General features: G+C 55.6%; 210 protein-coding genes and 4 pseudogenes (1 of these 214 running past the window's edge). 120 read left to right on the plus strand and 94 right to left on the minus strand.

The window, feature by feature from the left end; translation table 11 throughout:
- Positions 1-30: 30 nt before the first annotated feature.
- A complete protein-coding gene (locus EXW94_RS03105) occupies positions 31-915 on the plus strand; it encodes a LysR family transcriptional regulator (protein WP_174339929.1) in 885 nt (294 codons plus the stop codon).
- Positions 916-958: 43 nt separating this feature from the next.
- On the opposite strand, the gene EXW94_RS28040 is transcribed toward EXW94_RS03105, so the two are convergent.
- Both EXW94_RS28040 and cspA read right to left on the minus strand, forming a co-directional pair.
- Positions 959-1,117, minus strand: coding sequence for a YnfU family zinc-binding protein (locus EXW94_RS28040; protein ID WP_213329513.1), 159 nt, complete (start codon positions 1,115-1,117; stop codon positions 959-961).
- A gap of 207 nt (positions 1,118-1,324) precedes the next feature.
- Positions 1,325-1,537 (minus strand): RNA chaperone/antiterminator CspA, encoded by a 213-nt coding sequence (cspA, locus tag EXW94_RS03110; RefSeq protein WP_010430585.1) that lies wholly within the window; start codon positions 1,535-1,537, stop codon positions 1,325-1,327.
- Between the two features lie 702 nt (positions 1,538-2,239).
- On the opposite strand from cspA, the pseudogene EXW94_RS03115 reads away from it, so the two are divergent.
- A pseudogene (locus EXW94_RS03115) lies at positions 2,240-2,696 on the plus strand (hypothetical protein).
- Positions 2,697-2,751: 55 nt separating this feature from the next.
- Here the strand turns inward: EXW94_RS03115 and EXW94_RS03120 are convergent.
- The 7 genes from EXW94_RS03120 to EXW94_RS03150 all read right to left on the minus strand — a co-directional run bounded on the left by EXW94_RS03120 (position 2,752) and on the right by EXW94_RS03150 (position 9,635).
- Positions 2,752-3,153: an SgcJ/EcaC family oxidoreductase gene (locus tag EXW94_RS03120; RefSeq protein ID WP_174339449.1), complete on the minus strand. Its 402-nt coding sequence runs from the start codon at positions 3,151-3,153 to the stop codon at positions 2,752-2,754.
- Positions 3,154-3,582: 429 nt separating this feature from the next.
- Positions 3,583-4,182, minus strand: coding sequence for a hypothetical protein (locus EXW94_RS03125; RefSeq protein ID WP_174339450.1), 600 nt, complete (start codon positions 4,180-4,182; stop codon positions 3,583-3,585).
- An 86-nt stretch (positions 4,183-4,268) separates the two neighbouring features.
- A complete protein-coding gene (locus EXW94_RS03130; protein WP_174339451.1) occupies positions 4,269-5,474 on the minus strand; it encodes a restriction endonuclease in 1,206 nt (401 codons plus the stop codon).
- 285 nt (positions 5,475-5,759) lie between these two features.
- Positions 5,760-8,198 carry an SIR2 family protein gene (locus EXW94_RS03135; RefSeq protein WP_047716066.1) on the minus strand — a complete coding sequence of 813 codons (2,439 nt, stop codon included), beginning with the start codon at positions 8,196-8,198 and terminating at the stop codon, positions 5,760-5,762.
- 383 nt (positions 8,199-8,581) lie between these two features.
- A complete protein-coding gene (locus tag EXW94_RS03140; RefSeq protein WP_174339452.1) occupies positions 8,582-8,797 on the minus strand; it encodes a DUF6500 family protein in 216 nt (71 codons plus the stop codon).
- Between the two features lie 96 nt (positions 8,798-8,893).
- The gene (locus EXW94_RS03145; RefSeq protein WP_174339453.1) at positions 8,894-9,211 is read right to left on the minus strand and encodes a YebG family protein; all 318 of its coding nucleotides are present in this window, start codon (positions 9,209-9,211) and stop codon (positions 8,894-8,896) included.
- Between the two features lie 70 nt (positions 9,212-9,281).
- Positions 9,282-9,635, minus strand: coding sequence for a helix-turn-helix domain-containing protein (locus EXW94_RS03150; RefSeq protein WP_029485062.1), 354 nt, complete (start codon positions 9,633-9,635; stop codon positions 9,282-9,284).
- A 337-nt stretch (positions 9,636-9,972) separates the two neighbouring features.
- Between EXW94_RS03150 and EXW94_RS03155 the strand changes: the two genes are divergently transcribed.
- Entirely contained in the window at positions 9,973-11,148 is a 1,176-nt protein-coding gene (locus tag EXW94_RS03155) for an efflux RND transporter periplasmic adaptor subunit (RefSeq protein WP_174339454.1), read from the plus strand.
- 24 nt (positions 11,149-11,172) lie between these two features.
- Positions 11,173-14,328, plus strand: coding sequence for a multidrug efflux RND transporter permease subunit OqxB (oqxB, locus tag EXW94_RS03160; RefSeq protein ID WP_174339455.1), 3,156 nt, complete (start codon positions 11,173-11,175; stop codon positions 14,326-14,328).
- 64 nt (positions 14,329-14,392) lie between these two features.
- On the opposite strand, the gene EXW94_RS03165 is transcribed toward oqxB, so the two are convergent.
- The 3 genes from EXW94_RS03165 to EXW94_RS03175 form a co-directional block, all read right to left on the minus strand.
- Positions 14,393-14,872 carry an Rrf2 family transcriptional regulator gene (locus tag EXW94_RS03165; protein WP_010430601.1) on the minus strand — a complete coding sequence of 160 codons (480 nt, stop codon included), beginning with the start codon at positions 14,870-14,872 and terminating at the stop codon, positions 14,393-14,395.
- A 137-nt stretch (positions 14,873-15,009) separates the two neighbouring features.
- Complete coding sequence (locus tag EXW94_RS03170) at positions 15,010-16,398, minus strand: HAMP domain-containing sensor histidine kinase (RefSeq protein WP_174339456.1); 1,389 nt, start codon at positions 16,396-16,398, stop codon at positions 15,010-15,012.
- Complete coding sequence (locus tag EXW94_RS03175; protein ID WP_148399407.1) at positions 16,398-17,075, minus strand: response regulator; 678 nt, start codon at positions 17,073-17,075, stop codon at positions 16,398-16,400. The genes EXW94_RS03170 and EXW94_RS03175 overlap by 1 nt, the downstream gene beginning before the upstream one ends.
- Positions 17,076-17,277: 202 nt before the next feature.
- On the opposite strand from EXW94_RS03175, the gene EXW94_RS03180 reads away from it, so the two are divergent.
- Positions 17,278-18,114 (plus strand): MipA/OmpV family protein, encoded by an 837-nt coding sequence (locus EXW94_RS03180; protein ID WP_174339457.1) that lies wholly within the window; start codon positions 17,278-17,280, stop codon positions 18,112-18,114.
- A gap of 304 nt (positions 18,115-18,418) precedes the next feature.
- Here the strand turns inward: EXW94_RS03180 and EXW94_RS03185 are convergent, their stop codons facing one another.
- Complete coding sequence (locus EXW94_RS03185) at positions 18,419-19,216, minus strand: tetratricopeptide repeat protein (RefSeq protein ID WP_010430611.1); 798 nt, start codon at positions 19,214-19,216, stop codon at positions 18,419-18,421.
- Positions 19,217-19,679: 463 nt separating this feature from the next.
- On the opposite strand from EXW94_RS03185, the gene EXW94_RS03190 reads away from it, so the two are divergent.
- Together EXW94_RS03190 and EXW94_RS03195 are read left to right on the plus strand one after the other, a co-directional pair.
- Positions 19,680-19,844, plus strand: a complete 165-nt coding sequence (locus tag EXW94_RS03190) for a phenolic acid decarboxylase (RefSeq protein ID WP_010430617.1) — start codon at positions 19,680-19,682, stop codon at positions 19,842-19,844.
- 63 nt (positions 19,845-19,907) lie between these two features.
- Positions 19,908-20,372 (plus strand): glycine zipper 2TM domain-containing protein, encoded by a 465-nt coding sequence (locus EXW94_RS03195; RefSeq protein ID WP_010430618.1) that lies wholly within the window; start codon positions 19,908-19,910, stop codon positions 20,370-20,372.
- Here EXW94_RS03195 and EXW94_RS03200 read toward each other — a convergent pair.
- The gene (locus EXW94_RS03200; protein ID WP_254797814.1) at positions 20,369-21,769 is read right to left on the minus strand and encodes a carboxylesterase; all 1,401 of its coding nucleotides are present in this window, start codon (positions 21,767-21,769) and stop codon (positions 20,369-20,371) included. The two genes, EXW94_RS03195 and EXW94_RS03200, sit on opposite strands and share 4 nt — an antisense overlap.
- Before the next feature lie 272 nt (positions 21,770-22,041).
- On the opposite strand from EXW94_RS03200, the gene EXW94_RS03205 reads away from it, so the two are divergent.
- Positions 22,042-22,452 (plus strand): ASCH domain-containing protein, encoded by a 411-nt coding sequence (locus EXW94_RS03205; protein ID WP_174339930.1) that lies wholly within the window; start codon positions 22,042-22,044, stop codon positions 22,450-22,452.
- 88 nt (positions 22,453-22,540) lie between these two features.
- On the opposite strand, the gene EXW94_RS03210 is transcribed toward EXW94_RS03205, so the two are convergent.
- The 3 genes from EXW94_RS03210 to EXW94_RS03220 form a co-directional block, all read right to left on the minus strand.
- Entirely contained in the window at positions 22,541-22,945 is a 405-nt protein-coding gene (locus EXW94_RS03210) for a cell envelope integrity TolA C-terminal domain-containing protein (protein WP_174339459.1), read from the minus strand.
- A 312-nt stretch (positions 22,946-23,257) separates the two neighbouring features.
- A complete protein-coding gene (locus EXW94_RS03215) occupies positions 23,258-23,761 on the minus strand; it encodes an AAA family ATPase (protein WP_010430625.1) in 504 nt (167 codons plus the stop codon).
- Between the two features lie 350 nt (positions 23,762-24,111).
- Entirely contained in the window at positions 24,112-24,702 is a 591-nt protein-coding gene (locus tag EXW94_RS03220) for a TetR/AcrR family transcriptional regulator (protein WP_174339460.1), read from the minus strand.
- A 140-nt stretch (positions 24,703-24,842) separates the two neighbouring features.
- Between EXW94_RS03220 and EXW94_RS03225 the strand changes: the two genes are divergently transcribed.
- Positions 24,843-25,238 (plus strand): RidA family protein, encoded by a 396-nt coding sequence (locus EXW94_RS03225; protein ID WP_174339461.1) that lies wholly within the window; start codon positions 24,843-24,845, stop codon positions 25,236-25,238.
- A 64-nt stretch (positions 25,239-25,302) separates the two neighbouring features.
- Here EXW94_RS03225 and EXW94_RS03230 read toward each other — a convergent pair whose 3' ends face one another.
- Positions 25,303-25,554, minus strand: a complete 252-nt coding sequence (locus EXW94_RS03230) for a hypothetical protein (RefSeq protein WP_120158759.1) — start codon at positions 25,552-25,554, stop codon at positions 25,303-25,305.
- 209 nt (positions 25,555-25,763) lie between these two features.
- Between EXW94_RS03230 and EXW94_RS03235 the strand changes: the two genes are divergently transcribed.
- The 4 genes from EXW94_RS03235 (at position 25,764) to EXW94_RS03250 (ending at position 28,775) form a co-directional block, all read left to right on the plus strand.
- The gene (locus EXW94_RS03235; RefSeq protein ID WP_120158758.1) at positions 25,764-26,348 is read left to right on the plus strand and encodes a TetR/AcrR family transcriptional regulator; all 585 of its coding nucleotides are present in this window, start codon (positions 25,764-25,766) and stop codon (positions 26,346-26,348) included.
- A gap of 190 nt (positions 26,349-26,538) precedes the next feature.
- Positions 26,539-27,111, plus strand: coding sequence for a hypothetical protein (locus EXW94_RS03240; RefSeq protein WP_108416934.1), 573 nt, complete (start codon positions 26,539-26,541; stop codon positions 27,109-27,111).
- 72 nt (positions 27,112-27,183) lie between these two features.
- Positions 27,184-28,239 carry a catalase family peroxidase gene (locus EXW94_RS03245; RefSeq protein WP_174339462.1) on the plus strand — a complete coding sequence of 352 codons (1,056 nt, stop codon included), beginning with the start codon at positions 27,184-27,186 and terminating at the stop codon, positions 28,237-28,239.
- Entirely contained in the window at positions 28,236-28,775 is a 540-nt protein-coding gene (locus EXW94_RS03250) for a cytochrome b (protein ID WP_108416936.1), read from the plus strand. The genes EXW94_RS03245 and EXW94_RS03250 overlap by 4 nt, the downstream gene beginning before the upstream one ends.
- A 2-nt stretch (positions 28,776-28,777) precedes the next feature.
- Here the strand turns inward: EXW94_RS03250 and EXW94_RS03255 are convergent, their stop codons facing one another.
- Positions 28,778-29,647 (minus strand): LysR family transcriptional regulator, encoded by an 870-nt coding sequence (locus EXW94_RS03255; protein ID WP_108416937.1) that lies wholly within the window; start codon positions 29,645-29,647, stop codon positions 28,778-28,780.
- 128 nt (positions 29,648-29,775) lie between these two features.
- Here EXW94_RS03255 and EXW94_RS03260 point away from each other — a divergent pair, with 128 nt between their 5' ends.
- From EXW94_RS03260 to EXW94_RS03270, 3 genes are all read left to right on the plus strand, one after another.
- Positions 29,776-30,522 carry a glucose 1-dehydrogenase gene (locus EXW94_RS03260; RefSeq protein ID WP_108416938.1) on the plus strand — a complete coding sequence of 249 codons (747 nt, stop codon included), beginning with the start codon at positions 29,776-29,778 and terminating at the stop codon, positions 30,520-30,522.
- An 80-nt stretch (positions 30,523-30,602) separates the two neighbouring features.
- The gene (locus EXW94_RS03265) at positions 30,603-32,057 is read left to right on the plus strand and encodes an MFS transporter (RefSeq protein WP_174339463.1); all 1,455 of its coding nucleotides are present in this window, start codon (positions 30,603-30,605) and stop codon (positions 32,055-32,057) included.
- Positions 32,058-32,070: 13 nt separating this feature from the next.
- Entirely contained in the window at positions 32,071-32,454 is a 384-nt protein-coding gene (locus EXW94_RS03270) for a Rid family hydrolase (protein WP_010430656.1), read from the plus strand.
- A 58-nt stretch (positions 32,455-32,512) separates the two neighbouring features.
- Here EXW94_RS03270 and dmsD read toward each other — a convergent pair whose 3' ends face one another.
- From dmsD to EXW94_RS03285, 3 genes are all read right to left on the minus strand, one after another.
- Positions 32,513-33,127 carry a Tat proofreading chaperone DmsD gene (gene dmsD / locus EXW94_RS03275; protein ID WP_174339464.1) on the minus strand — a complete coding sequence of 205 codons (615 nt, stop codon included), beginning with the start codon at positions 33,125-33,127 and terminating at the stop codon, positions 32,513-32,515.
- A 94-nt stretch (positions 33,128-33,221) separates the two neighbouring features.
- Positions 33,222-35,660 (minus strand): selenate/tellurate reductase subunit YnfE, encoded by a 2,439-nt coding sequence (gene ynfE / locus EXW94_RS03280; RefSeq protein WP_174339465.1) that lies wholly within the window; start codon positions 35,658-35,660, stop codon positions 33,222-33,224.
- A 133-nt stretch (positions 35,661-35,793) separates the two neighbouring features.
- Entirely contained in the window at positions 35,794-36,087 is a 294-nt protein-coding gene (locus EXW94_RS03285; RefSeq protein ID WP_100166774.1) for a DUF1161 domain-containing protein, read from the minus strand.
- 104 nt (positions 36,088-36,191) lie between these two features.
- Here EXW94_RS03285 and EXW94_RS03290 point away from each other — a divergent pair, with 104 nt between their 5' ends.
- Positions 36,192-36,902, plus strand: a complete 711-nt coding sequence (locus EXW94_RS03290) for a YnfC family lipoprotein (RefSeq protein WP_120158895.1) — start codon at positions 36,192-36,194, stop codon at positions 36,900-36,902.
- 154 nt (positions 36,903-37,056) lie between these two features.
- Here EXW94_RS03290 and speG read toward each other — a convergent pair whose 3' ends face one another.
- A complete protein-coding gene (gene speG / locus EXW94_RS03295; protein WP_120158751.1) occupies positions 37,057-37,617 on the minus strand; it encodes a spermidine N1-acetyltransferase in 561 nt (186 codons plus the stop codon).
- On the minus strand, positions 37,617-37,955 hold the full coding sequence (locus EXW94_RS03300) for a DUF1283 family protein (RefSeq protein WP_042714686.1): 339 nt from the start codon (positions 37,953-37,955) through the stop codon (positions 37,617-37,619). Before EXW94_RS03300 ends, speG begins: the two co-directional genes overlap by 1 nt.
- Before the next feature lie 130 nt (positions 37,956-38,085).
- On the opposite strand from EXW94_RS03300, the gene EXW94_RS03305 reads away from it, so the two are divergent.
- The 5 genes from EXW94_RS03305 (at position 38,086) to EXW94_RS03325 (ending at position 43,913) form a co-directional block, all read left to right on the plus strand.
- Positions 38,086-38,412 carry a YnfA family protein gene (locus EXW94_RS03305; protein ID WP_010430670.1) on the plus strand — a complete coding sequence of 109 codons (327 nt, stop codon included), beginning with the start codon at positions 38,086-38,088 and terminating at the stop codon, positions 38,410-38,412.
- Positions 38,413-38,523: 111 nt separating this feature from the next.
- A complete protein-coding gene (gene manD, locus EXW94_RS03310) occupies positions 38,524-39,738 on the plus strand; it encodes a D-mannonate dehydratase ManD (RefSeq protein WP_089598768.1) in 1,215 nt (404 codons plus the stop codon).
- Between the two features lie 14 nt (positions 39,739-39,752).
- Positions 39,753-40,772, plus strand: coding sequence for a Zn-dependent oxidoreductase (locus EXW94_RS03315; protein ID WP_174339466.1), 1,020 nt, complete (start codon positions 39,753-39,755; stop codon positions 40,770-40,772).
- A 73-nt stretch (positions 40,773-40,845) separates the two neighbouring features.
- Positions 40,846-42,225: an MFS transporter gene (locus tag EXW94_RS03320; RefSeq protein ID WP_108416946.1), complete on the plus strand. Its 1,380-nt coding sequence runs from the start codon at positions 40,846-40,848 to the stop codon at positions 42,223-42,225.
- 224 nt (positions 42,226-42,449) lie between these two features.
- Positions 42,450-43,913, plus strand: coding sequence for a mannitol dehydrogenase family protein (locus EXW94_RS03325; protein WP_089598771.1), 1,464 nt, complete (start codon positions 42,450-42,452; stop codon positions 43,911-43,913).
- Positions 43,914-43,955: 42 nt separating this feature from the next.
- Here the strand turns inward: EXW94_RS03325 and ydfZ are convergent, their stop codons facing one another.
- Complete coding sequence (gene ydfZ / locus EXW94_RS03330) at positions 43,956-44,159, minus strand: putative selenium delivery protein YdfZ (RefSeq protein ID WP_010430680.1); 204 nt, start codon at positions 44,157-44,159, stop codon at positions 43,956-43,958.
- 289 nt (positions 44,160-44,448) lie between these two features.
- Between ydfZ and EXW94_RS03335 the strand changes: the two genes are divergently transcribed.
- Positions 44,449-44,880 (plus strand): universal stress protein, encoded by a 432-nt coding sequence (locus EXW94_RS03335; protein ID WP_010430681.1) that lies wholly within the window; start codon positions 44,449-44,451, stop codon positions 44,878-44,880.
- Positions 44,881-44,914: 34 nt separating this feature from the next.
- Here the strand turns inward: EXW94_RS03335 and EXW94_RS03340 are convergent, their stop codons facing one another.
- Both EXW94_RS03340 and ydfG read right to left on the minus strand, forming a co-directional pair.
- Positions 44,915-45,601 (minus strand): GntR family transcriptional regulator, encoded by a 687-nt coding sequence (locus tag EXW94_RS03340; RefSeq protein ID WP_042714708.1) that lies wholly within the window; start codon positions 45,599-45,601, stop codon positions 44,915-44,917.
- Between the two features lie 91 nt (positions 45,602-45,692).
- Positions 45,693-46,439 carry a bifunctional NADP-dependent 3-hydroxy acid dehydrogenase/3-hydroxypropionate dehydrogenase YdfG gene (ydfG, locus tag EXW94_RS03345; protein WP_120158747.1) on the minus strand — a complete coding sequence of 249 codons (747 nt, stop codon included), beginning with the start codon at positions 46,437-46,439 and terminating at the stop codon, positions 45,693-45,695.
- A gap of 143 nt (positions 46,440-46,582) precedes the next feature.
- Between ydfG and dcp the strand changes: the two genes are divergently transcribed.
- Positions 46,583-48,616: a peptidyl-dipeptidase Dcp gene (dcp, locus tag EXW94_RS03350; RefSeq protein WP_174339467.1), complete on the plus strand. Its 2,034-nt coding sequence runs from the start codon at positions 46,583-46,585 to the stop codon at positions 48,614-48,616.
- Positions 48,617-48,765: 149 nt separating this feature from the next.
- On the opposite strand, the gene EXW94_RS28150 is transcribed toward dcp, so the two are convergent.
- A complete protein-coding gene (locus tag EXW94_RS28150; protein WP_254797822.1) occupies positions 48,766-48,999 on the minus strand; it encodes a hypothetical protein in 234 nt (77 codons plus the stop codon).
- Here EXW94_RS28150 and EXW94_RS03360 point away from each other — a divergent pair.
- Positions 48,890-49,135 (plus strand): annotated as a pseudogene (locus EXW94_RS03360) (replication protein P); the annotation flags it as partial. The gene EXW94_RS28150 and the pseudogene EXW94_RS03360 overlap by 110 nt on opposite strands.
- A gap of 55 nt (positions 49,136-49,190) precedes the next feature.
- Here the strand turns inward: EXW94_RS03360 and EXW94_RS03365 are convergent.
- A complete protein-coding gene (locus EXW94_RS03365) occupies positions 49,191-50,006 on the minus strand; it encodes a hypothetical protein (RefSeq protein ID WP_174339468.1) in 816 nt (271 codons plus the stop codon).
- 361 nt (positions 50,007-50,367) lie between these two features.
- Complete coding sequence (uspF, locus tag EXW94_RS03370; RefSeq protein ID WP_108416950.1) at positions 50,368-50,802, minus strand: universal stress protein UspF; 435 nt, start codon at positions 50,800-50,802, stop codon at positions 50,368-50,370.
- 197 nt (positions 50,803-50,999) lie between these two features.
- On the opposite strand from uspF, the gene EXW94_RS03375 reads away from it, so the two are divergent.
- On the plus strand, positions 51,000-52,205 hold the full coding sequence (locus EXW94_RS03375) for an MFS transporter (protein WP_174339469.1): 1,206 nt from the start codon (positions 51,000-51,002) through the stop codon (positions 52,203-52,205).
- 18 nt (positions 52,206-52,223) lie between these two features.
- On the opposite strand, the gene EXW94_RS03380 is transcribed toward EXW94_RS03375, so the two are convergent.
- Positions 52,224-53,213 carry a 2-hydroxyacid dehydrogenase gene (locus tag EXW94_RS03380; RefSeq protein WP_174339470.1) on the minus strand — a complete coding sequence of 330 codons (990 nt, stop codon included), beginning with the start codon at positions 53,211-53,213 and terminating at the stop codon, positions 52,224-52,226.
- A 210-nt stretch (positions 53,214-53,423) separates the two neighbouring features.
- Here EXW94_RS03380 and EXW94_RS03385 point away from each other — a divergent pair, with 210 nt between their 5' ends.
- The 3 genes from EXW94_RS03385 to EXW94_RS03395 are packed head-to-tail and all read left to right on the plus strand — an operon-like array spanning position 53,424 to position 56,579.
- Positions 53,424-56,063, plus strand: a complete 2,640-nt coding sequence (locus EXW94_RS03385; protein ID WP_174339471.1) for a YdbH family protein — start codon at positions 53,424-53,426, stop codon at positions 56,061-56,063.
- Complete coding sequence (locus tag EXW94_RS03390; RefSeq protein ID WP_010430706.1) at positions 56,060-56,251, plus strand: YnbE family lipoprotein; 192 nt, start codon at positions 56,060-56,062, stop codon at positions 56,249-56,251. The genes EXW94_RS03385 and EXW94_RS03390 overlap by 4 nt, the downstream gene beginning before the upstream one ends.
- 7 nt (positions 56,252-56,258) lie before the next feature.
- A complete protein-coding gene (locus tag EXW94_RS03395) occupies positions 56,259-56,579 on the plus strand; it encodes a YdbL family protein (protein ID WP_126817415.1) in 321 nt (106 codons plus the stop codon).
- Here EXW94_RS03395 and feaR read toward each other — a convergent pair whose 3' ends face one another.
- Positions 56,580-57,488, minus strand: a complete 909-nt coding sequence (feaR, locus tag EXW94_RS03400) for a transcriptional regulator FeaR (RefSeq protein ID WP_126817413.1) — start codon at positions 57,486-57,488, stop codon at positions 56,580-56,582.
- A 241-nt stretch (positions 57,489-57,729) separates the two neighbouring features.
- On the opposite strand from feaR, the gene EXW94_RS03405 reads away from it, so the two are divergent.
- Entirely contained in the window at positions 57,730-59,229 is a 1,500-nt protein-coding gene (locus EXW94_RS03405) for an aldehyde dehydrogenase family protein (RefSeq protein WP_174339472.1), read from the plus strand.
- Positions 59,230-59,329: 100 nt separating this feature from the next.
- Here EXW94_RS03405 and EXW94_RS03410 read toward each other — a convergent pair whose 3' ends face one another.
- The 4 genes from EXW94_RS03410 to paaZ all read right to left on the minus strand — a co-directional run bounded on the left by EXW94_RS03410 (position 59,330) and on the right by paaZ (position 67,171).
- On the minus strand, positions 59,330-60,436 hold the full coding sequence (locus EXW94_RS03410; protein ID WP_174339473.1) for a GGDEF domain-containing protein: 1,107 nt from the start codon (positions 60,434-60,436) through the stop codon (positions 59,330-59,332).
- A 72-nt stretch (positions 60,437-60,508) separates the two neighbouring features.
- The gene (locus EXW94_RS03415) at positions 60,509-62,482 is read right to left on the minus strand and encodes an alkyl/aryl-sulfatase (protein ID WP_174339474.1); all 1,974 of its coding nucleotides are present in this window, start codon (positions 62,480-62,482) and stop codon (positions 60,509-60,511) included.
- A gap of 168 nt (positions 62,483-62,650) precedes the next feature.
- Entirely contained in the window at positions 62,651-64,927 is a 2,277-nt protein-coding gene (gene tynA, locus EXW94_RS03420; protein WP_174339475.1) for a primary-amine oxidase, read from the minus strand.
- A 204-nt stretch (positions 64,928-65,131) separates the two neighbouring features.
- The gene (paaZ, locus tag EXW94_RS03425; protein WP_174339476.1) at positions 65,132-67,171 is read right to left on the minus strand and encodes a phenylacetic acid degradation bifunctional protein PaaZ; all 2,040 of its coding nucleotides are present in this window, start codon (positions 67,169-67,171) and stop codon (positions 65,132-65,134) included.
- Positions 67,172-67,455: 284 nt separating this feature from the next.
- Here paaZ and paaA point away from each other — a divergent pair, with 284 nt between their 5' ends.
- The 14 genes from paaA to EXW94_RS03495 all read left to right on the plus strand — a co-directional run bounded on the left by paaA (position 67,456) and on the right by EXW94_RS03495 (position 79,128).
- On the plus strand, positions 67,456-68,385 hold the full coding sequence (gene paaA / locus EXW94_RS03430; RefSeq protein ID WP_309232508.1) for a 1,2-phenylacetyl-CoA epoxidase subunit PaaA: 930 nt from the start codon (positions 67,456-67,458) through the stop codon (positions 68,383-68,385).
- Between the two features lie 12 nt (positions 68,386-68,397).
- Positions 68,398-68,685, plus strand: coding sequence for a 1,2-phenylacetyl-CoA epoxidase subunit PaaB (gene paaB, locus EXW94_RS03435; RefSeq protein ID WP_003857353.1), 288 nt, complete (start codon positions 68,398-68,400; stop codon positions 68,683-68,685).
- A gap of 8 nt (positions 68,686-68,693) precedes the next feature.
- Complete coding sequence (gene paaC / locus EXW94_RS03440; protein WP_174339478.1) at positions 68,694-69,440, plus strand: 1,2-phenylacetyl-CoA epoxidase subunit PaaC; 747 nt, start codon at positions 68,694-68,696, stop codon at positions 69,438-69,440.
- Between the two features lie 11 nt (positions 69,441-69,451).
- On the plus strand, positions 69,452-69,949 hold the full coding sequence (gene paaD, locus EXW94_RS03445) for a 1,2-phenylacetyl-CoA epoxidase subunit PaaD (RefSeq protein WP_166711004.1): 498 nt from the start codon (positions 69,452-69,454) through the stop codon (positions 69,947-69,949).
- 7 nt (positions 69,950-69,956) lie between these two features.
- On the plus strand, positions 69,957-71,027 hold the full coding sequence (gene paaE / locus EXW94_RS03450; RefSeq protein WP_174339479.1) for a 1,2-phenylacetyl-CoA epoxidase subunit PaaE: 1,071 nt from the start codon (positions 69,957-69,959) through the stop codon (positions 71,025-71,027).
- Complete coding sequence (gene paaF / locus EXW94_RS03455) at positions 71,024-71,791, plus strand: 2,3-dehydroadipyl-CoA hydratase PaaF (protein WP_174339480.1); 768 nt, start codon at positions 71,024-71,026, stop codon at positions 71,789-71,791. Before paaE ends, paaF begins: the two co-directional genes overlap by 4 nt.
- Positions 71,791-72,579, plus strand: coding sequence for a 2-(1,2-epoxy-1,2-dihydrophenyl)acetyl-CoA isomerase PaaG (paaG, locus tag EXW94_RS03460; RefSeq protein ID WP_174339931.1), 789 nt, complete (start codon positions 71,791-71,793; stop codon positions 72,577-72,579). The genes paaF and paaG overlap by 1 nt, the downstream gene beginning before the upstream one ends.
- 1 nt (position 72,580) lies before the next feature.
- Entirely contained in the window at positions 72,581-74,005 is a 1,425-nt protein-coding gene (gene paaH / locus EXW94_RS03465) for a 3-hydroxyacyl-CoA dehydrogenase PaaH (RefSeq protein ID WP_120158061.1), read from the plus strand.
- A complete protein-coding gene (gene paaI, locus EXW94_RS03470; protein ID WP_174339481.1) occupies positions 73,995-74,423 on the plus strand; it encodes a hydroxyphenylacetyl-CoA thioesterase PaaI in 429 nt (142 codons plus the stop codon). Before paaH ends, paaI begins: the two co-directional genes overlap by 11 nt.
- Complete coding sequence (gene pcaF / locus EXW94_RS03475) at positions 74,416-75,621, plus strand: 3-oxoadipyl-CoA thiolase (RefSeq protein ID WP_174339482.1); 1,206 nt, start codon at positions 74,416-74,418, stop codon at positions 75,619-75,621. The genes paaI and pcaF overlap by 8 nt, the downstream gene beginning before the upstream one ends.
- A gap of 27 nt (positions 75,622-75,648) precedes the next feature.
- The gene (gene paaK, locus EXW94_RS03480) at positions 75,649-76,965 is read left to right on the plus strand and encodes a phenylacetate--CoA ligase PaaK (protein WP_174339483.1); all 1,317 of its coding nucleotides are present in this window, start codon (positions 75,649-75,651) and stop codon (positions 76,963-76,965) included.
- Positions 76,966-77,098: 133 nt separating this feature from the next.
- Entirely contained in the window at positions 77,099-78,034 is a 936-nt protein-coding gene (paaX, locus tag EXW94_RS03485; protein WP_174339484.1) for a phenylacetic acid degradation operon negative regulatory protein PaaX, read from the plus strand.
- Between the two features lie 9 nt (positions 78,035-78,043).
- Positions 78,044-78,649 (plus strand): phenylacetic acid degradation protein PaaY, encoded by a 606-nt coding sequence (gene paaY, locus EXW94_RS03490; RefSeq protein ID WP_174339485.1) that lies wholly within the window; start codon positions 78,044-78,046, stop codon positions 78,647-78,649.
- Positions 78,646-79,128 (plus strand): glutathione peroxidase, encoded by a 483-nt coding sequence (locus tag EXW94_RS03495; protein ID WP_174339486.1) that lies wholly within the window; start codon positions 78,646-78,648, stop codon positions 79,126-79,128. The genes paaY and EXW94_RS03495 overlap by 4 nt, the downstream gene beginning before the upstream one ends.
- A 201-nt stretch (positions 79,129-79,329) precedes the next feature.
- Here EXW94_RS03495 and EXW94_RS03500 read toward each other — a convergent pair whose 3' ends face one another.
- The 3 genes from EXW94_RS03500 to EXW94_RS03510 all read right to left on the minus strand — a co-directional run bounded on the left by EXW94_RS03500 (position 79,330) and on the right by EXW94_RS03510 (position 82,194).
- The gene (locus EXW94_RS03500) at positions 79,330-80,268 is read right to left on the minus strand and encodes an omptin family outer membrane protease (protein ID WP_174339487.1); all 939 of its coding nucleotides are present in this window, start codon (positions 80,266-80,268) and stop codon (positions 79,330-79,332) included.
- A 248-nt stretch (positions 80,269-80,516) separates the two neighbouring features.
- Positions 80,517-80,954, minus strand: a complete 438-nt coding sequence (locus EXW94_RS03505) for a VOC family protein (protein ID WP_174339488.1) — start codon at positions 80,952-80,954, stop codon at positions 80,517-80,519.
- Positions 80,955-81,036: 82 nt separating this feature from the next.
- Entirely contained in the window at positions 81,037-82,194 is a 1,158-nt protein-coding gene (locus tag EXW94_RS03510; RefSeq protein ID WP_174339489.1) for an MFS transporter, read from the minus strand.
- A 133-nt stretch (positions 82,195-82,327) separates the two neighbouring features.
- Between EXW94_RS03510 and EXW94_RS03515 the strand changes: the two genes are divergently transcribed.
- Positions 82,328-82,864, plus strand: coding sequence for a MarR family winged helix-turn-helix transcriptional regulator (locus tag EXW94_RS03515; RefSeq protein ID WP_174339490.1), 537 nt, complete (start codon positions 82,328-82,330; stop codon positions 82,862-82,864).
- 24 nt (positions 82,865-82,888) lie between these two features.
- Positions 82,889-83,815 carry a LysR substrate-binding domain-containing protein gene (locus EXW94_RS03520; RefSeq protein WP_108416976.1) on the plus strand — a complete coding sequence of 309 codons (927 nt, stop codon included), beginning with the start codon at positions 82,889-82,891 and terminating at the stop codon, positions 83,813-83,815.
- A 46-nt stretch (positions 83,816-83,861) separates the two neighbouring features.
- Here the strand turns inward: EXW94_RS03520 and EXW94_RS03525 are convergent, their stop codons facing one another.
- From EXW94_RS03525 to EXW94_RS03565, 9 genes and pseudogenes are all read right to left on the minus strand, one after another.
- Complete coding sequence (locus tag EXW94_RS03525) at positions 83,862-84,332, minus strand: hypothetical protein (RefSeq protein ID WP_108416977.1); 471 nt, start codon at positions 84,330-84,332, stop codon at positions 83,862-83,864.
- 342 nt (positions 84,333-84,674) lie between these two features.
- Complete coding sequence (locus tag EXW94_RS03530) at positions 84,675-85,217, minus strand: cysteine hydrolase family protein (protein WP_108416978.1); 543 nt, start codon at positions 85,215-85,217, stop codon at positions 84,675-84,677.
- Between the two features lie 337 nt (positions 85,218-85,554).
- Entirely contained in the window at positions 85,555-86,154 is a 600-nt protein-coding gene (locus tag EXW94_RS03535) for an NAD(P)H-dependent oxidoreductase (protein ID WP_174339491.1), read from the minus strand.
- A 74-nt stretch (positions 86,155-86,228) separates the two neighbouring features.
- Complete coding sequence (locus EXW94_RS03540) at positions 86,229-86,822, minus strand: TetR/AcrR family transcriptional regulator (protein ID WP_174339492.1); 594 nt, start codon at positions 86,820-86,822, stop codon at positions 86,229-86,231.
- A 35-nt stretch (positions 86,823-86,857) separates the two neighbouring features.
- Positions 86,858-89,948 (minus strand): annotated as a pseudogene (locus tag EXW94_RS03545) (efflux RND transporter permease subunit).
- The gene (locus tag EXW94_RS03550; protein WP_174339493.1) at positions 89,945-91,042 is read right to left on the minus strand and encodes an efflux RND transporter periplasmic adaptor subunit; all 1,098 of its coding nucleotides are present in this window, start codon (positions 91,040-91,042) and stop codon (positions 89,945-89,947) included. Before EXW94_RS03550 ends, EXW94_RS03545 begins: the two are co-directional and overlap by 4 nt.
- 75 nt (positions 91,043-91,117) lie before the next feature.
- Positions 91,118-91,732, minus strand: coding sequence for a TetR/AcrR family transcriptional regulator (locus EXW94_RS03555; protein WP_120158078.1), 615 nt, complete (start codon positions 91,730-91,732; stop codon positions 91,118-91,120).
- 225 nt (positions 91,733-91,957) lie between these two features.
- Positions 91,958-92,272, minus strand: a complete 315-nt coding sequence (locus EXW94_RS03560) for a PTS sugar transporter subunit IIB (protein WP_174339494.1) — start codon at positions 92,270-92,272, stop codon at positions 91,958-91,960.
- Positions 92,273-92,348: 76 nt separating this feature from the next.
- A complete protein-coding gene (locus EXW94_RS03565; protein WP_174339495.1) occupies positions 92,349-92,816 on the minus strand; it encodes a nuclear transport factor 2 family protein in 468 nt (155 codons plus the stop codon).
- A 104-nt stretch (positions 92,817-92,920) separates the two neighbouring features.
- Here EXW94_RS03565 and EXW94_RS03570 point away from each other — a divergent pair, with 104 nt between their 5' ends.
- A complete protein-coding gene (locus tag EXW94_RS03570; protein WP_174339496.1) occupies positions 92,921-93,499 on the plus strand; it encodes a TetR/AcrR family transcriptional regulator in 579 nt (192 codons plus the stop codon).
- A 51-nt stretch (positions 93,500-93,550) separates the two neighbouring features.
- Here EXW94_RS03570 and EXW94_RS03575 read toward each other — a convergent pair whose 3' ends face one another.
- Entirely contained in the window at positions 93,551-94,330 is a 780-nt protein-coding gene (locus EXW94_RS03575) for an SDR family oxidoreductase (RefSeq protein WP_174339497.1), read from the minus strand.
- Positions 94,331-94,420: 90 nt separating this feature from the next.
- Between EXW94_RS03575 and EXW94_RS03580 the strand changes: the two genes are divergently transcribed.
- Complete coding sequence (locus EXW94_RS03580) at positions 94,421-94,759, plus strand: helix-turn-helix domain-containing protein (RefSeq protein ID WP_120158082.1); 339 nt, start codon at positions 94,421-94,423, stop codon at positions 94,757-94,759.
- A gap of 62 nt (positions 94,760-94,821) precedes the next feature.
- Here EXW94_RS03580 and EXW94_RS03585 read toward each other — a convergent pair whose 3' ends face one another.
- Both EXW94_RS03585 and EXW94_RS03590 read right to left on the minus strand, forming a co-directional pair.
- Entirely contained in the window at positions 94,822-95,592 is a 771-nt protein-coding gene (locus EXW94_RS03585; RefSeq protein WP_126816447.1) for a hypothetical protein, read from the minus strand.
- A 1-nt stretch (position 95,593) separates the two neighbouring features.
- Positions 95,594-95,791 carry a hypothetical protein gene (locus EXW94_RS03590; RefSeq protein ID WP_042715285.1) on the minus strand — a complete coding sequence of 66 codons (198 nt, stop codon included), beginning with the start codon at positions 95,789-95,791 and terminating at the stop codon, positions 95,594-95,596.
- 257 nt (positions 95,792-96,048) lie between these two features.
- Here EXW94_RS03590 and EXW94_RS03595 point away from each other — a divergent pair, with 257 nt between their 5' ends.
- From EXW94_RS03595 to EXW94_RS03630, 8 genes are read left to right on the plus strand one after another with little or no spacing between them, the layout of a single operon-like run.
- The gene (locus EXW94_RS03595; protein WP_126816448.1) at positions 96,049-96,483 is read left to right on the plus strand and encodes a nuclear transport factor 2 family protein; all 435 of its coding nucleotides are present in this window, start codon (positions 96,049-96,051) and stop codon (positions 96,481-96,483) included.
- Positions 96,480-97,199, plus strand: a complete 720-nt coding sequence (locus tag EXW94_RS03600; protein WP_174339498.1) for an SDR family NAD(P)-dependent oxidoreductase — start codon at positions 96,480-96,482, stop codon at positions 97,197-97,199. Before EXW94_RS03595 ends, EXW94_RS03600 begins: the two co-directional genes overlap by 4 nt.
- Positions 97,196-98,455, plus strand: coding sequence for an NAD(P)/FAD-dependent oxidoreductase (locus tag EXW94_RS03605; protein ID WP_174339499.1), 1,260 nt, complete (start codon positions 97,196-97,198; stop codon positions 98,453-98,455). Before EXW94_RS03600 ends, EXW94_RS03605 begins: the two co-directional genes overlap by 4 nt.
- Before the next feature lies 1 nt (position 98,456).
- Entirely contained in the window at positions 98,457-99,179 is a 723-nt protein-coding gene (locus tag EXW94_RS03610) for a DUF1365 domain-containing protein (RefSeq protein ID WP_089598815.1), read from the plus strand.
- Positions 99,176-100,396: a cyclopropane-fatty-acyl-phospholipid synthase family protein gene (locus EXW94_RS03615; RefSeq protein ID WP_126816452.1), complete on the plus strand. Its 1,221-nt coding sequence runs from the start codon at positions 99,176-99,178 to the stop codon at positions 100,394-100,396. Before EXW94_RS03610 ends, EXW94_RS03615 begins: the two co-directional genes overlap by 4 nt.
- The gene (locus EXW94_RS03620) at positions 100,393-100,878 is read left to right on the plus strand and encodes a DUF2878 domain-containing protein (protein WP_120158089.1); all 486 of its coding nucleotides are present in this window, start codon (positions 100,393-100,395) and stop codon (positions 100,876-100,878) included. The genes EXW94_RS03615 and EXW94_RS03620 overlap by 4 nt, the downstream gene beginning before the upstream one ends.
- On the plus strand, positions 100,875-101,399 hold the full coding sequence (locus EXW94_RS03625; RefSeq protein ID WP_174339500.1) for a hypothetical protein: 525 nt from the start codon (positions 100,875-100,877) through the stop codon (positions 101,397-101,399). Before EXW94_RS03620 ends, EXW94_RS03625 begins: the two co-directional genes overlap by 4 nt.
- On the plus strand, positions 101,396-101,929 hold the full coding sequence (locus EXW94_RS03630) for a DUF3833 domain-containing protein (RefSeq protein ID WP_174339501.1): 534 nt from the start codon (positions 101,396-101,398) through the stop codon (positions 101,927-101,929). The genes EXW94_RS03625 and EXW94_RS03630 overlap by 4 nt, the downstream gene beginning before the upstream one ends.
- On the opposite strand, the gene EXW94_RS03635 is transcribed toward EXW94_RS03630, so the two are convergent.
- Complete coding sequence (locus EXW94_RS03635; RefSeq protein ID WP_126544598.1) at positions 101,926-102,384, minus strand: DMT family transporter; 459 nt, start codon at positions 102,382-102,384, stop codon at positions 101,926-101,928. The two genes, EXW94_RS03630 and EXW94_RS03635, sit on opposite strands and share 4 nt — an antisense overlap.
- 4 nt (positions 102,385-102,388) lie before the next feature.
- Positions 102,389-102,823, minus strand: coding sequence for a DMT family transporter (locus EXW94_RS03640; protein ID WP_174339502.1), 435 nt, complete (start codon positions 102,821-102,823; stop codon positions 102,389-102,391).
- Between the two features lie 97 nt (positions 102,824-102,920).
- Between EXW94_RS03640 and EXW94_RS03645 the strand changes: the two genes are divergently transcribed.
- Positions 102,921-103,859, plus strand: coding sequence for a LysR family transcriptional regulator (locus tag EXW94_RS03645; protein ID WP_174339503.1), 939 nt, complete (start codon positions 102,921-102,923; stop codon positions 103,857-103,859).
- Here the strand turns inward: EXW94_RS03645 and EXW94_RS03650 are convergent.
- Both EXW94_RS03650 and EXW94_RS03655 read right to left on the minus strand, forming a co-directional pair.
- Positions 103,856-104,884, minus strand: coding sequence for a methionine synthase (locus tag EXW94_RS03650; RefSeq protein WP_174339504.1), 1,029 nt, complete (start codon positions 104,882-104,884; stop codon positions 103,856-103,858). The two genes, EXW94_RS03645 and EXW94_RS03650, sit on opposite strands and share 4 nt — an antisense overlap.
- 26 nt (positions 104,885-104,910) lie before the next feature.
- Positions 104,911-105,885 (minus strand): DUF1852 domain-containing protein, encoded by a 975-nt coding sequence (locus EXW94_RS03655; RefSeq protein ID WP_174339505.1) that lies wholly within the window; start codon positions 105,883-105,885, stop codon positions 104,911-104,913.
- Between the two features lie 353 nt (positions 105,886-106,238).
- Between EXW94_RS03655 and EXW94_RS03660 the strand changes: the two genes are divergently transcribed.
- Complete coding sequence (locus tag EXW94_RS03660; RefSeq protein ID WP_174339506.1) at positions 106,239-106,778, plus strand: DUF2058 domain-containing protein; 540 nt, start codon at positions 106,239-106,241, stop codon at positions 106,776-106,778.
- Positions 106,779-106,785: 7 nt separating this feature from the next.
- On the opposite strand, the gene EXW94_RS03665 is transcribed toward EXW94_RS03660, so the two are convergent.
- Both EXW94_RS03665 and azoR read right to left on the minus strand, forming a co-directional pair.
- Complete coding sequence (locus EXW94_RS03665; RefSeq protein WP_126816460.1) at positions 106,786-107,472, minus strand: RluA family pseudouridine synthase; 687 nt, start codon at positions 107,470-107,472, stop codon at positions 106,786-106,788.
- A gap of 90 nt (positions 107,473-107,562) precedes the next feature.
- Positions 107,563-108,168 carry an FMN-dependent NADH-azoreductase gene (gene azoR, locus EXW94_RS03670; protein ID WP_015570577.1) on the minus strand — a complete coding sequence of 202 codons (606 nt, stop codon included), beginning with the start codon at positions 108,166-108,168 and terminating at the stop codon, positions 107,563-107,565.
- A 205-nt stretch (positions 108,169-108,373) separates the two neighbouring features.
- Here azoR and hrpA point away from each other — a divergent pair, with 205 nt between their 5' ends.
- On the plus strand, positions 108,374-112,276 hold the full coding sequence (hrpA, locus tag EXW94_RS03675; protein ID WP_174339507.1) for an ATP-dependent RNA helicase HrpA: 3,903 nt from the start codon (positions 108,374-108,376) through the stop codon (positions 112,274-112,276).
- An 82-nt stretch (positions 112,277-112,358) separates the two neighbouring features.
- Here hrpA and EXW94_RS03680 read toward each other — a convergent pair whose 3' ends face one another.
- The 5 genes from EXW94_RS03680 to EXW94_RS03700 all read right to left on the minus strand — a co-directional run bounded on the left by EXW94_RS03680 (position 112,359) and on the right by EXW94_RS03700 (position 118,729).
- Positions 112,359-113,018, minus strand: coding sequence for an O-methyltransferase (locus tag EXW94_RS03680; RefSeq protein WP_120158099.1), 660 nt, complete (start codon positions 113,016-113,018; stop codon positions 112,359-112,361).
- Positions 113,019-113,119: 101 nt separating this feature from the next.
- Entirely contained in the window at positions 113,120-114,499 is a 1,380-nt protein-coding gene (locus tag EXW94_RS03685) for an efflux transporter outer membrane subunit (protein WP_174339508.1), read from the minus strand.
- The gene (locus tag EXW94_RS03690; protein WP_108417011.1) at positions 114,496-115,578 is read right to left on the minus strand and encodes an HlyD family secretion protein; all 1,083 of its coding nucleotides are present in this window, start codon (positions 115,576-115,578) and stop codon (positions 114,496-114,498) included. The genes EXW94_RS03685 and EXW94_RS03690 overlap by 4 nt, the downstream gene beginning before the upstream one ends.
- A 22-nt stretch (positions 115,579-115,600) precedes the next feature.
- Positions 115,601-117,253 (minus strand): MFS transporter, encoded by a 1,653-nt coding sequence (locus EXW94_RS03695; protein ID WP_089598830.1) that lies wholly within the window; start codon positions 117,251-117,253, stop codon positions 115,601-115,603.
- Between the two features lie 156 nt (positions 117,254-117,409).
- Positions 117,410-118,729 (minus strand): MFS transporter, encoded by a 1,320-nt coding sequence (locus tag EXW94_RS03700; RefSeq protein ID WP_126816461.1) that lies wholly within the window; start codon positions 118,727-118,729, stop codon positions 117,410-117,412.
- Here EXW94_RS03700 and EXW94_RS03705 point away from each other — a divergent pair.
- The 3 genes from EXW94_RS03705 (at position 118,718) to aldA (ending at position 121,550) form a co-directional block, all read left to right on the plus strand.
- Positions 118,718-119,095 carry a hypothetical protein gene (locus EXW94_RS03705; RefSeq protein ID WP_174339509.1) on the plus strand — a complete coding sequence of 126 codons (378 nt, stop codon included), beginning with the start codon at positions 118,718-118,720 and terminating at the stop codon, positions 119,093-119,095. The genes EXW94_RS03700 and EXW94_RS03705 overlap by 12 nt on opposite strands.
- 25 nt (positions 119,096-119,120) lie before the next feature.
- On the plus strand, positions 119,121-119,912 hold the full coding sequence (locus EXW94_RS03710) for a YdcF family protein (protein ID WP_174339510.1): 792 nt from the start codon (positions 119,121-119,123) through the stop codon (positions 119,910-119,912).
- 198 nt (positions 119,913-120,110) lie between these two features.
- Positions 120,111-121,550 carry an aldehyde dehydrogenase gene (gene aldA / locus EXW94_RS03715; RefSeq protein WP_174339511.1) on the plus strand — a complete coding sequence of 480 codons (1,440 nt, stop codon included), beginning with the start codon at positions 120,111-120,113 and terminating at the stop codon, positions 121,548-121,550.
- A gap of 37 nt (positions 121,551-121,587) precedes the next feature.
- Here the strand turns inward: aldA and gap are convergent, their stop codons facing one another.
- Complete coding sequence (gene gap / locus EXW94_RS03720) at positions 121,588-122,589, minus strand: type I glyceraldehyde-3-phosphate dehydrogenase (protein ID WP_174339512.1); 1,002 nt, start codon at positions 122,587-122,589, stop codon at positions 121,588-121,590.
- Positions 122,590-122,778: 189 nt separating this feature from the next.
- Here gap and cybB point away from each other — a divergent pair, with 189 nt between their 5' ends.
- Positions 122,779-123,309, plus strand: a complete 531-nt coding sequence (cybB, locus tag EXW94_RS03725; protein WP_174339513.1) for a cytochrome b561 — start codon at positions 122,779-122,781, stop codon at positions 123,307-123,309.
- 95 nt (positions 123,310-123,404) lie between these two features.
- Here cybB and EXW94_RS03730 read toward each other — a convergent pair whose 3' ends face one another.
- Both EXW94_RS03730 and EXW94_RS03735 read right to left on the minus strand, forming a co-directional pair.
- Positions 123,405-124,472, minus strand: coding sequence for an oxidoreductase (locus EXW94_RS03730; RefSeq protein ID WP_174339514.1), 1,068 nt, complete (start codon positions 124,470-124,472; stop codon positions 123,405-123,407).
- 13 nt (positions 124,473-124,485) lie between these two features.
- Positions 124,486-125,229: a DeoR/GlpR family DNA-binding transcription regulator gene (locus EXW94_RS03735; protein ID WP_174339515.1), complete on the minus strand. Its 744-nt coding sequence runs from the start codon at positions 125,227-125,229 to the stop codon at positions 124,486-124,488.
- 738 nt (positions 125,230-125,967) lie between these two features.
- On the opposite strand from EXW94_RS03735, the gene EXW94_RS03740 reads away from it, so the two are divergent.
- From EXW94_RS03740 to EXW94_RS03755, 4 genes are all read left to right on the plus strand, one after another.
- On the plus strand, positions 125,968-127,305 hold the full coding sequence (locus EXW94_RS03740) for a TolC family outer membrane protein (protein WP_174339516.1): 1,338 nt from the start codon (positions 125,968-125,970) through the stop codon (positions 127,303-127,305).
- 121 nt (positions 127,306-127,426) lie between these two features.
- Positions 127,427-145,432, plus strand: coding sequence for an Ig-like domain-containing protein (locus EXW94_RS03745; protein ID WP_174339517.1), 18,006 nt, complete (start codon positions 127,427-127,429; stop codon positions 145,430-145,432).
- Positions 145,433-145,608: 176 nt separating this feature from the next.
- Positions 145,609-147,774: a type I secretion system permease/ATPase gene (locus EXW94_RS03750; protein ID WP_174339518.1), complete on the plus strand. Its 2,166-nt coding sequence runs from the start codon at positions 145,609-145,611 to the stop codon at positions 147,772-147,774.
- A complete protein-coding gene (locus tag EXW94_RS03755) occupies positions 147,771-148,946 on the plus strand; it encodes an HlyD family type I secretion periplasmic adaptor subunit (protein WP_174339519.1) in 1,176 nt (391 codons plus the stop codon). Before EXW94_RS03750 ends, EXW94_RS03755 begins: the two co-directional genes overlap by 4 nt.
- 35 nt (positions 148,947-148,981) lie before the next feature.
- Here EXW94_RS03755 and EXW94_RS03760 read toward each other — a convergent pair whose 3' ends face one another.
- Positions 148,982-149,866, minus strand: coding sequence for a MarR family transcriptional regulator (locus EXW94_RS03760; protein WP_174339520.1), 885 nt, complete (start codon positions 149,864-149,866; stop codon positions 148,982-148,984).
- 289 nt (positions 149,867-150,155) lie between these two features.
- Between EXW94_RS03760 and EXW94_RS03765 the strand changes: the two genes are divergently transcribed.
- Positions 150,156-151,619: an EAL domain-containing protein gene (locus EXW94_RS03765; RefSeq protein ID WP_174339521.1), complete on the plus strand. Its 1,464-nt coding sequence runs from the start codon at positions 150,156-150,158 to the stop codon at positions 151,617-151,619.
- Positions 151,620-151,644: 25 nt separating this feature from the next.
- Here the strand turns inward: EXW94_RS03765 and EXW94_RS03770 are convergent, their stop codons facing one another.
- Both EXW94_RS03770 and EXW94_RS03775 read right to left on the minus strand, forming a co-directional pair.
- Positions 151,645-151,917, minus strand: coding sequence for a YqjD family protein (locus EXW94_RS03770; protein WP_174339522.1), 273 nt, complete (start codon positions 151,915-151,917; stop codon positions 151,645-151,647).
- A gap of 134 nt (positions 151,918-152,051) precedes the next feature.
- The gene (locus tag EXW94_RS03775) at positions 152,052-152,528 is read right to left on the minus strand and encodes a GNAT family N-acetyltransferase (protein WP_174339523.1); all 477 of its coding nucleotides are present in this window, start codon (positions 152,526-152,528) and stop codon (positions 152,052-152,054) included.
- Positions 152,529-152,619: 91 nt separating this feature from the next.
- Here EXW94_RS03775 and EXW94_RS03780 point away from each other — a divergent pair, with 91 nt between their 5' ends.
- Positions 152,620-153,543, plus strand: a complete 924-nt coding sequence (locus tag EXW94_RS03780; RefSeq protein ID WP_174339524.1) for a LysR family transcriptional regulator — start codon at positions 152,620-152,622, stop codon at positions 153,541-153,543.
- Positions 153,544-153,571: 28 nt separating this feature from the next.
- Here EXW94_RS03780 and EXW94_RS03785 read toward each other — a convergent pair whose 3' ends face one another.
- A complete protein-coding gene (locus tag EXW94_RS03785; RefSeq protein ID WP_126816472.1) occupies positions 153,572-154,075 on the minus strand; it encodes a YbjP/YqhG family protein in 504 nt (167 codons plus the stop codon).
- A complete protein-coding gene (locus EXW94_RS03790) occupies positions 154,075-154,443 on the minus strand; it encodes an NlpC/P60 family protein (RefSeq protein ID WP_174339525.1) in 369 nt (122 codons plus the stop codon). Before EXW94_RS03790 ends, EXW94_RS03785 begins: the two co-directional genes overlap by 1 nt.
- A 235-nt stretch (positions 154,444-154,678) precedes the next feature.
- Here EXW94_RS03790 and EXW94_RS03795 point away from each other — a divergent pair, with 235 nt between their 5' ends.
- The 3 genes from EXW94_RS03795 to EXW94_RS03805 all read left to right on the plus strand — a co-directional run bounded on the left by EXW94_RS03795 (position 154,679) and on the right by EXW94_RS03805 (position 157,954).
- Positions 154,679-154,954, plus strand: a complete 276-nt coding sequence (locus tag EXW94_RS03795) for a metal/formaldehyde-sensitive transcriptional repressor (RefSeq protein WP_003857256.1) — start codon at positions 154,679-154,681, stop codon at positions 154,952-154,954.
- A 30-nt stretch (positions 154,955-154,984) separates the two neighbouring features.
- Positions 154,985-156,103, plus strand: a complete 1,119-nt coding sequence (locus EXW94_RS03800; protein ID WP_010430994.1) for an S-(hydroxymethyl)glutathione dehydrogenase/class III alcohol dehydrogenase — start codon at positions 154,985-154,987, stop codon at positions 156,101-156,103.
- 159 nt (positions 156,104-156,262) lie between these two features.
- Complete coding sequence (locus EXW94_RS03805; RefSeq protein WP_042715441.1) at positions 156,263-157,954, plus strand: methyl-accepting chemotaxis protein; 1,692 nt, start codon at positions 156,263-156,265, stop codon at positions 157,952-157,954.
- Positions 157,955-158,074: 120 nt separating this feature from the next.
- On the opposite strand, the gene EXW94_RS03810 is transcribed toward EXW94_RS03805, so the two are convergent.
- Together EXW94_RS03810 and EXW94_RS03815 are read right to left on the minus strand one after the other, a co-directional pair.
- Positions 158,075-160,459 carry a glucose/quinate/shikimate family membrane-bound PQQ-dependent dehydrogenase gene (locus EXW94_RS03810; protein ID WP_010431001.1) on the minus strand — a complete coding sequence of 795 codons (2,385 nt, stop codon included), beginning with the start codon at positions 160,457-160,459 and terminating at the stop codon, positions 158,075-158,077.
- 261 nt (positions 160,460-160,720) lie between these two features.
- Complete coding sequence (locus EXW94_RS03815; RefSeq protein WP_174339526.1) at positions 160,721-161,644, minus strand: LysR substrate-binding domain-containing protein; 924 nt, start codon at positions 161,642-161,644, stop codon at positions 160,721-160,723.
- Positions 161,645-161,871: 227 nt separating this feature from the next.
- Here EXW94_RS03815 and EXW94_RS03820 point away from each other — a divergent pair, with 227 nt between their 5' ends.
- Together EXW94_RS03820 and EXW94_RS03825 are read left to right on the plus strand one after the other, a co-directional pair.
- On the plus strand, positions 161,872-163,215 hold the full coding sequence (locus tag EXW94_RS03820) for a VOC family protein (protein WP_089598453.1): 1,344 nt from the start codon (positions 161,872-161,874) through the stop codon (positions 163,213-163,215).
- A gap of 42 nt (positions 163,216-163,257) precedes the next feature.
- Positions 163,258-164,763, plus strand: a complete 1,506-nt coding sequence (locus EXW94_RS03825) for a carboxylesterase/lipase family protein (protein ID WP_174339527.1) — start codon at positions 163,258-163,260, stop codon at positions 164,761-164,763.
- Here EXW94_RS03825 and EXW94_RS03830 read toward each other — a convergent pair.
- A complete protein-coding gene (locus tag EXW94_RS03830) occupies positions 164,750-165,592 on the minus strand; it encodes a LysR family transcriptional regulator (RefSeq protein WP_174339528.1) in 843 nt (280 codons plus the stop codon). The genes EXW94_RS03825 and EXW94_RS03830 overlap by 14 nt on opposite strands.
- Before the next feature lie 113 nt (positions 165,593-165,705).
- Between EXW94_RS03830 and EXW94_RS03835 the strand changes: the two genes are divergently transcribed.
- The 4 genes from EXW94_RS03835 (at position 165,706) to rimL (ending at position 170,202) form a co-directional block, all read left to right on the plus strand.
- Entirely contained in the window at positions 165,706-166,875 is a 1,170-nt protein-coding gene (locus tag EXW94_RS03835) for a pyridoxal phosphate-dependent aminotransferase (RefSeq protein WP_010431010.1), read from the plus strand.
- Between the two features lie 10 nt (positions 166,876-166,885).
- A complete protein-coding gene (locus EXW94_RS03840) occupies positions 166,886-167,659 on the plus strand; it encodes a transporter substrate-binding domain-containing protein (RefSeq protein ID WP_010431012.1) in 774 nt (257 codons plus the stop codon).
- 242 nt (positions 167,660-167,901) lie between these two features.
- A complete protein-coding gene (locus tag EXW94_RS03845) occupies positions 167,902-169,557 on the plus strand; it encodes a glucan biosynthesis protein D (protein ID WP_174339529.1) in 1,656 nt (551 codons plus the stop codon).
- 105 nt (positions 169,558-169,662) lie between these two features.
- Positions 169,663-170,202 carry a 50S ribosomal protein L7/L12-serine acetyltransferase gene (gene rimL, locus EXW94_RS03850; protein WP_174339530.1) on the plus strand — a complete coding sequence of 180 codons (540 nt, stop codon included), beginning with the start codon at positions 169,663-169,665 and terminating at the stop codon, positions 170,200-170,202.
- Here rimL and ydcK read toward each other — a convergent pair.
- Entirely contained in the window at positions 170,197-171,177 is a 981-nt protein-coding gene (gene ydcK, locus EXW94_RS03855) for a YdcK family protein (RefSeq protein ID WP_100166693.1), read from the minus strand. The genes rimL and ydcK overlap by 6 nt on opposite strands.
- A gap of 122 nt (positions 171,178-171,299) precedes the next feature.
- Here ydcK and tehA point away from each other — a divergent pair, with 122 nt between their 5' ends.
- Positions 171,300-172,301 carry a dicarboxylate transporter/tellurite-resistance protein TehA gene (gene tehA / locus EXW94_RS03860; RefSeq protein WP_089598455.1) on the plus strand — a complete coding sequence of 334 codons (1,002 nt, stop codon included), beginning with the start codon at positions 171,300-171,302 and terminating at the stop codon, positions 172,299-172,301.
- Positions 172,301-172,894 (plus strand): tellurite resistance methyltransferase TehB, encoded by a 594-nt coding sequence (tehB, locus tag EXW94_RS03865; protein ID WP_010431024.1) that lies wholly within the window; start codon positions 172,301-172,303, stop codon positions 172,892-172,894. Before tehA ends, tehB begins: the two co-directional genes overlap by 1 nt.
- On the opposite strand, the gene pepT is transcribed toward tehB, so the two are convergent.
- Entirely contained in the window at positions 172,891-174,120 is a 1,230-nt protein-coding gene (gene pepT / locus EXW94_RS03870; protein ID WP_174339531.1) for a peptidase T, read from the minus strand. The genes tehB and pepT overlap by 4 nt on opposite strands.
- A 111-nt stretch (positions 174,121-174,231) precedes the next feature.
- On the opposite strand from pepT, the pseudogene EXW94_RS03875 reads away from it, so the two are divergent.
- Together EXW94_RS03875 and EXW94_RS03880 are read left to right on the plus strand one after the other, a co-directional pair.
- Positions 174,232-175,826: pseudogene (locus EXW94_RS03875) on the plus strand (ABC transporter substrate-binding protein).
- A gap of 135 nt (positions 175,827-175,961) precedes the next feature.
- Positions 175,962-176,636 (plus strand): DUF3313 domain-containing protein, encoded by a 675-nt coding sequence (locus EXW94_RS03880; protein ID WP_010431033.1) that lies wholly within the window; start codon positions 175,962-175,964, stop codon positions 176,634-176,636.
- 33 nt (positions 176,637-176,669) lie between these two features.
- Here EXW94_RS03880 and EXW94_RS03885 read toward each other — a convergent pair whose 3' ends face one another.
- Positions 176,670-177,566, minus strand: coding sequence for a DMT family transporter (locus tag EXW94_RS03885; RefSeq protein WP_108417499.1), 897 nt, complete (start codon positions 177,564-177,566; stop codon positions 176,670-176,672).
- Between the two features lie 173 nt (positions 177,567-177,739).
- Here EXW94_RS03885 and EXW94_RS03890 point away from each other — a divergent pair, with 173 nt between their 5' ends.
- On the plus strand, positions 177,740-178,612 hold the full coding sequence (locus EXW94_RS03890) for an AraC family transcriptional regulator (RefSeq protein ID WP_042713790.1): 873 nt from the start codon (positions 177,740-177,742) through the stop codon (positions 178,610-178,612).
- Here EXW94_RS03890 and EXW94_RS03895 read toward each other — a convergent pair.
- Entirely contained in the window at positions 178,592-179,758 is a 1,167-nt protein-coding gene (locus EXW94_RS03895) for a benzoate/H(+) symporter BenE family transporter (protein WP_174339532.1), read from the minus strand. The two genes, EXW94_RS03890 and EXW94_RS03895, sit on opposite strands and share 21 nt — an antisense overlap.
- A gap of 95 nt (positions 179,759-179,853) precedes the next feature.
- Here EXW94_RS03895 and EXW94_RS03900 point away from each other — a divergent pair, with 95 nt between their 5' ends.
- Positions 179,854-180,381: a helix-turn-helix domain-containing protein gene (locus EXW94_RS03900; RefSeq protein ID WP_100166686.1), complete on the plus strand. Its 528-nt coding sequence runs from the start codon at positions 179,854-179,856 to the stop codon at positions 180,379-180,381.
- Positions 180,382-180,461: 80 nt separating this feature from the next.
- Complete coding sequence (locus tag EXW94_RS03905) at positions 180,462-182,426, plus strand: U32 family peptidase (protein ID WP_174339533.1); 1,965 nt, start codon at positions 180,462-180,464, stop codon at positions 182,424-182,426.
- On the opposite strand, the gene EXW94_RS03910 is transcribed toward EXW94_RS03905, so the two are convergent.
- On the minus strand, positions 182,427-182,657 hold the full coding sequence (locus tag EXW94_RS03910; protein ID WP_108417495.1) for a DUF2554 family protein: 231 nt from the start codon (positions 182,655-182,657) through the stop codon (positions 182,427-182,429).
- Positions 182,658-182,953: 296 nt separating this feature from the next.
- Between EXW94_RS03910 and EXW94_RS03915 the strand changes: the two genes are divergently transcribed.
- A complete protein-coding gene (locus EXW94_RS03915) occupies positions 182,954-183,316 on the plus strand; it encodes a hypothetical protein (protein ID WP_010431056.1) in 363 nt (120 codons plus the stop codon).
- 151 nt (positions 183,317-183,467) lie between these two features.
- Here EXW94_RS03915 and ftrA read toward each other — a convergent pair whose 3' ends face one another.
- Complete coding sequence (ftrA, locus tag EXW94_RS03920) at positions 183,468-184,466, minus strand: transcriptional regulator FtrA (RefSeq protein ID WP_174339932.1); 999 nt, start codon at positions 184,464-184,466, stop codon at positions 183,468-183,470.
- Between the two features lie 73 nt (positions 184,467-184,539).
- On the opposite strand from ftrA, the gene EXW94_RS03925 reads away from it, so the two are divergent.
- From EXW94_RS03925 to zinT, 8 genes are all read left to right on the plus strand, one after another.
- The gene (locus EXW94_RS03925; protein WP_174339534.1) at positions 184,540-184,953 is read left to right on the plus strand and encodes a rhodanese-like domain-containing protein; all 414 of its coding nucleotides are present in this window, start codon (positions 184,540-184,542) and stop codon (positions 184,951-184,953) included.
- Between the two features lie 156 nt (positions 184,954-185,109).
- Entirely contained in the window at positions 185,110-186,213 is a 1,104-nt protein-coding gene (locus tag EXW94_RS03930) for a cobalamin-independent methionine synthase II family protein (protein WP_126544653.1), read from the plus strand.
- 199 nt (positions 186,214-186,412) lie between these two features.
- On the plus strand, positions 186,413-187,684 hold the full coding sequence (gene urtA, locus EXW94_RS03935) for an urea ABC transporter substrate-binding protein (RefSeq protein ID WP_089598465.1): 1,272 nt from the start codon (positions 186,413-186,415) through the stop codon (positions 187,682-187,684).
- 24 nt (positions 187,685-187,708) lie between these two features.
- On the plus strand, positions 187,709-189,283 hold the full coding sequence (gene urtB / locus EXW94_RS03940; protein WP_174339535.1) for an urea ABC transporter permease subunit UrtB: 1,575 nt from the start codon (positions 187,709-187,711) through the stop codon (positions 189,281-189,283).
- Positions 189,283-190,356 (plus strand): urea ABC transporter permease subunit UrtC, encoded by a 1,074-nt coding sequence (urtC, locus tag EXW94_RS03945; protein WP_010431075.1) that lies wholly within the window; start codon positions 189,283-189,285, stop codon positions 190,354-190,356. The genes urtB and urtC overlap by 1 nt, the downstream gene beginning before the upstream one ends.
- Entirely contained in the window at positions 190,356-191,153 is a 798-nt protein-coding gene (gene urtD, locus EXW94_RS03950; protein ID WP_010431077.1) for an urea ABC transporter ATP-binding protein UrtD, read from the plus strand. The genes urtC and urtD overlap by 1 nt, the downstream gene beginning before the upstream one ends.
- A gap of 9 nt (positions 191,154-191,162) precedes the next feature.
- Positions 191,163-191,861, plus strand: a complete 699-nt coding sequence (gene urtE / locus EXW94_RS03955; RefSeq protein ID WP_089598469.1) for an urea ABC transporter ATP-binding subunit UrtE — start codon at positions 191,163-191,165, stop codon at positions 191,859-191,861.
- A gap of 52 nt (positions 191,862-191,913) precedes the next feature.
- Positions 191,914-192,552 carry a metal-binding protein ZinT gene (gene zinT, locus EXW94_RS03960; protein ID WP_010431084.1) on the plus strand — a complete coding sequence of 213 codons (639 nt, stop codon included), beginning with the start codon at positions 191,914-191,916 and terminating at the stop codon, positions 192,550-192,552.
- Between the two features lie 60 nt (positions 192,553-192,612).
- Here zinT and ydeE read toward each other — a convergent pair whose 3' ends face one another.
- Complete coding sequence (gene ydeE, locus EXW94_RS03965) at positions 192,613-193,806, minus strand: efflux MFS transporter YdeE (RefSeq protein WP_174339536.1); 1,194 nt, start codon at positions 193,804-193,806, stop codon at positions 192,613-192,615.
- A 193-nt stretch (positions 193,807-193,999) separates the two neighbouring features.
- Here ydeE and eamA point away from each other — a divergent pair, with 193 nt between their 5' ends.
- Complete coding sequence (gene eamA / locus EXW94_RS03970) at positions 194,000-194,899, plus strand: O-acetylserine/cysteine exporter (RefSeq protein WP_108417489.1); 900 nt, start codon at positions 194,000-194,002, stop codon at positions 194,897-194,899.
- 37 nt (positions 194,900-194,936) lie between these two features.
- Here eamA and marB read toward each other — a convergent pair whose 3' ends face one another.
- Genes marB through marR form a run of 3 tightly spaced genes read right to left on the minus strand, consistent with a single transcriptional unit; the run spans position 194,937 to position 196,022 of the window.
- Positions 194,937-195,155, minus strand: a complete 219-nt coding sequence (gene marB, locus EXW94_RS03975; protein WP_010431092.1) for a multiple antibiotic resistance protein MarB — start codon at positions 195,153-195,155, stop codon at positions 194,937-194,939.
- A gap of 31 nt (positions 195,156-195,186) precedes the next feature.
- Positions 195,187-195,567, minus strand: a complete 381-nt coding sequence (marA, locus tag EXW94_RS03980; RefSeq protein ID WP_001303241.1) for an MDR efflux pump AcrAB transcriptional activator MarA — start codon at positions 195,565-195,567, stop codon at positions 195,187-195,189.
- A 20-nt stretch (positions 195,568-195,587) separates the two neighbouring features.
- Entirely contained in the window at positions 195,588-196,022 is a 435-nt protein-coding gene (gene marR / locus EXW94_RS03985; RefSeq protein ID WP_010431103.1) for a multiple antibiotic resistance transcriptional regulator MarR, read from the minus strand.
- A 256-nt stretch (positions 196,023-196,278) separates the two neighbouring features.
- Here marR and EXW94_RS03990 point away from each other — a divergent pair, with 256 nt between their 5' ends.
- Positions 196,279-196,944 (plus strand): MarC family NAAT transporter, encoded by a 666-nt coding sequence (locus EXW94_RS03990; RefSeq protein WP_010431105.1) that lies wholly within the window; start codon positions 196,279-196,281, stop codon positions 196,942-196,944.
- Between the two features lie 91 nt (positions 196,945-197,035).
- Here the strand turns inward: EXW94_RS03990 and EXW94_RS03995 are convergent, their stop codons facing one another.
- Positions 197,036-198,232, minus strand: a complete 1,197-nt coding sequence (locus EXW94_RS03995) for a sugar transporter (protein ID WP_108417488.1) — start codon at positions 198,230-198,232, stop codon at positions 197,036-197,038.
- 171 nt (positions 198,233-198,403) lie between these two features.
- Between EXW94_RS03995 and EXW94_RS04000 the strand changes: the two genes are divergently transcribed.
- Together EXW94_RS04000 and EXW94_RS04005 are read left to right on the plus strand one after the other, a co-directional pair.
- A complete protein-coding gene (locus EXW94_RS04000; protein WP_174339537.1) occupies positions 198,404-199,192 on the plus strand; it encodes a PhzF family phenazine biosynthesis protein in 789 nt (262 codons plus the stop codon).
- Between the two features lie 17 nt (positions 199,193-199,209).
- Positions 199,210-200,001 carry a PhzF family phenazine biosynthesis protein gene (locus tag EXW94_RS04005; RefSeq protein ID WP_174339538.1) on the plus strand — a complete coding sequence of 264 codons (792 nt, stop codon included), beginning with the start codon at positions 199,210-199,212 and terminating at the stop codon, positions 199,999-200,001.
- Here the strand turns inward: EXW94_RS04005 and EXW94_RS04010 are convergent.
- The 6 genes from EXW94_RS04010 to EXW94_RS04035 all read right to left on the minus strand — a co-directional run bounded on the left by EXW94_RS04010 (position 199,998) and on the right by EXW94_RS04035 (position 205,848).
- A complete protein-coding gene (locus tag EXW94_RS04010) occupies positions 199,998-200,675 on the minus strand; it encodes an SDR family NAD(P)-dependent oxidoreductase (RefSeq protein ID WP_174339539.1) in 678 nt (225 codons plus the stop codon). The two genes, EXW94_RS04005 and EXW94_RS04010, sit on opposite strands and share 4 nt — an antisense overlap.
- A 1-nt stretch (position 200,676) precedes the next feature.
- Positions 200,677-201,147, minus strand: a complete 471-nt coding sequence (locus tag EXW94_RS04015) for a YhcH/YjgK/YiaL family protein (RefSeq protein ID WP_174339540.1) — start codon at positions 201,145-201,147, stop codon at positions 200,677-200,679.
- Positions 201,144-202,310 (minus strand): exo-alpha-sialidase, encoded by a 1,167-nt coding sequence (locus EXW94_RS04020; protein ID WP_174339541.1) that lies wholly within the window; start codon positions 202,308-202,310, stop codon positions 201,144-201,146. Before EXW94_RS04020 ends, EXW94_RS04015 begins: the two co-directional genes overlap by 4 nt.
- Before the next feature lies 1 nt (position 202,311).
- Positions 202,312-203,724, minus strand: coding sequence for a sodium:solute symporter family protein (locus EXW94_RS04025; protein WP_010431119.1), 1,413 nt, complete (start codon positions 203,722-203,724; stop codon positions 202,312-202,314).
- A gap of 76 nt (positions 203,725-203,800) precedes the next feature.
- Complete coding sequence (locus EXW94_RS04030) at positions 203,801-204,685, minus strand: dihydrodipicolinate synthase family protein (protein WP_108417482.1); 885 nt, start codon at positions 204,683-204,685, stop codon at positions 203,801-203,803.
- 17 nt (positions 204,686-204,702) lie between these two features.
- Positions 204,703-205,848 carry an iron-containing alcohol dehydrogenase gene (locus EXW94_RS04035; RefSeq protein ID WP_174339542.1) on the minus strand — a complete coding sequence of 382 codons (1,146 nt, stop codon included), beginning with the start codon at positions 205,846-205,848 and terminating at the stop codon, positions 204,703-204,705.
- Between the two features lie 173 nt (positions 205,849-206,021).
- On the opposite strand from EXW94_RS04035, the gene EXW94_RS04040 reads away from it, so the two are divergent.
- From EXW94_RS04040 to EXW94_RS04055, 4 genes are all read left to right on the plus strand, one after another.
- Positions 206,022-207,239, plus strand: coding sequence for a four-carbon acid sugar kinase family protein (locus EXW94_RS04040; protein ID WP_174339543.1), 1,218 nt, complete (start codon positions 206,022-206,024; stop codon positions 207,237-207,239).
- Positions 207,232-208,218, plus strand: coding sequence for a D-threonate 4-phosphate dehydrogenase (locus EXW94_RS04045; RefSeq protein ID WP_174339544.1), 987 nt, complete (start codon positions 207,232-207,234; stop codon positions 208,216-208,218). Before EXW94_RS04040 ends, EXW94_RS04045 begins: the two co-directional genes overlap by 8 nt.
- 1 nt (position 208,219) lies before the next feature.
- Complete coding sequence (locus EXW94_RS04050; RefSeq protein WP_174339545.1) at positions 208,220-208,981, plus strand: DeoR/GlpR family DNA-binding transcription regulator; 762 nt, start codon at positions 208,220-208,222, stop codon at positions 208,979-208,981.
- Between the two features lie 71 nt (positions 208,982-209,052).
- Positions 209,053-209,535, plus strand: coding sequence for a GNAT family N-acetyltransferase (locus tag EXW94_RS04055; protein ID WP_108417477.1), 483 nt, complete (start codon positions 209,053-209,055; stop codon positions 209,533-209,535).
- Here the strand turns inward: EXW94_RS04055 and EXW94_RS04060 are convergent.
- The gene (locus tag EXW94_RS04060; RefSeq protein WP_010431127.1) at positions 209,489-210,367 is read right to left on the minus strand and encodes a LysR family transcriptional regulator; all 879 of its coding nucleotides are present in this window, start codon (positions 210,365-210,367) and stop codon (positions 209,489-209,491) included. The two genes, EXW94_RS04055 and EXW94_RS04060, sit on opposite strands and share 47 nt — an antisense overlap.
- Before the next feature lie 99 nt (positions 210,368-210,466).
- On the opposite strand from EXW94_RS04060, the gene sad reads away from it, so the two are divergent.
- The 9 genes from sad to EXW94_RS04105 all read left to right on the plus strand — a co-directional run bounded on the left by sad (position 210,467) and on the right by EXW94_RS04105 (position 220,416).
- Positions 210,467-211,855 carry a succinate-semialdehyde dehydrogenase gene (gene sad, locus EXW94_RS04065; protein WP_174339546.1) on the plus strand — a complete coding sequence of 463 codons (1,389 nt, stop codon included), beginning with the start codon at positions 210,467-210,469 and terminating at the stop codon, positions 211,853-211,855.
- Positions 211,856-211,977: 122 nt separating this feature from the next.
- Entirely contained in the window at positions 211,978-213,567 is a 1,590-nt protein-coding gene (locus EXW94_RS04070) for a methyl-accepting chemotaxis protein (protein ID WP_174339547.1), read from the plus strand.
- 62 nt (positions 213,568-213,629) lie between these two features.
- A complete protein-coding gene (gene glsB / locus EXW94_RS04075; protein WP_010431130.1) occupies positions 213,630-214,556 on the plus strand; it encodes a glutaminase B in 927 nt (308 codons plus the stop codon).
- The gene (locus tag EXW94_RS04080; protein ID WP_174339548.1) at positions 214,556-214,912 is read left to right on the plus strand and encodes a DUF4186 domain-containing protein; all 357 of its coding nucleotides are present in this window, start codon (positions 214,556-214,558) and stop codon (positions 214,910-214,912) included. Before glsB ends, EXW94_RS04080 begins: the two co-directional genes overlap by 1 nt.
- Before the next feature lie 204 nt (positions 214,913-215,116).
- Positions 215,117-216,109 carry a sensor domain-containing diguanylate cyclase gene (locus tag EXW94_RS04085; RefSeq protein WP_174339549.1) on the plus strand — a complete coding sequence of 331 codons (993 nt, stop codon included), beginning with the start codon at positions 215,117-215,119 and terminating at the stop codon, positions 216,107-216,109.
- Positions 216,110-216,162: 53 nt separating this feature from the next.
- The gene (locus EXW94_RS04090) at positions 216,163-217,128 is read left to right on the plus strand and encodes a sensor domain-containing diguanylate cyclase (protein ID WP_126816501.1); all 966 of its coding nucleotides are present in this window, start codon (positions 216,163-216,165) and stop codon (positions 217,126-217,128) included.
- Positions 217,129-217,205: 77 nt separating this feature from the next.
- Entirely contained in the window at positions 217,206-217,733 is a 528-nt protein-coding gene (locus EXW94_RS04095) for a GNAT family N-acetyltransferase (RefSeq protein WP_174339550.1), read from the plus strand.
- A 116-nt stretch (positions 217,734-217,849) separates the two neighbouring features.
- The gene (locus EXW94_RS04100) at positions 217,850-219,301 is read left to right on the plus strand and encodes a tagaturonate reductase (RefSeq protein WP_174339551.1); all 1,452 of its coding nucleotides are present in this window, start codon (positions 217,850-217,852) and stop codon (positions 219,299-219,301) included.
- A 200-nt stretch (positions 219,302-219,501) separates the two neighbouring features.
- Positions 219,502-220,416 carry a bestrophin family protein gene (locus EXW94_RS04105; RefSeq protein WP_108417468.1) on the plus strand — a complete coding sequence of 305 codons (915 nt, stop codon included), beginning with the start codon at positions 219,502-219,504 and terminating at the stop codon, positions 220,414-220,416.
- On the opposite strand, the gene EXW94_RS04110 is transcribed toward EXW94_RS04105, so the two are convergent.
- Entirely contained in the window at positions 220,404-220,952 is a 549-nt protein-coding gene (locus EXW94_RS04110; protein ID WP_174339552.1) for a GNAT family N-acetyltransferase, read from the minus strand. The two genes, EXW94_RS04105 and EXW94_RS04110, sit on opposite strands and share 13 nt — an antisense overlap.
- A gap of 101 nt (positions 220,953-221,053) precedes the next feature.
- Between EXW94_RS04110 and EXW94_RS04115 the strand changes: the two genes are divergently transcribed.
- The 7 genes from EXW94_RS04115 (at position 221,054) to EXW94_RS04145 (ending at position 227,119) form a co-directional block, all read left to right on the plus strand.
- Positions 221,054-221,641, plus strand: a complete 588-nt coding sequence (locus tag EXW94_RS04115) for a hypothetical protein (protein WP_148400693.1) — start codon at positions 221,054-221,056, stop codon at positions 221,639-221,641.
- Positions 221,642-221,649: 8 nt separating this feature from the next.
- A complete protein-coding gene (locus tag EXW94_RS04120) occupies positions 221,650-222,120 on the plus strand; it encodes a GNAT family N-acetyltransferase (RefSeq protein ID WP_174339553.1) in 471 nt (156 codons plus the stop codon).
- A gap of 12 nt (positions 222,121-222,132) precedes the next feature.
- The gene (locus tag EXW94_RS04125) at positions 222,133-222,573 is read left to right on the plus strand and encodes a GNAT family N-acetyltransferase (protein ID WP_042718097.1); all 441 of its coding nucleotides are present in this window, start codon (positions 222,133-222,135) and stop codon (positions 222,571-222,573) included.
- A 145-nt stretch (positions 222,574-222,718) separates the two neighbouring features.
- Positions 222,719-223,714, plus strand: a complete 996-nt coding sequence (locus EXW94_RS04130) for an alpha/beta fold hydrolase (protein WP_174339554.1) — start codon at positions 222,719-222,721, stop codon at positions 223,712-223,714.
- Between the two features lie 44 nt (positions 223,715-223,758).
- Positions 223,759-224,499 (plus strand): response regulator, encoded by a 741-nt coding sequence (locus EXW94_RS04135; RefSeq protein ID WP_042718094.1) that lies wholly within the window; start codon positions 223,759-223,761, stop codon positions 224,497-224,499.
- Positions 224,496-225,791 (plus strand): HAMP domain-containing sensor histidine kinase, encoded by a 1,296-nt coding sequence (locus EXW94_RS04140; protein WP_174339555.1) that lies wholly within the window; start codon positions 224,496-224,498, stop codon positions 225,789-225,791. Before EXW94_RS04135 ends, EXW94_RS04140 begins: the two co-directional genes overlap by 4 nt.
- Before the next feature lie 137 nt (positions 225,792-225,928).
- Complete coding sequence (locus EXW94_RS04145) at positions 225,929-227,119, plus strand: cytochrome c biogenesis protein/redoxin (protein WP_174339556.1); 1,191 nt, start codon at positions 225,929-225,931, stop codon at positions 227,117-227,119.
- Positions 227,120-227,127: 8 nt separating this feature from the next.
- On the opposite strand, the gene tam is transcribed toward EXW94_RS04145, so the two are convergent.
- The gene (gene tam / locus EXW94_RS04150; protein ID WP_174339557.1) at positions 227,128-227,886 is read right to left on the minus strand and encodes a trans-aconitate 2-methyltransferase; all 759 of its coding nucleotides are present in this window, start codon (positions 227,884-227,886) and stop codon (positions 227,128-227,130) included.
- A gap of 83 nt (positions 227,887-227,969) precedes the next feature.
- On the minus strand, positions 227,970-228,554 hold the full coding sequence (locus EXW94_RS04155) for a GDP-mannose pyrophosphatase (protein ID WP_174339558.1): 585 nt from the start codon (positions 228,552-228,554) through the stop codon (positions 227,970-227,972).
- A gap of 86 nt (positions 228,555-228,640) precedes the next feature.
- Between EXW94_RS04155 and EXW94_RS04160 the strand changes: the two genes are divergently transcribed.
- Together EXW94_RS04160 and EXW94_RS04165 are read left to right on the plus strand one after the other, a co-directional pair.
- Positions 228,641-229,414, plus strand: a complete 774-nt coding sequence (locus tag EXW94_RS04160; protein ID WP_174339559.1) for a DeoR/GlpR family DNA-binding transcription regulator — start codon at positions 228,641-228,643, stop codon at positions 229,412-229,414.
- Between the two features lie 100 nt (positions 229,415-229,514).
- Positions 229,515-230,686: the 5' portion of a glycoside hydrolase family 28 protein gene (locus EXW94_RS04165; RefSeq protein ID WP_174339560.1), read on the plus strand. 121 nt of this gene lie beyond the right edge of the window; 1,172 of the gene's 1,293 nt are visible here — the first part of the coding sequence; the start codon lies at positions 229,515-229,517; its stop codon lies off the right edge, out of view.

Raw genomic sequence — 230,686 nt, forward strand, 5'->3', positions numbered from 1 at the left:
ATATCTTATTGTTATAAATCGGTAGGCATGATGGCAAAACGGGAAAACTATAATGAGCTGTACCTGTTCATGCAGGTGGTACGGGAGGGGAGCTTCACGGCGGCCGCGCTTCGGCTTGGGCTGGCGCAATCCGGTATCAGCCGCTCGGTTCGCGAGCTGGAAGAGCGATTGGGCGTTCAACTTCTGGTCCGCACCACGCGCAAGCTCTCGCTCACCCATGCCGGGGAACAGCTTTATCAGACCGCCGAGTCTGCATTCGATACGCTCGATACGGGTCTGGCGACCCTGGCACATTATCGTCAGACGCCGTCCGGCACGGTGCGTATTAATGCCAGCCAGCATGCTATCGATAAATGTCTGCTGCCAAAGCTCGCCATTTTTAAACAGCGTTACCCAGACATCAGGCTGGAACTGATGAATGAAAGCCGCTTCGTCGACATTATCGCCGAGCGGTTCGATGCGGGTGTCAGACTGGGGCCGGAAGTGGGGCAGGGAATGATTGCCGTGCGTATCACGCCTGATATGGAAATGGCCGCAGTGGCTGCCCCGGAACACTTCAGACGCTACGGTTTTCCGCAGACGCCAGCCGATTTAGTGGATCATCCCTGCATTGCCTATCAGTTTGCCGACGGTAGTGACTATCAGTGGGAACTGGTGCAGGACGGGAAAAAAATCACCCATCGGCCAGAGGGACAATGGGCGCTGTCTGACAGCTACATGGAAGCTGAAGCCGCCCGGCTGGGGCTTGGGCTGGCCTATGTCCCGGTGGAGCTGGTGGCTGACGATCTGGAGCGCGGAACGCTGATCAGGGTGTTGCAGCGCTATAGCCTGCGCATGGACGGGTTGTATCTCTATTATCCGCACCGCAACGTGTCGCCTGCCCTGAGGGCTGTGATCGATACGCTAAAAATATAGCTTTATTTCAGGGATAAAGAGAATGGCAGGAACACGCCTTCATTCATTTGGAAGATTTAAAGAGGGTATTGCAAGACGGACAGACAAGTTGAGAGCCTTTCTGAACGCGGCTAAAGCTGTGTTCTGAATCTTTTGCACAGCCTGGACATGTGCATTTCACTAAATAATTACGATGAGTTTGTGTTTTTTTACGTACTGACATAGGGAGCTCCTGCTATAAGGGGACAAAAACAATACACGATTAAAATGATGATTACTTATTATTTAACAATATTTGAAGAGATGAAGACGTCAGGAAGTATAAATAAAAAACCCGCTCGGGGCGGGTTCATTTTATTATCAGTAGCACATAACTGCTCAGGCCAACGCCTTCATCGCTATCGTAAGCGCCACTGATAATGAGCACCTGTTACAGTGCAGTGACATTACCGGCCGCAGGGCCTTTAGCGCCATTTTCAATGGTGAAGGACACTTTCTGACCTTCATCCAGAGTTTTGAAGTTATCGCCCTGGATTGCAGAGAAATGCACGAATACATCTTTGCTGCCGTCGTCAGGAGTGATAAAGCCAAAACCTTTATCTGCGTTGAACCATTTTACTAAACCAGTCATTTTATTAGACATAGATAATTCCTTAATTTATGAGCCACATAGTGCGGCGATGATGGCCTGTATTGAGAGAGTTACTTATTTGGCACTTAGGAGAAGGCTCATGAAGAAGGGATATCTAAGGATAACACCTGAACTGAGGACTGCTTTACTAAAACTGCTTTCATAAGGTCTGTTTTCCAAACCGATGACGCTATTAAGACATAGAATATTTATTACCGCAATGTAAATATTATTTTATTTTAACCATTTAAACACCCGGATGGCTGAACGGCTGATAATATTCTGAATATCCTATTAGCTGCCGAGGCCTGGCAAGAACCCAATATCCGCACCGTAGCGTGTCGCCTGCGCCTGAAGCGGTGATTGATACGCTTAAAATTGAGGGCAGCGTTGTCATTCTGGAAGGCGCCTCGCAAACCGCAAAGTAACCTTATGAAATTAAGTGTTAGGTCTTTTTCTCAACGGGTCGCGGTCGTAAAGTGCCTGCGTTGCGGCACATCTGCAATCGGGCGTAGGAACCCGCATCTACAGAGCGATATTTATATGTCGCGACAGCGCCGATCTCGTTAAAATTGCGGTGGCGCTGACGGAGCAGCCGCAAGGCTGGCCGTTTTCTCTGTGGGCGGTATTCCTACCTCTGTCAGCGCTACCCCCTCGAGCGTAGGAACTCATCGGGTGGTTCACCCAATTTTTATACACTGAGGATGCCTTACGATGGCTACTATCCCAACCCTGACTTATCTTCCGTCTGACGAAAACGTCATTCTGCGACTTATCTCCCGACCACTACCGGCTGATGCCGATCTATTTGACATCGCCGACAACTGCGCCGCGCTGGTGAGCGTGCTGGTCGAAACCGATGATGCCACGAGCCGTACTGCGCTGTGTGAGCGTCTTCTTCAGGCCCTGCGCAGGCTGCGTAAACTCTGCGATGTCGATCTTCCTCCCCACCTAATAGAACAGTTGATCATGGGTGAGAAACTGAACTCCTGCGTTGCCGGACTGCTGGCAGGACACCCTGACTCAGGTGGACTATGTTCTGGCGCTGACGCAAGCGGTGATGGGGGGAACGCTGCCCGCTCATGTAGCGAAAGAGCTAACGGGCCTGCTGCACGATATGGTGTGGCTGCTGGCTGAGTTTGTGAAGGAGCCGCGCATTACTGCGCATTAAGGACGCTGACGGGGAGGGACGGTAGCGCCCCTTTGAAACCATGTAATTAATGCGATCAGTTCCCGTTATCCAGAAGCGACGTACCGTAGGAGTTGTCGATAGTACAAAGCCAGCGACCGTCGCTTTCCTGCCGGAAAACATATGTCGCGCGACGCGACATTTCTGTTGTCCCACGCTGACCATCAGGAAAACGCAGTACGGTTTCCATGATAACGAGGGCATTGCCGCCACCTTCGATTACCTGCATCTCTCCTTGTTCGACAATCAGCTGGCCCTGAAAATAATCCGAGATGGCAATAAACGCGCTGCGTATGTTCTCTTTGCCTTTAACCGTCATGCCGGGTTTAACTACCAGAGCCGCGTCGTCGGCGTAGTACTCCATCAGGGCGTCATAGTTTTTGGTGGTGATGGCGTGGTCACAGGACTCAATGATCTGGCGTAGCGGGTGTGGGGTCATGCGCGATTCCTCGTTAAGGGGTAAACACGTATTAACGTAACAGCCTGATGCGTTTGTATAGCTACCAGGTTTTATGGCTGGTAGCGTTGGGGGGAAGAGGTGGGGGAGGTAACGTTAGGTCTGCTAAGAGCGAGAAACGGACATTAACACTTAGAAGATAGTTCTCTCGTTATGGCCTTGATTTTTCTCTACTAGATTTCAAATCCTTGCTAAAACAGAAAGTGAAAATCATAGCATGCAAGCCATTTTGGAACTGTCGTAATCCATGCGTTACACTCATAAAACACAGTTACAGCTGGCGGTTTTGGCGTAAAATGTTGGATGTCTAAAACAATCATATACGTTATATGCACATTTTAGAATCAAAATGAATGTGTGGACTTGATATAGGGCTCCGAAGGTAAAAGTGGTCAACGAGCCCTCTATTATCTATTTGTTTTCTGCTAACTGATCGGGTCGAATAATATATAGCTTCGGAGACTGGTCGGTAGCGTTATTATGAGGCATCAGCATAACCCATGGACGGCCTATAAATTTACCGCCTTCAAAAAACATGCCGACTTCATCGCGCCAAAAACGTTTTGTTGCCAACACAGCTCCAGGCCAAATTGATTCAACGATTTCTTTCAGTGTTGGAGTCATATTGCTCACAAGATTCATTAATCGATTAGCATGTTGGGTGGCACTTTCAGGACCAATACTTTTAGCTGTTAACTTCACCATCGCAAATAACCGTTCTGTGCGCCTTCCCATTTTGACATCCAGCTTAAGCGTCAACCCATCCGGAAGTTGAGCTTCTAAGGTTTTAATATCTATATCCACATCAAAAACAGATTCATCAGAGCTTACCCACATTTGTAAGTAAGTCATGCTACGATCGAGTAAATAAATGGGTGACGGTATATTACCGTAATATTCCAAAATCTGTGCTGCAGGTGCTCTATCAAATGACTTTGTATAGACCAGTGGTCTTGCTAATGCAGCAGCCAAATGAATTGCTCGAGCAGGTTCAAACTCATCAATACCCATTATTTTAAGCTGACTACGAATATTTTCTGCTTCTACAAAAAATCTTTCTGCTTCTGGATGAAAAGGAATGTATTTTCCATCTTCAATTAAAATGCTTCTTTGTTGCTTTTTTTATTATTACACAAAAAAGGATGTAGCCATCCTAGAACAGTTTCCCCTCCCAAGCTTTCAAACCAGTCAGGTTGAGGAACAAGAACTTGAAGTATTAATTCTAGTTGTTCCTTATTTACAGCGGCAAAAAGTGATTGATTAACGGCCTCTCGTTCAGAATGCTCACAAACATCAACCAAGTGATTGCTTCCAGCGACATAAGGCCATAAAAGTTCGTACATCAAGAATGCATCGTGATTTTCTGAAAACCAACCGGCCCACTCAACTTCAGCAACTGAAATATTATCAGGGAATTGCCAGTCCTCTCCCAGTTCAGGAAGAAGCCATTCCTTTTCTGTCTTTATTTCCCCATTAAAATTTATGATGTAACTCTCTGGCTCAATCCCTCCTATCCAAATATTGTCGTCCTCATTTTTAGATTTTGGATTAATCAAAGCGGGTTTACCAAATCTTACAGACACTCCAGTATAAGTTTTCTTTAATGTTTGCAATAGATCCTGTTTCATATTAGCAATAGAAATAGGCAGTTCTGTCAGGGATAGTCTATACTCTCCGCTAATCGAATTAGCCGACAAATCACCAATGCCTCCAGCTTTAATTGATGCTCGGAATGGCTCAAATAATTCACGCGCCCCCCAAAATTTAGAAATATCTTCATATTGAGTTTCATTTAATTTTACGATGCTATCGTCACTTATATTCCTAATGATGAAGGGGATAAGCAAGCGATGGGTAATCATTCCTAGGGTAGAACCGTGGAGCCACATTCGCGATAGTAACGGGCTTTCTTCAACATATTGCAATATTAAGTCGCCGTCAATATAGTCAAGAGAATACCCTGGAAAATTATCAATGTATTCACGCTTTCCTTGTGGAGAAATGCGGCCATTCGTAAAAAATAAAGCAGAGTTAACTCCAAACTTTGCCAAAGCTATAACAATCTCATCTGTTTCTCGTGAGCTAACAGATTTTGTGTCATCAGAGTGGTGTTTGCACTGGGTTAAATGCGGTATGCCTTCAGGAGTTATTGAAAGGATATCTCTTCTACCATCACCAGGGCCATCTAGAATGCGAACCTTAGTATGACCAAGAGACCATTTAAGAATGTCAGCAGCAAGTATGGGAAGCGAACTGGGGTTTAAAGATCCGCTTAGTTTGTATCGAGAATCAATATCAGCCATTTATCTATTCCTATAAATATCATTGTGGAGATTCGCTTTGCTTAGATATATCAAATATAAATAATCTAGTCTTGCCCGCATTGATTATCAAGATGATGTAAGTAACGTCCGCAACTGGCACGAAGCGGACTAAATGAATGAGCTAAAGGTCCGCTATGAGCGATGAGCGGGCATTAGATTAGTTGAGAAATACATAAGTATAATGAAATTCTAAATAAGTTAAGTGCGCCCAGTAAAAGGCGCGCTTAATAAACGCAATGACAATAAAATATATATTAAAAACGTCTAGGCGTTATTTATATAATGCTGTATCAGGCCAATGTCAGTCTTTTTAGGAAGTAAAGCTATCTTCTTGCTTGCTTCTTCACAGACTTTTTTCATATATCCAAAACCATCTCTGTTCTTTTTTAAGAGTCCATCAATGTATGAGCTATTGGAATCACGATCATTAATTGCATCAGCATAAGCTTGAATTGCATCAGAAATATCTTCTTCATTAATGTAATCTGTAATCATGCAAAGCTTACCCAATAAATTAGCTTTGGTAAGCTTTGAGTTGATACGAGTCTTGATCGATCTTTCAACTATACTTTTTTTACAATATTCAATTGCAATACGAATTTCATCTTCTCTGTCAGAGAGATAGTAAATGCCTTTCGCTCTTTGTAACCAATAATCAGGATCTTGAGCGCAATATGTAACGAGTTCTTCATAAACTGATGTGATCATTTTTTTACACCAATCTCGATTAGTCTGCAGTGTCGGACTATAAATGGCATTAAGATTATCAAACATGATAATCTTGTGTGCTCCTTGATCTATTGAAGATACACATTGGTATAATTCAGCTATAAAAGAGGCTGTTCTTTTGACACCTAATTTCTCAGAGAAAATGCTTACAGCAAGCTGTATCCAAGCATATGAATTACAAACAGTAACATAGCCAGATTTTTCTGCTCTGGCGCTAATAACATCAGTCTTTTCATACTCAATAAATGGGGCCCATTTTTTAGCAAAATGACCTAAATGTGTATTAAGCAAGTATCCTAATCCGTAACTACGGATAAGATCGCGATGTACTAAAGAAAATATTTTCTCTCTGCTAACTAGATAAAAAAGGAGCGAAAACTCTAACTTACTAGATCCAGTTACATTTTCATCCCCATTTCTTTCGTTACAAATGCTAATAATACGGTCTTCCAATTTTGATTGAGTATTAAGTATTTGTGTTACGATTGGTGATTTAGCAAGTACGAAGATGTTATCTAAAATACTAGCTCTCCCATACCACCTCTGCAAACCTTGAGTATCAAGCAGTTTGTTGATGTCCTGAATCTCATTTCCAAATAGCCGAGATTGGAGCTGTATAGCCTCGTCCTCAAAGTCACTACCAAAAGCATTTAAATCAGCTCTAGAAACAGTTAGGACAATAGTTGTATTATTTTCTCTCAGAATATCTGTTTTTTGAGATATACTTTTAAGTTGATTAAAATGAATTGCTCCTGAGTCAATTGCTATCAATGAATCCTTGATTTTAAATATGTCATTAAAGGCCCTTATACTCATTGAATTTTTTGAGTGTACAAGATAACGTTTGCGTGTTCTTGCTTTTTCCACAATCCTAAACAAAATAGTAGATTTACCAGAAAATCTTCTTCCCCAAATAACAATAAGCGGGTCATTTATTCTATCAAGAACCGTTTGTTCGATCACTCGAGGAACCGAAACAACCCCCGGGTTTTTTTCTTGATTCCATCCGCTTTGTAATAAATATGAAGCAAAATTTTTCCCAGTAAAAGATTCGTTATTATTAACATACTGGAAAGATTCTATGGCCGGTAACTGATGCTCCTCTCTATGTGCAACAGATGCTACAAAATCGTAGAAATTAGAATAATCAGTTATTATTACATCTGTTATACCGTATGATTTTAACTTCTTTTTATCCGCATAACTAGTTAAGGGATCTGAAGTAATAAAAATACGAGCAGTATTGATATCTTTATTTGCGAGTTCAGGATTAGCTAATGCATATGCAATATCTAATTCATCATTAAGGCTACAACCTATAAAAATAATATTCTTCTCAAAAAAATCATTGGTCAATCCACTAATTAAATATTTATTATTATTTAAGCTATTAATGTAGTCAGCCTTGCCAAATATAACTCTTAACTCATCGTGATTTGCAGCAGTCATCACATCTTCTGCATCACCATGTAGTTTATAAACATATCGACGCTGTTCATATCTAGAAAATTCTCGATAAGGTAATACTTTCACACCATCTATAGCCCGCTCGATACCATCATCAATATTCAGAGTGTAAATATATGGCCAGTCAACTGATAAAAAATTTAATTTGGATTCATTATCTATTTTTACATCGGTAAAACAGTTATTAACATCAGATTTTATAGTTTCTAATGAAACTATTTTTTCCCTAAAATAAATATCTGAAAGTTCCTGAAAGCTGAATTTTTTTAATTCATCATCGGATGGCTTTTCTGTGACAGGAGACTTTTTTATTTGTTGCCGCATTATCTCCATCCATTCACCACCACCAGGAACGACCTTATGTCTTGCTTTCTCTCCTCGAGTAAAACCAGCTCCCAGGAAAGGTACACAGGAGTCTTGGATAAGGATGCCCCTTAAAAATTGTTGCGTTTCATGATCCTCAAAATTGCGAACTGAAAAACCCCAATCGATTTTGGTATCTGTCATTATGATTTTCCGTTATATCGTTTAAGCTAAGATAAATCGAGTATGTCAATAATTTAATATGAGAGGGCAGCAAAATGCAACTAGCAACACAATTGAAATACTATGCCTAGTAGTAATATTCTGGTTAAAATGCTATCCGTACTACTAATCGATATCACATGAACTTAGCGAGAAATGTCCGCTCCTGGCACAAAGCGGACCGCACCACGAACAAAAATTACCCTGTTAGCGCTAACGTCAAAGAAACAGCGGATGCTGCACAACGCGCGATAAGAAGCAGGCTTACGTGCGCAGCGACGATTGGCAGACTGGTCTCAGAGGAGTTATGCGACGGCCAGAGCGATGAAATCCCGCAATGTTACCGGCCATCTCGTTTTAGTGTGTTAAAGGGCTGATACGAGGTTTCTGATCTTTTCAGCCTTTTCAAAATGGTCCAGTTTCATCTCCATAATCCACCAGTGCGCCACTTCCATAAGTAGTTCAGGATCGTCATTTTTATTAGCAAAAAAAGCATAAAACGAAAGCCCAACGTTGCTTCCCTTTGAAGCAACTTTTGAATCACAGATCCGGATGATTTTTTCCTTCATTCCTAGCCGCACGTCATCTCCTTTATTCTATTCATGTTCGGGTTAAAAAAAAGCCGCAAGCAGATGGCTGCTTACGGCTACAGGATCGTTGATGACGCATTCTGAGAATCAGGCCGCTTTCACAGCCCTGATTTTTTTCGTGTCAGCCGCATCGGATTCAGTTTTATTCGCTGCAGCTGGGGCAGTGAGATCGGGAAGCTTGCTGGTACGCAGAATATGCTGCACGGTCTCTTTCTGCTCGGCGAGATACAGGCCAAGATTTTCAGCCTGCGTTTCATCCATCTGCATTCCGCTTTGCAACAGCCAGTCGGTGAACGCGTCTGCCATATCGAGCAGCTTGTCGTGAGCGTCAGCTTCTTTCTTACTGGCAAAAGTCATTTTCTCTTCACCTTTTCTTACGACAACAAATTTTGTTTCAACAGCCATCGTGCACCTCGCTATACTGTGTTTATATACAGTATATCAGCTACAGATCGAAGTTGCAGCAAAATATGCATTACTGGCGCAGTTGCTGTGTTTCCGGGCCACCCATGCTCCGCCGCCATGCCCCAGGTGCCTGACCATACTGACGCTTAAAGCTGCGGTTGAAGGACTGCTGGGAGTCAAAGCCCAGCGCGATCGCCACGTTCAAAATCGGCTCGTCGCTGTGGGTTAAGCGCTCAACCGATTTTTGCAGCTTTTGCGCGCGAATGTACCCGGCAAGGGGATAGCCAGTATGTTCCTTAAACAGACGCTGGAGGTGCCATTTTGAGTAGCCGGAACGCCTGGCAACGGACTCAATATCCAGACGGCTATCCAGGTTGTTGTCGATCCAGTCGAGTAAATCGTGCATAAATGCGCCAGTGTTCATCTGGTTATCCTCACGCTGCCTGTATAAAGGTATCTTTATCTGTTGCATTTAAAGGTGGCGCGTTTTTCTGTTAATTGCAAGTTTTATTATTGCATTTAAAACCCTGAGCGAAACGGGTCTTTTAACATCGACTCAAATAGCACATAAAGTGCAACAATTATTCTTGCACTTAATTAAGCGCCTTCCTACAATCGCCGGGAATAGTGTATTCGCAACTGTTACAGTTTTGTGGCGATGAACGACACAAATGGCCTTAAGCCAGCCACCGGACAAAGGAAGTGGCGCAGCGCCTCCCGCTGCGTCTTGCCCGGCGGCTACAATTACCGGAATAAAAATAATGAGCCTGCAAAAAACCTGGGGTAACTTTCATCTGAGCGCGCTGGGGGCGATGTTCGCCTCCGTGCTGCTCGTCGGGTGCGATGACAGCGTCGCGCAAAACGCTGCGCCACAAGCACCCGCTGTCAGTGCCGCTAACGTGGTCGTGAAATCCATCAGCCAGTGGGATAGCTTTAACGGCCGGATCGAAGCGGTGGAGAGCGTTCAGCTACGCCCGCGCGTTTCCGGCTACATCGATAAAGTGAATTACACCGACGGCCAGGAAGTGAAAAAGGGTGAGGTGCTGTTCACTATCGATGACAGAACCTATCGCGCCGCACTGGAACAGGCGCAGGCTACGCTGGCGAGAGCCAAAACGCAGGCCAACCTGGCGCGTAGTGAAGCGAACCGTACCGATAAGCTAGTCAATACCAACGTGGTATCCCGCGAAGAGTGGGAGCAGCGTCGTTCGGCTGCCACCCAGGCGCAGGCCGACATCCGCGCGGCACAGGCGGCGGTTGATGCCGCGCAGCTCAACCTGGACTTCACCAGGGTCACCGCGCCTATCGATGGTCGCGCCAGCCGCGCATTGATCACCAGCGGTAATCTTGTCACCGCGGGCGACACCGCCAGCGTCCTCACCACGCTGGTCTCGCAGAAGACGGTGTACGTTTACTTTGACGTGGACGAGTCAACCTACCTTCACTATCAAAATCTGGCCCGCAGCGGGCAGGGGGCGTCCAGCAATCACATGGCGCTACCGGTTGAGATTGGCCTGACGGGCGAGGAGGGGTATCCCCATCAGGGCAAAGTGGATTTTCTGGATAATCAGCTAACGCCGAGTACCGGCACCATCCGCATGCGCGCGCTGCTGGATAACGCGCAGCGTCAGTTCACGCCGGGACTGTTTGCCCGCGTACGCCTGCCGGGCAGCGCGGAATTCAAAGCCACGCTTGTCGACGACAAAGCGGTGCTGACCGATCAGGATCGCAAGTATGTTTACGTGGTTGATAAAGAGGGCAAAGCACAGCGTCGCGATATCAAACCGGGACGTCTGGCAGACGGGCTACGCATCGTGCAGCAGGGGCTGAACCCTGGCGATAAAGTTATCGTCGAGGGTTTACAAAAAGTGTTTATGCCGGGTATGCCGGTTAACGCCAAAACCGTTGCCATGACCGCCACCAGCGCCCTCAACTGATCCCTTGACCTGAGAATCCAACCCATGGACTTTTCCCGTTTTTTCATCGACAGGCCGATTTTTGCCGCAGTGCTGTCGATTCTGATTTTTATCACAGGGTTAATCGCCATCCCGCTGCTGCCGGTGAGCGAATATCCTGACGTCGTGCCGCCAAGCGTGCAGGTGCGCGCGGAGTACCCGGGCGCCAACCCGAAAGTGATTGCAGAGACCGTGGCGACGCCGCTGGAAGAAGCAATCAACGGCGTTGAAAACATGATGTATATGAAATCCGTCGCGGGTTCCGACGGCGTGCTGGTCACCACCGTCACCTTCCGTCCGGGAACCGACCCGGATCAGGCGCAGGTTCAGGTGCAAAACCGCGTCGCGCAGGCCGAAGCGCGTCTGCCGGAAGACGTGCGGCGTCTGGGTATTACCACCCAGAAACAGTCCCCGACGCTGACGCTGGTGGTGCATCTGTTTTCACCCAACGGTAAGTACGACTCTCTGTATATGCGTAACTACGCCACGCTGAAGGTGAAGGACGAGCTGGCACGCCTGCCCGGCGTTGGTCAGATCCAGATTTTCGGCTCGGGTGAATACGCGATGCGCGTCTGGCTGGATCCCAACAAGGTGGCGGCCCGCGGGCTGACCGCTTCGGATGTGGTCACGGCGATGCAGGAGCAGAACGTGCAGGTATCCGCCGGGCAGCTTGGTGCCGAGCCGCTGCCGAAAGAGAGCGATTTCCTGATCTCCATTAACGCCCAGGGCCGTCTGCATACCGAAGACGAGTTTGGCAATATTGTCCTGAAAACGACGCAGGACGGTACGGTCGTTCGCCTGCGCGACGTTGCGCGTATCGAAATGGGCTCCGGCAGCTATGCGCTACGTTCCCAGTTGAACAACAAAGACGCGGTCGGGATTGGTATCTTCCAGTCTCCGGGGGCGAACGCCATCGATCTGTCTAACGCGGTGCGCGCGAAAATGGACGAACTGTCGACCCGTTTCCCGGAAGATATGAAGTGGGCGGCACCTTACGATCCGACCGTTTTCGTGCGCGACTCCATCCGCGCAGTGGTGCAAACGCTGCTGGAAGCGGTGGTGCTGGTGGTGCTGGTGGTGATCCTGTTCCTGCAAACCTGGCGCGCGTCGATCATACCGCTGATCGCGGTGCCGGTTTCGGTGGTGGGGACCTTCAGCATTCTCTACCTGCTGGGCTTCTCGCTGAATACCCTGAGCTTGTTCGGGCTGGTACTGGCCATTGGTATCGTGGTGGACGACGCCATCGTGGTGGTGGAAAACGTCGAGCGAAACATTGAAGAGGGGCTTGCTCCGCTCGCGGCGGCGCATCAGGCGATGCGGGAAGTGTCCGGGCCGATTATCGCGATTGCGCTGGTGTTGTGCGCAGTGTTTGTGCCGATGGCGTTCCTCTCGGGCGTTACCGGGCAGTTCTACAAGCAGTTTGCGGTAACGATCGCGATTTCCACGGTCATCTCCGCCATTAACTCGCTGACGCTCTCTCCGGCGCTGGCGGCACTGCTGTTAAAACCGCACGGCGCGCCGAAAGATTTCCCGACCCGGCTTATCGATCGTCTGTTCGGCTGGATTTTCCGTCCGTTTAACCGCTTTTTCCACCGCAGCTCGAACGGCTATCAGGGGCTGGTGGGCAAAACGCTCGGCCGACGCGGGGCGGTATTTGTGGTGTATCTGCTGTTGCTCTGTGCCGCAGGCGTCATGTTTAAAGCGGTTCCCGGCGGGTTTATTCCGACGCAGGATAAGCTGTACCTGATTGGCGGTGTGAAGATGCCGGAAGGTTCATCGCTGGCGCGCACTGATGCGGTGATCCGCAAAATGAGCGAAATCGGGATGAATACCGAAGGCGTGGACTACGCGGTCGCGTTCCCGGGGCTGAACGCGCTGCAGTTCACCAATACGCCGAATACGGGGACGGTCTTCTTCGGCCTGAAGCCGTTCGACCAGCGTAAACATACTGCGGCGGAAATTAACGCGGAGATCAACGCGAAAATTGCGCAAATTCAGGAAGGCTTTGGCTTCTCCATCCTGCCGCCACCGATTTTAGGGCTGGGTCAGGGGTCGGGGTATTCCCTGTACATTCAGGATCGCGGTGGTCTGGGTTATGGCGCGCTGCAAAATGCGGTAAACACCATGTCCGGTGCGATTATGCAGACGCCGGGAATGCACTTCCCGATCTCAACCTACCAGGCTAACGTTCCGCAGCTGGACGTGCAGGTTGACCGTGACAAGGCGAAAGCGCAGGGCGTGTCGCTGACCGATCTTTTCGGTACGCTGCAAACCTATCTGGGCTCGTCGTACGTGAATGACTTCAACCAGTTCGGGCGTACCTGGCGCGTGATGGCGCAGGCCGACGGGCAGTTCCGCGACAGCGTGGAAGACATTGCGAATTTACGCACCCGTAATAGCCAGGGTGAAATGGTACCGATTGGCAGTATGGTGAATATCACGACCACCTACGGCCCGGACCCGGTGATTCGCTACAACGGTTACCCGGCGGCGGATCTGATTGGCGATGCCGACCCGCGCGTACTTTCGTCCTCGCAGGCGATGGCGCAGCTGGACGGAATGTCGAAGCAGATCCTGCCGAACGGGATGAACATTGAATGGACGGACCTGAGCTTCCAGCAGGCCACCCAGGGCAATACGGCGCTGATCGTCTTCCCGGTTGCGGTGCTGCTGGCGTTCCTGGTACTGGCGGCGCTTTATGAAAGCTGGACGCTGCCGCTGGCGGTGATCCTCATCGTGCCGATGACCCTGCTCTCCGCGCTGTTTGGCGTCTGGCTGACCGGTGGCGATAACAACGTGTTCGTGCAGGTAGGGCTGGTGGTGCTGATGGGGCTGGCGTGTAAAAACGCGATTCTTATCGTGGAGTTTGCCCGCGAGCTGGAAATTCAGGGCAAAGGCATTATGGAAGCCGCGCTGGAGGCGTGCCGCCTGCGTTTACGCCCGATTGTGATGACCTCCATCGCCTTTATTGCCGGGACCATTCCGCTGATCCTCGGCCACGGCGCGGGCGCAGAAGTGCGCGGCGTTACCGGGATCACGGTCTTCTCCGGGATGCTGGGCGTGACGCTGTTTGGTCTGTTCCTGACGCCGGTGTTTTACGTGACGCTGCGTAAGTTCGTAACGCGCGGCAAAAAAGCGGAAAGAGATGTTCTGCCCGCGTAGAGATGTTGCAGATAATAAAAAACCGCCTTCATAGCAAGGCGGTTTTTTTTGCATTCAAGGAAAGTTAAAGGGCTTCTTTATACTTGGCGATAAGTTCAGGCACCGGATCGCAGCCGCTGGTATCGGCTTTTTTCACTTCTTCCAGCGCGCTTGCCACGGTGTGGCGCGCCAGTACCTGTAACGAAGCCTGCTCCGCTTCTTCGGAGATAGACTTGAAGTACCAGCAGGCGTTAGCGCTGACTACGCAGCGGGCCGGTACGTCAGGACGCGATGCCCACAGCTTTTTATCTTCGATGACGGAAAGGTAGATATCGCGCAGGGTGATCTCTTCCGCCGGGCGTCCAAGATGAATAGAGCCGTTACGGCCAAGCGTGGAGACGATAATACCGTCACGCGTGAGAGGAACCATCAGTTTGCGGATGAAGCTCGGGTTTGCTTCCAGACCGTAGGCCAGAATCGCACTCGTCGAACGTTCACCCAATTGCTCCGCCATTGCTACGCTGAGAACCATCTGCAAAGCTGTCGGGAAGCGGTAATCTAACATTTTTGTATCCTGGGTTGCGGTGAATCTTGTTCTTTTTGGCACCGCAGAGGTGAATAAGCAATAAACAACAATATAACAAATACGGTAATTTTTTTGAAGCAATCTGCGGCATTTGCGATCGAACACCCTGTTCCTGTTTAGCTATACGTGCGGTTCGGGAAGTCAACCGTCACCATCAGGCCAGCTTCTGCGGAAGTACTCAGGTTTACGCTGCTGTTGTGTTGCTGCGCCACCGCTTTAACGATGGCAAGCCCCAGTCCGCTCCCGCTTTGCAGTTGACTGGGATCGCGGAAAAATCGGTCGAACACGCGCTCGCGTAATTCAACCGGAATACCGGGCCCTGCATCGGAAACGCGTAGCCGCGCGGAGCCATCGAATGTGCAGACATCGACCTGAATCCGCCCGCCTTCAGGACTGTACTTCACGGCGTTCTCAATGAGATTATCAATGAGCGACACCAGGCGCTCCCTTACGCCTGAGATCCAGATTTCATCCTCGGCGAAAAATTCCAGCTCAATCCTGCGCGCAGACGCCAGCGGTTCCAGCTCGGCCATTCGCTCTTGAATGAGCGTCGTTAGCGGCACGGGCTCCAGGTCCGTATCAAGGCGTGCTTCACTGTGCATCATCAGCAGCAACTGATTGACGAGACGCGCAGCACGACTGTTGCTGCGAACAATCCCCGCAAGCAATTCCTGTTGGCTCTCGCTGAGTACATACGATTGCAACGCTTCCACGTTGATTCGCATCGCCGCCAGCGGCGTTCGCAGTTCGTGAGCCGCATCGGCAATAAAAACCCGCTCCCTTTCCGCGCTTTCTCGCACCCTGGCAAGAAAGTCGTTAATCGCGTCCACCATCTGGCGAAGCTCCCTGTGTTTTGGTACAGCTTTTAAGGGGGAGAGATCGTCTGGCGTGCGCAATGAAATTTCATTGACCACCGTGTTCCAGGGCCGCATGGCAATGCGGATTGACAGCCACGCGGGGAACAGAAGAAAAGGGAAACAGACCAGCAGCGGCATGACGTAGTAACCGCGCGAGTTGAGGTAGATAAAGAAGTTCCAGCCACCGGCCGGGGTGAAAAGGGTGACCTCCACATCGGAATGAGCGGATTTAAGGGTTCGGCTGGTCCAGGTACGACCGTTGCTCTGAACACGCTGCATTTCCCCAAACCGGGTGTTCGTTACCCCCGTTGGTGCATCAGGCGATGAAAAAATAACCGCGTTATTTCTGCGCACGATGAAGTTGATCGACAGAGCGGGATCTTCGCCGCCGCCATAGCCCTCTCGTAACGCTTTGCTGAAGGCTGTCAGCACGGCGGTACGATCCTGCGGGTGTTCGTCCATCCGCTCGACTAGGGTAAAAAGCGTTTCATAGGTATGACTGCCCGTGAGGATAGGAGGGCTGCGCAGGTCCTCCCACAGAATGAAGGTTAAAAATAGACACCACAGCAGGGTAAGCAGCAGCAACTGGGCGATGATAATTCGGCGTACCAGCGTCGGGCGCCTCAGGTGAAACCACAGGTTTCGCATTAAGTCGTCACCTTCTGAACAGCAACGGTATCAATAACATACCCAACGCCACGCACCGTTCGCACATAGCCGTCTCCGATCTTTCGCCGCAAATTCCCCATATGCACGTCGAGCGCATTACTGAGGTTCTCTTTGTTGCCGAATATCCGTTCTTCCAGAAACCGTCGCGTAATCACGCGGTCCGCACGCAGCATCAGCGTTTCAAGCAGCGCATATTCACTCGCCGTCAGGTCTATGTGGCGTGCGCTCACCGTCACGCGACGCGTCGGTACATGAAGAGATAAGCCTCGAATCTCTATCGCCTCATTCTCGAAACCGTAACTTCGCCGCGCAAGGGCTCTTACCCGCGCCAGCAGTTCGGCGAGAACAAAAGGTTTAACGAGATAGTCGTCTGCACCTGCATCCAGCCCGCACAGGCGATCCTGCAGCGTACCTCGCGCCGTCAGAATGATGACCGGGATCCCCTTAAGCTGCTGGCGTAAGCGCGTCATGAGGCTCATGCCGTCGCCGTCGGGTAGCCCCAGGTCGAGCAAAATAAGTTCTGGCACGCAGACGTCAAGCTGATGCAGCGCATCCTCTTTACGGCGAACCCATATAACGTCAAATCCTTGATCGGCAAGGGCGATACGTACGCCATTGCCCAGATCCAGGTCGTCTTCGATGAGTAGAATTTTCACACTGGTAACTGTATCAACCGTGAATGAAGAACATCTTAAGAAAAAACGGTATCAGGAAATCTGTCCGGTTTACAGCATCCGCGTGCGCTTCAGTGTTTCTTCATTTTCGGCTCATAAGAACCTTAGGGTCAGTATTCAAAATGGGCGTTCTGGCGTTTAACCGCTTGCATCGTCACCATTTGAATCCAGAAGGACTTCTTTAATGAGAAACATCGAACTGCGTCATACGTCCCCACACTTGCTCTCGGGCCGCAGCCTGAAAAACATCGTGCCGGGCATCGTTCTGGCGTTACTGACCACGCCAGTACTGGCGGCAGAGCAGAGCCAGGGTAACGTTTTAACCCTGGGGGGCGGCGTGGACGTCGCGCCACGCTACTCGGGTTCGGATAAAAGCCGCGTCGGTGCGGCGCAGGTGGTGGATTACGCCATGGAAAACGGCTTCTTTATCAGCACCACGCGGGGCGTCGGTTACGGCAACAACATCGGCAACCTGGATTACAGCGCAGCTGTGAGCTATCGAACAGGCCGTAAAGATAAAGACGTGAGCAGCGATTCGATCAGCTCCGGCAGCGACTACCTGCGGGGTATGGGCGACATCAAAGGCTCGGCCATCGTTGTGCCTGGGCTGGGGTATAAGGTGACCGACTGGCTTCATCTGCAGCTGCAGGCTGAGGTTCCGGTTTCTGAGAGAGACAACGGTGAGGCGGTACATTTCGGCATTATCAGCCCGCTCTATACCTCACCAAAAAATGAGGTGACGCTGGCGCTGACCGGCAGCTGGGGATCCGACAAGTATATGCAGACGTACTATGGCGTCAGCGCCGCCCAGTCGAGTGCATCGGGATTTACCCGACATGACGCCGGTGCCGGAATTTATGCGTATTCGCTGAATCTTGACTGGACACACAGGCTCACCTCACGCTGGAGCGTGCTTGCTTCAGCGGGCGCAACACAGCTGACGGGGGATGCGGCCGATAGCCCAATTGTTCAACGTAAAACATCGCCCACGGGGAGTTTGAAGGTGACGTACAGTTTTTGAGGATTGGTTACTTTTGGAGATGAGCGCGCAATAGAGACGAATTCGAGCCGCCCCGGGAAGATGATGGGGCGGCAGTATTTGATGCAAGGAATAGTTATGGGCTATCAAAATTCACTGCGCTGAAGAGGGTCAGTTGATCCTTCATGGATGTATTTAGAACTCCTCTGTTCGTTAGACGGGTAAGGTTTTTCGGGAAGATGGCGGACGGGGGGATAGGTCCGCTGTGAGCGAAAAGCGGACTTAACTTACGTCCACTTTCACAAATAAGAAAAAAATGCTTTATTTTTAAGCAATAAGAACATTTTTATTTACTGAGATCAATTTTACAAATACTTCCCAGTTCTAAATCTTTTTTAACCATTGGCAATAAATCCGGTATGGCATTTATTGATTGTTGCATGTAATTTCTCCCATCATTTACATCCCCTTTCGCACATAATATTTTAGCCGCGTTAATGGCCATATATTTTCTAATTTTATCATTATCACTGCCAATCCTAAGCGCAATGGAAATACTATTCATTGCATCAGTATAATTCCCTGCTCTAAATTGTGCATAAGCTTTTTGATTCCACAAAGAAGCATCTACGGGTGTCATTTGAGTTGCCTGGGAGAATGACTCTGCTGCCTCCAGAAATTTTTTATTGTGCAAATAGTTGAACCCAAGACTCTTGTAATACTCGATGCTGTAAGTCGGTTTATCTTGGCTATCTACTGATTGATTATTGTTTTTTGATAAGCAGTTTGTTTGAACCTTTGCAATCATGATATTTTTCTTTTCTGATGAAGAATAGTAAGCATCAGCATAAGATTTTATTTTTCCAATCGATAGCTCTCCATCTTTCTGGCATTCTTCATAGCTTGTTCTTAAAAAATCAATATCAAGTTTCTGTGAATTCAAACCTTGCTCTGCACTCTTTATGAATAACTCTTTATTTTGTATAGAGAGAATACTTTCCGCGTTTTGTCTCTCGAAAGCAAGTCTTTCATCGTTTTGACTTTTTGTTATCCAAATATTTGCGATTCCCATTGGGAGAGTTGCAATAAAAACCATTATTAATTCAGTTATCTTGATTTTATTTTCAGTGTTCAATGTCGACATTTATTTATCATCCAAGTCTAGATTTTAATTATAACTGTTATCGGCAATAGAGTAATTTTCTTTATTTATAAACCCATTGATGGTGGTATGTGTATATATTTAAGTGGCATATGTAATGTCCGCTCCTGGCACAAAGCGGACATTCTATTCTGACTTGCTTAACCCTCGCCCTCGCAGCATCTGCAACAAAACGTTCGAAAATTCGGGGAAATTTCCGTTTGGCATCACGAAAGCGATGGTTCTGGAACCGGCTACCTTTCTGAGGATCGTCACGGAAGCCATGCCGTCTGAATCTATAGTGACCTCAACTTTGCTGGCGCGCGAAGTACGCTTTGTACCGAAGATGGATACGCGAAACAAAATTCCTTCCCTTAAGAAGGGAGCGGGTGACGGTATTGTGAAACCTGGTCAGGTTAAACTATCGAGGCTACTGTTAAATATCTGCACACAGAAGAACGTATAAATGACTGAGGAATTATACAAAGCTGGATCAGAAGATCTGTCTGAGTTTGTCCCAACGCATTGGGTATACACCTATGACAAAGGCTGGAAGTATGAGTGGTATGCGCACAACAGCAATACCCAGGACTGCCGTATTCATCAGGGGCTTGTCGGGGGCGCTGGATAACAAAAGTCCAGTTATTCGTGACGCGAAAGACCACTAAACCGTTAAATTGGATGGAGAAGCAAAATGTTATTCAGACACTGCGTGCTCATTATTGCCTTAGGTATTGTCGGTTGTACCAACACAAGCAATCTTTCCGGCGATGTTCATTCAGCCTCCACTGCAGGTCGGGTACAGCAGGTATATTACGGCACGCTAGTTCATGTTCGCGCCGTGCAAATTCAGGCGGGTGATGAAAATAATGCCATGGGGGCGGTGGCCGGTGGTGTTCTCGGAGGTCTGGCCGGGAGTACGGTAGGCGGAGGCTCAGGTCGCAGACTGACGACGGCAGCTGGGGCTGTCGCCGGGGGAATGGCTGGGCAGGGCGTACAAGGGCGCATGAATCTTGTCCAGGGCGTAGAGCTTGAGATTCGTCTGGATGACGGACGCATGCTTATGGTAGTGCAACGCCAGGGGCCGACCCGCTTCTCCGCTGGACAACGGGTGGCCATATCATCCGCGGGCGGGCTAACGACGGTGTCACCTCGCTAATTATTCCCCGGGACTCGGGTATCTATGCCTTCATTGATACGCTCAATGATATAAGGGTAGAAGGGGTTTGAAGACTGGCGCATAAGAGAATCAAGTCCGACGATCAGTACCGCGCGTTCTCCACGCGCGGCAAAGGTCCCCAGGCTAATACCGTATTGATTCTGTGGTTCAGGATAACGGCCATACAGGGAGTCTGTCATAGGGAAAGGCAGGGCGACATGAGAGAGTGAGTAAACGTCCGGTAAATAGCGCAGCCCCATTTTTTCAACGATCTGTTCTGTTTTACCCGCTGGAATCGTGCGGATTTCCATCTCTGTGCTGCCCGCGGTGACATTCGTGATTATCGTTGTGTCGTATCGACGTGGGGGCGTAGGGAGTAATCTCGACAGCGCGGTGTAAGAAGATCTCCGCAATAGTGCATTAAACCTGACGGCATGGTTCAAATCGAATAAAACCACTTCGCTGTGATTAACCGGCAAACGATTATATAACGCTGTAATGACCGCTCGGGCACTGACGGTAGAGTCCATTGCCGACTGAAATGTCATTATCGGCGGTAACTGGTCTAGTTTTTTGTTTCGTGAATCAGCCGCAATTTGGGTTTGCAGCGCACTGGTTAGCAGGAAAGACTGCCGGGCGGCATTCGTCGGGAATGAATTAAATTTAAACGGATTGAACTCTGGCATGATGGTTAACCATGCTGCTTTCGCAAACGCGGGCAGAAATGATGGCCAGCCCGCAACACCTGAAAAACGCGCGAAACTGGTAACGCCAATCATCGGTGAAATCAGGATAACGCGCTGAGGTTTTGCCAGACGGGGATCATTAAGAGCGTCCAGCGTGTATTTCATGGCAAGAGCACCGCCATTGGAAAATCCGACAATATGTAGCGGCACATCATTACCCGCTAACTTTTTGGCTTCTCTGACTGCAAGGCGCGTCGCGGCCAGCCAATCCTGCCATGTCACCTTCGTCAAGGCTGCTGGGACCGTACCATGTGCCGGTAATCGGATACCAATAGCAATAAATCCATGCTGACGATAATTCTCTGCAATATGTCGCAGACTGTACGGGGTATCGGTTAAACCATGCAACATCACCACGACACCTTTGGGTTTGGCATCAGGGAACATAATGTAAGAGCGATTCCAGTTAGTCTGGAATCTGTCAGGATAAATGGGACTGCCGGAATAATAGCGATTGAGTTCCGTTTGCTGTTGAGCATCCAGCTTGTCCGTGACATTGAGTTTCACTTCTGTGAAAAGAGAATCCTCAACCTTCAGGTAATGGTTCCAGTCTGCTTTGTCTATTTCGTCAGCATCCATTTCATGAGGAACATAGGTATGCCAGAGTTGCAGATCCGGTCCGCGCTGAATGTCATAAAGACGCAGGCCCATCGCGCCAATGACCAACAAAACAAGGGATAAGACAATACGTTTGAACCATCTTAAGAATTTCAACGTCAGGCTCCTTGTCTGCCGAGGGCGCGTGGTACCTAAAATAATGGCACAGCATTACTCGCGTGGTATGTAAAAGATACACTGTGTTAACTCGTCCCGGGCTTTTCAAAATTTGCCGACTCTTTAAAGGCATCACAGATAATGTCGGGACAGCTCATGCTATAAAATGTATAACTTTTATTTTCACCGACGATAAAGAAGGGATTTCAATGGTTGAGGTTGAGGTAATAAAAATGAAGTATCCAGGCGCAGATGCCTGGCAAATGGGTGACAGCCCGGAACTCGCCAGCGAGCTTGCGGACCTGATCAAAAAAGGGATCAAAACGGCCTCTTGCGGATCTTTTGCCTCTTTCCAGCAGGAGGATTCTGCCCTGAAGATTGGGAGTTATAACATTATTCTTGATGGCCAGAATGTTCCGGTCTGTGTGATCAGACTGGTTTCATTGCGGCTTGTGCGTTTTTGTGATGTGACTGAGGCGTTCGCCCGCAAAGAAGGTGAAGGGGATTTAAGCCTTGAATACTGGCAGAAAGAGCATCAGAGATTTTTCAGCCGCGAAGGTCATTTTTCTGAAGATATGGAGTTGATCGCAGAAGAGTTTGAAGTGGTTGAGATCCTGTAGAACAGAGTAAACGGATTGACGTTCATCAATTTCCATTCATATCAATGTCCGCTTCAGGCACGAAGCCGACAGTCAAAGTAGATATTTTTCATGGTTGTCCGTGCATTTCCCACCGGGCAGAACTCATGTCGTCGTAAACATGCTGGTTAGTAAATGATGGGAATTTTGCTTGCCTGGAGGCTTCAGCTAAAGCACGGCAGTAATCCTTATCTCCACTCTTTATGATGAAATTCTGCAAGGTGCCGTCCATATTGAAATCCAGATGCACATTACATCTTTTCCCACTCCAGGCTCGGGGTTTGGTCAGTGCTGCATCGAGTGCTTTTTTTATACCTGATGCTTGTTCGCCATAAATGTCTTTATCGGTTACTTTTCCTGAACGTTTGTAAGAGCACGAATCAAGAGCGCTTTTCTTCTGGCAATCTTTTGGGGTTAATGGAGTGCAACCAGCAAAGGTTGCTACCATTGCTACCAGCATCAAGATTTTGGTCATGTCTAAGTCCGTTTATGATTTTTCCAAAAGTATCGATACGCACCGATGAATCGGGGCATTATGGCACGAAAATCAGAGAGGGGGGCTTGTTGGCTCATACCCCCCCCAATTTTAAGGGGGGCAGGCTTGAAAATTGCAGGAAAAATCAGCCTGGGCGCAGTAAGATTTACGTTGCGCTGGCTCCCTGAACTCGTCCATAGATCACCAAACCGTTCGCTGTATTGAGCTACGCTTAAATATGAACGTCGGCTAAGAGCGAAAAGCAGACGCTAGTGTTCAACCGTCGTCTACTTAATTTTGCCATTATCCTTTTCAAACGGACGATATTCTTCTGAGAATTACATCGACACATTCTGGTGCTGATAAAATTGCTGTATCTAATTGCAAATGCTCTCGTTCCCATGGTTCATAGTTACGGCGTTGTACTTGTTCCCAGTCAGGGAGGGTTAACCCCGGGATATCTGAGATTCTGTTCTCCACACGATAACGATGCTGTGTCATATCTGAACAGAGTATTTCAACTTCTAAAAACGGAACATTTAACGATATCGCTATATCGCGGAAATTATTACGTATCAGATTGATATCATTAACCGAATCGGTGACAACAGTAGCGCCTAACTGTAGATTTTCACGCGCCAACTCATAAAGAACAAAATAACCCTCAGGGCCAATTTTTTTGTTCTGTTCAGATGCTGAACGAATCGCCTGCTCAACCGTATCAACCCGTAGATACACACCATTAATTTTTTGGGATAACAATTTTGCAACTGTACTTTTACCGCTACCAGGTAAACCATTAAATATAATTAACATAATTTATCCATTGATGGTTGAGCTAAAATTATACCTTTTTATATACACCCTGAGTATTTCTAATATTTGGGAAGTTCTGTATAGATAAACCTTAAATCAGATTTGAGAATTATTACAGTATTTGAACAACGATTGCATTAATCGATGTCCGCTCCTGGCACAAAGCGGCCAGACTCGGCAGATCGGTAACAATTGTCCAACAAAAATGCCAGCAATCCGTTGCCCTGGAAAGTTATCCGATAACATCCGCTCCTTGGGATAAAGAAAATATCTGCTACCGATTCACTTCTTGCTTTTCCTCCGCGGCTAAGCTTGCTCTCAGCACGAGATAACCGGGTGGGGCAGTGCGGTCACTGCTGCAACACGCCACTGACCAACAGGGTGAAAACCTCAATCGCTTTGGGCAATGCCTGCTTCGGATCGTCACTCGCGGCCACCCACTGGGCGGCATTCAGTGCGGCACCATTTAATAACCAGGCGGTGGCATCAACGTCTACCGGTTTGATGACGCCACGTTCAATCAGGTCTGAAAGGCTTTCGCGAGTGGCGTCGAGGCAGGTATTCTGACTTGGCCATTTTGTCGGATCCCCAAGAAAAGCTGGGCCATCAAGCAGAACGATACGCCGGACTTCTTCATCCAGCGCCATCTTGATATAAGCTATCCCTTCGGCCAGAAGCTTTTGCTGGTCATCACTGGACTGCGCCGCTGCATGTTTGGCGCCTTGCGCCATTTCAGAATCAATCTGGGTCACCACCGCGGCAAGTAACCCTTTTTTATCCCCAAAATTATGGTAGAGGGCGCCACGCGTCAGGCCGACGCTGGCGGTCAAATCATCCATCGAAGCTGCCGCAAACCCCTTTTCAGCGAAGGCTTTTCGTGCAGCCGCAATCAACTTTGTGCGGGTTTCTTCCATCGTTTCGGCGCGGCGTTTGGCTGCCATAAGGGTTCCTTATCCTGTACGCCGCGCAGGATGTTTGACATACGCGGCGTATGTGTGATTAAGTTGACATACGCCGCGTATCTTAATTCATTTATGGATGCCACGCATCCGCTGTTGCACATCCAAAGAAAGGATATGTTATGAACCAACCGAAACCTGTTTTCCCTGCAAATCGCCACGCACTCTATGAACAGCATGGTTATTCCGCAGCGATCCGCTCTGGTGATTTACTGTTTGTTTCCGGACAGGTGGGTAGCCGGGAGGACGGTACACCCGAGCCCGACTTTACTACGCAGGTAGAGCGTGCTTTCGAGAATCTCAAGGCTACGCTCGTCGCCGCGGGATGCACGTTTGACGATCTTATCGATGTGACCACCTTTCATACCGATCCGGAGAATCAATTTCCAGCCATTATGAAGGTGAAAAGCGGCATTTTCCCGAAGCCCCCGTATCCGAACTGGACAGCCGTGGGGGTTAACTGGCTTGCAGGATTTGATTTTGAGATAAAGGTTATCGCCCGCATTCCTGAACATTAAGAAGGCAAACGATGCACAGAGATATCAAGAGAAACGATATCTCACCGATCCGTAATGGCCACTCTTAACTGTTTTTGGATTCTGTCATTAGCAGCCTGACAATTCTGTCTATCATAAAAGGCGCAGCCTGATTAAGCTCCCGATCGCTTAATAGCTTCGCGGCAACGCTTAATGCGAAACGGCGAACGGCATCATTGTTCTCTACGCACGCCGTGCGGCCGCGATCTTCATTCGCGTGAATGACGTTGGATAATTCGCGAACGTTACGTACTGGAGCCGCCGGGCTGTGCCTGTCCGGAAAAGGGATAACTGCCATACACTCTCCACTACAGGGATATGTTTTGAAGTGAAACCATCCTAGTAGTAGGATGGGGTGGTGTCAATAATATCAGGCGGCTTTTTCCCGTTGGCCCTTTGCGGGCCCGGCTATTTGACATTCCTGTTGCCGCTCAGTAGGTTGTCCCGGCGGGACGCGCCTGTCACAGACAGCACATTTTTTCACTGGATTGAACACTGGAGCGTGAAATGATCGAACGTTCGCCGAAAGCGCGCGAAATTATGGCAAATACGAGGCAGCTGCTCACAACGGGTGGGTACAAAAGCTTTAGCTATGCCGATCTTGCGGAGCGCGTGGGTATCCGCAAAGCCAGTATCCACCATCATTTTCCGGGCAAAGAAGATTTAGTCAAAGCTGTAGTGCAGGAATACCGCGCAGAAGCACGGAGTGGCATGGAAGCGATGGATCGGCAAACAAACGATCCCCTGACCAAAGTGAAAGGCTATGCTGATTTCTGGTCGGCCTGTATTAAAGAGGGGGCTTCACCTTTTTGTATCTGTGTGATGCTGGCCGTTGAACTTCCGACATTACCTGCGGATATTGCCGCAGAAGTGACCGGCCATTTTAACGATCTCTCTGACTGGCTGACCGCAGTACTGAGTGCCGGCGAAGCGCAAGGCGTTTTCACTCTCAGCGAAAGTGCCGAAGTCGAAGCCAGGGCTCTCATGGCGGGCATGCATGGTGCCATGCTCGCAGCGCGGGCATTTAATAATCCGCACGTCTTTGAGCAGATTGCCTATCCACTGATCGATAAGGTTCTCACCGCAGCCTGAAGAACGCCCGGTTATTGACCGGGCTGTGCCTGTTTTCAACACGTCTTTCGCTTTCCTGCGCCTTGACGATCCTTTTGTAACGGTTAGCGTAAAACATATTGATCTTTTATCTACCTACTAGTAGGTTTGTTGTCGGGTGAGGCATGCTACGCTGCTTCGTTTGTTAAATATGCCAGGTTAAGAGGTCTATATGTCCGACACTATCCACCACGGGAATCAGCAGAACTGGCTACAACAGTATTATTTTATCCGGACGGCTTTCTCTGTTTTATGGGTTATTGCCGTGTTCACCGCTGGCCTGTCTTCGCCTGTTGGCGCATCGATTTTGCTCATTCTTTACCCCGCATGGGATGCAATGGCGAATTATATTGATGCAAGAAAAAGCGGGGGGTTTGGCCGCAACCGGATGCAGACCGTTAATATTATCGTTAGCGTTATAACAACGCTGGCCGTCGTGTTGGCTCTTAAAAGCAATATAAATGATGTCATTCGGGTATTCGGCTGCTGGGCGATATTATCCGGTCTGCTGCAGCTGGGCGCGGCAACACAGCGCTGGAAACATTATGGTGCGCAATGGAGCATGATATTAAGTGGCGCACAGTCTGCACTTGCAGGCGCGTTTTTTATCTATCAGGCCCGGACGCCTGAGCCACCGTCAATAGCAAATATCGCGGGGTATGCTGCGTTTGGTGCCGTCTATTTTTGCCTGTCAGCCCTGACGTTAACATTCCGACAAAAAAGAGAAGCGAAACGGTCATGCTGATTTCAGGCACGACGCGTCATCACCCCCTGCACGTTTCGTTTTGACATATCGTGAGCAGAATGAGTTAACAATATGAACAGTAAAGTACATTTAAACAGACAAACGGTTGTACGTCTGGCGCTGGTCGGCATTATTCCCCTGATCCTTTTTTTATTATTCCTGTGGACTGGCGGTTGGCTGACGCCTCAACGTCTGACGTCGGATAAGCTCGTTGATGTATTACAGCAGTCGGGTGGAGTACATAAAGGCTATCGCCGTAATCATGCTAAAGGCATGTGTGTGCTGGGCTCGTTTATCTCAAACGGGAATGCCAGTGTGCTTTCACGTGCCTCCCTGTTCAGTAAAGGTGAAACCGCTGTCACAGGACGTTTTGCCATTGCGGGCGGGAACCCGGCTGCACCGGATTATGCCGTGCCCGTTCGGAGTATGGCGCTCTCCTTTCAGCAGTCGAATGGTGAGCAGTGGCGCACCGGTATGAACGCCATGCCATTTTTCCCCGTCAGTTCCGTTGAGAGTTTCTATGAACTCCAGACGGCCACCCTGCCGGATGCCGCAACCGGAAAACCTAACCCGGAAAAATTACGTTCCTTTGTCATGAACCATCCGGAAATAAAACCGTTTTTTGCGTGGGCAAAGCAATACACACCCTCCTCAAGCTGGGCCAGCGATCGCTTTAACAGCCTGAATGCTTTTCGCCTGATTGATAAGGCAGGCCATGAACAACTGGTGCGCTGGAGCATGGTGCCTCATGCCGGATTTACTCCCATAAGCGACGCCGATAAGCAGGATAGCGATTTCCTGCAACAGGATCTTCAGCATCGTCTGGAGCAGGGCGCGCTGAAATGGGATTTAGTGTTCACGCTTGCTCAGGCAGGTGATAAAGGCGACGACGCCACCAGGGCATGGCCTGCCGACAGGAAAACGATTAATGCCGGAACGTTAGTCTTAAACAAGGCTATCCCTCAACAGCAGGGACCCTGTAATGACATCAACTATGACCCGTTGATTTTACCCGACGGTATGGCACCGTCCGCTGACCCGATACTTAACGCACGCTCATCGGCTTATGCCAAATCCTATAACCTGCGCACCCATGAACAGGCGCAACAGAAGGGAGAGACGTTATGAAACAGGCCGTCTATTTTCATCCGGCTCTGCGCGTCCTGCACTGGCTGATGGCCGCAGCCATTCTCATGATGTTGTTTATCGGTGTTGCGATGGTCTCGACCGTCTCCTCCGCGCACAGCCTGCTGGTGTCGATCCACAAGCCTCTCGGGGTGATGATATTGCTTCTGGTCATTGTGCGATTATGGCTGCGATTCACGACGGCCAAGCCCGCGTTGCCAGCGTCCATTCCGGCCTGGCAGCGCGGTATGGCCCATCTCTCGCATTGGATGCTCTATCTGATGATGGTGGCCCAGCCGCTGATAGGCTGGGCAATGCTCTCAGCAGCAGGGTATCCCGTCACGCTGGGTAACGGCATCGTTCTGCCGCCGATCGTGGACATCAGTAATGATCGGTATGCGATACTGCGGCCACTTCATACCTGGGTTGCTCTGGCGTTATTCGCGATGATAATGCTTCACCTTGCCGCTGCGCTGCTTCACGCTTTCGTACTGCGTGACGGCGTCTTCAGCAGTATGACTGGTTACCGTAAACCCTAGGCTCACGCTGTCGCCATGGCGGGATCGGCAAGCATCGTATCGGCGATATCCATCATGACCCGCAGGCGATCCATATGCCGGAGGTCGGAGTGATACCCTACCCAGATATCTTTGGACGGCGGTGGCTCCGGCATGCTGATGGCCTGCAACCCGGTGATGGCATCACCCAATGGACGCGGTAACACGGCGATGCCCATCCCCCGGCTGCACATCTGCGCCTGCACGGCCCGGCTAGTGCTGGTGAAGACGCGCGGGGAATGTGGGAACCTGTCCAGCAGCCAGGCCACGTCAGAAAAGTGGGATTGGGCCGTATTCATCAGAATCAGCCCCACTGCGGCCGGGTCGTGTCGGGCGATATCGGCGATGTCTGGCGTTCCGTAAAGCGCATAGGGGATGCGCATCAGGCGGCGCTGGACAATATCGGGTTCGGTAAAGGGCACGATGCGAAACGCAATGTCGGCATCACGTCGCGACAGATTGAGTAAGCGGTAGCTCGCGATAAGTTCAGGGACAATCGCCGGATGACGACGCGTCAGCTCGCTCAGGACAGGTGCCAGAACATAGTTAGCAAACCACTCTGCTGACGATATCCGTAAGAGGCCTTCAAGACGGTCGTGATTACCTGCCAGGCGTCGTTCCATCGCCAGCGCGGAGTTTTCCACCGCTTCTGCCAGCTTCAGAACCCTGTCGCCCGCGTCGGTCAGGACGAGGCCCTCCTTGGTCCGGCGAAAGAGGGCTTGCTGAGCCTCATCCTCAAGCGCCTTTATCCGACGACCCACCGTAGGATGGCTCACGCCAAGGCTTCGGGCCGCTTCGCCGAAAGAGCGCTTACGCATAACTGCAAGAAATACCCGGACATCACCCCATTCCATGTCAGTCTCACACCGTACAAAAATGAACATTGAATATACAAAAGTGGCAGTTCTAAAACAACTTTGTCGATATCAATATGATCTTCTCAACCACACCGCCACGGGCGGCTAATCAGGAAGCTGAAGACATGAACAAATTAAAAGACAAAGTTGCCATCGTCACCGGTGGCTCCAAAGGTATCGGAGCTGGCATTGCTCGTCATCTGGCGGCTGACGGCGCGAAGGTCATTGTTAATTACGCCTCAAGCAGAAGCGATGCGGATAAGGTCGTTGCCGATATCGAAGCCGCGGGTGGAAAGGCCATGGCGGTTGCGGCGGACATCACCTGCCAGACCGAGGTTGAGGCGCTGATCAACGCGGCTGTAAGCCATTACGGGCGGCTGGACATTGTGGTGAACAATGCAGGCGTTTATGCCTTCGCGAGGATTGAAGAGAGCACCGAGGCGCTGTTTCGCAGGCAGTTTGATATCAACGTGCTGGGCCCGTTGCTGGTGGCTGGGGCGGCTGCACCGCATCTGACAAAAGGCAGCAGCATCATCAATATCAGCTCATTCGTCACCCGCGTCTTTATTCCTGAGAGCGCCATCTACAGCGGCACCAAGGGCGCGATTGACGCCATTACCGGCGTACTCTCACGCGAACTCGGCCCGCGCGGCATTCGCGTCAACGCGGTCAATCCCGGCCTTATCGAAACGGAAGGGAGTCATAGCGCGGGCGCGATGAACTCGGATTTCCAGACATGGAATGAAAGCCAGACGCCGCTTGGCCGCATCGGCCAGGTGCAGGATGTGGCCCCGATTGTTTCATTTCTCGCCTCAGACGACGCGGCCTGGGTGACCGGCGAGGTGATTCTGGCCTCTGGCGGCATGCGTTGAGCTAAGCCATGCGGCGGCCGCCGACAATCCACAATAATGTCTCTTAACGGGGCACGGAACCGTTATCTATGGAGTGTTCTATGTCGACACATACCCTCACGCAAGCCGAGCCCCGTCGCTGGGCAATGTTTATTATCCTGCTGGTTGGCGCATTTTTGCCTCCGCTCGATTTTTTTATTGTCAATGTGGCACTGCCTGCAATTCAGGGCGAGCTGAGCGCCACGTCCTCTGCTGAACAGCTCGTCATTTCGTCCTATGCTGCCGTTTACTCGGTAACATTAATCACCGGCGGACGGTTGGGGGATATTTACGGTCGCGGGAAGATGTTTTTTCTGGGGCTCATCGGTTTTTCTGCGGCATCGCTGTTGTGCGGTTTAGCCTGGTCACCGTGGGTTCTGATAACCGGACGCATATTACAGGGCGCCACGGCCGCGATTATGGCTCCCCAGGCGCTGGCTTCCGTTCAGGCTATTTTTCCGGAGGCGGAAAAACCGCTCGCGCTGAGTATCTATGGCGCGGTGTTTGGTCTGGCTTCCGTTATCGGGCAGGTATTGGGCGGAGCCCTGCTTTCAGCGGATCTGTTTCATCTGGGATGGCGGGTTATTTTTCTGGTTAACCTGCCGGTGGCGATGCTGGTCATTCTTTTTGGACTGCCGCTGCTAAAAGAGACGCGTGCGCAATCTGCACAGCGTCTGGATCCCGTCGGAATGCTGCTGGCAACCGTCACGCTGAGTGCGCTGATTGTGCCGTTAATTGAAGGCCGCGAGGCGGGATGGCCCTGGTGGACGTGGCTGTCATTTCTTGCTGTGCCTCTGCTGGCCAGGCTGCTGTGGCGTTATGAGCGGCATCTTAGCCAGAGCGGTGGTTCACCGCTGCTCGATCCTTCCGTGCTGCACGCGCCAGGGCTGGGGCGGGGGCTCACAGTCGTTTTGCTGTTTTATTCGATTGGTGCCTTCTTTCTGTTATTTTCTGTTTATCTCCAGGATGCGTTGCATATAAACGCCCTGACGGCGGGACTGATTTTTCTGCCCTTTGGCATCGGCTTTCTGATCGGACCGTTGCTGACGCCGTACCTGAGGCGTTTTGTCGGAAATTACTTAAGCGCCATCGGGATGGGCTGCGAGACGGTGGGGCTGGCAGTCCTTGCGTGGCTGGTTGCCCACACGCTGACAGGGCGCCCGCCAGCCATGTTGCCGCTCGCGGCACTGCTTTTTGTTACCGGTCTTGGACAGGGGCTGGCGATGCCGACGCTGGTGCGCATGGTGACAGGCCGCGTGGCGCCCGCGTTCTCAGGCACGATCGCTGGCGTGACCAGCTCGACTCTGCAAATCAGCACCGCGCTGAGCGTTGCCATCATCGGCGGCATTTTTTACAGCATGTTAGACGCTGGAAAAAGTGAAGCCACTATCACGCATGCCTTTGTCGTCTCCCTTCTGACAATGGCGGTATGCCTTGCCATAGGCGCAGGACTCAGCGTCCGGCTTATCAGGTATGCTTCGTGGGGACGTTTTCCTGAGCATAAATCAACGTGTTAAAAGAGACATCATCATGAAAAAATCGATAGTTCCTGACGCATTCCAGCATTACTTCGATGACTGGCACTTTTCCCCCGTCATTGAAGCCGATGGCACAGTCTATCTCTCAGGAGTGACCGCAGCGCGCAGGGACAAACCTATAAGCAAGGAGCCGGAAGAACAGTTTCATGATGCCTTTTATAAGCTGGGTGTGTATCTGAACGCTGCTGGCTTAGGCTATGAAAACATTCTGGAGATGACCACTTTTCATATTGATCTCAAGAAACATATCGCTGTTTTTTCTAAAGTGAAGGATGAGTATGTCAAGGCGCCATACCCGGCATGGTCTGCCATCGGTGTATCAGAGTTCATTCCGGAAAATGCCCTGGTGGAAATGCGGATCGTGGCAAAAAGATAGTTTCGGGCGTATGGGCTAAAAAGAAGGCTTGCTCGCCACCCGCGAGCAAGCCACTTCCTTAGCGGTACAGCGTCTTTTCCGCAACCGGAATAAGTAACGCAGAACGCCAGTCTGCGAGCGTCAGCTGCGCGAGCTGACCCAGCGCGGTATAAAACGGATGCCCGGCGTTGTCGACAAACACCGACAGGAAGCGGGTGCTCCACGGCAGCAGGTGCCACGCCAGAAGCCGATCGCACTCCGCTTCGCGGCCATTCTCGGCCAGCCACGCCGCCAGCAGCAGCAAGGTGCCGAAATGGTCTTCCGGTTCATTTTGCTGCATCTCAAAAGCGATATTATTCTCACGCATCCACTGGCGCAGCGAGAGCGTCGAGTCGCCAAACAGCACGGATTCGCGGTCAAGCCAGACGGAACCCCACGGCGGTGCGGGCAGGGCATAAGGGCCAATAAACAGCCGTTGCCAGGCGTCCGTCAGCGGCTCTTCGGTAGGCGAGGCAAAGGTTTCGGCAATTGGCTGCAGCAATTCTGGAGGCAGGGGCCAGTCCTGAACCCAGTCGCCCGCGGTGAGGGCCCGCACCAGCGGCGCAGCCTGCTCGCTGTCGGGAGATAAATAAAACAGTGCGCCCAATACCCGGGCACAAAACGCGAATGATTCACGGGGTGAGACATCTTTCATTACAACCTTCCTTTCTCGCGCGGAAGATGTCCGCGCGACTGTGTTAACCGATAATACTGACCATAGAATAAACCACGGTCTCGCGTTTCACCCTCTACACCTTCTCGATCTGCACCAGATTGGTGTGCTGCGGGTTGCCTTTTGCCAACGGTGACGGGCGGTGCGTGGTCAGCGTGTTGATGCACGAACCGTGGTCGATACGATCGCCACTCATATTGGCATCGTGCCACGCTCCCTGGCCCATGGCGCTCACGCCGGGCATGATGCGTGGCGTCACTTTCGCTTCAATTCGTACCTCGCCGCGACGATTAAAGACGCGCACCGTATCGCCGTTCTTGATGCCGCGTTTTTCGGCATCGACAGGATTAAGCCAGACCTCCTGGCGGCAGGCCGCTTTCAGCACGTCGACGTTGCCGTAGCTCGAGTGGGTACGGGCTTTGAAGTGGAAGCCAAACAGCTGCAGCGGGAACTGCGCGCGCTCGGGGGCATCCCATCCGTCAAAAGTCGATGCGTAGATGGGAAGGGGGCTGATGGTCTCATCCTTTTCCAGCTCCCAGGAGGCGGCAATGTCCGCCAGCCTGCTGGAGTAGATTTCAATCTTGCCCGATGGCGTTTTCAGCGGATTGGCCTCCGGGTTCTCGCGGAATTTTTTATAGGCCACAAAATGTCCGTTCGGATCGTTGCGCTTATAAATGCCCATTTTTTTCAGCGCGTCATAGGACGGAAGCTTAGGGTCTTTCTCAAGCATTTTGGCATACAGATACTGCAGCCACTGTTCCTGCGTGCGTCCTTCGGTGAATTTCTGATGGATGTCCGGCCCGAGGCGTTTCGCCACTTCGCTCATGATCCAGTAGATAGGCTTACGCTCAAACTTCGGCGCGGTCACGGGCTGGAGGAAAATCAGGTAGCCCATGTTGCCTGCATAATCGTTTGGAATAATGTCTTCCTGCTCGACGGTCATCAGGTCCGGCAACACGATATCGGCGTACTTCGCTGACGAAGTCATGAAGTTGTCGATGACGACAATCATTTCGCACTTGCTTTCGTCCTGCAGGATCTCGTGAGTTTTATTGATATCAGAGTGCTGGTTAATAATGGTGTTGCCCGCGTAGTTCCAGATGAACTTAATCGGCACGTCCAATTTATCCTTACCGCGCACGCCGTCGCGCAGGGCGGTCATCTCCGACCCGCGGGCGATGGCGTCCGTCCAGCTGAAGCAGGAGATTTGCGTTTTGACCGGGTTGTCCGGGAGCGGCATACGTTCGATGGTGATGGTGTAGGTCGACTCACGCGCGCCGCTGTTACCGCCGTTAATCCCCACGTTTCCGGTGAGGATTGGCAGCATCGCGATGGCGCGGGACGTCAGCTCGCCGTTCGCCTGGCGCTGTGGTCCCCAGCCCTGACAGATATACGCCGGTTTTGCGGAGCCGATTTCGCGGGCAAGCTTAACGATGCGATCCGCTGGAATGCCGGTAATACGGGAAGCCCACTCAGGGGTTTTCGCCGTGTGGTCATCACCCTGGCCGAGAATATAGGCTTTGTAGTGACCGTTAGCGGGAGCGCCTTCCGGCAGCGTTTTTTCGTCATAGCCGACGCAGTATTTATCCAGGAACGGCTGGTCCACCAGGTTTTCGTCGATCAATACCCATGCGATCCCCGCAACCAGGGCGGCATCGGTACCTGGACGAATAGGGATCCACTCGTCTTCACGTCCGGCGGCGGTGTCGGTATAGCGCGGGTCGATGACGATCATGCGCGCGTTGGAGCGCTCGCGAGCCTGCTCCAGATACCAGGTAATCCCGCCGCCACTCATGCGCGTTTCCGCCGGATTATTGCCGAACATCACCACCAGTTTGGTGTTTTCAATGTCAGAGGTGCTGTTCCCGTCATTGCTGCCGTAGGTGTAAGGCATCGCACAGGCGATTTGCGCCGTGCTGTAGGTGCCGTAGTGGCTCAGGAAACCGCCGTAGCAGTTCATCAGGCGCGCCACCAGCGAAGCGTAAGGGGAGGAGCGGGTGATATTGCCGCCGACAATGCCGGAGGAGTAGTTAATGTAAACCGCTTCGTTGCCGTATTTGTCGACCACGTCTTTCAGGCTGGCGGTGATGGCGTTCAGCGCTTCGTCCCATGTGATGCGCTCAAACTTGCCTTCGCCGCGTTTGCCCACGCGTTTCATCGGGTAGTTCAGACGATCGGGGTGATTGATACGACGGCGAATAGAACGTCCGCGCAGGCAGGCACGCACCTGATGATTACCGTAAATATCCTCGCCGGTGTTGTCCGTTTCGACCCAGTAGACCTCATCGTCGCGAACGTGCAGGCGCAGTGCGCAGCGGCTGCCGCAGTTGACCGAACAGGCTCCCCACACCACTTTATCTTCCGCAGGCTGGACGGCGTTTTGCACTGCAGCAGCGGCAGTTTTCAAACCAAACGGTAATGAGAGTCCACCCGCGGCAAGCGCCAGCGAACCCATCGCAGTAGATTTAACAAGCGTTCGGCGGCTAATACCGCCGTGATGATCGACCTCAGACATGGCTCACCCCAACATTGAGATTACGTATTATTTTTACCCGTGATTACAACCGGGCTAATGATGGGGTGAGTGTTACTTATTTTGAGGTACTAAATGTTAATCCTTATCAAGTCAATGGACATTGAGCGGGAAGTTACTGAGGTTCACTCGGTGCATTGTCCTGACTGCCAGAGGCAGCGCCACTTCCTGTGCGGGTGTATAAAATTTTAAAGGTGTCGTTGGCACAATGCCCAACCACCTGCGCATCCGGCTGATCTGCCTGATCGTTTGGCACGATGTTCAGCGTAAAGCCAGACTCAGGCACGCCGTTGTTGACGATCTTCTGCTGAATGTCGCTTTTCACGCGCTCGCAGGAATCCGGTGCCGCCAGCGCGGCGGTTGAAGCACTCATTAACAGCAGGGCGGTAATCCAGGGTAACCGTTTCATCTGTAGCTCCTTTCTCTGTGTAGAGATTAATTTTAGCAGGGTTCGTGTAAACATCTGTATTTGCTAATATGATTGGGAATAATCTCTCTGAAACGGTAATAAATGTGAAGAAATACGCAGCGATAACGCTACTGGCAGCAACACTGGTGGGGTGCGACAACAACTCCGCGCCGCTGTCGTATACGCCTGAGATGGCGAGCTTTTCTAATGAATTCGATTTCGACCCGCTGCGCGGTCCGGTGAAAGACTTTACCCAGACCCTGTTTAACGACAAGGGGGAAGTGTCCAAGCGCGTGACCGGTACCCTGTCGACAGAAGGGTGCTTTGATACGCTGGAACTGCACGATCTTGAAAACAATACCGGCGTGGCGCTGGTGCTGGATGCAAATTACTACCTGGATGCCGAAACCCAACAGCAGAAGGTGAAGCTGCAGGGGAAATGTCAGTTGGCGGAATTACCCTCAGCCGGGGTGACGTGGGAGACCGACGATAATGGATTCGTCGTCGCGGCGCACGGCAAGGAGATGGAAGTGAAGTACCGCTACGATGCGGATGGCTATCCGCTGGGCAAAACCACCGTCTCCGGGGACCAGCACTTATCCGTACAGTCGACACCGTCAAAGGATCTGCGCAAAAGAATGGATTTCTCGGCCGTGAGTTTGTTGAATGACAAGCCGCTCGGGAATGTGAATCAGAGCTGCGACTACGATAGACATAATAATCCGGTGAGTTGCGATCTGACGATCACGGATGATAGCGTCAAACCGGCCGTTGAGCGCAAGTACACCATTAAAAACACGATTGAATATTACTGAGAGTAAAGTGCATTTTGTGCGTTTCGCCCGGCGGCGCTACGCTTGCACGGGCCTACAATGAAGCGTGCAACATATTGATATTCTTGCACCATGTAGGCCGGGTAAGCGCAGCGCCACCCGGCAAGAAAGAGAGCTCAATGGGGGAGCGTCACTCTCATTGCGCGGTAGGTTTCAGCAGGCTGGCGCCTGACGGCTTGTGTCCGGCCAGGTGCTGGTGCTGGAAGATGCACATGCGGATGGTGTTGCGGTATTCGCCATTGATAAAGAACTCGTGAATCAGTTCACCTTCCACCATAAAGCCCAGCTTGCGGTAGATATGGATCGCTTTCTCGTTCTCTTTATCCACGATGAGATAAAGCTTATAGAGGTTCAGGACGTTGAATCCGTAATCCATCGCCAGCTTTGCCGCCCGTGAGGCAAGACCTTTCCCCTGGTGCTCAGGCGAAATGATGATCTGAAACTCCGCCCGGCGGTGAACGTGGTTGATCTCCACCAGCTCGACCAGACCGGCTTTTTCACCTTCACACTCCACCACAAAACGGCGTTCGCTCTGATCGTGAATGTGCTTATCGTAAAGATCCGACAGCTCGACGAAGGCCTCGTAAGGCTCTTCGAACCAGTAGCGCATCACGCTGGCATTGTTGTCGAGCTGGTGGACGAAACGGAGATCTTCACGCTCCAGCGGACGAAGCTTAATGTCATACTGTGCAGGCATTAGGGTGCAACCGTGCGGCCAGTGCGGCGATCCAGGCAGCGCAAGGTGTTTGGCTCCCAGTAGGCGTTGACGTTGGCACTTTGCTGGCACTTATCACGCGCGTCGAAAGCGACATCTTCTTTGTCCCACTCTTTCTCGGCACGCGTGTTGACCTTCTGACGAAGGCTGCGAGTGTCATTCCATTGTTCTTTGTCCATCGCCGCGTTCTGACGGCTTTGTGCGCTATCGCCGGATTCAATAATCAGCTTGCTGGTTTCGGCGGTCGCCGTCGCGGTGAAAGCGAGCGTTGACAGCGCCAGCGCGGCGGTCAGACAAAGGCGTTTGCTTAATGTAGTCATAGCGTTTCCTTTTTAATGGGGGCAGATAATCACGTTACCCTGTTCAGATTCTACACCAAAGCGAGATAGCGTCATACCCGCGGTTATCATCGGGTAAGATGGTTAAATCAATCCTCACCAGAAGAGAATTATGTTCAAAACCACGCTGCTTTTTTTTGCCACCGCGCTCTGTGAAATCATCGGCTGCTTTTTGCCCTGGCTTTGGCTGAAGAAGGGGGCGTCCGTGTTGCTGCTCATCCCCGCGGCTGTTGCGCTGGCGCTGTTCGTCTGGCTGTTAACACTGCATCCGGCCGCGAGCGGACGCGTCTACGCCGCGTACGGCGGTGTCTATGTCTGTACTGCGCTGCTGTGGCTACGCGTCGTGGATGGGGTCAAACTCAGCGTCTACGACTGGGCCGGTGCCCTGGTTGCGCTCTGCGGGATGCTGATCATCGTGGCGGGATGGGGGCGCACCTGAGCGCCCTGATTTTGTGATCTCTCGCTGATATTATGATCAATATACTTGTATGGTAGTTGCGTAATTGCGTAAATTTCCTGCATCACAACATGCGATGTAAGGAAAGGAATTATGAAGATTGTCGGGGCTGAAGTCTTTGTCACCTGCCCAGGGCGTAACTTTGTCACCCTCAAAATCACCACTGATGAGGGGATCGTGGGTCTTGGTGACGCCACCCTGAACGGACGCGAACTCTCTGTCGCGTCCTATTTGAAAGATCACCTGTGTCCCCAGCTGATTGGCCGTGATGCCCACCGCATCGAAGACATCTGGCAGTTTTTCTATAAAGGGGCTTACTGGCGTCGCGGCCCGGTCACCATGTCGGCCATCTCTGCCGTTGATATGGCGCTCTGGGATATCAAAGCGAAAGCGGCCAACATGCCGCTCTATCAGCTGCTGGGCGGCGCATCCCGTGAAGGGGTAATGGTCTACTGCCACACCACCGGGCACACCATTGACGACGTGCTGGAAGATTACGCCCGTCATAAAGAGATGGGCTTTAAGGCGATCCGCGTGCAGTGCGGCGTGCCGGGCATGAAAACCACTTACGGCATGTCCAAAGGGAAAGGCCTTGCCTACGAGCCTGCCACCAAAGGCGACTGGCCAGAAGAGCAGCTTTGGTCCACTGAGAAATACCTCGATTTCACACCAAAGCTGTTCGACGCGGTGCGCAGTCAATTCGGTTTCAACGAACATCTCCTGCACGACATGCACCATCGCCTGACGCCAATCGAAGCGGCGCGCTTTGGTAAGAGCATTGAAGAGTTCCGCATGTTCTGGATGGAAGACCCAACGCCTGCGGAAAATCAGGAATGCTTCCGCCTGATCCGCCAGCATACCGTCACGCCAATTGCGGTGGGTGAGGTGTTCAACAGCATCTGGGACTGCAAGCAGCTGATTGAAGAGCAGCTTATCGACTATATCCGCACCACCATCACTCACGCGGGCGGGATCACCGGGATGCGCCGCATTGCAGACTTCGCCTCGCTCTACCAGGTGCGCACCGGCTCGCACGGACCGTCCGATCTGTCGCCAATATGTCACGCCGCCGCGCTGCATTTCGACCTGTGGGTGCCGAATTTCGGCGTGCAGGAATACATGGGCTACTCCGAACAGATGCTGGACGTCTTCCCACACAGCTGGCGCTTTGATAATGGCTACATGCATCCGGGCGACAAACCGGGGCTTGGCATTGAGTTTGATGAAAAACTGGCCGCGAAATACCCCTATGACCCGGCCTATCTGCCGGTGGCCCGTCTTGAAGACGGCACGCTGTGGAACTGGTAACCGAGGAACGAACGATGAAAAGCGTAGTGATTCAACAGCCGAACCAGCTGGTGATTGAAGAGCGTCCACGCCCGGAGCCAGGCGCAGGGGAAGTCCGCGTCAAAATCATGCTGGCAGGGATTTGCGGTTCAGACAGCCACATCTACCGTGGACATAATCCGTTTGCGAAGTATCCGCGCGTGATCGGCCACGAGTTCTTCGGCGTGATTGACGCCGTGGGCGAGGGCGTCGACAGCGCGCGACTGGGTCAGCGCGTCTCGGTTGATCCGGTGATCAGCTGCGGACACTGCTACCCGTGTTCCGTCGGGAAACCGAACGTCTGCACCTCACTGGTGGTACTGGGCGTCCACCGCGACGGCGGCTTCAGCGAATATGCGGCTGTGCCCGCTAAAAATGCCTGGCCCATCCCGGATGCGATCCCGGATAAACACGCCGTCATGGTTGAACCCTTCACCATTGCCGCCAACGTGACGGGACAGGCGAAACCCACCGAACAGGATGTTGCGCTGATTTACGGCGCGGGCCCGATGGGGCTGGTCACCGTGCAGGCGCTGAAGGGCGTTTATAAGGTGAAGCAGGTTATCGTCGTCGACCGCATTGATGAGCGGCTGGCAATGGCTCAGCGCAGCGGCGCGGACTGGGTCTTTAACAACGGCGAGCAGTCGTTGCAGGCCGTACTGGAAGAAAGGGGCATCAAACCGACGTTAATCATTGATGCCGCCTGTCATCCATCGATTTTACAGGAAGCCATTACCCTGGCCTCCCCGGCGGCGCGCATCGTGCTGATGGGCTTCTCCAGCGAGCCGAGCCAGATTGTGCAGCAGGGCATCACCGGCAAAGAACTGGCGATCTTCTCTTCGCGCCTCAACGCCAACAAATTCCCGGTCGTGATTGACTGGCTGGAAAAGGGGCTGATCGACCCGGAAAAACTGATCACCCATACTTTTGACTATCACCACGTAACAGACGCCATCGAACTGTTTGAAAAAGACCAGCGGCAGTGCTGCAAAGTCTTGCTCACGTTCGGTCAATAATTAAGCACGCGGTTAAGAGCCTGCGCAGACAGGCTCTATGTGGTACGCATCTTACCTTTTAGAGATAGCCATTATGACGCAAGCACAACCTCAACGAACCACCTCCGATCTGGTGAAAGCCGCCGTTTCCGGCTGGCTGGGCACCGCGCTGGAGTTTATGGATTTCCAGCTTTATTCGCTGGGTGCCGCCCTGGTATTCCACGAAATCTTCTTCCCGGAACAGTCTGCCGCGATGGCGCTGATTCTGGCGATGGGGACCTACGGCGCGGGCTATATCGCGCGTATCGTCGGCGCTTTCATCTTCGGCAGAATGGGTGACAGCATTGGTCGTAAAAAGGTGCTGTTCATTACTATCACCATGATGGGGATCTGCACCACGCTGATTGGCGTGCTGCCGACCTACGCGCAGATTGGGATTTTCGCGCCGGTGCTGCTGGTGACGCTGCGCATTATTCAGGGGCTGGGCGCTGGCGCGGAAATATCTGGCGCTGGCACGATGCTCGCGGAATACGCCCCGAAGGGGAAACGCGGCATTATCTCCTCGCTGGTGGCGATGGGGACCAACTGCGGGACGCTGAGCGCAACGGCCATCTGGGCTGTTATGTTCTTTGCCCTCGACCGTGAAGAACTTGTCGCCTGGGGCTGGCGCGTACCTTTCCTCGCCAGCGTCGTGGTGATGATCTTTGCCATCTGGCTGCGAATGAATCTCAAGGAAAGCCCGGTCTTTGAGAAAGTGAACGACGCAGAAACTGTCGCGCCGGTGGCTGCCCAGGAAACCTCCCTGGGTGCGATGTTCAAAAGCAAATCCTTCTGGCTGGCAACCGGGCTGCGCTTCGGGCAGGCGGGTAACTCGGGTCTGATTCAGACGTTCCTGGCAGGCTATCTGGTACAGACGCTGCTGTTCGATAAGGCAATTCCCACCGATGCACTGATGATTAGCTCTGTCCTCGGGTTCATCACCATTCCTCTACTGGGCTGGCTGTCTGACAAGGTAGGGCGTCGGCTGCCTTACATCATCGTTAACACCTCCGCCATTCTTTTGGCTTACCCCATGCTGTCGATTATCGTCGATAAGAGCTACGCGCCGGGGACAATCATGCTTTCCATTATCGTCATTCATAACATTTCGGTACTGGGGCTGTTTGCGCTGGAAAACATCACTATGGCAGAGATGTTTGGCTCACGTAATCGCTTTACCCGCATGGCTATCTCCAAAGAGGCGGGCGGGCTGGTGGCGGTGGGCTTTGGTCCGGTACTGGCGGGGATCTTCTGCAACATGACCGGATCCTGGTGGCCGATTGTCGCCATGCTGGTGGCCTATTCCGTGATTGGGCTGGTCTCGGCAATCCTGATGCCGGAAGTGCGTGACCGTGACTTGAGCGCGGCAGAAGATGCGGCGGAAGCGCCCCGGCGCGAATCAGTTGGCTATGGCGCACTCTCGTCACGACGTTAATGGTTTATATCCTGAGTGACTTGTCACATAACTTTTCGATCATGTCACACCACATGGACAAAAGTTAATATAAATCAATATCTGAAATTGAAGTATCAGTATGGTTGATGGCAGTTATTTTTTTACCCCAACTGCCATTCTAGTTGGTGTAGTCAGCAGGCGCTGCCGCTTCGGAAGGAGAGCGGCAGCGGATCGCAGCTTTCATTAATTAACGAGTCTCAATCATGGAAAACCGGTTATTACAGGCGAAAGCGACGCTGCCTCAGTACGATCGCGGCAGCCTTAAGGCGCGCATTGTTCATTTAGGGTTTGGCGCATTTCACCGTGCGCATCAGGCAGTTTATACCGATATTCTTGCGGCTGAACACGGCAGCGACTGGGGATACTGCGAAGTGAATCTGATTGGTGGCGAACAGCAAATTGCCGATCTCAATGCGCAGGATAACCTCTACACCGTCGCGGAGATGTCTGCCGATGCATGGACATCGCGCGTCGTCGGCGTGGTCAAAAAAGCACTGCACGCGCAGGTTGATGGGCTGGAAACCGTGCTGGCGGCGATGTGTGAACCTCAGGTCGCCATTGTCTCCCTGACCATCACCGAGAAAGGCTACTGCCACTCCCCGGCGACCGGACAACTGATGCTCGATCATCCGTTAATCGCCGCCGACCTGGAAAACCCGCTTCAGCCGAAATCTGCCCCTGGCGTAGTGGTTGAAGCGCTGGCGCGTCGTAAAGCGGCAGGTCTGCCTGCTTTCAGCGTAATGTCTTGCGACAACATGCCGGAGAATGGTCACGTCATGCGTAACGTAACCTGCGCCTACGCGCGCGCCGTAGACGGCGAACTGGCGGACTGGATAGAAGCCAACGTCACCTTCCCGTCAACGATGGTGGATCGCATTGTGCCTGCAGTCACCGCCGATACGTTGGATAAAATCGAGCAGTTGACCGGCGTGCGCGATCCGGCGGGCGTGGCCTGCGAGCCGTTCCGCCAGTGGGTTATCGAAGACAACTTTGTTGCTGGCCGTCCGCAGTGGGAAAAAGCAGGTGCCGAGCTGGTTGCAGATGTCATCCCGTTCGAAGAGATGAAGCTGCGTATGCTCAACGGCAGCCACTCGTTCCTGGCCTATCTCGGCTATCTGGCAGGGTATCAGCACATAAACGACTGCATGGAAGATGAAAACTACCGTGTAGCCGCGCGCGCTCTGATGCTAAAAGAGCAGGCTCCCACGCTGAAAGTGAAAGGCGTTGATTTAGGCCACTATGCTGACCTTCTGATTGCGCGCTACAGCAACCCGGCACTGCGTCACCGCACTTGGCAGATCGCGATGGACGGCAGCCAGAAGCTCCCGCAGCGTATGCTGGACTCCGTGCGCTGGCATCGGGTGCACCAGAAGCCTTTCCCGCTGCTGGCGCTGGGCGTGGCCGGCTGGATGCGTTACGTCGGTGGTGTGGACGAGCAGGGTAATGCCATTGAGGTGAGTGACCCGCAGCTGGCGGTGATTCAGGCGGCAGTAAAGGGAAGCGCAGAGGGGCAAAGTCGCGTTAAGGCGCTGCTGGGCATTGAAGCCATTTTTGGAAACGAACTGCCGCAGGATGCCGTATTTGTGAATGCGGTGATGGAGGCCTATCAGACGCTGCTGGATAAAGGCGCGAAAGCCACAGTGGCGCAGTACGCGGTACAACCGTAATTTATTTCATGCCGCCGCTGGCGGCGGCATGAACCTGCACGCTTAGTGCATTCCCAGACGAATCAGTTCGATCGGTTCGTACCTACCTTCACTTCCTTCCACTTCAACCGTTTTGCTGCGGCGCACCTGCGCGGCGTCCAGCCCCTCGCTGTGAATCGCTTTAATCACGCCGGTGCGGCCGGTGCCGCTAATCATGACCCGGCTGCCGGTGGTTATGGCGTTACGGTTACGGTCGTATGTCATCATGGTATTTTCTCCTCTCTTACTCTTCGCTACGGCACTATTTTTACCTTCTGCCGTTCACGGGCATTATTAATACGCCTCTCGCCGCATAAATTATTTGCTTTTGATCAAGGTCACACTTTTTTCATCCCCAGTGCAGCCCGCTGACGGTTCCGGACGGTAATTTACAAAGCCGACAATTATTTTCCTAAATGGATAATTTCACCCTGCAAGCGTTGAGGGTTTGTTTATATTGCCAATGGCACTCTTGAGTCAGGAAATAATCCTCTCATCGGAATAAGGAGTCAGGCTTATGTACAAGAAAATATTGATGCCTGTAGACGTGTTTGAAATGGACTTGAGCGATAAAGCGGTACGCCACGCGGCCAATCTGGCAAAAGCCGAAGGCGCGTCGATTACCCTGGTCAACATTCTGCCTAACAGCAGCCGCTCGCTGCTGCGCGGGTTCAACGCGGACATCAAGAAGTTTGAAGAGTATATGACCGCGGAGTCTGAGAAAAAAATGACGGCGTTAAAGCGGCTCTTCGATATTTCGCCGAATGATATTCACTGCAAAGTATGCTTTGGCAACGTGCGTGATGAAATTATCAAGCTCAGCAAAGAAGGGGAGTATGACGTTATTGTCATCGGTTCGAAAAACCCGAGCATCACCACCCATCTGCTGGGGTCAAACGCGGAATCTATTCTGCGCTACGCCACGATCCCGGTATTAGTCGTTCGCTAATCACATCGCCGCACCCGAAAGGTGGCGGCGAATATTACTCTTCGCTAAACCACTCGCTATTTTCCTGGCGGATTAGCTGGACCGATTCGCTAATTTCCTGCAGATGTAGCGTCATCGCATTTTCCACGCCGTCCGCGTCGCGTTTTTCCAGCGCGCTGAAAATATCATGGTGCTGGCGGAGCAGCATTTCCGGCGGGGAAACATGGTCAAGGCTCATGTAGCGCACGCGGTCGATGGTGGCTTTGATGTTTTCGATGGTATCCCACGCCAGCTGACAATCCGCAATTTGCGCCAGTTTCTGGTGGAATTCGTCATCAAGCTGGAAAAAGTCGTTGAGCTGCTTACGGTCAATCGCAATCCGCTGCTGATGCAGGTTTTGCTCCAGCAGGTAACACTGGTTGTCATCGATAAGCGCTGCGGCGCGACGTGCCACTGCGCACTCAATGGCCTGGCGGACGAAACAGCCATTACGGACTTGCGAAAGGGAAATCTTATTTACATAGCTGCCGCGCTGGGGGCGGATCTGAATCAGGCCATTTTCAGCAAGTTTGATAAACGCCTCGCGCACCGGCTGACGGGAAACGTCAAAACGCACCGAGACCTCTTTTTCAGAGAGCGGCGTTCCCGGCGGGATCAGGCAGTGGACGATATCGCGTCGTAAAATACGATAGATTTGCTGGTTAACGGGCTGGGTAGGATTGAGTTGTGATTCAGCTGCCATGGGTTGTGATTTCTCAGAGAGTTAACCTGAACATACTACCATTCTTTTGCCTGCCATCACATACCCGGCCCGCAGGCCGGGAAGGGCGTAATTAGCCTCTATGGACGCTAAGTCCGGCAAAGCTCTGGCTGACTGGCATCATCTCAACGGTGTTGATGTTGACGTGTTTTGGCAGCGTCGCCACCCACCAGACTGTTTCAGTAATGTCTTCTGGCGTCAGGGCATTGGCGTTTTCGTAGGTTTTGTCCGCTTTCGCGTCATCGCCTTTAAAACGCACGTTCGAGAACTCGGTCCCACCCACCAGGCCTGGCTCGATATCGGTGACGCGAATGGCGGTGCCGTGCAGGTCGGTGCGCAGGTTAAGGCTGAACTGACGCACAAACGCTTTCGTCGCGCCATAGACATTGCCGCCCGCGTAAGGCCAGCTCCCGGCAGTCGAGCCGATGTTGATGATGTGACCGCGGTTGCGCTCGACCATACCCGGCAGCACGGCGCGGGTCATATACACCAGCCCTTTGTTGTTGGTGTCGATCATGTTTTCCCAGTCTTCAACGCTGGCTTTGTGGGCGGGCTCCATGCCCAGCGCCAGACCGGCATTGTTAACCAGCACGTCGATGGCGCGCCATTCTGCTGGCAGATGAGCAATCATCTCTTCAATAGCCGCGCGGTTACGCACGTCCAGCTGCGCGGTCAGGATGCTGTCACCTAACTCCTCTTTCAGCTCCTGCAGGCGCTCCTGACGGCGACCGGTCGCAATCACCTTGTGTCCGTTGGCGACGAAGCGACGCGTGATGCTTTCACCAAAACCCGCTGTCGCCCCGGTAACTAAAATAATCATCTCACTGTTCCTCAACGCTTTTTGTGTTGTATTAACATAGCACGCTCTCAGGCGCGCCGTTAAGGCAACATTTGTATGACGCCATTGCAGGCCAGGGCTGCCTGTCCTACTCTGGGGAGATATACCGTTCTCAGGAGTGAAAGATGTCGGCCAATAACCCTTTTTTTGACATTAGCCTGTTGCCTTATCAGGCGCCGCGTTTTGATGAGATTAACGATAGCCACTATCGCTCGGCCTTCGATGAAGCGCTTCGTCAGAAGCGGGCGGACATTGCTGCCATTGTCGCTCAGGCCGCTGCGCCAGACTTCACCAACACCGTGCTGGCGCTGGAGAAAAGCGGCGCCATGCTTTCCCGCGTAAACAGCGTATTCTTCGCCATGGCCTCCGCGCACACCAATGCGTACCTGCAGGAGCTGGAGGAGCAGTTCTCCACCGAACTTGCCGCGCTGGCGAACGATATCTGGCTGAATGACACCCTTTTCGCCCGCGTGGAGAGCGTCTGGCAGGATCGTGCTGCGCTGGACGCTGAATCTCGTCGGTTGGTCGAGGAGACATTCCAGCGGTTTATTCTGGCCGGTGCGCGTCTGAATGAAACGGAAAAGGCCGAACTGAAGGCGCTGAATACCGAGGCGGCCTCCCTGACCAGTCAGTTTAATCAGCGCCTGCTGGCTGCCAATAAGGCGGGTGGGCTGGTGGTGGATTACGCGCATCAGCTTGAGGGGCTTAGCGCAGATGAGATCGCGACTGCCGCGCAGGCCGCTGCGGAGAAGGGACTAAACGATCGCTGGCTGATCCCGCTCCTGAACACCACCCAGCAGCCAGCGCTATCGGCGCTGCGTAATCGTCAGACGCGCGAAAACCTGTTCAACGCAGGCTGGACGCGTACCCAGAAAGGGGATGAAAACGACACCCGCGCGCTGATCCTCCGTCTGACGGCGCTGCGCGCGCGGCAGGCCCGGCTGCTCGGATTTGACGATTACGCCAGCTGGAGCACTGCCGACCAGATGGCGAAAACGCCCGATGCCGCGCTGGCCTTTATGCGCGGCATAGTGCCAGCCGCCCGTGCGCGTGCGGAACGCGAGCAGGCCGATATTCAGAACGTGATTGACGACGAGCAGGGTGGCTTTGACGTGCAGGCCTGGGACTGGGCATTTTATGCCGAGCGCGTGCGCCTCGGGAAGTACGCGCTGGATGAATCGCAAATCAAGCCGTACTTTGCGCTGAACACCGTACTGCACGACGGCGTGTTCTGGGCCGCCAGCCAGCTGTTTGGCATCCGTATTGTCGAGCGTTTTGATATTCCTGTTTACCATCCCGACGTGCGGGTGTGGGAGATTTTCGACCACACCGGTGAAGGTATGGCGCTGTTCTACGGTGATTTCTTCGCCCGCGATTCCAAAAGCGGCGGCGCGTGGATGGGGAATTTCGTTGAGCAGTCCCATGAGTTTGCCGCACGTCCGGTGATCTACAACGTCTGTAACTATCAAAAACCGGCAAACGGGCAGGCGGCGCTCATCTCCTGGGATGATGTCGTGACCCTGTTCCACGAATTTGGTCATACTCTGCACGGACTTTTTGCCAGCCAGCGCTACGCCACGCTCTCCGGGACAAATACCCCGCGCGATTTCGTCGAATTCCCGTCGCAGATTAATGAGCACTGGGCCAGCCATCCGCAGGTCTTTGCCCATTATGCGCGTCACTATGAAACCAATGAGCCGATGCCGGACGCGCTGCGCGATAAAATGCTGACTGCGACCCAGTTCAACAAAGGGTACGACATGACGGAGCTGCTGAGTGCGGCGCTGTTGGACATGAAATGGCACGGGCTTAGCGAAGCCGTTTCGAGCGTAGACGCGTTTGAAGCGGAAGCGTTGAAAAAAGAGGGGCTGGATCTTCCCGCCGTCCCGCCACGCTATCGCAGCAGTTACTTTGCGCATATTTTCGGCGGCGGCTATGCTGCAGGCTATTACGCCTACCTGTGGACACAGATGCTGGCGGACGATGGCTATCAGTGGTTTGTGGAGCAGGGTGGGCTGACGCGTGAGAACGGACAACTATTCCGTGAGGCGATTTTGTCTCGTGGTAACAGCACTGACCTGGCTGAACTGTATCGCAACTGGCGTGGGCACGACCCGAAGATCGAGCCGATGCTGGAAAATCGCGGGTTGAGTTCGTAAGGGCATTTCAGGCTGGAAGCAGAACCGGGCGCGGTGCCCGGTTTTTGCCCGATTTTTTCTTCCCCAAAACTCCTCCAAAATTCCTCCCCAAAATGAATTCTTAAATTCTGCGAAATTTGCAGGGGGATACCGTCCAATTATTCACGTAGCTACACCTTCACTTTCACCCATTCGAGACCACGATCGTTATGATACTGCGCTGCCATCCTGTCTGATGAGTGACCTGGTAGCTGCTGGGTATTGAAGCCTTGCCCCTCATACAGACGCTCCGATATGCGCATGGTACGCCGACAGGAGCGTCCGTTTCTGCCTTCGTCAGGCCAGTTCATCAAGTGGTGCAGGGAGGGGCGCTGCGTGCTGGGGATCACCACTGCTGACGTCATGGTTAAATACTGAAAGTGACGTAAGCTGGTGTTTCGTTACCCGAGCAGCGAGCAGTATCCGTGGTCAAAGCCGGTTTATTACCACATCTGTCTGGAGCTGCGTCGCCGCGGAACTGATGGCCAGCTGTGTCACAAATAACCCGAGCGTAAGGCCGCCTCATTAAAAGTAATAATATTGAAAATTAATATAATTATTCCTTTGGGGTGAAAATTCCTTGAGTATCCCTATTCAAAAGTTGTTTATTTAATTTGCTCTTCTCGGATTCCTGATTTGCAAAATACTCTCTTATCATTTCGGGCGTCAGATTTGTTAGCCCAGAAAGCAAGCCACCGCCGCCCAAAGTTTGAAGCTCTTCTGGATGTTTTTTCTTGTATGAATTGAATTGCTCGCTTAATAAATTGTAAGCGTTATTTATTTTTTCTAATGATTCCTTAAGCTGAACAATAACATTAGTAGATTGCTCAAGCTTTAGTTTGAGTTCACCTACTAACAGTGTCTCGTTCCGTAGTTTTTCTTCTTTATCTTTCAATTCAGAAGTAAGAATGCCCATTCGGTCTTTTGACTCGATAATTTGTTCTTTCATGGCCTGAATATCTTTTTCAGCGCCTGTTTTAACCTTATCATATGTCACATCTTGTTTAGCCTGTAACCTTTGGAGTCTTGTTACGCGTAGAATTTGTTTTGCTTTACGATAATTCTCTATGGAGTCATTGTTATCGAGTGGTTTGGCTTGCCATCTTGAAATAACATTATTTACCCATGGGAGAAAGCCACATATTACAATTACTGAAACGCAAGGATAGCCGGCTACTGTTTTCCAGGTGCTGTTAGTGGTGATGAACTCAATTTTATTTAGAATGTCACCATCGCTAAATAAAAGGTATAAAAGGGATTTCCAGTTAAATGCACACCAAGACAGCGCGAATGCTCCTAATGCAGGATTCTTGACACGTTGTACAGTTGTACTAATCGTAGATGAAAATAATTCTTTGAATGTTTCCAGCATGTTCAGTCTCTTCGATTGTAAGTCGTTGCAACTAATATGATGACATTAGTCATCAATGATTGCTACATGAATAATAACGATAAATACTGGCTTTTGCATATGCCTTTAACTGGTCATGAGCGAGTATTATTACCGTTGTTATGCTCAAGCCTGGCTTTTGATAAAAAGGCATACTTCGTTCATTGCAACGGAGGGAGCTCGTTAAAAGCATAAATGTGACGAAGTTCAGGGCTACTTGCTTGGAAAACCGGCCGCCATTGCCGATCTCAATTTAAACGCAAACGTACTGAATGTTTAAACGCGGTTTTCAGCCCTGACTCAGGGAAACGTCAACGAAAAACCGGGCTTCTCGCCCGGTTTTCTATCTTACGACCAGCACCGGACATTTCGCATGCCTCACCACTGCCGCCGCGTTTGAACCCAACAGATACGTCGATATATCAGGTTTGTGGGAAGCGATGATAATCAGGTCGGCAGCGATCGTGTCAGCGAGCTTAAGGATTTGATCCTTAGGGGAGCCCGTCACGGCGTGAGTCTGTATCTTGTCTGCAGGAATTTTGAATTGTTTAACGATTTCATCCAGTTTTGCCAGGGCCGCGTGCTGGAAATCTTTTAGCTTCGGCATTTCCACGGAGTAGGCCAAACCTAATGATGAATAATAAGGAAGCGATGGAATAACAGTAAGAAAGTGGACTTTGGCCGTATTCAGTGCTGTATGTGCCTGAACGAAAGGAATAACCATGTGCGTCAGGCTATCCTCCGAAATATCAATTGGAACCAAAATTGAGTTGTACATGTGTCCCTCCTGAGTGTTTTTCACACAATTCAGGTTAGACCGTTAATTGCAGGAAAACAGAGAGCAAGCTGACATAACGGGTACAAAGATCGCGTAAGGTTCGGAAAGAATGTTTTTTAAGGCGTCATCTGTTTTTCAATAATACCCGGTATACTACTTGTCCTTTTTTACAGGCGATAACAGACAAGGCAGGAAGTATGTCTCTTCGTTCGCTGCGGGCGTTATGCCTGACAAGTTTTTTCATTGCCGATGTCCGAGATGGCCTCGGTCCTTTTCTCGGCATCTTTCTGACTGAACGCCACTGGGCCCCCGATGGTATCGGCATCCTGATGACGGCCGGTGGGCTGGCGGGGTTACTGGCCACGCTTCCGGCTGGGTTTATCACCGATACCTCCCGGAACAAGCGCTCCGTGCTGGCACTGGTCTGCACCCTGATTACCCTGAGCACGTTGCTGCTCTGGTTTAGCCAGCAAACTGGCGTTGTCGCCGCTTCGCAAATGGTCACCGGCATCTGCGCGGCGTTTGTGGGGCCGCTGATTGCCGGGATTACGCTGGGCCTGACCGGTCAGGGCGGGTTCAGCGCGCAGATGGGGAAAAACGAGGCGTTTAATCACGCGGGCAATTTCATGACCGCACTGATAGCAGGCGGAATTGCCTGGTACTGGGGCGTCGGGGGGATTTTCCTGCTGATGACCTGTACGACGCTGCTCACGCTCTGCGCGCTGCTTGCCATCCGCAACGGAGACATCGACAACGACGCGGCGCGTGGACTCTCCTCTTCAGCGAACCTGCCAGTGCCCGGCTTTGCGGTGCTGATTAAAAACCGCGCGCTATTTGTGACCGGACTGACGCTACTGCTGTTCCACCTTGCGAACGCTGCGCTGCTGCCGATGCTGAGCATGAGGGTTGCTGCGGCACCCGCCTCGATCAACCCCGGTTTGTATGCCGCAGGTACCGTCATCATCTCTCAGGCCGTGATGATCCCCGTCGCACTTTGGGTCGCAGGCCGGGTTGAACGCTACGGTTATTGGCGCTTAATTATGCTGGCGCTGCTGGTCATGCCGGTGCGCGCTGCGCTGGCGGCGTCTACGGACGCGCCTCTGATGATGATCCCGGTACAAATCCTTGACGGTCTGGCTGCCGGGATCCTGGGCGTCGTGGTACCGTCGTTTATTGTGGTGCTTTTGCGCGGGAGCGGGCACGTCAATGCCGGGCAGAGTGTGGTGATGCTGATGCAGGGGGTTGGGGCATCCATGAGCCCGGCGTTAACCGGGACGATCGCCGGTCATTACTCGTTTGCGACGGCATTCAGTGTACTGAGCGCGATTGCCCTTGTTGCCGTCCTGCTCTGGTGGCGATGTGCTCACCGGACCTGGGAAATACCTGCGCCGGGTGGGGCATAGCCCCACCCGGCGAAACGCTTACGCCAGCTCGTTAGGGCAGGCTTCACCTTTTTCCAGCTGCTTCAGATTCCCCAGCGTGGTTTCTGAAATACTGATCAACGCTTCGGCAGTCAGAAACGCCTGGTGTCCGGTAAACAGCACGTTATGACAGGCAGACAGGCGGCGGAACACGTCGTCCTGAATCACGTCGTTGGACTTGTCTTCAAAGAACAGGTCACGTTCGTTCTCATACACGTCCATGCCCAGCGCGCCAATTTTCTGGGTCTTCAGCGCTTCGATAGCGGCCTGAGAGTCAACCAGTCCGCCGCGGCTGGTGTTGATGATCATCACGCCATCTTTCATCTGGTCAAACGCCGCCTGGTTAAGCAGGTGGTAGTTTTCCGGCGTCAGCGGGCAGTGCAGGGAGATCACGTCAGACTGGGAGAACAGCGTCGGCAGGTCAACATACTCCACGCCCAGATCCAGCGCGGCTGCGCTTGGGTACGGATCAAACGCCAGCAGGCGCATACCAAAGCCTTTCAGGATCCTCAGGGCAGCGACGCCAATTTTGCCGGTGCCGATAACGCCAGCGGTTTTACCGTACATGGTAAAGCCCGTCAGGCCTTCCAGCGAGAAGTTGGCATCACGGGTGCGCTGATAAGCGCGGTGAATACGTCGGTTCAGGGACATCATCATGCCGATGGCATGTTCCGCGACCGCTTCCGGGGAGTATGCCGGAACGCGTACCACCCTCAGACCCAGCTCCTTCGCCGCGTCGAGGTCCACGTTATTGAAGCCTGCACAGCGCAGGGCGATATACTTTACCCCTTGCTTTTTCAGCTCTTCCAGCACCGGACGACTGCCATCATCGTTCACAAAAATGCAGACGCCTTCACAGCCGTGCGCCGTTTTGGCGGTTTTTTCAGACAGCAGAAAGTCGAAAAATTCAAGCTCAAACCCGTAAGCCTCGTTAACATGTTGCAGATACTTTTTGTCGTACTGCTTTGTGCTATATACCGCGAGTTTCATAAGACTTTCTCCAGTGATTTTGCATTCACGTTAGCATGATTAAAATAATCTTACAATTTATAAAATATTATTGAATTCAATAAGTTCTATCAATTATTCTAGAGCATCTATCCTTAAAAAAGGCATTCACTTCAACTGACTGGCTAAACATGCGACAATGATCGGCAATGTCGGCTTAATTCTTTCGCTAAATCAGGATATTAACTGCCCATGAAGGGTAAATACAAAGCCGCGATTGCGCTTTTACTGCTGTTGATTTTGGTGCCGCTGACGCTGCTGATGACGCTCGCCCAGTGGGTGCCAACGCTCGCCGGGATCTGGCTCCCCGTCGGAACGCGTATCGCTTTCGAGGAAAGCCCAAAACTCACCCGTCACGCGCTGGTGATCCCCGATCTTCGTTATCTGGTGGATGAGTGTGAAATTGCGCGTATCGATAACGTGACGTTGTCACACCCAAGCCGCTGGAAGCTTGATGTAGGCACCCTTGAGCTTAACTCCGTCTGCCTCAGCAAACTCCCTCAATCTGCGCCGTCGACGGTCGCACCCAAAACGCTGGCGCAGTGGCAGGCGGTGTTACCGAATACCTGGCTGACGGTGCATCGTCTTTCTCTTGCCCCCTGGCAGCAGTGGGAGGGCGAACTTCATGCGTCACTCACTCCCACTAGTCAGGAAATTACCTATAAAGGTGAGCAGGTCAGCATTAAAGGCCAGCTACGCGGACAAACTCTCTCTGTCAGTCAGTTCGATATTCGCCTTCCAGACCAGCCGCAGCCTGTCAAACTGGTCGGGAAATTTACCCTGCCGCTGGTGCCGGACGGAATACCGGTGAAAGGGCACGCCGTTGCCACCTTTAACGTGCCACAGTTAACCTCGCTGGTCGATGCCGATCTGGACTGGGAAGACAATCAGGGGCAACTGGTGGTGATGGCGCGGGACAATCCCGATCCGCTGCTCGACCTGCCGTGGCAGATTACAGCCGAACAGCTGAATATCAGCGACGGACGCTGGAACTGGGCGCTGTCCGGCCTGCCGCTGAGCGGACGGGTTGGCCTGCGTATTGAGAACTGGCAGCAGGGGCTGGAAAAAGCCACCGTTTCCGGGCGACTGAATGTGCTCACGCAGGGCGATGCGGGCAAAGGTAATGCGGTGCTGAATATCGGCCCGGGTTCGCTTAGCATGGAAAACAGCGATATGCCGCTGTATTTGAGCGGTGAGGCGAAACAAAACGATCTCATTCTCTACGCCAAACTCCCGGCCAAACTGACCGGAAGCCTCAACGATCCGCAGCTTTCCTTTGAACCCGGCGCGCTGCTGCGTTCGCGCGGTCGCATTATCGATTCGCTGGATATTGATGAAATCCGCTGGCCGCTGGCGGGTGTGAAGCTTACGCAAAAAGGCGTAGATGGCCGACTTCAGGCTATTCTGCGCGCGCATGAAAATGAAATGGGCGATTTCGAACTGCACCTGGACGGTCAGGCCAACGACTTTTTACCTGATAATGGCCTGTGGCAGTGGCGCTACTGGGGAAAAGGGAGCTTTACGCCTATGCACGCGCGCTGGGACGTCGCCGGTAAAGGCGAGTGGCGTGACGCGCTTATTGAGTTAACCGAACTCTCGACCGGATTCGACAAGCTCCAGTACGGCACCATGACGGTAGGTGAACCGCGCCTGGTTCTGGAAACTCCCGTTCGCTGGAACCGCGATCCGGCCAAACCCTCCTTTAGCGGCGCTCTGGCGCTGAATGCCGGACAAACGACGTTCTCCGGCGGAAGCGTACTGCCGCCTTCGGTACTGAGCTTCAGCGTTGATGGCACCGATCCGACACTCTTTCAGTTTAAGGGCGACCTCCACGCCGACAAAATTGGTCCGGTACAGGTCAATGGACGCTGGGACGGCGAACGCCTTCGTGGTCAGGCCTGGTGGCCGAAACAGTCGCTCACCGTGTTCCAGCCGCTGATCCCACCAGACTGGAAAATGACGCTGCACGATGGCGAACTGTATGCGCAGGTGGCCTTCTCGGCTGCGGCCGGTCAGGGCTTTGAGGCGGGCGGACACGGGGTGCTGAAATCCGGCAGCGTCTGGATGCCGGATAACCAGATTAACGGTATCGACTTTGTCCTGCCGTTCCGTTTTAGCGAAGGCACATGGTCGCTGGGTACGCGAGGGCCGGTCACATTGCGTATTGGCGAGGTGCAAAACCTGGTCACGGCGAGGAATATCACCGCGGATTTGCAGGGGGACTACCCCTGGAGCGAGGAGAACCCGCTGTTGCTCACCAACGTCAAGGTTGAGGTACTGGGCGGGAAAATCACCATGCAGCAGTTGAGGATGCCGCAGCACGATCCGGCCCTGCTGCGCGTGGACAATATCTCGTCCAGCGAGCTGGTAAGCGCCGTCAATCCGAAACAGTTTGCGATGTCCGGGCCGGTCAGCGGCGCGCTACCGTTCTGGCTGGACAATGAAAAATGGATCATCAAAGATGGCTGGCTGACCAATCCGGGGCCGATGACGCTGCGTCTCGACAAAGACACGGCTGATGCCATTGTGAAAGACAATATGGTCGCAGGGGCGGCGATTAACTGGTTACGCTATATGGAAATTTCCCAATCGTGGACAAAACTCAATGTAGATAATCTGGGTGTATTAACGCTGCAGGCGACCATTAAAGGCACCAGCCGCGTTGATGGCAAAAGCAGTTCCGTGAACCTGAATTACACCCACGAAGAGAACGTATTTACCCTCTGGCGCAGCCTGCGCTTTGGGGACAACCTGCAAACATGGTTTGAGCAACATGCGGCGATACCGGGTCTCCGCAGTTCGACGGGCAAGGAAAGTGAGGAACAACAATGAAAAAGATGGCTGGTGTGCTCACCGTTGCCGTTGCCGCGCTGATGACAGGCTGTACGCCGCGCATTGAAGTCGCTGCGCCAAAGGAGCCGATTACCATCAACATGAACGTCAAAATCGAACACGAGATCCATATTAAGGTCGATAAAGACGTTGAAACCCTGCTGAAATCGCGCAGCGATCTGTTCTGAGGACGCCATGAAACGAACGTTAGCTCTCATTTTACTGGCGCTGGGAATGCACGTGCAGGCGGCAACGCTTACCCTGAATGACGCCCGTGAACAGGGGCGTGTGGGGGAGACCCTGAGCGGCTATATCGCGCCGATCAAACACGATGCCGAAACGCTGGCGCTGGTCAGCCGCATTAACGCGGCGCGCACGGAAAGCTATCAGAAGCTGGCCGACAGCAATAACTTACCTGTAGACGAAGTGGCAAAAATGGCGGGGCAAAAGCTGGTTGCCCGCGCGCAGCCGGGGGAATATGTGAAGGGTATAAACGGTAAATGGCTGAAGAAGTGATCAGCGGAAGCGCTTGCGATACTCTCCCGGAGACACGCCAAAACGCTGCTTAAACGCCGTTGAAAAATGGCTGTGATCGGCAAAGCCCCAGCTGTAGCCGATCCCCGCCAGCTTTTCATCATCGCTGGCGGAGCGCAACACCTGCGCGCAAAGGTCCAGGCGGCGGTTTTTGATGTACTGCGCCACGACCAGCCCCTTATCGGCAAACATGCGGTACAGGCTACGTACCGACATGCCGCTCTCTGTAGCAATCCACTCCGGTCGCAGGGCATCAGACTGAATGTGATCGTCAATCAGCGAGAGGACGTGCTGGAACTGGCGTTCCTTTCGCGGCTGGACGACGTCACGTTGCTGAAAGGCCGGGCGGAGCAGGCAGACCATCGCCTCCAGCGCCGCTTCGCTCTCCCTGTCGCTCAGCTCCGCATTTCCCATACTCTCCTGCAACAGGCGGTGGCTCAGCTGTACGGTCGGCAGGCTACGCGAAAGCGTCAGCGCGCAGCTCACCTCCTGAAAACGACACTGCTGCTCAATGATTTGACGCGGCACGAGGAGTGAAATCTGGCGGGATTTATCCTGCCAGGAGATGGAGCAGGGGCGCGACGCGTCGATGAGCGTTATGTCGCCGGTATGGAGAATGGAACGTCGGTCATCCTGTTCAATCTCTGCACCGCCTTCAAGCTGAAACACGGCGTAGAACCAGGCATCGTTACTGTTTTTAATTTCCCGGCGGGTACGGAACAGGTTGACGTTGCCTGCGGTCACGGTGCTGAGCTTCAGGCTTCTTGCGTAGCTGGTTTCCAGTTCGCCAATGAATGTGCCCTCTAACGGGCGAGCGTCAAACCGTCCGCAAACCTGGTTAATTTGCGCCAGCCACTGCTGATACTTTTCCTGTTCGCTCGCACATGCCATCGTTTATCTCGCCGCACCGTCAATGTTTTTTCATTGTTGCATTTGTGTTGCAATTTGTCAGAGCCATGAGGCTGACTATAGGAAAGAACACTCACTGGTAACAGCGTTATAAGCGGTAATTATCATGTTTTGCGGAGCCTGTCACAGGTGGCAAAGCGAATGTCACACAGACAAAAGCGGGAATGCGAAACGCCTCGTAGACTGCATTAACACCCTACGAAGAATAACGAAGGAGTACCCTATGTCTGAATCACAGGTAGCCGTCCTGCCCGAGGTCCAGCGTTTTATGGATCGCCACCACGGCTTGTGGATTGAAGGGCGTCAGGTTGCGTCCGATAGCGAAAAGCGTCTGAACGTCTACAACCCAGCGACGGGAGAGGTGATTGCCTCAACCGCGGATGCCAGCGTCGATGATGTGGATCGTGCGGTGATGTCCGGCTGGCGGGCCTTTGTCGCCCGCAGCTGGGCAGGAAAACTTCCGGCAGAGCGTGAACGCATCTTGCTGCGTTTTGCCGATCTGGTCGAACAGCACAGCGAGGAGCTGGCGCAGCTGGAAACGCTGGAGCAGGGGAAGTCGATCAACATTTCCCGCGCCTTCGAAGTGGGCTGTACCCTGAACTGGATGCGCTATACCGCCGGGCTGACCACCAAGATTGCGGGGAAAACCCTCGATCTCTCCATTCCATTGCCTCAGGGCGCGCGCTACCAGGCGTGGACGCGCAAAGAGCCGGTTGGCGTTGTGGCCGGGATTGTGCCGTGGAACTTCCCGCTGATGATTGGCATGTGGAAAGTGATGCCTGCGCTGGCGGCGGGCTGTTCCATCGTGATTAAACCTTCAGAGACCACGCCGCTCACCTTGCTGCGCGTTGCGGAGTTAGCGAGTGAGGCGGGTATTCCGGATGGCGTGTTCAACGTGGTGACCGGGAGCGGCGCGGTATGTGGCGCCGCGTTAACCTCGCATCCGCATATTGCGAAAGTGAGTTTCACCGGCTCGACCGCGACGGGGAAACAGATTGCGCGCGTGGCGGCGGATACATTGACGGGCGTTACCCTGGAGCTGGGCGGCAAAAACCCGGCTATCGTGTTGAAAGATGCGGACCCGGCGTGGGTGAGCGAAGGCCTGATGACCGGCAGCTTCCTGAATCAGGGGCAGGTCTGCGCTGCAAGCTCGCGTATCTACATTGAAGCGCCGCTGTTCGACACGCTGGTGAGCGGGTTTGAGCAGGCGGTGAAATCCCTGAGCGTCGGGCCGGGCATGTCGCCGGAAGCGTTTATCAACCCGCTGGTGTCGCGTGCGCACTGCGATAAGGTGCAAACTTTCCTGGATGAGGCGACAGCACGCAACGCAGAGCTTATTACCGGCAACCGCGGCCCGGATGGCAAAGGGTATTACGTATCGCCGACGCTGGTGGTGAACCCGGATGCCGCGCTGCGGCTGACCCGCGAAGAGGTGTTTGGCCCGGTGGTCAACCTGGTGCGCGTATCCGATGCAGAAGAGGCGCTCCAGCTGGCAAACGACACCGAATATGGCCTGACGGCCAGCGTCTGGACGCAGAACATCAGCAAAGCGCTGGAATACACTGACAGGCTGCAGGCAGGCACCGTGTGGGTGAACAGCCATACGCTGATCGACGCCAACCTGCCGTTCGGCGGCATGAAGCAGTCTGGTACCGGACGTGACTTCGGCCCGGACTGGCTGGACGGCTGGTGTGAAACCAAGTCGGTGTGCGTGCGCTATTAAAAAACAAGCCGGGTGGCGGCTACGCCTTACCCGGCCTACAAAACCAACATATTCCTGAGATCCCGTAGGCCGGGTAAGCGCAGCGCCACCCGGCTTTTATTTACAGCGACCACCGATCCCGCCCAGCCTCTTTTGCCCGGTACAGCGCGGCATCGGCACGAGCGATAATTTCTGTCCCCGCCAGACCTTCGACCCGCCCCGCAATCCCCATACTGGCGGTAACATATTCGCTGACTTTTGAGGCGCCGTGCGGTATGGCTTCCGTACGCAGGCCGTCCTGAATACGCAGGGCAACCTTTTCCGCGATATTTGCCGGGCAGTTAAACAGGATCACCACAAACTCCTCGCCACCATAGCGTGACACCACATCTTCAGGGGTTCGCACCGATTTCTTAAGCACCTCCGCCACGCGTGTGAGGCATTCGTCACCCGCCTGATGGCCATAGGTATCGTTGTAGAGCTTGAAGTAATCGATATCCAGCATAATCACCGAGAAGGTTTTTTTCTGCTCTACCGCGTTTTCCAGCACCACTTCCATTTTCCGGCGATTAGCAGTTTTGGTTAATGGATCCTGATGCGCCAGCGCATCCAGTCTGGAGATCAGCAGCTGGTTTTGCTGGTTACGTCGCCAGGCTTCGTCAAACCAGCTCAACAGGATGAAACGCCCGCAGATCAGGATCAGCGTAAAGACGCTCCAGATAATAATGAAGTGAAGGTTGAGGCCATCGTTTCGTACCCAGCTTGCTATCGGCAGGGTGATCCAGAGCGGCAGCACAAAGGCGAGCAACCCTTTAGGGTAAAAATAGAGCGCCGTTAAGCCGGAGAGTAATAAAATGACGCACAGCGGCCAGACGTGCGGGAGCAGCAGATGGGTGATAAACCAGAAACAGGAGACCGACCAGATGGCGCTACAAATAAACAACACCACACTGATACCGGCGATGCGCCGCCAGGCCATGAGGATCAGCGCAGCTGAGAGGAGGGTTATGCCCAGCATGGAGGCATCGACTATTTTCGTCAGCTGCGGTGAGTGGGGATAAAGGGGATCGCCGGCCTTAAGCAGAACGTGTCGCAGCAGAATCATCACCGCGAAGCTGATATTGACGAAGGCCAGCCATGGCAGGTTCATCGCCAGCCCATGCATGACCATGGCATGGCGCGTTGGCCAGGTTGCCCGTTCAAGTGTCGGTTTTTTTCTTTTTTCCATTAACGCTTTTTACCCTTTCTGGCGAACACGTGAAGCAGGAAAGAGCGGACGAGCCGCCCTTTTGCGTGACCGTTACGGTGTCACAATGTTAAACCAGAAATCAAATTTATCCATATATCCAAGCATAGAATCCAGTTTAGCGCCGTCACCGGTGAGTTTCACGTCGCCGCTCTGTTCGGCCTGTTTGAGCGTCACCTCTTTGAGGATAATTTTGTTCAGCGTGTCGCGGTTAAGGGTGAGAGTAGCGTCTGCATCCTTCGCCTCCGCGTTTGCCGTGTGGTTCAGCACGCCGTTTTCCAGCTCGAGTTTGTATTTCCCGCCATCGCTGCCAAGATCAATGTTAAACACTGATTTGGCGTCACCTGCTTTTTGTCCGTTGATGTGAACGGCAAGGTAGTCAAAGAACATCTCCGGCGTCATCGCGCGTACCGTATCCGGGCTGGCGGTATTCGGCGTTGGCCCTTTCACCACGCCGTTACGCAATTCCTGCGCGCCGGTCAGGTAGAAGTTACGCCACGGGCCGGATTCAGCCTGATAGCCAAGCTGTTCCAGCGCATCCGCTTCCAGGTTGCGCGCCGCCTGGTTGTTCGGATCGGCAAAGACCACTTTGCTTACCACCTGCGCCACCCAGCGGTAGTTCCCCTGGTCGAAGTCGGTTTTCGCCTTGCTCAGGATGGCATCCGCGCCGCCCATATACTCCACGAATTTCTTCGCGCCTTCTTCTGGCGGCAGTTCATCCAGCGTCGCCGGATTGCCGTCAAACCAGCCCAGATACAGCACATAGGTGGCTTTTACGTCATGGCTCACCGAGCCGTAATAGCCGCGGTTAGCCCAGGTATGCGCCAGTGAATCCGGGAGCTTGAAGTTAGCGGCGATCTCGTCGCGCGTCAGCCCTTCATTCGCCATACGCAGCGTCTGGTCGTTGATGTAACGATAGAGGTCACGCTGGCTTTTCAGCAGTTTAACCACGTTTTCATTACCCCAGGTCGGCCAGTGGTGTTGTGCCATGATGATTTCGGCTTTGTCACCCCAGCGCACAATCGCCTGGTTGATGTATTTCGACCACGGCAGCGGCTCGCGGATTTTGGCCCCGCGCAGCGAGTAGGTGTTGTGCAGGGTATGGGTCACGTCCTCAGCGGATTCAATCAGTTTCTTCTCTTCGATATACCAGAGCATTTCGGATGGCGCTTCGGAGCCCGGCGCGAGCATAAAATCATAGGTCAGGCCGTCGATAACCTCTTTCTGCCCATCTTTTTCGATTATGTTGGTCGGGGCAATCAGCGTCACCGTTCCGGCGGAGGTGGTCGTGCCCAGGCCCGCGCCCACCTGACCTTTGGCATCTGGCTTCAGCAGGTTGCCATACATGTAGCTGGCGCGGCGGCTCATGACGTTACCCGCCATGATGTTCTCGGCAACGGCCGCTTCCATAAACCCGGCAGGCGCGTAGATTTTCACCTTGCCGGACTTCACGTCGGCTTCATCCACCACGCCGCGCACGCCGCCATAGTGGTCAACGTGGCTGTGGGTATAAATAATGGCGACGACCGGTTTTTTGCCGCGATTTTTAAAATAGAGATCCATCCCGACCTTCGCCGTTTCTGCCGACACCAGCGGGTCAACCACGGTAATACCTTCTTTCCCTTCAATGATGGTCATATTTGACAGGTCAAGATTTCGTATCTGATATACGCCATCGGTCACTTCAAACAGGCCGCTAATATTAATCAGCTGAGATTGACGCCATAAGCTGGGATTAACGGAGTCTGGTGCTTTATCGCCTTCTTTAATAAACGAATATTGCTGTGGATCCCAGATAACATTTCCTTGTTCCCCTTTGATAATGTCCTGAGGAAGAGGCGCAATAAAGCCTTTATGGGCGTCCGTGAAATCGGTATTGTCGGAGAAGGGAAGCTGATTAAACAGGGCGTTATTGGCTTGTTGCGTGGCGGCCGTGGCATCTTTCGGCGCTTCTGCGGCATACGCGGAACTGACGGAAATAAAAAGTCCAGCCAGAGCTAGACTCTTAACGATCAAATTGAATTTCATCCTAAAACCTCTCAATGATGTATTACGTCGCTTGTGGAAAGTTCGCGTCCTGGCAGAAAGTGATTCAAAAAATGAAATGAAAAAAATGAGGTAGAAATAACTATAATCGGGGAGATGTATTCAGCAAGTAAATGGATGAAAAACCGGGCATTGCGCCCGGTACGTTATTTATTTCTGTTCGTCTTTTTTCTTTCCGAGCGTTGGCGTCTCGTCGAAGAAGTTCCACGGTTTAAGTAGGGTATGTACCCATTCCGTCGGCATGATCGGCCACTCTTCCGCGCGGGCGACGTGGGTAGTCCCGGTGGTCATCCAAACCACGTCATCCTGGTCGTTGAGCGACTCGTTATCCTTGCTGTACTGCCCCAGCCCCGTATCGTGGATGGAGCGGTTCGGGAATTTGCCTTCCGGGTAAAGTTCATCCGGATGGTAGCGCGTCACCCACAGCTGTTTGTCCATAAAGCTCAGGCGATGGTAGATCCACTCGTCCGGGGCAAATTTCGCACCGCTTGCCACCGGGTGCGTACCGCCCGCGTAAGGGATAATCTGATACGAAACCGGGTTGCCCATGCGATTCTCTTTACTTGTGTTGCTCAGCAGCCGAATGGTGCCCGGGTCGAACTTCTGCGCCGCCTGCTGTTCGGTGTCAATGTCGTACTGATTCACCTGCATGGTGCTGGTGCGCGGGCCACCGGCGGTATTCGGCTTCACTTCCGGGTCCATCGCCACCAGCTTGTTGTTGATGCCGTCCACATCCATATCCAGGCGGAAGTTGTAGATGTGCTGGTGGGTGGTGCCGACGATGTTATGGTCGATCAGCGTGCCGTATTTTGTGTCGTCTTTGGCGGTGGCATCATGCATGGTTTTCGCCTGAACGCCTTTTACCGCCTCGATACCCGTTGCACCGGCGTCAATACCGACGGTGCCATTTTCATGGAACACCCAGTCGAAGATGTAATCGTAGTTGCCCACGGTACTTACCCAGCGCACCACCAGTTCACGACGTTCGGTGCTGACGTTCGGTTGGCCCATCTCCTGATGCTTATATTCCGGCCCCGCGTAGCGTTCGAAAATCGCAATCGCGCGCGGGATCTCCATCGGCGCGCCGGTATAATCCGGGATGGTTTCATTGAGCATCACGGCGTTGGACGGCACGTCTTTACCGCGCACCAGCGGTGAGGTCAGGGTGCCCATACCGTAGTCGCCGGAGTCGAGATAGGCTTTAAAGTACCAGCCCACGTCCGGATCGCCATAAGGGACGATCATGCCGCCGAGCGACCCCTGATACATCACCTGGCGCTTTTTGCCGTTGTCGTTATACGTAACGGTTGAAATCATCGGGCCCACGCGGGAGTCCAGGCTCAGGTGGAAATCCCAGTTCTGCCAGTGCACCATATCGCCGGTGATGGTGTAGTTCTTGCCTTCCGGCTCGACGATCTCCAGGGGTTTTTTCACCGTTTCTACCCGGTCGCGGCCGTCATACGGGCGCGGGGTGAGCGGAACCGGGATGACCGGGCCTTCTTCGATCTTCTGAATTTTCTTCTGTTCAAGATCGACAACCGCGACCAGGTTCTCAATCGGGTGCGCCCAGTAGTTGCCGTCGCCCACGTCCAGATAGCTCACCACCTTCAGCAGGCGATCTTCCTGCTTCAGGCCATCCTTGCCGTCGAAATAGCCGACGGTCAGCGGGGTGGTAATCACTTTCTTCGTATCGGTGATACCGCGCTTTTTCAGCACTTCGGCAAACTCGGTGCTCTCGTTGATGATCTGCTGTACCGTGGCGAAATCATCCAGCAGGACCATGCCGTGCGCGTCTTTCACCGGTTCCCAGCGCAGGATTTTTTTATCCTTCAGGCCCACCACGCTTTCGATAACGTGTTTGCCATCGAGCATGACGATCTTCGCCTGGCGAGGGGCATCCACAGCCGTACCGTTGAGCACAAAGTCCCACACTTTGGCTTTCTCCGGTTCTGCAAGGGCGATCTGGGTAAAGCGGGTATTGGGTTTAAAATCCGCCGAGGTTTTCACAATCTCAACGGCTTGCTTAATTTCGTCCGCCGTTAGCGCGTTTAACGGGTGAGGGCGTTTTTCAACCTGGAAGGTCTGATCGAGGCCTGACTGGAAAACATCGTTGATAAAGGTCTCAGAGATAAAGGCTTTTTTGCCTTTCATCACCACCGGTACCTCAAGCTTGAGGGTTTTACCGTTGACGATGGCGGTTTTTGCGCCCGGTTTGACCTTCACAAAGGCACCGTCTTTCGCAATGGTGAACATCTGTGCGTAATCATGCCACTGAACGTCCGCGCCAAAGTCCTGCAGCGTTTTGTCCATCGGGACCATGTGCGCCTCACTGCCGTGGGCGAAAACAGGGGATTGCCAGGCGCAACACAGCGCAACGGCCATGGCCAGCGCCGTTCTACGGGCAGAAAAAGAAGAATTGCTTCCCATCGTAGACCTCATCTTGTTGTGTTTATTGTGTTGTGACAGCCTTATCCTGACAGGCCCATGAGAAAAGCGTTTGCCTGCATCTGCCAGTTTATTTGTCAGTCTTGCCAGGTTAAAAAAAGAGCGGGGCGGTGTCACACCCCGCAGGTCATCGTAGGCCGGGTAAGCATCGCGCCACCCGGCAGGAAAGGCGTTGAAGGGAAGGTGTCAGAAATCGCCCTGCTGGCGCGCCACCAGCGTCAGGATGGAGTAGAGCGCCACGGCCTGCTGGTGCTGGTTGAAAATCTCAACCGCCCATTCCACCACGCCGGTCGGTTTTTCCTCTGCGGTGCGCTGTTTCTTCAACGTTTTACGCTTGCAGGTCAGACGCACCTGAATGGTATCGCCCGGTTTAACCGGCTCGATAAAGCGCAGGTTTTCCATGCCGTAGTTGGCAATGACTGGCCCGACACCCGCATCAACAAACAGTCCTGCAGCAGCGGAGATCAGGAAGTAGCCGTGCACCACGCGCTCGCCAAAGATCGACTCTGCCGCACCGATCTTATCCATATGGGCGTAGAAGTGGTCCCCGCTCAGGCAGGCAAAGTTCACAATGTCCGCTTCCGTGAGGGTGCGGCGCGGCGTCAGCAGGCTGTCGCCCGGCTGTAGCTCTTCAAAGTATTTGCGGAACGGATGCACGCGATCTTCCAGCACCGTTGCGCCACGCACCCACTGTTTGCCAATGGCCGCCAGCATCGTCGGACTGCCCTGAATCGCGGTGCGCTGCAGGTAATGCTTCACCGCGCGCAGGCCGCCCAACTCTTCGCCGCCGCCTGCGCGGCCCGGGCCGCCATGCACCAGCTGAGGCAGCGGGGAGCCGTGGCCGGTAGACTCTTTTGATGATTCCTCGTTAAGGATCAGAATACGCCCGTGGGCGCGCGCCGCACCGGCAATAAACTGGCGGGCAATGTCCAGGTCTGCGGTGACCAGCGTACCCGCCAGGCTGCCGCCGCCCGCGCGGGCAAGCTGCATCGCGTGGCGTGCATTGCGATACGGCATCAGCGTTGCAACCGGGCCGAAGGCTTCCGTCGCGTGGACGGCAGGGATTTCATCCGGCTGCGGGCAGAACAGCAGGGTCGGTGGGAAGAACGCGCCCGCGGCCTGCAAATCCGCTTTGCCGCCCAGTCGGATCTGGCAGCCTGCGGCGAGCAACTGCTCCACTTTCTCCTGCACGTCCGCACGCTGTTCGGCATTGACCAGCGCGCCCATCTTCACCCCTTCCTGCGCCGGGTCGCCCACCACCACCTTTTCCAGGCGGGCAATCAGCGCCTGGCTCACGGCGTCAATCTGGTTTTGTGGGACGATAATCCGGCGAATGGCCGTACATTTCTGCCCGGCCTTGGCGGTCATCTCACGGACGACTTCCCGGATGAACAGGGCAAACTCCGGCTGTTCCGGCGTGACGTCTTCCCCCAGCACGCAGCAGTTCAGGGAGTCCGCCTCCATGGTGAAGGGAATGGAATTCGCCACAATATTCGGGTGCACGCGCAGGCTTTGCCCGGTGCTGGCGGAGCCGGTAAAGGTCACCACGTCCTGGCTGTCGAGCTGATTCAGCAGGTCACCCGCGCCGCCGCAGATCAGGCTGATGGCGCCATCCGGCACCAGTCCGCTTTCCACGATGGATTTCACCATCGCCTGCGTTACCTGTGCGGTGGCGGTAGCGGGTTTGATAATGGCGGGCATCCCGGCAAGCCAGGTCGGCGCCAGCTTTTCCAGCATCCCCCAGCAGGGGAAGTTAAAGGCGTTGATGTGCACCGCCACGCCGGATTTCGAGGTCAGGACGTGGCGCGCCGCAAAGCCGCCTTCTTTCGACAGCGGGATTAACTCATCTTCCGGCCACAGCGTGTCGTCCGGCAGCTCGCGGCTGCCCAGGCTGGCGTAGGTGAAGAGGGTGCCGATGCCGCCTTCAATATCAACCCAGCTGTCCGCCTTCGTCGCCCCCGTCTGGGCTGACAGGGCATAGAACCTCTCTTTCTCGCCAAGCAGGTGCTTTGCCACCGCCTTCAGCATGGCCGCCCGTTCGATAAAGGTCATCTCGTGAAGCGCTTCACCGCCGCGCTCAATCGCATAGCGACGGGCGTCTGCCATGTCCAGCCCTTCGCTGGTCACGCTCCAAAGCGCTTCGCCACTGATGGCGTGATAAATAGTGCGTTCGCGGCCCCGGCCAGACTGCCAGGTACCGGACACGAAGCTGGCTAACTGCTGCATCGCTTATCTCCAAATGTTTCGTGATTTCACTATTAATAGTTTGATCGTGAATCATAAAAATCAAGCCGAGTTTTAATGAATTGTTAACATTGTGATCCGGTCTGATGAATTTCAGCGGGCAAAGCGTCTGTGAAGAGGGCGCAGAGTAAAAGCCTTGCGAGCAACATCACAAAACCAGGAAACAATTCTTGGGGTTATATTTAACCTTTGTGTAACTTTTAAAAAATAAAGTGATTCAACATTACGCTTTAATTTGCAAACTAACGAATCATAAAGGTGATGACGTGACGCAAGAACAACGGTTTGAGCAGCGCATAGCGCAGGAGACGGCGATTGAGCCTCAGGACTGGATGCCTGACGCCTACCGTAAGACGTTGATCCGCCAGATTGGTCAGCATGCGCACTCCGAAATTGTCGGCATGCTGCCCGAAGGGAACTGGATCACCCGCGCGCCGACGCTGCGCCGGAAAGCGATCCTGCTGGCGAAAGTGCAGGACGAAGCCGGGCACGGGCTCTACCTCTACAGCGCGGCGGAAACGCTGGGCTGCGCGCGGGAAGACATCTACCAGAAGATGCTCGACGGCAGGATGAAATACTCCTCCATCTTCAACTATCCAACCCTGAGCTGGGCCGACATCGGCGTGATCGGCTGGCTGGTAGATGGTGCCGCCATCGTCAACCAGGTGGCCCTGTGCCGCACTTCCTACGGTCCATATGCCCGGGCGATGGTGAAAATCTGTAAAGAAGAGAGCTTCCACCAGCGTCAGGGCTTTGAAGCCTGCATGGCGCTGGCGCAGGGAAGCGAGGCCCAGCGCCAGATGCTCCAGGACGCCATCAACCGCTTCTGGTGGCCCGCGCTGATGATGTTCGGGCCGAACGACGACAACTCGCCGAACAGCGCCCGCAGCCTGGCCTGGAAAATCAAACGCTTCGGCAATGACGAACTTCGCCAGCGCTTTGTCGATAACACGGTGCCGCAGGTGGAGATGCTGGGCATGACGGTGCCGGATCCCGACCTGCGTTTGGATGAAGAGAGCGGCCACTACCGCTTCGGCGAGATCGACTGGCAGGAGTTTGAAGAGGTCATTAACGGGCGCGGCATCTGCAACCACGAACGCCTGACCGCGAAACGAAAAGCCTGGGAAGAGGGGGCGTGGGTGCGCGAAGCCGCACTGGCGCACGCGGAAAAACAGCGCGCCCGTCAGGCCGCATAAGAGGAAATAACCATGAGCAATGTCTACTGGCCGCTGTACGAAGTGTTCGTACGCAGCAAACAAGGGTTGTCCCACCGTCACGTGGGCAGCCTGCATGCCGCCGACGATCGCATGGCGCTGGAAAATGCGCGTGACGCCTACACCCGCCGCAGCGAAGGGTGTTCTATCTGGGTGGTTAAGGCGAGCGAGATTGTCGCCTCCCAGCCGGAAGAGAGCGGTGAGTTCTTCGACCCGGCGGAAAGCAAGGTTTACCGCCACCCGACGTTCTACACCATCCCTGACGGCATCGAGCATATGTGAGGCAAAGAATGAATTCAGTGACTGCCTATGCCCTGCGTCTGGGCGACAACGGTTTGGTGCTTTCCCAGCGTCTGGGAGCCTGGTGCGGCCACGCGCCGGAGCTGGAAATTGACCTCGCGCTCGCCAATATCGGTCTCGACCTGCTGGGCCAGGCGCGCAATTTCCTGACCTATGCCGCGGAGCGGGAAGGCCAGGGCGATGAAGACACCCTGGCGTTTGGCCGCGACGAGCGCCAGTTCCGCAACGTCCTGCTGGTGGAGCAGCCGAACGGCAGCTTCGCCGACACCCTTGCCCGGCAGTACCTGATGGATGCCTGGAACGTGGCGCTGTACGAACGGCTAACCCAAAGCAGCGACGATCAGCTTGCCGCCATAGCCGCTAAAGCGATTAAAGAGGCGCGCTACCACCTGCGCTTCAGCCGCGGCTGGCTGGTGCGTCTGGGCGACGGGACCGAAACGTCCGCGCAAAAGATGCAGCAGGCTGTCGACAGCCTGTGGCGTTTTACGGCGGAGCTGTTTGAGGCGGATGACGTTGAGCTGGAATTGATTGACGCCGGCGTGGCGGTTGACCCGCGCCTCCTGCGTCAGCCGTGGGAAAGCGAAGTCTTTGCCGGTCTGAATGAAGCCTGCCTGCAGGTGCCCGAAGAGGTGGCGTACCGCACCGGGGGCAAGAGGGGGCTGCACACCGAACATCTGGGCCCGATGCTGGCGGAAATGCAGTATCTCCAGCGCGCGTACCCCGGCCAGCAGTGGTAAAGGAGAACGCTATGCAACGCCTCGTAGACATCGCGCCTGCGCAAATTCCTCAGATCTGGTCGCTGTTAAGCCAGATCCCGGACCCGGAAGTGCCGGTATTAACCATCACCGATTTAGGCATGGTGCGCAGCGTGAAGGCGCAGGGTGAAGGCTGGGTTATCGGCTTCACGCCCACCTACTCGGGCTGTCCGGCCACGGAACACCTGCTAGGGGCGATCCGCGACGCGATGACCGCGCACGGCTTTACCCCGGTGCATATTGTGCTCCAGCTTGAACCCGCCTGGACCACCGACTGGATGACCGCCGACGCGCGTGAGCGCCTGCGGGCGTACGGCATCAGCCCGCCCGTGGGGCATAGCTGTCACGCGCACGCGCCTTTGGAGGTGAGCTGCCCGCGCTGCGCCAGCACCGACACCTCGCTTATCAGTGAATTTGGTTCGACGGCCTGCAAAGCGCTCTACCGCTGCAACACCTGCCGTGAGCCCTTCGACTATTTCAAATGTATTTGAGGTTGCCATGACAACGTTTCATTCATTAACAGTGGCAAAAGTGGAACCCGAAACCCGCGACGCGGTGACGATTACCTTCGCCGTGCCAAACGATTTGCAGGACGCCTACCGCTTCCGTCCCGGCCAGCACCTGACGTTAAAAACGAAGCTTGACGGGGACGAGCTGCGCCGCTGCTACTCCATCTGCCGGAGTACCGCGCCGGGTGAGATCAGCGTGGCGGTCAAAGCCATCGACGGCGGGCGTTTTTCCCGCTATGCCCGGGATGAGATCAAAGCGGGTATGGCGCTGGAGGTGATGGTTCCTCAGGGGCAGTTTGGCTACCAGCCGCGGGCCGAACGCGAAGGCCACTACCTGGCCATTGCAGCAGGCTCCGGGATCACCCCGATGCTGGCGATTATCTCTGCGACGCTGGCGACCGAACCCAACAGCCAGTTCACCCTGATCTACGGCAACCGCAGCAGCCAAAGCATGATGTTCCGCCAGTCGCTGGCGGACCTGAAGGACAAATACCCGCAGCGGCTGCAGCTGGTCTCCATCTTCAGCCAGGAGCGGCTGGACAGCGATCTGCTCTACGGCCGCATCGACGGGGAAAAGCTGCAGGCGCTGGCGAAAACCCTGATCAACTTCCGCCAGTACGACGAGGTGTTTATCTGCGGCCCGTCGGCGATGATGGACGACGCCGAAGCCGCGCTGAAGGCGCTGGGGATGCCGGACAAAGCGATTCACCTGGAGCGCTTTAACACCCCGGGAACCACCGCTAAACGCGCGGTGCAAGTGCAGGCGGAAGGGCAGAAAGTGACCGTGCGCCAGGACGGGCGCGACCGTGAAATTACCCTGACGGCGGACGACGAAAGCATCCTTGATGCCGCCCTGCGTCAGGGGGCGGATCTTCCGTATGCCTGCAAGGGGGGCGTGTGCGCCACCTGTAAATGCAAAGTGCTGCGCGGGAAGGTGGACATGGCGACCAACTACAGCCTGGAGCCGGACGAGCTGGCTGCCGGATACGTGCTGAGCTGCCAGTCGCTGCCGTTAACCGCCGACGTGATTGTCGACTTCGACGCGAAGGGGATGGCATGAGCGAACTGATTGTTACCCGCCATGGCCGCGTGCTGCAGCTGACGCTCAACCGTCCGGCGGCGCGCAACGCCCTCAACAATGCGCTGTTGACGCAGATTGCTGAGCAGCTTGAGGCCGCCGCCGTGGATGCCGACATCGCCGTCTGCGTAATTTACGGCAGCGAGCGCTGCTTTGCCGCCGGGGCCGATCTCAACGAAATGGCGGAGAAAGACCTGCCCGCCACGCTGAACGATATCCGCCCGCTGCTTTGGGCGCGGATTAACGCTTTTCCTAAACCACTGATTGCCGCCGTGAACGGCTTCGCGCTGGGCGCAGGCTGCGAGCTGGCGCTGCTGTGCGACGTGATCATTGCTGGCGATAACGCCCGCTTTGGCCTGCCGGAAATTACGCTGGGCATCATGCCCGGCGCGGGCGGCACCCAGCGTCTGATTCGCAGCGTTGGTAAATCCCTTGCCAGCAAAATGGTGCTGACCGGAGAGAGCATCTCCGCGCAGCAGGCGCTGAGCGCGGGGCTGGTCAGCGACGTTTTCCCGGCAGCGCTGACGCTGGAGTATGCCCTGAAGCAGGCGGCGCTGATGGCGCGCCACTCTCCGCTGGCGCTGCAGGCGGCGAAACAGGCGCTGCGCCAGTCTCAGGAGGTGCCGCTCCAGGCCGGGCTCGCGCAGGAGCGCCAGCTGTTTACGCTGCTTTCTGCCACCGAGGACCGCCGGGAAGGCATCGACGCCTTCTTACAAAAACGCACCCCCGACTTTAAAGGACGCTAATTGTGGAATGTATTCTCAGTCATGTTGAGCAGGGCGTAATGACCATTACGCTGAACCGTCCGGAGCGTCTGAACAGCTTTAACGACGTGATGCACCAGCAGCTTGCCGAGTGCCTGAAACAGGCCGAGCGGGATGACACCGTTCGCTGTCTGCTGATCACCGGAGCCGGACGCGGCTTTTGCGCCGGTCAGGATCTGAATGACCGAAACGTCGACCCCAACGGTCCGGCACCGGATCTTGGGATGTCCGTTGAAACCTTCTATAACCCGCTGGTGCGCCGCCTGGCAAAGCTGCCGAAGCCGGTCATTTGTGCCGTTAACGGCGTGGCTGCCGGTGCGGGGGCCACGCTGGCGCTGGGGTGTGACATGGTCATTGCCGCCCGTTCGGCCAACTTCGTGATGGCCTTCAGCAAGCTCGGTCTGGTGCCGGACTGCGGCGGTACATGGCTGCTGCCGCGCGTGGCCGGACGCGCCCGCGCCATGGGGCTGGCGTTGCTCGGCGACAAACTTAGCGCCGAACAGGCGCAGGCGTGGGGAATGATCTGGCAGGTGGTGGATGATGACCAGCTCTCCGCTACGGCGCAGCAGATGGCGCTGCATTTTGCGTCTCAACCGACCTTCGGGCTGGGGCTGATCAAGCAGGCCATCAATGCCGCAGAAACCAATACCCTGGACGCCCAGCTCGATCTGGAGCGCGACTATCAGCGCCTGGCCGGACGCAGCGACGATTACCGCGAGGGCGTCAGCGCCTTCCTGGCGAAGCGCGCGCCGAACTTTACGGGGAAATAAGATGCTGAACATACGGACTGTCGCCGTGATTGGCAGCGGCACGATGGGCGCAGGCATTGCCGAAGTGGCGGCAAGCCACGGTCATCAGGTTCTGATTTATGACATTTCTGCCGACGCCATTTCCCGCGCGATTGACGGCATTCGTCAACGCCTCGCGTCTCGGGTAACGCGCGGAAAGCTTTCTGCGGACGCGAGCGGACAGATCCTCGCCCGACTGGTTCCGGTGACGGATATCGATGCGCTGGCATCGGCAGATTTGGTTATTGAGGCGGCCTCCGAACGCCTTGACGTCAAAAAAACGCTGTTTGCGAAACTGGCGGAAGTCTGCCCGCCGCAGACGCTGTTGACCAGTAACACCTCCTCTATCTCCGTCACGGCGATTGCGGCGGACATCCACCATCCGGAGCGCGTCGCAGGGCTGCATTTCTTTAACCCGGCACCGGTGATGAAGCTGGTGGAGGTGGTCAGCGGGCTGGCGACCTCTCCGGAAGTGGCCGACGCGCTGTGCGAGCTGGCGCTGAACTGGGGCAAACAGCCCGTTCGCTGCCAGTCAACGCCGGGGTTCATCGTCAACCGCGTCGCCCGTCCGTTCTATTCCGAAGCCTGGCGCGCGCTGGAAGAGCAGGTCGCCCCGCCGGAGGTGATTGATGCCGCCCTGCGCGAAGGCGGCGGTTTCCCGATGGGGCCGCTGGAGCTGACCGACATGATTGGTCAGGACGTGAACTTTGCGGTGACCTGCTCGGTATTTAACGCCTTCTGGCAGGAGCGTCGTTTTCTGCCTTCGCTGGTCCAGCAGGAGCTGGTGCTGGCAGGGCGGCTGGGCAAAAAGAGCGGGAAGGGCGTCTACAACTGGCAGGGTGATAAACCCGAGGTGCGATGGGTGGCAGCCGTGAACGACAGCTACAGCCCGATGCGCGTTGAAAAAAGACGTGACGGTGTCACCGAAATTGATGATGTGTATCTGATTGAAACGCAGGGGGAAACCGCTCAGGCGCTGGCGCTGCGCCTCAACGGCCCGGTGGTGATGGTCGACCGCATTGAACGTGATGTGGCGGTGATTGCCGCGGCGGCAAGCAACCCGCATACCGCGACGCAAAAAGCCATCCGCTACCTGCAACAGCAGGGTAACCGAGTGGTGCAAATTGCCGATTATCCCGGCCTGTTGGTCTGGCGGACGCTGGCAATGATTGCCAACGAAGCGCTGGATGCCCTGCAAAAAGGGGTCGCCAGCGAGAAGGACATCGATACCGCCATGCGCCTGGGCGTGAACTACCCGAGCGGGCCGATCGCCTGGGGCGAGCGTCTGGGCTGGCAGCGGTTGCTGACGCTGCTGGAGAACCTGCAGCGTCATTACGGCGAAGAGCGCTATCGCCCCTGTTCACTGCTGCGCCAACGCGCGCTTCTGGAGAGTAGCTATGAGTCTTAACGCCTGGCATAACGCCCGCGCGATGTACGAACGGGACGCCTGCGCGCAGGCGATGGGGATGGACATTGTCGACATGGACGATGGCTATGCGGTGGTGACCATGACCATCACCCCGCAGATGCTCAATGGCCACCAAACCTGCCACGGCGGGCAGCTGTTTTCCCTGGCAGACACCGCCTTTGCCTACGCCTGCAACAGCCAGGGGCTGGCGGCGGTCGCCTCCGGCTGCTCGATTGATTTTCTGCGTCCGGGCTTTGCCGGGGACACGCTCACCGCCACCGCGCGGGTGATGCATCAGGGCAAGCTGACCGGCGTGTATGACATTGAAATTCAGAATCAACAACAGAAAACCGTCGCCCTTTTTCGCGGGAAATCTCACCGCATCGGCGGCAGCGTGACAGGAGAGACAGATGCGTAATGCATTTATTTGTGATGGCGTTCGAACCCCTGTGGGGCGCTACGGCGGCGCGCTTTCTGCGGTAAGAACCGACGATCTCGGCGCCGTGCCGCTGCGCGCGCTGCTGGACCGCTATCCCCAGCTCGACCTCGAGCGGATTGACGATGTGATTTTCGGCTGCGCCAACCAGGCGGGGGAAGATAACCGCAACGTCGCGCGCATGTCGTCCCTGCTGGCCGGACTGCCGCAGACGGTTTCCGGAACCACCCTTAACCGCCTGTGCGGATCGGGGCTGGACGCGATTGGTTTTGCGGCCCGCGCCATTAAGGCGGGCGATGGCGACCTGCTGATCGCGGGCGGCGTGGAGTCGATGTCCCGCGCGCCGTTTGTGATGGGCAAAGCCACCGCCGCGTTTCAGCGTCAGGCGGAGATCTTTGATACCACCATCGGCTGGCGATTTGTGAATCCGCTCATGCATCAGCAATTCGGAACTGACAGTATGCCGGAAACGGCAGAGAATGTAGCTGAATTGTTAAATATCAGCCGTGCCGATCAGGACGCGTTCGCGCTGCGCAGCCAGCAGCGTACCGCGCAGGCGCAGCAGAACGGTATTCTGGCGCAGGAGATTGTGCCGGTGCGGGTGCCGGGCAAAAAAGGGGCGGTCACCGAGTTTAACGTGGATGAACACCCGCGCGCGGACACCACGCTTGAGCAGCTTGCCGGTCTGAAAACGCCGTTCCGTAAGAACGGGGTGGTTACGGCGGGAAATGCCTCCGGCGTCAACGACGGCGCGGCGGCGCTGATCGTCGCCAGCGAGAAGATGGCGCTGGCGCAGGGGTTAGTCCCGCGCACGCGGATCGTGGCGATGGCAACGGCGGGCGTGGAGCCACGTCTGATGGGGCTCGGCCCGGTACCCGCCACCCGCAAGGTGCTGGAGCGCGCCGGACTCAGTATTAACGATATGGACGTGATCGAGCTTAACGAAGCGTTCGCCTCGCAGGCGCTGGGCGTGCTGCGTCAGCTAGGCCTGTCGGATGATGCCGCGCACGTCAACCCGAACGGTGGCGCGATTGCGCTGGGCCACCCGCTGGGAATGAGCGGTGCCAGACTGGCGCTGGCCGCGAGTAACGAACTGCACCGTCGCGGCGGGCGCTACGCGCTGTGTACGATGTGCATCGGTGTGGGTCAGGGCATTGCCATGATCCTTGAGCGTGTTTGAGCATAAAAACAATGTGAGTACCCTACAATGACAAATACAACAAAGCTTGATCCGATTGAAACGGCCTCCCTTGACGAGCTACAGGCGCTGCAGACCGCGCGTCTGAAATGGACGCTGCATCACGCCTACAACAACGTGCCGATGTACAAACGCAAGTTTGACGCCGCGGGCGTTCACCCTGACGATTTCAACGAGCTGGCGGATATCCGCAAATTCCCGTGCACCACCAAGCAGGACCTGCGGGATAACTATCCGTTCGATACCTTTGCCGTGCCGATGGAGCAGGTGGTGCGCATTCATGCATCATCCGGCACCACCGGCAAACCGACCGTGGTGGGCTACACGCAGGGCGATATCGACAACTGGGCCAATCTGGTGGCCCGCTCCCTGCGTGCCGCGGGCGGCAGCGCGAAGGACAAAATTCACGTGGCGTATGGCTATGGCCTGTTTACCGGTGGGCTGGGGGCGCACTACGGCGCCGAGCGTTTAGGGGCGACGGTGATCCCGATGTCCGGCGGTCAGACGGAGAAACAGGCGCAGCTGATTCGTGATTTCCAGCCGGACATGATCATGGTGACGCCATCCTACTGCCTCAACCTGATTGAAGAGCTGGAGCGCCAGATGGGCGGCGATGCCAGCGGCTGTTCCCTGCGCGTGGGCGTCTTCGGTGCCGAGCCCTGGACGCAGGCCATGCGTCGCGAAATTGAAAAGCGCTTAGGCATTACGGCGCTGGACATTTATGGCCTTTCCGAAGTGATGGGACCGGGCGTGGCGATGGAGTGTATCGAAACTGCCGACGGGCCAACCATCTGGGAAGATCACTTCTACCCGGAGATCGTCAACCCGAACGACGGCACGCCGCTGGATGACGGTCAGCAGGGCGAACTGCTGTTCACCACCCTGACCAAAGAGGCGCTGCCGGTGATCCGCTACCGCACCCGCGACCTGACGCGTCTGCTCCCGGCAACCGCGCGCAGCATGCGTCGTATGGACCGGATCAGCGGTCGCAGTGACGATATGCTGATCATCCGCGGCGTCAACGTCTTCCCGTCGCAGCTGGAAGAGGAGATCGTGAAGTTCGAGCACCTTTCTCCGCACTACCAGCTGGAGGTGAACCGCCGCGGGCATCTTGATTCACTTTCGGTGAAGGTCGAGCTAAAAGAGAGCAGCTTAATCCTGACGCACGAGCAGCGTTGCCAGGTGTGTCACCAGCTTCGCCACCGCATTAAGTCGATGGTGGGGATTTCCACCGACGTGACGATCGTGAACTGCGGCAGCATCCCGCGCTCGGAGGGGAAAGCCTGCCGGGTTTTTGATTTGCGTAAAGTTGCGGCCAACGGTTGAGTTTCCCTCACCCCAGCCCTCTCCCAAAGGGAGAGGGTGTATTGCGTTCTCTCTCCCTTTGGGAGAGGGTTAGGGTGAGGGTCGATCCCAGATTCCTATGCTATGATTCATCCAGGACAAAAATTACAACAGAATGAATCACATGAATAAACTCGACGCCTTTATCCAGCACGCGGTCAGCTCCGTTCCCGTCAGCGGGACCTCGCTTATCTCCTCGTTATACGGTGACGCGCTTTCCCATCGCGGCGGTGAGATTTGGCTCGGCAGCCTGGCCGCCCTGCTGGAAGGCATGGGGTTTGGCGAGCGCTTCGTGCGCACCGCGCTGTTTCGCCTCAACAAAGAGGGCTGGCTGGACGTTTCCCGCATCGGGCGTCGCAGCTTTTACCGCCTGAGCGATAAAGGGCTGCGTCTGACGCGTCGCGCGGAGAATAAGATCTACCGCGCGGAACTGCCCGCCTGGGACGGCAAATGGTTATTGCTGCTTTCCGAAGGGCTGGATAAAACCACCCTTGCCGACGTCAAAAAACAGCTGATCTGGCAGGGGTTTGGCACGCTGGCACCGAGCCTGATGGCCTCGCCGTCACAACATCTGGCCGACGTACAATCGCTACTGCATGATGCCGGCGTGGCGGAAAACGTGATTTTCTTTGAAGCCCACTCGCCGCTGGCGCTCTCCCGTGCCGCGCTGCGTTCGCGGGTAGAAGAGTGCTGGCAGTTAACCGAACAAAACGCGATGTACGAGGCGTTTATCAGCTCGTTCCGCCCGCTGCTGCCGCTGCTGAAAGAGGCCGCGCCGGAGGATCTGACGCCGGAACGCTGCTTCCAGATCCAACTGCTGCTGATTCACTTTTATCGTCGTGTGGTGCTGAAAGACCCGCTATTGCCGGAAGAGTTACTGCCCGCGCACTGGGCGGGTCAAAGCGCCCGACAGCTTTGCATCAATATCTACCAGCGCGTCGCGCCGGGGGCGCTGGCGTTTGTCAGCGAAAAAGGCGAAACCTCGGTTGGGGAATTGCCCGTGCCCGGCACGCTTTACTATCAACGTTTTGGTGGTCTGAATACTGCGTAAGGAGAGGGTATGCCTGTTTATCAAATTGACGGTCTGACGCCGGTGGTGCCGGACGAGAGCTATGTTCACCCGACGGCGGTGCTGATTGGGGACGTGATTCTGGGCAAAGGGGTTTATGTTGGCCCTAACGCCAGCCTGCGCGGTGATTTTGGCCGTATCGTGGTGAAAGACGGTGCCAACATTCAGGATAACTGCGTGATGCATGGCTTCCCGGAGCAGGACACGGTGGTGGAAGAGGACGGGCATATCGGCCACAGCGCCATTCTGCACGGCTGCATTATCCGCCGCAATGCGCTAGTGGGCATGAACGCGGTGGTGATGGACGGCGCGGTCATCGGTGAAAACAGCATCGTCGGCGCGGCGGCGTTCGTGAAGGCGAAAGCGGAGATGCCCGCCAACCATTTGATTATCGGCTGCCCGGCCAAAGCGATTCGTGAACTGAGCGAGCAGGAGCTGGCATGGAAGCAGCAGGGCACGCGGGAGTATCAGGTGCTGGTGGAACGCTGCAAGTTGACCATGCATCAGGTGGAGCCACTGCGCGAGGCTGAGCCTGAGCGGAAACGGCTGGCGTTTGATGAGAATTTAAGGCCAAAGTCGGCGGGGACGCCAGTATGACTCATTTTCATCAGCTTACCGCCACCCGTCTGGATGGTCACCTTGTCTCAATGGCCGACTATGCGGGAAAAGTGGTTTTGGTCGTGAATACCGCCAGCCAGTGTGGTTTTACGCCACAGTACGCCGGCCTCGAAGCGCTATATAAGAAATACGCCGAACAAGGTTTAGTGGTGCTTGGCTTCCCCTGCAACCAGTTCGGTAAACAGGAACCCGGCGGCGCTGATGAAATCTCAAAGACTTGTCACATTAACTACGGCGTGAGCTTCCCGATGTTCGAGAAAGTCGAGGTTAACGGTAGCGCAGCGCACCCGCTGTTTCGTTATCTGAAAAACGAACTGCCCGGCGTGCTGGGCGGGCGAATTAAGTGGAACTTTACGAAGTTCCTGATCGGACGCAACGGGGAACCTCTCAGGCGCTTTGCACCGATGACAAAGCCCGAGAAAATGGAAGCAGCGATTCTGGCTGCCCTGGAAAGCTAAGAAACTTCGTTTTTAGCAGCCTGATGGATTTTAAGGGGCCACAGACTGCTGACACCGTGCGATTTGTGAGTTTCACCCGGTGCGAAATGTAGGCCGGGTAAGCGCAGCGCCACCCGGCAAAAAGACGGTTAAAATATTGATGGCGGGGTTTGTCATCAATCTCAGGCCCCGTGAGGGGTCTGGTCTGCTTTAACGTCTGGATTAGAAGCGATATTGCAGACCCGCTGTAATGGTATAGTTGTGGTTAGAAATACCCGCAGCGTCCCCGCCAATAGAACCGGAATCACCAGTATTGGTATCAATAATCTGCGTACCGCCTTTACCTTCTTCGTAACTGCTATAGGTAAATTCAGCAAAAACTTTGGCGTGTGGAGTCACATAATATCCGGCATCAACGGATGCGCCATAATAACGGGAATCCGTTGTCTTCTCGCGGAAGGTTAAATCGCGCATGTAGTGCTCGTCGTTATCATGCGCGCGGACCCAGTCACTGAATTTAAACAGGGCATTAAATTCAAAGTCATTAAAGCGGTACTGTCCTGCAAGGCCAATATACGGCATAGAGAAGCGCTGGCTATAACCAATCCCGCGTTCGCCTGCCGGGAAATTACCCTGATAAGCACCATTGTCGTAATTGTAAGAACCCCCGGTCGCCGTCCAGCTGAAACGGGTTTCCTGATAACCACCGGTGACGCCCGCTTTATAGTTATCGCCCTGGAAGATCCAGCCTTTTACATTGAGATCGTATTCATTGGCATAGTTAATATTCGTCGAAGGATGGCTTGAATGATCTGTCCAGGAGGATTGTTTTGCATTCATCCAGTCATAGTCGTCCATATGACCTGAGCCTGATGCCAGAGAGGTCCAGCCGCGGGCGTTCAGCGTCAAAAATGAGTATGCATCCCAGGAAATATCGCCTTTCAGAATTGCGACATTTTTTATTTTCCAGTCCAGTTGGCTAATTTTTCTTCCGGTGACTTCGTCATAAACCATCTCGTGGGATTTTCCGCTCAGCATCCCGGCAGAGGCTGAAACCGTTAAACTTTCCGGTGAAAAATTCGGTGTGACTTGTGCGGTGCCTGCATATACTGCCCCTGAAAACGCGGCCATCATCATTCCCGCAACAATATTTCTTGTCATTTTTATTTCCCTAAAACAAATTAATCAATGAGTTGCAGGGAAATATTAAAAGTCATACAAATAAGAATCAACTGCCAGTTTTGGTAATTATTTATAATTTGACGTAAGGGGCGATATTTAACTTTGGGCCGCCTGAAGGAGGCGGCCGCTAATATTTAAATCACTACTGGCTCAATGCGAAATAAAAGTCAGCAGCAGATAAAACGTTGCTATTCACTGTGGTGTGCGATTCTGAAACAATATCTCCTTTACCCCCGCAGCCACGGCGTGATCGTGAGTCCTGTCAGCAGGCCCTCCGGGCTGAGCAGACGAGTGACGGTTTGACCCCATGGTTCCATACGGTTAGCCACCAGCAACCGATAGCCTTTTTCGCTCAGAACGCGGGTAGCCGAGTCAAGATCCTGAACCTCGTATTCAACCCAGCCCTGCGGTATCGGGTGCTCAACTGGCCACTGTTCTTCTCCAAAGCAGGACGTTGCCGCCTGCGCAAGCGGCCAGACGGCGAAATGCTTCACGCCTTCCAGCTGGCCCTCTTCAGTGAGCAGGTAATCGCTATTCCCCTCCATCGGCTTCAGCGGAAGGCCGAGTGTCTGGACATAAAACGCGGTGCTGGACTCCGTATCCCGCGAAATGGGCCCGAACCCGGCGACAAATAAGACATCAATATCCGGTAACGTCTGCGTCATAGCCACTCCTGAATGAGGTGAAATTGACCCTGAATGTATCCTACGGCCGGCTGAAATACGACTCTCAATTCTGGTAACGCATTCATCGTGCCTGCACGTCCACGACGGGCTTAAAATTCAGCGCGATGACGATCAGCAGCACGACTCCCGCACTCATGATCAGCCATGCGCTGGTCAGCGAGACCGAACTGTCGCGAACGATCCCCGCAATTAGCGGCATCAGCGCGGCGATCAGGTATCCTCCTCCCTGAACGTTAGACAGTAACTTCCCGGCCTGGGCGGGCGTTCTCGCATGATCGAACGTAACGATGAGCGACAGCGGGAAGAGGGCGCCGATCCCAGTGCCAAGCAGCAACGTGGATAACACCGGCGTTGTACCCGGCGAAAAGACCAGACACAGTAATCCCGCCAGCAGCAGCAATAATACGGCGATCAGCGGCACGCGACGGTCGGGGAATTTACCGATCAGCGCGGAGACGGCAAACCCAGCGACAACCTCGGTTAACGTCAGCCAGGCCAGCATGTAGCCGCTGCTGCGTGCGGACCATCCCGCCTGAATATAGAGAGGAGGCAGCCAGGCCAATACCAGCGTATAGGCTCCTGTTCCCACGCCGAAAAAGAGCAACAGTAGCCCCGTGCGAGAGGACGAGAGCGGAACGGTTTCGTGTGCTGTTTTTTCCCCTTGTGGGTGCTTAACCAGAGTCAACCACAGTATCAGCGCCAGCAGCGCTAACAGCCCGGCTATGGCCAGCGCGGGTTTTAGCGTGAGCCATGAAAACAACGGCTCGGCGCTGGCGGCGGCGACTGCCGCACCGGCCATAATGCCCGTGCTGAATAGCGACATCACTGTGCTGGCCGTTTGCGTATATTCCTTTTTAATCAGGGCAGGCATTAACGCCTGGATCGTGCCTATGCTGGCCCCGCCCAGTAACGCGGTGCCCATAAGATTCGCTGATGAGGCGCTAAAACCGCGCAAAAAACAGGCCACAAGCAGGATGAGGAGCCCTAACATAATTCCCCGTACGGCGCCGACTCTGGCTAAAAGCCAGGGTCCACATAAGGCGGCCAGTCCCATCATCGCGACAGGCAGGGTAGTCAGCAGGCTGAATTGCGTAGCCGTTAGCCCTGCTTCGCGCTGAAGTACGGAAAACAACGGTCCGACAGAAGCCAGAATAGGGCGCAGGTTCAGCCCGACGATAAAAGCGATAACGGCGAAGAGTGATGGCGACGTGCGTTTCAACAGGGAATCCTTTTCAGTTGTGAATGGCTCGGGCAAATTGCCGCGAGCATTTATCTTAACGTTAAGATAAAATACGTTTTTGCGTAAGATGTACCGCACAACAGGATAAATACCCATGCCAACAGGGGTGAAAATGAAAGACCATGTAGACTTCGTCGTCGACCAGTGGAGCCGTGCCATGCCGGAGCTGGACGCCTCGTCGATGAAAATTTTTGGCCGCATGCTCCGGCTGATGAAGCACCTGGGAAAAGAATGGGCGGAGGCCATGGCGCAGTTTGGTTTTCGCGAAGGGGAGTTTGACGTGCTCGCCACGCTGCGTCGCGCCGGAGAGCCGTACTGCCTTTCGCCCACGCAGCTGTATAAATCGTTGTTGATCACGTCAGGGGCGATGACGAACCGGCTCAGCCATCTCGAACAGCAAGGGCTTATCAGACGTATTGCCGATCCGGACGATAAGCGCAGCACCCTCGTAAGCCTGACACCGCACGGGCAAGAGCTTATCGAGGAGGCGCTGATCGTGCATACACAAACGCAAAATGCGCTGCTGAGCAGCTTATCTGACGCGCAGCGCGCGCAGCTTGAGTCCCTGCTCAGGGAGCTGCTGCTGACGTTTCCGCCCGAGGGTCTGGGTGACAAGTCACAGAGTGCCGATAATACAAAAACTGCATAGCCAAACCTCACAGAAAGGGAACGTATGTCTTTACCACCACTGTATGCCTTGCGCGCCTTTGAAGTTGCCGCGCGGCTGAACTCCTTCAGCAAAGCGGCTGAGGCACTGAATATCACGCCGGGCGCGGTCAGCAGGCATGTCCGGACGCTTGAAATGTGGTTCGACTGCGAGCTGTTTAAACGGCAAGGGCCGAGAGTCGAAGTCAGTGAGGCCGGGCGTATTCTGGCCGGACAGCTTAGCGAAAGCTTCTCTAACATCGAGTGGGCCTGCCGCGCGTTCAGAAGTGAAAATCACCTTCTGCGCCTCAAGGCTCCCAGCACCCTGACAATGAGATGGCTTCTTAACGTCCTGAAATCGTTTCGTGAAAACCATGCGAAACCGAAAGTAGAAATTGCCAGCGTCTGGATGGACTTCGACACCGTTGACTTCAGCCGTGAGCCCTACGATTGCGCGATCCTCCTCGGTAATGGCTATTTCGGCGAGTCAACAGAAAGCAGGCTGCTCTTCAGCGAATGGCTCATTCCGGTTTGTACCCCGTCTTTGCTTGAATCAGCCCGGCATCAGCTGCCGCAGTGCGACCTTATTCACCCCTCCCCGGACAGACGGGACTGGCGACGCTGGCTGAAAAGAACGGGGCTATTTCCCGGTCTCGACATGAGCGGCGGGATTGTGTTTGACACCCTGGAGCAGGGAAGTCTCGCCGCCATGCACGGACACGGCGTGGCGATGGCCGATCTCCGGCTCACGCTGGAAGCGCTGAAAAGCGGCCTGCTCGCGCTACCGTTCAGGGAGGCGATTGCAACAGGGGATGGCTACTACCTGGTCTGGCCGAAAAATTCGCTCAGAAGACAGAGTATTGAACGTCTGCTGGCCTGGCTAAACCTGAACTCGCCGGTAGTGCCTTCTCTGGATATCGTCTGTCTTGAGTACGATGAAAAACGGTTTTCTTAAATTAAGCAGGATATTCCTGACGGGATATCCCGCATAGTTAATGCGTTTATGCGTAGGGGATATTTGCCATCTTCTTATATCTTTCCGGCAGGGCGCTATTCAGGTTGAGTAATTTATCCAGAATATAAAGCGCAGGCGTACCCTTTGTGCGCTCTGCATCGATCAGCGCCTCGCGCAATACATTGGCAGCCGCGGTCATTTTATGGAAGTACGCTTCTGATTCAGGCGTCTGCGCTTCGCCCGACGTGGCGTACCGCACGTGGGGCCATTCGGCGAAGTCAAGCAGGGGAAGGGTTCCATCGTCTTTTGGTAAGTGTGCTGACAGCAACTCTTCGGCGTTACCCGGGTTGCTTTGGGCAAAAGACAGAAGATGCAGTCGATGTACAAAGGGCGAAAGCGCATCTGAACGATGGTTTTCTGACGACAGTCGCGAAATTAGCGCAGGGATATTTTCATCCACGGTGTTTATTTCCGGTGAAAGTATTTTCATTAAATGAAATAAAGCATCGAGTGTCATAGGTGCTCCATATACGCACATTATTATTTATTGTTTTAACGTCGCTATCTACTATCGACAGCACTATACCAGGGGTGAATGGATGGTATTTCATCGCTATAACGGTTGAAAAACGATAAATAGTGGGCGTCAATGTGAGTTTTACTCAATATAGGATTTGATATCGTGTGAATATCATAGAGCTTGCTGATTACCTGTGTTCGTCCCCATCGCCATCCGCACATGTTGGAACTGCTGACGGCTCGGAGAAGTCGCTTGATGGTCTTGAATTTTGATGGCAGCGGTAAAGTGACCCGGCACGCGGAAAGGCGCGCCGGACAAGATAGACAAGATCCCGCCAACTCAACCGAGCGTATTAAAATGCCAGTCGCTGGCAGTGGACAGCGTCACGAACGGACCGGCCAGCGTGCTGTTGTGATGACCAATAATGTCGCTGGCGGATAAATGTTCATTGTCCATTGTGGTATGTGCATCTGAAATCAATACCGTCCTGAAGCCCAGCTCCGGCGCGGACCGGCATGTGGTATCAACACAAAATTCTGTTTTCATCCCGACAATGACCAGCTGCTTGATGCCTCTCTGATTAAGTTCACGCTGCAATTCGGTATCCCGAAAACAGCTGGGATAGCGCTTTGTGAAAACAACATCCTGCTTCTTCACGTCCAGCTCGGGTATCAGCTGTGTTAATGGGCCTTTCTCCGAGAAGGGGGAGTCGTCTGGTCCGATATGGCGGGCAAAAAAGACGGGCACCTCTGCTTGTCGCGCGCGGGCGATTAACAAGCAGATATTTGCCAGAACGGCGTCCGCGGAGCATGGGGAAACAGGGCCACGAAAGAGGCCGTGCTGCATGTCGATAATTAAGAGAGCATTGTCAGATGAAACCATTTTCTTTCTCCATTCAGAGGGGGATGAACGGAGAGCGATTTCCCCGTCCAGGCCGGCGGGGATTGAGGTTCTGTTTGTCAGTAGTTCGCTACAGATACGCTCACGCCGCCGAGGGTGTCGGTGGTGGTGAGGGTGGTTGTTGGCTTAACTGACAGATACATGGAATGACCTTTGTTTATTCAGTCCGCTCTATGCGGAACGATCGCGTTAGTTATAGCGTTGCTTAACGCATTTCTTCAATCCACCAAGTTGGGTAGGGGGCTGATGCAGCGACGGGAAGCTGTCAGCAAAGGCGCGTAGCCTGTGGGGCACGCCTTTGCTGACGGGATAGCCATAATCATCTCAGGCTCTCGAGCCCTTGCAGGAAATCCTCCACTTGGTCAGGCGTCGCCGCATCAGCCTGATATAGGATATCAAGCTTCACGTTCTTCAACCCGCAGAAGCCAAATACACCTTCGATTATCTGCGTCTGAATCGCCGTCGAATAGCCATGTTTGTCGAACCCCGTGAGATCGCTGCCGCCGGTGGCAATCAGGCGGACGGGAACATCGCGTAAATTGCCCACAATCCGGCCATCGTCGGCCACTTTATACGCCCAGTTCAGGGTCAACACCCGATCGAACCAGCCTTTTAACAGTGCGGGGACTGACCACCAGTACACCGGGAAGACAAATACCAGCATATCTGCGCGTTCAACGCGCTGCTGCTCGCGCAGGATATCCCCGGGAAGCGCAGTGGGATCGCCGTGATACAAATCGAGATCGGCGCGGGTCATCGCCGGATTAAAGCCTTCAGCATGAAGATCGGCAATTTCTACCTGCGTCCCTTGCTCGCGTAACGTCGCGGCAATGCGATCCGCCAGCGAATGGGATAATGAATGTTCAACAGGGTGAGCCGTCACGATCAGTGCATTATTGATGACATGTGTAACAGACATAGCAACCTCAGCAGGGGAGTGAACTGACACCTATATTACTATTGGTAAGTTAGGTGTCAATCCGACAGCAACGATCATTTTGTGCTGTTGGCGTAGGTATCCAGAACGCCAGACATGGCGCCGCTGAGCATATCTTCTGCGACGTTGCGGGCGAGTATCCCGTTCCCCGCGGCTGTACTGAGCGCGTCCGCGGCACCGATGATGGCAGTCAGTACCGCTTCACCCTGAACGCCTTTTAGCACGATAAACGGAGAAAGCGCCGTGCGAAGACAGTCGGCACATTCGGCAACGCACGCCTCGCGGAACGTCTGCAACGCGCGGGAGCCGGACAGCGCTGCGGCTATCGGACCCGTTTCCGGGCCGGCGGTAATGGCGCAGTCGATATAGGCAGCGCTGAAAAAGCGGATCGTCTTCTCCAGCGTTTTGCTGTCGAACGCCAGCGTCTCGCGGAATTTCGCCAGCTGACTATCGCTATAATCCTGGTACAGCGCCATCAGCAAGCCTTCACGATCGCCAAAGTGGTCGTAGGGGATAGGCTTTGTCACGTTAGCCCGCTCGGCAAGATAGCCCAGGGTGAGCGCCTCGGTGCCTTGCTGGCGAACAATGCCGCGAGCAACCTCCAGCAACTGCACCCGGCGATCCTCTTTTCTTAAGCGCTTAACAACCATGATGTCCCTCGTATCGTTTATCTACTGATAGTAGTTTACACGCTTTCTGCCAGAGCCTGAACGCTTTGTGTCTCTGGACGGATCCTGAACCAGATCGCATACATCGCGGGCAGGAAGACCAGCGTAATGATGGTTCCCCCTAACGTTCCGCCGATCAGCGTCCAGGCGAGCGTTCCCCAGAATACGGAATGCGTCAGGGGAATAAAGGCCAGAACGGCGGCCAACGCCGTCAGTAAGACCGGTCTGGCGCGCTGTACTGTCGCTTCGACAACCGCATGGAACGGATCGAGCCCCTCTTTCTGGTTATGATCGATTTGACCAATAAGAATCAGCGTATTGCGCATCAGAATGCCCGAAAGGGCGATCAAACCGACGAGGGCGTTGATGCCAAACGGCTGATTAAACAGCAGCAAGGTTGGCACCACGCCGATAAGCCCCAGCGGCGCGGTAAGAAAGACCATGACCATGGCCGACATGGAACGCACCTGCAGAATGATGATCAGTAGCGTCAGGGCAATCATAATGGGGAACAATGGCAACATTGCTCGGGTGGCTTTGCCTGATTCCTCAATCGATCCGGCCATTTCAATACGGTATCCTGGCGGCAGCGAATCCACGATCGGCTGGAGCTGTTTCATGATGGCTGTAGACACGTCCGGTGGCTGAAGCGTTTCGTCGATATCGCCCCGCACGGTGATAGTCGGCGTTCGATCGCGACGACGCAGCAGCGGATCTTCCATTCTCACCTCAACATCGCCAATTTGTGACAGAGGGATGCGCTGGCCCGCATTGCCGACCAGGGTAAAGCCCGCTATTTTTGCCGGATCCAGGCGAATGTCACCTGCGGCGCGGCCAATCACCTGAACGGCGCGAATGTCCTCTCGTACAGACGTGATGGGAACACCGGACAGCAGGAACTGCAGCTGCTGAGCAACGGCATTCGAGGTTAAACCAGTGGCCTGCAGGCGGTCCTGATCGAGCGTGAAATGCAGTGTGGGTACGCGTGTTCCCCAGTCCGTGTTGACGGTCCGCATCATCGGGCTTGCCTCGAGCACGCCTTTCACTTTGTCAGCGATGCCGCGTAGCGTATCGACATCGGGTCCCGTGACTCGCCAGGCGACCGGGAAGGGAGAGTAGGGACCAAACACCAGCTGCGTGACGCGCACGCGCGCTTCGGACGCAAGGCCTTCGGCAACCGCTTTACGTAGTCGGAGCTTGAGTGCCTCACGTGATGCCGGGCTATCCGTCAACACCACTATCTTCGCAAATGACGGATCGGGTAACTCAGGAGCCATGGCCAGATAAAAACGCGGTGAACCCTGACCAATGTACGATGTGACGATGTTGGCTTCTGGCTGTTTTTTCAGCCAGTCTTCTATTTTCGCTGCGGCGGCGCTGGTCTGCTCGATTGACGTGCCGTAGGGCATCTGCACTTCAACCAACACTTCGGGGCGATCCGACGTCGGGAAAAATTGTTTTTTCACCAGCCCCATGCCCAGGATCGCCAGGATAAAAATGGCGACAACCGAACCCGCCACAATCCATTTTCTGGCAATGACGCGGGTTAAGAGATGGCGAAAACGGTTATAGCGAGGCGTACCGTAGATGGCGGCATGGCCTCCTTCCACTTTGGGCATATCCGGCAGCATTTTCACGCCGAGATAGGGAGTGAAAACCACGGCGACGACCCACGATGCAATCAGCGCCAGGCCGACAATCCAGAACATATTGCTGGTGTATTCTCCCGCCGTTGACTGGGCGAAACCATTCGGCATAAAGCCAATGGCCGTTACCAGCGTGCCGGCGAGCATCGGGGCCGCGGTATGGCTCCAGGCGTAGGCGGAGGCTTTGATTCTGTCGTAGCCTTCTTCCATTTTTACCACCATCATTTCGATGGCGATGATGGCATCATCAACCAGCAAGCCCAGGGCAAGAATGAGGGAGCCGAGCGTGATGCGGTCAAAGTTAATGCCGCTGGCTTCCATTACCACAAAGACCACGGCCAGTGTCAGAGGAACCGCCGCCGCGACGACCACGCCCACGCGCCAGCCCATGCTGACAAAACAGACCACCATTACAACCAGCAGGGCGACGAAGAATTTGATCATGAACTCATCCACCGACGAGCGGATGTTCACGGACTGATCGGTGACTTTCGTCAGGGTCATTCCCAGAGGCAGACCGTCATTGATTCTCGACGTTTCGGCATCAAGCGCTTTCCCCAGCGCCAGCCCGTTCCAGCCTTCGCGCATCACAATACCCAGCAGCAGGGCCGGTTCATGCTGGTTACGAATTTGCAGAACAGGCGGGTCTTCATAACCTCGTTCCACCGTGGCGACGTCGGAGAGCTTGAGCGTTTTGCCCTGCGCAATAAACGGCGTATCGCGGATTTTCCGTAGGGTATCGAAAGCCCCGTCGAGGCGGATAAAGATCTGCGCGCCGCGCGTCTCAATTGAACCCGCAGCCGTCAATACGTTCTGATTGTTCAGCGCATTGAAAATATCCTGAGGGGACAGGCCCCAGCGTCGCGAGACGCTCGTGAGAGAAGGAGATATAAATCCGCTCAGCCTGCTCCCCGATGATATTGACTTTCTTCACGCCGGGGACGTGCAGGAGCTGCTGGCGCATGGTTTCGGCATCGCGCACGAGCAAACGCTGCGGCTCTCCTTTTGCTTTGAGCGCAAAGAGGGCAAACGTCACATCGGCGAACTCGTCATTAATCATCGGTCCCGTTACGCCTGCTGGGAGATTTCGGCTCTCATCCCCAAGCTTTTTTCTGGCCTGATAGAACTCTTCCTGCACCTCAGAAGGTGGCGTATTGTCCTGTAATGACAGCGTGATAAAGGCCATGCCGGGGCGGGTATAGGTTTCCGAACGGTCATACCATTTGAGCTCCTGAAGGCGTTTTTCCAGCGGTTCGGCCACCTGATCCTGGATCTCTTGCGCGGTCGCGCCTGGCCACACGGCGATTGCGGTCATCTGCTTCACCGTGAAAGGCGGATCTTCTGCACGCCCGAGCCCAAAAAACGAGAGAATACCGGCAATCGTCACCAGAATAATCAAAAACAGCGTGACCGAGCGCTCGCGTACGGCAAGCGCTGACAGGTTAAAGCGTCCTTCGCTCATGGCTGACTCTCCGTGCGCTGTTGAGCGAGGCGGACCACTTCGCCTTCATGCAGAAGATGCACCCCTAACGCGACAATCTTTTCACCGGGCGTCACGCCCCCCGTTACCTGGGCGGCATCATCGCTCACGCTAAGCACCTTGACGGGTTGCCAGGTCACTTTGGCGGGTTGAGTCGAGATCCGCCAGACGCCAGGCCCTTTGCCCGCATCGTAGAGCGACGCAAGGGGAACCTGCATGACCTGGTTTTTCTCATTATGACTCCCTATGTTCAGCGTGACGGTCGCACCCAGCGGCGCGTCTGCCAGCGCGCCTGCCAGAACATACCGCGCCTCATAGGTGCGGGTGGTGGTATCGGCGGAATCAGAGAGCAGACGAAGCGTTGCGGTAACGGGCTGTTTTTCGTTGCCATAGCGTGTCGCCTGCGCTTCGCTACCGACGACGGGACGCAGGGTTTCAGGAAGTTGCACCAGCGCCTCACGTTGTCCCGCGCGGGCCAGGCGGATCACTGCCTGTCCCGCGCTCACGACCTGACCTGGCTCAGCGAAGGTCTCCATCACCACGCCGTCTGAATCGGCCAACAGTACGGCATAGCCCGTCGCGTTTTGCGCTACGCTGGCCTGCGCCCTGGCGGCACTAAGCTCCGCTCTGGCGGTGTCGGCCGCCGCTTTAATTTGGTCGTACTCGGAGGCAGACACAGCGCCCGTAGCCACAAGGCCCCGATAGCGCGTTTCGTCAGCGATCGCTTTTCTTGCACGCGCCTGGGCGGCATCCACCGTCCGCTGCTGAGCCTGCGCCTGTAACGTCAGGTCAACGGGATCGAGGCGCATTAAAGGCTGGCCTTTTTTTACGCTCTGGCCTGTATCAACAAGGCGCTCAAGGACTTTGCCCTGAACCCTGAAACCGAGATCGCTTTGCGTTCTGGCAACCACCACGCCGGTAAATGCGCGAGACGTCGCGTTCGCGAATTCAACGGACGCGGATCTGACGAGAGGTGGGTGCGTGCGCGGATCGTCACTCGCCGCGTTATCGCCGCAGGCCACGAGGGCCAGCGGCAGGAGTGAAACGAGACAACGGGCTGAAGTAAGCCTGAGCATGGGAAACCCTTATTAAAATAACAGGACAGTTTCCGCATTCTCTGACTAGTGACCAATAATGTCAATGGTCACAAATCAGGGAGCCAGACTTCTTAAAATCAGTGAGGGGAGAAGGATCGCTGCGGTGGGCGCGGTTTCGAGATTGTATTGCAGTTGAATGGGGTTAATGAAAGGGCACATCACCAGATATATTGCGAGCGTAGCCTCATCGAGCGGGGTTTTCCTTTCGAACTCACCGGCCTTCCTGCCTTCAACAATAATGCTCTCAATCAGTTTTAACAGGTGTTCTGAATACCTTTCTGCTGAAGGCCATTTTTCCCGCGCGGCCACGGCAGCGATGTCGTAGAGCTTACGATCGTGGAAAAACAGTTCGCTTCCTGCCTCAGTGAGCGCCCTGAAGAGACGACGTATTTTCTCGCTGGCGGATGGCGCATCGGCAAGCGCCGAATGCACTGCGGTCATGATCAGCTCCAGGCGGTTAGCACAGATCACCTCGCCGATAGCCTGTTTGGAGTCAAAAAATTTATAAATGTAGGCCTTTGAAAAACCAATGGATTTAGCAAGCTCTGCCACGGTGGTTTTTTCATAGCCGTAGTGACCGAAGTGCTCAAATGCCGCTTCGACGATCTGCTCTCGGACGGAGTGGTCAAGTGGACCACGTGTAACTGGGACGTTCAAATTTTTAGTCATTTTTTAAGCTTAGCGTGACAGGCTTCGAATGACAACGAGTGACCATTTCGTGATTTGGTTACATGCGTTTTCGTCATGAACCCTTCAGACGGGACGATAAATCAGATGGGATAAGTGTATCACTGTTTTTCGCGCACAATGGCATCTATATGACAGTGCCGGCTTTGTGTCGATGCGTTTTAATCGGCGGGTGAGAGGAGGCCGCAAAAAATGCGGCCTTATATATCAGGCAGCCAGTTCAGGCATCTGTTCCTTCACGAAATTTAACACCTTACTCGCGTCCAGAGACGCATAGGGTAAACTCTCAATAATGCCGATCGAACGCGTATTACCCACCGTTTCTTTTATCTCATCGAGTTTGTACTGAATGTGCGGCGCGATGAGGAAACCATCGAAAGCGGGAGCGACACTGGCGAAGTTATCCAGTCCTACAGCGCTAATCATCAGCGGATAGCCTTCGCGTTCTGCCAGAGATTGCATCTTTTTGGCGAGCGAGTTTGCGGTATTACCAAACAAACAACAGATCAGAAGCTTTTTCATATTTTGTACCTCCTGAAAACCGCTCACAGGGTAGTCCTGAGGCCACGCCTGAAATGTGCGCTATCTCTTAATAAAGCTATAAACCCAGATCGCTCAGAGAGGGGTGATCGTCCGGACGTCTTCCCAGCGGCCAGTGGAACAGTCGCTCTGATTCTTTTATCGGCATATCGTTTACGCAGGCAAAACGGCGCTTCATTAACCCGTCCGGCTCAAACTCCCAGTTTTCATTGCCGTATGAACGGAACCAGTTTCCGGAATCATCATGCCATTCATAGGCATAGCGCACCGCGATTCGGTTATCCGTAAATGCCCAGAGCTCTTTAATCAGACGATACCCCAGCTCTTTTTTCCATTTCCGCGCCAGAAACGCCTGGGCTTCTTCACGGTTGGTCGCGAATTCTGCGCGGTTGCGCCATTTGGTATCGAGCGTATAGGCAAGCGCGACTTTCGCCGGGTCGCGACTGTTCCAGCCATCTTCAGCCAGTCTGACTTTTTCGATAGCGCTTTCACGGGTGAAGGGCGGTAAAGGAGGACGTGTGTTCATTGCGATTACCTCTGGGTTATATGATGTAGACAGGTCTGTCTACTTGCGGTAATCTATGCCTGTAAAATAACGCTGTCAACCTCCGTTTTGAGGCTACTAAAAAAATGAAAACAGAACCCGCAGGCAACGATACTAAAATTAGCGTCAGAGATAAGATATTACTCACGGCGCACGATCTGTTTTATTCCACAGGCTTCAGGGCGACGGGGGTGGATACGCTGATCAAAGCGTCAAAAGTGACCAAGGTGACTTTCTATCGTCATTTTCCGAGTAAAAGTTTACTTATTCTCGCCTATTTACACTATCGGCATGAAATATGGATTGGCTGGTTTGAGGCTACGCTGCGTCGACATCTTGACGAAGGCGAAATACCTTCTCAGGCGATATATCAAACGCTTTACGAATGGTTTATTTCGCCCGAGTTCCATGGCTGCGCGTTTATTAATGCCAGCGCAGAGGCTAAATCGGAAGATATTGAAAGTGAAATAAAAGAGATATGCCGGGACCATAAATCAGAGACAAAGAAAACAATCGTCACGCTCACCGGTATAAATGATGAAGAGACCGTCAATGACATGATGATGCTCATTGACGGCGCTATTATTCATGCGCAAATGGGTATGGATCCAGAAAGGGTGGTAAAAGCGTTAAAAACGGGCTTAGCGAAACTGACCGGTCAGTGATATTTCCCTGCGCTTAATCAGTTCTCGTACCGAGCCGATCACGCACCCGCGTTATACTGTCGGAATGGTGCCGCCATCAATCACGTATTCTGTCCCTGTGATACTTGAAGCATGAGATGACGCGAGGAAGACGATGAGGTTAGCCACCTCAATCGGTTTGGCAGGGCGTCCGAGTGGTATTCCACCTAACGCCTTCATAATGATCTGTTTGCCACCTTCGTAGTCTGTTCCTGCCTGCTCTGCCAGCCTCTCCGCCAGTGCAACCGCGGCTTCGGTTTCGATCCAGCCGGGTGCAACGCGCACGACCCGAACACCCTTCGGCGAGACTTCCTTTGACAGGCTCTTGCTGTAGGTCGAGAGGGCTGCTTTCGCCGCCGCGTAGCCCGTGGTTGATTCCGGTAACGGCAGTTCGCGCTGAATAGACGTCACGTGAATAATCCCCCCGTTTCCCTGCGCAAGCATGCCGGGGAGCAGGGCGCGATCTAAGCGTACAGCGGGCAACAGGTTAAGATTTAGCTCCTGCTGCCACTCGTCTTCGCCAAGCGCAGCGAAACCGCCACCGGGTGCGGTTGAACCACCTGCGACATGGACAATCACGTCGACGCCGCCCATCTGTTCCTGCACCCCCGATACGACGGAGGCACATCCTGCAACTGTCGTCAGGTCAGCGGCTACGAATGTATCGGCGATATTTACCTCAGGCGCGTGGCGCGCCGTGGTTAATACCGTTGCGCCCAGCTGTTTTAAAAGTCCGACCACTGCTTTTCCAAGCCCTTTTGTTCCAGCGGTAACAAGCACGCGCTTACCAGTGAAATGAATATCTAATGACATAGCCTTTAACTCCCGTTATTTACAGTACGGGTATATTCAACATAGACTGATAAATTGACAAGTACGCACGAAAAAGTGAGTGACTGAATTATGAGTAAGTTATATAGCCCGGAATCTGCCGCAAGCGGCGTGGAGCAGGTATTACGGCTGCTGGAAGGCCGCTGGAAATTAATTATTCTTTTTCATCTGTTCGACGGAAAAGTGCAGCGCTACTCTGATTTCGAAAAACTGATCCCCGGTATTTCCCAGAAGATGCTGGCGCAGCAGCTTCGGCAACTGGAATCCGACGGAATTGTTTCGCGGATGGTCTACCCTCAGGTGCCGCCGAAAGTAGAATATCGACTCACCGACTGGGGGCAGGCATTATGCCCGGCGCTCGATGCCATGCTGAAATGGGCAGAAAAACGTGAGGCTTACGCCGAGCTTTAAACCCTGCGCCCGGCAAGCCTCGGATGGCTAATCGTGGCGATCTCTGCCAGAACGGAACGCGTTCACTCCGGTTTCTCTTCTGCCTGCGCCATCTCCAGCGCGCTGGCGCTGGCGGGATCGAACAGCGAGATGCTCTCAATCTGATTGAGTAAAATTACCTTCCGGAATGACATGGCGCTGCGGGGTTCAGAGTCGAGCGTAATGTCATGCTCCGCATACCACCTGCTGTAGTTATTCTCGATGCGCAGATTCATCGTCTTCGCATCTCTGTACCCGCTCAGCATCGGGATCAGCACGATATTGGCCGTTTTTTCGTACTCCAGCGTCGCGGTGTGGATCATCCCGATGTAAATCCGCCCCGACCGAAGCGATACTTGCGCGAGCTCGCCTTCCTCCATGCACTGATACAGCACCTGTTCAATACCGCTCGACTGCGCCAGACGTTTGTAGAGCTTTTTTCGGCTTTCACCGTCCAGCCGCGCGCTGCCTGCCCAGTTAGAGCGGTAGAGGCAAAACAGGATGGCAAACGCCAGCATCACGACCACCGGTGCCTGAATGCCTAAAAAACTCCAGTTCATAAAATCGATTTGCCAGTCGGTATATTTCGGTGAGGCAAAGTGAAACGCGTTGTTGGCGGCGGAAAGGGAGAGCAAGAGTAGCCAGAGCAAACCGGTGGCAATCACGCCCTGAAGAACAAAAATACAGCCATAAAGCGCCACGAGAAAATAGACGTCCCAGCCAAAGGAACGCTTGATTTTAAAGCGGGTGGACAGGTCGCGGCTGGTATACCAGTACCCGCACACCATCAGCACCATAAAGATTGCCGTTCCCATATCAGGCCCTCTTCAGCGCGTCGACGTGACGCAGAAAATCCTGCCGTACCTCGTTGCTTTTGTAGTTCACCGAGGCGTTCCCGTCCTGGTCGATAATGATGCGATCGCCATCTTCTACGGCTTCAATGATTTCCTGCTGGCTCATTACCTGGAGCAATGACTCAGGGCTGGAGAAAAGGGAGAGAAAGAAGCGTTTCATGTCAGGCATCCTTATGAATAAAAAGGATAAGCCTGGAAGAAGGGCGGCGAGTTTGCCTTAAGGATATCCTGAAAGTTAAAACCGGGTGGCGGCTACGCCTGATTTGGCCTACAAAACCTGTTTTTTCCAATGGCTTTAACTTATTGATATAGAACAAAAATAAAAAATAGATCAACACAAACTTGGACAAATAACGATGATTGTGTAAGTTTTAATTATGCGATTACGCCACGTTATTTACAGCCAGGATGTGACCCATGAGCACGTTGCCCGCCGTTGTCAGTCGGTTTGTTGATTACTACGCCACGCTGGACGCTCAGCCGCCGTCGGCGCTGGTGGGGCTTTATCACCCGGATGCCACGCTTGTCGATCCGTTTGGCGAACACAACGGACTTTTTGCGCTCCAGCGCTATTTCACCCATTTGCTGGCGAATGTCGAAAACTGCCGTTTTACCATTGATGCCCCCCTTCTGAGCGAACGCCGGTTTGTCGTTACCTGGACAATGCACTGGTCGCACCCGCGCATTGCCGGGGGGGAGCCGCTCGGCCTGCCGGGGTGTTCAGTGGTGGACACGGAAAACGATCTCATCACGCGTCAGCGCGACTACTACGACGCGGGGGAGATGATCTACGAACACCTTCCTCTGCTGGGCTGGGCGGTACGCGGCGTGAAGCGGAGGGTCAAATCATGAAAACGGTGCTCATTACCGGCGCCAGCTCGGGCATTGGGGCCGGGTTGGCGAAATCCTTTGCCGCTGATGGCTACCAGGTTATTGCCTGCGGGCGCGATGCGTCGCGTCTGGATGCCCTCCAGTTGCACAGTTCGAACATCACGGTGCGCCGCTTCGATATGACAGACAGGGACGCCTGTTGCCAGGCATTGAAGGACTGTAATGCCGAACTGGCGATCCTCTGCGCCGGGACGTGTGAATACCTCGATCGTGGCGTGGTGGATGCCGCGCTGGTGGAGCGGGTGATGAAGACCAATTTCCTCGGCCCGGTGAACTGCCTCGCCGCGCTTCAGCCGCAGCTGGCTGCAGGTCATCGCGTGGTATTGGTCAGTTCGATGGCGCACTGGCTTCATTTTCCGCGAGCCGAAGCCTACGGAGCGTCCAAAGCCGCGCTCACCTGGTTCGCCGACACGCTGCGTCTGGACTGGGAGCCGAAAGGGATTGGTGTAACCGTGGTTTCACCGGGGTTTGTGGATACGCCGCTGACCCAAAAAAATGATTTTGCCATGCCGGGCAGAGTGACCGTTGACGAGGCCGTGAATGCAATACGCGCCGGGCTGGCGAAGAATAAAAACCATATCGCGTTTCCTTCCGGATTCGGCCTGATCCTGCGGCTGCTCTCATGGCTTCCGACCCTGATCCAGAACGCGCTGCTGCGCAGGATGGTGCGCTCATGAAGATCGCGATTATCGGCAGCGGTATTGCCGGGCTAACCTGCGCCTGGCGTCTGGCGGGCCATCATCAGGTCACCCTGTTTGAAGCGGGTGCAACGCCGGGCGGACACACTGCGACGGTAGACGTCTCCACGTCGCAGGGGACCTGGGCCATCGACACCGGGTTTATCGTCTATAACGACCGCACTTATCCGCGCTTCATGGGCCTGCTTAGCGAGCTGGGCATCAGCGGACAAAAAACGCAGATGAGCTTTTCTGTGCGCAACCCGGCGACGGGGCTGGAGTATAACGGACACACGCTGACGTCGCTGTTTGCCCAACGCCGAAACCTGGTGAATCCGACATTCTGGCGGCTGCTTCGGGAGATCGTCCGCTTCAATCGTCTGGCAAAACAGGCGCTGGACGGGGAGGTGGACCCGAACGCCACGCTTGAGATGTTTCTTGAACAGCACGGTTTCACCCCGTTTTTTGCACGCCACTACATTCTGCCGATGGGGGCCGCGATCTGGTCCTCATCGCTGCAGGAGATGAGGCGCTTTCCGCTGCCGCTGTTCCTGCGCTTCTTTGAGCATCACGGCCTGCTGGATATTACCCATCGCCCGCAGTGGTACGTTGTCCCCGGCGGCTCGCGGGAGTACATCCGCGCCATGCTCGACAAGCTGGGCGACCGTCTGAACCTGCATCTCAATTCGCCGGTGCAGCGGGTGAGCCGCCACGAGCACGGGGTCACGCTTCAGCTTGAAAACGGCATTTATACCTTCGATCAGGTGATTTTTGCCTGCCATTCCGGGCAGGCGCTGGCGATGCTGGACGAGCCGACGCCTGCAGAACGTGACGTGCTGGGCGATATCGGCTGGCAGCGCAACGAGGTGGTGTTACACAGCGACAGACGCTGGCTGCCGGTGCGCGAGCGCGCGTGGGCGAGCTGGAACTATCGCCTGAGTGAACGTGACCAGGCCAGCGCCTGCGTCACTTACAACATGAACATTTTGCAGGGGCTGCCCGAGGGGAGTCCGCTGTTCTGCGTCACGCTGAATCCTGAAACGCCGGTTGATGAGCGTTTCGTTCTGAAGCGCTTTATTTATGAACACCCGCTGTTCAACCCTCAAAGCTGGCGCGCGCAGGCGCGTCGCGAGGAGATTAACGGTCATCACCGGAGCTGGTTCTGCGGGGCGTACTGGTATAACGGTTTTCATGAGGACGGGGTGCGCAGCGCGCTGGACGTGGTCAATGCGCTAGCCGCCGGGGAGGGGAACTGAGATGAACAGCTGCCTCTACCACGGCGTATTGCGCCACCGACGCCTCCAGCCGAAAACCCACACATTCAGCTACAGCGTTTTTATGGCCTGGCTGGATCTCAATGAGCTGGAAACATTGCCCTCGGTGGGCGTACGCCGTAACCGCGTGGCCGCCGCCTCGTTCCACGACGCGGACTATCCGCTGGGCACGCCGCTCAAAGAGAACGTGCTGAGCAGGCTGGAGAGCCTGACCGGGGAACGTCCGCAGGGGCGAGTCATGCTCCTGACGCAGCTGCGCTATTTCGGGTTCCATTTTAATCCGGTCAATTTTTACTACTGCTATGACCAGCACAATGCGCTTCGCTGGGTGCTCGCCGAAGTGCGCAACACGCCGTGGAACGAGCGGCACTACTACGCGGTAGACGGGCAGAATGCCCGGCCCACGGAGAAAGCCTTTCACGTTTCGCCCTTCAACCCGATGGACATGGTCTATCACTGGCGCTTCAACAATCCGGACAACACGCTGCATATGCACATTGAAAATCATCAGGAAGCGAAGGTCTTTGACGCTACGCTGGCGCTGCGTCGGGAGCCGCTGACCCGCCCGGCGCTGCGTTCGCTGCTGCTGCGCATCCCGCTGATGACCCTGAAAACCGTTTTCGCCATTTACTGGCAGGCGCTGCGGCTGTGGCTTAAGCGAGTGCCGCTGTATAACCATCCCGTCAGCAGGAGTGAACGCTCATGACCGATCCCGTCTTTGCGCTAGAACCCGATATCCCGCGCAATGTCCGCATCGCGCGCTGGCTTCTTTTTCGACTGCTAAGCGGCATTCGCGGCGGCTCGCTGACGCTGCGTGAAGGGGCGCAAACCTTTCATTTTGGTGAGGCATCTGCCGCGCTGCATGCCGACGTGCAGATCCTCTCGCCAGGGCTTTACTGGCGCATCTTAACGGGCGGCAGCCTCGCGGCGGCAGAGGCCTGGATGGACGGCGAATGGGAGACCACGCACCTGACGCCGCTTCTGGAGCTGCTGGCGCTCAACGGCAAGGTGCTTGGCCGTCTGGAGAAGGGGTTCCGCCTGCTCGGCAGGCCGCTGGAGCGGCTGCGCCACTGGACGCGGCGTAACTCCCGCGCGCAGGCGCGCGAAAATATTGCCGCCCATTACGATCTGGGCAACACCTTTTATGCCCACTTTCTGGATAAGGAGCTGCTCTATTCCAGCGCGCTGTTTACCGCTGACGAGCAGGATCTTACTGCAGCTCAGCAGGCCAAAATGGCGCGTCTGTGCGACCAGCTGGCGCTAAACCCGGATGACCACCTGCTGGAAATTGGCACCGGCTGGGGAGCGATGGCGGAATACGCAGCCCGTCACTACGGCTGTCGGGTCACCACCACCACGCTGTCGCAGGAGCAATATATCTGGGCGACAGAGCGCATCGCCCGCGCCGGGTTGCAGGATCGCGTTGAGGTGCTGCTCTGCGACTATCGCGACCTTACCGGGCAGTACGACAAGCTGGTGTCGATAGAGATGATTGAAGCCGTCGGGCAACGCTATCTGCCCACGTTCTTCCGTACCTGCCAGGCGCGGCTGCGCCCGGGGGGACGGATGGCGATTCAGGCCATCACCATTCAGGACCAGCGCTACCGCGACTACAGCAAAAGCGTCGACTTTATTCAGCGCTACATTTTCCCCGGCGGCTTTTTGCCGAGCGTCACCGCCATGAACGAATTGATGACGCGCCACACCGATTTTGTGGTGCGCAACCTCTTCGACATGGGGCCGGACTACGCCCGCACGCTGGCTCACTGGCGGCAGCGCTTTGTCCACGCCTGGCAGGAGATTGAAACGCTCGGCTTTGACGAACGTTTCCGCCGGATGTGGCTCTACTACTTCGGCTACTGCGAAGCCGGGTTTAACGCCCGCACCATCAGCGTGGTGCAGCTGACAGCGGAACGCGTATGAGACGTTACGTGCAGGTGTTCCTGATGGCGATTGCGTTCGATCTCTACTGGACGCTGGTGGTGCTGTTTCGCGAGCGGGGGCTGGTCGTCTGGCTCGCGCTGGCGATCCTTGCCTGCCTGATGCTGTCGCCTGCACACCGTATTTACGCCATTTTGCTGGCGGCCGCAGGCAGCTTGCTGGACGCCCTCTGGGCGGTGACGGGGCTTATTGCCTTCACGGGCGACTCGCTGATGCCCTTGTGGATGGTGGCGCTGTGGCTGATGTTCGCCACCGTCTGGACCCGGCTGACGTGCACCACTACCTTGCCGGGCTGGATCCTAACGCTGCTGGCGACCGTCGGCGGGCCCGTGGCCTACCTTATCGGCGAGCGGCTGGGGGCAATGACGTTCCTGGAACCTGGTTTTATCGTCGTCAGCTGGATGGTGCCGGGCTGGCTGGTATTAATGCTGTTTTTCCACCTATTGATGGGGAGACAACAATGAAAACCCTGCTGATGTTAATCTGTCTGACCCTTGCCGTACCGGTCGCGAACGCCGCTGACTGGCTAAGCTGGCGCAAAGTAGGCAGCGCCACGCTCACCTGGGGGCCCTTCACCGTCTACACCTCGCAACTGCTGACGCCCGATGGACGCTACACCGGCGAAAACAGGGATCAGGCGCTGGTCATTACCTATGCGCGCGACATTGACCGTAAGGATCTGGTTGAAGCGACGCGCGATCAGTGGCAGGCGCAGGGAATTTTGCAGCAGGAGCCGCTGAGCGAAGCATGGCTTCACCGGCTGGAATCGCTCTGGCCGGACGTCAAGGCAGGCGCGCAGCTGGCGTTTGTGCTTAAAAATCAGCAGGGACAGTTCTGGTACCGCGCGCCTGACGCGCAGACAGGTTTCACTCCACTGGGGCCAGCGCAGCCAGCGGCGTTCAGTACGCGCTTTCTGGCCATCTGGCTCGATCCCCGCACGCAATACCCTGAACTGCGTCAGCAGTTAATCGGAGGCCAAAAATGAAACGTTTCCTGACCCTGGCGCTGGCGCTCACGATGCTGCTGGCAGGCTGCAGCACCGAGGTGACCGAGTATCGCCAGCAGCAGCCGCGGCTTGATATCTTCCATTACTTCCAGGGCAAAACCGAAGCGTGGGGCATGGTGCAGGATCGCAGCGGCAAGCAGATCCGCCGTTTCCACGTTGAGATCGCCGGGGATGTGATTGGCGATACGCTGACGCTCAACGAACACTTTGTTTACGACGATGGTGAAAAACAGCAGCGCGTCTGGCACATCCGCCGCGTGGGGAACGATCGCTACGAGGGAACGGCGGGGGATATTGAAGGGGCTGCCACGGGGCAGGCCGCAGGCAACGCCTTTAACTGGCATTACAGCATGAACGTGACGGCCAACGGCAAAACCTGGCTGCTTCACTTCGACGACTGGATGTACCTGCAGGACGAGACCCATCTGTTCAATAAAACCGAGATGAAGAAATTTGGCGTCACCGTCGCCACGGTGACGCTGTTCTTTATCCGTAAGACCTCGGCTTAGTCGCGGACGCTGCCGGTTTTGCTGCTGGAGTAGATGAAGTACAGGGCAATCCCCAGGCAAACTACCGCGCCCAGGCGGCTCAGCGAAAACGGAATGGCGGGATTGCCCAGCCAGCCAAAGTTATCAATCAGCATACTCATGGTGAGCTGGCCGAAGATCACCGCTACCGTGGCGACGGCGGTGCCGATCCGCTGTACGGCGAGCACCATTATCACGATATAGGGCACGCCAAACATCGCGCCGAGGAGCTGCCATTTTGGCACGTCCAGCAGCGTGACCGCCTGCTTAGGCTCAAAGAAGAAAATGAGCAGGGCGGTCACCAGCGCGCCGACGGAAAACGTCAGAAACGCGCTTTTAAATACGCCCACGCTGCTGCCGAGCTGCCCGTTGATCGCGGCCTGAATGCTCAGCGTCGCGCCGCCGCAGACGGCCAGTAGAATCATCATCAGTGTCATGCGTTTACCCCTGTGCCACCAGAACCAGTGCGGCAATAATAAAAACCAGCGCCACGATGCGTTTCGCGTTTATCTTCCTGTGTGGCGTACCCAGCAGACCAAAGTGATCGATGATCAGGCTCTTAAACACCTGACCGGCCAGAATACCAATCATGGTCATCGCGATGCCGATAGCGGGTGTTGCAACGGTCAGAATGACCACGTACACGGGGCCGAGCATTCCGCCGAGCAGTTGCCAGGACGGCAGTGTAAAAAATGACGGACTGTTGCGCGGGCTGAAAAACAGCATCAGCAGAAACGTCAGCGCGGCACCCACGCCGAAGATACTGAACGTGGCCCACAAATCACCCACTTCGCCGCCTAGGGGGCCCAGCAGTCCCGCCTCTACGGACAGCCCCATCCCGCCAGCAATCACCAGAAAAATTAAAATAAGTTGCATAGCTCACTCTCTTGTTGTCCAGGCGACGAAGAATACGGGGTATCAGCAGTGAGAAAAATGCCATAATGCAGGAAACACCATTGCAGGAAATGCACTAATGATCGATGCCGGAAATATCAGCATTCGCGCGCTGCTGATCTTTATCGCGGTTTATGAATCGCAGAATTTCTCCGTGATTGCGCGGCGGGAAGGGATCTCCGCCTCGCAGGTTTCACGCGTGATCCACCAGCTTGAGGACGCGCTCGGCCAGCAGCTTTTTTATCGCAATACGCGGGCCGTGATCCCGACGGAAAGCGGGCATCTCTTTATCCGCTACGCCCGGGCGATGGCAGGAAGTCTTGACGAGGCGCGCCGGGAGCTGGATGAGCGATCCATCGAGCCAACTGGGCTCATTCGCATTAACTGCCCGGTATTTTTTGGACAGCGGCACGTAGCCCCTGGCCTGGCGGGGCTGTCGGCGCGCTACCCCCGGCTCAATCTTGATTTGACCCTCACCGACGACTTTATCGACCCTCACCGGGACGCCGCCGACGTGTTGTTCCGCATTGGCACGCTGACGGACTCTTCGTTTCACGCGCGGGTGCTCGGGCAGCAGCTGTATCATCTGGCGGCATCGCCGTCCTATCTGCAACGGCACGGTGCGCCGGATGCGCCGGAGGATCTGACGCATCACAGCTGCCTTGTCTATCGCGGATCGTCCGGGCCTAACCGCTGGCTCATTCGCCGTCCACATGCGGCGTGGGTTCACTATCCCGTTGCGCCGCTGATGACCTCCAACAACGCCGAAACGCTGCTGATTGCCGCGCTGGGCGGAATGGGGATCGTGCTGTTCCCCGACTGGCTGGTGAGCGAAAGGTTAAACAGCGGCGAGCTGGTGTCGCTTCTGCCGGATCATGAGTGTTCGATCAACACCGAGCCGCAGACCATTGCGGCGATCTACCCGAACGCGCGTCATCCGCCCCTTAACGTCAGGGCGGTGATTGATTATTACGTAGAGCGGTTCGGCACGCCGCCGTACTGGCAGCGTGAGCGTTAGAGGGTTAGCTCACGGCGAACGATCTCTGCGCCCGCGCTCAGTGCCCTCAGCTTGCCGTTAGCAACCTGACGGGAAAGGGGAGCCATTCCGCAGTTGGTGGACGGATAAAGCTTGTCGGCATCGACAAACTGCAGCGCTTTACGCAGCGTATCGGCGACTTCCTCCGGTGTTTCGATATGGTTCGTCGCCACGTCAATCGCGCCCACCATCACTTTTTTGCCGCGGATCAGCTCCAGCAGATCCATCGGCACGCGCGAGTTGTGGCACTCCAGCGAAATGATGTCGATGTTTGAGGTCTGCAGCTTAGGGAAAGCCTCTTCGTACTGTCGCCACTCGGAGCCGAGCGTCTTTTTCCAGTCGGTATTAGCCTTGATGCCGTATCCGTAGCAGATGTGTACCGCGGTTTCGCACTTCAGCCCTTCAACGGCGCGCTCCAGCGCGGCGATACCCCACTCGTTGACCTCGTCGAAAAAGACGTTAAAGGCAGGTTCATCAAACTGGATAATATCAACGCCTGCGGCTTCCAGCTCCCGCGCTTCCTGGTTGAGAATTTTGGCAAATTCCCAGGCCAGCTTTTCGCGGCTTTTGTAGTGGGCGTCGTAAAGCGTGTCGATCATGGTCATCGGGCCCGGCAGCGCCCATTTGATCGGCTTGTCGGTGAGCTGGCGCAGGTACTTCGCATCATCAACAAAAACGGGCTTTTGGCGTGCAACGGCTGAAACCACGGTCGGCACGCTCGCGTCATAGCGGTTGCGAATGCGCACCGTCTGGCGGTTCTCAAAATCGACGCCGCTCAGGTGCTCAATAAAGGTGGTAACAAAGTGCTGGCGGGTCTGCTCGCCGTCGCTGACGATATCAATACCCGCGCGGAGCTGTTCGTCGAGGGATAAACGCAGCGCATCCTGCTTACCCGCCAGTAATTCATCATCCTGAAGTTTCCACGGGGACCACAGCGTTTCAGGTTGTGCTAGCCAGGTTGGTTTAGGTAAGCTGCCAGCCGTTGATGTCGGGAGCAATGTTTTCATAATAGAAGACCTTTATTATCGGTTAATTAAAGCGTGAAGTTATGAGACCACTGCTCAAGACGTTGTTTGTAAGGCTTAATAAACTGTTCTTCCGTAAATTTGCCCTGTTGAATCGCTAACTGGCTGCGCTCTTCACGGTCATAAACAATTTTCGTTAATGAATGATCCTGCTGATTCAGATCCGGCTGATAGCACTGTCCGGCGGTCGAGTTCGCATTATAAATTTCAGGACGGTAAATTTTCTGGAATGTTTCCATGGTGCTGATCGTTCCAATCAGTTCAAGATTCGTATAATCCGCCAGCAAATCACCGGAATAATAAAAGGCAAAAGGCGCAGCGCTGTTCTCAGGCATGAAATAACGCACCTTCAGGCCCATCTTGCCAAAGTATTGTTCAGTCAGGGATGTACCGTCCGGCTGGTACTCAATCCCCAATACAGGGTGCGTGTTGCCCGTACGATGGTAGGTATCTTTGCTGGAGACGCTCAGGCAGATCACCGGCGGTTTTTTGAAGTTTTCTCTGTATTCAGCAGAGTGGGTGAAGTGCTTGAAGATGTTGCCATGCAATTCTCCAAAGTTCTCCGGGATGCTGAACGTTGAGCGATCTTTATTATGTTCAAGCAGCAAGACGCTGAAGTCATAGTCACGCACGTAAGAAGAGAAGTTATTCCCGACAATGCCTTCGATGCGCTCATGGGTTTGCTTGTCGACAATGAACGTCTGCAATATTTCTATGGCCGGGAAGCTATTTTCTCCATCGATGTTCATATCAACGGAAATAATTTCAAGCTCAACCGCATAACGATCGGCTTTAGGGTTATCCCAGCGCGCTAAGGCGTTGAAGCGGTTGTTGATCATCACCAGCGTATTGCGCAGGTTTTCCTGACGCTTTTCGCCGCGCGCCAGGTTAGCAAAGTTGGTCGTGGTACGCGTATTTTCGGACGGGTTGTAATTTTCATCGAAGCAACTGCGCTTAAGGCTAAATGTAAAAGCTTTACTCATTGTGGTTATGTATCCTAAGTTCATGTTGCCAGGAAGTTATCAATGCATAATTTATGCCTGAGCCCGCGACGCAGGGGAAGTGACTTAATTTCAATGCAACATGAGGGAAGTTCATGAAGTGTTATGCTTAAGGTGTTGCTGACTTCTTGCCGGGTGGCGCTGCGCTTACCCAGACTACGGTTCAGCGTCGTTTGTAGGCCCGTGCAAGCGCAGCGCCGCCGGGCGAAGCTCGCAATATGTCTGAGACATGCACTTTGCCCTTGTCGTTTACCGACTGCAGGGGAGAGGGATTTTTTATTTCCGTTCAATTCCCGCTATAATCCCCAAAATTTCCAACCGGTTTAGAAACAATCATGACAAAACTCACCTTACAAGAGCAGATGCTGAAAGCGGGCCTGGTCAGCAGCAAAAAAGCGGCGAAAGTGCAGCGCACGGCAAAGAAATCACGCGTTCAGGCGCGCGAGGCTCGGGAAGCGGTAGAAGAGAACAAAAAGGCGCAGATCGAGCGTGACAAGCAGCTGAGCGAGCAGCAGAAGCAGGCCGTGCTGGCGAAAGAGTTTAAAGCCCAGGTGAAGCAGCTGATTGAGATGAACCGCATCACCGTTTCAAGGGGCAACATCACCTTCAACTTCACCGACGGCAATCTGATCAAAAAAATCGAGGTCGACAAGCAAACCCAGGCTCAGCTGATCAACGGCCGTCTGGCGATTGCCCGCCTGGTCATTAACGCAAGCGGCGACTGTGAATACGCGATTATCCCGGCGGTGGTGGCCGACAAAATTGCCCAACGCGATGCCGACAGCATTGTGTTGAACAGCGCGCTGAGCCAGGAAGAGCAGGACGAAGACGATCCGTACGCGGACTTCAAAATCCCTGACGATTTGATGTGGTAAACCCTGTCTAAAACGGAGCAGCGTGTCGGGCGTTAATCGTCTCGCCGCTCACCGGATGCACAAAATCCAGCCCGCTGGCGTGCAGCATCAGCCGCGGCGTCGTTTCGGCGCCCGGCCATTCAAGGCCGCCATATAAATCGCAGCCCAAAATAGGGTGACCCAGCTGCTGGCAGTGAATGCGCAGCTGATGGGTTCGTCCCGTCTCTGGCGTGAGCGCAACCCGCGTCAACGGTAACCCCGTCGTCTGATAAAAACGTTCGATGACCCGGTAGCGGGAGCGCGCCGGTTTGCCCGTGACGGCGCAAATCGACATCAGCGGAAACAGCGCCGGGTCTTTGGCAATCGGCGCGTCAATCACCCCTTCGTCATTTTCAACATGCCCGCACAGCAGGGCGCTATATACCTTCTTCACGGCGCGCTGGCTGAACTGATGACAAAGCGCGGCGTTAATCGCTTTATTACGCGCAATCACCATTATCCCGGACGTACCAAAATCAAGGCGATGCACCAGCGTGCACCCCGGGAAGTTTTGCACCAGACGGTAATGAACGGAATCCAGGTTTTGCGGGTTTTTGCCCGACAGGCTAAGCAGGCCGGAAGGTTTATCGATTAGCAGCAGGTGCTCGTCCTGCCAGAGAATTTCAATCTCATCGAGACAAGGTGGGGCAATAAAGTTATCGACGATTACAGACATCAGGCCGCCCGGCTGAAGAGTGGGAGCGGATGATAACGAAAAGCGGAGGAAAAGAAAAACCCTCCCACCGGGCGGTGAGAGGGTGAAATCTTATGCTGCTACCAGGCTGTCGATCGCGGCTTTCGCGTCGGTCTGCGCTTTGGTCGCCACTTCAGGACCGTAGGCGATGCCTTCAGCGAACACGAAGTTCACGTCGGTGATGCCGATGAAGCCCAGGAAGAGGGTCAGGTACGGTGCAACCAGATCGGTTGGGGTATCTTTGTGAATACCGCCACGGCTGGTCAGTACAACCGCACGCTTGCCTTTCACCAGACCTTCAGGGCCGTTTTCGGTGTAACGGAAGGTCACGCCAGCACGCGCTACCAGGTCGAAGTAGTTCTTCAGCTGGGTAGGGATGTTGAAGTTGTACATTGGGGCGTTGATGACGATAACGTCATGCGCCTGCAGTTCTGCAATCAGTTCATCAGACAGCGCCAGGGCTTCCTGCTGACGCGGAGTCAGTGGTGCATCGCTTGGACGCAGCGCGCCAACCAGCTCGCCGTCCAGCACAGGAATCGGGTTTGCAGCCAGGTCACGCACGGTGATTTCGTCAGCAGAATGCTGTTCACGCCACTGTTCAACGAAGTAATCGGACAGCTGACCAGACTGAGAGTACCCTGCCAGAATACTGGATTTCAAAACTAATACTTTGCTCATGGGTGATTCCTGTTGTTGCATTTGATTGAAGGGGGTTGCCCCGTTGCTTGTTGACACTCTATTCACAATCCTGCCACAGAGATAGCGCAATATATCGAAGTCTATGTTCGAATTTTTTGAATAAGGCGCTAAAAGCGCTGATGTGGTACTCTATACCAATCATTAAAAAGAGATTTTATCCGGCAGTGCACTGCCCGTTAACGCTATGACAGAACAACAAAAGCTCACCTTCCCGATGCTCCTGCAACAGCTTGATTCCCTGATGCTGCGCGATAAACAGCGCTTTGCCCGCCGTCTGCACGGGGTGAAGAAGGTTAAAAATCCTGATGCACAACAGGCCATTTACCAGGAGATGGCGAAAGAGATTGAACAGGCGGCAGGGAAAGTTGCGCTGCGTGAAGCCGCACGTCCGGCGATCACCTATCCGGAAAACCTGCCCGTCAGTCAGAAAAAACAGGACATCCTCGAGGCCGTCCGCGACCACCAGGTGGTCATTGTCGCGGGGGAAACCGGTTCGGGTAAAACCACCCAGCTGCCGAAAATCTGTATGGAGCTTGGGCGCGGGCTAAAAGGGCTGATTGGCCACACTCAGCCGCGTCGTCTGGCGGCGCGTACCGTGGCGAACCGTATTGCCGAAGAGCTGCAAACGGAGCCGGGCGGCTGCATTGGTTATAAGGTGCGATTCAGCGACCACGTTAGTGATAACACCATGGTCAAGCTGATGACCGACGGTATTCTGCTGGCGGAAATCCAGCAGGATCGCCTGCTGATGCAGTACGACACCATCATCATTGACGAAGCGCACGAGCGCAGCCTGAACATCGACTTCCTGCTCGGCTACCTGAAAGAGCTGCTGCCGCGTCGCCCGGATCTGAAAATCATCATCACCTCCGCGACCATCGACCCGGAGCGCTTCTCGAAGCATTTCAACAACGCGCCGATTATTGAAGTCTCGGGCCGCACCTATCCGGTAGAGGTGCGCTATCGCCCGATTGTGGAAGAGGCGGATGATACCGAACGCGACCAGCTGCAGGCCATTTTTGATGCCGTTGACGAGCTGGGTAACGAAAGCGCGGGCGACATCCTGATCTTCATGAGCGGCGAGCGCGAAATCCGCGATACCGCCGATGCGCTCAGCAAGCGCGACCTGCGCCACACGGAGATCCTGCCGCTTTACGCGCGCCTGTCAAACAGCGAGCAGAACCGCGTGTTCCAGCCGCACGGCGGACGCCGCATCGTGCTGGCAACTAACGTGGCGGAAACCTCGCTGACCGTGCCGGGCATCAAATACGTGATTGATCCGGGCACGGCGCGCATCAGCCGCTACAGCTACCGCACCAAGGTCCAGCGTCTGCCGATTGAGCCGGTCTCTCAGGCATCCGCCAACCAGCGTAAAGGCCGCTGCGGCCGCGTGTCGGAAGGGATCTGTATTCGTCTCTATTCCGAAGACGATTTCCTGTCGCGCCCGGAATTTACCGACCCGGAAATTCTGCGTACCAATCTGGCGTCCGTTATCCTGCAGATGACCGCGCTGGGGCTGGGCGACATCGCGGCGTTCCCGTTCGTCGAAGCGCCGGACAAACGCAACATTCAGGACGGCGTACGTCTGCTGGAAGAGCTGGGCGCGATTACCACCGACGAGCAGGCCACGGTCTACAAGCTAACGCCGCTGGGCCGCCAGCTCAGCCAGCTGCCGGTCGATCCGCGTCTGGCGCGTATGGTGCTGGAAGCGCAAAAGCACGGCTGCGTGCGCGAGGCGATGATCATAACCTCGGCGCTCTCCATTCAGGACCCGCGCGAGCGTCCGATGGACAAGCAGCAGGCGTCTGACGAAAAGCACCGTCGCTTCCACGACAAAGAGTCCGATTTCCTCGCCTTCGTAAACCTGTGGAACTATCTCGGCGAGCAGCAGAAAGCGCTCTCCTCGAACCAGTTCCGCCGCCAGTGCCGCGTGGATTTCCTCAACTACCTGCGCGTGCGCGAGTGGCAGGACATCTACACCCAGCTGCGCCAGGTGGTGAAAGAGCTGGGCATTCCGGTTAACAGCGAGCCTGCTGAGTACCGCGAGATTCATATCGCGCTGCTGACCGGCCTGCTGTCCCACATTGGCATGAAGGATGCCGAAAAGCAGGAGTATACCGGCGCGCGCAACGCCCGTTTCTCCATCTTCCCGGGTTCCGGCCTGTTCAAGAAACCGCCGAAGTGGACCATGGTTGCCGAGCTGGTAGAAACCAGCCGCCTGTGGGGGCGCATTGCCGCGCGTATCGATCCGGAATGGGTCGAGCCGGTGGCGCAGCACCTGCTGAAACGCTCGTACAGTGAACCGCACTGGGAGCGCGCGCAGGGCGCGGTAATGGCGACAGAGAAAGTGACTGTCTATGGCCTGCCGGTGGTTGCCGCGCGTAAGGTGAACTACAGCCAGATTGACCCGGCGCTCAGCCGCGAGCTGTTTATCCGCCACGCGCTGGTGGAGGGCGACTGGCAGACCCGCCACGCGTTCTTCCGCGAAAACCTGAAGCTGCGCGCCGAAGTGGAGGAGCTTGAGCACAAGTCCCGCCGCCGCGATATTCTGGTGGACGACGAGGCGCTGTTTGAGTTTTACGACCAGCGCATCAGCCACGATGTTATCTCCGCCCGCCACTTCGACAGCTGGTGGAAAAAGGCCAGCAAAGAGACGCCGGACCTGCTCAACTTCGAAAAGAGCATGCTGATTAAAGAGGGGGCGGAATCGGTCAGCAAACTCGACTACCCGAACTTCTGGCATCAGGGCAACCTCAAGCTGCGGTTGACCTATCAGTTTGAACCGGGCACGGACGCGGACGGCGTGACCGTCCACATTCCGCTGCCGCTGCTGAACCAGGTGGAAGAGAGCGGGTTTGAGTGGCAAATTCCTGGCCTGCGTCGCGAGCTGGTGATTGCGCTGATCAAATCCTTGCCTAAGCCGGTGCGCCGTAACTTTGTGCCTGCGCCCAACTACGCGGAAGCGTTTTTAGGCCGCGTCACGCCGCTGGAAATGCCGCTGCTGGACGCGCTCGAGCGCGAGTTCCGACGCATGACCGGCACCACCATCGACCGCGAAGACTGGAACTGGGATCAGGTGCCCGATCACCTGAAAATCAGCTTCCGCGTGGTGGATGACAAAAACAGAAAGCTGCTGGAAGGCCGTTCGCTAACCGAGCTGAAGGATGCTCTGAAGGGCAAAGTTCAGGAGACGCTGTCTGCGGTGGCGGACGACGGTATCGAGCAGAGCGGGCTGCACATCTGGAGCTTTGGCCAGCTTCCGGAAAGCTATGAGCAGAAGCGCGGTAACTACAAGGTCAAAGCCTGGCCTGCGCTGGTGGACGAGCGCGACAGCGTGGCGATCAAACTGTTCGATAACCCGCTGGAACAGCAGCAGATGATGTGGCGCGGGCTGCGTCGCCTGCTGCTGCTGAACATCCCGTCGCCAATCAAGTATCTGCACGAGAAGCTGCCGAACAAAGCCAAGCTGGGGCTGTACTTTAACCCGTACGGCAAGGTGCTGGATCTGATTGATGACTGCATCTCCTGCGGCGTGGACAAGCTGATCCACGAGGCGGGCGGTCCGGTCTGGACAGAAGAAGCCTTTGCTCAGCTGCATGAAAAGGTGCGCGCCGAGCTGAACGACACCGTGGTAGAGATTGCCAAACAGGTCGAGCAGATCCTCACCGCCGTGTTCAATATTAACAAGCGCCTGAAGGGGCGCGTGGATATGACCATGGCGCTGGGGCTTTCGGACGTGAAGGCGCAGATGGCGGGGCTGGTCTATCGTGGCTTCGTCACCGGCAACGGCTTTAACCGTCTCGGCGATACGCTGCGCTATCTGCAGGCGATTGAAAAACGTCTGGAAAAAATGGCCATCGATCCGCACCGCGACCGCGTTCAGATGCTGAAAGTGGAAAGCGTGCAGCAGGCATGGCAGCAGTGGCTGAACAAGCTGCCGCCGGCGCGCCGCGATGATGAAGACGTGCAGGCGATCCGCTGGATGATCGAGGAGCTGCGCGTCAGCTTCTTTGCCCAGCAGCTCGGTACGCCGTATCCCATTTCGGATAAGCGTATCCTGCAGGCGATGGAGCAGATTTCCGCTTAAAAACCTTGCCCGGTGGCGCTGCGCTTACCGGGCCTACGGGAGAATAAGTAGGCCAGGTAAGGCGTAGCCGCCACCCGGCTGGTTATCGTTCTACAATCGCCAGCGTAAACCCATCCCAACCCTTAACCCCCACCGTTTGCAGCGCGGTGGCGGTTAAGCGCGGGTTATCCCCAATCATCTCGATAAAACGGCGCACACCCAGCACGCGCGCGTCGTCGCTTTGCCCGTTAATCACTTCGCCGTCACGCACCACGTTATCGCCGATAATCACCGTACCAGGGCGGGAGTAGTGCAGCGCCCACTCCAGATAGCCGGGATTGTTTGGCTTATCCGCATCGATGAAGATCAGGTCAAACGGCGGAACCTCGCCGAAATTCTCCAGCGAGCTCAGCGCCGGGCCTTCAATTAATTCAATACGATCGGTTAGCCCCGCGAGGTGAATATTCTGGCGGGCAACATCGGCATGCGTCGGGTCAGCCTCGAGCGTAATCAGCTTCCCATCCGGCGGCAGGGCGCGCGCCATCCAGATTGAGCTATAGGCACCCAGCGTACCGATCTCAAGAATGCGTCTTGCCTGCGTCATGCGTACGAACAGCGCCAGCAATTGCCCCTGATTGGCCGCTACGTCGTGTTCGGGTAGCCCGGCGCGTTTATTGTTTTCCAGTACCTGATTGAGTGCGTCATCATCAGGAATAAGCGAAGAAATCATGTAATTATCTACTGCAGACCACTGTTGTTGCATAGATTGACTCCTTGAGAGGGATTGCCGGGTGGCGGCTGCGCCTTACCCGGCCTACGGGGCGAAATGTAGGCCCGGTAAGCGCAGCGCCACCGGGCAGGTTTTCAGGCACTGACCCAGCCGCCGCCCAGTGCCCGGTAGAGATCCACCTGCGCCAGCAGCAGGTTATTTTTCACCTGTACCACGCTGGTCTGCACCGAGAACAATGTTCGCTGCGCGTCCAGCACGTCCAGATAAGAGGAGTAGCCATTGCGATAGCGATTCTGCGCAATGCGCAGCGTCTCCTGCGCCACATCCTGCTGGGCAAGCAGTTCCGTCAGCTGTTCCTGATAGCGCGTAATGGCATCAAGGCTGTCATTCACCTCAGCAAACGCGTTACGCACGGTTTTTTCGTAGCTGTATAGCACCTGATTACGCTGGGACTGGGAAATATCCACCTGCGCATTCAGCGCCTGACGGTTCAGCAGCGGCGCAAGAATACTGCCGCCAACGCTCCACAGCTGGAGTGGGTTATCCAGTAAGCCTGACAGGGTGCGATCCTGAACCGATCCGGTTGCGGTCAGGTTGATCGACGGCAGCAGGCTGGCGCGTGATGCGGCAAGCGAGGCGTCTGCCGCCACCAGCTGACGTTCAGCCTGAACGATGTCCGGGCGGCGGTTTAATAGCGTGGATGGCAGCTGTGACGGCAGCTTCAGCGGCGTCAGTAGGTCGAAGTTTTCACTGCGGGCCACATCGCCCGGATTGCTCCCGAGCAGGAGGCTTAGCGCGTTTTCCTGCTGCGTAATTTGATGCTGCAACAGTGGAACCTGCGCCCGTGTAGAACGCAGTTCGGAGTCGGACTGCATGAGCTCCAGACGCGAGCTGTAACCCGTCTCAAACTGGCGTTTAGCGAGATTGAACGCCTCTTCGCGCGACTTGAGGGTGGACTCGGTGACGCGCAGCTGTTCATCCAGCGAGAGCAGGGTGACATACCCGGCAGCTACCGACGACGCAACGGTTAAATCCGCGGCGACGGCAGCGGCTTTTTGCGCCTCCAGCGACGCCTCAGCGGCATTGGCGGTGCTGCGATTGACGCCCCAGATATCAACGTCGTAGCTGGCGGTCAGGCTCCCTTTGTACAACGTCCCGTAGACCGGCAGGCCGGTCGCGGCAGACTGCGAGCGGGCGCGCGTGCCCGTTACGCCCGCATCAAGGGACGGGAACAGGCTGCCGTCCGCAGCATAAACTCGCGCCTGATACTCATTAATCCGCTCGCGGGCAATCAGGACGTCGCTGTTGTTTTTCAGCGCCTGGTCCACGTAGCGGTTCAGGTTATTGTCGTGGAAATTTCGCCACCAGAGCTGTTCCGCCGGGCTGTTCGGCCCCGATGCGACGCGCCACTGGGCGGGGATCTGTAGTGACGATGTTGCAGGTTCAACGTCAACCGACTGGCATCCGGCCAGCATCACCGCCACGACCAGGCTGGCTAGTGGGCGAAGGGTCATTGCTTCGCCTCCCGCGTATCAATCGTCACCTGCACCGACATGCCGGGGCGCAGCAGCTTGTACTCTTCCGGTTTCCCGAGCACTTCAATGCGCACCGGAATACGCTGCGCGATTTTAACAAAGTTACCCGTGGCGTTATCCGGCGTGATGGCGCTGAACTCCACGCCCGTCGCCGGTGAGATACTCTCCACGCGGCCCTGATACGCTTTGTCGTTCAGGGCATCGACGGTGAATTTTACCGGCTGTCCGACGCGTAGCTCCGCCAGCTGCGTCTCTTTGATATTAGCGATCACCCAGTGCTGCGGCGGAACCAGCGTGGTGAGGTGCGTCCCGGCGGTCACATAAGCGCCCAGACGTACGGCAATCTGGCCGAGCTGGCCGTCGCGCGGGGCGATAATGCGGGTGTTTTGCAGGTCAATCTGCGCCAGCTCCAGCGCTGCTTTCGCGTTTTCAACATCCGCCTCCAGCGCACCACGGTTGACGATGACCGTCTGCAGATCCTGACGCGACATCTCAAGCGTCGCTTTGGCCTGATCAATATCCGCGCTGCCCTGAGCCGCGCTGGCGAGCGCCGCGTCGCGCTCGCGAATGGAAAGGGAACCGTCTGCCGTCAGATCCTTCACGCGCTTTAAATCTGCCTGCGTTTTCAGGCTCTGGGCGCGGGCATTTTTCAGCGCCGCGTCGTTTTTGGCGATCGTCGCTTCGGCGCTTTTACGCTGCTGCAGGTTGTTATTGAGCGCGGCAATTTTCATCGCCAGCTGTGCCTCGGCCTGATGGACGCGCTGTCGATAGATACGATCGTCGATCTGAAACAGCACCTCGCCTTTTTTAACCTGCACAAAGTCCTGAACGTTCACCTCGGTGATATAGCCATTCACCTGCGGGCTGATAAACGTCGTCTGGCCGCGCACGTAGGCGTTGTCGGTAAACTGTGCGTGGCGGGTGAACGGCGGCAGCTGCCACGCGTACAGAATCACCAGCACGCCGACAATACCGATGGCGGCGGCGGTGAATACGGAAACAATGCGCACATTTTTGCGGGTGTTGGCCTGCTCTTTGGCGGCATCCTGCTGACTCATAAACTCTCCAGAAATAGTTCAATTATTTGTTGCCGGTGGCGTTCTTCAGCGCCATACGGGCAGTGATGCGCAGGCGCAACAGGCGCCATAAAATCCAGACCAGCGTGGCGGCGGCAATGCTCGCCGTCAGCAGGTAAGTATCGTTGTAAGCCAGAATGTTTGCTTCCAGGGTGGTGACGGTTTGCAGCTGCGTTATCGCCTGCGTCCCCAAAAGTGCGCTGTCGCCGATCAGGCTCTGGTACATCTGGGTGTAAGCCTGAATGCGTTCATTCACCAGCGGGTTCAGCGTGGTGAGCTGGTCGGCCAGCAGGCTGGAGTGGTACTTCTCGCGCCAGGTCTGAAAGGTGCCGAGAATAGCGGAACCCAGCAGGCCGCCAATGTTCTGGCTCATGCCAAACATCACCGAGAAGCTGACCAGATTGCGCGGGTCGGCGATGACCCCACCGATGGCTGCCAGCATCGCGGGCGCCAGGAAGAAGGCGCTGCCGAAGCCGAGCAGGAACTGGCTTAACATCAGCTGATCCGGCCGGGTCAGGCTGTTGGACTGGCTGTCCAGCAGCGAGGCGATAATCATCAGCGCCAGCGAGGTGATGATTGGCCACGCCAGTTTTGTCGGCTTGATGGTAAGACAGCTGGTGACGATCCCGCAGACAATCCCGGCGAAAATGGACCACGCCAGGTGGGTCATCTGCTCGTTCTGTAACCCCACGTACTGCAGCCAGCCGATGACCCCGGTGTTTTGCTCGGCCAGCACGATGCGGATCAGCAGCATGATCAGCCCTAAACGGACGATGCTGCCGCTCGAGAGCCAGCGGGTATTCAGCAGCGGGTTGCTGCGGTTATGTTCGAACACAATGGCGGAGACAATCAGCACCAGCGAGAGCGCCAGCGACCAGCCGATCCAGGGGGCTTCGAACCACCAGTCCAGACGGCCCAGGGACAGAACTGCGCACAGCAGCGCCACGCCGGGCGCCAGCAAAAAGAAGGTGATGAAATCTTTCTTCTCGAACACTTTTCGCCTGTCACCCGGCGGCAGCTTCAGCGCCATCACGCAGGCAAGCGAGATCAGGGCCAGACCCAGTTCGAAGAAGTAAAGCCCGCGCCACTCGTCAAGCTGCAACAGTTCCGTAGAAAACAGGCGCGCCAGCGGGATTGCCAGTGACGAGCCGGTGATGCCAATCGTCAGCGCTTTCAGGCGATGCTTCGCGGGCCACGCCTGGATCTGGTAGTAAATACCCAGTGAGCTCAGCGCGGCAGCGACCATGCCGTGGGCGGCGCGCACCATCAGCGCGGAGCTGAGATCGTTCACGAACAGGTGGAAAAAGGTGACCAGCACATACAGCACCAGAAAACCTTCCGTAAAGGCGCGCAGGCCGTACTGCTGACGGAATTTCACCAGTAGCAGGTTGATGGAAACGTTGGTCATCACATACACGGCGGGCAGCCAGGCGATTTCGGTTGACCAGGCGCCGAAGGTGCCCTGAAGGTTTTGCAGATTGGCGGTGACGACTGCGTTACCCAGCGCCCCGGTCAGACAGACCAGCAGGCCGACAACGCCGTAAGCGATCCGCTTTGGCGTAGGGTGTTCCGGGGTGGAGGGGGAACCCAGCAGGGCGGGCTTCTCATGTGGCTGCCACTCGCGAGGAGCATAAGGATCGCGTTCGGGCAGGCGCATAACGTTGTTTACCTTAGAAAAAATGTAATGATTAGAGGGCTAATGATTCTACGTCTGACGCAAATCATAATTCAAGTGAATATGATTATCGCATGTTAATCAAATGTTGAGGGGACGCTTGAACAAAAAGAGCGGCCCGGGAGGGCCGCTGAAAGGTCAGATGTGGTCAGGTTGTGCCTGGACGACGGGTGTTGGTTTGATCCGGCTGGCGCAGAAAATGGCGATCAGCGAGATAACGACCGTCACCGCCAGATACCAGGCTACCGGCACCCAGTCGCCGTCGTATTTCGCCAGCAGACCGGTGGCGATCAGCGGGGCGGTACCGCCTGCCAGCGCGGCACCTAACTGATACCCGAGGGTGATGCCGGTGTAGCGCACGTTGGCACTGAAAATTTCAGAGCAGAGGGTGCCGAGCACCGCCGTTACCGGCGCCCAGAGCACGCCAAACGCGATGACGGTGGCGAGAACAATGCCCCAGGTCGTGCCGGTATTGAGCAGCATAAACCACGGGACGATAAACAAGCCGAGCACGAAGACGCTGACCGCATACATGCGCTGACGACCTATTTTATCGGAGAGCAGCCCCATCAACGGGATCATAATGGTGGCAACCAGCGCGCCCAGCGTCACGGCTTCCAGCGCCTGAGATTTTTGGTACGTCAGCGTGGTGGTGGCATAGCTCACCACAAACGTCGAGAAGATATAGAACGGGGCGGTTTCGACGACCTTCAGACCTGCGGCAATCAACACTTCACGCCAGTGGTGTTTCAGGGTATCGCGCAGGGGCGCTTTCGCCACCTGGCCCGATTGTTTTACCTTCTGGAAATCAGGCGTCTCGTCGATGTCCTTACGGATCCACAGCCCGATCAAGACCAGAATTGAGCTGAGCAGGAACGGGATGCGCCATCCCCAGGAGAGGAAATCGTCCTCACTGAACAGCGTCATCAGCGAGACAATAAAGGTCGCCATCAGCATGCCGATGGTGACGCCCGCCTGCGGAATGCTGCCGAAAAAGCCTTTGCGTTTTTCAGGCGCGTATTCGTAGGCCAGCAGCAGCGCGCCGCCCCATTCACCGCCAATGCCCATGCCCTGAATGATGCGCATCAGGATCAGCAGGGCGGGTGCCCACATGCCAATCATGTCGTAGGTGGGGAGCAGGCCGATCGTGACGGTTGCACCTCCCATTAATGACAGCGTCAGCACCAGCGTTTTTTTGCGCCCGATACGGTCCCCGATGTGGGCGAAGAGAACACCGCCAATGGGGCGGATAAAAAAGGTCAGCGAGAACGAGAGATAAGAGAGGATCAGCCCGATTACCGGGTCGACCATCGGAAAGAAAATCTTGTTAAACACCAGCGCGGCGGCGGTGCCATAGAGAAAATAGTCAAACCATTCAATGGAGCTGCCGGTGAGGCTGGCAATTAACACCTTCTTGTTTTTGCGTAAAACCGTCGTTGTACTTTCATGTTGTGTCATGATCTGAAGCTCCGCCACAGAGAGGATGAACGCGGTGTCACCTGGCGCGCTTCAGGTGCAACCCGCAGTAATAAAAAGGTTGTGAAATTGTTAAGCAACTTAGGGTTGGATAGGGCGTTTGGCAAGCAGGGGGCGGGCTATACTGGTCAGATCACGGTGAAATTAGCAGCGACTGGTGCTTTGACATGCGGTTTGACTGGCATGATGTTTTGTATGCCGGATAATCAAAAGCATAACATGCAGGTGCAACCCAATTGTTTTTGGATGTTTCTGGTTATTTCAAAAAATACCAGAAAATGCAGAGTGACAGGCGTTTTGGCTTTAGGAGTGATCCCCTGTTCAGCCGTGACGCGTGCAGTACTCTGAACGTAAACGCTGTAAGGAGGTAACGATGACACTGGCACTTTTTCCTTCTCTACCCGGTTCGACGCTTAATGCCGTCAACACCGTCGGCTCGTGGCTTGCGCAGGACGATAGCCGCAGTCAGCCTCTTGATGCCGTGATCCTGGCAGGGAATGCGGTCATCCCTACAATCGATGCCGCCTGTAAGATAGCGGCCGAACAGGCCATCCCTCTGCTGATCAGCGGCGGTATCGGGCACTCAACCACCTTCCTGTATGCCGCGGTGGCGAAACATCCGCGTTATAACACCCTTCCCACCACCGGACGGGCCGAGGCGGCAATCCTCGCCGATATCGCACGTGAGTTCTGGAATATTCCGGCAGACAAAATCCTGATAGACGATCAGTCAACGAACTGCGGCGAGAACGCCCGCTTTAGCTGGCACATGATGAAGCAAAAGGGTCTGAACGCCGGGCGCGTCCTCGTGGTACAGGACCCGACTATGCAGCGCCGCACGATGGCGACCTTTGCTCGCGTTTGCCGGGACGAGGCCGTTTCGCCGGAGTGGATTAGCCATCCCGGCGTGACGCCAGTGCTGCAAAACAGTGAAGACGGCCTGGCGTTTAGCGGTGCTAGCGAAGGGCTCTGGCCGGTGGAGCGCTATCTGTCGCTGGTGCTGGGGGAACTGCCGCGCCTGCGGGACGACATTAACGGCTACGGCCCGGCGGGGCGTGACTTCATTGCGCACGTGGACATTCCTGACGAGGTGGAGAACGCGTGGACCCTTCTGCGTAATGACGCCATCCTCACCGACGCGCTGGTCAGCCGTTCTCTGCTGTAGCCCTCTGCCCGTTTGCGCCAGGTTTTACGCAAACGGGCATTTAATGTTGCCGATTTGTGATTGTATAAATTGGCTGACCCGTTTCTTTTTTGAGATATCTCACAAAAACAGCCTCATAGGATAGGAAATCGTCCCTGGAATTATAGTTTTTAACAATGCATTTACTTGTCAAAAACAGTGTAATTACAGGAGCAGGTCATGACGGTACCCGTACAACATCCTATGTATATTGATGGACAGTTTGTTGCCTGGCAGGGTGATGCCTGGATTGATGTGATCAACCCGGCCACAGAAGAGGTCATTTCCCGTATTCCCGATGGTCGTGCTGAAGATGCGCGCAAAGCCATCGACGCCGCAGAGCGTGCCCAGCCTGACTGGGAAGCGTTACCCGCCATCGAACGCGCCGGCTGGCTGCGTAAAATCTCTGCGGGTATCCGCGAGCGCGTCAGTGAAATCAGCGCGCTGATTGTCGCCGAGGGCGGCAAAATCCAGCAGCTGGCAGAAGTTGAAGTGGACTTTACCGCAGACTACATCGACTATATGGCCGAATGGGCGCGCCGCTACGAAGGCGAAATCGTCCAGAGCGACCGTCCGGGGGAAAATATCCTGGTCTTTAAACGCGCCCTGGGTGTGACCACCGGGATCTTGCCGTGGAACTTTCCGTTCTTCCTGATTGCCCGCAAGCTCGCTCCGGCACTGATTACCGGCAATACCATCGTGATCAAACCCAGCGAGTTCACGCCGAATAACGCCATCGCGTTCGCCAAAATTGTTGATGAAATCGGTCTGCCTAAAGGGGTCTTCAACCTGGTGCTGGGACGCGGTGAAACCGTGGGCCAGGAGCTGGCGGGCAACCCGAAGGTGGCGATGGTTAGCATGACCGGCAGCGTGGGGGCGGGTGAAAAGATCATGGCCGCCGCGGCGAAAAACATCACCAAAGTGGCGCTGGAGCTGGGCGGCAAAGCGCCCGCTATCGTGATGGACGATGCGGATCTGGAGCTGGCGGTGAAAGCAATAGTGGATTCCCGCGTGATCAACACCGGGCAGGTCTGTAACTGCGCGGAACGCGTCTACGTGCAAAAAGGCATTTACGACCGTTTCGTCAACCGTCTGGGCGAGGCGATGAAGGCCGTGCAGTTTGGTAATCCCGCAGAGCGTACTGATATTGCGATGGGGCCGTTGATTAATGCCGCCGCGCTTGAGCGCGTGGAGCAGAAGGTGGCGCGAGCGGTACAGGAAGGGGCGCGAGTCGCGCTCGGCGGTAAAGCGGTTGAAGGCAAAGGATATTACTATCCACCAACCCTGCTGCTGGACGTGCGTCAGGAGATGGCCATCATGCATGAAGAGACCTTTGGTCCGGTGCTGCCCGTCGTGGCGTTTGACACGCTGGAAGAGGCGCTGAAGATGGCTAACGACAGCTACTACGGGTTGACCTCTTCTATTTATACGCAGGATTTGAATGTTGCCATGAAGGCCATCAAGGGGCTCAAATTTGGCGAAACCTATATCAACCGCGAGAACTTTGAAGCGATGCAGGGCTTCCACGCGGGCTGGCGCAAGTCAGGGATTGGCGGGGCCGACGGTAAGCATGGTCTGAATGAATATCTGCAAACGCAGGTGGTCTACCTGCAGTCTTAATCTGAACATCCCCTCTCCGGCGAGAGGGGATTTTAGGTTACAGCGAGGCGTATTTATCCAGCGTACGCACCAGCTGCGTCACGAAGCCATACTCGTTGTCATACCAGGCCACCGCTTTTACCAGCTGCAGATCGCCAGCCTCGCTGACCTCCGTCTGCGTGGCGTCAAACACCGAACCATAGTGCGAGCCGATCACATCCGACGACACAATCTCTTCGTCGGTATAGCCGAAGGATTTATTGCCCTGAGTCGCTTTTTTCAACGCGGCATTGATCTCCTCAACCGTCACCTTTTTACCCAGAATCGCCACCAGCTCGGTCACCGAACCGGTTTTCACCGGCACGCGCTGGGCGTGGCCTTTCAGCTTGCTGCTGAGTGCCGGGATCACCAGGCCAATGGCTTTCGCGGCGCCCGTGGTATGGGGAATGATGTTCTCTGCTGCCGCGCGCGAGGCACGAAGATCTTTCCCGCGTGGGCCATCCACCAGCGCCTGCGTACCGGTATAGGCGTGAATGGTGGTCATGGTACCGACTTTTATTTCAAAGGCGTCGTGCAGGGCTTTTGCCAGCGGGGCGAGGCAGTTGGTAGTGCAGGAGGCGACGGAGATGATGGTGTCACCGGCGTCAATGGTGTCGTCGTTCACGTTAAACACAATGGTTTTCATCTCACCTGCAGGCGCGGAGATCAGCACCTTTTTGGCACCCGCATCCAGATGCGCTCTGGATTTCTCTTCAGAGGTATAAAAACCGGTGCATTCAACGACGATATCTACGCCCGCGGTTTTCCACGGAATATGTTTGGCCTCTTTTTCGGCGTAAACCGCGATCGTTTTGCCATCCACAATCAGCGCGTCTTCGGTGAAATCCACGCTCCACGGGAAGCCACCGTAGTTTGAGTCATGCCTCAGCAGATAGGCCAGCACTTTGGGCGAGGTGAGGTCGTTGATGGCGACGACGGTGTTGCTGTCCTGGGTTTCAAGAAGGCGACGAAGTACAAGGCGTCCGATGCGTCCAAATCCGTTAATGCCAATTTTACTCATGGTGTTCTCCTGTAAACGTGTCGATGCGACAGTTTGAACTCATCCAGGCTTAGACCATGACGGGCAGGGCGGCAATTGAAGATGCTTCATGCGCGGGGAAGTATTTGAAAATCCATACAGAAAACTTAATGAATTTTTAAGGAAAGCGGATTATGTTGGCGCTGTATTTGTCATTCATCAGGAAATCACATGCGCACTAAATATACAGGCCTGCAAATCGGTATTCACTGGCTGGTGTTTCTGTTAGTTATCGTGGCTTACTGTGCCATGGAATTCAGGGGCTTTTTTCCGCGTACCGATCGCCCACTGATTAACATGATTCACGTCTCCTGCGGGATCGCCATTCTCGTGCTGATGGTGGCGCGCCTGCTTATTCGTCTTAAATACCCGGCGCCGCCCATTCAGCCTAAGCCGAAACCGATGATCACCGGCATGTCGCATCTGGGGCATCTGATCGTTTACCTGCTGTTCATTGCGTTGCCGGTGATCGGTATCGTGATGATGTATAACCGCGGGAATGACTGGTTCGCCTTTGGCATGACGATGCCGCATGCGGCGGAAGGGAATTTTGACCTGGTGGATGTTCTGAAAGAGTGGCACGTCACGCTGGCCAATCTGGGGTATTTCGTGATTGGCCTGCACGCGGCGGCGGCGCTGATGCATCACTATTTCTGGAAAGATAATACGCTGCTGCGCATCATGCCTAAAAAACGCCTGTAGCCAGCTTATTGCCCGGCGGCGCTACGCTTGCACGGGCCTACAAACAGCGCTGTATCGTAGGCCGGGTAAGCGCAGCGCGCCACCCGGCTTGTTTTTTAACGCAGCAGAGCACGCTCTTCAGCTGTCAATTCCAGCATCTGGGTTGTCCCTGTTTCAGATGACCTCACCGCCGCTTCCAGCACCGCCATCACCGCCAGCGCTTCAACCGGATGAACCGGGTTCCCGATTGTGCCCGTCAGCGCATCACGCACGTTAATGTAATACTGACGCTGATCGCCTTTCGGCGTTTTCAGGCGCGTCGCGTCTCCGGCGGCATCAAACAGCACCATATCGTCGCTGTCTTCGCCCCAGCTTTCGCTGCCGGGAATAACACCCTCCAGCAGCTGTGCTTCCTGCTGATCGATGCGTGCCTTCACCACGCTGGCTTTATCGCCGTGAACGGTAAAGCGTGACGTACCGCCCGCCACCAGCATGCTGGCGTGCAGAATCACCTTATGTTCAGGGTAATTCAGGACCACGTGCGCCCAGTCGTTAATTTCAGCACCGTCGCGCAGGGTGGCGATATTGCCCTGAACCGACTGTGGCAGCCCGAAAAGCTGCAGCGTCTGGTCGATCAGATGCGGTCCAAGGTCAAACCACAGGCCACTGCCCGGAACGTTTTGCTCTCTCCAGCGCACGCGCACTTCCGGGCGGAAGCGGTCAATGTGTGACTCAAACAGTTTCACCTTGCCGAGGCGGCCTTCCTCAATCACCTGCTTGATGCCGAGGAAATCGCTGTCCCAGCGGCGGTTGTGGAAGACGGAGAGCAGACGCTGTTTCTCATCCGCCAGGGCAATGAGCTCGCGGGCTTCCTGCATGTCGAGAGTGAATGGCTTATCCACCACCACGTGCTTGCCAGCGTTGAGGGCAAGCGCTGCCAGCGGCGCGTGGGTGGCATTTGGGGAGGCAATCACCACCAGATCGACATCCGGGTGTTGAATGGCTTCTTCCGGGGTAGCGACCACCAGTACGTCCGGCAGATCGCGTTTCACTTTCTCTTCATCACGGGAAGAGACGACCGCCAGCGTTAACCCTTCGATGGACTGGATCAGCGGGGCATGGAACGTCTTACCCACAAATCCGTACCCGATCAGCGCAATATTAATTGTCTTAGCTTTATTCATGACCTTCTCCACGTTATTCCGCGCAAACCGTGACCTGCAATGCGCCGGTATCCCCAAGTTCAGCCCAGGGCCTGTCTAAAAACAGTTGATGAATTTCGCTTACCCCGGCGACCAGCCAGGGTTCACAGTGGTTTAATTTCATATGGTCCACGACGATCCAGTGCTCATGGCTTGCCGCGAGCATCGCCCGCTTAACGTCCGCATCCGCTTCTTTGCTCGCGCTTAAGCCAAGCTGCGCGTGGATGGCACACGCCCCGAGAATGGCGATATCCGCGCGATAGCGGGACAGCAGGGACAGGGTGGCGCTTCCGGCGAACAGGCGCTGCTTCTGGTCCCACTGTCCGCCGAGCAGGATCAGCTCGATATCGTCCCGGTCACTGAAATGTTGGGCGATATCCAGCGAGGTGGTGATCACTTTCAGGGGGCCCTGAAGGAAAGTGGCGACGGCCATCACCGTGCTCCCGGCATCGAGAAACAGCGTGGAACCGGTCGGCACGCGCTGCGCCACCGCTTTACCGAGCCGCTGTTTTGTTTCAGGCAGTAAAGTATTTCTGCCCTGGCGATTCATGCCGGAGAGATCGAGCGCAATCGCACCGCCGTGGTTCTTTTGTGCCAGGCCCTGTTTTTCCAGGTCGGTCAGGTCGCGACGGATGGTATCTGCGGAAACCTGCAGTTTCTCAGCAAGCTCGGTAATGCTGGCCTGGCCTTGCTCAATGATGAGCTCGAGCACGTACTTCTGACGGGCAGTTTTATGCATGACGGGACAATCCTGCAAAATGTAGCAATAAATCGCATAATACAGCATTTCTGAGCGGAGGGAAGAGAACGTTTAGTCGAAAACAGGAAGAAAACCTGATAGTTTATATGCGTAACTATTGAGATTTTATTAAGCGAATATAATGAAGCCGTATGGAATGGTGACTACGATGTTATCGGTATGTTTTATTTATCAGTTTGGATGATGTAACCAATGTATAACCATTAACTGGCATTAAATTCCGTTTATATAAAATTGATCAGTGTTTTATTTTGATAATAACTTTATATGTGGGTTTTAATATTTAATAAGCTCGCCTGATTACCTAAATTGACACTTCTTTGAAAATCTTTGTGTCTGAGTCATAAGGAAATTAACGCAAAAATGTACACAAACGAAATTAGGAATTTTCTTTAAATAACAGTGGGTTTTTATGTTTCATTTGAAAGGCCACTTTTCGTGTTTTGTCCAGAACCTGCATGTTTTTTCTTATTTGTAACACCACATTAACATTGAGGGTGTAGTTGCCTATAACGCATTTTGTTATGCTCCAGACCAGTAAATAAATAAGTAAATTCTTATGCGAAATAAGAAGAAACAATCTCATCTCCAATGGAAATGGATGCGGGGGAGTTTTGCCTGAAATTCAGTGGGGAAGTTAAAGAAGATATTTGTCTAATTATCTATACCTCCTTTTGGGTAATTGCTTAAGTATCACTCAGAGTCAGGGAGATAAAAATGACGGTATTGCCAAAGAACGTTTCACTCAAATTTACACCGACAATCGTATTAATTTCGCTCGCAATGAATATGGCATACGCCAATAGTGGCCACATGCAGATGGCCCCGGTTGCGGCGATAACCTTAAAAGAAAGCATTTTATTTGCTATCGATCGCGATCCGTCTATTAGCCAGCAGGCCGCACAATTAGGTATTGGTCAGGCACAAATAGATGAGGCACGCAGCGGCTGGATGCCGCAAATATCGCTGAACGGCAGTACGGGGCATAGCCAGACCACCGACTCAAGCGGATCGCTGAAGAATTCTGCTGCCTGGGGGGTGAGCCTGACGCAGCTGTTGTACGATTTTGGTAAGACGAATAACAGCATCAGCCAGTCCTCAGCCCAGCGCGATAGCTACCGTTACCAGCTGATGAGCACGCTCTCTGACGTGGCGGAAAAGACGGCGCTCGGCTACGTGGAGGTTAAACGCTATTCCGATCTCTTACAGGCTGCCAAAGACAACGTTCAGGCGCTCAAAAACGTTGAGCAGTTGGCGAAACTGCGCGCGGATGCAGGCGTGAGTTCCACCTCCGATGAACTCCAGACCCGCACGCGCATTGCCGGTATGCAGGCGACCGTGGCGCAGTATAACGCCGCCTTAAACAGCGCCCGCGCAAGGCTCGCGGTGCTCACAGGTCTGCAGGCTGAGACCTATTCGCCTGTCCCTGCGAACCTTGCGGTTGAGCCGGATTCCCTCAACCGCATTGATTATTCGTTGATACCGACGGTGTTGGCCGCGCAGAACATGGAGCGCTCGGCCCAGTATGGCGTTGAAACAGCAAAATCGCAGCACTGGCCAACCCTGAGCCTGAAGGGAGGACGTACGCGCTATGAGTCGGACAACCGTTCTTACTGGGACGACCAAATCCAGCTCAATATAGACGCACCGCTTTATCAGGGCGGCGCGGTTTCCGCACGCGTGCGTCAGGCTGAAGGGGCGCGTGCTATGGCCTCCTCTCAGGTCGACCAGGCGCGCTTTGATGTCCTGCAAAAAGCCTCCGTCGCGCAGGCTGACTGGACCGGTGCCCGGGGAAGAATGGAGGCCGGAAAACAGCAGCTGGAAAATGCCCTGCGCGCCCGCGATGTCTATAAAAATGAATATACCCTGAGCAAGCGGAGCATTAACGATTTGCTCAGCGTTGAACAGGATGTCTGGGCCGCCACCTCCGCAAAAATAATGGCTGAATATGACGGCTGGAGTTCGGCGATTAACTACGCTTCTGCGGTGGATAATTTGATGCCGCTTATCGGAATAGAGAAAAACGCTGCCGCAAAATTACCCGATTTGAGTTAAAAAAAGACGCGTCTTTCTGCGCGAAATAAGTCTGACAATAATGGGTGTTTTTTCCCAGGGATAGCTACATCCGTCTGGTGGACATATCCACAGGAATCCGTACACCTGCAAGGAGAAGAATATGAGTAACGTAAAAGTTGTTGATGTCATCATTCGCAAAACGGCGGAGAAAACGAAATTAACCGGAGAAGGAAATCTGTCGGTATCCATTTCATCGCCGAGCGTGATTGAAATCCAGGGTTCTGCTCAGGACGTGGTGCGTTATGTCCGCCAGGGGAAAGATCTCCTGATTTATATGAAAGATGGCAGCGTGATCCGCTGCAATAACTATTTTGTCGAAGATCCAGAAACGCATAATCAGTCAGAGCTGGTGTTCAACGATAATCAGGAACTGACTCATATTTCTTTTGCCGATGCCGGGGAAGCGTCAGGCATGGCCGCGACGGAATTAACCGCGCAGGCCGCACCCATTAGCAGCATTGAGCCTTTCCTGGAGCAGGAAAGCGTATTAAGCGATGCGCCGTGGGGCTGGATTGCGGGCGCGGCGTTAGGCGGCGGTGCCATTGGGGCGCTGCTGGCTCACGGCGGTGACGGCGAAACAAAAACGAAAGTTATTGATAATACCAAAGAGGTTGAGAGCGCCACGCCGACCTTTTTGCTGACGGATAACGCGGGTGACAAGCAGGGCGTGCTGAGTGCAAAAGAGATCACGGACGACAACACCCCAACCTTCAGCGGTACCGGGCAGCCGGGCGCGACCATTCAGATTAAAGACAGCGGCGGCAGCACCATTGCCAGCGCCATGGTCGCGAAGGACGGCACCTGGACGGTAAAACTCCCGACACAGACTGACGGGGAGCACACCTGGTCGGTCGTACAGATCGACGGCAGCAAAACCACCTCTGCGGGCAGCATCACCGTAACCGTCTCAACGGCCGAGGCCGCCGTGACGCTCGCCACCACGGCGGGCGATAACGTGATCAACGCCAGCGAACAGTCCGCGGGCTTCACGCTTTCCGGGGCCAGCAAAAACCTGGCGCAGGGAACCGAACTCACCGTGACGCTGAACGGAAAAACCTATTCCGCAGAAGTGGGGGCAAACGGCGCGTGGAGCGTGAAGGTGCCTGCCGCAGACGCGCAGGCGCTGGGCGACGGCACCTGGACGGTCAATGTGAGCGGCAAAGACGCGGCGGGCAATATCGTGAGCGGCAGTCAGACGATTGGCGTCGATACCGTTGCGCCTGCGCTTTCCGTGAATGCAATCGCGCAGGACAATATCATTAACGCCGCTGAACATAATCAGCCGCTGACGATTAGCGGTAAAACCGATGCGGAAGCGGGCCAGATTGTGACGGTCACGCTGAACGGTAAAAATCACACGGCGACCGTGGGCAGTGACGGCACCTGGTCCGTCACGCTTCCTGCCGGTGAAGTACAGGCGATGGCTAACGGCGGGCACACCCTCACGGTCAACGTCAGCGACAAAGCGGGTAACGGTTCTTCTACCACCGCCGATTTTACGGTTGATACCGCCGCTCCCGTTGTGACGATCAACACCGTCGCGGGTGACGACATTCTGAACACCAGCGAGCAGGGCCAGGCGCAGATCGTTTCCGGGAAGGCGAGCGGCGCGGCGGCAGGCGACGTGGTGACCGTGACCGTTGGCGGACAGACCTTCACCGGTGTGGTGCTTGCCGACGGCAGCTGGAGCGTCGGCGTGCCTGCCTCCGTCATCGGCGCGCTCGGTGAGGGCAGCCACACGATTTCGGTCTCCGTCACTGATGCCGCGGGCAACACCGGCAGCGCGACGCACGGCGTGACGCTGAGCGGCAACCCGCCGGAATTCACGATTGACGCCATCAGCCAGGATAACGTCCTGAACGCGCAGGAGGCCATGCAGCCCCTGAGCCTGAGCGGCACCAGCAACCTGCCGAACGGCAGCGCCATCACCGTCACGTTAAACAACGTTAACTATCAGGCCACGGTTGAAAACGGTATCTGGACGGTTCAGGTGCCGGTTTCTGACGTGCTGAATCTGGCGAACACCCTTTATACCGTCAGCGTCAGCGGCACCGATAGCGTGGGTAACAGCGGTTCTGCCGAAGCGAATCTGCTGGTGGATACCGTCCTTCCGCAGGTCATTATCAATACGTTTGCGGGCGACAACCTGGTCAATAACGCCGAAGCGGGCGTCGATCAAACCCTCAGCGGACGCGTTACCGGCGCGGCGGCGGGCGATACCGTCTCTGTCACCGTCGGCGGCAAGAGCTACACCGCAACGGTTGGCAGCGATCTGACCTGGAGCGTGAAAATCCCGTCAGCGGATCTTCAGGCGTTCGGCGACGGCGATTTGACCTTCAGCGCCTCCGTCACCAACGCGCACGGCAATACCGGCACCGGCGAGCGTGATATCAATATCAACGCGGAGCTGCCGGGCCTGCGCGTGAACACCATTTCCGGCGATGACGTGATCAACGCCATTGAACAGCAGCAGGATCTGAGCGTCACCGGCTCCAGTACCCATCTGGCCGCGGGGACGCAGATTGTCGTCACCATTAACAACGTTGAGTACGTCACCGCGGTTAACGCCAGCGGCAACTGGCAGATCGGCGTTCCGGCGGCGGACCTGCAGGCCTGGACGGCGGGCGGCATGACGGTTAGCGTCAGCGCTGAAGATGCCTGGGGCAATACCGTTGCGGCTGAACACCCGATTGAACTCGATCTGAACGCCGTGGCGGTCACCATTGATACCGTCTCCGGCGACGACCTGCTGAACGCGGCGGAAAAAGGCGCGGACTTAACCCTTTCCGGCCAGACGCAGGGCGTGGAAGCGGGGCAGACCGTGGTGGTGAAATTCGCTGACCAGACCTTTACCGCACAGGTACAGCAGGACGGCTCCTGGAGCCTGACCGTACCCGCCAGCGCCATGGAAACCCTGATCGACGGGCGTGCGCAGGTGAGCGTCAGCGTGACTAACGTCAGCGGCAACAGCGCGGACGCCGCGCGCGTGGTGACGGTGGATACGCAGCCACCGGCCATTACGCTCGATAACCTGACCGACGACAACATCATCAATGCGGCTGAAGCGCAGCAGGATTTAGCCTTAAGCGGTACCAGCACTGCGGAAGCGGGCCAGACGGTCACCGTGACGCTGAACGGCAAAACGTATCAGACCACGGTTCAGGCGGACGGTACGTGGCAGCTGAGCGTGCCTGCGGCTGACGTGAGTGCCCTGACGGACGGCATCGTTACCGTGACCGCAACCGTGAGCGACGTGGCGGGCAACAGCAGCAGCGCCGATCGCGTGGGACTGGTAGACGCCACCGTTCCGCAGGTGACCATTAACGACTTTGTCACCGACACCAACACCGTTAACCAGCTCGCCCATTCACAGGCGCAGATCCTGAGCGGCTCCGTCACCGGTGCGGCAGCGGGCGATCGGGTGACCGTCACCATTAACAGCGTGGATTACACCACCGTGGTGGATGCATCGGGCAACTGGAGCCTCGGCCTGCCCGCATCCGTCGTGCAGGGGCTGACGGACGGCACCTGGACCATCGACGTCTCCGTGACCGACCGATCCGGCAACACCGGAAGCAGTTCGCTGGATGTGGTGGTGAATACCGTGACGCCTGTTATCGCCATCAGCACGCTGGCGGCGGACGACGTGATTAACGCGACCGAGAAGGGCGAAGATCTGCTGCTCTCCGGCACCAGCAATCAGCCAGAAGGCACGCGCGTCACCGTTAACCTGAACGGCATCAATTACACCGCCACTACTGACGCCAGCGGTCACTGGAGCGTGAGTGTACCGGCCTCGGCCGTTAGCGTGCTGGGAGAAGCCCATTACACCGTGACGGCGAGCGTCACGGATAACGTCGGCAACAGCGCCTCAACCTCACACGATGTGCTGGTGGACACCTCGCTGCCGGTGGTGACGATCGACACCCTGGCGGGCGACAATATCGTTAACGCCGCGGAAGTGGCGGCAGGGCAAACCCTGACCGGTAAGGTGACGAACGCGGCGTCAGGTGACACTGTCACTATTATCCTTGGCGGCCAGACATACACCGCTACCGTGCAGGACGATCTGACCTGGAGCCTGCCGTTAAGCGAGAGCCAGCTTACCGCGCTCGGCAACGGCGACCTCACCGTATCCGCCAGCGTGACCAACGCGCACGGCAATACCGGCTCGTCGTCGCTGGACGTAACCATCGACGCCCAGCTGCCGGGTCTGCGCATTGACACCGTCGCGGGCGACGACGTGATTAACGTCATTGAACACGCCCAGAACCTGATTGTCTCCGGCACCAGCACCGACCTGGCGGCGGGCAGTACCGTGACCGTTACCATCAACGGCAAAGCCTATTCGGCAACGGTACTGGCGGACGGCACCTGGCAGGCGGCGGTTCCGGCGGCCGATGTGTCCCTGTGGGCGGATGGTTCGCTCACCATCAGCGCCAGCGCGCAGGATGCCTCCGGCAACCCGGTGGCTATCGGGACCGTCGTGGACGTCGATCTCGCGCCTGTCGCCATCACCATCAGCAGCGTGACCGACGATAACGTGCTCAACGCGGCGGAAAAAGGCCAGGACCTGGTGCTTTCCGGCACCACGTCCAACGTTGAAGCGGGTCAGACCGTGACCATCACCTTCGCGGGTAAAACCTATACCACCACGGTGGATACCAACGGCGACTGGACCTGGACCGTACCGGCTGCCGATTTGAGCGGCCTGAAAGACGGCGACGCCAGCGTGCAGGTCAGCGTCACCAACGTGAACGGCAACGCGGCGTCTTCGGCGCAGGAATTCAGCGTCGATACCACCGCGCCGACGGTGACCATCAACACCATCAGCAATGACAATATGCTGAACGCGGCAGAGGCGGCACAGGATCTGACCCTGAGCGGCACCTCTACTGCCGAAGCAGGCCAGACGGTCACCGTGACCTTCAACGGCAATCAGTACACCGCGCAGGTGCAGGCGGACGGCAGCTGGACGCTCGACGTTCCGGCGGCGGATATGGCAGGCATCACCGACGGCAGCGCGGCGGTAACGGCGACCGTGTCCGATAAGGCAGGCAACCCGGCCAGCGCAGGCTCCTCGGTGCTGGTCGACACCACCGTACCGCAGATTTCATTCAACATCGTTGCGGGCGACGACGTCGTGAATATTGCCGAGCACGGCCAGGCGCTGATCGTCTCCGGCAAGGTGACGGGCGCGCAGGCGGGCGACGTGATTACCCTGAGCCTGAACGGCAAAGAGTACACCGCCATGCTGGATGCGTCCGGCAGCTGGAGCGTGGGCGTTCCGGCGACGGACGTGGGCGCGCTGGCAAACGGCGACCAGACGATTTCCGCGACCCTCACCGATAAAGCCGGCAACAGCACTACCGCCACGCACGAGTTTGACGTCTCCCTGACCGCGCCGGTGGTTGCCATCAATACCCTGGCGGTTGACGACGTGATCAACGCGACCGAGAAAGGCCAGGATCTGCTGGTGTCCGGCACCAGCAACCAGCCGGAAGGAACCACCGTTACGGTGACCCTGAACGGTATCAGCTATACGGCCACCACCGACGCCAGCGGCAGCTGGAGCGTCACCGTTCCGGCGGCAAACGTCTCTGTGCTGGGTGAAGCGAGCTATGCAGTGACGGCGAGCGTAACCGACATCGCAGGCAACAGCGCGAGCACCGGGCACAGCGTGCTGGTCGACAGCGGGCTGCCGCAGGTCACCATCAACCCTGTCGCCACGGACGATGTCATTAACGCCGCGGAAGTGGCTGCCGGGCAGACCCTGAGCGGCAAAGTGAGCGGCGCGGCGAGCGGTGACACTGTCACTGTTTCAATTGGCGGCAATACGTACACTGGCATCGTTCAGGACGATCTGAGCTGGTCGGTCAGCGTGCCGTCCACGGTGTTAACCGCCATCGGTAACGGCGAACTGACGGTGTCAGCCAGCGTCACCAACGGCCACGGCAACACCGGAACCGGCGAGCGCGACATCACCATTGACGCCAACCTGCCGGGCCTGCGCGTCGATACCGTGGCGGGCGACGATGTGATCAACAGCATTGAGCACGCGCAAAATCTGATTATTACCGGCTCCAGCGAAGGCCTGGCAACAGGCGCGGTGTTAACGGTGACCGTTAACGGCAAAACCTACGCCGCAACCGTGCTGGCGGACGGTACTTGGACGGCGGCCATTCCGGCGGCAGACGTCAGCGCGCTGAATGCGGGCACGGTCACCGTGACCGTGGAAGGCCAGAGCGCGGCGGGCAATCCGGTTTCCATCAGCCACGACGTGAAGGTGGATCTGGCGACCGTTGCTATCAGTATTAACCCAGTAGCCTCGGACGACGTAATCAACGCGGCTGAGAAAGGCGCGGACCTGGTGCTGTCCGGCTCGACCACCAATGTGGAAGAAAACCAGACCGTTACCATCACTTTCGGCGGCAAGTCGTACACCGCGACGGTGGATGCCAGCGGCAACTGGACGGCGACCGTACCGTCTGCCGATTTGGGCAGCCTGAAGGACGGCGATGCCAGCGTGCAGGTGAGCGTCACCAACGTGAACGGCAACAGCGCGTCGGCAGGCCGCGAGTACAGCGTGGACGCGACCGCGCCCACGGTGTCTATCGAAATTGTCAGCGACAACAACATCATCAATGCGGCCGAAGCGCAGCAGGATCTGGTCGTTAACGGCGTGACCAACGCCGAAGCGGGCCAGACCGTCACCGTAACGCTGAACGGCGTGGACTACACCACCACCGTACAGGCGAACGGCAGCTGGAGCGTGACCGTGCCGTCCGCGGATCTGAGCGGTATTACCGACGGCAACTACACCATCAGCGCCGCCGTGTCTGATAAGGCGGGCAACCCGGCCTCTGCGGATCGCGACGTGCTGGTCGATACCACCGTCCCGCAGCTGACCATTAACACCGTTTCCGACGACGACGTGATCAACAGCGCCGAGCATGCGCAGGCTCTGATTGTCACGGGCGCCGTAACCGGCGCGGCGGCGGGCGACGTGGTCACCGTAACCCTCAATGGCAAATCCTACACCGCCACCCTGGATGCCTCCGGCAACTGGAGCGTGGGCGTGCCTGCGGCGGACGTCACCGCGCTGGCCGCCGGGGATTACACCATTACCGCGGCGCTGACCGATAAAGCGGGCAACAGCAACAGCGCCACGCACGGCGTGGAGGTGAACCTGACCGCGCCGGTGCTGACCATTGACACTGTTTCCGGTGACGATGTGCTCAACAGCACCGAGAAAACCCAGGATCTGACGATCTCCGGTACGGCTTCCGGCCTGGCGACAGGCGCGGTGGTGACCGTGATGCTGAACGGCAAAGCGTACAGCGCGATGGTCGACAGCAACGGGAAATGGACCACCACCGTTCCGGCGGACCAGGTGGGCCAACTGGGTGAAGCGTTGTACACCGTTACCGCATCGGCAACGGACAGCGTCGGCAATAGCACCAGCACGTCGCACACCGTGAACGTGGAATCCGTTCTGCCGGGCGTGATTATCAACACCATTGCAGGTGACGACATCATTAACGCGGCGGAGCTGGCAGCCGGGCAGACCATCAGCGGTAAGGTGGTGAATGCCGAAGCGGGCAACACCGTGACCGTGACCATTGGCGGTAACAGCTACACCGCAACGGTGCAGAGCGATCTCACCTGGTCCGTGAACGTGCCGGAATCCGTTCTGACCGCGCTGGGCAACGGCGATTTAACCGTGTCAGCCAGCGTCACCAACGGCGTGGGCAATAGCGGCACGGGCGAGCGCGAAATTGTTATAGACGCCAACCTGCCGGGCCTGCGCGTGGATACCGTGGCGGGTGACGACGTGATCAACAGCATCGAACACGGACAGAACCTGATTATCACCGGCTCCAGCGACGGGCTGGCGGCGGGCGCGGCGCTGACCGTGACCGTAAACGGCAAAACCTATCCGACGACCGTGCTGGCAGACGGTACCTGGAGCGCCGCGATCCCGGCGGCGGACGTTGGCGCACTGAGTGCGGGCACGGTTTCAGTAACCGTTGCGGGTCAGAGCAGCGCCGGTAACCCGGTTTCCATCAGCCACAATGTGACGGTCGATCTGGCGAACGTCGCCATTAGCATTGACGCGATTGCGTCAGACGACGTGATCAACGCGGCCGAGAAGGGCGCGGATCTGGTGCTCTCCGGCACCACTTCGAACGTGGAAGAAAATCAGACCGTCACCATCACCTTCGGCGGCAAGAATTACACCGCCACGGTCGATGCCGACGGTAAATGGACCGCCACGGTGCCAGCGGCCGATCTGGCGGGCCTGAAAGACGGCGACGCCAGCGTGCAGGTGAGCGTCACCAACGTGAACGGCAATAGCGCCTCGGCGGGCCGCGAGTACAGCGTGGATGCGACCGCACCGTCCGTGACCATCAATACCCTGGCGAACGACGACATTCTGAATGCCGCCGAAGCGAAGAGCGATCTGGCCGTGTCCGGTACCAGCACCGCCGAAGCGGGCCAGACGGTGACCGTATCGCTTAACGGCAAAGACTACACCACAACCGTCAGCGCAGACGGCAGCTGGGCGCTGAACGTTCCGGCGGCGGATCTGGCTGGATTAACCGACGGCAGCGTGACCGTCACCGCATCGGTTAGCGATAAAGCGGGTAACCCGGCGTCCGTGGACCACAACCTGGCGGTAGATATCACCGCGCCTGCGGTGACCATCAACACCGTGGCGGGCGATGATGTCATTAACATCGCAGAACGCGGCCAGGCGCACATCATCAGCGGTACCGCCACCGGCGCGGCAGCGGGCGATAAGGTCACCATTACCATCGGCGGCCAGACTTACACCACCGTGCTGGACGCGGCGGGTAACTGGAGCGTGGGGGTACCGGCGAGCGTGATTTCCGGCCTCAGCGATGGCACCGTGACCGTCACGGCGTCAGTCACCGACGCGGCGGGCAATACCGGCACCGGCAGCCATGACGTGACCGTCGACACCGGCCTGCCATCGGTCAACTTCAACGCCATCAGCGATGACAACGTCCTGAACGCGGTTGAAAAAGGTCAGGATCTGAACGTCAGCGGCACCAGCGCCAACCTCGCGGAAGGAACCGTGGTGACCGTAACCCTGAACGGCAAAAACTACGCGGCCACGACCGCGGCAGACGGTACCTGGAGCCTGACGGTTCCGGCAGCGGATCTGGCCGGCCTCGGTCAGGCCAACTACACCCTGAACGCGACCGCCACCAACGGCGTGGGCAACACCGTGAGCAATACCGCGAACCTGCTGGTGGACACCGCGCTGCCGACCGTGACCATTAACACCGTGGCTGGCGACAACGTCATCAACGCGGCGGAAGTGGCGGCAGGTCAGGCCCTGAGCGGCACCGTGGCGAATGCCGAAGCGGGCAATACCGTCACCGTCACCATTGGCGGCAACAGCTACACCGCAACGGTGCAGAACGATCTGACCTGGTCCGTGAACGTGCCGTCTGACGTGCTGACCGCGCTGGGCAACGGCAGCCTGAGCGTGACGGCGACCGTCACCAACGGCCACGGCAATTCCGGCACCGGCGAGCGCGATATCGCTATCGACGCTAACCTGCCGGGCCTGCGCGTGGATACCGTGGCGGGCGACAATGTCGTCAACAGCATCGAGCACAATCAGAATCTGATCGTCACCGGCTCCAGCGACGGGCTGGCGCCGGGCACGACGCTGACCGTCACCGTCAACGGTAAAGACTATGCGGCGACGGTGCTGGCGGACGGCACCTGGAGCGCGGCGATCCCGTCCACCGACGTGAGCGCGTGGCCGGAAGGCACCGTCAAAATCAGCGTTACCGGCGACAGTTCAGCGGGTAACCCGATTACCATCAGCCACGATGTGACGGTGGATCTGGCGACCGTTGCCATCAGCATCAATGCCATCGCCACCGACGACGTGATTAACGCGGCGGAGAAGGGCGCGGATCTGGTGCTGTCCGGTGCGACCACTAACGTGGAAGCCGGCCAAACCGTGACCATCAGCCTGAACGGCAAAATCTATACCGCGACAGTAGACGACAGCGGCAACTGGACCTATACCGTGCCGTCAGCGGATCTGGCTGGCCTGAAGGACGGCGACGCCAGCGTGCAGGTGAGCGTCACCAACGTGAACGGCAACAGCGCCTCGGCGGGCCGCGAGTACAGCGTGGATGCAACCGCGCCGTCCGTGACCATCAACACCCTGGCGACGGACGACATTCTGAATGCCGCCGAAGTTCAGGCCGATCTGACCGTGTCCGGCACCACCACCGCCGAAGCGGGCCAGACGGTGACCGTAACGCTGAACGGCAAAGACTACACCACAACCGCAGGCGCGGACGGCAGTTGGACGCTGAACGTTCCGGCGGCGGATCTGGCTGGATTAACCGACGGCAGCGTGATCATTACCGCAAGCGTCAGCGATAAAGCGGGTAACCCGGCGTCGGCCGATCACACTCTGACGGTGGACGTGACCGTGCCTGCGGTAACCATCAACACCGTGGCGGGCGACGACGTGATTAACATCGCTGAGCACGCTCAGGCGCACATCATCAGCGGCACCGCCACCGGTGCGGCCGTGGGCGATAAGGTCACCGTCACCATCGGCGGCCAGATCTACACCACCGTGCTGGACGCGGCGGGTAACTGGAGCGTGGGCGTCCCAGCGAGCGTCATTTCCGGGCTCAGCGACGGCACCGTCACCGTCACGGCGTCAGTGACCGATGCGGCGGGCAACACCGGTAGCGGCACGCACAGCGTGACTGTCGATACCGGTCTGCCGTCCGTGGCCTTCAACGCCATCAGCGGCGATAACGTGCTGAACGCGGTGGAGAAAGGTCAGGATCTGAGCGTCAGCGGCACCAGCGCCAACCTGGCGGAAGGCACCGCTGTGACCGTGACCCTCAACGGTAAAAACTACGCGGCCGCGACGGCGTCGGACGGTACCTGGAGCCTGACCGTTCCGGCAGCGGATCTGGCCGGTCTCGGCCAGGCCAATTACACCCTGAATGCGACCGCCACCAACGGCGTGGGCAATAGCGTCAGCAATACGGCGAACCTGCTGGTCGACACCGCGCTGCCGACCGTCACCATCAACATCGTGGCGGGCGACAACGTTATCAACGCGGCGGAAGTGGCCGCAGGCCAGACCATCAGCGGCAAAGTGGCGAACGCGGAAGCGGGCAACACGGTAACCGTGACTATCGGCGACAACAGCTACACCGCAACGGTGCAGAGCGATCTCACCTGGTCCGTGAACGTGCCGGAAACGGTCCTGACCGCGCTGGGCAACGGCGATTTGACCGTGTCGGCGACCGTCACCAACGGCCACGGCAACACCGGCGCGGGCGAGCGCGACATCGTTATAGACGCCAGCCTGCCGGGCCTGCGCGTCGATACCGTCGCGGGTGACGATGTGATCAACAGCATCGAGCACGGGCAGAATTTGATTGTCACCGGCTCCAGCGACGGGCTGGCGGCAGGCACCACGCTCACCGTGACCGTCAATGGCAAAACCTATGCGGCCTCCGTGCTGGCAGACGGTAACTGGAGCGCGGCGATCCCGGCGGCAGACGTCGGGGCCCTGGCTGCGGGCACGGTCACCGTGACCGTTGCAGGACAGAGCGCGGCGGGCAACCCGGTGACCATCAGCCATGACGTGACGGTCGATCTTTCCGCAGTGGCTATCAGCATTGACGCCATTGCTGCAGACGACGTGATTAACGCGGCGGAGAAAGGCACGGATCTGGTGCTGTCCGGCAGCACGTCGAACGTGGAGGAAAACCAGACCGTCACCATCACCTTCGGCGGCAAGACATACACCGCGAAAGTGGACGCTGACGGTAACTGGACGGCCACCGTGCCTTCCGCCGATCTCGCAGGCCTGAAGGACGGCGATGCCAGCGTGCAGGTGAGCGTCACCAACGTGAACGGCAACAGCGCCTCGGCGGGCCGCGAGTACAGCGTAGACGCCACCGCGCCAACCGTGAGCATTGATACGGTCGCTGGCGATAACGTGATTAACGGCAGCGAAGCGGCTGCGGGCGTGGCCATTTCCGGCACCACCACGGCGGAAGTCGGTCAGACGGTCACCGTGACGCTGGGCGGGAAGAGCTATACCGCGCAGGTGCAGCAGGGCGGTATCTGGAGCGTGAATGTGCCGGGCACCGACCTGTCCGCACTGGCTGATAACGGCTACACCGTACAGGTCAGCGTGAGTGACGCCGCGGGTAACCCGGGCAGCGCGGGCAAAGCGATTACGCTTGATACCACGCCGCCGACCGTCAGCTTTAACGTCGTGGCGGGCGATAACGTCATTAACAGCGTGGAGCACGGACAGGCGCAGATCGTCAGCGGCACCGCAACCGGCGCGAGCGTCGGCGATAAGCTGGTCATCACCATCGGTTCGAACCAGTACACCACCACCGTTGACGCCAGCGGCAGCTGGAGCGTGGGCGTGCCGGCGAGCGTGATTTCCGCGCTGACCGACGGCACCGTGACCCTCAGCGCGACCATTACCGACAGTGCGGGCAACAGCAGCACCCAGACCCACGATGTGGTGGTGAACACCGCATCGGTTGCGCTGACCGTCAACACCCTCAGCGGCGATGACGTGATCAACGCGGCAGAAGCGGGTAACTCGCTGGTGATTAACGGCTCAAGCGCGCAGTTCGCCAGCGGCACCCAGGTCACCGTGACCCTGAACGGCAAGACCTACACGGCTACCATTCAAAGCGACGGCTCATGGACCACAACCGTTCCGGCCGCCGATGTGGGCGCGCTGGCCGACGGTGCGAGCTATCAGGTGGCCGTTTCGGCGCAGGACAGCGCGGGCAACAGCGCGTCGGCGACGCACGGCATCAGCGTGGATACCACCGCGCCGGTGGTAAGCATTGCCACGCTGTCCGGCGACGACGTTCTGAACGCGGCGGAAGCGCAGCAGCCGCTCACCGTACACGGATCTTCCAGCGCGGAAGCGGGCCAGACGGTGACCGTGACGCTGGGCGGCAAAACCTACACGGCCACCGTGGCAAACGACGGTACCTGGACGCTGAACGTTCCGGCCGCCGATCTTGCCAGCCTGAGCGAAGGCGCGCTGACGGTCACCGCGTCGGTGAACGACAAAGCGGGTAATAACGGTCAAACCACGCACACCTTAACGGTAGATATCGTCGCGCCAACCGTGACCATCAGCACCGTGGCGGATGACGATATCGTCAACAACGCGGAGCAGCTGGCGGGCCAGACCATCAGCGGTACCACCACGGCGGAACAGGGCCAGACGGTGACCGTTTCCTTCAACGGGCACAGCTATCAGGCGACCGTCGGGGTGGACGGATCCTGGTCGGTCTTCGTGCCGGGCCGTGATTTCCTCGGCCTGAGCGACGGGGATTACACCATTACGGCTACGGTGAGCGATAAGGCGGGCAACCCGGGGAGCGCAACGCACGACGTGACGCTGAACGGCGATGTCCCAACCATCACCATTAACACCTTTGCACAGGACGATATCGTCAACGCCGCCGAGCACGGCACGCCGCTGACTGTCAGCGGCACCACCGACGCCCCGGCGGGCCAGACGGTGACCATTACGCTGAACGGTAAAACCTATACGGCGACCGTGCAGAATGACGGCACCTGGAGCTATACGGTCGGAAGCGCAGACGTGACCGCGCTGGCAGACGGCGGTTCGTACGTGATTAACGCGCAGGTCAGCAATACCATCGGCAACAGCGGCAGTGATAACCACACCGTGACCGTCGATCTGACCGCGCCGTCGATGGGAATTACGATTGATTCGCTGCAAAACGACACCGGCCTGAGCGCGAGTGATTTCATCACCAACGACGGCCACGTTGTGGTCAACGGCTCCCTGACCGCGCAGCTGGGTAATAACGAGAAGGCGCAGATCAGCCTCGACGGCGGCACCACCTGGATTGACCTGACCGTGACCGGCACCACCTGGCGCTACACCGATGGCCGCACCCTGACGGACGGTACCTACCAGTACCAGGTGCGCGTGATCGATAACGCGGGCAACGTGGGGGCGACGGACAGCCAGGATGTAGTGATTGACCTGACCATGCCTGCAGCAACGACGATTACGGTTGATTCCATCACCCAGGATACTGGCCTGTCCGGCAGCGATTTTATCACCAGCGACAACCAGATCAGCCTGAAAGGGACGCTCGGCGCGGCGCTCGGCAGCGGCGACCACGCGCAGATCAGCCTCGACGGTGGCGTTACCTGGATCGACGTCAGCGTCAGCGGCCTGAGCTGGACGTATGTTGATGGCCGCACGCTGGCCGACGGGGATTACAACTACCAGCTGCGCGTGATTGACGATGCGGGCAATATCAGCGCCACCGCCAGCCAGGTGGTGACCATTGATACGGTTGCACCTGACGCCAGCAAAACGATCGCCATCGACAGCATCAGCGACGATACCGGCCTGAGCAGCAGCGACTTTATCACCAACGATACCTCGCTGACGCTGCACGGCTCGCTCGGCGCAACGCTGGCCGACGGGGAATACGCGCAGATCAGCATCGACGGCGGCGTGACCTGGCAGAACGTCATCGTCACCGGCAACAGCTGGTACTACGTGGACGGCCGCACGCTGGGTAACCAGACCTATGACTACTACGTTCGCGTGGTGGATGCCGCCGGTAACGTAGGCGCCAGCGCCCATCAGCAGGTGACCGTCGATACGGTCGCCCCGGATGCGGCGATTACGGTGACCGTGGATAACATCACCGTGGATACCGGCTTCGACAATAACGACTTCCTGACCAGTTCGACCTCGTACACGCTGCACGGAACGCTCGGCGCAGAACTCGGCGCGGGTGAATTCGTACAGGTGAGCATGGACGGCGGCAGCACCTGGGTTTACGCCACCGTAAGCGGTATGCAGTGGAGCTACAGCGACACGCGTACCCTGACCGACGGCAGCCATAACTATCAGGTGCGGGTCGTTGACCAGGCGGGGAACGTCGGGGCCACCACCGCGCAGGCGGTGACGGTGGATACCCAGTCGCCGCAGTACGGCGTCACCATCGACAGCATCAGCGACGATACCGGCCAGTCCGGCAGTGATTTCATCACCATGGACACCACGCTGACCATCAACGGTTCGCTGGGCAGCGCGCTGGCAAGCGACGAGCGCGTACAGATCAGCCTGGACGGCGGCAATACCTGGCTCGATACCACGGTCACCAACCAGCGCTGGAGCTACACCGATACTCGCGATCTGCCTGACGGAGACTACACCTACCAGGTGCGGATTATTGACCAGGCGGGCAACGTCGGCTCCACCGCCTCTCAGGTGGTGACAGTGGACACCACGCCGCCAACCACCGTAGGCACGGTAGTGAGCTATACCGACGGTGAAGGCGAGCGTCAGGGGACCTTTGGCAGTGCGGTGGCAACGGACGATAACTCGCCGCTGATCAACGGCACGCTTAACCGCGCCCCGGACGACGGTGAAATTGTGCAGCTCTATCGTGACGGGGTCCTGCTCGGACAGGTAACCATGAACGGCAGCGCGAGCTGGTCCTTCCAGGACAATGGCCTGAGCGACGGCAACCACATTTACATCCTGCGCGTCACCGACAAAGCCGGTAACTACACGGAGTCGGACGGGTTTGTGCTGAACGTTGATACCAGCATCCCGACCACCACGGCGGCGATTACCGCGCAGACCACGTCGGACACCACGCCGATTGTCAGCGGTACCATCTCCGCTGACCTGGTGAACGGTGAATACCTGGTAGTAACGGTGAACGGAAAAACCTACACCTCCCAGACCGGCGGCGCGGTGGTGGTCGACCCGGATCACAACACCTGGTATCTGCAGATCCCGGACGGCGATGCGCTGAGCGTATCGAGCTACAGCGTGACGGCGCAGGTAAAGAGCAGTGCGGGTAACGGCAATACCACCGGTACGGCGACAGGCAGCCTGGTGATAGATACCACCTCGGTGAATACCGATTGGGCGACCACGGCAGGGAACAGCAACAACTCCACCATGACCCTCGGCATGAACAGCAGCGGTCTGTGGAATATCATTGCTAACAGTCAGTCTTACTCCAGCAGCGATAGCTCGACCTATGCCGGAAATACGCTGACCAACACCCGCGGCTACTACGTGGTGAGCCAGACCGCCGCTGACTTCGACCGTAACGGCACGCAGGATATCTTCGCGACGGAAAATACCTACGCTGGCTCTACGCAGGTGATGTGGACCTATGATGGCAGCACCTATAACGCCAGCCAGCTGGCGATGGGGACCACCATCTGGTACGGCGGCGTCATTGCCTACGATAAAACCGGGGATGGCTATCTGGATCTGGCGTACGGCGATGCCGGTGCTGACTCCATCACCTATCTGATCAATAACAATGGGGTACTTTCGCCTGACGGTACCTACGGCGGCGCGGGATTCTGGGGACAATTCACCACCATGCGTGAGATCTCCGGCGTCGATATTAACAATGACGGCACCGTGGATGTGGTTCAGCACACCAACCGCAGTGGCGGGAACTCGTTAACCGTGATTAACAACAACGGTAACGGGACGCTGACCATCGGCCAAAACCTGACTAACGTGTTTGTAGGAAACGCCGCGAACACCACCACGGCGGCATCCATGACGTGGGCGGACTTCAACGGCGATGGCTACATGGATCTGTACCTGGGCAGCAGCTACAACAACAACGGCGGTGTGATCTACTACAACGACGGTACCGGAAAGCTCTCTGCCACCAAGAGCGCGGTGGAAGCCTCTAACGCCACGGCAGGGTATCTGTCGGTGGCGGTGGACTGGAACGGCGACGGGCAGATGGACATCATCAAGCTCAGCACCTACGGCGGCTCGCAGACGGCGACCCTGTTCACCAACAACGGTTACGGCTCTACCTGGACCTCAAGCCAGCTGGCTTCGGGCCTGGCGAACGTCACCGGCGTGGCGGCGGTGGACTACAACTGGGACGGCGCGCAGGATCTGCTGGTATCGCAGCAGAACGGCAAGGTGGTGCTGGTGCAAAACAGCAAAACCATTGCTGACGGCACCGCGATGCACCTGCACATTGTCGACAGCGAGGGCATCAACGCCTACTACGGCAACACGGTCAATCTGTACAACGCCGCGGGCGTACTGGTGGCGTCGCAGATCATCAACGCCCAGTCTGGTATTGGCTCGAACGATACCTCTGCGCTGGTGAGCTTCTACGGGCTGGATCCGAATGAAACCTATTCGGCTGAGATCCTGAAGATTACCAACGGCGTGTCGGATAACGTCACCTGGAGCGGTCTGGAGGCGGGCAACGGTAAAGAGGGTTACGTCCTGACGGCCGAAGCAGCCACCGGCGGCCACAGCGGGACCCTTACCGGAACCGGATATAACGACACCTTTATCGCAGAGGACGGCACCTATACCTATAACGGCTCCGGCGGCTGGAATACCCATTCCGACTACGACACCTGGAGCAACACCGGCGGGATGGACGTGGTGGATTACCGCAATGCGACCTCCGGCGTGACCGTTGACCTGCGCCTCTCTACCGCGCAGGACACCGGGTTCGGGACGTCACGACTGCTCAACATTGAGGGAATTAACGGCTCGAACTTCGACGACGTCATTACCGGCAACAGTGGTGATAACCAGTTCGAAGGCCGCGGCGGGAACGACACCTTCAACATCGGCAGCGGCGGTCACGATACGTTGCTCTACAAGCTGATCAACGCGACGGATGCGACGGGCGGTAACGGTCACGACGTGGTGAACGGCTTTACGGTCGGCACCTGGGAAGGGACGGCGGACACGGATCGTATCGACCTGCGCGATCTGCTCTCCGGCAGCGGCTATACCGGCACGGGTTCGGCGAGCTACGTGAACGGCGTGGCGACGCTGGACAGCAGCGCGGGCAATATCAGCGATTACATCCGCGTGGTGCAGAACGGCAGCAACACCGAGATCCAGGTGGACTTGGACGGGACGGGCGGCCAGTTCTCGCCAACCGCCCTGGTGACGCTGAACGGCGTGCAGACGGATCTGGCGACGCTGCTGGCGAACCATCAGCTGTTAATTGCGTAAAACAACGCCGCGGGGAGCGATCCTCGCGGCTTTTTGCGTTTCTTTACATGAATAGCCATAACCCTATATTTCACAAGATTATTTTGCGGGCTCGTTTAGGAAGTGTTCGATTCTTAATCATCCCGTAAAGGTATCATTTCAGTGCGAAATTATCGCCCTGAACAGGACGTAGCATTATGAAGACACATCCACAGTACGAACCCTGGCTGCAGGGCATGCTCACCATCGCGAAGCACTATCGGCTGGACTTTTCGGCGGAGCACGTTCGGGTCACGATTAACCATGAAAGTCAGTCTCCGCGCCAGCTGGTGCTGGAGGAGATGGCACGCCAGCTTGGGCTGGGGATGCGTGTGGTGGCGGCTGAAGCGGTATCCCTCGACCCGTGGCGTTTGCCGCTGCTGGCGGAGTTCACCGGTGGACAAATCGCGGTCATTAACCGCATGGACAGCGAAGGCAACGTCAGCCTGCAGTTCAGCGGCGACGCGGGGCTGGAGACGACGCTGACGCGTGACGAACTCGGGACGCGGTTAAAGGGGCTGATGGTGTTGCGCCCGCTCGAATCCACGCCGGATGCTCGCGTGGACGATTACATCAAACCCTATGAGAAAAACTGGTTCTGGCAGCTGGCGTTGAAAGACTGGCGACGTTACAGCGACATCATGCTGGTGGCGCTGGTCGCCAACGTGCTGGCGCTTTCCGGCATGGTCTTCTCCATGCAGGTCTACGACAGGGTGGTTCCGTCGCAGTCGGAAGCCACGCTGTGGGTGCTGTTTGGCGGCGTGATGATTGCCATTCTGTTCGAATTCATCATGCGCATGCTGCGCGTGCATATTTCTGACGTGGTGGGGAAACGCGCCGACCTGCGTATCTCTGAACGCGTGTTTGCCCACGCGCTGCGGATTAAAAACGGCGCGCGATCCAAATCAACCGGATCGTTTATCGCGCAGATCCGCGAGCTGGAGTCGGTGCGCGAGCTCATCACCTCGACCACCATTGCGGCCATCTCCGATCTGCCGTTCTTCCTGCTGTTCGTTTTCATTCTGTGGATGATTGGCGGTCCGCTGGTGCTGGTGGTCCTGCTCGCCGTGCCGCTGCTGCTCATTCCCGGCCTGCTGGTTCAGCGCCCGCTGGGGAAACTCTCCAGCGAAGGGATGCGTGAATCCGCCATTCGTAACGCCACGCTGGTGGAAGCGGTGCAGGGCCTTGAAGACATCAAGCTGATGCGCGCCGAACAGCGTTTCCAGAACCAGTGGAATAACACCAACGACGTCGCCGCCAGCGTCGGCATGAAGCAGCGCTGGCTGACGGGCCTGCTGCTCACGTGGACGCAGGAGGTACAGTCAATCGTCTATGCGGTGGTACTGCTGGTCGGCTGTTACCTGGTCATCAGCGGCGACATGACCACCGGTGCGCTGGTAGGGACCTCGATTCTGGCGTCGCGCACTATCGCGCCGCTGTCGCAGATCTCAGGCGTGCTCTCGCGCTGGCAGTCGGCAAAAGTGGCGCGCAAGGGGCTGGACGACCTGATGCAGCGCCCGATTGACGACCCGCAGCACGGTAAGAAGGTGCACAAAGCCCACCTGCGAGGCGACTATAGCCTTGAGGACGTCGGGTTTTATTACGACGAGGAAGAGAAACTCACCGTGCTCAGCATCAGCAAGCTGCAGATCCGCGCCGGGGAGCGCGTGGCGGTGCTTGGGCGTAATGGCTCCGGTAAAAGCACGCTGTTACAGCTTCTGGCGGGCATGCAGGAGCCGCAGCAGGGGAGCATCCTGCTCGACGATATTGCCCTCAATCATCTGGACCCGGCCGATGTGCGTCGCGACATGCAGCTGCTTAGCCAGCAGGCCCGGCTGTTCTTTGGCTCCGTGCGGGACAACATCCTGATGGGCAACCCGCTCGCCACCGACGACGAGATTCATCAGGCGCTGGTCAACAGCGGCGCGCTGGAGTTTGTGCGTAAGCAGAAAATGGGGCTGAACACCATCATCAACGAGGGCGGAACGGGCCTCTCCGGCGGACAGCGTCAGGCGCTGCTGCTGGCGCGCGCGCTGATCGTCTCACCCAATATCCTGCTGCTGGACGAACCGACCGCCTGGCTGGACGAAATGAGCGAGAAGCAGTTCATACAGCATCTCCATAAATGGCTGGGTAAACGTCGGACGCTGGTGGTAGCGACGCATCGCCTGCCGATTCTGGATTTGGTCGACCGCATCATCGTGCTGGAAAACGGCAAGGTGGTGATGGACGGCCCGCGCGATGCGATCCTGCACCAGCACGGTATGGCACCGCAGAAAGCCGTACAGCGTACCGTCACCATGAAAACGGAGGGCGTGGCATGAATGATTTCTCTCGCTTTAACAGCCGTCTGAAAGAGCCGTGCCTGCCGCGCGCGTCACTGGTCGCATGGTCACTCTTTGCCCTGCTGGTGGTCTTTATTACCTGGGCGAGCCTGTTCAAGCTGGATGAGGTGACGACCGGCAGCGGTAAGGTGATCCCATCCTCCCACGAGCAGGTGATCCAGTCCCTGGAAGGGGGGATTATCCACAGCCTGATGGTGCGCGAGGGCGATATCGTTGAACGCGGCCAGCAGCTCGCGCAGCTTGACCGGACAAAAACCGAGTCCAGCGTGCTGGAGAGCGAGTCTCGCCTGAATGCGGCGCTGGCAACGGCGGCGCGCCTGAAGGCCGAGGTGAACGATACGGAACTTGCGTTCCCGGAAGAGCTGGATGACGACGTTGAGCTGGTTAAACAGGAAACGGCGCTCTACCAGTCCCGTCGTGAGAGCCTCGAAAAAGGGCTGGCCGGTTTACGTCAGGGGGCCGAACTGGTGCAGCGCGAGCTGTCGTTGACCCGTCCGCTGGTGACCCAGGGGGCGGCCAGCAAGGTTGAGGTGTTACGTCTTGAGCGTCAAAAAAATGAGCTTGAGAATAAAATCACAGAGATGAAAAACCAGTATTACGTTCGCGCCCGCGAAGAGCTGGCGAAAGCCAACGCGGAGATTGAAGCCCAGCGTTCGGTGATGAAAGGGCGTGAGGACTCCCTGACCCGGCTGACCTTCAATGCGCCGGTTCGCGGGATCGTGAAGGATATTGACGTGACAACCGTGGGAGGCGTTATCCCGCCGAACGGCAAGCTGATGAGCCTGGTCCCGCTGGACGATCAGATGGTGGTCGAAGCGAAAATCTCGCCGCGCGACGTCGCCTTTATTCATCCCGGCCAGAAAGCGCTGGTGAAAATTACGGCCTATGACTATTCCATTTATGGCGGACTGGAAGGGGAAGTGACCATGATTTCCCCGGACACCCTGCAGGATGAGGTGAAAAGGGATGTTTACTACTATCGCGTCTATATTCGTACCGACAGCAACCATCTGACCAATAAGCAAGGTCAGGAATTTCCGGTCTTTCCGGGCATGATTGCTACTGTTGATATTAAAACTGGCAGCAAAACCATTCTGGATTATCTGTTGAAGCCGCTGAACAAGGCGAAAGAGGCGCTGCGCGAAAGATAAGATAGTGGCGTTCGGGATCCCGAACGCCATGTTAATTATACAGTTGACGTCACGTTGTTGAGGTGGCGTCGTTCTTTCGGAACAACGTTGATGTAATGCGTGACATACGCGAAATACAAACCGGCATAGTTTTCCACCAGTTCCATAAAGGCCGGGTAAATCGACATCCTTCCATCACCCCGATCTTTAAGATAGCCCGCCTCTTGCGCCGTTTTGATAATTCGGTTGACGTGAATGCGTGAAACAAAAAATTCCTTAGCGAGCGCGCTGGCAGAATAATCAATAATTGCACCGTGTGCTGATTTGTTTTTTACCGCCTGTAGATAAAGATATAGCATAATCATACGGCCTCCGTCTTTATCGATAAATAACCCCACTTCCGGTAAAACTTTCCTGAACGTTAATCCCCGAAAGAGGTATTCCGCCGCGCGGCGGAAAAAGTTATTTCTTAAAATATCATTGTCCAGTAAATTGACGTCAATATTAAACGCCGGGTACAGAATACTAACGGGTATAAATGCGCCGGACATATAGCGTTTAAGTTCATTCAATCCTTTTTCGGTTGGGGCAATTCTTGTTTTTCGCCTGTCTTCCGTACAGCGCCAGGTCCTGATGCGCCCGGTGGTTCGCAGTATCGTAATGATCGCAATGACGCTGTTGGGGCTGGCTATTTTATAGCGTGAACATAACGCTTTAATCTCTGAAACGGATTCGGCCTGATTTCCAAAAATAAAACAACACATGGAGAGAATAATGTTAAATCGTGATTCCTGCAGCATTGTCTTGTAGAACAAAGGTTGTTTTTTGTAGATGGTATCATTAATTGTGTAGTGCTCTAATATTGCCTCACCGAATCGCGGGTTGTTCTTTATAACATCCCTTCGATGTAGCAAGGCCCTGGATGAGATGTGATTATCCATAGCGTTTTTCTCGTGTTTAATGAACCGATAGATGAAGTGTTAAGCCTTCTTTTTCGGAATATTCATTATACCTGAGAAAATGTTGTTTGCGGTCGTTATTTGAAAAGAAAGATATATTTACAGTCATGATAATGGGCGGGTGATTAACGCAAAGATGTTCCGGTCAATAGCGTCGATAACGATATCTTAACCACTCGGGGTGCTGTAAAATCATTATTCAAGCCAGGTGTATTCAGTTTTTTGAATTTATAAAAAATGAGATTGGCGCTTTCGTGCCAAGGAGCAGGTTATGACTCAAAAAACGTCTCTCAGAAATGCTGCTTGTGATGAGCAAAAATTTGTCATCTCAACCTGCTGTTTCACATTTCAGGGATATTGTCTGCTGCTCAAACAGTATGGGATAAACGCCTCACTTATACACTTTGAGGAAGATGAGGTGTGCCAACGAGATCTTGAAGATGTCGTTAAAAATCAGCATGCTAGCATTTCAGTATTTCTTGGGGAGGGCGTTGTGGAACTTCTTGCCAGCCTGAAGCGGCTGGCATCAGTGCTGAACGCGCTGCCCGTTATTCGACGCGTAACCCTGTATGGTGACATCCCCGATGGTTGGCTCTATTGTACGCTGAGAAGTCTTTTAAATAATAGCCAGCAATTGTCATTGATTCGTATATCCAGCGTTGCTGATTTGGCATCCAGCCTCACTATTCGCGGCGAAAAGCTTAAGGACCGTTCGCGCTTATTACGCAGCCAATATATGGCATCCGCCAACCAGGTGAAAATAAAAGGTTTAACAAAAAGAGAGATTGATGTTTTATTACGTTTCTACCGGGGGATGTCCGTAAAAGAGCAGTGTGAAAGGGCGGGATTGTCTAATAAAACTATTTATACTCACCGTAAGGAAGGGATGAATAAATTACATGTGATTAGACAATGGCTAAACGATCCGCACAATTTCAGAGCGGAAAGCCGTGACGTACTGCCCAATAAAAATGAAGGATTCACCGATAAAGAAGTCGATATCTATAACGCACTGTTGAAAAGAGAAATATTTCCAGCGTATCAGATCATAACCGATCGTGATAAAAAAGGGGTAGGCTTTGAGATACTTATTCGCTGGAATAAAAACGGTAAAATTGTTAAGCCCGCCAGTTTCCTTAATGATATCTCACATCATGAAATATGGTTAAAGATTACGGCGCTGGTCATCCACGCCGCCGTTTGTGGAATTAATAAATATAATGGGAAGTTTTATTTTTCCGTGAATATTCCACCTCGTCTGGCCTCCGGGAATGCCTTGCCGGATATGGCCAGGAAGGCCACCGGCATGCTGCTCAAACCGCAGTGGGCGGAAAAGCTGGTGTTTGAATTTGCGGAAAGCATTGATGTGATGAAGGACAGCAGGATCCCTGAAACCATGCGTCTCCTGCGGAACACGGGGTGTAGATTATTTTTGGACGACTGCTTCTCCAACCATCACACCCTGTTCCCCGTCAGGCAGGTGCATTTTGACGGGCTGAAGCTAGACCGGGATATCGTTGAACATTTTGTGGCAAATGATAATGACTACCATCTTATCAAAGCGATACAAATTTATAGCGACATGACCGGAACGGATTGCATCGCAGAGGGCGTGGACAGTGAAGAGAAGTTTGAAAAGTTAGTTGAGCTGGGGGTGAAAAGCTTCCAGGGTTATTATCTGTCACGGGCTGTGAAAGAGGAAGAATTAGACAGAATGGTACGAATGTTTAGCTAGATAATAAAGCCCCGGAGGGCCTTTATTATTTTCGTCCCAGCAGCAGGCCGAGAACAATACCCACTGCACCGGCGGCAATGAGACCGGTCAGGGGATTATTCTTAACCGCTTCCGTTACGTCAGAAACGGCATCGCTGGCCTGGGCGGCATATTTTCTTGCCGCACCTTTGACCTGATGCTTTGGTGAATCTACGAATTCACCAAACTGCTGGTGCGCTGAACCTGCCAGTTCATCAAGCTTATTTTTGGCTTTGTCTCCAGCGAACTGGGTGTGTTTATCGGCATTGATATCAGACATGTTTACCTCCTTTAGTGAGTAATTAAAGGATAGCCGCTCTTTGCCGATGTGAGAGACGAAAGGTTTATTTCGGCCCCTGGCAGGGCTGTTTTCGGATATATCTCTGTGCGTGAGACTCGCACAGAGAGACGCTGTTATTCGGCAAAACTCAGCAGCGCTTCGCCGTCAAGACGATAGCGAACCCATTCAGACTGCGGCAGCGCGCCTATGCTCAGGTAAAAATCAATGGCGGGCTGGTTCCAGTCCAGCACGCTCCATTCAAGGCGGCCGCACTGCCGTTTTACCGCGAGCTGCGCGATATGTTTCAGCAGCGCTCTTCCCGCGCCTTTTCCACGATAATCCGGGGAAACGTACAGGTCTTCCATATAAATACCGTTGCGTCCTAGCCAGGTAGAATAGCTGGTGAAGAATACGGCATAGCCGGCGATCTTACCCTCATATTCCGCGATCAACGCTTCGGTTTGACTGCCGGTACCAAAGAGCGTTTCCCGGATCTCCTCTGGCGTGGTCACGACTTCTTCCGGTGCTTTTTCATACACCGCGAGCTCGTAGATCATGGCGTAAATTGCTGCCGCATCTTCGGGACGGGCCTGACGAAGGGTTATGCTCATTGTTTTTCCTGTTTTTTTAGCCTGTATTTCGATTGATGGCGTTAAGCATACGGAGTATTGTCCGAAGAATTAAGTGCAATGAAATCAACAAATGATGAATATTATGCATTCGGCACTGAGACGCCTTGATTTAAACCTGCTGCCCGTTTTCGACGCGATTTACCGCCACCGTTCCGTTCGGCTGGCCGCTGATGAACTGGCGATGAGCACATCGGCACTGAGCCATGCGCTGTCGCGTTTGCGCCTCACCCTTAATGACCCGCTATTTTTCCGGGAAGGGCATCGCATGTCTCCCAGCGTGTATGCCACTCAGCTTGCGCCCTCCATTGCTTCCGCACTGTCGTTCCTGAACCATGAGCTGTCCCCACAGCCGGAGTTTGACCCGGCCAGCAGTACCGAAAGCTTACAAATTGGGATTACGGACTTTACCGCGCTGTGCATTTTCCCGGCGCTGATGCACAAACTGCAGCTTACTGCCCCGGGTTTGCGTTTCGAGTTGCGCTACCTGCCGCACAGCCCGGCGCTGACGGAACTGCTGGCGGGCGAAGTGGATCTCGCGCTGGGGTTCAGCACTCAGGATGATATCCGGCACCCGGAACTGGAAGAGATCGACTGGTTTGAAGATGAGTATGTGGTCATCAGCAACGCGCGCAGGACGCGCCTGACGCTGGAGGATTATCTCGCAGCCCGCCACCTGGTGGTGACCCCATGGAATGAGAAGCAGGGCGTTCTGGACGTGCGGCTCGAACAACTGGGCTATACCCGGAAAATCGCGATCAAAACGCCGTCGATGCTCAGCGCGCCCTTTATCGTTGCGGAAAGTGACCTGCTGATGGCGATCCCCCGTTTTGCCGCTGAGAAGCTGGCTGCGGCAGCGGAGCTGAGGATTTTTCCTTTACCGTTTTCGATACGCACGTTTGAAGTGAAAATTTATTCGCATAAACGCAGCGGCCAGCGAGGCGCGACCCGATGGCTTAAGGAAGAGCTGCAAATGCTGGCGCAGGCTGGCCGCTAAACGCCAGAATCCTGACCGAACTTGCTAATTATGGAGAGGTAATACCGGCCGCATATCGTTGTGCGGCAGCAATTGCCCTGTCGTCAAAAATATACTGTTCGAAATGATGGCTTACGTCAGTTACGCGATAAATTTTCCATTTACCGTCTTCTGTGCGCAGATACACTTTTAGCTGCAGTTTTCGCTCATTACCCACACCCAGCTGAACGTTAACAACTTTTCCGGACGCATAGTTAATCGCATTGCTTACGCTTAGGTCAGGGATCCATTCCGCCGCATAGTCCTGCGTATAGGTAAAATAGTCGGAACCGATAATTTCCTGCTCATAGAGAGAGGATATTTTCTGCAGTCGGGAGAGCGTGTCTTGCGCAATATAGTCACGCATTTTTAGTGAATCCAGATCATCTTCTTTGCTGTCTGTGACGAAAGCCATGAGGTAGAACGTATAAAAGTCATGTGTACGTTTTTCAGGTGTAACCATCTGTGTTGCACACCCCGTCAGAAACAGGCACATCAAAAGAACGTTACGCATTAGTTTTTCCTGTAAATCTTGTAAGCAGGTTGTGCGGAGCGATATCCCGGACCACCCCACATATCTCTTTGTCTGAAATCAGAGTACCAGGTCGTGCCGTCATAAATCGCCATGTGGCCCGCAGGATTACCGCCATCATAAGGTTGAATAACAACCACATCGCCTTCCTGTAATATTTCTCCTTGCCCTAAAACTCGAAAACCTGCTCGTTCAAGGTTACTGCCATAGTCTTTTGCGTTAGGTGCATTGCCAATATCCACGCCACCTGCACGTATTGCCTTACGCGTAAATTCTCCACAACGTCTTTGCGATGAAGTGCCGGCATTCTGGCGTGCGTGTAGAGCTGCTGCGTGTTTGTTCCATGCCATTTGTTAACTCCTGTTGTATAGGAAAAAGTCACTAAACAACGTGAGGTTGAATCCGGTTAGGCAATTAATGTTATTGAAAAACTATATATTTCAGTTTGTTATATCTTTTGAGGTTTTCATTTGCTTGGTTGATTGATATGCAGTGGATACGTTGTTTTTGCAGCGGAAATAGAAGGTTTACATCACCAGGAAAGTAAAATACCATACCCCCCTATAGTATCTTAACGGAGGGCGTATGCCGCATTCACCCGAAGATAAAAAACGCATTCTCACGCGCGTCCGTCGCATTCGGGGCCAGGTTGATGCCCTTGAACGTGCGCTGGAATCGGGCGATCCCTGCCTTGCCATTTTGCAGCAAATCGCCGCCGTGCGCGGCGCTGCCAATGGCCTGATGGGCGAAATGGTCGAAATTCACCTCAAAGATGAGCTGGTGACGGGGGAGACAACCCCGGATCAGCGGGCAGTTAGGATGGCGGAAGTCGGCCATTTGCTGCGCTCTTATCTAAAATAAACCCACAGACATCACATAAGGGAAGTCATTATGAAATCACGCGCAGCCGTCGCATTTGGTCCAGGCCAGCCGTTAAAAATCGTTGAAATCGACGTTGCACCGCCAAAAAAAGGCGAAGTGCTGATCAAAATCACCCATACCGGCGTGTGCCATACCGATGCGTTTACGCTGTCCGGTGACGATCCGGAAGGCGTTTTCCCGGCGGTGCTTGGCCACGAAGGTGGCGGTATCGTGGTTGAAGTAGGTGAGGGCGTGACCAGCCTGAAGCCGGGCGATCATGTTATTCCTCTCTACACCGCAGAATGTGGCGAGTGTAAGTTTTGTAAATCTGGCAAAACCAACCTCTGTCAGGCCGTTCGCGCCACCCAGGGCAAGGGCCTGATGCCGGACGGTACTACGCGTTTCTCCTACAATGGCGAGCCGATTTATCACTACATGGGCACCAGCACGTTTAGCGAGTACACCGTCTGTGCGGAAATTTCACTGGCGAAGGTCAACCCGCAGGCGCCGCTGGATAAAGTCTGCCTGCTGGGCTGCGGCGTGACCACCGGTATCGGTGCGGTACACAACACGGCGAAAGTGAAAGAAGGCGATACCGTTGCGGTGTTCGGTCTCGGTGGGATTGGTCTGGCGGTGATCCAGGGCGCGGTGCAGGCGAAAGCAGGCCGTATCATTGCTGTCGACACAAATCCGGAGAAATTCAAACTGGCGGGTGAAATGGGCGCGACCGATTTCGTGAACCCGAAAGATCACGAAAAGCCGGTGCAGGACGTGATTGTTGAGCTCACCGACGGCGGCGTTGATTTTAGCTTCGAGTGTATTGGCAACGTGAACGTCATGCGTTCCGCGCTGGAGTGCTGCCACAAAGGCTGGGGCGAAAGCATCATCATCGGCGTGGCGGGTGCGGGTCAGGAGATCAAAACGCGTCCATTCCAGCTGGTGACCGGTCGCGTATGGCGCGGTTCGGCGTTTGGCGGCGTGAAAGGGCGTACCCAGCTGCCGGGAATGGTTGAAGATGCGATGGTCGGCAAAATCCAGCTGGATCCGTTCATTACGCACCGTTTACCGCTGGAGCAGATCAACGAAGCTTTCGATCTAATGCATGAAGGTAAATCCATTCGTACCGTCATTCATTTCGGCGACAAGTAACTCTTCTGCCAGCGGTTTTCGCCGCTGGCGTTTCTTTAATAATCTTCTCTAAAGTGTGACCAGTGCGGCGTTTTTAGCCGTAATCTAAATCCCCACCGTGCCGATGACTATTTAACAGGCGTGTTTTTACGCATCTTACCTACAAGAGAGTCGACGGTCATGGACAACACAACTTCGATGCAGGCGCAGCGCAAGCTGGGTTTCTTGCATCACATCAGGCTGGTTCCGCTGTTTTCCTCCATTCTCGGTGGCATTATTCTTCTGTTTGCCTTGAGCGCAGGTCTGGCGGGGTATTTCCTGTTGCAGGCTGATACCGATCAGCAGGATGTCACAGCAGAAATTCAGGTGCGTATGGGGCTTTCGAACAGCTCCAACCATTTACGTACCGCGCGAATCAATATGATCCATGCCGGTGCGGCCAGCCGTATCGCGGAAATGGAGGCGATGAAGCAAAACATCAGCGAGGCGGAAACGCGCATCAAGCAATCGCAGTCAAGCTTTACCGCCTATATGAATCGCGCCGTGCGCACCTCTGCGGACGAAGCGCTGGATGCTGAGCTGAAAGCACGCTATGACGCCTATATTGCGGGGCTGCAGCCGATGGTGAAATTTGCCAAAAACGGCATGTTTGAGGCGATCATCAATCATGAAAACGAAACCGCGCGTCCGCTGGATGACGCCTACAACGCCGTCCTGCTGAAGGCCATCAAAATCCGTACCGATCGTGCCAGCGCGCTAACCGCTCAGGCCCACACCCGTACACAGCTAGGGCTGATGTTTATGGTCGGCGCGTTTGCGCTGGCGCTGGTGTTAACGGCCATGACCTTTGTGGTGCTGCGCCGGACGGTGATTAACCCGCTTCAGCGTGCAGCCACCCGCATTGAGAATATCGCGAAAGGTGATTTAACCATGCCGGACGATCCGACAAGCCGGAGCGAAATCGGTCGCCTGACGCGGGATCTGCAAACCATGCAGCATTCGCTGGTGACCACCGTAGGCACCGTGCGCCAGGGGGCTGAAGAGATTTATCGCGGCACCAGCGAGATCTCTGCGGGAAATACCGACCTCTCTTCTCGTACCGAACAGCAGGCAGCCGCGATTGAGCAGACCGCCGCCAGCATGGAGCAGTTGACCGCAACGGTGAAACAGAACGCCGATAACGCCCATCATGCCAGCAAACTGGCGGAAGATGCCTCCGGTAAAGCCAGCCGCGGCGGCCAGATGGTGTCCGGCGTGGTGAAAACCATGGGCAATATCTCGACCAGTTCGAAGAAAATTTCAGAAATTACCGCCGTGATTAACAGCATTGCCTTCCAGACCAACATTCTGGCGCTGAACGCTGCCGTCGAAGCGGCGCGCGCAGGCGAGCAGGGACGAGGCTTTGCAGTGGTGGCGAGTGAAGTGCGCACGCTGGCAAGCCGCAGCGCCAACGCCGCGAAAGAGATTGAAAGCCTGATCAACGAGTCGGTGACCCTGATTGACCAGGGGTCGGGTGAAGTGGTCGCGGCGGGGAACACCATGAATGAAATCGTCGAGGCGGTGAAGCGCGTCACCGATATCATGCTGGAAATTGCTGCCGCGTCCGACGAGCAGAGCCGTGGCATTGTCCAGGTGAGCCAGGCCATTTCTGAGATGGATAAAGTCACCCAGCAAAACGCCTCGCTGGTGGAAGAAGCCTCAGCGGCCGCGGCATCGCTGGAAGAACAGGGCGCGCGGCTGACCGAGGCTGTAGGGGCATTTCGGCTGAACGGGGCAACAGCGGGACGTGCGGTAGCGTCTGCGCCAGTGGCGAAGGGTGTGCCGTTGCGCCCAGCGGCTACGGTTTCCGGGGATAATTGGGAGACGTTCTGAGTTGCGGGTTTGTCGGGTGGCGCTGCGCTTACCCGACCTACAAAAAACGTGTCAGTAGGCCCGCGTAAGCGCAGCGCCACCGGGCAAAAAAAAGGGACCTTTCGGTCCCTTTTTCATCTGTTACTTCTTATCGGGTAACGCATAGGCGATAACGTAATCACCGCGATCCGGCGACTGACGTGCTCCGCCTGCATTAATTATGATGTACTGCTTACCCGTTTTCGGTGAAACGTAGGTCATCGGCCCGGACTGGCTGCCTACCGGCAGACGGTCTTTCCAGATCTCTTTCCCGGTGGCGGTATCAAACGCGCGCAGGTAGAAATCCTGAGTACCGGCGAAGAACAGCAGGCCAGACTGCGTGGAGAGCGATGCGCCAAGCGTTGGCATGCCGATCGGGATTGGCATATGCATACGAATGCCCAGCGGACCGGTATCTTCCACGGTGCCGACAGGAACCTGCCACACCAGCTTGCCGGATTTCAGATCGACCGCTGACATGGTGCCAAACGGCGGTTTCTGGCACGGAATACCCAGCGGCGACAGGAAGCGCTCACGCATCGCGCCGAACGGCGTGCCGTCCATCGGTACAATCCCCATCTCAATGCCGCTGGCATTTTTCGCAACATTCGCGCGAGGAACCATATAGTTCGCCAGACCCAGACGCATATCGTTGACGAACATCAGGCCATTGTTCGGGTCAACCGATACGCTGCCCCAGTTCATCCCGCCGAGGGAGCCAGGGAACTGCAGGGAACGGTCAAGACCCGGCGGGGTGAAGACGCCCTGATGACGCATCTCTTTAAACTGAATTCGGCACAGCAGCAGGTCAACAGGCGTCGCCCCCCACATGTCGGATTCAGTCAGCGTCTGGTTGCCAATCATCGGCATGCCCACGGAATACGGCTGGGTTGGAGAGTAGCGTTCCCCCTCAACGTTACCCGCCGGAACGGGACGTTCTTCTACCTTCGCCACCGGCTTACCGGTTTCGCGGTTAAGCATGAAGATCATGCCCTGCTTGCTGGTCTGCACCAGCACCGGCGTGGTGCCGCCTTTACCGTCAGGGAGATCGTACAGCAGCGGCTGGGAAGGCAGGTCGAAGTCCCACAGATCGTGGTGGGTGGTCTGGAAATGCCAGCGCACCTGACCGGTCGTTGCATCAACGGCCACGATGGAGGAGCTGTATTTGTCGTCGAGCGCGGTACGTTCACCCGCCCAGAAGTCTGGGGTGGCGTTGCCGGTTGGCAGATAAATCAGATTGAGTTTTGCATCATAAGACATTGCTGACCAGACGTTCGGCGTGCCGCGCGTGTAGGTCTGGCCTTCCGGCGGCAGGCCGGTGAGGTTCGGATTACCCGGATCCCACGCCCAGGCCAGCTTGCCGGTGTGAACGTCGTAGGCGCGCACTACGCCCGGCGGTTCGCCGGTGGAGAAGTTATCCGCGACGCGACCGCCGACGACAACGACATTCCCGGCCACCAGCGGCGTGGAGGTCTGCTGATAATACCCGGGCTTAATTTCGCCCATGCCGACGCTCAGATCCACGGTGCCGTGGTCGCCGAAGTCTTCGCAGACCTTGCCATTATCCGCGTTGATGGCAATCAGGCGGGCATCGGTAGTCGGCAGGAACAGACGGCGAGGGCATGCCGCAGGCTGTGTTTCCGTCTGTGAGGCTGTCACGCTTGAGCTATCTTCAAAATAGCCCAGACCGCGGCAGCGCTGCCAGTTAGGGGCCGTGGCTTTGGAATCGTAACGCCATTTTTCTTTACCGGAATCTACGTCCAGCGCCAGCACTTTGCTGTAGGGCGTACAGACATACAGCGTGTCGCCAATCTGTAACGGGGTGTTCTGATCTTCCGCGCCCGAGCCGTTGCTCTGCGGGATATCCCCGGTGTGTGCAACCCAGGCGACTTTCAGATCGCTGACGTTTTGCTTGTTAATCTGGTCCAGCGCGGCAAAGCGATCGCCGTGGGTCGTGTTCCCCCAGTGCGCCCAGTTTTTCTGCTGCTCGCCTTCGGCGACAGGTTTTACCGGCACCGATTCATTCGCGGCAACCAGCGTCTGCGGCTTAAACATCCAGCCGAGGCTGACCAGCATGACCACGGCCAGCACGGCGGCAATGCCAAAAGCGGGCGCTTTGTTAACCGGCTCACGGGTATTCGCGGCGCGCAGGAAGGGCCACACGATGGCGCACAGGAACGCCAGCACGGCGAAGGTGAAGAGGCGGGAAAAGAGCGGCCAAAAATCCCAGCCTGCATCGCTTACCGCCCAAAATAACGAGGCGATAAACGCGATACCATACAGCACCATGCCGCTTGTGCGGTTGGTGAATATCAGGATGGCAGCAATTACCATCACCGCACCCATGATCAGGAAGTACAGGCTTCCGCCCACCGTTGCGAGCTTCAAGCCCAGCCCGCCGACTGCCAGACCGATGAGCATCATCAGTCCGACAAGGAGCCACTGCAGGATACGAGGTAACCCGCGTGGCGCGCTGCCAAATGCCATGTCTATCTCCTTAAACACGCCCGCCCGTCTGGTGTGCTGTGCGCATCTGTACCAATTGGGTCATGCAGGACGGGCGTTATGATGTTTTTACCGTTTGAATAGCGTAAAATTCACTCGTATAAATTCGTGTGCGAACCATTTGGTGAATTCGCGGCTATGATAAAACTGTTAAATTGTTTTACGCAATTGTTAATGAATGATTTCGCATTATTTGCCCAGGAGAAGGTAAACCCGCCTTTACGGCGGGTCAGGGCAGGGACATCAGGCTGGCATGGACTTGCGGATCGCGCTTAACAGCGCTTGTGCGCCTGATGAGAGCGGGGCATCAACACGGGTCAGGATCCCAATAGGTTCCCCGGCTCCCGGTGAGGTCACCGGGAGTGCGGTCAGGGTGCCACGGCGTAAATCGTCTTTGACAGCACCTGAGGGGACGAACCAGACGTAGTCATAGTCCACGGTAAGCTGGCGCGAAAGAGAGGCTGACAGGGTTTCAATGCAGCCCGACGGGAGCGTGCACCCCTGCATTTCGAGTAGCGTTTCGGCACTCTGACGCGGAACCGTACCTTTTGGTGACACAACAACCGGCCACTCCATGACGCGGCTCAGGGTCACGGTATCCTGCAACAGCGGGTGATCGGGACGGACAACCAGCTTGAGTGATTCCAGGAACAAGAGTTCGTAATTGAGGCCGCTCATCAGTTCCGGATCGGACATTCTGCCAATACCCAGATCCAGCTCGCCCGCTTTTAGCCCGGCAAGCAGCATCGTGTTATTCATGGTGGCGACCTGAATCGTAGCGTGCTTTTGCAGCTTGTGAAACTGACCAATCACCGCGGGCAAAATGCCCAGCGCCGCGGTAGGAAGCGCGCCCACGCGCACGATATCGCTGGCAGGTTCCTCTTTTCGGTTCAGCGCCTGGCCTGCGGTGTTGAGGGCATCCAGCACTTTTACCGCGTGCGTCAGAAATTGCTCACCCACGATCGTGAGCTGTGCGCCCAGACGACCGCGATCGAAGAGCCGCGTTCCGGTAAGCTGTTCCAGCTCGTTCAGGGTTTTTGAAAGTGCAGGTTGACTCAGGTTAAGGGTTTCAGCCGCTCGCCCCAGCGTTCCCTGTTGAGCGACGGCCACAAATGTATGCAAATGGCGCAAGCGTATGCGCTGACTGAACAGACCATTTTTTTCCATAGGCGATGTTAAAAACAGAGAGATGCGGGTGACAAGTTAAGTTGTTTGATTTTGATAACTTGATAGCAAAATATTTTTAACATTTGATCTATTTGAGTTACAACCTGTTTTTGGTCATGCACAGGCTTTGACCACTCGTCTGCCTGGATCACAATTCGTAAATTCTTCCCGCCGGAAGGAACGGGCTTCTCTACACTCCAGGTAATATTCACTGGAGGCATGACATCATGGCGAACACCATCACGGCTGATGATATTCGGGAACACTTTTCGCAGGCTATGTCGGCGATGTACCAGCAGGAAGTTCCGCAGTACGGCACCTTGCTGGAACTGGTGGCGGACGTTAACCTGGCGGTTCTTGAAAATAATCCACTCTTACATGAACAGCTGGCGAACGCGGATGAACTCGCGCGCCTGAATGTCGAACGTCACGGCGCAATTCGCGTCGGCACCGCGCGGGAACTGTCCACCTTGCGCCGCATGTTCGCCATTATGGGAATGTATCCGGTCAGCTATTACGATCTCTCACAGGCGGCGGTGCCTGTCCATTCCACGGCGTTCCGCCCGGTGGACGATGCGGCGCTGTGTCGTAATCCGTTTCGTATTTTTACCTCGCTGCTGCGCCTGGAGCTGATTGAAAATGTTGAGCTGCGCGAACGTGCCGCCGGGATCCTCGCCCAGCGGAACATTTTCACGCCGCGTTGCCTGGAACTGATCGCGCTGCATGAGTCAGAAGGCGCATTCACTGAAACGCAGGCGCGCGAGTTTGTTCAGGAAGCGCTGGAAACATTCCGCTGGCATAGCCACGCAACGGTCGACCAGGAAACCTATCTGGCGCTGAGCAAAGAACATAAGCTGATTGCCGATGTGGTGTGCTTCCCCGGTTGCCACATTAACCATTTGACCCCACGCACGCTGGATATCGACCGGGTGCAGGAGCTGATGCCGAAGTACGGCATTGAGCCCAAAATCCTGATTGAAGGGCCGCCGCGCCGTGAGGTGCCGATCCTGCTGCGTCAGACCAGCTTTAAGGCGCTGGAAGAACCGGTGCTTTTCGCCGGGGAACATAAGGGAACGCATACCGCACGCTTCGGTGAAATTGAACAGCGTGGTGTTGCGCTGACGCCGAAAGGTCGCGAGCTGTACGACAGTCTGTTAAGCCAGGCCGGTACCGGTAAAGATAACCTTACGCACCAGCTGCATCTGCGCGAGGTGTTTAGCGCATTTCCGGACAGTGAAATGTTCCTGCGCCGTCAGGAGCTGGCCTATTTCCGCTATCGCCTGACGCCAGCGGGTGAAGCGCATCGCCACGCGTTTCGACCGGGAGACGATCCGCAGCCGCTGATCGAACGCGGCTGGGTGGTTGCTCAACCCATAACGTATGAAGATTTTCTGCCGGTTAGCGCGGCGGGTATTTTCCAGTCCAACCTCGGAAATGAAACGCAGGCGCGCAGTCAGGGAAATGCCAGCCGCGAGGCCTTTGAAGCGGCGCTGGGCTGTACGGTATATGACGAATTCACGCTCTATCAGGAGGCGGAAGCGCGCAGCAAACAGCGTTGCGGTTTGCTCTGAAATCGTTACTCTGCAGGGGTGTGATGGAAAAAGAAGGTGGTTATGCAAAATCCCTCCGCCCCTGTGGTTAAAACGCGCCAGGGCGCACTGACTGGTTTTACAGACAACAATATTCACGTGTGGTGTGGGATCCCCTACGCTGCACCGCCCGTGGGCGACTGGCGCTGGCGCTCACCGCGTCCGCCGGAAAGCTGGGAGGGCGAACGGCAGGCAACGTCGTTTTCGCCCTCAAGCTGGCAAAGCATTGAGTACTGCAAAGAGCTGGGCGGCGGCGATCCCGGCCAGTTCTCGGAAGATTGTCTCTATCTTAACGTCTGGTCTCCCGTCGATCGCGCCGGGCTGCTTCCGGTCATGGTCTGGCTGCACGGCGGCGGGTTCACGATTGGCGCGGGTAGCCTGCCGCCCTACAACGGTAAAGCGCTGGCATCGCGCGGCGTGGTGGTTGTGACGATCAACTACCGTCTGGGTCATCTCGGCTTTTTCGCGCATCCGGCGCTGGAAGGTGAAGAAAGCCGCGTGGTGCATAACTTTGCGTTACTTGACCAGATCGCGGCGCTGGAGTGGGTGCGGGACAACATTGCCGCGTTTGGCGGTGATCCGAACTGCGTGACGCTGTTTGGTGAATCTGCGGGCGCGCGCAGCGTGTTGTCGCTGATGGCATCGCCGCTGGCGGAAGGATTGTTCCATAAAGCGATCGTGCAAAGCGGGTACACCTTACCGGATACGCCGCGCGAGAAAGCCCTGCAAAAAGGGGAAGCGATAGCCGCCCATTTTGGGCTGGAGAACGCCACCGCCGAGCAGCTGCGCGCGCTGCCGCCTGAGGCCTTCTGGCCGCTCACGTCGCCGCTGAACGTTGCGCCTGCGCCCGTCGTTGGGGATTGCGTCTTGCCGGAAGCGATGCTGGATGTGTTCTTTGCCGCGCGACAGCATCCTGTTCCGCTAATGATGGGTTCAAACAGCGATGAAGCCAGCGTGATGGCGGTGTTTGGCGTGGATCTTGCCGGGCAAATTCAGAAGCTTCGCCAGGAACGACGCTTTGGCCTGGGGCTGATTAAGCTGCTCTATCCGGGCGTGAAGGGGGATGAAGAGCTGGGCAGACAGGTGTGCCGTGATATGGCCTTTACCACGATGGGCTATGTGGCGATGCAGGCTCAGCAGCGTGTGGGCGGACTGTGCTGGCGCTACTGGTTTGATTATGTCGCGGAAGCGGAACATGGCACCTATATCAACGGTGCCTGGCACGGCAATGAAGTGCCTTACGTGTTCGATACCCTGGGTCAGGTGGAGCCTTCTCGTCAGTACGTGAACGAACGCGATCTGCAGTTAGCTGCCCAGGTCGCGGATTACTGGGTGAGCTTCGCGCGTGAGGCCGGGGCGCAGGACAGCTTATCCGGACCGGTGCACTGGCCCGCCTGTCGCAAAGGGCGCGACGTATTGTTGCGTATTGGAGTGAATAAACATGCAGGTTTCAGGCTTGAAAACCGCTTTATGCGCGCCCGCATGAGTCTCTTCAAACGGGTGATGAAGCACCACGTCAGTCTCGATTAAGCAAACAGGCGCGGAACGCCGCCAGACCATTTTCCTCGCCTGGCGTTTCGCGCAGCACCAGCCGGTAGCTCGCGCCGGTTTTTATGCTTGTCTCATAAGGCCGCAACAGCCTTCCTGCGCGAACATCTTCCGCCACCAGCGTTTCGTCGGCAATGGCGACGCCGAGTCCCTGAATGGCAGCGGTAATGGCGAGATCCATGGTGTCGAAGTGTTGATTTTTGTGCATAACAAACGACGGGCTTTCCTGTTTCGCCAGCCACAATGACCAGTCGGTTTTATCTCTTGTCGGATGAAGAAAAGTCAAGGCGCCCAGCGTTGCGCCGGCCCGGAGTGGGCTAAGCACCGGCGTCAGCGCTTCTTCAAACAGCAAATCGCCCGCGCTCATGTGGGTGCCGAAAACAATGGCGGCATCGTAAGATTCGGTTTTGAAATTGACGTTGTGATCGGTCGTGGTGGTCAACGCAATTTGCAGATCCGGCTGTTCGCGCTCCACGTCCAGCAGCCGGGGAATTAGCCATCGCATGGCGCAGGTCGGCGCTTTCAGGCGAATGACGGTCTGGTGCGCCCGCGCCCGATCCGCGACGTTCAATAACTGCGTAAAGGCCGATTGCATTTCAGGAAGGAGGGCGCTGCCCTGGGGAGAGAGCCGCAGCCCGCGCGCATGGCGTTCGAACAGGGGAAAGCCAAACCACGCTTCGAGTGAGGCAATTTTGCGGCTCACGGCACCTTGCGTCAGGCAAAGCTCCTGCGCCGCATGGGTAAGGTTCAGATGACGCGCGGTGATCAAAAAGGCGTCGATGGCATTAAGCGGGAATGAACGGCGCGACATACTACACCTCAGCTATGCGTTTTTCTCATGGCTATTATGACAACAATTCGATTGTCCCGACAGCAGAGTTATTGTTTGAATAGTTATGCAACAACAATGAGAAGGGACAGAGGATGACTTTACAGACACCGGTGCAAACCCGTTCAAAATTGCCTGACGTGGGGACCACGATTTTTACCGTTATCGGGCAGCTTTCTGCACAGCATAACGCCATCAACCTTTCTCAGGGCGCGCCCAATTTTTCCTGCGACCCAAAGCTTATCGCCGGTGTCACCCGCGCCATGGAGGCGGGGCATAACCAGTACGCGGCAATGACGGGTCTGACCTCCCTGAAAGAACGCATTGCGGAAAAGATTGCCACGCTTTACGGCACCCGGTATGACCCCGGCAGTGAAGTGCTCGTAACTGCCAGTGCCAGTGAAGGGCTCTACTCGGCCATCAGCGGGCTGGTCCATCCTGGCGATGAGGTGATTTACTTCGAACCGTCATTTGACAGCTACGCGCCGATAGTCCGGTTGCAGGGGGCGACACCCGTTGCCATTAAGCTGACCGTTCCGGATTTTGCCGTTAACTGGGACGAAGTTCGCGCCGCGATTACGCCGCGCACGCGTATGATCATCATCAACACGCCGCATAATCCGAGTGGTCAGGTCTTCTCAGCGAACGATCTGCAACAGCTGGTGGCGGTGACCCGTAATACCGACATCATTATTTTGTCTGACGAAGTGTACGAGCACGTCGTTTTTGACGGCGAGCCGCACCACGGCATGGCGACGCATCCGCAGCTGGCGGAGCGCAGCGTGATTATCTCATCGTTCGGAAAAACCTATCACGTCACCGGCTGGCGAGTGGGTTACTGTGTTGCCCCGGCGGTGCTGATGGACGAAATTTGTAAAGTCCATCAATTTTTAATGTTTTCTGCCGATACGCCAATGCAGCACGCGTTTGCTGAACACATGGTCGATCCGCAAACCTGGCTGTCGCTCTCCGCGTTCTATCAACGCAAGCGCGACCTGCTGCAAAGTTTGCTGGCGGAATCACCGTTCCGACTGCTGCCAAGTGCCGGATCGTTCTTCCTGCTGGCGGATTACAGCCATTTCAGCGACGAGCGCGACAGCGAGATGGTCAAACGGCTGATCGTTGAGTGTGGCGTGGCCACCATTCCGCTGTCGGCGTTTTACGCGGATGGCACGGATAATAAATTGATTCGTCTCTCTTTTGCGAAAGATGAGGCGACGTTACGGGCAGGTGCCCAAGCCCTGTGTCGGGTTAAACCACGCTGAGGAGTGTGAGATGAAATTACGCGCGTTAATAGTCGGCATGGGATTGCTGTGTACGTTTTCTTCCTTCGCCGCCACCGAGTTACGTTACGGCCTTGAGGCGGAATATCCGCCGTTTGAAAGCCGCAATGCGTCTGGTGAACTGGAAGGGTTCGACGTTGAGCTGGGCAACGCTATCTGCAAAGCGGCAGCGCTGAAGTGCAGCTGGGTTGAAACCTCATTTGATGCGTTGATCCCGGGCCTGGTGGCGAAAAAATTCGATGCCATTAACTCGGCGATGAACATCACCGAGCAGCGCCGCAAAAGCATTGATTTTACCCAGCCGATTTACCGCATTCCGTCGCAGCTGGTCGGCAAAGCCGGTACGGCGGTAGACACGACGGCTGAAGGGCTGAAGGGGAAAACCATTGGCGTGCTGCAGGGGTCCATTCAGGAAACCTATGCGAAAGAGCACTGGGAAAAACACGGTGTCACCGTGGTGTCTTATAAAGATCAGAATATGGCGTGGGGCGATCTGCTGAATGGCCGTATCGACGCCTCTCTGGTCATGTCCGCGGCCGGGCAGGCAGGTTTCCTCAGCAAGCCGCAGGGTAAAGGGTTTGGCTTTATCGGCAAACCGGTGTCGGACGACACCATCCTCGGCAGTGGGATCGGTTTTGGGTTGCGTAAGGGTGACGAGGCCACCAAAAAGCAGCTTGATGCCGCGATAGATAAAGTTCGTGCCGACGGCACGATCGCTAAACTCGCTGATAAGTACTTCCCGGGTATCGATGTCAGCGTAAAATAACCGCCTCGTTAGCCCCGGTTGCTGATGTCCAGCCGGGGTTTTTTTATTCACCTGTATTTACTCTTATTTACACCACTTTCAGGCCGTTCTGGTCGACAGAAAATATTTCTCACTTTGTTCATATAATCACCGGCCAACAATTGGATTCTTAACCATTTTTGTTTAGGCTGTGCGTTCTTTCTTGCCGTCATTTCGCCGCGCGCGAAACACATTCACACGACCATAAGGACGTTTTTCCAGGCATGAATCGCAGACGTTTTCTAAAAGGCTCGCTTGCAATGGCTGCCCTGAGCGGCACCTCTGGCCTTGCTTCCCTGTTTTCCAAAGCGGCCTACGCGGCTGACTCTGACATTGCAGACGGCCAGAGCCGTCGTTTTGACTTCTCCGTACTGCAATCCATGGCGCATGACCTGGCGAAAACCCCGTGGGGTGGCGCGCCGCGTCCGCTGCCGGAGACGCTGGCAACCATGACGCCGCAGGCGTATAACGCCATCCGCTACGACGAAAAACAGTCTCTGTGGAATAACATCGAAGGCCGTCAGCTGGACGTGCAGTTCTTCCATATGGGGATGGGTTTCCGCCGCCGCGTGCGTATGTTCTCGCTGGATCAAACAACCTCTCAGGCGCGTGAGATCCACTTCCGCCCTGAACTGTTCAGCTACGGCGACACGGGTGTCGATACCAAACAGCTTGAAGGCCAGAGCGATCTCGGTTTTGCGGGCTTCCGCGCCTTTAAAGCCCCCGAGCTGGCGCGTCGCGATATCGTCTCGTTCCTCGGTGCGAGCTACTTCCGCGCGGTGGATGACACCTATCAGTACGGCCTTTCCGCACGCGGTCTGGCGGTGGATACCTTTACCGACACGCCGGAAGAGTTCCCGGATTTCACCTCCTTCTGGTTTGAAACCGTTAAGCCTGGCGATACCACTTTTACCGTCTACACGCTGCTGGATAGCCCAAGCATCACCGGTGCCTATAAGTTCGTGATCCACTGCGAGAAGAGCCAGGTGATTATGGAGGTGGAAAACCATCTCTATGCGCGTAAAGACATCAAGCAGTTGGGCATCGCGCCGATGACCAGCATGTTCAGCTGCGGCAATAACGAGCGCCGCATGTGCGACACCATTCACCCGCAAATCCACGACTCCGACCGCCTGGCGATGTGGCGCGGCAACGGGGAGTGGATCTGTCGTCCGCTGAATAACCCGCAGAAGCTGCAGTTCAATGCCTACATGGATAAGAACCCTAAGGGCTTTGGCCTGCTGCAGCTTGACCGCGATTTCTCTCACTATCAGGATGTGATGGGCTGGTATAACAAACGTCCAAGCCTGTGGGTTGAACCGCGTAACGACTGGGGTAAAGGCGCGGTAGGGCTGATGGAGATCCCAACGACGGGCGAAACGCTGGATAACGTGGTCTGCTTCTGGCAGCCGGAGAAGCCGGTGGAAGCGGGGGACGAGCTGGACTTCAAATACCGCCTTTACTGGAGCGCGCAGCCGCCGGTGCGTTCTCCGCTGGCGAACGTTTTCGCCACCCGTACCGGTATGGGGGGCTTCCCGGAAGGTTGGGCATCGGGCGAAAATTACCCGAAAGTCTGGGCGCGTCGCTTTGCCATTGATTTCGTCGGGGGCGACCTGAAGGCCGCTGCGCCAAAAGGTATCGAGCCGGTGATCACGCTCTCCAGCGGTGAAGCGAAGCAGGTTGAGATCCTCTACGTTGAGCCGTTTGACGGGTATCGTATTCTGTTTGACTGGTATCCAACCTCGGATTCAACCGAGCCGGTGGATATGCGCCTGTTCCTGCGCTGTCAGGGCGATGCCATCAGTGAAACCTGGCTGTATCAGTATTTCCCGCCGGCGCCGGATAAGCGTAACTACGTTGACGACCGGATAATGCGTTAACGTTTGTGGGGTTGTGCCGGGTGGCGGATTCGCCTTACCCGGCCTACTCTGGACGCATTTGTAGGCCGGGTAAGCGTTAGCGCCACCCGGCAATTGAGAGGCACCATGTCTTCAGAAATCATCCCCGTTTCACAGCAAATCGAACTGCGATCCGTCGAAGAGCGTTATACCACCGACCTGCACAACCTCGTCATCAAAAACAAAAACTTCCTGCAAACCGCCTTTGACTGGGCGCAGCACGTGGGCAGCGAAGAGGATACCCGCCGCAACGTGCAGAGCAACCAAATGCTGCACCAGCGCGGCTACGCCAAAATGTTTTTAATTTTTCATGACGATGCGCTGGCAGGTGTGCTGTCGTTCAACGCCATTGAACCCGCGAACAAAACGGGCTATATCGGCTACTGGCTGGATGAAGCGCATCAGGGAAAGGGCATCCTCTCCCGGTCGTTGCAGGCGTTTATGCGCCATTATGTTGAACTCGGGACCGTTCGCCGCTTTGTGATTAAGTGCCGGGTGGATAACCACAGCAGCAATGCTGTTGCGCTGCGCAACGGTTTTATGCTCGAAGGGTGCCTGCGGGAGGCCGAATACCTGAACGGCCGTTATGATGATGTAAATACCTACGCGAGACTGTTCCCGCTATAGCGCGCCAAGCAGTGGCGTGCGGGTAATGCGCGTATCGCCGTTGATCGCCTTTTCCCCACGCAGGTGAATGTTCTCGCCCATAAAGGCTTCAATCACCGCATCGTCGGTAATCTCCACCCGATGTTCGATAAACACGTCGCCACTGATGCGCGCGCGCCCCTGAATAACGACTTTATCGTCAATCAGAATCGGCCCACCGCGCAGCCACGCCTCTCCACCGATCAGCACGTGATGCTTGATGACGCAGTTACCTTCGATAACGGCGTTTTCTGCAACCTGCGAGCTGTAGCGCACGGTGGGGATAGCGTCGTCATCAAAGCCCGCAATAAGACGCGCGTTGCCGTACACTTTGGCGCAGTCACAGACCCAGACGTTGTTGAGATCGTTACCCTCCAGGATGGCCCTGTCGAAGACTTCGGCTCGATGCTCGATAAAGGCATAGCTGACCAGCGCGTCGCCGTAGATTTGCGCCTGATGCACAATGCGCGACTCGCTCACCGTGGCCCGGTCATAAATTTTGAGGATCTGTTCCTGGTCGGGCGTTAAGCCTTTCGCGGCAATCACCATGCTGTTGTGGATCACGCGTGCATCACCGTAAATATGGCATTCGCCCCGTACGGTGGATTGCTGAATGGTGACGTTGTCACTTATTTTTGCCTCATGGCTCACCTGTGCATTATCCAGCCAGCTGTTACCGCCGACGCAGGCACGGTGGCTCACGACGCAAGGCTGTGTAAGACGGGCGTTATCCGATATTGTCGCGCCCGCAAATACCACGCTGTTCTCGTCGTAGATCCAGCAGTCACCGTCCTGCGCGAGGGCACTCTCATCGTCAATCCAGCCGCCTTTTGTACCGGCCGTCACGTCATTAAAATCCGCCGTGGCGATAATCTGCCGCAGCGTGGCTGAGTGGGTTGTCTCGCCGTTTTTCCACTGCCAGAGGCGGGTCTCGTCGCTAAGGCGGTATTTGTTCATCATGTTATCCCTGGTGAGCGTCTCCACTAAACGTAGCAAACTTTCGGCTTTCCGTTGTGCTGGCATCCGCAGCGGAAACCTCTTAAAATGGCATTTAAAATACATTTTAAAAAATCAAATTAATGAATAACTTTAACAAATCCCAACAGGTGCTTAACCTTCCCGCGGGGTATTTTGGCATGGTGCTGGGCATCATCGGCATGGGCTTCGCCTGGCGATACGCCAGCACTCTGTGGCCGGTGACGCGCTGGCCGGGTGAGATTCTGGTCGCTCTCGCGATTACATGCTGGTTTTTACTGACAGCGGCGTTTATCACTCGTGCGATCCGTTTCCCGTGCAGCGTGCTGGCAGAGATGCGCCACCCGGTGATGAGCAGCTTCGTCAGCCTTTTTCCGGCCACCACCATGCTGGTTGCCATTGGCTTTGTACCCTGGTTCCGCCCGGTATCGCTGGTGCTGTTCGGTGTGGGCGTGGTGGTGCAGCTTGCCTATGCTGCCTGGCAAAGCGCCGGGCTATGGCGGGGGACGCACCCGCAGGAGGCCACCACGCCGGGATTATATCTGCCAACGGTGGCGAATAATTTTATCAGCGCAATGGCGTGCGGAGCTCTGGGATTCAACGACGCAGGGCTTGTCTTCCTTGGCGCAGGCGTCTTTTCATGGCTCAGCCTGGAGCCGGTGATCCTCCAGCGTCTTCGCAGCGCCGGAGAGCTTCCCTCCGCGCAGCGTACCTCTTTAGGCATTCAGCTGGCGCCCGCGTTGGTGGCGTGTAGCGCCTGGTTTAGCGTCAACGGTGGGGAAGCCGACACCTTCGCCAAAATGCTATTCGGCTACGGCCTGTTGCAGTTGCTGTTTATGCTGCGCCTGCTGCCGTGGTATTTGTCTCAGCCGTTTAACGCCTCCTTCTGGAGTTTTTCGTTTGGCGTGTCGGCTCTGGCTACTACGGGGCTGCATCTGGGACACGGCAGTTCGTCTGGATTCTTCCACGCCATTGCCGTGCCGCTGTTTATCTTTACCAATCTCATTATTGGGATGCTATTGGTTCGTACATTTATCCTGCTGATACAGGGCAAACTTCTGGTGCGCACTGATAAAGCACTGCTTATGCAATCTGAGGAAAAATAATGGCTGTCGATGAAAATTACTTCACAGAGAAATATGGCTTAACCCGTACCCACTCTGAGGTGCTGTACAGCGCGGAGATCGTTAAACCGGGTAAAACGCTGGATCTGGGCTGCGGAAATGGCCGCAATAGCCTTTACCTGGCCGCCAACGGCTTTGAGGTGACCGCCTGGGATAAAAACCCGATGAGTATTGATAACATCGAGCGCATCAAAGCGGCAGAAGGGATTACGACGCTGCAGACTGCGATCAAAGATCTTAACAACCTGAGCTTCGACGGTGAGTATGATTTTATCCTCTCCACCGTAGTGCTGATGTTCCTGGAAGCGAACACCATCCCTGGTCTTATCGCCAATATGCAGCGCTGCACGAAGCCGGGCGGCTACAACCTGATCGTTGCCGCCATGGATACGGCAGACTACCCGTGCACCGTTGGCTTCCCGTTTGCGTTTAAAGCCGGTGAGCTGAGCAACTACTATGAAGGCTGGGAGTTGCTCAAATACAACGAAGAGGTGGGCGAACTGCACCGCACCGATGAAAACGGCAACCGCATCAAGCTGCGCTTTGCCACTATGCTGGCACGCAAGCCCGCTTAACGGGCGGCCAGCAGGCAGATCTGCAGGGCAGTGTTGTACGATGCCTCGAACGACGACAGCGGTAAAAACTCGAACGTCGAGTGGAAGTTATGCGCGCCGGTGAAGAAGTTCGGGGTGAGCAGCCCTTTAGCAGAGAGCGCTGCGCCGTCGGTACCGCCGCGCATCGGAGTGGGTTTTGGCGTGATGCCCAGTGATTCCATCGCCTCAAACATCAGATCGATGGCGCGCCTGTCTTCGCCAATCGCATTGCTGATATTGCTGTAGGTGTCTTCAATGCGATAGTCCACCCTGGCCGTTGGATGTTGGGTGGCAATCAGTGCGGCTACGTCGGCAATCTGCCGCTTGCGGGCGGCAAAGTTGTCCTTGTCGAAGTCCCGGATATTGGCTTTAAGAACGGCCTCGTTCTGACCGGCCTGAATGCCGTTAAACCAGATATAGCCTTCACGCCCTTCGGTGCACTCCGGCGTTTGCTGGCGGTCAAAATGGTTGATGTAGTCAGTCGCCATCAGCAGTGGGTTCACCAGCACGCCTTTGGCGGACATCGGGTGTGCCGTCACGCCGGTAAAGCGGATCTCTGCGGCTGCCGCATTAAAGTTTTCGTAGACAATTTCACCCAGCTCGCAGCAGTCGATGGTCCAGGCGAAATCGACGTCGAAGCGTTTCAGATCCAGCGCCTTGGCACCGTTCAGGCCGATCTCTTCATCAGGCACAAATGCCACGACGATATCCCCGTGCTGATGTTCCGCCGTCAGGTTTTCCAGCACCGTCATCACCACCGTCACCGCCGATTTATTATCTGCGCCTAATACGCTGGTTCCGTCGCTGAAAATAATCTCTTCGCCAGGATACGCCAGAATTTCTGGGTGCTCTTTAACACGTAACCAGATGTCTTTCTCTTTATTCAGACAGAGATCATCACCATGAAAGGTCAATATTTGCGGATGAATATCCGGTGATAAGCCCACGTCTACGGTATCAATATGGGTAATAAAGCCGATGCGCGGTGCACCGGGCACATTGCCTTTTTTTACCGCCGTTACCGTGGCGAATTCATCAATCACAATATCGTCTAACCCCAGCTGTGCCAGCTCCTGCGCCAGCTCCCGCGCCATGTCATGCTGGCCCGGCGTTGAGGGCAGGGTTTTCACTTTGGGATCGCTCTGGCTGGTGATAGCGAGATAGCGGAAAAAACGATGCGTTAATTGTCTGGAAAGCGGCGAGCCCATAGTGATTTATTCCTTATTTATTTTTCAGGTGTTTGCCACATCACTTTAATGTTATTTATGGAATGGCAAAAGAATTAATTAGCCGTCGAATTAAAAAGACAGGAATAAATGATGAAAAGCAAACTCACAATGTTAACGCTCGCGTTTGCTGCGCTGACGGTCAGTTCCACCGTGGTGGCGAAAACGCTGGTGTATTGTTCCGAAGGATCGCCAGAAAACTTTAATCCTCAGCTATATACCTCGGGAACTAGCGTGGATGCCAGCGCCGTGCCGGTCTATAACCGGCTGGTCGATTTCAAACCCGGCACCACGGAGCTGGTGCCGAGCCTGGCGGAGCGCTGGGAGGTGAGCGACGACGGCAAGGTCTACACCTTCCATCTGCGAAAAGAGGTGAAATTCCAGAGCAACAAAGCGTTCAAGCCGACGCGGGATTTTAACGCCGACGACGTGATTTTCTCGTTTATGCGTCAGAAGGATGTCAATCATCCGTACCATAACGTCTCCAACGGCAGCTATTCCAACTTCGAAAGCCTGGAGTTTGGCAGCCTGATTACCGCGATAGACAAGGTGGATGACCATACCGTGCGCTTTACGCTGGCTCACCCGGAAGCGCCGTTTGTGGCCGATCTGGCGTGGTATTTTGCCTCGATTCTTTCGGCGGAATATGCCGATGTGATGCTCAAGGCCGGTACGCCGGAGAAGGTCGACATGGATCCTGTCGGGACCGGGCCGTTCAGGCTGGCGCAGTATCAGAAAGACTCCCGCATTTTATTCACGGCGTTCCCGGAATACTGGCAGGGTAAATCGAAGCTGGACCGACTGGTGTTCACCATCACGCCGGATGCGTCCGTGCGTTTTGCGAAAATCGAAAAAATGAGTGTCAGGTGATGCCGTTCCCGAACCCGGCCGATCTGCCGCGCATGAAGGCGAACAAAGACATCACGTTGATGAGCAAGGCGGGGCTGAATACCGGTTTTCTGGCATTCAATACGCAAAAGCCGCCGCTGGATAATGTGAAAGTCCGTCAGGCGCTGGCGATGGCGATCAATAAACCCGCCATTATTGACGCGGTATTCCACGGTACGGGCACTGCGGCGAAAAACCTGCTGCCGCCGGGCGTCTGGAGCGCAGACAGCGAGCTTAAGGATTACGATTACGATCCCGAAAAGGCGAAAGCGCTGCTGAAAGAGGCCGGTTTTGCTAACGGTGTCAGCATCGACTTGTGGGCGATGCCGGTGCAGCGTCCCTACAATCCGAATGCGAAACGCATGGCGGAGATGATTCAGGCCGACTGGGCGAAGGTTGGCGTGCAGGCCAAAATTGTCACCTATGAGTGGGGGGAATACCTCAAGCGTGTGAAAGGGGGCGAACATCAGGCTGCGCTGATGGGCTGGACAACAGCCACGGGCGACCCGGATAACTTCTTTGGCCCGCTCTTTACCTGTACGTCCGCCAACGGCGGTTCGAATTCGGCCAAATGGTGCTACAAACCCTTTGATAAAATTATTGCCGAGGCAAAATCGATAACCGATCAGAATAAACGCATTGCCTTGTACAAAGAGGCGCAGCAGATAATGCATGACCAGATGCCAGCCGTCATGATTGCACACTCCACAATATTTGAACCGGTGCGTAAGGAAGTGACTGGCTACGAAATAGACCCGTTTGGTAAGCATCTGTTCTGGCAGGTGGATATTAAGCCGTAATTTTGTCCTGCCCGGACCGCGTTCGGGCAGTCTTTTCGCAATTTGTGCTGCCTGCATCATTTTTTGCCACAACAAATCCCCCCATCTTTTGCTATAACTTCAAGTGCATACTTGCAGATAACATGGAATACCATCATGCGTACTCACACTTTTTTTAAAGTTGCAGTGCTTTCTGGTCTGTTGGCGTTGGCGGGCTGTGCATCGAAAGTTGCCGCTCCCGAACAATATTCAGGCTTTTTAAAAGATTATTCAGGCTTGCAGCAAACGACGTCCGCGACGGGGAAACCAACGCTGCGTTGGGTTGATCCTTCGTATAACGAAGCCAATTACGACAGCATTCTCTGGACGCCGATAACCTATTATCCGGCGCCAAAACCGACGACTCAGATTGGTCAAAAAACGCTTGATGAGCTCCTGGCCTATACCAATACCAAAATGAAAACGGCAATTGGTCAGCGTAAACCTGTTGTGTCGACGCCGGGCAAACACAGCCTGATCTTCCGCGGGGCCATCACCGGCGTGAGTTCGCAAAAAGAAGGCCTGCAGTTCTATGAAGTGGTGCCTGTCGCGCTGGTTGTAGCGGGTACGCAGATGGCAACCGGTCACCGCACCATGGATACGCACCTGTTCTTCGAAGGTGAATTGATTGATGCGGCAACGAACAAAACCGTCATGAAAGTGGTGCGTAAAGGCGAAGGGAAAGAGTTGGCTAACGAAAATACGCCAATGGGCTTCGCAACGCTGAAGCAAGTTGTGGATGACATGGCGACAGATGCCACCATGTTTGATGTGCATAAAACAGCGAAATAATGAATCAGGGCCTGCAGCGATGCAGGCCTATTTTTATGCCGTTCTCAGTCGTCTGTACCAGGTTTCTGGCTTCGTAAACATCACCATATTCCCGCCCAAAATCAGCAGTAGCCCAACAATCCCATTTACGTGCCACACGTATCCTTCGTAGATCGTCGAAATAGAGAGCGCAACCAGCGGGAACAGCAGGGTGCTGTAGGCGGCTTTACCCGGACCGATGCGTCCGACCAGCGTAAAGTAGGCGCCAAAGGCAATCACCGAGCCAAACAGGGCCAGATAGAGCAGCGCACCAATGTAGCTTACCGTCCACTCCGGCATAAAATTGTCCCCTCTGACGAGCGCAATACCGCCCATCACCAGCGTACCGTAGAGCATCGCCCAGGCGTTGGTGGTCATGGTCTCCAGACCGTTACGCTGGTGGCGCATGCTGATCATATTACCCAGTGAGAATCCGTAGGTGCCCAGCGCCGACAGGCCAATGCCCGTCAGTAAAGAGGCGCTCCAGCCGCTTGCCAGCAGGTCGTCCCAGAAGAGGGTGATGATCCCGACCAGGCCCAGCGCGGCGGCCGTCCAGAAACGAGCGGGCGGGCGCTGTCCGAAGAAAATAAAGCTGTTAATGGCGTTATACAGCACCGCCATGGAGAAAATCACCGACTCCAGGCCGGTATTGATGTGCGCGGCGGCGGCGTAAAAGCACCAGAAGTTGAAGCAGAAAACGCAGCATCCCTGCAGCAGGCAAAAGAGGTGATCCCGCAGGGCCATCTTACGCAAACGGCGAAGGGCAAGTAAGACGATCATTATCGTGGCGGTGGCCACGGCAAAGCGCCAGAAAATCGACACCGGGGCCGCGACCGGTCCCTGCTGCAGAAAAATTGCAATCCAGGTCGTTCCCCATATCACGACCACCAGTCCATAGAGCAATGCGTTCATTGTTTCTCTCTTCTCATACCGCGAAAAGCACAGTCTGACCCGTCTGGCGCTGGGCTGCTTTCATCCTCTTGCGCTGGACTTGCAAATTCTTGCGCTTTTTTGTTGCGCGAAGGCTGGCATCGCGCGACAACACTTCTTAGACTGAGGGTCTGATCAACCATCCGTTCACGGCTATGTCTCACGCTTACGATACCTTTGAAACGCTACGCCAACAGAATGCAGTGCTCCGGGAAACGGTCGCGCTTAATTCCGGTATTCAACTGGCGGCGTGGTACAACAAGCACGATACGATCACCGTAAAAAGCAATCACCATACCCTCAGCCTGTACGTGGCCGATGGTTACGAAAGCTACCAAAAAACGCCGGGCGGCTGGAGGAATGGCGGCGGTCCGGACCGTTTCTGCCTGATGCCGAAAGAGAGCGAATCGACGTGGGATATCCGCGATGACCTGTCATTTGTTCATCTGTACTGTACCGATGAACATTTGCGCGATGTTGGCGAAAAAATCTGGGATAAACGCCCGCTGTCGCTGACGCTTGATGAGAAAATCTTCGGCAGCGATCCGAAAATCACCGCGCTTTATCGCCAGTTTTTGCTTGGCTGCGACTGGCAGCAAAAAGCGAATCAGCTAGCCCTCAGCACCGCCTCTACGCTTTTACTGACGCATCTGCTCCAGAATTACGCCAGCGTGCAGTGGAAGCTGCCGGTCGTCACCGGCGGGCTGTCGCCGTTTGTGCTGCGAAACGTGCTGGCATTTATCGAAGAGCATCTCTCCCAGCCGCTGACGCTGGCCGATCTCGCCGATCAGGCTGCGCTGAGCGAGTATCACTTTGCAAGAATGTTTCGTCAGTCGATGGGGCTGGCTCCGCATCAGTACGTTATGCAGCGCCGTATGGAGAGAGCCAAAGCGCTGGTGCAGCATACCAACACGCCGCTTACGGATATCGCACTCGCCTGCGGGTTTAACTCCGCCAGCCACTTCAGCAACCGTTTTCGCAGCATCATGGGGATAACCCCGTCACAGCTACGCGCGGCGACGGCGTGAAAACACGGCGTAACAGAGGCCACCCAGCACCAGCCCCCAGAAAGCAGAGCCAATCCCCAGAATTGTTGCCCCGCTGGCGGTCATCAGAAAGGTGACGATCGCCGCGTCGCGTTCCGCCTCGTGATTCAATGCCTGATACAAACTCCCGCTGATGGTGCCGAGCAGCGCCAGACCGGCAAGCGTCTGGATCCAGCTGAGCGGTAATGCGGCCATTAATCCGGCGATCGATCCGCCAAAAATGCCCGCCAGGAGATAAAACGCGCCCGCAGCCGCGGCGGCAAGCCAGCGTTTACCCGCATCCGGATGGGCATCAGGGCTCTGGCAAATGGCGGCGGTAATGGCGGCGATACAGATGGAGAACACGCCGAAGGGAGATAACAGCAGCGCCAGCCCGCCCGTCACGATAATCAGCGGTGAGACCGCCAGCGGATAGCCCGATGCTTTCATCGTGGCGAACCCCGGCGCGTTTTGCGAGGCCATGGTGACCAGGAAGAAGGGCACGCCGATGCTCAGCAGGCTGGTGAAGGTAAACGCCGGTGCGATAAATTGCGGCATAACGACAGAAAGGGCGATATCACTTGTGACAACGTCACCTCCCGCCCATGCGACTGCGCTACCCACCAGCAGCGTGGCGACAATGGCGTACCGGGGCGCAAAGGCTTTGGCCATCAGCCAGGCCGCCAGCATGCTCCCGCACAACAGAAAATGCCCGTCGAGATTGCTAAACGCCTGCAGGCCAAACCGCAGCAGCACGCCTGCCAGCATCGCGGCGGCAAGGGAATGGGGGATGAGCTTCATCAGGCGGGCAAATAGGCCGGTCACGCCGCACAGTAAAATGAGCGCGTTGGCAAAGATAAAAATGCCGATGGTTTCGGCAAGCGTCACGCCGTTGAGGCTGGTGGCTAACAGCGCCGCGCCGGGCGTTGACCAGGCGGTGAGTACCGGGGCTTTGTACCACCACGATAACGCAAGGGTGCTGAGGCCCATCCCAATGCCCAGCGCGGTCATCCAGCCCGCAATCTGGTGCGCATTTGCGCCCGCCGCCGCTGCGGCCTGCCAGATGATGGCTGCCGAGCTGGCATACCCCACCAGTACGGCAACAAATCCGGCAAGGACGGCAGGAAAGAGATGAGTTGAAGGGCGCATAAAAAAACTCCGTTGTGCGTTATAGCGTCCGGTATAAAGTACCACTGTGCGTTATAGCGTACAAGTGGTATGCTATATGGGTATCTGGAGGGACCATGGAAATTACACAACATCTTGCTCATACCCTGAAAACCGAGCGCCAGGCGCGCGGCTGGAGCCTGTCGAAGCTGGCAGAAGAGACGGGCGTGTCAAAGGCCATGCTGGGCCAAATTGAGCGCAATGAATCCAGCCCGACGGTGTCGACGCTGTGGAAAATCGCCACCGGGCTGAACGTACCCTTTTCTGCCTTCATCGCACCAGAGGCGGACGGGCAGGCCGTGTTTGATCCCCAGCAGCAGGCGATGGTTGTGAAACCGTTATTTCCGTGGGATGAGACGCTAAGGTTTGACCATTTTTCAATAACCCTTGCGCCCGGCGCGCTGAGCGAATCCACGCCGCATGAAGCAGGCGTCATTGAACATGTGGTGGTGATTAGCGGCGAACTGGAGATGAACATCGACGGCGAGTGGCGCACGATCCACGCTGACGCCGGGGTGCGTTTTGCGGGGGATAAACCGCACGCCTACCGCAACAGCAGCGCCCGGACGGTGCATTTTCACTCCCTTATTCATTATCCCCGCTGAGGCTACGCAAAACTGTTTCGCTGACGCATACTTCTGACTACAATAGCCGCCATTTTGACCATAACGGATAACGACGAAGTATGCGCCTGCAATCCCATCATCTTGAACTTTTAAGCCCGGCCCGTGACGCCGCCATTGCCCGTGAAGCGATCCTTCACGGTGCCGATGCCGTCTACATTGGCGGCCCTGGCTTCGGTGCCCGCCATAACGCCAGCAACAGCCTGAGCGATATTGCCGAGCTGGTGCCGTTCGCCCACCGTTTTGGGGCGAAAGTGTTCGTGACCCTGAACACGATCCTTCATGATGATGAACTGGAGCCAGCGCAGCGTCTGATTACCGATCTCTACCAGACCGGCGTGGATGCCCTGATTGTTCAGGATATGGGCGTTCTTGAGCTGGATATTCCGCCCATTGAACTCCATGCAAGCACCCAGTGCGACATCCGCACGGTAGAAAAAGCGAAATTCCTCTCTGACGTCGGGTTCTCGCAGATCGTGCTGGCGCGAGAGCTGAACCTGAACCAAATCCGCGATATTCACCAGGCCACGGACGCGACCATCGAGTTCTTTATCCATGGCGCGCTGTGCGTCGCCTATTCCGGCCAGTGCAACATTTCGCACGCGCAGACCGGGCGCAGCGCCAACCGCGGCGATTGCTCGCAGGCCTGCCGTCTGCCGTACACCCTGAAAGACGATCAGGGCCGCGTGGTGGCCTTCGAAAAACACCTGCTGTCCATGAAGGATAACGATCAGACCGCTAACCTTGGCGCGCTGATTGACGCGGGCGTGCGCTCCTTCAAGATTGAAGGGCGCTATAAAGATATGAGCTACGTGAAGAATATCACCGCGCACTATCGCCAGATGCTGGACGCCATCATCGACGATCGCGGCGACCTGGCGCGGGCTTCCGCCGGGCGTACAGAGCATTTCTTTATTCCGTCGACGGATAAAACCTTCCATCGCGGCAGCACCGACTACTTTGTGAATGCCCGTAAAGGGGATATCGGCGCGTTCGACTCGCCGAAGTTTATCGGTTTACCGGTTGGCGAAGTGCTGAAAGTGGCGAAAGATCATCTGGACGTAGAAGTGACGGAGCCGCTGGCGAACGGTGACGGCCTGAACGTGATGATCAAGCGTGAAGTCGTGGGCTTCCGCGCCAATACCGTAGAAAAATCCGGCGAAAATCGCTATCGCGTCTGGCCAAACGAGATGCCAGCGGATCTCTACAAAGCGCGATCGAACGCGGCGCTGAACCGTAACCTTGACCATAACTGGCAGCAGGCGTTGCTGAAAACCTCCAGCGAGCGTCGCATTGCGGTAGATATTGAGCTCGGCGGCTGGGAAGAACAGCTGATCCTGACCATGACCTGCGAAGACGGTATCAGCGTGACGCATACGCTCGATGGCCTGTTCGAGGTGGCAAACAACGCGGAAAAAGCACTGAACAGCCTGAAGGACGGGGTGGCGAAACTGGGACAGACGATTTATTACGCCCGTCACATCGACGTGAATCTCCCGGATGCGCTGTTTGTCCCCAACAGTCTGCTCAACCAGTTCCGCCGTGAAACGGCCGACATGCTGGATGAAGCACGTCTGGCGAACTACCCGCGCGGTAGCCGTAAAGCCGAAGCGGTGCCCGCGCCGGTTTATCCGGATACGCACTTGTCCTTCCTGGCGAACGTCTACAACCACAAAGCGCGTGAATTTTATCACCGCCACGGCGTGCAGCTGATCGACGCGGCCTATGAAGCGCATGAAGAGAAGGGCGATGTGCCGGTGATGATCACCAAACATTGTCTGCGCTTTGCGTTTAACCTGTGTCCGAAACAGGCGAAGGGAAATATCAAGAGCTGGAAAGCAACGCCAATGCAGCTGGTGAACGGCGACGAGGTATTGACCCTTAAGTTCGACTGCCGCCCGTGTGAAATGCACGTCATCGGTAAAATGAAAAATCACATCTTTAAGATGCCGCAGCCCGGCAGCGTCGTGGCGTCAGTCAGCCCCGATGAACTGATGAAGACCCTGCCTAAGCGTAAAGGCAGCTAACTAGCGAAAATGGGTATCTGGTTTGCGCGATTTCTGCCACTGGTGGTGTTCGCGCAAACCCTCCGCTGACTCCTCCGCTGCGGTACGCAGCTCATCGCTGTCGGCTTCATGCCGAAGCTGATGCTCCACACTCTTCACATACAGAAATTCATGTCCTTTGTGCCCGGCCATCAGCTGCCCGGAAAACAGTGCACAGACCAGCATAATGAGTGATAACTCTTTTCTAAACATTCGTTCACCGCAGAATGACAATTCACGGCTATCATGCAGGTAATTTCTTTGGGTTATTATTCGGAAGTTCAAATTAACGAAAAGGAATTGTCAGAATCCGTACTCTATACCCGCAATAAATGTGTATAAATAGTGAAGTGGTAACATCCTGAAAAAAGAAAGGGCAGATTCGTCTCTATTTTAGGATTAAACTGAATTACATTACCCCTGCCAAATTTGATATGTCTCCGACTCACCAAAAAGTAGAATAATCCTATATAATGGTATTCCTCTGGCTAAGGAATGAGTCTGATTAAATGAAAAAAATATTACCTATTGCGCTCGTGGTGGTTTCTGTTGGTGCAGTTGCAGGGATAGGCTATACCCGTACTGGCGCCCCGGAATATATCCAGTCGGCCGAATCCCGTGTGGGCTCCTATTTAACCAGCGATTACGGTCGTGTGGCGTGTATTAGCAGCCAAAAGAGCGAGCAGCGCTGGGAATTAGATTGCACCAATCAGGCAAAAGGGAAGTCATTCCAGTTTGCCGTATATCCTTCCGAAAAGGCGCCCTATGGCGTATCACGCTCTTTTTATCTTGAAGCGATTAACGATGATGCTAAACAGAGTGCGGAACAGGGACTGATGCGTTACCTGCAAATAAACACCCAGGCAGGTTAAGCGGTCTGTTTACCTTTCGTTGAGTCTCATGGTGTTAGGTTGTACGGGATCCGCACCCCGGCATGGAATGTCGGGAACGTAGATACCAAAATACAAATCTATCCATGCAAGCATTTACCGCCAGCTAATGGCGGTTTTTTTTTGCCCGTATTCAGCCCGCGCGGGCGAACTGTTTACGGTACCGTGCCGGGGAAAGGGCGTAATGCTGCCGGAAATGGTGCCTCAGGGTAGCGGCCTGGCCAAATCCGGTCTGTTCAGCGATGCTGTCGATGCTTAATTTACTGTTTTCAAGGTAATCTTTGGCGCGCAGCAGGCGTTCATTCAACAGCCAGCGCGTGGGCGTGGTCCCGGTGGCGTCCTGAAAGCGCCGCAGAAAGGTGCGCTGACTCATGCCAACCCGACGCGCCAGGGAGTCCACGGTGTGCGCCAGAGCCAGATGCTGGTGCAGGAAATCAAACAGCTGGCCCAGACGCTGGCTTTCCCGCAGCTGGGCAACTGGACGGCTCAACTGTTGGGTTTGCGAACCGTCCCGATGCGGCGGAATAACCAGACGCCGCGCCACGCGGTTTGCCGCTTCCATTCCGTAATCCCGACGCACCACGTGCAGGCACAAATCGATTCCCGCAGCGCTGCCCGCAGAGGTCAGAATATCGCATTCGTCCTGATACAGGACATCTTCAACCACGTCGATGGCCGGATAACGGGTTTTAAGCGCCTCAATGTAGCGCCAGTGCGTGGTGGCTTTGCGCCTGTCAAGCAGTCCGGTAGCGGCAAGTACAAAGACCCCTGAACAGATGGACAACAGCTGGCACCCGCGCGCGCTGGCCCGGCGTAAGGCATCACAAAGCGCGTCCGGTACGGCGGCATCAATACCGCGCCAGCCCGGCACGAGGATTAAATCTGCACGCTCAAGCAGGCTCAGATCGCCATCGGCCAGAATACGGATGCCCCCCGTTGCCCGTAACTCGCCTTCATCCACGCCTGCAACCGCAAACCGATACCAGCTCTCGCCCATTTCCGGGCGCGGCAGACCGAAGATTTCCACGGCCACACCAAACTCAAAGGTACACAAACCGTCATAGGCCAGAACGACCACTCTGGGAGGAGAAACCTGTCTTAAGTTTGTCATCTTTTTGCTGTTTTCTGGCATACGCGGACGCATTCACTGGCTGAATTTCTGGATAGAGTAGTGTTAACACAAACACCCAAGATGAGGAAGGATCATGAGCTATGTTACTGAAATCCCGGCAGCAGAACCGCAGGAAGCCGTTGCCCATTTTCTGCGTCGGCTGAGCGTCGAGACCGATTGTGCTGACGTTCATCATGCCATTGCAAACAGTGAACAGGACTTTGTTTTGCTGCACGTGGTGGGTAAAGCAGAGCAGTTTTCCCGTCGCCACGTCCCCGGCGCGCTGCATTTACCCTGGAGCCAGATTTCCGCAGAGCGCATGGCGCAATGGCCTGCCGGTACGCTGTTTGTCGTGTATTGCGCCGGGCCTCACTGTAACGGTGCAGACAGGGCCGCGCTTAAGCTCGCACGCCTTGGGCTGCAGGTAAAAATCATGCTCGGAGGGATTACCGGGTGGGAAGACGAAGGGTTCACGTTTGCTCATGAAGGATCGCCCGTTTCGCTGTGAAGATGAATTTTTTTCAACACAGGTGAAATTTTCTCGTTTGCCGGAATGCGGCAGATATGACATCTTTTTTAGACATTTAGACATCCAGAAGTCTAAAGATTCAAATGATGAATTATCACTGTTGGCAACCATTGCCGACAGACAGAGGAGATTTCCATGCAGCGACAACACGCCCCGTACCGCGCCGATGTAGTTGGCAGTTTTTTACGCCCGGATGCCATCAAGCAGGCTCGCCAGAAATTTGCCAACGGTGAGATTGATGCCGGGCAGCTTCGTGCGGTAGAAGATGAGGCCATCCGCCATGTTGTCGAGCAGCAGTGCGCCTGCGGGCTACACGTCGTCACTGACGGTGAGTTTCGCCGCGCCTGGTGGCATTTTGATTTCTTCGACGGCCTGCAGGGCGTGGAGCGTTACGATTCACAGCAGGGCATTCAGTTCAACGGCGTGCAGACGAAAGCCCACGGCGTTCGCGTGACGGGCAAGCTGGGCTTTGGCGAGCACCCGATGCTTGATGATTTCCGCTACCTGAAAAGCATCAGCGGGAACGCGCAGCCGAAGATGACCATTCCAAGCCCGAGCGTGCTGCATTTCCGCGGGGGACGTAAAGATATCGACGCCACGGTTTACCCCGATCTGGCTGATTATTTTGACGATCTGGCGACCACCTGGCGCGATGCCATCCGCGCATTTTACGACGCGGGCTGTCGTTATCTGCAGCTGGACGATACCGTCTGGGCTTATCTCTGCTCGGACGACCAGCGACGCCAGATCCGCGAGCGCGGCGATGATGCCGATGAACTGGCGCGGATCTATGCCCGCGTGCTGAACAAAGCGCTCGAAGGCAAGCCTGACGATCTGACCATCGGGCTGCATGTTTGTCGCGGTAACTTCCGTTCGACCTGGATTTCCGAAGGCGGCTATGAGCCAGTGGCCGAGGTGCTTTTCGGGACGGTCAACGTTGACGCGTTCTTCCTCGAATACGACAACGACCGAAGCGGCGACTTTGCGCCATTACGTTTCGTGCGTCCGGGCAAGCAGCAGGTGGTACTGGGCCTTATCACCACCAAGAACGGCGAGCTGGAAAACCCGGAAGGGGTGAAGGCGCGTCTGGAAGAAGCGGCGAAATACGTGGCGAAGGAGCAAATCTGCCTTAGCCCGCAGTGCGGCTTTGCCTCGACAGAAGAGGGCAACAGCCTGAGCGAATCCCAGCAGTGGGACAAAGTGCGTCTGGTGACGCAGATCGCCAGCGAAGTCTGGTAAGCCTCCTCCAGCGCTGCATTATAAAAGTGCAGCGCTGATTCATTCTGAGTCGTTCTCTTTACAACCCGCGCCTCATCTCCCGCCATTCCGCTTTCTCCATTCTGGCATCCTTTTTGCTCTCCTGAAGCTGACACCTTGTTTATCTGCGTCCCTGCGGTATCGGACGTTTTCGCACAGCTTTCTTTTCAGGAGTGAAAATATGCACCGTCGTACCTTGTTAAAAGCTTTTGCACTGTCGGCCTCCGTGGTCGCGATGGGAATGAGTTTTGGCGTGCAGGCTGCCGATACCATCAAAGTGGGAATTATGCACTCGCTGTCCGGCACGATGGCGATCTCCGAGACACCTCTGAAAGACGTTGCCCTGATGACGATTGATGAGATCAACGCCAAAGGCGGTGTGTTGGGCAAGAAACTGGAGCCGGTGGTGGTTGACCCGGCGTCGAACTGGCCGCTGTTTGCCGAGAAAGCCCGTCAGCTCATCAGCCAGGATAAGGTGGCGGTGGTGTTCGGCTGCTGGACGTCGGTGTCGCGCAAATCCGTGCTGCCGGTGTTTGAGGAGCTGAACGGCCTGCTGTTCTACCCGGTTCAGTACGAAGGTGAAGAGATGTCGCCGAACGTCTTCTATACCGGTGCGGCGCCGAACCAGCAGGCGATCCCGGCGGTGGAGTACCTGATGAGCGAAGACGGCGGCGCGGCGAAGCGCTTCTTCCTGCTGGGCACGGACTACGTCTACCCGCGTACGACCAACAAGATCCTGCGTGCCTTCCTGCACTCAAAAGGCGTTGAGGATAAAGACATTGAAGAGGTTTACACCCCGTTTGGTCACAGCGATTACCAGACCATCGTAGCCAACATTAAGAAATTCTCTGCAGGCGGTAAAACGGCGGTGGTGTCGACCATCAACGGCGATTCCAACGTGCCGTTCTACAAAGAGCTTGCTAACCAGGGCCTGAAGGCTACCGATGTTCCGGTTGTGGCGTTCTCTGTCGGTGAAGAGGAACTGCGTGGGATCGACACCAAACCGCTGGTGGGGAACCTGGCGGCGTGGAACTACTTCGAATCCGTGGATAACCCAACCAACCAGACCTTCGTGGCGGATTACAAAGCCTACGCCAAAGCGCACAAGCTGCCGAATGCCGATACCGTCGTAACCAACGATCCGATGGAAGCCACCTATGTGGGCATTCACATGTGGGCGCAGGCCGTCGAAAAAGCAGGCACCACCGACGTGGATAAAGTGCGTGCCGCGATGGCGGGCCAGTCCTTTAAAGCGCCGTCCGGGTTTACGCTCACCATGGATGCCACCAACCACCACCTGCACAAGCCGGTCATGATTGGGGAAATCGAGGGTAACGGCCAGTTTAACGTGGTCTGGCAAACCGACGCGCCGGTGCGCGCCCAGCCGTGGAGCCCGTTCATCGCCGGAAATGACAAAAAGCCTGACCAGCCGATGAAAACCGCCAGTAACTAAGCCATTACCGCAGGGAGAAACGTCATGAACGTCATGCGCATGTTCATCGCTCTTGTATGGCTTACCGGACTGCTGCCAGGGATGGCGCAGGCATCGGATGCCGATAACTTTGTTGCTGCTAACCGCACGCAGCAAGCAGCAATGCTGACCGCGTGGGCGGCTTCACCGGATGCGGCAAGGATGCCGCTGCTTCAGGCGCTGCAAGCTGAAAGCCTGTTTATCGACGGCCAGAAGCATGCCTTTGCCAGGCACGGCGGCGAGATGGTGCCGCTCGGGGCGGCAACGGCGGCAGAAGGCGCTACCAAAGCCGTACGCCTGACCAACCGACTCCGTGTGCTGGCGGCGACTGCCCTGGCAACACATCAACTAATAAGTGACCGTGTCACAGAAAGGCGAGGCGCAGCCCGACAGCTCCAGCGGGATATCCAGCCAGATATGCTCGGTTTTCTGCAAAAACGGGTCAGCCTCGAAACGGATGATGTGACGCGGCAGTCCCTGCTGCTGGCGCTGGCGAACCTCCAGCTTGCCAGTCCACTGGCGGAGACCCGTCTTCAGGCTATTGAACTGCTGGGTCAATCCGACGACCCGGACGTGCAGGCAAAAATCACGCCGTTTACCCATCCGCAAACGGAGCCAGATGCGAAGGTGCGTGCGGCCGCCGCCGAGAGCCTGAGCCACATTCAGCACCGTCTGATGTGGGGCGACCTGCTCGGGCAGGCATTTATGGGGCTTTCTCTGGGCTCTATCCTGCTGCTGGCTGCGCTGGGGCTGGCGATCACCTACGGACTGCTTGGCGTCATCAACATGGCGCACGGTGAAATGTTGATGTTAGGGGCGTATGCCACCTGGATGGTGCAGCAGGTGATGGCGCAATTTCTGCCCCAGTGGCTGGCGCTTTATCCGGTTATTGCGCTGCCCGTGGCCTTTTGCCTGACGGCGGGCATCGGGATGATTCTCGAGCGCACGGTGATCCGCCATCTTTACGGACGTCCACTAGAAACGCTGCTGGCGACATGGGGGATCAGCCTGATGCTTATCCAGCTGGTACGCATGACGTTCGGGGCACAAAACCTGGAGGTGGCAAACCCGTTCTGGCTTTCCGGAGGCGTGCAGGTGTTCGCCAACCTGACGCTGCCGTGGAACCGCATTGTGGTGCTGGGCTTTGTGCTGATGGTGCTGTTCTTCACCTGGCTGATTCTGAATAAAACCCGTCTTGGCCTGAACGTCCGCGCGGTGACCCAAAACCGCAGCATGGCTGCCTGCTGCGGGGTGCCTACCGGGCGCGTCGACATGCTGGCGTTTGGGCTGGGGTCCGGCATTGCCGGTCTGGGCGGCGTGGCGCTTTCCCAGCTGGGGAACGTGGGGCCGGAGCTGGGCCAGGGCTACATCATCGACTCGTTCCTGGTGGTGGTGCTGGGCGGCGTGGGCCAGCTGGCCGGCAGCGTGGCGGCGGCGTTTGGCCTGGGGATTTTCAACAAAATTCTCGAACCGCAGATGGGTGCGGTACTCGGCAAAATCCTGATTCTGGTGGCAATCATTCTGTTTATTCAGAAACGCCCTCAGGGACTCTTTGCCTTAAAAGGGAGGATTACTGACTGATGAGCCAGCCACTTACCTTAACGATGGCGCGTAAAGCGCCGCGCACGACTCAGATTGCGGGCAGCCTGCTGGTGGCGTGTCTGCTGATCTTACCGTTTTTCGCGCTGCTGCCCGCCACGCATCCCCTGGCGCTTTCGACCTGGATGCTGACGCTGATTGGCAAGATCCTCTGCTATGCCATCGTGGCCGTTGCGCTCGATCTGGTGTGGGGATACGCAGGCATGCTCTCGCTGGGGCACGGCATTTTCTTTGCCCTTGGCGGCTATGCGATGGGGATGTACCTGATGCGCCAGGCGGCGGGTGACGGTCTGCCTGCGTTCATGTCCTTTCTCTCCTGGAGCGAGCTGCCGTGGTTCTGGTGGGGCACTCAGCACTTTGCCTGGGCGCTGGTCCTGATTGTGATGGTTCCGGGATTGCTGGCGCTGGTGTTTGGCTGGTTTGCCTTCCGCTCAAAAATCAAAGGGGTCTATTTTTCTATCATGACCCAGGCGCTGACCTACGCGGGCATGCTGCTGTTCTTTCGTAACGAGACCGGTTTTGGCGGCAATAACGGCTTTACCGGTTTTACGACCCTGCTCGGATTCCCGGTGACGGAGACCGCCACGCGCATCGCGCTGTTTCTGGCGACCGTGTTGCTGCTGATTCTGGCATTAGGCACAGGATTTGCACTGGCGAAAAGCAAGTTTGGCCGCATCCTGACAGCGGTGCGTGACGCGGAAAACCGCCTGACGTTCTGCGGTTACGATCCGCGCGGGTTCAAGCTGCTGGTGTGGACGCTGTCCGCGGTGCTGTGCGGTCTGGCGGGTGCGCTGTACGTCCCGCAGGTGGGCATTATCAACCCTGGCGAAATGTCACCGACCAACTCGATTGAAGCCGCGATCTGGGTGGCGCTGGGCGGGCGCGGCACGCTGGTCGGTCCGGTGATTGGCGCAGCGCTGGTGAACGGCGCCAAGAGCTTCTTCACTGTCGCGATGCCGGAGTACTGGCAGCTGTTTTTGGGGCTGATTTTTATCGCCGTCACGCTGTTCTTGCCGCGCGGCGTCTACGGCCTGTTGCGTAAGGGGGAGAAATAATGCAGCCATCTGACGGATTATTCACCCGGCAGCTGCCCGGTGACCGCTACCGGGAACAGACCGATCCCGTGTTACAGCTTGAGGCCATCAACGTCAATTTTGACGGGTTTCAGGCGTTGACGGATCTCACGCTCAATATTGGCGTGGGCGAACTGCGCTGCGTAATTGGGCCTAACGGCGCGGGCAAAACGACGTTAATGGACGTTATCACGGGCAAAACGCGGCCTCAAAGCGGCAAAGCGCGCTATGACCAGTCTGTCGATCTGACCCTGCTCGATCCCGCCGCTATTGCCCGACAGGGGATCGGGCGTAAATTCCAGAAACCTACGGTGTTCGAGGCGCTGACGGTGTGGGAAAACCTCGAAATCGCAATGAAAACCGACAAATCCGTCTGGGCGAGTCTGCGGGCAAAGCTAAACGGCGAACAGGTCGATCGCATTGATGAAATGCTGGTGCTTCTGCGGCTCAGCAGCGAGCGCGACCGCCGCGCCGGGCTGCTTTCTCACGGGCAAAAACAGTTTCTGGAGATCGGTATGCTGCTGGTGCAGGATCCGCATCTGCTGCTGCTGGACGAGCCCGCCGCCGGAATGACGGACGCGGAAACCGAATACACCGCAGAACTGTTCAGAACGCTGGCGGGTAAACACTCTCTGATGGTGGTGGAACATGACATGGGGTTTGTGGAAACCATCGCCGATCGGGTGACGGTGCTGCATCAGGGGCGCGTGCTGGCAGAAGGCTCGCTTCGTGAGGTACAGGCCAACGAGCAGGTGATTGAAGTCTATCTGGGACGCTAAGGAGCCGTAATGCTACAGGTTAACGAACTGAATCAATACTACGGCGGCAGCCATATTCTGCGCGGCGTGAGCTTTCAGGCTCTTCGCGGCGAGGTCACCTGTCTTTTGGGGCGCAACGGCGTCGGTAAAACCACGCTGCTGAAGTGTCTGATGGGGCTGATCCCGGCGAAAAGCGGTGACATCGTCTGGCAGGGCAAGAAAATCACCCACAGCAAGCCGCACCAGCGGGTGCGCGCTGGCGTGGCGTATGTCCCGCAGGGGCGTGAGATTTTCCCGCGCTTAACCGTTGAAGAGAATCTGCTGCTGGGGCTGTCACGCTTTTCCGCCCGCGACGCGAAGCAGGTGCCGGATGAGATCTGGCAGCTGTTTCCGGTGTTAAAAGAGATGAAACACCGCCGCGGGGGCGATCTCTCCGGGGGACAACAGCAACAGCTGGCGATAGGACGCGCGCTGGCAAGCCGTCCCCAGCTTCTGATCCTCGATGAACCGACGGAAGGCATTCAGCCATCGGTTATCAAAGAGATTGGGCAGGTGATCCGCTCGCTAGCGGATCGCGGCGATATGGCGATTCTGCTGGTTGAGCAATTTTACGACTTTGCCGCCGAGCTGGCCGACAGCTATCTGCTGATGTCGCGCGGCACCATTATTCAGCAGGGGCGTGGTGAAAATATGGAGCAGGAGGGCGTTCGCGGTCTGGTTGCGATCTGAAATGTTATAATATAACATCATCATTCTTATAAAACGGAATGAGGGTTTTGTTTTGGCTGCACATATTGGAAAAATTGCCATGACTCTGGGGGCGCTGCTGGTCAGCGGCCAGCTGTTTGCCCATTCGCACGGTCACCAGATGACCGAGGCGGAACAGAAGGCGGCGAACGGCGTGTTTGAGGATAAAGACGTGAAGGACAGAAAGCTGTCTGACTGGGACGGCACCTGGCAATCCGTCTATCCGTTCCTGTTGGACGGTTCGCTCGATCCGGTATTTAAGAAGAAAGCGGAGAAGGACCACAAATCCGTTGAGGCGGTGAAAGCCTATTACCGGACGGGCTACGCAACGGACGTGGGATCTATCGGCATCGAAAATAACGTGATGGAATTCCACCAGGGGGAAACGGTAAGCCGCTGTCACTACGACTACAGCGGCTACAAAATCCTGACCTACGCCTCGGGGAAAAAAGGCGTTCGCTATCTATTTGAGTGTAAGGATGCCAGCAGCAAGGCACCGAAGTTTGTTCAGTTCAGCGACCATATCATTGGACCGAAAGCCTCTTCACACTTCCATCTTTTCATGGGCAATACCTCCCACGAGGCGCTGCTGAAAGAGATGGATAACTGGCCGACGTACTACCCGAACGAGATGTACAAAGAACAGGTGGTTGAAGAGATGTTGCACCACTAAGTGGTTGCTTTTGCTGTTGTTGTTGCCGGGTGGCGGCTTCGCCTTACCCGGCCTACATGGCTACGCGACTTTGGGCGCGTCGCACCACGCTTTCACGCTCATCCCACGCAAAATCATCAGCCAGGCAATGACGATGGCGGCCATCATAATCACAAACAATGACCAGTGCGGCAGATGGGTCAGGATGAGCCCGGTGATCATCGGGTTCGCCGCCGCGCCCAGCCAGCCCAGCGCCTGGGCGGAGAAATAGCTCGCCTTCATTCCCGGCGGGGCGATGTTGTCGATCAGCATATATTCCCCCGGTGCATAGATAATTTCCCCGAGAGTAAAGATCGCGGCAGCGATGCCCCAGTAAACCAGGTTTTCACCGGAGAGCATAAACCCGCCCAGACCCACGATGAAAAACAGGGTGGCAACGGTCATCAGCGGGCGAATGTTGCTGGCTGAAATTTTACGCCCGAGGGCGTATTGCAGCGTCACCACGACGGCGGCGTTGACGGGCAATACCACGGCGACCACCTTTTCGGCGAAATCACTGTCTGCGTGCGCGGCAAGTACATACTGCGAAATGCAGGTCGCGAACGATCCGCCGACGTATGACGCGAGCAGGCCTGACAGCGTGTACCAGAACAGGGCGCGGTCTTTCAGCAATACCGACGGCTGCCAGGGCATCTTCTCCTCGGCGGTATCCAGCGCAACGCTTTTCTGCACAAAGAAATGGATAAAGCCGAGCGGCAGTGCGGCGCAAAAGGCCGCCAGCCAGAACGGGAGTTGCAGGCTGTACATCACCAGCAGGGTGCCTATCGGCGGTCCGATCGTCCAGCCAATGTTCAGGAAGCTGTAGTTCAGCGAGAAGACGCGCGCTTTTTGGCTCGTGGTGAGCACGTCGGAGAACCAGGCCTTCAGCACCGTCGAAAAGACGGAATAGGCGCAGTTGATCAGCGCAAAAAACAGCACCACCAGCGTGACGTTATTCACCAGCGGAATGGCCACAAAGCCCGCAATAAACGCCACAATGGCGATCAGCATATAGCGCTTTTTATCAAACTTATCGGCCAGAATACCAAACCCTAAGCTGAACACGACGCCAATGGTCAGCGCAATGGTCAGCGCATAACCGATATTCTCGACGCTCATGCTATACGCGCGCGTGAGATAAATGGTCATAAACGGCAGCGTTGCCCCTCGACCAATTGTTAATAACAATGACGATGCCAGCAGCGCTGCGGTAGAGCGCCTGAGAGATGGTTTCATATTCCTGCCCGACAAATGCTTATGCTTTTTTTGTTGTGTTATAAAAGGAGTATCACGACATAAGGGGCTTGTATAGCGCCTAATTTATCCCTAAGTGCTTCGCCTGACTGCCAGAATTAATGATCTTCTCGTGGTGCTATTTTTTCTGTTACCTTGAAGTGTTAACAAATTATTAATAATTCAGGGGCAGGGTATGACGCGTAAAGACGGGCTGCTGGCGTTGCTGGTGGTCGTAGTGTGGGGGCTTAATTTTGTGGTCATCAAGCTGGGGTTACACAATATGCCTCCGCTGATGCTGGCCGGTTTACGTTTTATGCTGGTGGCATTCCCGGCGCTATTTTTCGTGGCGCGTCCAAAAATCCCCCTGAAATTGCTGCTGGGCTACGGCCTGACCATCAGTTTTGGTCAATTTGCGTTTCTCTTCTGCGCCATTAAGTTCGGCATGCCCGCCGGTCTGGCCTCGCTGGTTCTGCAGGCGCAGGCGTTCTTTACCATTATTCTCGGCGCGTTTGTATTTGGTGAGCGTTTACAGGGTAAACAGCTGGCGGGGATCACGCTGGCGGTGTTTGGCGTGCTGGTGCTGATTGAAGCCAGCCTGAACGGTCAGCATGTGGCCCTGCTGGGCTTTATGCTCACGCTGGCGGCAGGGCTGAGCTGGGCCTGCGGAAACATCTTCAACAAGCTGATTATGCAGCACGAGGCGCGCCCGGCGGTGATGTCTCTGGTGGTGTGGAGTGCGCTGATCCCTGTAATCCCGTTTCTGGCGGCATCGTTTATTCTGGACGGCCCGGATCTGATGCTGAAAAGCCTGGTCGAGATCGATCTCACAACTATCCTGTCGCTGATTTATCTGGCGTTCGTCGCCACGATTATCGGCTATGGCATTTGGGGGTCGCTGCTGGGTCGCTACGAAACCTGGCGGGTGGCGCCACTGTCTCTGCTGGTACCCGTGGTGGGGCTGGCCAGCGCGGCGTTGCTGCTGGATGAAAAACTCAGCGCGCTGCAGCTCTTTGGCGCGGTGCTGATCATGGGTGGACTCTACATCAACGTGTTTGGTTTGCGCGTCCGTCGGGCGGCGCGAGTACGAAATTAGGGCACAAAAAAGCCCCGCAGAGGCGGGGCAAAACGAATCAGAAGCCGTGCTGATTGTAATACGGCACGCCTAATTCGTCGGATTTGTCGCTACCAGCCCCCATATGGTTGAAATCAAAAGGTGACTGGTCATGTGCTGACGGCAAAATCATCGTGTCACGATTATTTTGCTGCGTTGCACTGGGCGTTTGCTCCGCGAAGGTCTGGCTGGAAAACAGCACCAGCAAGGCGAGGGCGGCGGAGACGGTAACTTTCATGATTTCCTCGGTACGTCTTTACAGGCGTTGTTTAACTACAGTGTTTTAACGGATAGAGATATCGGGATTCACCCGGCATGCTGGTGATACGATACTTATGAGGCGGCACATCAAAGTAGTTCTTAAACGTGCGCGTCAGGGTTTGTTGCGATTCAAATCCGTAACGCTCCGCCAGATAAAGGATCGGCTCATTGCTTTCTTTCAGTTTTTGAGCAATCTCCGTCAGCTTGCGGCTGCGAATATATTGTCCTAATGAATGACCGGTCTCTTTTTTGAACATCCGTTGCAGGTGCCATTTTGAGTAACCTGAACGCTCTGACACTTTTTCAAGGGAGAGCGGCGATTCCAGGTTGTCCTCGATCCAGTCCAAAATGCTATGAATGGTGATAGCGTCAGTATTGCGTCTGGACATCGTCATACCTCTTTTTCTGTTTACGGCAGTATTTTCTTAAGCAAAAGCTCAAGCGTTGCCACTTCATCTGCCGTTAAGTTTTTTGTTAGTTCCTGATGCAGTGTTTGTCCTACGAGTTGATGACATTGCTCACACATGGCCGCGCCGTCGCTGGTCAGTTTGATCAGCACGCCGCGTTTGTCATTCGGGTTAGGGCTTCGTTCTATCCATCCTTTGCAGACGAGACGATCCAGCATGCGGGTTAACGCACCCAGATCGACAGAGAGCACCTTTTTCAGCTCAACCGGCGTGATACACACTTCGCAGCGAATGGAACACAGCACTTTGAACTGTGTTGCGGTGATATCCAGCGGTGACAGATAGTCATTGAGCAGGCGATCTTTTTTCTGGTTAACCATGTGAATAAGACGGCCCAGTGGAATGATGTCGTTGAAGAGATCGCTGGTGCTTTTCACAATGGTTGCCCTGGCAAGTAGTTTAGTCACGGCAGATATTATTGCTCAGGCAAGTATAAGTCAACTGAATGAATCGACGGATGCCACGAATTGCTAAAACGTTTCATGAACTTTTTTTGAGTGCTTTCAAATCATATACATAACGCAGGGTTATCATTGCAGTGAGAAAATAATGGTTACGTTGTGGTCATGGCTGAAGGACACACTTTCACCCTATAATTGCGGGGATGAATATGGATAAGGACAACGACGCACTATGTTGGATTTGATTAAAGCAATTGGCCTCGGGCTGGTGGTGTTGCTGCCGCTGGCGAACCCGTTAACGACGGTGGCGCTGTTTCTGGGGCTGGCAGGGAACATGAACAGCGCAGAGCGCAATCATCAGTCGATGATGGCCTCTGTCTATGTATTTGCCATCATGATGGTGGCTTATTACGCCGGACAGCTGGTGATGAACACCTTTGGGATTTCGATTCCAGGCCTGCGTATCGCCGGGGGGCTGATTGTGGCCTTTATCGGGTTCCGTATGCTGTTCCCCGCGCAAAAAGCGCATGAATCACCGGAAGCGGCCAGCAAATCCGAAGAGCTGGAAACGGAGCCAAGCGCGAATATCGCCTTTGTCCCCTTAGCGATGCCGAGTACGGCGGGGCCGGGAACGATTGCGATGATCATCAGCTCCGCCTCAACGGTGCGTGATAGCTCCACCTTCCCGGACTGGGTGCTGACGGTTGCGCCACCGCTGATTTTCGCGCTTATCGGTATTATCGTGTGGGCATCCCTGCGCAGTTCCGGTGCGATTATGCGCTGGGTAGGAAAGGGCGGGATTGAAGCGATTTCCCGTCTGATGGGCTTCCTGCTGGTGTGTATGGGCGTGCAGTTTATTATTAACGGCGTGCTGGAAATTATTAAGACTTACCACTGAGGTTATTGCCGGGTGGCGCTGCGCTTACCCGGCCTACGTTATCACGGGTTTGTAGGCCGGGTAAGGCGAAGCCGCCACCCGGCAAGAAGGCTCACCCGTGCTGGCGCTGTTCCTCGAGCGCCACCGGCCATTTACGGAAGATCAGCAGCGACCAGATAAGCGCCACCAGCGAAGGGATCGCCCCCAGATAGCCAATCGCCGACATCGACACGTGCAGGCTGATTTGATTTCCCAGCAGCGCGCCCGCCCCAATCCCCAGATTGAAAATTCCCGAGAAGAGCGACATCGCGACGTCCGTGGCATCCGGTGCCAGCGCCAGCACTTTCACCTGCATGCCCAGACCGATAATCATGATTGCTACGCCCCAGAACAGGCTGAGGATCGCCAGATGGCTTTCGCTGCCCGCGGCAGGCATCAGCAACAGCAGGCACGCCAGCAGCAGGCCAATGGCGCTGCTCACCAGCGTAGACGCATGCTGGTTGCCGAGCTTACCAAACAGAATACTGCCGATAATGCCCGCGCCGCCCAGAATCAGCAGCAGAACCGTGGCGAAATTGGCGCTAAAGCCCGCCACAACCTGCACAAACGGCTCAATGTAGCTGTAGGCCGTGTAATGGGCGGTGACCACAATTACCGTAAGTAAATAAATGCTCATCAGCGCCGGGCGACGCATCAACAGCGGCAGGCTTTTCAGCGAGCCGGAATGTTCGCTCGGCAATGTTGGCAGCAGCTTGATGAGGCAGACCAGCGTGATCAGCGCCCCCATGCCGATGGCAAAGAAGGTGGTACGCCAGCCGAAGTATTGCCCGACAATGCGGCCAATCGGCAGGCCGAGCACCATCGCCAGCGCGGTACCGGTGGCAATCAGGCTCAGCGCCTGCGCGCGTTTCCCCGCCGGTGCCAGCCGAATAGCGAGCGACGCGGTAATCGACCAGAACACCGCGTGGGCAAAGGCAATACCGATGCGGCTAACGACCAGCACCGTAAAATTCCACGCCATGAATGACAGCACATGGCTGGCGATGAAGACCACAAACAGGCCAATCAGCAGCTTTCGCCGCTCCATCTGGCTGGTCAGCAGCATAAACGGCAGCGACATCAGCGCCACCACCCAGGCGTAGATGGTCAACATAATGCCCACCTGCGCCGTCTCCATCTGGAAGCTGTCGGCTATGTCAGACAGCAGCCCAACCGGAACAAATTCAGTGGTATTGAAAATAAACGCAGCGATGGCGAGCGTGACCACACGTAGCCACGCGACCCTGCGGGAAACCGTGTTTGTTGTCATAAAGATGTCTGGGATTGATTAACGATGAGGAGACGATCTTAAAGCTTTAAACGGCGAAAACTCAACCATAATGTGACCTAAATCACAAGATTTACCGTGCCACAGCGGTAGCGGCGGGCGAGGTTTTCCGTGAAGATAAAGAACAACACAACGATAACAGGCGGTAAGTCGATGCAGGAGATTGATTTTTATCTGGTAGATGCGTTTAGTGATACCTCATTTGGTGGTAATCCGGCGGCGGTTTGCCCGCTTAAGGCATGGCTACCGGATGAGACGTTACTCAGCATGGCGCAGCAGCATAACCAGTCCGAAACCGCGTTCTTCGTGTGCAGTAAAGGCGGGATTGAGCTGCGCTGGTTTACCACCTTAACCGAGGTCAATCTCTGCGGACACGCGACGCTTGCCGCTGCGTATGTGCTGTTTAACGAGCTGGACTACCCGGACTCGCGCATTCACTTTGAGACCGCCTCGGGCCGCCTGACGGTCAGCCGGGAAGGTGACTGGATGACGCTCGATTTTCCGGCCTGTCCGTCGCAGGAATTGACCCCGCCGCCAGAGATGCTCGCCGCGCTGGGGATCAACCGCTACGTTGAGGCCCGAAAGGGGCGCGCCTGGGTGGTGGTGCTGGAAAATCGTGAGCAGGTGGAAGCCGTGATGCCAAACTATTCCGCGATGACGCCAGGTGAACACAAGGTTGCCGTCACCGCGCGTGGGGAGGGTGAGTACGATTTCGTCAGCCGCTTCTTCTCACCGGGGGTTGCCGTACCTGAAGATCCTGTCACCGGCTCTGCGCATACGATGCTCATTCCTTACTGGAGTGAAACGCTGGGGAAAACGACGCTGTTTGCGCGCCAGGTGTCGGCCCGTGGGGGCGATGTGCGCTGCGAACTGAAAGGCTCGCGCGTGATGATGAGCGGCCAGGCATCACTATATCTGAAAGGCACAGTATTTCTGCGCTAGAAAAAAGAGGAAGAGACATGCAGGAAATTGATTTTTATCTGGTAGATGCCTTCAGCGACAGGGCGTTTGGTGGCAATGCGGCGGCGGTTTGCCCGCTGGAAGAGTGGCTTCCGGATGAGACGCTACTCAACATGGCGAAGCAGCATAACCAGTCGGAAACGGCCTTCTTCGTGCGTACGGATAACGGCTTTGAGCTGCGCTGGTTTACCACGCTTGATGAAATTAACCTCTGCGGACATGCGACGCTGGCGGCGTCCCACGTCATTTTTGAATATCTCGACTACCCGCATACCGAAATCACCTTCTCGACGCGTTTTGTTGGCGACCTGACGGTGAAGCGCAACGGAGACTGGCTGACGCTCAATTTCCCGGCATGGTCGACGGAGGTTGTCGACAATCCGCCCGCGTTACTCTTCAGCGCGCTGGGCATCAGCGGCGCGAAAGAGGTCCGCGCAGGGCGCGATTACATGGTGGTGCTGGAAAGCCAGCAGCAGGTAGAAGCCTTAACGCCGGATATCGCGGCAATGATCCCGCTGGATAAAATGGTCTGCGTCACGGCACCGGGGGACGCGTATGACTTTGTCAGCCGCTTCTTCTGTCCGGGTGAAGGCGTGCCGGAAGATCCGGTGACGGGATCGGCGCACAGCATGTTGATTCCGTACTGGAGCGAAAAATTGGGTAAAACGTCACTGAATGCCCGCCAGGTGTCAGCCCGTGGCGGGGATCTGCGCTGCGAGTTAAAGGGCGACCGCGTGCTGATTGGCGGGCAGGCGACGCTGTATCTGAAAGGACGGATCTTTTTGCGCTAGCTGAGCGATGCGCCGCCGCAGATCGCAATCTCTTGCCCGGTAATGGCGGCGGCCTCTTCGCTCAACAGGAAGTTGACCAACCCGGCGACCTCTTCTGGCCTGATAAGCCTCCCTAACGGCGGACATTTCGGCGGGGAGGTTTCCCGCCCCGGCGAACTGAGCATTGGCGTTTGGGTGGCACCGGGAGCGACCACGTTCGCGGTAATCCCTCGTGGGGCCAGTTCGGCGGCCCAGCTTCTGATCATCCCAACTATTGCCGCTTTGGTGGCGACATACTGGGAACGTCCGGCTGCGCCGCGTGACGTTCTGCTGCCTATCGCCACCAACCGCCCTCCGGACGCCATGCGGGGTGCGAAGTGGTTAAACAGTACTTCACACGCCTGCACGTGCAGTCGCCAGAGTGCGTCACCCGTAGCAGACTCCAGCAGCCCCAGAGGCGCGGCAGCCATCATTCCGGCAGCATGAATCACCGCGTGAGGCGGAGGGAGGGGCTGTAATATGGCCATCAGCGCATCAGGGTTGCTGATATCAACGTTCAGACTGGTGAAGCTGGGCGTTTCCAGCGTGACGGGGCGTCGGCTTAGTCCGGTCACCTGCCAGCCTTCAGCCAGCAGACGTTTAACGATCGCCTCACCAATGCCCGAGCTGGCTCCGGTAACGACAGCATGGCGCATCTCATACCTCCAGCATCGTGCGGGGAATTTTGAATACCGCTTTGCGCACGGTCATGGGCGACACGGCAGCACACAGCGCCTGATGGGGCTCACCAGGGTAAAAGACGGCAAAATCACCCGCGCCGAGACGGATAGTGACGCTGTGTTCAGCGGCGGAGGCAATAAACAGATCTGGCTTGCGCTCTTCATCACCCGGCCGCCCGATGGGAAGTGCTCCGGCGTGAATATATTCTTCGCCTGCTAACACAACCTGAATATCTGCCCACTGGTGATGGTACTCCGTGTGCCGCTCGTTACGCGGCTGCGTCCTGGCAGGCCCGATATGGCAAAACCAGTTGCTATTCTCCGGTTGCCAGCGACCATCCGCGCGCGCCATAAGAGCCGGGAGCGTGCACTCCGGGCGGGAAAGCAGGGCGTATAACGCCGACGGTAGCCCTGCCAGTGGCAGGGCGTTGAGATGCCCAATAATCATATTAGCCCCTTGACCCATTCTGGCGTCACCCGCACGTATTTGATGGCCTGACGGAAGTAGGTGTAAGCGATATGAATATTGCCTTCCGATCCCTGTTTGATGCTGGGATAGGAAAATTCGCGATTGAGTTTTTCCATGGAGTTGTTGGTCATACAGTAACCATCCCCCTCGTCCAGGTTACGCTGCCACGGCCAGCTTTTCCCGCCGTCCGGCGAAATGGCGACGGTCATCGGCGCACGCGGCGCTCCCCAGAAGGCTGCCCGACCGCCGGTGACGACCGGCTCTTTACGGTCATCACCATCATCAATTTCATCGTAGAGAGACGCCCGGCGCTCAAGCGCACCGGCGGCGCTCATGTGATTGAACACCAGCGCCAGATCACCGCTCGAAAGCGTCGTTACCTGAATGGAGGAGTTGTTATTGGGTAGCGCCGTCTGCTCCGGTACGGACCAGCTTTCGCCGCCGTCCGTTGACTGGCTGTAATAAATATTGTCCGCCCAGCGGCTGCGGAACAGCGCCACCAGGGTGCCGTTGTGAAGCGGGGTAATATTCATATGCACGCAGCCCAGGCTTTCCGGCACCACTACATCACGCCAGGTTTTTCCGCGATCCTCCGAGATTTTCACCGCGCTGATATCGTCGTTACCTACCCATTTCTCCCCCGGCCGTGTACGGCAGTAAAACACCGGTAGCAGCCAGTTGCCGTTTTCCAGCACCACCATCGGCTGGCGGATAAAGGTGCCCGGTTTATCGAGAAGAGTATCAATCTCGCCCCAGGTTTGGCCCAAATCCAGTGACTGGCGATAGCGCACAATCGCCGTGTCCTGATTGCCGGAAATCTGGGCGGTCCACAGCAGCCACAGCACGTTGTCCGGGGCAAGGAAGAGGACCGGGTTTTGCTCAGAGCGCGTCGCGTCGTCCGAGAGTTTGACCGCGTCGCTCCACTGCTGGCTGCCCTGTGTCAGGCGTGAACCCCATACGGAGATATCCGCAATCCCTTCCTGCGTCCCCCCGAACCAGACGCACATCAGCGCGCCATCCGGCAGCGGCAGCAGGTTTGCCGCATGGTTTTGTGGGCAAGAGGAAGGCAGCATGGCTGTCTCCATGTGAATGTCCTGCGGGTGCGGACGAACAATCCCGTCGCGGGTTACGGTTACAGACATATCAAACTCCATTATTTTCTGCAGGGGTGGGCGCTTTTGCGTTCGCTTTTCCCGGAATAAGCCGCTCTATCACCATGATGACGGCTGGGGTCAGCAGAGCGATATACATATTGTTGATACCAAACGGATCGCCAAGCAGATACCAGACCGACGTGACGACGCAGGCACCAATTAGGCCAGCGTTAGCCCCACGGGTGCTGCGGAAGAACGGGGCGTAGAAGGCGATAACGGCCACCACGGAAATCGACAGGCGAATGGCGCGGGTAAAGAACGAGAGCTTCAGGACTTCAGGCACCAGCAGAACAAAAATCAGCGGCAGGAAGCCAATCAGCAGTGAGATCCAGCGGGTGGCCTTAAATTCCTGCTCAGGCGTCGGGTTGCGCATCGGCACGTAAAAGTCTTTAACCACCAGGGAGGCGATAGCCAGCGCAACGGTACTGACGCTGACGAAAATAGACGCCACCAGAGAGGTGGTGACCAGACCGGCCAGCCACGGGTTCATATCCTGCAGGAAAATCGGCATCGCATACAGGCTGTTAATCTCCGGGTGCAGGTATTTAGCCGCCACGCCGATTACCGCGATGGCCAGCGCAATCGGCAGACAGAAGAAGAACGCGACCCAGGTTGAACGTTTGGCCGATTTCACGTCTTTGGTGGAGGAGATGGCCTGAATCACAAACTGGGTACAGAAGATGGAACCAATGGTGCCGATGAGCCATGCGAAAATGGTCGACGCGCCGATATTGCCATCCCAGGTCCAGTAGAAGTCCGGCATGTTTTCAACCATTGGCGCGAAGCCGCCCGTCTTAGACAGCGCAAAGCCCATGATGACCAGAATGCCGAAGTATTTCAGCGCACTGTGCAGCACCGTCACCCACGCCACACCCTTCATGCCGCCAAAGGCGAAATAGAAGGTGCTGACGATAGCGGTAATAAACGCCGCAACGGGCAAATTGACCTTCAATACGGTGGAGATGGCCGCCGCACCGCTGACGTAGTTCCCTACGTTAACCAGCAGAAGGGCGTAGATCATGATGATGGAGATAATATTTTTGGTGCTGTTACCGTACTTTTCGGCAATGGCCCCGGAGATGGTGATTTTCCCGGTGTTATAGATGCGCTTGACGAGCAACAGACCAAACAGCGGAAAGCCAATCGCCGCACCGATGACGGACCAGGAGGCCGCAAACCCGTCTTCAAACGCGGCCTGCGCCGTGCCGATAGTGGATTTTGCGCCGATATATTCAGACATGAGCAGGATCCCGACAATAAATGCTGGCATTGCGCGGGAACCTTCCATGAAATCACCGGAGTTTTTACTGCGGATCCGGAAGGTTAGCCAGGTGGTGAACAGAATGTAGACAATCACTATGCCGACAATGATTAGGGTATCTTCAGCGGTAAAATTATTCATCTTTGCCTCTCTTCAGGGCGAGTGAATCCTGGGCACCTCAGGCACCCGGTATTCTTATTGACGAAACTGACGCCGGTTAATTTAGTGACGCTGTCACTATCTGGCGTATCTGTTGCAGCTGTTGCGCGTTAAACGCCACGGCGTATCGGCTTTCTCCAACGTCTTCTCCCATGATCTGCAGCGCTTTTTTAACTGCGGCGGGGGAAAACGCGACGCTGTATAACTCCGTGCGAAGCTGGGTGACGCTTTCCTGAGCCCGGCGGGAACCGTCGATGTCACCCGCATTAAAGCGTGACCAGATGGCGTTAATGGCCGCAGGTGCCACGTTCGCCAGTCCGGAAATACAGGCGGAGCAGCCATCGACAAAGCCCTGATGGATCAGCGAATCGGGGCCGTTCAGCACGTCGAATCCGTCAATGTCTTTCACCGCATTGAGGAATCCGCTCAGGCTCTCGTAACTACCGGCACTGTCTTTAATACCGATAATATTGGGATGCTCCGCCAGCGCGCGAGCGGTGTCGGGCTCAATGGTGTTACCGGTTCTCGCTGGAATGTTGTAGAGATAAATCGGCACGCTCAGCGCATCGGCAATAGCCGTATAGTGCGTGATTAGCTCGTCTTGCTTTAGAGGAACAAAGTAAGGGGTTATGACCGATACGGCATCCACACCCAGTGAGGCGATCTGTTTGCCAAGACGGATGGTCTGGCGGGTAGATATTTCTCCTGCATGGGCCACAACGGGCGCACGTCCCGCCACGGTTTCAACGCAGTGCCGGGTGACGGCGAGTTTTTCTTCTTCGCTCAGCACGAAAAACTCGCCGTTGGTCCCTCCGCAAAAGATGCCATTACCGGCATCCAGCTGACGCGCGATCTGCCGCGTGAGTCCCGGTAAGTTCAGGTCGCCGTCCGCGTCAAAGGGGGTGACGATTGCCGTCAGTACGCCCTTTATGGTGTTACGCATTTCTCACTCCTTCGATATTAATGTTGGGGAAACAGTGTCCGATAGATTGCCTGCACCTCGTCACGGTCTGGCTGACAGGGGGCGTTATTCATTAAGCGTTTAACGTTAAGCGCGGCCTCACTGAGGGAAGCAATGTCTTCTCGCGGTACGCCCAGCGTCTCAAGGTTATCCGGCAGGTTGAGGCGGCGAACCAGCGCCGCAAAGTACGTCACCAGCGCGTGGGATTTGTCCTCGTCCGACAGGGTGGTATCCGCGCCGGGCACGAGATCCCAGACCTGAGCAAACTTAGTCACCGCATGGGGGCGCACTACGCGCATGCACGGTGCCAGCAGAATGGCGTTAGCCACGCCGTGCGGCAGGTGATATTTCCCGCCGAGAGGATAGGAAAGGGCGTGAACCAGGTGCGTTCCTGCATGGGCAATGGCAACCCCGCCGTAGTAAGACGCCCACAGCATCTCCAGCTTCGCCATCAGATTACCCGGTTCGGCACAGGCTGTTTCAATGTTGTTCAGTAGCTTAGACAGTCCCGTCAGCGCGGCGTTATCGCTGACCGGGTTGGCAACCGTTGACGTGAAACACTCAATCAGATGGCACAACGCATCAATACCCGTCGACGAGGCGATGTGTGCGGGCATGCTGGTAGTGAGTTCAGGCAGGAGCGCAACGTAATCCGGCAGCAGCACGGGGGAGATAATCCCCACTTTCGTATTCTGTTCCGGTATCGCCAGAATTGCGTTTGGCGTGGCTTCGGAGCCAGTACCGGCCGTAGCGGGGATCAGCAAGGAGGAAATCCGCGCTGCGGGTTTTATCCCGGCCAGCAGGGTATCCAGCCCCGGGGACTGAGGATGACACAGTACGGAGAGTAACTTTGCGACGTCCAGCACGCTGCCGCCCCCGATCCCGACGATCAAATCGAACTTGCAAGACGTTAACCCGCCGAGCACCTGGCTGACATCGTGGTGCGAAGGTTCCGGCGGCACGTTATCAACAATCGTGATGCTGCGATTGTCCTCTTCAAGAAGGGGCCGGATCTGCTTTGCTGCCTCCAGACGTGAAATATTGCCGTCTGTGACCAGCAAAATGTGTGCTTTACCGTGAAGCAGCGGTCTGATGGCGGGAATAGCGCCAGCGCCGCTGATAATTGTGCTGTTGATGGTTACCACATTCTTCTCCTGTCCTGGTGGTCATGATTGATTTCGCTCAAATCAGATCAGTCATGGTCATCGCGTGGCTAAATTTATAATTTATTCGCAAACTGATTAACTTGATCTTGCTCACATATAATCAATCATGATTGAATATAATCATTAACAGGATGAACGGACCCGGAGTGGGGATGAAAAAAAACAATCTATACAGAGAGGTGGTGGTCGTCGCAGATGACTTTACCGGCGCAAACGATGCGGGCGTCAGCCTGGCGCTTCGCGGGAAAAAGGTCTGCGTGGCGTTCCAGACGGTTTCTACTGAACCCACTGATGCGCTGGTTATCAATACCGAATCTCGGGCGCTGGGAGCATCAGAGGCGGCTGAAAAAATTGCGCGCCTCGGCGCGGATGTCGTGAACGCGCGGTGGCTGATTAAAAAGATTGATTCCACGCTGCGCGGGAACGTTGGCGCTGAAACTGCAGCCCTTCAGGCACTGAGCGGTAAACGGCAGATCGTCATTGCGCCAGCGTATCCCGCAGCCGGGCGCATTACGCGGCACGGCCAGTGTCTGGTGGACGGTATACCGGTAAATGAAACCGAATTTGCCAGCGACCCGAAAACGCCGGTGCCTTCTGCTGACATTGTTGATCTCTTTTTCGGACTGGCGGGCAAATCCGTGACCGTACGCGACCTGGAAACTGCGCTGGCGCAAGGGGATGGCGTGCTGATTGTGGATGCAGAGACGGAGGGTGAGCTGGATGCCGTTATTGCCGCCGCGCTGACCTGCGAGCAGACGCCGCTGCTGGTGGGATCGGCCGGGTTGTGCGATGCGCTGGCGCGCCATCTTGCGCCGGACCGGCGCAAACAGCTGCTGGCCGTCGTTGGCTCGATGAGTGAAATCGCGCAGCGTCAGATTGCGTTTGCGCTTAACGCACCTGGCGTGTCGCGGGTGTTCATTGATGTTAACGACATGCTTAACGGCACAACGGCAGACGCATTCATCCGAATAATTCAGGCGCTTCAGGCGGGTAATCACTGCATTGTGCATACCAGTTCGGATCGGGAGTCCCGACATCGCGTTGAGGATATTTGTAGCCAACATCAAATTACCCGCGCGGCGCTGGGTGACAAGATTTGTACTTATTTGGGAACGCTGACCCGCGAAGTTCTGGAAAAGCAGGCACCGGATGCGCTGTACGTTTCAGGTGGCGATGTGGCGATGGCCGTTGCCAGCGCGCTTGAGGCACAAGGTTTTGAGATTACGGGACGCATTGCACAGTGCGTACCTTACGGCAGATTTTTGGGTTGTGCCTGGCATCGGCCGGTGATGACCAAAGCAGGGGGCTTCGGAAAGGAAGAGACGCTGCGTGAGGTTTTGCATTTTATCGAGGAGAGAATGAGTGACTAATATTATTGCTGTAACCATGGGTGACCCGGCGGGTATTGGCCCGGAAATTATTATCAAATCCCTTACTGACGGCGAGTTATCGGGTTCATCTGTTGTCGTGGTGGGCTGCGCCCGTACGCTGCAGCGGGTGCTTAAGCAAGGGATCACCGCGCAAGCCGATATGCGTGTGATTGAGAAAGTCAGCGATGCGCAGTTCGCGCCCGGTGTGATTAACGTGCTGGACGAACCGCTGGCGGATCCTGATGGGTTAAAGCCGGGGGTTGTTCAGGCTCAGGCCGGGGATCTGGCTTATCGCTGTGTGAAGCGAGCCACCGAACTGGCGATGGCGGGTGAGGTAAAGGCAATTGCAACGGCGCCACTCAATAAAGAGGCTCTGCATCTGGCCGGACATCACTATCCGGGCCACACGGAACTGCTGGCACATCTGACCGACAGCAGAGATTACGCCATGGTGTTGTACACCGATCAACTCAAGGTGATTCACATCACCACCCACATCGCGCTGCGCAAATTCCTTGATACGCTCAGTCAGGATCGGGTAAAAACCGTGATCGGTATTGCCGATACCTTCCTGAAGCGTGTGGGAATCGATCATCCGCGCATTGCAGTTGCAGGTGTGAACCCGCATGCGGGTGAGAACGGCCTGTTTGGTGATGAAGAGATCAAGATTGTCGGCCCCGCCGTCGAGGCGATGAAAGCGCAGGGGCTAAACGTCACAGGACCCTGTCCGCCGGATACGGTATTTATGCAATGCCACGAAGGAATGTATGACATGGTCGTTGCGATGTATCACGATCAGGGGCATATTCCGTTAAAATTACTCGGCTTCTATGACGGGGTGAATATCACCGCCGGGTTGCCGTTTATCCGTACCTCTGCAGACCACGGCACCGCGTTTGATATTGCGTGGACCGGCAAAGCGAAGTCTGAGAGCATGACGGTGTCTATCCAGTTGGCTATGCAAATTACACGGGAATGATATGAAGGGATATAACCGGTTAGAGCAGATAATGGATTACCTGAAAGGGCATAATCTGGTGACGGTGGATCAGCTGGTGGCAATCACGGATGCCTCACCGGCGACCATCCGCCGCGACCTGATTAAGCTCGACCAGGAGGGCGTCATTAGCCGCACCCACGGCGGCGTTACCCTTAACCGGTTTATTCCTTCCCAGCCCACGACGCACGAAAAAATGCAGCGGAGTCTGGCGGAGAAACATGCAATTGCCAGTGTGGCGGCCAGCTTTGTTAAGGCGGGAGATGCCGTCGTGCTGGATGCGGGCACAACGATGATTGAACTCGCGCGTCAACTGACGCACCTTCCGCTGCGCGTCATTACCAGCGACCTGCATATTGCGCTGTTTCTCTCAGAATTCAGGCAAATCGAAGTGACGATTATTGGTGGCCGTATCGACGATTCGAGCCAGTCGTGCATCGGTGAACACGGGCGTCGCTTGCTGCAAAACGTATGGCCGGACGTGGCTTTCGTCAGCTGTAACGGCTGGGATATAACCCGAGGGATCACCTCGCCAACGGAAGAGAAGGCGGCATTAAAACGCGATTTGATCGCCAACGCTAAGCGCCGCGTACTGCTGGCAGACAGTTCAAAGTACGGCGCCTGGTCGCTGTTTAACGTGGCACATCTGCATACTCTGACGGATATCGTCACGGACAGCAGGCTGGATGAGACGACACAGGCCGAGCTGAGGGCGCTTGATGTCCAACTGACGCTGGCGTCATGACATAAGTTAATACTATGTAGCCCCCTGGCAGGTCTGCGCTATGTTAAAAGAAAAATAGCAAGGAGCCTGCCATGTATTCCATCACCTCTGAGTCTGCCCGTCATCCCGACATCCTTAATCTGATCGCGGCCCTTGACCGCTATCAGAGCGAACTTTACCCCGCCGAAAGCAACCACCTGCTCGATTTGGCTAATCTGCCGGACGCGGCGCTGATTTTAATGATTATTCGCGACCAGCAGCTCAATGCCGTAGGGTGTGGCGCCGTGGTGCTGAACGGCGACGGTACGGGGGAGATGAAGCGGGTGTATATCGACCCGACGCACCGTGGACAACATCTTGGGGAAAAGCTTCTGGCCGCCCTTGAGGATGAAGCCCTGAGCCGGGAATGCCATACCGTCCGGCTCGAGACGGGGATCAAACAGCATGCCGCTATCCGTCTGTATCAGCAGTGCGGATACGAACTGCGTCCGGCGTTTGCCCCGTACGTCGAAGACCCGCTGAGCCTGTTTATGGAGAAGGCGCTGGTGGTTGACGTTCGTTTAGCAGCGCTATAAAGGCTTCAAGCTGACGGGTCATTGCCCCGCGTCGCCACACCAGCCAGGTGGTGAGCCAGCGCCAGTTTTCCACCAGCGGCCACGCTGCAACCTGATGGTGCCCCGGCATGCTCTCCAGCATGGATCGGGGCATTAATGCGATGCCGGCCCCGGCAATCACGCAGGCGAGCATGCCGTGATACGACTCCATCTCATGAATCCGCCCCGGCGTGGCTCTGTCGGCGTGAAACCAGCTTTCCAGATGTCGGCGATAGGAGCAGTTCGCGCGAAAAGCGTAAACATCGCTGCCGCTGACCTGGGTGGCTTTTGAGACTTCAGCATGCCCGGCGGGCGTCACCAGCATCATCTCTTCCCGATAAACCGGCATCCCTTCCAGCTCCGGATGGGATAGCGGCCCGTCGACAAATGCGGCGCTCAGGGTACCTTCCAGTACCCCATCAATCATCGTCCCGGATGGACCGGTGGACAGTGCAAACTGAATGCGCGGATAGCGCTGGTTAAACTGCGCCAGACTCTCCGGGATGCGCACGGCGGCGGTGCTCTCCAGCGCGCCGAGGGCAAACAGCCCCTGCGGTTCGTCTCCGGCCACGACCATTCGCGCCTCGTCAACCAGCGCCAGGATCTGCCTGCTGTAGCGCAGAAAATTATGCCCGGCTGGCGATAAGCGCAAACGCTGGTTCTCGCGGATAAACAGCTCCACGCCGAGATCCGCTTCAAGCTGGCGGATGCGGGTGGTCAGGTTCGACGGCACGCGATGCACCTTCTGCGCCGCCTGGGTGATGCTGCCGGTTAGCGCGACGGCGTTAAACATTTCAAGCTGAGTTAAGTCCATAGCATTCTCGATTCGTGAATAAGGTGGTCAGTATTATTCATTTTTAAGAAATAGCAGAGTGGGCCACAATGAATCAACTGTTATTGCGAGGAGAACATCATGACCCTTTCATCTGCTACTCATGCACGCTCTGTTAACCCGGCGACGGGCGAAACCCTGGCCACGTATCCCTGGGCGACGGCCGACGATGTAGAACGCGCTATTGCTCAGGCCGATGCGGGCTATCGCCTTTGGCGTCGCGAAAGCGTTTCCCACCGCGCGCAGAAGCTGCGCGATCTGGGCGCGGCTTTGCGTAACCGGGGTGAAGAGATGGCGCGGATGATGTCCCGCGAAATGGGCAAACCCATTCTGCAGGCGCGCGGCGAGGTGGCTAAATCTGCCAGCCTGTGCGACTGGTATGCCGAACATGGCCCGGCAATGCTGAATGCTGAACCCACGCTGGTCGAGGATCACAACGCGGTCATCGAGTACCGTCCGCTGGGACCGATTCTGGCGGTAATGCCGTGGAACTTCCCGCTCTGGCAGGTGCTGCGCGGCGCGGTTCCCATTCTGCTGGCGGGGAACAGCTACCTGCTGAAGCACGCCCCGAACGTGCTCGGCTCCGCCGAGCTGATTGCGCAGATTTTTGCCGACGCCGGTTTTCCTCAGGGCGTGTTTGGCTGGGTAAACGCCACCAACGACGGCGTCAGCCAGGCCATTAACGACCGCCGTATCGCTGCGATTACCGTCACCGGCAGCGTGCGTGCCGGGGCGGCGATTGGCGCTCAGGCGGGTGCGGCACTCAAAAAATGCGTGCTGGAGCTGGGCGGTTCCGACCCCTTTATCGTCCTGAACGATGCCGATCTGGATCTGGCGGTGAAAGCCGCAGTGGCGGGGCGTTATCAAAATACCGGACAGGTTTGCGCGGCGGCGAAGCGTTTTATCGTGGAACAGGGGGTGGCTGATGCCTTTACCCAACGCTTTGTCGACGCGGTTGCGGCGCTGAAGATGGGCTCGCCGGAGACGGAAGAGAACTATCTTGGCCCGATGGCGCGCTTCGATCTGCGTGATGAACTGGATCAGCAGGTGCAGGCCACCCTGGCAGAAGGGGCGACCCTGCTGCTGGGCGGAGAGAAACTGGCTGGTGAGGGTAACTACTACGCGCCAACCGTGCTCGGCAATGTCAACCCGAACATGACCGCGTTCCGCCAGGAGCTGTTTGGCCCGGTGGCGGCGATTACGATCGCCAGGGATGCGGAGCATGCTTTAGCGCTGGCTAACGACAGTGACTTTGGTCTGTCTGCCACGGTCTTTACCGCAAACGACGCGCTGGCGGAGACATTCTCTCGCGAGCTGGAGTGCGGCGGGGTGTTTATCAATGGCTACAGCGCAAGCGATGCCCGGGTGGCGTTTGGCGGCGTGAAGAAGAGCGGCTTCGGTCGTGAGCTTTCACATTTTGGTTTGCACGAGTTCTGTAACGTACAGACGGTCTGGAAGGATCGCGTGTAATTTATCGCCCATCTGTGATTTCGGCCCTCATTATGAGGGCTGTTGTCATTTATCTGCAATGGTTCTGTCATTTTCGTTTCGTAGACTCGCTCGCGTCTAACGTATTGTTACAGAAGAAAATTATGAACCTAACGCAAATTTTTCGCCGTATTGCGCAGCGCGTCATCCCCCGTCAATTTGGTCTGCTGGCCGGCATTTTTTGTATTATTGGGCTTTTCTCCGCACTGCAACTCTCCTCCACGCTTCTGCTCACCGCCTCTCTGAAAGAAGCCCAGCGCAACGAACAGCATAACCAGCTGGCGTATCAGCAGCAGGGCAAGCTGGATCAGGCGCGCGTTTCCCTGCTGGCCGCAAGCGATTTGCTTAACCGCTCCGGCGTCTGGTTTATGCAGGATAAGGAGACCGGCTCGGAAGGGAGCTGGCACAGTCTGATGGACGAGGCGCAAAAGGCGCTGGACGACTCTCATCAGGCATGGACGGCGTGGCTGGCACTCCATCCGGCGAAAGACGAGGCGCTGGTGAAGAGCTACCAGCTTTTCTACGGTGCCATTAAAGAGCAGGCGGAAGGGCTGATTAAAACGAACGCCATTGATGCCTTTTTTGCTGTTCCCGCGCAGGCGTTTCAGACCGACTTTAATGATAACTATGCGCGTTACCAGCAGCTGAGCGAGAAACAGGCCCTGCAAGGGCGGCAGACGCTGGTGTCGCAGCTTTCAGGCCTGCAAACGCTATTCCTGTTTGCGCCCGTCGTTCTGCTGGTGATTGCCATTCTGGTCTGGTTCGGGATGGCAAAGTGGGTTATTACGCCGCTGCGTCGGTTGATTGCACATATCAACCAGCTTTCTGCGGGCGATCTGTCCGGTACACCGCCAGCTGTAGCCTGCTTCAACCGGGAGATGGGTCAGCTCAGCGGCAGTGTTAATACCCTGCAGCATGGGCTACAGCAGCTGGTATCGCAGGTCAGCCACGCCACGACCTCGATGGTCGAGAACATTGGCTCCCTGGCACAGGGGAATCAGAAGCTGTATCAGCAGTCTGTACGTCAGGCGAAAGAGCTTGAGGATGTCACGGCGAATATCGCCGCGCTGGAAACGCATGTTGAAGGCAACACCGGCTATGCGAAACTTGCCAGCGCCCGCGCAGATGAGGCGCGTCAGGCTGCGGCAGGCGGCGACCAGATGATGTCTACGGTAAATGCCTCCATGCAGGCGATCGTTGACCGATCCTCTGAGATGCGCGGGATCGTAGCGATGATCGACAGCGTGGCGTTCCAGACCAATATTCTTGCCCTGAACGCGGCCATTGAAGCGGCACATGCGGGCAATCAGGGACGCGGCTTTGCCGTGGTCGCCCGCGAGGTGGGACTGCTGGCCCGCAAAAGCAGTCATTCTACCCAGACCATTCAGGCGCTGATCAATCACTCTTTGCAGGGGATTCATGATGGCTCAAAAGCGGTTAACCGGCTGGAAGATAACCTGCAGCAGGTTATCGGGCTGGTGGCGAATTTAAGCAGCCTGCTGAATGACATCTCAGACGCCACGCTGAGCCAGGGGGTGAGTATTCATCAGATGACTCGCCAGCTTCACGCCCTGAATCAGGTATCGCGGCAGACGGATGCGCTGGTGTCTGACGCGTCGGATGCCTCTGCGCGTTTGCATCAGGAGTCCGATAATTTGCTGGAAGCCGTCTCGCGTTTTCGTCTTCCCGCCTGACGCAATATATAAGCCTCTGTTATACTCGCAGCCCGTTTTAGCCTGAGGGCAAGGAGCAAAGTGTGGCTGCGGTTATCCATAATGAGATGCTGGACGAAATTCTGGCGCAGGTCCGACCGTTAATCGGAAAGGGGAAGGTTGCCGACTATATTCCGGCGCTGGCCTCGGTCAGCGGTAATAAGCTGGGTATCGCCATATGCACGGTAGACGGACAGCGTTTCCAGGCCGGTGATGCGACCGAGCGATTCTCGATTCAGTCCATCTCAAAGGTGCTGAGCCTGGTGGCGGCAATGCGTCAGTATGAAGAAGACGAGCTCTGGCAACGTGTGGGTAAAGATCCCTCCGGTCAGCCGTTTAACTCGCTGCTGCAGCTTGAAATGGAACAGGGTAAACCGCGTAATCCTTTTATCAATGCCGGGGCGCTGGTGGTGTGCGATATGCTGCAAAGCCGCCTCAGCGCGCCTCGCCAGCGAATGCTCGAAATCGTGCGCCAGCTTTCTGGCGTGCAGAGCATTGCCTACGATCCGGTGGTCGCGCGCTCGGAGTTTGAACACTCGGCACGCAATGCGGCGATAGCCTGGCTGATGAAATCCTTTGGCAATTTCCACAACGATGTTGCGACGGTTCTGCAAAACTACTTCCATTACTGTGCGCTTGAAATGAACTGTGTTGAACTGGCGCAAACGTTCCTGTTCCTTGCGCATCAGGGGCATGCACCGCATCTCGATCAGGAAGTGGTGTCGCCGATGCAGGCCCGTCAGGTGAACGCCCTGATGGCAACCAGCGGGATGTACCAGAATGCCGGTGAGTTCGCCTGGCGTGTCGGCTTACCGGCAAAATCCGGCGTGGGCGGCGGGGTTGTGGCCATCGTTCCCCACGAGATGGCGATTGCCGTCTGGAGTCCGGAACTCGATGAAACGGGAAATTCACTGGCAGGTGTGGCGGTACTGGAACGACTGACCCAACGGTTGGGGCGCTCGGTTTACTGATGTCGAACCTGGATCCGTTATTTGCGCGCCTGTCGCGTTCGACGTTTCGGTCGCGCTTTCGACTGGGGCCGAAAGAGCGGCAATACTGCTGGGAAAAAGGGGCTGAGACCATCGATCGCCATGCGGCGGATTTTGTTGCTCAGCGCCTTGCCCCGGCCCATCCCGCGAATGACGGTAAGCAAACGCCGATGCGTGGACATCCGGTGTTTATTGCTCAGCACGCCACTGCCACGTGCTGTCGTGGCTGCCTGGCAAAATGGCACAGCATTCCGCAGGACGTCGAGCTTACGGCGCAGCAGCAGCACTATATCGTCACCGTGATCCATCACTGGCTGGTCATACAAATGAATGGCTGACGCAGACGTAGGATTATCGTGTTGTATATCTCCATACCGGGAGAAAGCGGCCTTGATATATATGATTAAAAGATAAATTGCTTGCTAGGTATTTTTAAGCTCAATAAGATACCGCAAGAAACATATCGGAAAAATCTTAGTATGAATGCCACTGACAAACTTAGTCCCAAGCCTCGCTTACCCGGTCGTCGGTTTGTCAAACGTATGTATCTCATGCGTTTACTCGGCACATTTCTCTGTTTTATTCCTGTCCTGTCCGTATTGATTGAACACCATCGCTCGGTCTGGCTGATGATCCTGCTAGGGGCGAATGCCTTTATTTGGCCAACGGTGGCCTGGCTGCGGGCGCGTCGTTCACCGACGCCCCTGGCAACCGAGCACCAGCACCTCGTGCTGGATGCAGGTGCCGGGGGCTTTTGGATCGCGATGATGGCGGTTAATCCGCTTACGTCGGTCGTGATTGCGACCATTTTGCTTTCGGACAGGCTTTCTGCAGGCGGTATTACGCTGCTGAAAAAGGCCGCCGCTCTGATGCTAGGCGTATTCCTGGTGACCTGGCTGACGCAGGGGATGGAGGTAGATGGGTTTGTTTCCCAGCGGACAATGTTTGCCACCTTACCGCTGATCGCCATCTACCTGCTGGCCATGAGCATGCTGACTGACAGTATTGCGCAGCGCTTACGGATAAAAAGCCGCGAGCTGGAACGGATCGCCATGATGGATCCGCTGCTGGATATCGCCAACCGTCGTCTGCTGGAAAAACGTATCGATCATGAACTGAATAAACTTCGTCAGACGTGCCGTGAATCTGCTTTGATGTTTATTGATATCGACAACTTTAAAGAGGTAAATGACCGCTTTGGCCATAAGGTGGGCGACGCGATGCTGGCGACGGTATCGAAGATCCTGCATCTGGCCACGCGCCCTACAGATACCCCAGCGCGTCTGGGGGGGGACGAATTTGTCATTTTGCTCCCGGATACCAGCGTGGATGAGGCCCAGATTGTGGCTACCCGCATTATGGACGCGGCGGCAGTAATGAAGGATGTGGCGCAAGAGGCCGTGCATTGCACCCTCAGTATCGGTATCGCCTGCGCAACGCGAGATACAAGCAGCGTGGCCGACTGGCTGCAGGCCGCCGATAGTGCCCTTTACCATGCCAAGCGTGAAGGCAAGAACAGAATATTCGCACACTGACAATGTCTCTGTTTAAGCTACGCTTTTAATAACGCAAAGCGTCAGGAGACGTTATGAAAGCACCTGTAACCCCCGCTAATGAAACAGAACGCCTGAACTCGCTGCGCGAGTCTGGCCTTCTTGAGATCGACAATTCCGTGGCATTTGACCGGCTGACGCGTCTGGCTAAACGTTTTTTCCAGGTGCCGCTGGCGATGGTCAATCTCATTGATGAACATTCACTTATTGTGAAATCCGCCGACGGACAGGCACCTGACACCGTTCCGCGCAATATCTCTTTTTGTGGTCACACGATCCTCAGCGAAGCGCCGCTGGTGGTGAGTGATATGCTTCAGGACGACCGTTTTGCCGATAATCCGCTGGTGGCAGGGGACCCAAGAGTTCGCTTCTACGCGGGTTTTCCGCTGCGCTTGCGTGACGGGGCGAGCGTTGGGTCTCTGTGCCTAATCGATTTCGCGCCACGTGAATTTTCCGCGGCGGATCTCGCCGTACTCGGGGACCTGGGCGCGCTGGCGGAAGATGAATTTGCCGCAGTCAGCGCGGCAACCACCGACGAACTCACCGGTTTATACAATCGCCGCGGCTTTAACCAGTTTGTTCGTTTCACCCTCTCTGTCGCCAGACGTCGGGCGGAGCCGCTAACCCTGGGATGGCTGGATCTCGATCGTTTTAAAGAGATCAACGATCGTTACGGCCACGAGGAGGGCGACAAGGCATTGAAAGCGATGGCTTCCCTCATGCAGGCCTCTTTCCGCGAGGCCGATCTGCTGGTTCGCTTTGGCGGTGACGAATTCGCGGTGCTGTTTGCCGATACGGATGAGCAGGGTGCCTGGATCGCCATGCAGTATTTGATCGAACAGGTAGAGAGCTATAACGCGCGTCAACTGCACCCCTGGTCGCTGCATTTCTCCTGGGGCTTGAGTGAGTTCGACCATAACAGCAACGATATTCAGCAGTGGCTTAAAAATGCCGATCGGAAAATGTACTCCATGAAACAGCAGAGACATACTGAGAGATAACGAAATCCTATGTAGTAGGTTATTGCGTTACGGAAATGTTAATAGCAATCTGGAGAGATTCATTAAAAGGACAAAACATGAACTCTCCACTGCATATTAAAACCCTCTCCCGGGACGACATTCTGTCCCACATCGATGCGCTGGCCGATATCCTCGAAAACTGTGTTAACGGCGGCGCATCCGTCAGCTTTATGCTGCCTTTTAGTCACGACAAAGCGCGCACGTTCTGGCATGGGATTGCTGATAGCGTTGGCCGTCATGAGCGTACCGTACTGGCGTGCGTTGATGAGCAGGACGGCATTATTGGAACGGTACAGCTCATCACCGATCAGCCGGAAAATCAGCCGCACCGCGCGGATGTCGCAAAACTGCTGGTTCACGAAAAGGCCCGCCGTAAAGGGGCGGCAATGGCGCTGATGGAGACCCTTGAGGTGATTGCGCGCGAAAAAGGGCTGTCGGTTCTGGTACTGGATACCTCCACCGGTAGCGGCGCGGAGAGCTTTTACCAGCGGGCGGGCTGGCAAAAAGTGGGGGAGATCCCGCGCTATGCCCTGATGCCAGACGGTGCGATGACCGCGACATCCGTTTTCTATAAATTCTTATGATTATTTTTCACAATTGCCTGATGAGTTGATCCAAACAGGGGTTCTGGTCTGAAAGGTTTGATAAGTTATTACACCAATCATATCAGGCTGTATGACTAATCGAAAAGGACCCCAATGTGAACACACTCAACCGACGTGATTTCCCCGGTGCTCTCTACCCTGAACGTATCATTCAGTTTGGCGAAGGAAACTTCTTACGTGCGTTCGTTGACTGGCAAATCGACCTGTTAAACGAGCATACCGATCTTAATGCCGGTGTGGTTATTGTTCGCCCGATCCAGAGCGATTTCCCGCCATCGCTCAGCACCCAGGATGGTTTGTACACCACCATCATTCGGGGTCTGAATGAGAAGGGCGAGGCGGTAAGCGATGCGCGTCTTATCCGCTCCGTTAACCGTGAAATCAGCGTCTACGATCACTATGATGAGTTTTTGACGCTGGCCCACAACCCCGATATGCGTTTTGTCTTCTCGAACACCACGGAAGCCGGTATCAGCTATCACGCCGCTGACAAATTCGACGATGCCCCGGCGGTAAGCTATCCGGCGAAACTGACGCGACTGCTGTTTGAGCGCTTTAGCCACTTTAACGGCGCAGCGGACAAAGGCTGGATTATCATTCCGTGCGAGCTTATCGACTACAACGGTGAAGCACTACGCGAACTTGTGCTGCGCTATGCGCAGGAGTGGGCGTTGCCGCAGGCGTTTATCCAGTGGCTGAACGACGCCAATAGCTTCTGTTCTACGCTGGTTGACCGTATCGTTACCGGTTATCCGCGTGACGAAGTGGCATCGCTGGAAGCTCAGCTTGGCTATCACGATGGATTTATCGATACCGCTGAACATTTCTATTTGTTCGTGATTCAGGGGCCAAAATCACTTGCCGCCGAGCTGCGTCTGGATAAATTCCCGCTGAACGTGCTCATCGTTGATGACATTAAGCCGTACAAAGAGCGCAAAGTGGCTATCCTGAACGGGGCGCACACCGCGCTGGTACCGGTAGCCTTCCTGGCTGGTCTGGATACGGTTGGTGACGCGATGAACGATGCAGAGATTTGTGCGTTCGTCGAAAAAGCGATTTATGAGGAAATTATTCCTGTGTTGGATTTGCCGCGCGAAGAGCTGGAGTCATTCGCCAGTGCGGTGACGGGCCGTTTCCGTAACCCTTACATCAAGCACCAGCTGCTGTCGATTGCCCTGAACGGGATGACCAAATACCGCACGCGCATCCTGCCGCAGCTGCTGGCGGGGCAGCAGGCGACGGGTCAATTACCCGCGCGTCTGACATTTGCGCTGGCCGCGTTGATTGCGTTTTACCGGGGTGAACGTCATGGCGAACGCTACCCGGTACAGGATGATGCGCACTGGTTGACCCGCTATCAGCAACTCTGGGCACAGCACCACGATAAGCAGATCGATACCCGTTCACTGGTGGAAGCGGTGCTGAGTGAAAGCAATCACTGGGAGCAGGATTTGACGCAGGTGAAGGGATTGGTAGAACAGGTTACGTTGGATCTTGATGCCGTCCTTCATCAGGGGATGCGTGAAGCAGTAAAAACACTTTGCTAAACGGTTACCCGGCTTCGGTCGGGTATTTTAACGATCTTTTTTAGTTACAACATACTATTTACTGCGTTTTTAAAAAACGGCTTCAACTCCGTGCGGTTTAGGCTTACCAGTGGAGAAAAAGCAATGTTCCATTAACATGCTTGCAACCGTGAGGGGGATCACGTTTAATAGCCTCGCTCTTTTCCTTTCTGACACTGACTATGATTGTTCGTCCTAAACAGCACTGGCTACAACTGATATTTGTCTGGCACGGTTCGGTTCTGCCGAAAATCTACACCCGCTTGTTGCTCAACTTCCTGCTTTCCATCGCCGTCATCCTGATGCTGCCGTGGTATACCTCGCTTGGCATCAAATTTACCGTCGCACCGTTTAGCATTCTTGGCGTGGCGATCGCGATCTTTCTCGGTTTCAGAAACAACGCCTGTTATTCGCGCTACGTTGAGGCTCGCCAGCTCTGGGGGCAACTGATGATAGCGGCGCGCTCGCTGTTTCGCGAGGTAAAAAACACCTTACCCGACGATAAACATCTGGGTGAGTTTGTGCGCCTGCAAATTGCCTTTGCCAACTGTTTACGCATGACGCTGCGCCGGGAAACAAACGCGGAACAGCTTTCACCTTATCTGGCGGCAGAGGATTTACGTAAAGTGATGGACGCCAACTCTCCGGCGAACCGTATTCTACTGATCATGGGGGAGTGGCTTGCCGTACGGCGTCGTAACGGGCAGCTGTCAGATATCCTGTTCCACAGTCTGAATAACCGTCTGAACGATATGTCGATTGTCCTGTCCGGCTGCGAGCGCATTGCGACAACACCGGTGCCGTTTGCGTACACCCTGATTTTGCATCGCACGGTGTATCTGTTCTGCATCATGCTGCCGTTTGCACTGGTTGTGGATCTGCACTACATGACGCCGTTCGTCTCCGCGTTGATTTCCTATACCTTTATCTCGCTGGATACGCTGGCGGAAGAGCTCGAAGATCCGTTTGGCACCGAAGATAACGATCTGCCGCTGGACGCCATCTGCAACATGATGGAACGCGATCTGCTGCAGATGAACGACGAAGAGAACATTCCGGAAAGGTTGTTCCCGGATAAATACTATCAGCTGACCTGACGGGCATTCCACTCGTCACGGGTGATCTCCCATAACTCGGAAACCAGCATTCCGCTGACGTAGGCTTTCTTTTCCGTTCTGATTAACCGCATGCCGCTGCTGTCTGAAATACGTCGGGAGCGGCTATTAGCGGCAGCCTTCGGAGCGCGTAAAACGGGTTTGTTGAGCGTGTTAAACCAATAATCCGTCGCGGCAATGCTGGCCTCGCGCATAAACCCTTTCCCCTGAAACTCCGGCGCCAGCCAGAACCCTCGGTTGTTATCCTCGACGTCGTAGAGGCAGATAATTCCCATGAGCCGATCCGGCGCTTCACGATGCCGGATACTCCAGAACCAGGCAATCCCTTTTTCCATATCCGGCAGTGCCACGTTGTTGACATAGCTTTCCGCACCGTTTTCCGGGTAGGGCCAGGGCACCGAAGAAACCATATAGCGTACGATTTCCCAGCGCGGATACAGCTGTTGAATCTGGACGGCATCTTCAGCAACCAGCGGTTTCAGCAGCAGGCGTTCTGTCGTAAGCGTCGGTATCGTCATCTGCGAATCTCCATATTTAAGCGTTATGCTTTTGTTTGCGTTCTGGTATTTTCATCACTATCACATTCTAATGAGTTGTGCTTTTCGCTGGCGGTATTCTGATGAGATTTCTGAGTTTTTTAACCGGACGTGTATTCCAGGATCTCCTGCAGCATGGCAAAGAGATAGAGGAAGCTATTGCTCGTCGTGATACCCGTCTTTTGAATCATTCCACTCCCGAGCTGGAACGGTATTTTTCTCGTCCTCTCGACGAGCTTCCGCGTCAAAACCCGTACCCGATAGCGGCGCTGTTACCTCTGTTTTTAGTGGCATTTGCGTTAAATCTTCTACCTTTTCTCCACACGTTGCAGGGGTTGTCGCCTTTACATCATGCACTGAGTTTTTTCGTACCATCATTGATAATCCTTGTCACGCTCATTGTTAGTAGCGTGCTTCTTGCCCGAGGGGTGACGTCAGGTTTGCTGGGCGTTATGGCATTGTTCATCATCCTACTGGTCATGACCCTCGTTCAGGCGCTACATCTCCTGTTTTCTCATGGCGGAAGCCTTTGGCCAATAGTCATCGCATGCTTCGCCCTGTTACTTTGCCGGGTGGTGATGAATAGCAGAGGTTTTGTGCTGTTTACCCTCTATTGTCGCACTCAGCGTCTTGCCAGACTGGCACGTGAAATCCGGTTAAAAAGCCGTTAAGGGGAGGTATGACGTTACGAAAAGCTAAACCGCAGGAAGCCGAAATACTCTGGGATATTCGCAATCAGGCGATCCGTCACGGCTGTAAAACCAGTTACGACGCGGATGTGATTGCTCGCTGGACGCCCGACCTTATGCCCGAACACTATCGAAAAATGGTCATAGATTACCCCTTTTATGTAGTGGAAGATGAAAAGGGTGACATCGCGGCGACGGGTTATCTCGATCTTGATACGCATAGCCTGGAGGCGATATTCACCTTACCTTCAGCATCAGGTAAAGGAATGGCGACACGGATCGTCGAGGCACTGATCAACGAAGCCCGCAGACGTGGAATTACGCGCTTGCTGCTCGATTCGACGCCAAACGCCCGGTCGTTTTATCATAAGCTCGGTTTTGTCACGCTGGGCGAAAAGCATCATCACTCGCGTATGGCGGGTGCTGATTTACGCTGTTTTGAAATGGCAATCACGTTGTAATGTGAGGAACACATGGCTGTCACGGTAAGATCGTTACGCGCAGATGACTATTCCCAGTGGCGACCGCTGTGGGATGGCTATACCCATTTTTATGATTGCTACCTCGACGAATCTGTTACCGCATCGACATGGGAAAGGGCGCTCTCAGATAACTCACCCCTATTTTGCCGGGTTGTAGAGAAGGATGAACAGGTTATCGGTTTCGCGATGTGTATTCTGCATGAAGGCACCTGGTCGACAGCACCCATCTGCTACCTGGAAGATCTGTTTGTGAATGCTGCAGAGCGCGGGGCGGGAGCAGGAAAGGCGCTGATAGATGCCTTGATTGCGGAAGGCCAGCGCGAAGGGTGGTCAAAACTGTATTGGGTCACCCGGGAGAGCAACCCGGCGCGTAAACTCTATGATAAATATGGTGAGGCTGACGATTACGTCCGATACCGCATAACCCTTTAACGTCAAATCGCCTGTGTTTGTATCACACTGTATCAGCGTCCCGGATACATACACAGGCTTGCAATAAACCCGCTTTCGCACATATCCGCTATACAGTGACATGTTGTTATATCCCCGTGAAATGTACACAACCGGAGATATCAATATGTTTAGCAAACTCGCTTACTCGACTCTTGCATTGACCGTTTCTCTTGGCACCGTCATGTCCTGCCAGGCGGAAGCCAAAGGCAACGACTTCGCCTCGGCATTTGATCACCCTCAGCAGATTAACGCAGGCGATCTCAACGTCGGCTATGTCGACATCGGACCGAAAACCGGCCAGCCGGTGATTTTGTTACACGGCTGGCCCTACGATATTCATAGCTATGCGGAAGTGGCGCCCGCACTCGCGGCAAAAGGCTATCGTGTTATCGTGCCTTCACTGCGCGGATACGGCACCACGCGGTTTATCTCGGATAAAACACCGCGTAACGGTCAGCCTTCCGCCATGGCGAAAGACGTTGTTAACCTGATGGACGCGCTGAATATTAAGCAGGCCGTTTTCGCGGGTTACGACTGGGGGGCCCGCACGGCGGATATCGTCGCCGCTTTATGGCCAGAGCGCGTTAAATCGCTGGTCTCAGTGAGCGGTTATCTGATCGGTAGCCAGGCCTTAGGCAAACAGCCCTTGCCGCCGAAAGCCGAGGTTCAGTGGTGGTATCAGTTCTACTTCGCAACCGAACGCGGCGCGGAAGGCTATGCTAAAAATACCCATGATTTCGCGCGTCTGATCTGGACCCAGGCTTCGCCGGACTGGAAATTCAGCGAGGCCACATTTAACGCCAGCGCCAAATCGCTTGATAACCCAGACCACGTTGCCGTAACGCTCAGCAATTACCGCTGGCGTTTAGGCCTGGAGAAAGGGGAGCATAAATACGACCGCTACGAGCAGAAACTGGCAACGCTGCCGAACATCACCGTGCCTACGATCACCATTGAGGGCGGTAATAACGGCGCGCCGCATCCTGCACCCGCGGCCTATGCCAGCAAATTTACCGGAAAATATGAGCACCGAACCTTTGGTGCCACCGTCGGGCACAATCCTCCCCAGGAAGATCCGCAGGATTTCGTTAAAGCGGTCGTCGACGCTGACGCGCTTTAAAATGTGCTATTTTCAATCCGTTACCCTTCATTCTGGAGCTTGCGGTGGAGCATATTGATCATATCCTTGTCGTCGATGACGACAGGGATATTCGTGAACTGATTGTCGCTTATCTCATTAAATCCGGCTATCACGCCTCCGGCGCGGCGAACGGGAAAGAGATGCATGCGGCGCTTAATAAACAGCACGTCGACCTGGTTGTGCTGGATGTGATGATGCCGGGCGAAGACGGTCTGACGCTGTGTCGACAGCTGCGCAGCAGCAAGCATAAAGATTTGCCGATACTGATGCTGACGGCCCGCAACGAGGAGACGGACCGGATCCTGGGGCTGGAAATGGGCGCCGACGATTACGTGGTTAAACCCTTTGTTGCCCGCGAGCTTCTGGCACGCATCAAAGCCATTATGCGTCGTTTTCGCACGATGCCGCCCAATTTGCAGGTCACCGAAGCAGGGCGGTTGGTTGAGTTTGGCGACTGGCAGCTCGACACCGTTGCTCGTCATCTTATCGACCCGGAAGGCACGATCGTGGCGCTTAGCGGTGCGGAATATCGCCTGCTGCGCGTTTTCCTTGACCATCCCCAACGCGTTTTGACGCGCGACCAGCTGCTGAACCTGACTCAGGGGCGAGATGCCGAACTGTTTGAACGTTCGATCGATCTGTTGGTGAGCCGCGTCCGCCAGCGTCTGAATGAAGATGCGCGAACGCCGGCCTACATTAAAACCGTTCGTAGTGAAGGCTACGTTTTCACCATGCCGGTGACCATTAAGGAGGTTAATGAATGAGCCTCTGGCCGCGATCGCTGCTGACCCGGCTGCTGATTATTGTGCTGGTTGGGCTGCTACTGGCAAATGCGCTCAGCCTGACGCTGGTTATGGTGGAGCGCATGCGCAGCGCCCGCACGGTGATGTTGGGTAACCTGGAATATGATGTTGCTACCAGTGTCGCCATTCTTGACCGTCTTCCGGCGAATGAACGTCCGGCCTGGCTGGCGCGGCTTGACCGGGGAAATTACCGCTATATTCTTGGGCCGGGCGAACCGGGCGCGGCCCCGCAGGACAAGCGGTCGCAAGATGCTGTGCGCACCCTCAAAGAGACGCTTTCTGCAGACTACCCCCTTTATTTTACGGCCGTTGCCGGGCCGGTGTCGCACATTCAGGCGCATATCACCTTAAGCGACGGTGCGCCGCTTACGATTGATCTCATCCCCCGCATGCCGCCGGTCGCCAGCTGGCTACCCGTGGTGCTGATTTTACAACTGCTGCTTTTGGCCACCTGTTCGTGGGTTGCCGTGCGTCAGGTGGTGCGGCCATTCTCGCAGTTTACTCGCGCGGTCGACTCCCTTGACCCGTCATCACATGCCGCCATGTCCGAGCAGGGGCCGATCGAGGTGCAGCGCGCCGCGCATGCCTTTAACGCCATGCAGTCCCGCATTCAGGCTTACCTCCGCGAGCGCGGGCAGATCCTGGCGTCCATTTCACACGATTTGCAGACCCCGATAACACGTATGAAGCTGCGCGTTGAAATGGCCGAACAACCTGAACTGCGTGACAAGCTGCTTAACGACCTCGACAGCATGTCGCGTTTGGTTCGGGAGGGTATTGCCTATGCCCGCTCATCAGAAATTCTGGAAGAAGCCACGGTGAAGATGGAGTTAAACGCCTGGATAAACACCCTTGCCAGTGATTATCAGGACATCGGTAAGAACGTGCAGTTTCAGGCAAGCGACGAAAGGCTGCCCATCGTCACTCGCCCCCAGGCGCTGCGGCGGGTAATGACCAATTTGTTGGACAATGCGCTTAAATTCGGTGATTACGCCGAGATTGAAATTGAGCCTCAGGCAGAACAGGTTGTTATCCATATCAAAGACGGCGGGCCGGGAATTCCTGATGCCGAACTTGATGCGGTATTACAGCCTTTTTATCGTATTGAAACGTCCCGTAACCGCGATACGGGAGGTACCGGGCTTGGCCTTGCCATCGCGGCGCAGCTCACCGCGCAGCTGGACGGGAAACTTCGCCTGGCGAATCGCACCGAAGGGGGACTGGAGGTTTCCGTCGCGCTGCCGCGCCGTTGATTGTACGGCTTTGTATCTGCGTTCCGTACGGATACGGTGGCAGAGAAATCGCGCAGATTTGCACATCATCTGAACACATCAGTACGTTGAAATAACCTCACTGCAGCTACGCAGCCAATCTGTTATGTGAGGTCGTTATGTTTCTGATTATCGCTTTTTTAGGCGGGATGATTAGCCTGCTGAGCCCCTGTACGCTCCCCGTTATTCCGCTGCTGTTTGCTGGCTTTCAGGGGCAGCGGCGACACGTCGCGGCGCTTCTCGCGGGCATGGTTGTGATGTTCACCCTGGTGGCCCTGGCCGTCACGGCTGCCAGCGAGTGGATCGTGCAAGCCACCCTGGTAGGGCGCTGGATTGCACTCATGATTTTGGCTACCACAGCCCTTGCGCTGATTTTCCCGCAGATTGCTCAGCGTATTGCCACACCCGCGGTCCATATCGGCAATGTGCTGAATACCCGAAGCGGACAAACGCGTGGGATGTCTGCCGCATTTCTGGCCGGGCTCGCGGTCGGCCTGCTTTGGTCTCCCTGCGCGGGCCCCATTCTTGGCGCGATCTTCAGCATCAATATCGCGGGTCACTCGCCCCTTACCACCGGCACGCTGCTCATCGCCTACGGTAGCGGATGCGCGCTGATGCTGGGATTGCTTGTTGCCGGAGGCCGTAAGTTGATTCAGCCGTTAAGGGCGAAATCGGCGCTCATGGGTCGACTGCGTCAGGCGGCAGGTGCTGTGATGTTGGCCGCGGTGGCATTCAACGTCACGGGGATGACGTCGGCCTTAAAAGGGGCAAATGGCATCGCCGATCGGCTCGAAAACTCACTGTTAAACCTGGCAAAACCGTCGACCTCAACCGTGAAATTGCAGCCGGTGGTGGACAGCGCGCCGAGCAGTGAATTACCGTCATTGAGCGGCGGCACCGGATGGCTAAATGGTGACCCTGTCACGTCTGAGTCACTACGAGGGAAGGTGGTTCTGATCGATTTCTGGACTTGGGACTGCATTAACTGCCAGCATACGCTTCCCCGCGTTCGGGACTGGGCCAACAAATACCAGTCTCAGGGACTCGTGGTGATTGGCGTTCACACGCCAGAATATCCATGGGAAAAACCGCTTTCGTCCGTAAAAAATGCGGTCAATAAATGGCAACTCCCGTACCGAGTGGTGGCGGATAATCAGTATCAAATCTGGAACAGATTTGGAAACCAGTACTGGCCCGCGCATTACTTCTTTGATGCGAAAGGACAGCTACGCTATACCTCATTCGGCGAGGGTAACTACGACAAACAGGAGCAGGTCATTCAACAGCTTCTGAAAGAAGCCCGCTCCTGAACGCCACCTCAGGGTTGACGCTGAGCGACGATGAAAAGCCGTGGAAACGCCAGCAGTATCTGCCCATTCTCCTGGAGCGGATACTGCTCTTCCAGCAGTTCCTGATAGCGCTTCAGGTAGGTTTTTCGCTCGCTTTCGTTGAAATCCTGCAGCCACGGACGCAATCCCGTGGCGCTGACCCAGTCAATAATGGCCTGGTGCGAGCTCATCTTGTGGAAATAGGTTGTCCGCCAGATATCCACCTCGCACCCGGCCTCCGTCAAAATATCATAGTAGGCATGCACGCCGGGCAGCGGCTCACGGCCACGGTCGGGATACCCTTGTTCGTAAGCCACTTCGCGCATTGAAACATGCGTAGGTTCAAGCCAGTTGTCGGGCATTTGAATCGCCAGCACGCCATTCAGGCGAAGCAGCGAAACCAGATGCGGCAGCAGATCGTAATGGTCCGGGATCCACTGCAAAGAGGCGTTGGCGTAGATCACATCGAGCGGCTGGTGTGGTGTGTACTGGCGAATGTCTGCCTCGACAAAGTGACATTCAGGCAGCGCGCTGCGCGCTTCCTCCAGCATGGCGGGAGAGTTATCCACCCCTGTTATGTGTGCCGATGGCCAGCGCTGCTTCAGCAATGCGGTACTGTTGCCCGGACCACACCCCAGATCAATGACGGTGGTCACCGCATCCAACGGAACACGCGCCAGAAGCTCGGCGGCAGGGCGCGTGCGTTCCGCGCTGTATTGCAGGTAGAGAGAAGGATTCCAGTCGGACATGTTCGCAGCTCCATTTCACGGGATTAAGGAAGAATAGCACAGACAAATACCCGCACAGCGGCAGGTATCTGACAACGCGATGTTTATAAGATCCCTTTCAGGGCGACGTGGTAAATCAGCATGATGGTTTTGCCGTCTACGATTTGGCCGGTCTCAATGCCGCGGAGCGCCTCGTCCAGCGTCACTTCAAGCACGTCGATATCTTCCCCCTCTGATTTGATTCCGCCACCTTTGCCGGTTTGATCCAGAGGGTGATATTCCGCCAGGTAGAAATAGAGTTTTTCCGTTACCGAGCCGGGGCTCATATAGGCTTCGAAAATTTTCTCTACGTGCGACACCGTAAACCCGGTCTCTTCTTCGGCTTCCGCTTTAATGCGGCTTTCAGGATCCATATTGTCGAGCAGCCCGGCGGCGGCTTCTATCAGATCGCCTTCATGGCCGTTGATAAAGACCGGAAAGCGGAACTGGCGGGTGAGGATGATCGTTTTTTTGTCGCGATTGTAGAGCAGTATGGTGGCTCCGTTGCCCCGGTCGTACACTTCTCGGCTTTGGCGCTGCCACTCGCCATCGCGGCGTCGTTTATCAAAGGTAAATTTTTTCAGTATGTACCAGTTATCAGATAGGGTTTCGCTCTCGATAATGCGGATATCTGCGCGTTTTGATTGCACGTTCGGCTCTCCTTACGTAGAGTTAAGATCATAAACAGCACTATCGTGCACCCTCAAGATAAAACATGCAACATCAGGAAAGTCCGATGCTCACCAGTCAGCGAAAACAATTGATTCTGGAAAAACTCGAAGCGGAAGGTCAGGTACAGTCGACGGCACTCAGCGTCCATTTTTCAGTATCTGAAGACACCATCCGGCGCGATCTCCGCGAGCTGGCGGCAGAAGGGCGTTTGCAGCGCGTGCACGGCGGTGCGCTGCCGGCATCGTCGGCGGTAGTTCCTTTTGCCGAGCGTAAAACCGTGAAAATGGATGCGAAGAAAAACGTTGCCCGAAAGGGCGCTCAGCTTATTTCGGCAGGACAAGTGGTGATTATCGACGGTGGCACGACTACCGCTGAGTTAATCACGTTTTTGCCCTCAGACCTGCAGATTACCGTCGTCACGCATAGCCCGAGTATTGCGCTGGGTCTGGTCGAGCACCCTTTGATTGACGTTATCCTGATCGGCGGACGTCTGTACAAGCACTCGATTGTCACCGTAGGTGCGGCAGCTATCGAAGGCATTGGGAACATACATGCGGATCTGTTCTTTATGGGGGTAACGGGCATTCACCCGGAGGCAGGGCTGACGACCGGCGATTTCGAGGAGGCATGCATCAAACGTGCATTTTCCGGCAGAGCCGCGGAGACCATTGTGCTGGCTTCTCCTGAAAAAATTAATACCGCCTCGTCATTTGCGATTGGCGAGGTGTCGCTGGCGAATACGATGGTTGTGGAAGATGGCACGGATCGGGCCTGGATAAATGCGATAACAGAGAAGGGCGTGACGATCGTTAAAACCGCTGATCGGACACATGAATAACCGTTTTTCTGCCAGCTTTTTGGTCAGGCTGTCCTTGCGGTAAAGGTTATTGATTAAGCGAGTTCTTATACTGCTGATTTTCAACAGTATAAGGGCTTCCATGGCAGACATTTCAGTTTTAACGTTCGGGGCAGATCCGAGTGCTGAACGTATTTCAACGACGGCTATCCAGCAGGCTATTGCGAAAGCGAAGCCTGGCGACAGCGTGGTGATCCCTGCAGGCCGTTATCTTACCGGCGCCATTTTTCTTAAAAGCGACATCACGCTGCATCTGGCGCAAGGTGCGGTGCTTTTAGGCAGCCAGCACCTGGACGATTACCCCTTAATCGACACTCGGGTTGCCGGCATTGATATGCGGTGGCCAGCAGGCATGATCAACGTGATTAACGCGCGGAACGTAAGCCTCACCGGAACGGGTACCCTCGACGGGCAAGGGCGGATCTGGTGGCAGCGATTCTGGGGAGATGATGAACACGGCGGCATGGTTGGGGACTACAGCGCCAGCGGTTTACGCTGGGTGGTGGACTATGATTGCCAGCGGCCACGCAATGTTCTGGTGTATGAAAGTAAGAATATCCTGCTCAAGGATTTCACCAGCTGCGAGTCCGGTTTCTGGAATGTTCACCTTTGTTATTCCCGCGATGTTGCAGTCGAGAACCTGAGTATCATTAATTCTGCGGGACCAAGCACCGATGGAATCGACATTGATTCTTGCGAACAGGTTCGAATTGAGCGCTGTACGGTTTCCTGCAATGACGACAATATCTGCATTAAGGCGGGCCGCGGGCGCGAGGCCGCGCAAAAAGCCCGTACGGCCAGGGACATTGTCATTCGCGAATGCGTGTTGAACAAGGGATCCGGCATTACCCTGGGCAGTGAAACCTCCGGCGGGATCGAGCACGTACTGATCGAAAACAACCGTTTTAACGGCACGGGGGTTGGGTTTCGCATTAAGTCAGCCCGCAATCGCGGCGGGTTTATCCGCCACGTCACGGTGCGGAATTTGCAGCTCCAGAATGTGCGTTTCCCCGTACTTATCCAACTGAACTGGTTCCCGCAGTACAGCTACGGTGATAGTGGCAACCTGAAGGATAAGCCTGAGCACTGGCGCAAACTGGCTGACGGGATAGAAGGAGAGGCGGGTCTGACTAAAGTGAGCCACCTGACGCTTAGCAATATCACCGCGCGCCGTTCAGACAGCAACTTATTCTCTCGTGCGTTTTTTATCGAAGGCTATCCTGACCGTCCTGTCTGCGGGTTAACGCTGGACAA

It is taken from the genome of Enterobacter sp. JMULE2 (assembly GCF_013337145.1).
GTDB classification, from domain to species: Bacteria; Pseudomonadota; Gammaproteobacteria; order Enterobacterales; family Enterobacteriaceae; genus Enterobacter; species Enterobacter mori.

Bases quoted from the DNA above. Each gene is read 5' to 3' on its own strand.
- EXW94_RS03105 (WP_174339929.1), top strand. From the start codon at position 31: ATGGCAAAACGGGAAAACTATAATGAGCTGTACCTGTTCATGCAGGTG.
- EXW94_RS28040 (WP_213329513.1), bottom strand. From the start codon at position 1,117: ATGTCAGTACGTAAAAAAACACAAACTCATCGTAATTATTTAGTGAAA.
- cspA (WP_010430585.1), bottom strand. From the start codon at position 1,537: ATGTCTAATAAAATGACTGGTTTAGTAAAATGGTTCAACGCAGATAAA.
- EXW94_RS03120 (WP_174339449.1), bottom strand. From the start codon at position 3,153: ATGACCCCACACCCGCTACGCCAGATCATTGAGTCCTGTGACCACGCC.
- EXW94_RS03125 (WP_174339450.1), bottom strand. From the start codon at position 4,182: ATGGGTATTGATGAGTTTGAACCTGCTCGAGCAATTCATTTGGCTGCT.
- EXW94_RS03130 (WP_174339451.1), bottom strand. From the start codon at position 5,474: ATGGCTGATATTGATTCTCGATACAAACTAAGCGGATCTTTAAACCCC.
- EXW94_RS03135 (WP_047716066.1), bottom strand. From the start codon at position 8,198: ATGACAGATACCAAAATCGATTGGGGTTTTTCAGTTCGCAATTTTGAG.
- EXW94_RS03145 (WP_174339453.1), bottom strand. From the start codon at position 9,211: ATGGCTGTTGAAACAAAATTTGTTGTCGTAAGAAAAGGTGAAGAGAAA.
- EXW94_RS03150 (WP_029485062.1), bottom strand. From the start codon at position 9,635: ATGAACACTGGCGCATTTATGCACGATTTACTCGACTGGATCGACAAC.
- EXW94_RS03155 (WP_174339454.1), top strand. From the start codon at position 9,973: ATGAGCCTGCAAAAAACCTGGGGTAACTTTCATCTGAGCGCGCTGGGG.
- oqxB (WP_174339455.1), top strand. From the start codon at position 11,173: ATGGACTTTTCCCGTTTTTTCATCGACAGGCCGATTTTTGCCGCAGTG.
- EXW94_RS03165 (WP_010430601.1), bottom strand. From the start codon at position 14,872: ATGTTAGATTACCGCTTCCCGACAGCTTTGCAGATGGTTCTCAGCGTA.
- EXW94_RS03170 (WP_174339456.1), bottom strand. From the start codon at position 16,398: ATGCGAAACCTGTGGTTTCACCTGAGGCGCCCGACGCTGGTACGCCGA.
- EXW94_RS03180 (WP_174339457.1), top strand. From the start codon at position 17,278: ATGAGAAACATCGAACTGCGTCATACGTCCCCACACTTGCTCTCGGGC.
- EXW94_RS03185 (WP_010430611.1), bottom strand. From the start codon at position 19,216: ATGTCGACATTGAACACTGAAAATAAAATCAAGATAACTGAATTAATA.
- EXW94_RS03190 (WP_010430617.1), top strand. From the start codon at position 19,680: ATGACTGAGGAATTATACAAAGCTGGATCAGAAGATCTGTCTGAGTTT.
- EXW94_RS03195 (WP_010430618.1), top strand. From the start codon at position 19,908: ATGTTATTCAGACACTGCGTGCTCATTATTGCCTTAGGTATTGTCGGT.
- EXW94_RS03200 (WP_254797814.1), bottom strand. From the start codon at position 21,769: ATGGGCCTGCGTCTTTATGACATTCAGCGCGGACCGGATCTGCAACTC.
- EXW94_RS03205 (WP_174339930.1), top strand. From the start codon at position 22,042: ATGGTTGAGGTTGAGGTAATAAAAATGAAGTATCCAGGCGCAGATGCC.
- EXW94_RS03210 (WP_174339459.1), bottom strand. From the start codon at position 22,945: ATGACCAAAATCTTGATGCTGGTAGCAATGGTAGCAACCTTTGCTGGT.
- EXW94_RS03215 (WP_010430625.1), bottom strand. From the start codon at position 23,761: ATGTTAATTATATTTAATGGTTTACCTGGTAGCGGTAAAAGTACAGTT.
- EXW94_RS03220 (WP_174339460.1), bottom strand. From the start codon at position 24,702: ATGGCAGCCAAACGCCGCGCCGAAACGATGGAAGAAACCCGCACAAAG.
- EXW94_RS03225 (WP_174339461.1), top strand. From the start codon at position 24,843: ATGAACCAACCGAAACCTGTTTTCCCTGCAAATCGCCACGCACTCTAT.
- EXW94_RS03230 (WP_120158759.1), bottom strand. From the start codon at position 25,554: ATGGCAGTTATCCCTTTTCCGGACAGGCACAGCCCGGCGGCTCCAGTA.
- EXW94_RS03235 (WP_120158758.1), top strand. From the start codon at position 25,764: ATGATCGAACGTTCGCCGAAAGCGCGCGAAATTATGGCAAATACGAGG.
- EXW94_RS03240 (WP_108416934.1), top strand. From the start codon at position 26,539: ATGTCCGACACTATCCACCACGGGAATCAGCAGAACTGGCTACAACAG.
- EXW94_RS03245 (WP_174339462.1), top strand. From the start codon at position 27,184: ATGAACAGTAAAGTACATTTAAACAGACAAACGGTTGTACGTCTGGCG.
- EXW94_RS03250 (WP_108416936.1), top strand. From the start codon at position 28,236: ATGAAACAGGCCGTCTATTTTCATCCGGCTCTGCGCGTCCTGCACTGG.
- EXW94_RS03255 (WP_108416937.1), bottom strand. From the start codon at position 29,647: ATGGAATGGGGTGATGTCCGGGTATTTCTTGCAGTTATGCGTAAGCGC.
- EXW94_RS03260 (WP_108416938.1), top strand. From the start codon at position 29,776: ATGAACAAATTAAAAGACAAAGTTGCCATCGTCACCGGTGGCTCCAAA.
- EXW94_RS03265 (WP_174339463.1), top strand. From the start codon at position 30,603: ATGTCGACACATACCCTCACGCAAGCCGAGCCCCGTCGCTGGGCAATG.
- EXW94_RS03270 (WP_010430656.1), top strand. From the start codon at position 32,071: ATGAAAAAATCGATAGTTCCTGACGCATTCCAGCATTACTTCGATGAC.
- dmsD (WP_174339464.1), bottom strand. From the start codon at position 33,127: ATGAAAGATGTCTCACCCCGTGAATCATTCGCGTTTTGTGCCCGGGTA.
- ynfE (WP_174339465.1), bottom strand. From the start codon at position 35,660: ATGTCTGAGGTCGATCATCACGGCGGTATTAGCCGCCGAACGCTTGTT.
- EXW94_RS03285 (WP_100166774.1), bottom strand. From the start codon at position 36,087: ATGAAACGGTTACCCTGGATTACCGCCCTGCTGTTAATGAGTGCTTCA.
- speG (WP_120158751.1), bottom strand. From the start codon at position 37,617: ATGCCTGCACAGTATGACATTAAGCTTCGTCCGCTGGAGCGTGAAGAT.
- EXW94_RS03300 (WP_042714686.1), bottom strand. From the start codon at position 37,955: ATGACTACATTAAGCAAACGCCTTTGTCTGACCGCCGCGCTGGCGCTG.
- EXW94_RS03305 (WP_010430670.1), top strand. From the start codon at position 38,086: ATGTTCAAAACCACGCTGCTTTTTTTTGCCACCGCGCTCTGTGAAATC.
- manD (WP_089598768.1), top strand. From the start codon at position 38,524: ATGAAGATTGTCGGGGCTGAAGTCTTTGTCACCTGCCCAGGGCGTAAC.
- EXW94_RS03315 (WP_174339466.1), top strand. From the start codon at position 39,753: ATGAAAAGCGTAGTGATTCAACAGCCGAACCAGCTGGTGATTGAAGAG.
- EXW94_RS03320 (WP_108416946.1), top strand. From the start codon at position 40,846: ATGACGCAAGCACAACCTCAACGAACCACCTCCGATCTGGTGAAAGCC.
- EXW94_RS03325 (WP_089598771.1), top strand. From the start codon at position 42,450: ATGGAAAACCGGTTATTACAGGCGAAAGCGACGCTGCCTCAGTACGAT.
- ydfZ (WP_010430680.1), bottom strand. From the start codon at position 44,159: ATGATGACATACGACCGTAACCGTAACGCCATAACCACCGGCAGCCGG.
- EXW94_RS03335 (WP_010430681.1), top strand. From the start codon at position 44,449: ATGTACAAGAAAATATTGATGCCTGTAGACGTGTTTGAAATGGACTTG.
- EXW94_RS03340 (WP_042714708.1), bottom strand. From the start codon at position 45,601: ATGGCAGCTGAATCACAACTCAATCCTACCCAGCCCGTTAACCAGCAA.
- ydfG (WP_120158747.1), bottom strand. From the start codon at position 46,439: ATGATTATTTTAGTTACCGGGGCGACAGCGGGTTTTGGTGAAAGCATC.
- dcp (WP_174339467.1), top strand. From the start codon at position 46,583: ATGTCGGCCAATAACCCTTTTTTTGACATTAGCCTGTTGCCTTATCAG.
- EXW94_RS28150 (WP_254797822.1), bottom strand. From the start codon at position 48,999: ATGACGTCAGCAGTGGTGATCCCCAGCACGCAGCGCCCCTCCCTGCAC.
- EXW94_RS03365 (WP_174339468.1), bottom strand. From the start codon at position 50,006: ATGCTGGAAACATTCAAAGAATTATTTTCATCTACGATTAGTACAACT.
- uspF (WP_108416950.1), bottom strand. From the start codon at position 50,802: ATGTACAACTCAATTTTGGTTCCAATTGATATTTCGGAGGATAGCCTG.
- EXW94_RS03375 (WP_174339469.1), top strand. From the start codon at position 51,000: ATGTCTCTTCGTTCGCTGCGGGCGTTATGCCTGACAAGTTTTTTCATT.
- EXW94_RS03380 (WP_174339470.1), bottom strand. From the start codon at position 53,213: ATGAAACTCGCGGTATATAGCACAAAGCAGTACGACAAAAAGTATCTG.
- EXW94_RS03385 (WP_174339471.1), top strand. From the start codon at position 53,424: ATGAAGGGTAAATACAAAGCCGCGATTGCGCTTTTACTGCTGTTGATT.
- EXW94_RS03390 (WP_010430706.1), top strand. From the start codon at position 56,060: ATGAAAAAGATGGCTGGTGTGCTCACCGTTGCCGTTGCCGCGCTGATG.
- EXW94_RS03395 (WP_126817415.1), top strand. From the start codon at position 56,259: ATGAAACGAACGTTAGCTCTCATTTTACTGGCGCTGGGAATGCACGTG.
- feaR (WP_126817413.1), bottom strand. From the start codon at position 57,488: ATGGCATGTGCGAGCGAACAGGAAAAGTATCAGCAGTGGCTGGCGCAA.
- EXW94_RS03405 (WP_174339472.1), top strand. From the start codon at position 57,730: ATGTCTGAATCACAGGTAGCCGTCCTGCCCGAGGTCCAGCGTTTTATG.
- EXW94_RS03410 (WP_174339473.1), bottom strand. From the start codon at position 60,436: ATGGAAAAAAGAAAAAAACCGACACTTGAACGGGCAACCTGGCCAACG.
- EXW94_RS03415 (WP_174339474.1), bottom strand. From the start codon at position 62,482: ATGAAATTCAATTTGATCGTTAAGAGTCTAGCTCTGGCTGGACTTTTT.
- tynA (WP_174339475.1), bottom strand. From the start codon at position 64,927: ATGGGAAGCAATTCTTCTTTTTCTGCCCGTAGAACGGCGCTGGCCATG.
- paaZ (WP_174339476.1), bottom strand. From the start codon at position 67,171: ATGCAGCAGTTAGCCAGCTTCGTGTCCGGTACCTGGCAGTCTGGCCGG.
- paaB (WP_003857353.1), top strand. From the start codon at position 68,398: ATGAGCAATGTCTACTGGCCGCTGTACGAAGTGTTCGTACGCAGCAAA.
- paaC (WP_174339478.1), top strand. From the start codon at position 68,694: ATGAATTCAGTGACTGCCTATGCCCTGCGTCTGGGCGACAACGGTTTG.
- paaD (WP_166711004.1), top strand. From the start codon at position 69,452: ATGCAACGCCTCGTAGACATCGCGCCTGCGCAAATTCCTCAGATCTGG.
- paaE (WP_174339479.1), top strand. From the start codon at position 69,957: ATGACAACGTTTCATTCATTAACAGTGGCAAAAGTGGAACCCGAAACC.
- paaF (WP_174339480.1), top strand. From the start codon at position 71,024: ATGAGCGAACTGATTGTTACCCGCCATGGCCGCGTGCTGCAGCTGACG.
- paaH (WP_120158061.1), top strand. From the start codon at position 72,581: ATGCTGAACATACGGACTGTCGCCGTGATTGGCAGCGGCACGATGGGC.
- paaI (WP_174339481.1), top strand. From the start codon at position 73,995: ATGAGTCTTAACGCCTGGCATAACGCCCGCGCGATGTACGAACGGGAC.
- pcaF (WP_174339482.1), top strand. From the start codon at position 74,416: ATGCGTAATGCATTTATTTGTGATGGCGTTCGAACCCCTGTGGGGCGC.
- paaK (WP_174339483.1), top strand. From the start codon at position 75,649: ATGACAAATACAACAAAGCTTGATCCGATTGAAACGGCCTCCCTTGAC.
- paaX (WP_174339484.1), top strand. From the start codon at position 77,099: ATGAATCACATGAATAAACTCGACGCCTTTATCCAGCACGCGGTCAGC.
- paaY (WP_174339485.1), top strand. From the start codon at position 78,044: ATGCCTGTTTATCAAATTGACGGTCTGACGCCGGTGGTGCCGGACGAG.
- EXW94_RS03495 (WP_174339486.1), top strand. From the start codon at position 78,646: ATGACTCATTTTCATCAGCTTACCGCCACCCGTCTGGATGGTCACCTT.
- EXW94_RS03500 (WP_174339487.1), bottom strand. From the start codon at position 80,268: ATGACAAGAAATATTGTTGCGGGAATGATGATGGCCGCGTTTTCAGGG.
- EXW94_RS03505 (WP_174339488.1), bottom strand. From the start codon at position 80,954: ATGACGCAGACGTTACCGGATATTGATGTCTTATTTGTCGCCGGGTTC.
- EXW94_RS03515 (WP_174339490.1), top strand. From the start codon at position 82,328: ATGAAAGACCATGTAGACTTCGTCGTCGACCAGTGGAGCCGTGCCATG.
- EXW94_RS03520 (WP_108416976.1), top strand. From the start codon at position 82,889: ATGTCTTTACCACCACTGTATGCCTTGCGCGCCTTTGAAGTTGCCGCG.
- EXW94_RS03525 (WP_108416977.1), bottom strand. From the start codon at position 84,332: ATGACACTCGATGCTTTATTTCATTTAATGAAAATACTTTCACCGGAA.
- EXW94_RS03530 (WP_108416978.1), bottom strand. From the start codon at position 85,217: ATGGTTTCATCTGACAATGCTCTCTTAATTATCGACATGCAGCACGGC.
- EXW94_RS03535 (WP_174339491.1), bottom strand. From the start codon at position 86,154: ATGTCTGTTACACATGTCATCAATAATGCACTGATCGTGACGGCTCAC.
- EXW94_RS03540 (WP_174339492.1), bottom strand. From the start codon at position 86,822: ATGGTTGTTAAGCGCTTAAGAAAAGAGGATCGCCGGGTGCAGTTGCTG.
- EXW94_RS03550 (WP_174339493.1), bottom strand. From the start codon at position 91,042: ATGCTCAGGCTTACTTCAGCCCGTTGTCTCGTTTCACTCCTGCCGCTG.
- EXW94_RS03555 (WP_120158078.1), bottom strand. From the start codon at position 91,732: ATGACTAAAAATTTGAACGTCCCAGTTACACGTGGTCCACTTGACCAC.
- EXW94_RS03560 (WP_174339494.1), bottom strand. From the start codon at position 92,272: ATGAAAAAGCTTCTGATCTGTTGTTTGTTTGGTAATACCGCAAACTCG.
- EXW94_RS03565 (WP_174339495.1), bottom strand. From the start codon at position 92,816: ATGAACACACGTCCTCCTTTACCGCCCTTCACCCGTGAAAGCGCTATC.
- EXW94_RS03570 (WP_174339496.1), top strand. From the start codon at position 92,921: ATGAAAACAGAACCCGCAGGCAACGATACTAAAATTAGCGTCAGAGAT.
- EXW94_RS03575 (WP_174339497.1), bottom strand. From the start codon at position 94,330: ATGTCATTAGATATTCATTTCACTGGTAAGCGCGTGCTTGTTACCGCT.
- EXW94_RS03580 (WP_120158082.1), top strand. From the start codon at position 94,421: ATGAGTAAGTTATATAGCCCGGAATCTGCCGCAAGCGGCGTGGAGCAG.
- EXW94_RS03585 (WP_126816447.1), bottom strand. From the start codon at position 95,592: ATGGGAACGGCAATCTTTATGGTGCTGATGGTGTGCGGGTACTGGTAT.
- EXW94_RS03590 (WP_042715285.1), bottom strand. From the start codon at position 95,791: ATGAAACGCTTCTTTCTCTCCCTTTTCTCCAGCCCTGAGTCATTGCTC.
- EXW94_RS03595 (WP_126816448.1), top strand. From the start codon at position 96,049: ATGAGCACGTTGCCCGCCGTTGTCAGTCGGTTTGTTGATTACTACGCC.
- EXW94_RS03600 (WP_174339498.1), top strand. From the start codon at position 96,480: ATGAAAACGGTGCTCATTACCGGCGCCAGCTCGGGCATTGGGGCCGGG.
- EXW94_RS03605 (WP_174339499.1), top strand. From the start codon at position 97,196: ATGAAGATCGCGATTATCGGCAGCGGTATTGCCGGGCTAACCTGCGCC.
- EXW94_RS03610 (WP_089598815.1), top strand. From the start codon at position 98,457: ATGAACAGCTGCCTCTACCACGGCGTATTGCGCCACCGACGCCTCCAG.
- EXW94_RS03615 (WP_126816452.1), top strand. From the start codon at position 99,176: ATGACCGATCCCGTCTTTGCGCTAGAACCCGATATCCCGCGCAATGTC.
- EXW94_RS03620 (WP_120158089.1), top strand. From the start codon at position 100,393: ATGAGACGTTACGTGCAGGTGTTCCTGATGGCGATTGCGTTCGATCTC.
- EXW94_RS03625 (WP_174339500.1), top strand. From the start codon at position 100,875: ATGAAAACCCTGCTGATGTTAATCTGTCTGACCCTTGCCGTACCGGTC.
- EXW94_RS03630 (WP_174339501.1), top strand. From the start codon at position 101,396: ATGAAACGTTTCCTGACCCTGGCGCTGGCGCTCACGATGCTGCTGGCA.
- EXW94_RS03635 (WP_126544598.1), bottom strand. From the start codon at position 102,384: ATGACACTGATGATGATTCTACTGGCCGTCTGCGGCGGCGCGACGCTG.
- EXW94_RS03640 (WP_174339502.1), bottom strand. From the start codon at position 102,823: ATGCAACTTATTTTAATTTTTCTGGTGATTGCTGGCGGGATGGGGCTG.
- EXW94_RS03645 (WP_174339503.1), top strand. From the start codon at position 102,921: ATGATCGATGCCGGAAATATCAGCATTCGCGCGCTGCTGATCTTTATC.
- EXW94_RS03650 (WP_174339504.1), bottom strand. From the start codon at position 104,884: ATGAAAACATTGCTCCCGACATCAACGGCTGGCAGCTTACCTAAACCA.
- EXW94_RS03655 (WP_174339505.1), bottom strand. From the start codon at position 105,885: ATGAGTAAAGCTTTTACATTTAGCCTTAAGCGCAGTTGCTTCGATGAA.
- EXW94_RS03660 (WP_174339506.1), top strand. From the start codon at position 106,239: ATGACAAAACTCACCTTACAAGAGCAGATGCTGAAAGCGGGCCTGGTC.
- EXW94_RS03665 (WP_126816460.1), bottom strand. From the start codon at position 107,472: ATGTCTGTAATCGTCGATAACTTTATTGCCCCACCTTGTCTCGATGAG.
- azoR (WP_015570577.1), bottom strand. From the start codon at position 108,168: ATGAGCAAAGTATTAGTTTTGAAATCCAGTATTCTGGCAGGGTACTCT.
- hrpA (WP_174339507.1), top strand. From the start codon at position 108,374: ATGACAGAACAACAAAAGCTCACCTTCCCGATGCTCCTGCAACAGCTT.
- EXW94_RS03680 (WP_120158099.1), bottom strand. From the start codon at position 113,018: ATGCAACAACAGTGGTCTGCAGTAGATAATTACATGATTTCTTCGCTT.
- EXW94_RS03685 (WP_174339508.1), bottom strand. From the start codon at position 114,499: ATGACCCTTCGCCCACTAGCCAGCCTGGTCGTGGCGGTGATGCTGGCC.
- EXW94_RS03690 (WP_108417011.1), bottom strand. From the start codon at position 115,578: ATGAGTCAGCAGGATGCCGCCAAAGAGCAGGCCAACACCCGCAAAAAT.
- EXW94_RS03695 (WP_089598830.1), bottom strand. From the start codon at position 117,253: ATGCGCCTGCCCGAACGCGATCCTTATGCTCCTCGCGAGTGGCAGCCA.
- EXW94_RS03705 (WP_174339509.1), top strand. From the start codon at position 118,718: ATGTTGTGTCATGATCTGAAGCTCCGCCACAGAGAGGATGAACGCGGT.
- EXW94_RS03700 (WP_126816461.1), bottom strand. From the start codon at position 118,729: ATGACACAACATGAAAGTACAACGACGGTTTTACGCAAAAACAAGAAG.
- EXW94_RS03710 (WP_174339510.1), top strand. From the start codon at position 119,121: ATGACACTGGCACTTTTTCCTTCTCTACCCGGTTCGACGCTTAATGCC.
- aldA (WP_174339511.1), top strand. From the start codon at position 120,111: ATGACGGTACCCGTACAACATCCTATGTATATTGATGGACAGTTTGTT.
- gap (WP_174339512.1), bottom strand. From the start codon at position 122,589: ATGAGTAAAATTGGCATTAACGGATTTGGACGCATCGGACGCCTTGTA.
- cybB (WP_174339513.1), top strand. From the start codon at position 122,779: ATGCGCACTAAATATACAGGCCTGCAAATCGGTATTCACTGGCTGGTG.
- EXW94_RS03730 (WP_174339514.1), bottom strand. From the start codon at position 124,472: ATGAATAAAGCTAAGACAATTAATATTGCGCTGATCGGGTACGGATTT.
- EXW94_RS03735 (WP_174339515.1), bottom strand. From the start codon at position 125,229: ATGCATAAAACTGCCCGTCAGAAGTACGTGCTCGAGCTCATCATTGAG.
- EXW94_RS03740 (WP_174339516.1), top strand. From the start codon at position 125,968: ATGACGGTATTGCCAAAGAACGTTTCACTCAAATTTACACCGACAATC.
- EXW94_RS03745 (WP_174339517.1), top strand. From the start codon at position 127,427: ATGAGTAACGTAAAAGTTGTTGATGTCATCATTCGCAAAACGGCGGAG.
- EXW94_RS03750 (WP_174339518.1), top strand. From the start codon at position 145,609: ATGAAGACACATCCACAGTACGAACCCTGGCTGCAGGGCATGCTCACC.
- EXW94_RS03755 (WP_174339519.1), top strand. From the start codon at position 147,771: ATGAATGATTTCTCTCGCTTTAACAGCCGTCTGAAAGAGCCGTGCCTG.
- EXW94_RS03760 (WP_174339520.1), bottom strand. From the start codon at position 149,866: ATGGATAATCACATCTCATCCAGGGCCTTGCTACATCGAAGGGATGTT.
- EXW94_RS03765 (WP_174339521.1), top strand. From the start codon at position 150,156: ATGACTCAAAAAACGTCTCTCAGAAATGCTGCTTGTGATGAGCAAAAA.
- EXW94_RS03770 (WP_174339522.1), bottom strand. From the start codon at position 151,917: ATGTCTGATATCAATGCCGATAAACACACCCAGTTCGCTGGAGACAAA.
- EXW94_RS03775 (WP_174339523.1), bottom strand. From the start codon at position 152,528: ATGAGCATAACCCTTCGTCAGGCCCGTCCCGAAGATGCGGCAGCAATT.
- EXW94_RS03780 (WP_174339524.1), top strand. From the start codon at position 152,620: ATGATGAATATTATGCATTCGGCACTGAGACGCCTTGATTTAAACCTG.
- EXW94_RS03785 (WP_126816472.1), bottom strand. From the start codon at position 154,075: ATGCGTAACGTTCTTTTGATGTGCCTGTTTCTGACGGGGTGTGCAACA.
- EXW94_RS03790 (WP_174339525.1), bottom strand. From the start codon at position 154,443: ATGGCATGGAACAAACACGCAGCAGCTCTACACGCACGCCAGAATGCC.
- EXW94_RS03795 (WP_003857256.1), top strand. From the start codon at position 154,679: ATGCCGCATTCACCCGAAGATAAAAAACGCATTCTCACGCGCGTCCGT.
- EXW94_RS03800 (WP_010430994.1), top strand. From the start codon at position 154,985: ATGAAATCACGCGCAGCCGTCGCATTTGGTCCAGGCCAGCCGTTAAAA.
- EXW94_RS03805 (WP_042715441.1), top strand. From the start codon at position 156,263: ATGGACAACACAACTTCGATGCAGGCGCAGCGCAAGCTGGGTTTCTTG.
- EXW94_RS03810 (WP_010431001.1), bottom strand. From the start codon at position 160,459: ATGGCATTTGGCAGCGCGCCACGCGGGTTACCTCGTATCCTGCAGTGG.
- EXW94_RS03815 (WP_174339526.1), bottom strand. From the start codon at position 161,644: ATGGAAAAAAATGGTCTGTTCAGTCAGCGCATACGCTTGCGCCATTTG.
- EXW94_RS03820 (WP_089598453.1), top strand. From the start codon at position 161,872: ATGGCGAACACCATCACGGCTGATGATATTCGGGAACACTTTTCGCAG.
- EXW94_RS03825 (WP_174339527.1), top strand. From the start codon at position 163,258: ATGCAAAATCCCTCCGCCCCTGTGGTTAAAACGCGCCAGGGCGCACTG.
- EXW94_RS03830 (WP_174339528.1), bottom strand. From the start codon at position 165,592: ATGTCGCGCCGTTCATTCCCGCTTAATGCCATCGACGCCTTTTTGATC.
- EXW94_RS03835 (WP_010431010.1), top strand. From the start codon at position 165,706: ATGACTTTACAGACACCGGTGCAAACCCGTTCAAAATTGCCTGACGTG.
- EXW94_RS03840 (WP_010431012.1), top strand. From the start codon at position 166,886: ATGAAATTACGCGCGTTAATAGTCGGCATGGGATTGCTGTGTACGTTT.
- EXW94_RS03845 (WP_174339529.1), top strand. From the start codon at position 167,902: ATGAATCGCAGACGTTTTCTAAAAGGCTCGCTTGCAATGGCTGCCCTG.
- rimL (WP_174339530.1), top strand. From the start codon at position 169,663: ATGTCTTCAGAAATCATCCCCGTTTCACAGCAAATCGAACTGCGATCC.
- ydcK (WP_100166693.1), bottom strand. From the start codon at position 171,177: ATGAACAAATACCGCCTTAGCGACGAGACCCGCCTCTGGCAGTGGAAA.
- tehA (WP_089598455.1), top strand. From the start codon at position 171,300: ATGAATAACTTTAACAAATCCCAACAGGTGCTTAACCTTCCCGCGGGG.
- tehB (WP_010431024.1), top strand. From the start codon at position 172,301: ATGGCTGTCGATGAAAATTACTTCACAGAGAAATATGGCTTAACCCGT.
- pepT (WP_174339531.1), bottom strand. From the start codon at position 174,120: ATGGGCTCGCCGCTTTCCAGACAATTAACGCATCGTTTTTTCCGCTAT.
- EXW94_RS03880 (WP_010431033.1), top strand. From the start codon at position 175,962: ATGCGTACTCACACTTTTTTTAAAGTTGCAGTGCTTTCTGGTCTGTTG.
- EXW94_RS03885 (WP_108417499.1), bottom strand. From the start codon at position 177,566: ATGAACGCATTGCTCTATGGACTGGTGGTCGTGATATGGGGAACGACC.
- EXW94_RS03890 (WP_042713790.1), top strand. From the start codon at position 177,740: ATGTCTCACGCTTACGATACCTTTGAAACGCTACGCCAACAGAATGCA.
- EXW94_RS03895 (WP_174339532.1), bottom strand. From the start codon at position 179,758: ATGCGCCCTTCAACTCATCTCTTTCCTGCCGTCCTTGCCGGATTTGTT.
- EXW94_RS03900 (WP_100166686.1), top strand. From the start codon at position 179,854: ATGGAAATTACACAACATCTTGCTCATACCCTGAAAACCGAGCGCCAG.
- EXW94_RS03905 (WP_174339533.1), top strand. From the start codon at position 180,462: ATGCGCCTGCAATCCCATCATCTTGAACTTTTAAGCCCGGCCCGTGAC.
- EXW94_RS03910 (WP_108417495.1), bottom strand. From the start codon at position 182,657: ATGTTTAGAAAAGAGTTATCACTCATTATGCTGGTCTGTGCACTGTTT.
- EXW94_RS03915 (WP_010431056.1), top strand. From the start codon at position 182,954: ATGAAAAAAATATTACCTATTGCGCTCGTGGTGGTTTCTGTTGGTGCA.
- ftrA (WP_174339932.1), bottom strand. From the start codon at position 184,466: ATGCCAGAAAACAGCAAAAAGATGACAAACTTAAGACAGGTTTCTCCT.
- EXW94_RS03925 (WP_174339534.1), top strand. From the start codon at position 184,540: ATGAGCTATGTTACTGAAATCCCGGCAGCAGAACCGCAGGAAGCCGTT.
- EXW94_RS03930 (WP_126544653.1), top strand. From the start codon at position 185,110: ATGCAGCGACAACACGCCCCGTACCGCGCCGATGTAGTTGGCAGTTTT.
- urtA (WP_089598465.1), top strand. From the start codon at position 186,413: ATGCACCGTCGTACCTTGTTAAAAGCTTTTGCACTGTCGGCCTCCGTG.
- urtB (WP_174339535.1), top strand. From the start codon at position 187,709: ATGAACGTCATGCGCATGTTCATCGCTCTTGTATGGCTTACCGGACTG.
- urtC (WP_010431075.1), top strand. From the start codon at position 189,283: ATGAGCCAGCCACTTACCTTAACGATGGCGCGTAAAGCGCCGCGCACG.
- urtD (WP_010431077.1), top strand. From the start codon at position 190,356: ATGCAGCCATCTGACGGATTATTCACCCGGCAGCTGCCCGGTGACCGC.
- urtE (WP_089598469.1), top strand. From the start codon at position 191,163: ATGCTACAGGTTAACGAACTGAATCAATACTACGGCGGCAGCCATATT.
- ydeE (WP_174339536.1), bottom strand. From the start codon at position 193,806: ATGAAACCATCTCTCAGGCGCTCTACCGCAGCGCTGCTGGCATCGTCA.
- eamA (WP_108417489.1), top strand. From the start codon at position 194,000: ATGACGCGTAAAGACGGGCTGCTGGCGTTGCTGGTGGTCGTAGTGTGG.
- marB (WP_010431092.1), bottom strand. From the start codon at position 195,155: ATGAAAGTTACCGTCTCCGCCGCCCTCGCCTTGCTGGTGCTGTTTTCC.
- marA (WP_001303241.1), bottom strand. From the start codon at position 195,567: ATGTCCAGACGCAATACTGACGCTATCACCATTCATAGCATTTTGGAC.
- EXW94_RS03990 (WP_010431105.1), top strand. From the start codon at position 196,279: ATGTTGGATTTGATTAAAGCAATTGGCCTCGGGCTGGTGGTGTTGCTG.
- EXW94_RS03995 (WP_108417488.1), bottom strand. From the start codon at position 198,232: ATGACAACAAACACGGTTTCCCGCAGGGTCGCGTGGCTACGTGTGGTC.
- EXW94_RS04000 (WP_174339537.1), top strand. From the start codon at position 198,404: ATGCAGGAGATTGATTTTTATCTGGTAGATGCGTTTAGTGATACCTCA.
- EXW94_RS04005 (WP_174339538.1), top strand. From the start codon at position 199,210: ATGCAGGAAATTGATTTTTATCTGGTAGATGCCTTCAGCGACAGGGCG.
- EXW94_RS04010 (WP_174339539.1), bottom strand. From the start codon at position 200,675: ATGCGCCATGCTGTCGTTACCGGAGCCAGCTCGGGCATTGGTGAGGCG.
- EXW94_RS04015 (WP_174339540.1), bottom strand. From the start codon at position 201,147: ATGATTATTGGGCATCTCAACGCCCTGCCACTGGCAGGGCTACCGTCG.
- EXW94_RS04020 (WP_174339541.1), bottom strand. From the start codon at position 202,310: ATGTCTGTAACCGTAACCCGCGACGGGATTGTTCGTCCGCACCCGCAG.
- EXW94_RS04025 (WP_010431119.1), bottom strand. From the start codon at position 203,724: ATGAATAATTTTACCGCTGAAGATACCCTAATCATTGTCGGCATAGTG.
- EXW94_RS04030 (WP_108417482.1), bottom strand. From the start codon at position 204,685: ATGCGTAACACCATAAAGGGCGTACTGACGGCAATCGTCACCCCCTTT.
- EXW94_RS04040 (WP_174339543.1), top strand. From the start codon at position 206,022: ATGAAAAAAAACAATCTATACAGAGAGGTGGTGGTCGTCGCAGATGAC.
- EXW94_RS04050 (WP_174339545.1), top strand. From the start codon at position 208,220: ATGAAGGGATATAACCGGTTAGAGCAGATAATGGATTACCTGAAAGGG.
- EXW94_RS04055 (WP_108417477.1), top strand. From the start codon at position 209,053: ATGTATTCCATCACCTCTGAGTCTGCCCGTCATCCCGACATCCTTAAT.
- EXW94_RS04060 (WP_010431127.1), bottom strand. From the start codon at position 210,367: ATGGACTTAACTCAGCTTGAAATGTTTAACGCCGTCGCGCTAACCGGC.
- sad (WP_174339546.1), top strand. From the start codon at position 210,467: ATGACCCTTTCATCTGCTACTCATGCACGCTCTGTTAACCCGGCGACG.
- EXW94_RS04070 (WP_174339547.1), top strand. From the start codon at position 211,978: ATGAACCTAACGCAAATTTTTCGCCGTATTGCGCAGCGCGTCATCCCC.
- EXW94_RS04080 (WP_174339548.1), top strand. From the start codon at position 214,556: ATGTCGAACCTGGATCCGTTATTTGCGCGCCTGTCGCGTTCGACGTTT.
- EXW94_RS04085 (WP_174339549.1), top strand. From the start codon at position 215,117: ATGTATCTCATGCGTTTACTCGGCACATTTCTCTGTTTTATTCCTGTC.
- EXW94_RS04090 (WP_126816501.1), top strand. From the start codon at position 216,163: ATGAAAGCACCTGTAACCCCCGCTAATGAAACAGAACGCCTGAACTCG.
- EXW94_RS04095 (WP_174339550.1), top strand. From the start codon at position 217,206: ATGAACTCTCCACTGCATATTAAAACCCTCTCCCGGGACGACATTCTG.
- EXW94_RS04105 (WP_108417468.1), top strand. From the start codon at position 219,502: ATGATTGTTCGTCCTAAACAGCACTGGCTACAACTGATATTTGTCTGG.
- EXW94_RS04110 (WP_174339552.1), bottom strand. From the start codon at position 220,952: ATGACGATACCGACGCTTACGACAGAACGCCTGCTGCTGAAACCGCTG.
- EXW94_RS04115 (WP_148400693.1), top strand. From the start codon at position 221,054: ATGAGATTTCTGAGTTTTTTAACCGGACGTGTATTCCAGGATCTCCTG.
- EXW94_RS04120 (WP_174339553.1), top strand. From the start codon at position 221,650: ATGACGTTACGAAAAGCTAAACCGCAGGAAGCCGAAATACTCTGGGAT.
- EXW94_RS04125 (WP_042718097.1), top strand. From the start codon at position 222,133: ATGGCTGTCACGGTAAGATCGTTACGCGCAGATGACTATTCCCAGTGG.
- EXW94_RS04130 (WP_174339554.1), top strand. From the start codon at position 222,719: ATGTTTAGCAAACTCGCTTACTCGACTCTTGCATTGACCGTTTCTCTT.
- EXW94_RS04140 (WP_174339555.1), top strand. From the start codon at position 224,496: ATGAGCCTCTGGCCGCGATCGCTGCTGACCCGGCTGCTGATTATTGTG.
- EXW94_RS04145 (WP_174339556.1), top strand. From the start codon at position 225,929: ATGTTTCTGATTATCGCTTTTTTAGGCGGGATGATTAGCCTGCTGAGC.
- tam (WP_174339557.1), bottom strand. From the start codon at position 227,886: ATGTCCGACTGGAATCCTTCTCTCTACCTGCAATACAGCGCGGAACGC.
- EXW94_RS04160 (WP_174339559.1), top strand. From the start codon at position 228,641: ATGCTCACCAGTCAGCGAAAACAATTGATTCTGGAAAAACTCGAAGCG.